Annotated in this window: 216 protein-coding genes, 1 pseudogene and 1 riboswitch (2 of these 218 cut by a window edge); of the genes and pseudogenes, 98 read left to right on the top strand and 119 right to left on the bottom strand. The window is 66.6% G+C overall.

Annotated features, from left to right (window positions below):
- Positions 1-954: the 5' portion of a PAS domain-containing protein gene (locus OOZ63_RS01380; protein WP_266003514.1), read on the bottom strand. The gene continues 876 nt to the left of window position 1, outside the view; 954 of the gene's 1,830 nt are visible here — the first part of the coding sequence; the start codon lies at positions 952-954; the stop codon falls past the left edge of the window.
- A 250-nt stretch (positions 955-1,204) separates the two neighbouring features.
- A complete protein-coding gene (locus tag OOZ63_RS01375) occupies positions 1,205-1,780 on the bottom strand; it encodes an HD domain-containing protein (RefSeq protein WP_266003513.1) in 576 nt (191 codons plus the stop codon).
- Positions 1,781-1,945: 165 nt separating this feature from the next.
- Between OOZ63_RS01375 and OOZ63_RS01370 the strand changes: the two genes are divergently transcribed.
- From OOZ63_RS01370 to OOZ63_RS01335, 8 genes are all read left to right on the top strand, one after another.
- Positions 1,946-2,503, top strand: a complete 558-nt coding sequence (locus OOZ63_RS01370) for a cytochrome b (protein ID WP_266003512.1) — start codon at positions 1,946-1,948, stop codon at positions 2,501-2,503.
- Positions 2,504-2,525: 22 nt separating this feature from the next.
- Complete coding sequence (locus OOZ63_RS01365) at positions 2,526-3,110, top strand: YceI family protein (RefSeq protein WP_266003511.1); 585 nt, start codon at positions 2,526-2,528, stop codon at positions 3,108-3,110.
- Positions 3,111-3,147: 37 nt separating this feature from the next.
- Positions 3,148-3,717, top strand: a complete 570-nt coding sequence (locus tag OOZ63_RS01360) for a YceI family protein (RefSeq protein WP_266003510.1) — start codon at positions 3,148-3,150, stop codon at positions 3,715-3,717.
- Between the two features lie 419 nt (positions 3,718-4,136).
- Entirely contained in the window at positions 4,137-5,591 is a 1,455-nt protein-coding gene (locus OOZ63_RS01355) for a sensor histidine kinase (protein ID WP_266003509.1), read from the top strand.
- On the top strand, positions 5,588-6,001 hold the full coding sequence (locus tag OOZ63_RS01350) for a hypothetical protein (protein WP_266003508.1): 414 nt from the start codon (positions 5,588-5,590) through the stop codon (positions 5,999-6,001). Before OOZ63_RS01355 ends, OOZ63_RS01350 begins: the two co-directional genes overlap by 4 nt.
- 10 nt (positions 6,002-6,011) lie before the next feature.
- Complete coding sequence (locus tag OOZ63_RS01345; RefSeq protein ID WP_266003507.1) at positions 6,012-6,854, top strand: LytR/AlgR family response regulator transcription factor; 843 nt, start codon at positions 6,012-6,014, stop codon at positions 6,852-6,854.
- Between the two features lie 75 nt (positions 6,855-6,929).
- Entirely contained in the window at positions 6,930-7,934 is a 1,005-nt protein-coding gene (locus tag OOZ63_RS01340) for a questin oxidase family protein (protein WP_266003506.1), read from the top strand.
- Positions 7,931-8,359: a DUF1801 domain-containing protein gene (locus tag OOZ63_RS01335; protein WP_266003505.1), complete on the top strand. Its 429-nt coding sequence runs from the start codon at positions 7,931-7,933 to the stop codon at positions 8,357-8,359. Before OOZ63_RS01340 ends, OOZ63_RS01335 begins: the two co-directional genes overlap by 4 nt.
- Here the strand turns inward: OOZ63_RS01335 and OOZ63_RS01330 are convergent.
- From OOZ63_RS01330 to OOZ63_RS01305, 6 genes are all read right to left on the bottom strand, one after another.
- A complete protein-coding gene (locus OOZ63_RS01330; RefSeq protein ID WP_266003504.1) occupies positions 8,356-9,027 on the bottom strand; it encodes a lysoplasmalogenase in 672 nt (223 codons plus the stop codon). The two genes, OOZ63_RS01335 and OOZ63_RS01330, sit on opposite strands and share 4 nt — an antisense overlap.
- Positions 9,028-9,074: 47 nt before the next feature.
- A complete protein-coding gene (locus OOZ63_RS01325) occupies positions 9,075-10,643 on the bottom strand; it encodes an ABC transporter substrate-binding protein (RefSeq protein ID WP_266003503.1) in 1,569 nt (522 codons plus the stop codon).
- A gap of 94 nt (positions 10,644-10,737) precedes the next feature.
- Entirely contained in the window at positions 10,738-11,949 is a 1,212-nt protein-coding gene (alaC, locus tag OOZ63_RS01320; protein WP_266003502.1) for an alanine transaminase, read from the bottom strand.
- A gap of 292 nt (positions 11,950-12,241) precedes the next feature.
- Entirely contained in the window at positions 12,242-12,481 is a 240-nt protein-coding gene (locus tag OOZ63_RS01315) for a hypothetical protein (protein WP_266003501.1), read from the bottom strand.
- A gap of 263 nt (positions 12,482-12,744) precedes the next feature.
- Complete coding sequence (locus tag OOZ63_RS01310; protein WP_266003500.1) at positions 12,745-14,811, bottom strand: ATP-dependent helicase; 2,067 nt, start codon at positions 14,809-14,811, stop codon at positions 12,745-12,747.
- 45 nt (positions 14,812-14,856) lie between these two features.
- Positions 14,857-17,313, bottom strand: a complete 2,457-nt coding sequence (locus OOZ63_RS01305; RefSeq protein ID WP_266003499.1) for a hypothetical protein — start codon at positions 17,311-17,313, stop codon at positions 14,857-14,859.
- A 118-nt stretch (positions 17,314-17,431) separates the two neighbouring features.
- Between OOZ63_RS01305 and OOZ63_RS01300 the strand changes: the two genes are divergently transcribed.
- A complete protein-coding gene (locus tag OOZ63_RS01300) occupies positions 17,432-18,226 on the top strand; it encodes a substrate-binding periplasmic protein (RefSeq protein ID WP_266003498.1) in 795 nt (264 codons plus the stop codon).
- Positions 18,227-18,236: 10 nt separating this feature from the next.
- Positions 18,237-19,763: an alkaline phosphatase D family protein gene (locus OOZ63_RS01295; RefSeq protein WP_266003497.1), complete on the top strand. Its 1,527-nt coding sequence runs from the start codon at positions 18,237-18,239 to the stop codon at positions 19,761-19,763.
- Here the strand turns inward: OOZ63_RS01295 and OOZ63_RS01290 are convergent.
- Positions 19,721-20,845, bottom strand: a complete 1,125-nt coding sequence (locus tag OOZ63_RS01290) for a hypothetical protein (protein ID WP_266003496.1) — start codon at positions 20,843-20,845, stop codon at positions 19,721-19,723. The genes OOZ63_RS01295 and OOZ63_RS01290 overlap by 43 nt on opposite strands.
- 157 nt (positions 20,846-21,002) lie before the next feature.
- Between OOZ63_RS01290 and OOZ63_RS01285 the strand changes: the two genes are divergently transcribed.
- Positions 21,003-21,971 carry an AEC family transporter gene (locus OOZ63_RS01285; RefSeq protein WP_266003495.1) on the top strand — a complete coding sequence of 323 codons (969 nt, stop codon included), beginning with the start codon at positions 21,003-21,005 and terminating at the stop codon, positions 21,969-21,971.
- Positions 21,972-21,998: 27 nt separating this feature from the next.
- Positions 21,999-24,401 carry an alpha/beta hydrolase family protein gene (locus tag OOZ63_RS01280; RefSeq protein WP_266003494.1) on the top strand — a complete coding sequence of 801 codons (2,403 nt, stop codon included), beginning with the start codon at positions 21,999-22,001 and terminating at the stop codon, positions 24,399-24,401.
- A 7-nt stretch (positions 24,402-24,408) separates the two neighbouring features.
- Here OOZ63_RS01280 and OOZ63_RS01275 read toward each other — a convergent pair whose 3' ends face one another.
- The 4 genes from OOZ63_RS01275 to OOZ63_RS01260 are packed head-to-tail and all read right to left on the bottom strand — an operon-like array spanning position 24,409 to position 28,881.
- Positions 24,409-26,919 carry an ATP-binding protein gene (locus OOZ63_RS01275; protein ID WP_266003493.1) on the bottom strand — a complete coding sequence of 837 codons (2,511 nt, stop codon included), beginning with the start codon at positions 26,917-26,919 and terminating at the stop codon, positions 24,409-24,411.
- Positions 26,920-26,923: 4 nt separating this feature from the next.
- A complete protein-coding gene (locus OOZ63_RS01270; protein ID WP_416234682.1) occupies positions 26,924-27,724 on the bottom strand; it encodes an ABC transporter substrate-binding protein in 801 nt (266 codons plus the stop codon).
- Between the two features lie 11 nt (positions 27,725-27,735).
- The gene (locus OOZ63_RS01265; protein WP_266003492.1) at positions 27,736-28,491 is read right to left on the bottom strand and encodes an HD-GYP domain-containing protein; all 756 of its coding nucleotides are present in this window, start codon (positions 28,489-28,491) and stop codon (positions 27,736-27,738) included.
- An 18-nt stretch (positions 28,492-28,509) separates the two neighbouring features.
- Positions 28,510-28,881 (bottom strand): response regulator transcription factor, encoded by a 372-nt coding sequence (locus OOZ63_RS01260; RefSeq protein ID WP_266003491.1) that lies wholly within the window; start codon positions 28,879-28,881, stop codon positions 28,510-28,512.
- Between the two features lie 107 nt (positions 28,882-28,988).
- On the opposite strand from OOZ63_RS01260, the gene OOZ63_RS01255 reads away from it, so the two are divergent.
- The 6 genes from OOZ63_RS01255 (at position 28,989) to OOZ63_RS29050 (ending at position 35,053) form a co-directional block, all read left to right on the top strand.
- Entirely contained in the window at positions 28,989-29,627 is a 639-nt protein-coding gene (locus tag OOZ63_RS01255; protein WP_266003781.1) for an excisionase family DNA-binding protein, read from the top strand.
- Between the two features lie 61 nt (positions 29,628-29,688).
- The gene (locus tag OOZ63_RS01250) at positions 29,689-30,411 is read left to right on the top strand and encodes a hybrid sensor histidine kinase/response regulator (RefSeq protein WP_266003490.1); all 723 of its coding nucleotides are present in this window, start codon (positions 29,689-29,691) and stop codon (positions 30,409-30,411) included.
- A 141-nt stretch (positions 30,412-30,552) separates the two neighbouring features.
- Entirely contained in the window at positions 30,553-31,086 is a 534-nt protein-coding gene (locus tag OOZ63_RS01245) for a chemotaxis protein CheW (protein ID WP_266003489.1), read from the top strand.
- Positions 31,087-31,200: 114 nt separating this feature from the next.
- Positions 31,201-32,919 carry a methyl-accepting chemotaxis protein gene (locus OOZ63_RS01240; RefSeq protein ID WP_266003488.1) on the top strand — a complete coding sequence of 573 codons (1,719 nt, stop codon included), beginning with the start codon at positions 31,201-31,203 and terminating at the stop codon, positions 32,917-32,919.
- A gap of 24 nt (positions 32,920-32,943) precedes the next feature.
- Positions 32,944-33,402 carry a chemotaxis protein CheW gene (locus OOZ63_RS01235; RefSeq protein WP_266003487.1) on the top strand — a complete coding sequence of 153 codons (459 nt, stop codon included), beginning with the start codon at positions 32,944-32,946 and terminating at the stop codon, positions 33,400-33,402.
- Between the two features lie 103 nt (positions 33,403-33,505).
- On the top strand, positions 33,506-35,053 hold the full coding sequence (locus OOZ63_RS29050; RefSeq protein WP_323055713.1) for a methyl-accepting chemotaxis protein: 1,548 nt from the start codon (positions 33,506-33,508) through the stop codon (positions 35,051-35,053).
- A 24-nt stretch (positions 35,054-35,077) separates the two neighbouring features.
- Here the strand turns inward: OOZ63_RS29050 and OOZ63_RS01220 are convergent, their stop codons facing one another.
- The 3 genes from OOZ63_RS01220 to hemE are packed head-to-tail and all read right to left on the bottom strand — an operon-like array spanning position 35,078 to position 38,550.
- The gene (locus OOZ63_RS01220; protein ID WP_266003486.1) at positions 35,078-37,165 is read right to left on the bottom strand and encodes a primosomal protein N'; all 2,088 of its coding nucleotides are present in this window, start codon (positions 37,163-37,165) and stop codon (positions 35,078-35,080) included.
- Positions 37,162-37,449 (bottom strand): hypothetical protein, encoded by a 288-nt coding sequence (locus OOZ63_RS01215; protein ID WP_266003485.1) that lies wholly within the window; start codon positions 37,447-37,449, stop codon positions 37,162-37,164. The genes OOZ63_RS01220 and OOZ63_RS01215 overlap by 4 nt, the downstream gene beginning before the upstream one ends.
- Before the next feature lie 15 nt (positions 37,450-37,464).
- Positions 37,465-38,550: a uroporphyrinogen decarboxylase gene (hemE, locus tag OOZ63_RS01210; RefSeq protein WP_266003484.1), complete on the bottom strand. Its 1,086-nt coding sequence runs from the start codon at positions 38,548-38,550 to the stop codon at positions 37,465-37,467.
- An 86-nt stretch (positions 38,551-38,636) separates the two neighbouring features.
- Between hemE and OOZ63_RS01205 the strand changes: the two genes are divergently transcribed.
- The 3 genes from OOZ63_RS01205 to OOZ63_RS01195 are packed head-to-tail and all read left to right on the top strand — an operon-like array spanning position 38,637 to position 40,682.
- Entirely contained in the window at positions 38,637-39,251 is a 615-nt protein-coding gene (locus OOZ63_RS01205; protein WP_266003483.1) for a LemA family protein, read from the top strand.
- Positions 39,252-39,264: 13 nt separating this feature from the next.
- Positions 39,265-40,161: a TPM domain-containing protein gene (locus OOZ63_RS01200; protein ID WP_266003482.1), complete on the top strand. Its 897-nt coding sequence runs from the start codon at positions 39,265-39,267 to the stop codon at positions 40,159-40,161.
- A complete protein-coding gene (locus tag OOZ63_RS01195) occupies positions 40,161-40,682 on the top strand; it encodes a TPM domain-containing protein (protein ID WP_266003481.1) in 522 nt (173 codons plus the stop codon). The genes OOZ63_RS01200 and OOZ63_RS01195 overlap by 1 nt, the downstream gene beginning before the upstream one ends.
- Here the strand turns inward: OOZ63_RS01195 and ppk2 are convergent.
- The 14 genes from ppk2 to OOZ63_RS01125 all read right to left on the bottom strand — a co-directional run bounded on the left by ppk2 (position 40,674) and on the right by OOZ63_RS01125 (position 52,026).
- Positions 40,674-41,468 (bottom strand): polyphosphate kinase 2, encoded by a 795-nt coding sequence (gene ppk2, locus OOZ63_RS01190; protein WP_266003480.1) that lies wholly within the window; start codon positions 41,466-41,468, stop codon positions 40,674-40,676. The genes OOZ63_RS01195 and ppk2 overlap by 9 nt on opposite strands.
- Before the next feature lie 25 nt (positions 41,469-41,493).
- Positions 41,494-42,363: a D-hexose-6-phosphate mutarotase gene (locus tag OOZ63_RS01185; RefSeq protein WP_266003479.1), complete on the bottom strand. Its 870-nt coding sequence runs from the start codon at positions 42,361-42,363 to the stop codon at positions 41,494-41,496.
- Between the two features lie 81 nt (positions 42,364-42,444).
- A complete protein-coding gene (locus OOZ63_RS01180; protein WP_262971724.1) occupies positions 42,445-42,858 on the bottom strand; it encodes a F0F1 ATP synthase subunit epsilon in 414 nt (137 codons plus the stop codon).
- 84 nt (positions 42,859-42,942) lie between these two features.
- Entirely contained in the window at positions 42,943-44,355 is a 1,413-nt protein-coding gene (gene atpD, locus OOZ63_RS01175) for a F0F1 ATP synthase subunit beta (protein ID WP_266003478.1), read from the bottom strand.
- 44 nt (positions 44,356-44,399) lie between these two features.
- The gene (atpG, locus tag OOZ63_RS01170; RefSeq protein ID WP_266003477.1) at positions 44,400-45,272 is read right to left on the bottom strand and encodes a F0F1 ATP synthase subunit gamma; all 873 of its coding nucleotides are present in this window, start codon (positions 45,270-45,272) and stop codon (positions 44,400-44,402) included.
- Between the two features lie 54 nt (positions 45,273-45,326).
- A complete protein-coding gene (gene atpA, locus OOZ63_RS01165; protein ID WP_266003476.1) occupies positions 45,327-46,886 on the bottom strand; it encodes a F0F1 ATP synthase subunit alpha in 1,560 nt (519 codons plus the stop codon).
- 109 nt (positions 46,887-46,995) lie between these two features.
- Positions 46,996-47,529 (bottom strand): F0F1 ATP synthase subunit delta, encoded by a 534-nt coding sequence (locus OOZ63_RS01160; protein WP_266003475.1) that lies wholly within the window; start codon positions 47,527-47,529, stop codon positions 46,996-46,998.
- Between the two features lie 2 nt (positions 47,530-47,531).
- On the bottom strand, positions 47,532-48,002 hold the full coding sequence (locus tag OOZ63_RS01155; RefSeq protein WP_137942795.1) for a F0F1 ATP synthase subunit B: 471 nt from the start codon (positions 48,000-48,002) through the stop codon (positions 47,532-47,534).
- 38 nt (positions 48,003-48,040) lie between these two features.
- Positions 48,041-48,289, bottom strand: coding sequence for a F0F1 ATP synthase subunit C (gene atpE, locus OOZ63_RS01150; protein ID WP_137942794.1), 249 nt, complete (start codon positions 48,287-48,289; stop codon positions 48,041-48,043).
- A gap of 57 nt (positions 48,290-48,346) precedes the next feature.
- A complete protein-coding gene (gene atpB / locus OOZ63_RS01145; RefSeq protein ID WP_137942793.1) occupies positions 48,347-49,216 on the bottom strand; it encodes a F0F1 ATP synthase subunit A in 870 nt (289 codons plus the stop codon).
- 1 nt (position 49,217) lies between these two features.
- On the bottom strand, positions 49,218-49,721 hold the full coding sequence (locus OOZ63_RS01140) for an ATP synthase subunit I (RefSeq protein WP_266003474.1): 504 nt from the start codon (positions 49,719-49,721) through the stop codon (positions 49,218-49,220).
- A gap of 175 nt (positions 49,722-49,896) precedes the next feature.
- The gene (locus OOZ63_RS01135; RefSeq protein WP_266003473.1) at positions 49,897-50,796 is read right to left on the bottom strand and encodes an SMP-30/gluconolactonase/LRE family protein; all 900 of its coding nucleotides are present in this window, start codon (positions 50,794-50,796) and stop codon (positions 49,897-49,899) included.
- 32 nt (positions 50,797-50,828) lie between these two features.
- Positions 50,829-51,320 (bottom strand): GNAT family N-acetyltransferase, encoded by a 492-nt coding sequence (locus tag OOZ63_RS01130; protein ID WP_266003472.1) that lies wholly within the window; start codon positions 51,318-51,320, stop codon positions 50,829-50,831.
- Between the two features lie 7 nt (positions 51,321-51,327).
- Positions 51,328-52,026, bottom strand: coding sequence for a cytochrome b/b6 domain-containing protein (locus OOZ63_RS01125; RefSeq protein ID WP_266003471.1), 699 nt, complete (start codon positions 52,024-52,026; stop codon positions 51,328-51,330).
- A 152-nt stretch (positions 52,027-52,178) separates the two neighbouring features.
- Here OOZ63_RS01125 and OOZ63_RS01120 point away from each other — a divergent pair, with 152 nt between their 5' ends.
- Positions 52,179-52,637 (top strand): c-type cytochrome, encoded by a 459-nt coding sequence (locus OOZ63_RS01120; protein ID WP_416234671.1) that lies wholly within the window; start codon positions 52,179-52,181, stop codon positions 52,635-52,637.
- A gap of 28 nt (positions 52,638-52,665) precedes the next feature.
- Here the strand turns inward: OOZ63_RS01120 and OOZ63_RS01115 are convergent, their stop codons facing one another.
- From OOZ63_RS01115 to OOZ63_RS01085, 7 genes are read right to left on the bottom strand one after another with little or no spacing between them, the layout of a single operon-like run.
- Complete coding sequence (locus tag OOZ63_RS01115; RefSeq protein WP_266003470.1) at positions 52,666-53,271, bottom strand: glutathione S-transferase family protein; 606 nt, start codon at positions 53,269-53,271, stop codon at positions 52,666-52,668.
- Positions 53,268-53,990 (bottom strand): alanyl-tRNA editing protein, encoded by a 723-nt coding sequence (locus OOZ63_RS01110; RefSeq protein ID WP_416234670.1) that lies wholly within the window; start codon positions 53,988-53,990, stop codon positions 53,268-53,270. Before OOZ63_RS01110 ends, OOZ63_RS01115 begins: the two co-directional genes overlap by 4 nt.
- Entirely contained in the window at positions 53,987-54,565 is a 579-nt protein-coding gene (locus tag OOZ63_RS01105; protein ID WP_266003469.1) for a VOC family protein, read from the bottom strand. Before OOZ63_RS01105 ends, OOZ63_RS01110 begins: the two co-directional genes overlap by 4 nt.
- A gap of 5 nt (positions 54,566-54,570) precedes the next feature.
- Positions 54,571-55,413 carry a PhzF family phenazine biosynthesis protein gene (locus OOZ63_RS01100; RefSeq protein WP_266003468.1) on the bottom strand — a complete coding sequence of 281 codons (843 nt, stop codon included), beginning with the start codon at positions 55,411-55,413 and terminating at the stop codon, positions 54,571-54,573.
- Positions 55,410-56,621, bottom strand: coding sequence for a PLP-dependent aminotransferase family protein (locus OOZ63_RS01095; protein ID WP_266003467.1), 1,212 nt, complete (start codon positions 56,619-56,621; stop codon positions 55,410-55,412). Before OOZ63_RS01095 ends, OOZ63_RS01100 begins: the two co-directional genes overlap by 4 nt.
- Positions 56,618-57,352 (bottom strand): aspartate/glutamate racemase family protein, encoded by a 735-nt coding sequence (locus OOZ63_RS01090; RefSeq protein ID WP_266003466.1) that lies wholly within the window; start codon positions 57,350-57,352, stop codon positions 56,618-56,620. Before OOZ63_RS01090 ends, OOZ63_RS01095 begins: the two co-directional genes overlap by 4 nt.
- Positions 57,349-58,266: a DMT family transporter gene (locus OOZ63_RS01085; protein ID WP_266003465.1), complete on the bottom strand. Its 918-nt coding sequence runs from the start codon at positions 58,264-58,266 to the stop codon at positions 57,349-57,351. The genes OOZ63_RS01090 and OOZ63_RS01085 overlap by 4 nt, the downstream gene beginning before the upstream one ends.
- A gap of 74 nt (positions 58,267-58,340) precedes the next feature.
- On the opposite strand from OOZ63_RS01085, the gene OOZ63_RS01080 reads away from it, so the two are divergent.
- The gene (locus tag OOZ63_RS01080) at positions 58,341-59,789 is read left to right on the top strand and encodes a PLP-dependent aminotransferase family protein (protein ID WP_266003464.1); all 1,449 of its coding nucleotides are present in this window, start codon (positions 58,341-58,343) and stop codon (positions 59,787-59,789) included.
- 83 nt (positions 59,790-59,872) lie between these two features.
- Positions 59,873-60,400 carry a DUF2059 domain-containing protein gene (locus OOZ63_RS01075; protein WP_266003463.1) on the top strand — a complete coding sequence of 176 codons (528 nt, stop codon included), beginning with the start codon at positions 59,873-59,875 and terminating at the stop codon, positions 60,398-60,400.
- 120 nt (positions 60,401-60,520) lie between these two features.
- Here OOZ63_RS01075 and OOZ63_RS01070 read toward each other — a convergent pair whose 3' ends face one another.
- Entirely contained in the window at positions 60,521-61,006 is a 486-nt protein-coding gene (locus OOZ63_RS01070; RefSeq protein WP_266003462.1) for an Lrp/AsnC family transcriptional regulator, read from the bottom strand.
- Positions 61,007-61,024: 18 nt separating this feature from the next.
- On the opposite strand from OOZ63_RS01070, the gene OOZ63_RS01065 reads away from it, so the two are divergent.
- Positions 61,025-61,507 carry a VOC family protein gene (locus OOZ63_RS01065; protein ID WP_266003461.1) on the top strand — a complete coding sequence of 161 codons (483 nt, stop codon included), beginning with the start codon at positions 61,025-61,027 and terminating at the stop codon, positions 61,505-61,507.
- 15 nt (positions 61,508-61,522) lie between these two features.
- Here OOZ63_RS01065 and OOZ63_RS01060 read toward each other — a convergent pair whose 3' ends face one another.
- From OOZ63_RS01060 to OOZ63_RS01045, 4 genes are all read right to left on the bottom strand, one after another.
- Complete coding sequence (locus OOZ63_RS01060; RefSeq protein WP_266003460.1) at positions 61,523-62,542, bottom strand: GGDEF domain-containing protein; 1,020 nt, start codon at positions 62,540-62,542, stop codon at positions 61,523-61,525.
- Between the two features lie 95 nt (positions 62,543-62,637).
- The gene (locus OOZ63_RS01055; protein ID WP_266003459.1) at positions 62,638-63,075 is read right to left on the bottom strand and encodes a CHASE4 domain-containing protein; all 438 of its coding nucleotides are present in this window, start codon (positions 63,073-63,075) and stop codon (positions 62,638-62,640) included.
- Between the two features lie 2 nt (positions 63,076-63,077).
- Positions 63,078-64,754 (bottom strand): FAD-dependent oxidoreductase, encoded by a 1,677-nt coding sequence (locus OOZ63_RS01050; RefSeq protein WP_266003458.1) that lies wholly within the window; start codon positions 64,752-64,754, stop codon positions 63,078-63,080.
- An 80-nt stretch (positions 64,755-64,834) separates the two neighbouring features.
- The gene (locus tag OOZ63_RS01045) at positions 64,835-66,727 is read right to left on the bottom strand and encodes an ATP-binding cassette domain-containing protein (RefSeq protein ID WP_266003456.1); all 1,893 of its coding nucleotides are present in this window, start codon (positions 66,725-66,727) and stop codon (positions 64,835-64,837) included.
- A gap of 175 nt (positions 66,728-66,902) precedes the next feature.
- On the opposite strand from OOZ63_RS01045, the gene OOZ63_RS01040 reads away from it, so the two are divergent.
- On the top strand, positions 66,903-67,898 hold the full coding sequence (locus OOZ63_RS01040; RefSeq protein WP_266003455.1) for an SGNH/GDSL hydrolase family protein: 996 nt from the start codon (positions 66,903-66,905) through the stop codon (positions 67,896-67,898).
- On the opposite strand, the gene OOZ63_RS01035 is transcribed toward OOZ63_RS01040, so the two are convergent.
- Together OOZ63_RS01035 and OOZ63_RS01030 are read right to left on the bottom strand one after the other, a co-directional pair.
- The gene (locus OOZ63_RS01035; RefSeq protein WP_266003454.1) at positions 67,867-68,838 is read right to left on the bottom strand and encodes a Bug family tripartite tricarboxylate transporter substrate binding protein; all 972 of its coding nucleotides are present in this window, start codon (positions 68,836-68,838) and stop codon (positions 67,867-67,869) included. The genes OOZ63_RS01040 and OOZ63_RS01035 overlap by 32 nt on opposite strands.
- Positions 68,835-69,383: a MarR family winged helix-turn-helix transcriptional regulator gene (locus OOZ63_RS01030; RefSeq protein WP_266003453.1), complete on the bottom strand. Its 549-nt coding sequence runs from the start codon at positions 69,381-69,383 to the stop codon at positions 68,835-68,837. Before OOZ63_RS01030 ends, OOZ63_RS01035 begins: the two co-directional genes overlap by 4 nt.
- A gap of 81 nt (positions 69,384-69,464) precedes the next feature.
- Here OOZ63_RS01030 and OOZ63_RS01025 point away from each other — a divergent pair, with 81 nt between their 5' ends.
- Entirely contained in the window at positions 69,465-70,718 is a 1,254-nt protein-coding gene (locus OOZ63_RS01025; RefSeq protein ID WP_266003452.1) for a flavin-dependent oxidoreductase, read from the top strand.
- Between the two features lie 10 nt (positions 70,719-70,728).
- Here the strand turns inward: OOZ63_RS01025 and OOZ63_RS01020 are convergent, their stop codons facing one another.
- Complete coding sequence (locus tag OOZ63_RS01020; protein WP_266003451.1) at positions 70,729-71,478, bottom strand: siderophore-interacting protein; 750 nt, start codon at positions 71,476-71,478, stop codon at positions 70,729-70,731.
- A gap of 38 nt (positions 71,479-71,516) precedes the next feature.
- On the opposite strand from OOZ63_RS01020, the gene OOZ63_RS01015 reads away from it, so the two are divergent.
- The gene (locus OOZ63_RS01015; RefSeq protein WP_266003450.1) at positions 71,517-71,996 is read left to right on the top strand and encodes a MarR family winged helix-turn-helix transcriptional regulator; all 480 of its coding nucleotides are present in this window, start codon (positions 71,517-71,519) and stop codon (positions 71,994-71,996) included.
- Between the two features lie 9 nt (positions 71,997-72,005).
- Here the strand turns inward: OOZ63_RS01015 and msrA are convergent, their stop codons facing one another.
- From msrA to OOZ63_RS00995, 4 genes are read right to left on the bottom strand one after another with little or no spacing between them, the layout of a single operon-like run.
- Positions 72,006-72,512 (bottom strand): peptide-methionine (S)-S-oxide reductase MsrA, encoded by a 507-nt coding sequence (gene msrA / locus OOZ63_RS01010; protein WP_266003449.1) that lies wholly within the window; start codon positions 72,510-72,512, stop codon positions 72,006-72,008.
- A gap of 17 nt (positions 72,513-72,529) precedes the next feature.
- A complete protein-coding gene (gene fghA / locus OOZ63_RS01005) occupies positions 72,530-73,372 on the bottom strand; it encodes an S-formylglutathione hydrolase (protein ID WP_266003447.1) in 843 nt (280 codons plus the stop codon).
- On the bottom strand, positions 73,372-74,478 hold the full coding sequence (locus tag OOZ63_RS01000; RefSeq protein ID WP_266003778.1) for an S-(hydroxymethyl)glutathione dehydrogenase/class III alcohol dehydrogenase: 1,107 nt from the start codon (positions 74,476-74,478) through the stop codon (positions 73,372-73,374). The genes fghA and OOZ63_RS01000 overlap by 1 nt, the downstream gene beginning before the upstream one ends.
- A gap of 34 nt (positions 74,479-74,512) precedes the next feature.
- On the bottom strand, positions 74,513-75,436 hold the full coding sequence (locus OOZ63_RS00995; RefSeq protein ID WP_266003446.1) for a LysR substrate-binding domain-containing protein: 924 nt from the start codon (positions 75,434-75,436) through the stop codon (positions 74,513-74,515).
- A 131-nt stretch (positions 75,437-75,567) separates the two neighbouring features.
- Between OOZ63_RS00995 and glyA the strand changes: the two genes are divergently transcribed.
- The gene (gene glyA, locus OOZ63_RS00990) at positions 75,568-76,914 is read left to right on the top strand and encodes a serine hydroxymethyltransferase (RefSeq protein WP_266003445.1); all 1,347 of its coding nucleotides are present in this window, start codon (positions 75,568-75,570) and stop codon (positions 76,912-76,914) included.
- Here the strand turns inward: glyA and OOZ63_RS00985 are convergent.
- The 9 genes from OOZ63_RS00985 to OOZ63_RS00945 all read right to left on the bottom strand — a co-directional run bounded on the left by OOZ63_RS00985 (position 76,859) and on the right by OOZ63_RS00945 (position 84,173).
- Complete coding sequence (locus OOZ63_RS00985; protein ID WP_266003444.1) at positions 76,859-79,015, bottom strand: FUSC family protein; 2,157 nt, start codon at positions 79,013-79,015, stop codon at positions 76,859-76,861. The genes glyA and OOZ63_RS00985 overlap by 56 nt on opposite strands.
- Before the next feature lie 2 nt (positions 79,016-79,017).
- Positions 79,018-79,482 carry a GNAT family N-acetyltransferase gene (locus OOZ63_RS00980; protein WP_266003443.1) on the bottom strand — a complete coding sequence of 155 codons (465 nt, stop codon included), beginning with the start codon at positions 79,480-79,482 and terminating at the stop codon, positions 79,018-79,020.
- A gap of 9 nt (positions 79,483-79,491) precedes the next feature.
- Positions 79,492-79,968 (bottom strand): OsmC family protein, encoded by a 477-nt coding sequence (locus tag OOZ63_RS00975; protein WP_266003442.1) that lies wholly within the window; start codon positions 79,966-79,968, stop codon positions 79,492-79,494.
- Positions 79,969-80,035: 67 nt separating this feature from the next.
- Entirely contained in the window at positions 80,036-80,185 is a 150-nt protein-coding gene (locus tag OOZ63_RS00970) for a hypothetical protein (RefSeq protein ID WP_266003441.1), read from the bottom strand.
- Positions 80,186-80,193: 8 nt separating this feature from the next.
- A complete protein-coding gene (locus OOZ63_RS00965) occupies positions 80,194-80,682 on the bottom strand; it encodes an RNA polymerase sigma factor (RefSeq protein ID WP_266003440.1) in 489 nt (162 codons plus the stop codon).
- A gap of 82 nt (positions 80,683-80,764) precedes the next feature.
- Entirely contained in the window at positions 80,765-81,715 is a 951-nt protein-coding gene (gshB, locus tag OOZ63_RS00960) for a glutathione synthase (RefSeq protein WP_266003439.1), read from the bottom strand.
- 84 nt (positions 81,716-81,799) lie between these two features.
- Positions 81,800-82,120: a DUF6172 family protein gene (locus OOZ63_RS00955; RefSeq protein WP_266003438.1), complete on the bottom strand. Its 321-nt coding sequence runs from the start codon at positions 82,118-82,120 to the stop codon at positions 81,800-81,802.
- Positions 82,121-82,164: 44 nt separating this feature from the next.
- Complete coding sequence (locus OOZ63_RS00950; RefSeq protein WP_266003437.1) at positions 82,165-83,331, bottom strand: benzoate/H(+) symporter BenE family transporter; 1,167 nt, start codon at positions 83,329-83,331, stop codon at positions 82,165-82,167.
- A 32-nt stretch (positions 83,332-83,363) separates the two neighbouring features.
- Positions 83,364-84,173, bottom strand: a complete 810-nt coding sequence (locus tag OOZ63_RS00945) for an isocitrate lyase/PEP mutase family protein (protein WP_266003436.1) — start codon at positions 84,171-84,173, stop codon at positions 83,364-83,366.
- A 624-nt stretch (positions 84,174-84,797) separates the two neighbouring features.
- On the opposite strand from OOZ63_RS00945, the gene OOZ63_RS00940 reads away from it, so the two are divergent.
- Positions 84,798-85,826 carry an amidohydrolase family protein gene (locus tag OOZ63_RS00940; protein ID WP_266003435.1) on the top strand — a complete coding sequence of 343 codons (1,029 nt, stop codon included), beginning with the start codon at positions 84,798-84,800 and terminating at the stop codon, positions 85,824-85,826.
- Between the two features lie 80 nt (positions 85,827-85,906).
- On the opposite strand, the gene OOZ63_RS00935 is transcribed toward OOZ63_RS00940, so the two are convergent.
- From OOZ63_RS00935 to OOZ63_RS00900, 8 genes are all read right to left on the bottom strand, one after another.
- Complete coding sequence (locus OOZ63_RS00935; RefSeq protein ID WP_266003434.1) at positions 85,907-86,776, bottom strand: ChaN family lipoprotein; 870 nt, start codon at positions 86,774-86,776, stop codon at positions 85,907-85,909.
- Positions 86,773-87,093: a DUF2149 domain-containing protein gene (locus tag OOZ63_RS00930; RefSeq protein WP_266003777.1), complete on the bottom strand. Its 321-nt coding sequence runs from the start codon at positions 87,091-87,093 to the stop codon at positions 86,773-86,775. Before OOZ63_RS00930 ends, OOZ63_RS00935 begins: the two co-directional genes overlap by 4 nt.
- Positions 87,094-87,100: 7 nt before the next feature.
- Positions 87,101-87,592 carry a MotA/TolQ/ExbB proton channel family protein gene (locus tag OOZ63_RS00925; RefSeq protein WP_266003433.1) on the bottom strand — a complete coding sequence of 164 codons (492 nt, stop codon included), beginning with the start codon at positions 87,590-87,592 and terminating at the stop codon, positions 87,101-87,103.
- Positions 87,593-87,624: 32 nt separating this feature from the next.
- Entirely contained in the window at positions 87,625-91,656 is a 4,032-nt protein-coding gene (gene cobN, locus OOZ63_RS00920) for a cobaltochelatase subunit CobN (RefSeq protein WP_266003432.1), read from the bottom strand.
- A 15-nt stretch (positions 91,657-91,671) separates the two neighbouring features.
- Positions 91,672-93,939, bottom strand: coding sequence for a TonB-dependent hemoglobin/transferrin/lactoferrin family receptor (locus tag OOZ63_RS00915; protein ID WP_266003431.1), 2,268 nt, complete (start codon positions 93,937-93,939; stop codon positions 91,672-91,674).
- 320 nt (positions 93,940-94,259) lie between these two features.
- Positions 94,260-96,143: a potassium transporter Kup gene (locus OOZ63_RS00910; protein ID WP_266003429.1), complete on the bottom strand. Its 1,884-nt coding sequence runs from the start codon at positions 96,141-96,143 to the stop codon at positions 94,260-94,262.
- A 121-nt stretch (positions 96,144-96,264) separates the two neighbouring features.
- The gene (locus OOZ63_RS00905; protein WP_266003428.1) at positions 96,265-98,244 is read right to left on the bottom strand and encodes an alpha/beta fold hydrolase; all 1,980 of its coding nucleotides are present in this window, start codon (positions 98,242-98,244) and stop codon (positions 96,265-96,267) included.
- 14 nt (positions 98,245-98,258) lie between these two features.
- A complete protein-coding gene (locus OOZ63_RS00900; RefSeq protein ID WP_266003427.1) occupies positions 98,259-100,997 on the bottom strand; it encodes a TonB-dependent receptor plug domain-containing protein in 2,739 nt (912 codons plus the stop codon).
- Between the two features lie 126 nt (positions 100,998-101,123).
- Between OOZ63_RS00900 and OOZ63_RS00895 the strand changes: the two genes are divergently transcribed.
- The gene (locus OOZ63_RS00895) at positions 101,124-102,086 is read left to right on the top strand and encodes a LysR family transcriptional regulator (RefSeq protein WP_266003426.1); all 963 of its coding nucleotides are present in this window, start codon (positions 101,124-101,126) and stop codon (positions 102,084-102,086) included.
- 14 nt (positions 102,087-102,100) lie between these two features.
- Here OOZ63_RS00895 and gshA read toward each other — a convergent pair whose 3' ends face one another.
- Positions 102,101-103,387, bottom strand: coding sequence for a glutamate--cysteine ligase (gene gshA, locus OOZ63_RS00890; protein WP_266003425.1), 1,287 nt, complete (start codon positions 103,385-103,387; stop codon positions 102,101-102,103).
- A gap of 110 nt (positions 103,388-103,497) precedes the next feature.
- Here gshA and OOZ63_RS00885 point away from each other — a divergent pair, with 110 nt between their 5' ends.
- The 5 genes from OOZ63_RS00885 (at position 103,498) to OOZ63_RS00865 (ending at position 107,069) form a co-directional block, all read left to right on the top strand.
- Positions 103,498-104,427: a TraB/GumN family protein gene (locus OOZ63_RS00885; RefSeq protein WP_266003424.1), complete on the top strand. Its 930-nt coding sequence runs from the start codon at positions 103,498-103,500 to the stop codon at positions 104,425-104,427.
- A gap of 8 nt (positions 104,428-104,435) precedes the next feature.
- Complete coding sequence (locus OOZ63_RS00880) at positions 104,436-105,167, top strand: AAA family ATPase (protein WP_266003423.1); 732 nt, start codon at positions 104,436-104,438, stop codon at positions 105,165-105,167.
- A gap of 332 nt (positions 105,168-105,499) precedes the next feature.
- Positions 105,500-106,144 (top strand): hypothetical protein, encoded by a 645-nt coding sequence (locus OOZ63_RS00875; RefSeq protein WP_266003421.1) that lies wholly within the window; start codon positions 105,500-105,502, stop codon positions 106,142-106,144.
- Positions 106,145-106,295: 151 nt separating this feature from the next.
- Positions 106,296-106,661, top strand: coding sequence for a DUF6968 family protein (locus OOZ63_RS00870; RefSeq protein WP_266003420.1), 366 nt, complete (start codon positions 106,296-106,298; stop codon positions 106,659-106,661).
- Positions 106,662-106,832: 171 nt separating this feature from the next.
- Positions 106,833-107,069 (top strand): hypothetical protein, encoded by a 237-nt coding sequence (locus tag OOZ63_RS00865; RefSeq protein ID WP_266003419.1) that lies wholly within the window; start codon positions 106,833-106,835, stop codon positions 107,067-107,069.
- Between the two features lie 163 nt (positions 107,070-107,232).
- Here the strand turns inward: OOZ63_RS00865 and amt are convergent, their stop codons facing one another.
- Genes amt through OOZ63_RS00850 form a run of 3 tightly spaced genes read right to left on the bottom strand, consistent with a single transcriptional unit; the run spans position 107,233 to position 109,894 of the window.
- Complete coding sequence (amt, locus tag OOZ63_RS00860) at positions 107,233-108,768, bottom strand: ammonium transporter (protein WP_266003418.1); 1,536 nt, start codon at positions 108,766-108,768, stop codon at positions 107,233-107,235.
- 47 nt (positions 108,769-108,815) lie between these two features.
- Positions 108,816-109,154 carry a P-II family nitrogen regulator gene (gene glnK, locus OOZ63_RS00855; RefSeq protein WP_266003417.1) on the bottom strand — a complete coding sequence of 113 codons (339 nt, stop codon included), beginning with the start codon at positions 109,152-109,154 and terminating at the stop codon, positions 108,816-108,818.
- A 20-nt stretch (positions 109,155-109,174) separates the two neighbouring features.
- The gene (locus OOZ63_RS00850) at positions 109,175-109,894 is read right to left on the bottom strand and encodes a TorF family putative porin (protein ID WP_266003416.1); all 720 of its coding nucleotides are present in this window, start codon (positions 109,892-109,894) and stop codon (positions 109,175-109,177) included.
- Positions 109,895-110,306: 412 nt separating this feature from the next.
- On the opposite strand from OOZ63_RS00850, the gene OOZ63_RS00845 reads away from it, so the two are divergent.
- The 9 genes from OOZ63_RS00845 (at position 110,307) to OOZ63_RS00805 (ending at position 117,483) form a co-directional block, all read left to right on the top strand.
- Positions 110,307-110,546: a hypothetical protein gene (locus OOZ63_RS00845; RefSeq protein ID WP_266003415.1), complete on the top strand. Its 240-nt coding sequence runs from the start codon at positions 110,307-110,309 to the stop codon at positions 110,544-110,546.
- A 114-nt stretch (positions 110,547-110,660) separates the two neighbouring features.
- Complete coding sequence (locus OOZ63_RS00840) at positions 110,661-111,626, top strand: TRAP transporter substrate-binding protein (protein WP_266003414.1); 966 nt, start codon at positions 110,661-110,663, stop codon at positions 111,624-111,626.
- Positions 111,627-111,635: 9 nt separating this feature from the next.
- The gene (locus OOZ63_RS00835; protein ID WP_266003413.1) at positions 111,636-112,145 is read left to right on the top strand and encodes a TRAP transporter small permease; all 510 of its coding nucleotides are present in this window, start codon (positions 111,636-111,638) and stop codon (positions 112,143-112,145) included.
- Positions 112,146-112,161: 16 nt separating this feature from the next.
- Positions 112,162-113,460 (top strand): TRAP transporter large permease, encoded by a 1,299-nt coding sequence (locus tag OOZ63_RS00830; protein ID WP_266003412.1) that lies wholly within the window; start codon positions 112,162-112,164, stop codon positions 113,458-113,460.
- Between the two features lie 7 nt (positions 113,461-113,467).
- Positions 113,468-114,841: an acetyl-CoA carboxylase biotin carboxylase subunit gene (locus OOZ63_RS00825; RefSeq protein WP_266003411.1), complete on the top strand. Its 1,374-nt coding sequence runs from the start codon at positions 113,468-113,470 to the stop codon at positions 114,839-114,841.
- Positions 114,838-115,542: a 5-oxoprolinase subunit PxpB gene (gene pxpB, locus OOZ63_RS00820; protein WP_266003410.1), complete on the top strand. Its 705-nt coding sequence runs from the start codon at positions 114,838-114,840 to the stop codon at positions 115,540-115,542. The genes OOZ63_RS00825 and pxpB overlap by 4 nt, the downstream gene beginning before the upstream one ends.
- Complete coding sequence (locus tag OOZ63_RS00815) at positions 115,539-116,480, top strand: biotin-dependent carboxyltransferase family protein (protein WP_323055712.1); 942 nt, start codon at positions 115,539-115,541, stop codon at positions 116,478-116,480. Before pxpB ends, OOZ63_RS00815 begins: the two co-directional genes overlap by 4 nt.
- Entirely contained in the window at positions 116,480-117,244 is a 765-nt protein-coding gene (locus OOZ63_RS00810; RefSeq protein ID WP_266003409.1) for a LamB/YcsF family protein, read from the top strand. Before OOZ63_RS00815 ends, OOZ63_RS00810 begins: the two co-directional genes overlap by 1 nt.
- Before the next feature lie 11 nt (positions 117,245-117,255).
- The gene (locus OOZ63_RS00805; RefSeq protein WP_266003408.1) at positions 117,256-117,483 is read left to right on the top strand and encodes an acetyl-CoA carboxylase biotin carboxyl carrier protein subunit; all 228 of its coding nucleotides are present in this window, start codon (positions 117,256-117,258) and stop codon (positions 117,481-117,483) included.
- Here OOZ63_RS00805 and OOZ63_RS00800 read toward each other — a convergent pair.
- Positions 117,474-118,409, bottom strand: a complete 936-nt coding sequence (locus OOZ63_RS00800; RefSeq protein WP_266003407.1) for a LysR family transcriptional regulator — start codon at positions 118,407-118,409, stop codon at positions 117,474-117,476. The two genes, OOZ63_RS00805 and OOZ63_RS00800, sit on opposite strands and share 10 nt — an antisense overlap.
- A 90-nt stretch (positions 118,410-118,499) precedes the next feature.
- On the opposite strand from OOZ63_RS00800, the gene OOZ63_RS00795 reads away from it, so the two are divergent.
- The 5 genes from OOZ63_RS00795 (at position 118,500) to OOZ63_RS00775 (ending at position 123,525) form a co-directional block, all read left to right on the top strand.
- Positions 118,500-119,372 carry an EamA family transporter gene (locus OOZ63_RS00795; RefSeq protein WP_266003406.1) on the top strand — a complete coding sequence of 291 codons (873 nt, stop codon included), beginning with the start codon at positions 118,500-118,502 and terminating at the stop codon, positions 119,370-119,372.
- A 31-nt stretch (positions 119,373-119,403) separates the two neighbouring features.
- Positions 119,404-120,015: a nitroreductase family protein gene (locus OOZ63_RS00790; RefSeq protein ID WP_266003405.1), complete on the top strand. Its 612-nt coding sequence runs from the start codon at positions 119,404-119,406 to the stop codon at positions 120,013-120,015.
- 86 nt (positions 120,016-120,101) lie between these two features.
- Positions 120,102-120,554 carry a (2Fe-2S)-binding protein gene (locus tag OOZ63_RS00785; protein WP_266003404.1) on the top strand — a complete coding sequence of 151 codons (453 nt, stop codon included), beginning with the start codon at positions 120,102-120,104 and terminating at the stop codon, positions 120,552-120,554.
- Positions 120,554-122,608, top strand: a complete 2,055-nt coding sequence (locus tag OOZ63_RS00780; protein WP_266003403.1) for a molybdopterin cofactor-binding domain-containing protein — start codon at positions 120,554-120,556, stop codon at positions 122,606-122,608. The genes OOZ63_RS00785 and OOZ63_RS00780 overlap by 1 nt, the downstream gene beginning before the upstream one ends.
- Positions 122,605-123,525 carry a helix-turn-helix transcriptional regulator gene (locus OOZ63_RS00775; RefSeq protein ID WP_266003402.1) on the top strand — a complete coding sequence of 307 codons (921 nt, stop codon included), beginning with the start codon at positions 122,605-122,607 and terminating at the stop codon, positions 123,523-123,525. The genes OOZ63_RS00780 and OOZ63_RS00775 overlap by 4 nt, the downstream gene beginning before the upstream one ends.
- Here OOZ63_RS00775 and OOZ63_RS00770 read toward each other — a convergent pair.
- Complete coding sequence (locus tag OOZ63_RS00770) at positions 123,519-124,088, bottom strand: glycine zipper 2TM domain-containing protein (protein ID WP_266003401.1); 570 nt, start codon at positions 124,086-124,088, stop codon at positions 123,519-123,521. The two genes, OOZ63_RS00775 and OOZ63_RS00770, sit on opposite strands and share 7 nt — an antisense overlap.
- 78 nt (positions 124,089-124,166) lie before the next feature.
- The gene (metH, locus tag OOZ63_RS00765; RefSeq protein ID WP_416234669.1) at positions 124,167-126,905 is read right to left on the bottom strand and encodes a methionine synthase; all 2,739 of its coding nucleotides are present in this window, start codon (positions 126,903-126,905) and stop codon (positions 124,167-124,169) included.
- 56 nt (positions 126,906-126,961) lie between these two features.
- A riboswitch (S-adenosyl-L-homocysteine riboswitch) is annotated at positions 126,962-127,058 on the bottom strand.
- An 87-nt stretch (positions 127,059-127,145) separates the two neighbouring features.
- Here metH and OOZ63_RS00760 point away from each other — a divergent pair.
- A complete protein-coding gene (locus OOZ63_RS00760) occupies positions 127,146-128,345 on the top strand; it encodes an HD-GYP domain-containing protein (RefSeq protein ID WP_266003399.1) in 1,200 nt (399 codons plus the stop codon).
- A 4-nt stretch (positions 128,346-128,349) separates the two neighbouring features.
- Here OOZ63_RS00760 and OOZ63_RS00755 read toward each other — a convergent pair whose 3' ends face one another.
- Positions 128,350-129,411, bottom strand: coding sequence for a homocysteine S-methyltransferase family protein (locus tag OOZ63_RS00755; RefSeq protein ID WP_266003398.1), 1,062 nt, complete (start codon positions 129,409-129,411; stop codon positions 128,350-128,352).
- Positions 129,412-129,443: 32 nt separating this feature from the next.
- Between OOZ63_RS00755 and OOZ63_RS00750 the strand changes: the two genes are divergently transcribed.
- Positions 129,444-129,839 (top strand): rhodanese-like domain-containing protein, encoded by a 396-nt coding sequence (locus tag OOZ63_RS00750; RefSeq protein WP_266003397.1) that lies wholly within the window; start codon positions 129,444-129,446, stop codon positions 129,837-129,839.
- Positions 129,840-129,930: 91 nt separating this feature from the next.
- Complete coding sequence (locus OOZ63_RS00745; protein WP_266003396.1) at positions 129,931-130,755, top strand: prohibitin family protein; 825 nt, start codon at positions 129,931-129,933, stop codon at positions 130,753-130,755.
- 592 nt (positions 130,756-131,347) lie between these two features.
- Here OOZ63_RS00745 and glk read toward each other — a convergent pair.
- The 14 genes from glk to OOZ63_RS00675 form a co-directional block, all read right to left on the bottom strand.
- Positions 131,348-132,304 (bottom strand): glucokinase, encoded by a 957-nt coding sequence (gene glk, locus OOZ63_RS00740; RefSeq protein ID WP_266003395.1) that lies wholly within the window; start codon positions 132,302-132,304, stop codon positions 131,348-131,350.
- Positions 132,301-133,326: an ABC transporter ATP-binding protein gene (locus OOZ63_RS00735; protein WP_266003394.1), complete on the bottom strand. Its 1,026-nt coding sequence runs from the start codon at positions 133,324-133,326 to the stop codon at positions 132,301-132,303. Before OOZ63_RS00735 ends, glk begins: the two co-directional genes overlap by 4 nt.
- A 1-nt stretch (position 133,327) precedes the next feature.
- Positions 133,328-134,689 carry a GH1 family beta-glucosidase gene (locus tag OOZ63_RS00730; protein WP_266003393.1) on the bottom strand — a complete coding sequence of 454 codons (1,362 nt, stop codon included), beginning with the start codon at positions 134,687-134,689 and terminating at the stop codon, positions 133,328-133,330.
- A gap of 44 nt (positions 134,690-134,733) precedes the next feature.
- The gene (locus OOZ63_RS00725) at positions 134,734-135,573 is read right to left on the bottom strand and encodes a carbohydrate ABC transporter permease (protein ID WP_266003392.1); all 840 of its coding nucleotides are present in this window, start codon (positions 135,571-135,573) and stop codon (positions 134,734-134,736) included.
- Positions 135,574-135,595: 22 nt separating this feature from the next.
- Entirely contained in the window at positions 135,596-136,555 is a 960-nt protein-coding gene (locus OOZ63_RS00720) for a carbohydrate ABC transporter permease (protein ID WP_266003391.1), read from the bottom strand.
- Positions 136,552-137,832 carry an ABC transporter substrate-binding protein gene (locus OOZ63_RS00715; RefSeq protein WP_266003390.1) on the bottom strand — a complete coding sequence of 427 codons (1,281 nt, stop codon included), beginning with the start codon at positions 137,830-137,832 and terminating at the stop codon, positions 136,552-136,554. The genes OOZ63_RS00720 and OOZ63_RS00715 overlap by 4 nt, the downstream gene beginning before the upstream one ends.
- A gap of 103 nt (positions 137,833-137,935) precedes the next feature.
- Positions 137,936-140,296, bottom strand: coding sequence for a TonB-dependent receptor (locus tag OOZ63_RS00710; RefSeq protein ID WP_266003388.1), 2,361 nt, complete (start codon positions 140,294-140,296; stop codon positions 137,936-137,938).
- Between the two features lie 188 nt (positions 140,297-140,484).
- Complete coding sequence (locus OOZ63_RS00705) at positions 140,485-141,540, bottom strand: LacI family DNA-binding transcriptional regulator (RefSeq protein WP_266003387.1); 1,056 nt, start codon at positions 141,538-141,540, stop codon at positions 140,485-140,487.
- 79 nt (positions 141,541-141,619) lie between these two features.
- On the bottom strand, positions 141,620-142,174 hold the full coding sequence (locus tag OOZ63_RS00700; RefSeq protein WP_266003386.1) for a DUF1697 domain-containing protein: 555 nt from the start codon (positions 142,172-142,174) through the stop codon (positions 141,620-141,622).
- Between the two features lie 66 nt (positions 142,175-142,240).
- Complete coding sequence (locus OOZ63_RS00695; RefSeq protein ID WP_266003384.1) at positions 142,241-142,675, bottom strand: VOC family protein; 435 nt, start codon at positions 142,673-142,675, stop codon at positions 142,241-142,243.
- A gap of 31 nt (positions 142,676-142,706) precedes the next feature.
- Positions 142,707-143,342: a pyridoxamine 5'-phosphate oxidase family protein gene (locus tag OOZ63_RS00690; protein ID WP_266003383.1), complete on the bottom strand. Its 636-nt coding sequence runs from the start codon at positions 143,340-143,342 to the stop codon at positions 142,707-142,709.
- A complete protein-coding gene (locus OOZ63_RS00685; protein ID WP_416234681.1) occupies positions 143,342-144,013 on the bottom strand; it encodes a DUF4197 domain-containing protein in 672 nt (223 codons plus the stop codon). Before OOZ63_RS00685 ends, OOZ63_RS00690 begins: the two co-directional genes overlap by 1 nt.
- Positions 144,014-144,054: 41 nt before the next feature.
- Complete coding sequence (locus OOZ63_RS00680) at positions 144,055-145,005, bottom strand: nucleoside hydrolase (RefSeq protein ID WP_266003381.1); 951 nt, start codon at positions 145,003-145,005, stop codon at positions 144,055-144,057.
- Positions 145,002-145,868 (bottom strand): fumarylacetoacetate hydrolase family protein, encoded by an 867-nt coding sequence (locus OOZ63_RS00675; RefSeq protein ID WP_266003773.1) that lies wholly within the window; start codon positions 145,866-145,868, stop codon positions 145,002-145,004. Before OOZ63_RS00675 ends, OOZ63_RS00680 begins: the two co-directional genes overlap by 4 nt.
- Before the next feature lie 270 nt (positions 145,869-146,138).
- Here OOZ63_RS00675 and OOZ63_RS00670 point away from each other — a divergent pair, with 270 nt between their 5' ends.
- From OOZ63_RS00670 to OOZ63_RS00615, 12 genes and pseudogenes are all read left to right on the top strand, one after another.
- The gene (locus tag OOZ63_RS00670) at positions 146,139-146,294 is read left to right on the top strand and encodes a hypothetical protein (RefSeq protein ID WP_266003380.1); all 156 of its coding nucleotides are present in this window, start codon (positions 146,139-146,141) and stop codon (positions 146,292-146,294) included.
- A gap of 504 nt (positions 146,295-146,798) precedes the next feature.
- Complete coding sequence (locus OOZ63_RS00665) at positions 146,799-147,713, top strand: LysR family transcriptional regulator (protein ID WP_266003379.1); 915 nt, start codon at positions 146,799-146,801, stop codon at positions 147,711-147,713.
- Between the two features lie 94 nt (positions 147,714-147,807).
- Positions 147,808-149,487, top strand: a complete 1,680-nt coding sequence (gene mdcA, locus OOZ63_RS00660) for a malonate decarboxylase subunit alpha (RefSeq protein WP_266003378.1) — start codon at positions 147,808-147,810, stop codon at positions 149,485-149,487.
- A gap of 37 nt (positions 149,488-149,524) precedes the next feature.
- Positions 149,525-149,848, top strand: coding sequence for a malonate decarboxylase acyl carrier protein (mdcC, locus tag OOZ63_RS00655; protein ID WP_137942709.1), 324 nt, complete (start codon positions 149,525-149,527; stop codon positions 149,846-149,848).
- The gene (locus OOZ63_RS00650) at positions 149,845-150,738 is read left to right on the top strand and encodes a biotin-independent malonate decarboxylase subunit beta (RefSeq protein WP_266003376.1); all 894 of its coding nucleotides are present in this window, start codon (positions 149,845-149,847) and stop codon (positions 150,736-150,738) included. The genes mdcC and OOZ63_RS00650 overlap by 4 nt, the downstream gene beginning before the upstream one ends.
- Positions 150,739-150,747: 9 nt before the next feature.
- The gene (locus OOZ63_RS00645) at positions 150,748-151,449 is read left to right on the top strand and encodes a biotin-independent malonate decarboxylase subunit gamma (protein ID WP_266003375.1); all 702 of its coding nucleotides are present in this window, start codon (positions 150,748-150,750) and stop codon (positions 151,447-151,449) included.
- A 13-nt stretch (positions 151,450-151,462) separates the two neighbouring features.
- Entirely contained in the window at positions 151,463-152,146 is a 684-nt protein-coding gene (gene mdcG, locus OOZ63_RS00640) for a malonate decarboxylase holo-[acyl-carrier-protein] synthase (protein WP_266003374.1), read from the top strand.
- Positions 152,143-153,003: a triphosphoribosyl-dephospho-CoA synthase gene (locus OOZ63_RS00635; RefSeq protein ID WP_266003373.1), complete on the top strand. Its 861-nt coding sequence runs from the start codon at positions 152,143-152,145 to the stop codon at positions 153,001-153,003. The genes mdcG and OOZ63_RS00635 overlap by 4 nt, the downstream gene beginning before the upstream one ends.
- Complete coding sequence (locus OOZ63_RS00630; RefSeq protein ID WP_266003372.1) at positions 153,004-153,912, top strand: ACP S-malonyltransferase; 909 nt, start codon at positions 153,004-153,006, stop codon at positions 153,910-153,912.
- Between the two features lie 144 nt (positions 153,913-154,056).
- Positions 154,057-155,396 (top strand): annotated as a pseudogene (locus OOZ63_RS00625) (SLC13 family permease).
- Between the two features lie 193 nt (positions 155,397-155,589).
- Positions 155,590-155,880 carry a DUF3567 domain-containing protein gene (locus OOZ63_RS00620; protein WP_266003371.1) on the top strand — a complete coding sequence of 97 codons (291 nt, stop codon included), beginning with the start codon at positions 155,590-155,592 and terminating at the stop codon, positions 155,878-155,880.
- A gap of 112 nt (positions 155,881-155,992) precedes the next feature.
- Positions 155,993-158,290, top strand: coding sequence for an ATP-binding protein (locus OOZ63_RS00615; RefSeq protein ID WP_266003370.1), 2,298 nt, complete (start codon positions 155,993-155,995; stop codon positions 158,288-158,290).
- On the opposite strand, the gene OOZ63_RS00610 is transcribed toward OOZ63_RS00615, so the two are convergent.
- From OOZ63_RS00610 to OOZ63_RS00565, 10 genes are all read right to left on the bottom strand, one after another.
- Positions 158,291-158,845, bottom strand: coding sequence for a hypothetical protein (locus tag OOZ63_RS00610; RefSeq protein WP_266003369.1), 555 nt, complete (start codon positions 158,843-158,845; stop codon positions 158,291-158,293).
- A gap of 27 nt (positions 158,846-158,872) precedes the next feature.
- Positions 158,873-159,664 (bottom strand): DUF899 domain-containing protein, encoded by a 792-nt coding sequence (locus OOZ63_RS00605; RefSeq protein ID WP_266003368.1) that lies wholly within the window; start codon positions 159,662-159,664, stop codon positions 158,873-158,875.
- Between the two features lie 28 nt (positions 159,665-159,692).
- The gene (locus OOZ63_RS00600; protein WP_266003367.1) at positions 159,693-160,358 is read right to left on the bottom strand and encodes a PQQ-binding-like beta-propeller repeat protein; all 666 of its coding nucleotides are present in this window, start codon (positions 160,356-160,358) and stop codon (positions 159,693-159,695) included.
- Between the two features lie 45 nt (positions 160,359-160,403).
- Positions 160,404-161,639, bottom strand: a complete 1,236-nt coding sequence (locus OOZ63_RS00595; RefSeq protein ID WP_266003366.1) for a helix-turn-helix domain-containing protein — start codon at positions 161,637-161,639, stop codon at positions 160,404-160,406.
- A 47-nt stretch (positions 161,640-161,686) separates the two neighbouring features.
- On the bottom strand, positions 161,687-162,625 hold the full coding sequence (locus OOZ63_RS00590; protein ID WP_266003365.1) for a M14 family metallocarboxypeptidase: 939 nt from the start codon (positions 162,623-162,625) through the stop codon (positions 161,687-161,689).
- Positions 162,622-163,527 carry a 2-keto-4-pentenoate hydratase gene (locus OOZ63_RS00585; protein WP_266003364.1) on the bottom strand — a complete coding sequence of 302 codons (906 nt, stop codon included), beginning with the start codon at positions 163,525-163,527 and terminating at the stop codon, positions 162,622-162,624. The genes OOZ63_RS00590 and OOZ63_RS00585 overlap by 4 nt, the downstream gene beginning before the upstream one ends.
- Positions 163,528-164,268: 741 nt before the next feature.
- Complete coding sequence (locus OOZ63_RS00580; protein ID WP_266003363.1) at positions 164,269-165,645, bottom strand: Gfo/Idh/MocA family protein; 1,377 nt, start codon at positions 165,643-165,645, stop codon at positions 164,269-164,271.
- A gap of 43 nt (positions 165,646-165,688) precedes the next feature.
- Positions 165,689-167,275, bottom strand: a complete 1,587-nt coding sequence (locus OOZ63_RS00575) for a sodium:solute symporter family transporter (protein WP_266003362.1) — start codon at positions 167,273-167,275, stop codon at positions 165,689-165,691.
- Complete coding sequence (locus OOZ63_RS00570; RefSeq protein WP_266003361.1) at positions 167,272-168,633, bottom strand: chloride channel protein; 1,362 nt, start codon at positions 168,631-168,633, stop codon at positions 167,272-167,274. Before OOZ63_RS00570 ends, OOZ63_RS00575 begins: the two co-directional genes overlap by 4 nt.
- A gap of 30 nt (positions 168,634-168,663) precedes the next feature.
- Entirely contained in the window at positions 168,664-169,077 is a 414-nt protein-coding gene (locus OOZ63_RS00565) for a VOC family protein (protein ID WP_266003359.1), read from the bottom strand.
- Positions 169,078-169,119: 42 nt separating this feature from the next.
- On the opposite strand from OOZ63_RS00565, the gene OOZ63_RS00560 reads away from it, so the two are divergent.
- From OOZ63_RS00560 to OOZ63_RS00510, 11 genes are all read left to right on the top strand, one after another.
- A complete protein-coding gene (locus OOZ63_RS00560) occupies positions 169,120-169,608 on the top strand; it encodes a retropepsin-like aspartic protease family protein (protein WP_266003358.1) in 489 nt (162 codons plus the stop codon).
- 67 nt (positions 169,609-169,675) lie between these two features.
- Positions 169,676-170,296, top strand: a complete 621-nt coding sequence (locus OOZ63_RS00555; RefSeq protein ID WP_266003357.1) for a PhaM family polyhydroxyalkanoate granule multifunctional regulatory protein — start codon at positions 169,676-169,678, stop codon at positions 170,294-170,296.
- A gap of 5 nt (positions 170,297-170,301) precedes the next feature.
- A complete protein-coding gene (locus OOZ63_RS00550) occupies positions 170,302-171,468 on the top strand; it encodes an FIST signal transduction protein (protein WP_266003356.1) in 1,167 nt (388 codons plus the stop codon).
- Complete coding sequence (locus OOZ63_RS00545) at positions 171,465-172,322, top strand: hypothetical protein (protein WP_266003355.1); 858 nt, start codon at positions 171,465-171,467, stop codon at positions 172,320-172,322. Before OOZ63_RS00550 ends, OOZ63_RS00545 begins: the two co-directional genes overlap by 4 nt.
- 91 nt (positions 172,323-172,413) lie before the next feature.
- On the top strand, positions 172,414-173,913 hold the full coding sequence (locus OOZ63_RS00540; RefSeq protein WP_266003354.1) for an FAD-linked oxidase C-terminal domain-containing protein: 1,500 nt from the start codon (positions 172,414-172,416) through the stop codon (positions 173,911-173,913).
- Positions 173,914-173,916: 3 nt separating this feature from the next.
- Entirely contained in the window at positions 173,917-175,008 is a 1,092-nt protein-coding gene (gene glcE / locus OOZ63_RS00535; RefSeq protein WP_266003353.1) for a glycolate oxidase subunit GlcE, read from the top strand.
- Between the two features lie 10 nt (positions 175,009-175,018).
- A complete protein-coding gene (locus tag OOZ63_RS00530; RefSeq protein WP_266003352.1) occupies positions 175,019-175,375 on the top strand; it encodes a CidA/LrgA family protein in 357 nt (118 codons plus the stop codon).
- A complete protein-coding gene (locus OOZ63_RS00525; protein ID WP_266003351.1) occupies positions 175,372-176,088 on the top strand; it encodes an LrgB family protein in 717 nt (238 codons plus the stop codon). Before OOZ63_RS00530 ends, OOZ63_RS00525 begins: the two co-directional genes overlap by 4 nt.
- An 18-nt stretch (positions 176,089-176,106) precedes the next feature.
- Positions 176,107-177,351 carry a glycolate oxidase subunit GlcF gene (gene glcF / locus OOZ63_RS00520; RefSeq protein ID WP_266003350.1) on the top strand — a complete coding sequence of 415 codons (1,245 nt, stop codon included), beginning with the start codon at positions 176,107-176,109 and terminating at the stop codon, positions 177,349-177,351.
- 396 nt (positions 177,352-177,747) lie between these two features.
- Positions 177,748-179,406, top strand: coding sequence for an alkaline phosphatase family protein (locus OOZ63_RS00515; protein WP_266003349.1), 1,659 nt, complete (start codon positions 177,748-177,750; stop codon positions 179,404-179,406).
- 135 nt (positions 179,407-179,541) lie between these two features.
- The gene (locus OOZ63_RS00510; protein ID WP_266003348.1) at positions 179,542-181,371 is read left to right on the top strand and encodes an ABC transporter ATP-binding protein; all 1,830 of its coding nucleotides are present in this window, start codon (positions 179,542-179,544) and stop codon (positions 181,369-181,371) included.
- Positions 181,372-181,381: 10 nt separating this feature from the next.
- Here OOZ63_RS00510 and OOZ63_RS00505 read toward each other — a convergent pair whose 3' ends face one another.
- Positions 181,382-182,176, bottom strand: a complete 795-nt coding sequence (locus OOZ63_RS00505) for a substrate-binding periplasmic protein (protein ID WP_266003347.1) — start codon at positions 182,174-182,176, stop codon at positions 181,382-181,384.
- 38 nt (positions 182,177-182,214) lie between these two features.
- On the opposite strand from OOZ63_RS00505, the gene trhA reads away from it, so the two are divergent.
- Positions 182,215-182,868, top strand: a complete 654-nt coding sequence (gene trhA, locus OOZ63_RS00500; RefSeq protein ID WP_266003346.1) for a PAQR family membrane homeostasis protein TrhA — start codon at positions 182,215-182,217, stop codon at positions 182,866-182,868.
- Positions 182,869-182,891: 23 nt separating this feature from the next.
- Entirely contained in the window at positions 182,892-183,341 is a 450-nt protein-coding gene (locus OOZ63_RS00495) for a hypothetical protein (protein WP_266003345.1), read from the top strand.
- On the opposite strand, the gene OOZ63_RS00490 is transcribed toward OOZ63_RS00495, so the two are convergent.
- Positions 183,342-184,250, bottom strand: a complete 909-nt coding sequence (locus OOZ63_RS00490; RefSeq protein ID WP_266003344.1) for a GGDEF domain-containing protein — start codon at positions 184,248-184,250, stop codon at positions 183,342-183,344. It lies immediately after the preceding gene.
- A 68-nt stretch (positions 184,251-184,318) separates the two neighbouring features.
- Between OOZ63_RS00490 and OOZ63_RS00485 the strand changes: the two genes are divergently transcribed.
- From OOZ63_RS00485 to pssA, 7 genes are all read left to right on the top strand, one after another.
- Positions 184,319-185,203: a neutral zinc metallopeptidase gene (locus tag OOZ63_RS00485; RefSeq protein ID WP_266003343.1), complete on the top strand. Its 885-nt coding sequence runs from the start codon at positions 184,319-184,321 to the stop codon at positions 185,201-185,203.
- 65 nt (positions 185,204-185,268) lie between these two features.
- Positions 185,269-187,800: an EAL domain-containing protein gene (locus OOZ63_RS00480; RefSeq protein ID WP_266003342.1), complete on the top strand. Its 2,532-nt coding sequence runs from the start codon at positions 185,269-185,271 to the stop codon at positions 187,798-187,800.
- A gap of 177 nt (positions 187,801-187,977) precedes the next feature.
- Positions 187,978-188,685: a hypothetical protein gene (locus tag OOZ63_RS00475; protein ID WP_266003340.1), complete on the top strand. Its 708-nt coding sequence runs from the start codon at positions 187,978-187,980 to the stop codon at positions 188,683-188,685.
- Positions 188,686-188,703: 18 nt separating this feature from the next.
- Positions 188,704-188,991, top strand: coding sequence for an HPr-rel-A system PqqD family peptide chaperone (locus tag OOZ63_RS00470; RefSeq protein WP_266003339.1), 288 nt, complete (start codon positions 188,704-188,706; stop codon positions 188,989-188,991).
- Positions 188,988-189,896, top strand: coding sequence for an HprK-related kinase A (locus tag OOZ63_RS00465; RefSeq protein ID WP_266003338.1), 909 nt, complete (start codon positions 188,988-188,990; stop codon positions 189,894-189,896). The genes OOZ63_RS00470 and OOZ63_RS00465 overlap by 4 nt, the downstream gene beginning before the upstream one ends.
- 4 nt (positions 189,897-189,900) lie before the next feature.
- Entirely contained in the window at positions 189,901-191,001 is a 1,101-nt protein-coding gene (locus OOZ63_RS00460; protein WP_266003337.1) for a nucleotidyltransferase family protein, read from the top strand.
- 15 nt (positions 191,002-191,016) lie between these two features.
- Entirely contained in the window at positions 191,017-191,634 is a 618-nt protein-coding gene (gene pssA, locus OOZ63_RS00455) for a CDP-diacylglycerol--serine O-phosphatidyltransferase (protein ID WP_266003335.1), read from the top strand.
- Here the strand turns inward: pssA and OOZ63_RS29170 are convergent.
- On the bottom strand, positions 191,520-191,834 hold the full coding sequence (locus tag OOZ63_RS29170; RefSeq protein ID WP_416234680.1) for a DUF2917 domain-containing protein: 315 nt from the start codon (positions 191,832-191,834) through the stop codon (positions 191,520-191,522). The two genes, pssA and OOZ63_RS29170, sit on opposite strands and share 115 nt — an antisense overlap.
- Positions 191,835-192,012: 178 nt before the next feature.
- On the opposite strand from OOZ63_RS29170, the gene OOZ63_RS00450 reads away from it, so the two are divergent.
- Positions 192,013-193,446, top strand: coding sequence for a PLP-dependent aminotransferase family protein (locus OOZ63_RS00450; RefSeq protein ID WP_266003334.1), 1,434 nt, complete (start codon positions 192,013-192,015; stop codon positions 193,444-193,446).
- 9 nt (positions 193,447-193,455) lie between these two features.
- Here the strand turns inward: OOZ63_RS00450 and OOZ63_RS00445 are convergent, their stop codons facing one another.
- Positions 193,456-195,057: a S41 family peptidase gene (locus OOZ63_RS00445; protein WP_266003333.1), complete on the bottom strand. Its 1,602-nt coding sequence runs from the start codon at positions 195,055-195,057 to the stop codon at positions 193,456-193,458.
- Between the two features lie 120 nt (positions 195,058-195,177).
- Positions 195,178-196,140: a DMT family transporter gene (locus OOZ63_RS00440; RefSeq protein WP_266003332.1), complete on the bottom strand. Its 963-nt coding sequence runs from the start codon at positions 196,138-196,140 to the stop codon at positions 195,178-195,180.
- Positions 196,141-196,256: 116 nt separating this feature from the next.
- Here OOZ63_RS00440 and OOZ63_RS00435 point away from each other — a divergent pair, with 116 nt between their 5' ends.
- A complete protein-coding gene (locus tag OOZ63_RS00435) occupies positions 196,257-196,394 on the top strand; it encodes a hypothetical protein (protein WP_266003331.1) in 138 nt (45 codons plus the stop codon).
- Positions 196,395-196,408: 14 nt separating this feature from the next.
- Here OOZ63_RS00435 and OOZ63_RS00430 read toward each other — a convergent pair whose 3' ends face one another.
- Entirely contained in the window at positions 196,409-196,972 is a 564-nt protein-coding gene (locus OOZ63_RS00430; protein ID WP_266003330.1) for a GGDEF domain-containing protein, read from the bottom strand.
- Between the two features lie 192 nt (positions 196,973-197,164).
- Between OOZ63_RS00430 and OOZ63_RS00425 the strand changes: the two genes are divergently transcribed.
- The 4 genes from OOZ63_RS00425 (at position 197,165) to OOZ63_RS00410 (ending at position 201,641) form a co-directional block, all read left to right on the top strand.
- A complete protein-coding gene (locus OOZ63_RS00425) occupies positions 197,165-197,725 on the top strand; it encodes an ECF-type sigma factor (protein ID WP_266003329.1) in 561 nt (186 codons plus the stop codon).
- A complete protein-coding gene (locus OOZ63_RS00420) occupies positions 197,722-200,478 on the top strand; it encodes a protein kinase domain-containing protein (RefSeq protein ID WP_266003327.1) in 2,757 nt (918 codons plus the stop codon). The genes OOZ63_RS00425 and OOZ63_RS00420 overlap by 4 nt, the downstream gene beginning before the upstream one ends.
- Positions 200,475-200,822, top strand: coding sequence for a hypothetical protein (locus tag OOZ63_RS00415; RefSeq protein WP_266003326.1), 348 nt, complete (start codon positions 200,475-200,477; stop codon positions 200,820-200,822). The genes OOZ63_RS00420 and OOZ63_RS00415 overlap by 4 nt, the downstream gene beginning before the upstream one ends.
- A gap of 105 nt (positions 200,823-200,927) precedes the next feature.
- The gene (locus OOZ63_RS00410; protein ID WP_266003325.1) at positions 200,928-201,641 is read left to right on the top strand and encodes a PEP-CTERM sorting domain-containing protein; all 714 of its coding nucleotides are present in this window, start codon (positions 200,928-200,930) and stop codon (positions 201,639-201,641) included.
- A 29-nt stretch (positions 201,642-201,670) separates the two neighbouring features.
- On the opposite strand, the gene OOZ63_RS00405 is transcribed toward OOZ63_RS00410, so the two are convergent.
- On the bottom strand, positions 201,671-202,201 hold the full coding sequence (locus tag OOZ63_RS00405; protein ID WP_266003324.1) for a hypothetical protein: 531 nt from the start codon (positions 202,199-202,201) through the stop codon (positions 201,671-201,673).
- A gap of 285 nt (positions 202,202-202,486) precedes the next feature.
- Here OOZ63_RS00405 and OOZ63_RS00400 point away from each other — a divergent pair, with 285 nt between their 5' ends.
- Together OOZ63_RS00400 and OOZ63_RS00395 are read left to right on the top strand one after the other, a co-directional pair.
- A complete protein-coding gene (locus tag OOZ63_RS00400; protein WP_266003323.1) occupies positions 202,487-203,170 on the top strand; it encodes a PEP-CTERM sorting domain-containing protein in 684 nt (227 codons plus the stop codon).
- 143 nt (positions 203,171-203,313) lie between these two features.
- A complete protein-coding gene (locus tag OOZ63_RS00395) occupies positions 203,314-204,300 on the top strand; it encodes a Bug family tripartite tricarboxylate transporter substrate binding protein (protein ID WP_266003322.1) in 987 nt (328 codons plus the stop codon).
- 4 nt (positions 204,301-204,304) lie between these two features.
- Here OOZ63_RS00395 and OOZ63_RS00390 read toward each other — a convergent pair whose 3' ends face one another.
- Positions 204,305-205,150, bottom strand: coding sequence for an AraC family transcriptional regulator (locus OOZ63_RS00390; RefSeq protein WP_266003321.1), 846 nt, complete (start codon positions 205,148-205,150; stop codon positions 204,305-204,307).
- A gap of 293 nt (positions 205,151-205,443) precedes the next feature.
- On the opposite strand from OOZ63_RS00390, the gene OOZ63_RS00385 reads away from it, so the two are divergent.
- Positions 205,444-206,229: a substrate-binding periplasmic protein gene (locus OOZ63_RS00385; RefSeq protein ID WP_266003320.1), complete on the top strand. Its 786-nt coding sequence runs from the start codon at positions 205,444-205,446 to the stop codon at positions 206,227-206,229.
- Positions 206,230-206,259: 30 nt separating this feature from the next.
- On the opposite strand, the gene OOZ63_RS00380 is transcribed toward OOZ63_RS00385, so the two are convergent.
- Entirely contained in the window at positions 206,260-206,631 is a 372-nt protein-coding gene (locus OOZ63_RS00380) for a hypothetical protein (RefSeq protein WP_266003319.1), read from the bottom strand.
- 96 nt (positions 206,632-206,727) lie between these two features.
- Between OOZ63_RS00380 and OOZ63_RS00375 the strand changes: the two genes are divergently transcribed.
- The gene (locus OOZ63_RS00375; protein ID WP_266003318.1) at positions 206,728-207,768 is read left to right on the top strand and encodes a patatin-like phospholipase family protein; all 1,041 of its coding nucleotides are present in this window, start codon (positions 206,728-206,730) and stop codon (positions 207,766-207,768) included.
- On the opposite strand, the gene OOZ63_RS00370 is transcribed toward OOZ63_RS00375, so the two are convergent.
- The 5 genes from OOZ63_RS00370 to OOZ63_RS00350 form a co-directional block, all read right to left on the bottom strand.
- Positions 207,749-209,098: a PepSY-associated TM helix domain-containing protein gene (locus OOZ63_RS00370; RefSeq protein WP_266003317.1), complete on the bottom strand. Its 1,350-nt coding sequence runs from the start codon at positions 209,096-209,098 to the stop codon at positions 207,749-207,751. The two genes, OOZ63_RS00375 and OOZ63_RS00370, sit on opposite strands and share 20 nt — an antisense overlap.
- Positions 209,099-209,109: 11 nt before the next feature.
- Entirely contained in the window at positions 209,110-211,551 is a 2,442-nt protein-coding gene (locus OOZ63_RS00365; RefSeq protein WP_266003316.1) for a TonB-dependent siderophore receptor, read from the bottom strand.
- A 96-nt stretch (positions 211,552-211,647) separates the two neighbouring features.
- Positions 211,648-212,643: a FecR domain-containing protein gene (locus OOZ63_RS00360; protein WP_266003315.1), complete on the bottom strand. Its 996-nt coding sequence runs from the start codon at positions 212,641-212,643 to the stop codon at positions 211,648-211,650.
- Positions 212,640-213,152 (bottom strand): sigma-70 family RNA polymerase sigma factor, encoded by a 513-nt coding sequence (locus tag OOZ63_RS00355; RefSeq protein WP_266003314.1) that lies wholly within the window; start codon positions 213,150-213,152, stop codon positions 212,640-212,642. Before OOZ63_RS00355 ends, OOZ63_RS00360 begins: the two co-directional genes overlap by 4 nt.
- Positions 213,153-213,256: 104 nt before the next feature.
- Positions 213,257-214,552 carry an acetyl-CoA hydrolase/transferase family protein gene (locus OOZ63_RS00350; RefSeq protein ID WP_266003313.1) on the bottom strand — a complete coding sequence of 432 codons (1,296 nt, stop codon included), beginning with the start codon at positions 214,550-214,552 and terminating at the stop codon, positions 213,257-213,259.
- 188 nt (positions 214,553-214,740) lie between these two features.
- On the opposite strand from OOZ63_RS00350, the gene OOZ63_RS00345 reads away from it, so the two are divergent.
- A complete protein-coding gene (locus tag OOZ63_RS00345; protein ID WP_266003312.1) occupies positions 214,741-216,597 on the top strand; it encodes a sensor histidine kinase in 1,857 nt (618 codons plus the stop codon).
- Here OOZ63_RS00345 and OOZ63_RS00340 read toward each other — a convergent pair.
- The gene (locus tag OOZ63_RS00340) at positions 216,594-218,240 is read right to left on the bottom strand and encodes a PhoX family protein (protein WP_266003310.1); all 1,647 of its coding nucleotides are present in this window, start codon (positions 218,238-218,240) and stop codon (positions 216,594-216,596) included. The two genes, OOZ63_RS00345 and OOZ63_RS00340, sit on opposite strands and share 4 nt — an antisense overlap.
- 97 nt (positions 218,241-218,337) lie before the next feature.
- Positions 218,338-218,796: a DUF4149 domain-containing protein gene (locus OOZ63_RS00335; RefSeq protein ID WP_266003308.1), complete on the bottom strand. Its 459-nt coding sequence runs from the start codon at positions 218,794-218,796 to the stop codon at positions 218,338-218,340.
- Between the two features lie 40 nt (positions 218,797-218,836).
- On the opposite strand from OOZ63_RS00335, the gene OOZ63_RS00330 reads away from it, so the two are divergent.
- Positions 218,837-219,346, top strand: coding sequence for a hypothetical protein (locus OOZ63_RS00330; RefSeq protein WP_266003307.1), 510 nt, complete (start codon positions 218,837-218,839; stop codon positions 219,344-219,346).
- A gap of 24 nt (positions 219,347-219,370) precedes the next feature.
- On the opposite strand, the gene OOZ63_RS00325 is transcribed toward OOZ63_RS00330, so the two are convergent.
- The 3 genes from OOZ63_RS00325 to OOZ63_RS00315 form a co-directional block, all read right to left on the bottom strand.
- A complete protein-coding gene (locus OOZ63_RS00325) occupies positions 219,371-220,135 on the bottom strand; it encodes a substrate-binding periplasmic protein (RefSeq protein ID WP_266003306.1) in 765 nt (254 codons plus the stop codon).
- A 65-nt stretch (positions 220,136-220,200) separates the two neighbouring features.
- Positions 220,201-221,190, bottom strand: a complete 990-nt coding sequence (locus tag OOZ63_RS00320) for a hypothetical protein (protein WP_266003305.1) — start codon at positions 221,188-221,190, stop codon at positions 220,201-220,203.
- A 157-nt stretch (positions 221,191-221,347) separates the two neighbouring features.
- Positions 221,348-222,049 (bottom strand): VC0807 family protein, encoded by a 702-nt coding sequence (locus OOZ63_RS00315; RefSeq protein ID WP_266003304.1) that lies wholly within the window; start codon positions 222,047-222,049, stop codon positions 221,348-221,350.
- Positions 222,050-222,208: 159 nt separating this feature from the next.
- Here OOZ63_RS00315 and OOZ63_RS00310 point away from each other — a divergent pair, with 159 nt between their 5' ends.
- Positions 222,209-224,278, top strand: coding sequence for an RDD family protein (locus OOZ63_RS00310; RefSeq protein WP_266003303.1), 2,070 nt, complete (start codon positions 222,209-222,211; stop codon positions 224,276-224,278).
- Position 224,279: 1 nt separating this feature from the next.
- Here OOZ63_RS00310 and OOZ63_RS00305 read toward each other — a convergent pair whose 3' ends face one another.
- Together OOZ63_RS00305 and OOZ63_RS00300 are read right to left on the bottom strand one after the other, a co-directional pair.
- Entirely contained in the window at positions 224,280-225,248 is a 969-nt protein-coding gene (locus tag OOZ63_RS00305; RefSeq protein ID WP_266003302.1) for a carbon-nitrogen hydrolase family protein, read from the bottom strand.
- Between the two features lie 37 nt (positions 225,249-225,285).
- A protein-coding gene (locus OOZ63_RS00300; protein WP_266003301.1) for a TerB family tellurite resistance protein crosses the window boundary here: on the bottom strand, positions 225,286-225,508 show its end. The gene runs 245 nt beyond the window's last position; 223 of the gene's 468 nt are visible here — the last part of the coding sequence; its start codon lies beyond the right edge, outside the window — the gene reads right to left on this strand; the stop codon is at positions 225,286-225,288.

Genomic DNA, 225,508 nt, shown 5'->3' with positions numbered 1-225,508 from the left:
CGGCACCAACTGATGTACAGCCAGGCCGGCCAGCTCATAGCGGGTGTAGCCGAACAAGCCGGCCATGCTCTCGTTGGCCAGCAGCACCCGGCCGCTGGCGTCGATCAAGGCCATGCCGACGGTGGCGCCCTCAAAGACACGCCGGAATCGGTCCTCGCTGGCCTGCAGCGCTTGCTCGCTAGCACGCCTGGCGCTGATGTCCATGCCGGACGGCACCAGATGAGTGACCTGGCCCTGTTCATCGAACAGCGGCGCCAGCATGAAGTCCACCGCCATACGGCTGTCGCCGGCCATGCGGGCGACCACATCACGGCGCACCGTTTCGCCGGCGGCGGCGCGGCGCACCGCCTCGCGCATCCAGGCCTGCAGCTCAGCGTCATGATTCCACCAGGGTGCGTCCCAGAACGGCAAGCCGCGCACCTGCTCAAGCGCAATGCCGGCGGCCTCGAGCGGCGCACGATTGGCTTCGAGCAATTCACCTTCAGGGCTGAGTACGCCGACAAAGACGAACAAGCCATCGAGCACGCGGCGCAGGTGTTGCTCGCCGGCGGCCTTGACCCGACGCTCCAGAGTCAGGTTCAGCGCCTGCACCAGCACGCCCTGCACCGCACCGTCGCGGCCGGTAATCGGCAGGTAGTTGGCCTCCCACTCGGACAGCTCTCCCGGCAAGCTGGGCACCTCGGCCATGATGCGCAAACCCCGCTTGGCCTGCCCGGTCTCCAGCACCTCGCGCAGCAGCGGCACCAGCTTGGCGGCGGCATCGGGCAGCACTTCGGCCACGCTGCGCCCCAGATGCTGGGCCACGCTGGGGCCGTTCGCCTCGGCGAGCACACGGTTGATGCGGTGATAGCGCAGCCCGCTGTCCAGCACCGCCAGCCCGATCGGCCCCTCGCTGCCCAGCAGAACGTCCAGGGCCGACGCGCCGAGCGCGACGGCCGACTGCTCGTCAACCATGGAGCCTCCCTAAGGCATGCTTTGTAGCCTTATAACAAGGCTGGCCACAAATTGCACGCACGGGCGAAGCGCCGCACAAATAACTATGCCGGCAAGCCAAAACCCTTGCGGGTCTTGCCATGCCGGCATAGCACTCCTCCCCTCGATCAGCACGCTGAGGTCCAGGCAGCGAGTGATCGAAGAGCAGTATCTGATTCCACCCCCGGCCCGCCTATCCCCCTCAAGAGGGAGATCGGATCGCAGCCCGCCCTCAGGCGATCGCTACTCGTAACGGCCGGCGCGTCTGGCGCAGCAGATCTTCTAGCAGGCACAAGTAGTAGCCCAGCGGCGGTGTGCGCTTGCCCGGATGCTTGGCCAGATCGTCCCAGCGCCGCAGTTGCAGGGCCGCACTAGCATGGGGCTGGGCCAGGAAGATCAGGCGCTCCTCGGGCCGCATGCGGCCGCCCTGCAGGGTCAGGCTGTGACGCGAGGCCGGCGACAGGCCACGCTCGTAGCGCTCGTCAGTGCTGACCAGAAAACGCTTGGCTTGCACATGCAGCCGGATCGGCTCCAGCACCTCGGGGCCGAAACCGGTGGCCAGCAGGCCAAGCGCTCGGACCTCATGCTGGTCGTCGCACAAATCGTCGCTCGGCCCGCCGTCCAGCAGCTGACCCAGATCGTGCAGCAGGGCCGCCGCGACCAAGGCCTGGTCGGCATGCGCCCACTCCGCGAGCTGCGCGCACTGCAAAGCATGCTCCAGTGCGCTGACACTCTCGCGTCGCTCACCATCGTAGGCACAAGCGCCCCGGCGGATGAACAAGGCTTCGATCTTGGCGATCAGGTCCATGGCGGACTCCCTGCGAAAACTACAGCAACCTCCATCTTGCGCAGCGGTCGTGACCGGCGCATGACGCAATCATTCAAAATCACTGAACCCTAGCCTCAAGAGGCATGAACCGCCCTCCCAGCCTGGACATGCAAACTCCATCCCAAGCTCCCAGACTGAACCGCCATGCCAAAAAGCTCACGCCATGCCACACCACCAGCCCGCTACAACGGGCTGGCGATCGCCTTCCACTGGCTGCTGGCCCTGGCCATCGTCGGCGCTTTCGGGGTTGGGCTGTATATGGTCGATCAACCTTTTTCAATGAGCCGACTCAAGCTCTACAACTGGCATAAGTGGGCCGGCGTGACGATTCTGAGCTTGTCGGCGCTGCGTCTGCTGTGGCGCTTGATGCACCCGGCCCCGGCTGATCTGCCGGCTCCAGCCTGGCAGCGTCGCGCCTCGCACTGGGTTCACGGCCTGCTCTATGCCTTGTTCTTCGCGGTGCCGCTGGCCGGCTGGGCCTACAGCTCCGCGGCGGGCTTTCCTATCGTCTGGTTCGGCCTGCTGCCGTTGCCCGATTTCGTCGCCCCCGACAAGGCGCTGGCCGAGACCCTGAAGCAAACGCACAAGCTGCTGGCCTATGGCCTGGCGGCCCTGGTCGTAGCCCATGTGGCGGCCGCGCTGAAGCACCAGTTCCTCGATAAGGATGGCCTGCTGCTGCGCATGCTGCCCGCTCGTTCCTGAACCCCACCAAGAATCTCTAACTATGCGAACCCTCATCACCGCTGCGATTTCCGCCGCCGCCGGCCTGCTACTGCTGCAGGCACCGCTGGCCCATTCCCAGGCCAAGCCTGCCCAACTGCAGGCCGCTCAAAGCGAGCTCAGCTTCACCAGCCGCCAGATGGGCGTGCCGGTCGAGGGCCGATTTAAGCGCTTCGATGCCCAGCTGAATTTCGACCCGAAGAAGCCCGAGACTGGCAAGGTCGGCTTCACGATCGATCTGGCCAGCGTCTCGCTGGGCGCGCCCGAGCTGGAGAGCGAGCTGGCCAAGGCACCCTGGTTCGACAGCAAGAAGATGCCGCAGGCCAGTTTCCAGAGCACTGCCGTCAAGGCAACCGGCGCGGGCAAGTTCGAGGTGGTCGGCAAGCTGACGCTAAAAGGGCAGACCCGCGACATCGTCGTGCCCATCACGCTGGCCCAAGCCGGCCCGCTGTCCACCGCGACCGGCGGCTTCATTTTGAAGCGCCTGGAGTTCAAGGTCGGTGACGGCGAGTGGAGCGACACCTCCATCGTCGCCAACGATGTACAGATCAAGTTCAAGCTGGTTTTCAACGGCGTCGCGCCGCTCTGAGGCCCTCAGTTCCCCCACCCTTGCAAACGGAAATCCCATGAAAGAAGCCCTGTTCGCCGCCGCCTTGCTGGCGCTGTCCTCGTTGTCCCAGGCCGAACCCGTCAAGTACGCGATCGACCCGACGCACACCTTCGCCACCTTCGAGATCGGCCACTTCGGCGTCTCCACCAACCGCGGCCGTTTCGACAAGAAGGAAGGCTCGGTCACGCTGGATCGTGCCGCCAAGACCGGCAAGGTCGAACTGACGCTGGACATCAGCTCGATCAACACAGGCACCGCGCCGTTCAACAAGCATCTGCTGAGCGACGACATCTTCGCGGCCGAGAAGTTCCCGACCGCCACCTTTGTCGGTGACAAGTTCAGCTTCAACGGTGACAAGGTCAGCGAAGTAGCCGGCCAGCTGACGCTCAAGGGTAAGACCGCCCCGGTGACCCTGAAGGCCAGCAACTTCGGCTGCTACGACAGCCCAATGCTCAAGCGCGAAGTCTGCGGCGGTGATTTCGAGACCACCATCGACCGCACCCAGTGGGGCGTCGACTACGGCCTGGCCTGGGGTTTCCCGAAGAACGTCAAGCTGGTGATCCAGGTCGAGGCAATCAAGCAGTAAGCCTGGTACATCCGGCAACATCTGTTGCCGGCCGCTAGCGACACCCTGTGACAAGATGCCGCTTTGCAAAAACTGCGGGTTCCCCCTAAGAGGGGACAGCCAGATACTGGGGAGTTCCCTAGCATGGTCGCAGTCCAAAAGCAGAGGGGGATCAAAGTGTTTCAGCAACGTGGCGTTCAATTCGCGGTCATCTTGATGGTGCTGCTGCTACTTTTCGTCCAGTCCATGTTCTAGCGCGAGAGCGCAGCCGCATCCCGGCAAGGCCCCTGGCTCAACCCAGGGGCCTTGTTCTTTCTGGGCCGACGTCACCGACTGTCACGGCCCGGTGCACTTCAGCCCTTCGTCGCGGCACCGCATCGCAGCGCCATGGGTGCCTGCGCGCGCCTTGCGTACAGTGCGGAGCATCAAAAGGTCCACCGATGAACGCTCCTCCTTTCCCCCCAACGCCGCCCGGCGTCAGTTCGCCCACGCCCTACGCCCGCTGGCAGGCCCTGTCCTCGGCGCTGATGCGCGGCTTTCATGTCTATGCCAACTGGCTGGTTGGCATCAGCTGGAAGCGCTTTGCCGTGCTGTCGGTGCTGCTGCTGATCGGCACCAGTGTGCTGCAAAGCCTGCCGCCGTTCACTTGGCGCATCACTGAGCATGTCGAAGAAACGGCGCCACGCCGCGCGCGTGCCAAGCCACCCGCAGTCCCGGCGGCTCCGGCGCCACCTGCCGCACCGGTCGAGCAGACCAAGCCGGCAGCACTGCCCGCCAGTTCGCCCGAGGGCATACGCTACGACGTAACGATCGACGAGCGCGGGGTGCGGGTGATCCCGCGGGTGGCCAGCCAGCCCGCCTCCGGCGCCTCGGCGGCGGAGGCGGATGTCGACCCCAGCCTGCCCTCGATCGACATCAGGCTGCCTCCTTCGCTGAGCCGGGACGATGTGCGCGAGGCGGTGCAAGAAGCCAAGCACACGCTGCAGCAGGCTGCCCGTGACGCCCAGCAGGCGGTGCTCGACGCCCAGCAGGCCCAGCGCGATGCGGCCGAAGCCGCCCGCGAAGCACTGAACGTCGAGGCTGACGGGGAGCCCCGGGTGCGCATCAGAACCGTGCGGTTAGGCGACTTCCTGCAGGAGCTGGCGGTGTTCCTGGTCGTCGCCTCCGCCATCATCAAGATCACCTACAAGGGCCGTATCCAGGCCGAGGTCAAGGCGGCGGCGGCCACCGAGACGGCCGAGGCCGAGTCGCTGAAGCGCCAGGTCGTCGAAGCCAGGATGGCGGCGATGCAGGCCCAGGTGGAACCGCATTTTCTGTTCAACACCCTGGCCTCAATCGACCACCTGATCGAGACCGATCCGCCGCGCGCATCGCAGATGCAGAAGAACCTGATCGCGCTGCTGCGTGCGTCGATGCCAACGATGCGCGAGGCCAATGCCAACGGCGGGCGCGACCTGGGCCGCGAGCTGGCCGTGATCCGGCCCTATTTGGAGATCCTAAAGGTACGCATGGAAGAGCGACTGCACACTGAGATCGATGTGCCCGAGGGCCTGCTATCGGCTGAGTTCCCTTCAATGATGATCCAGGGCCTGGTCGAGAACGCGATCAAGCATGGACTGGAGCCCAAGGCCGAGGGCGGCAAGCTGACCGTCAAGGCCGAGATCCTGCACGGCAAGCTGGCCGTCACGGTCGCCGACACCGGTCTGGGCTTCGGCCGCGCCGCCACCGCCGGCACCGGTGTGGGCCTGGCCAATATCCGCGAGCGCCTGATGCTGCTGCACGGCCACAAGGCCGGCGTCACCGTCAGCGAGAACCAGCCGTCGGGCACGGTCGTCACGATCACCGTGCCTTATGCCACCTCGCGCAAGTACAGCGATGAAGGAGCCACTGCATGAAGCGCTTTTTCCAATGGATGCTCTTGATGAGCCTGCTGCTGGTGCTGCTGGCTGCCGCCGGCGGCTTCTTCATCTGGCAGGAGTTCGCCGCCCACCCGGGCGTTAGCGTCAGCATCAACGGCCAGGGCCTGGGGCTTGAAGAGATGCATGCAGCGCATTGGGGCAGCCTGATGCTCGGCGGCCTGATCGCCACCCTGGTGCTGCTGGTGGTGTTGCCGCTGGCCCTGGTACTGGGCCTGGGGCTGCCGCTGCTGATCGTCGCCGCCCTGCTAGGCCTGGCTCTGCTGGCCTTGCTGGGCATGAGCGGCCTGCTGCTGTCGCCGCTGCTCTTGCTGGGCCTGCTGCTGTGGCTGGTGCTACGCCGCACCCCGGACAAACCCGGAGCCGGGCGCGCTCACCCCAACCCTTAGCATGGCGGCCATGAGCGAAACCCCCAACCCCCCCCGCGTGCGTGCCGTCCTCGCCGACGATGAACGACTGATGCGCGAGCAACTGCGCAGCCGGCTGTTAGAAGTCTGGCCCGATCTGGACATCGTCGCCGAGGCCAAGAACGGCCTCGAAGCGGTCGAGCTGGTGCGCGAGCACAAGCCCGATCTGGTCTTTCTGGACATCCGTATGCCGGGCCTGACCGGCGTCGATGCAGCCCGCCAAATCGCACAACTGCCGGATGCCGGCGACGACGACAGCTGGCTGGTGCCCGAGATCGTCTTCATCACCGCCTACGACCAGTACGCGGTCGAAGCCTTCGAGCAGGGCGTGGCTGACTATGTGCTCAAGCCCGCCGAGCGCGACCGCCTGACGGTGACGGTGCAGCGCATCAAAAAACGCCTGGCCCTGCGCGAGGACACTGAGGCCGCACCGGACAACAAGGCCAGCGCGCCGCTGCAGCAGTTGCTGCACAAGCTCTCGGCCCAGCTGAACCCGGGCGGCGTCCCCGGCTATCTGCAATGGATACAGGCCACCGTCGGCCAGGCCATCCAGATGATCCCGGTCGAAGAGGTGCTGTTTTTCATCAGCGACGAGAAGTACACGCGGGTGCAGACCGCCACCCTCGAAGCCCTGATACGCAAGCCGATCAAGGAGCTGGTCGACGAGCTCGACCCGGCGCTGTTCTGGCAGATCCACCGCTCGACCCTGGTCAATGTGAAGTCCATCGCTGGCGTCACCCGCGACTTCCGTGGCCGCCAGCTGGTCGGCGTCAAGGGCAACAACGAAAAACTGGAGGTCAGCCGCAGTTACACGCATCTGTTCAAGGGCATGTGAGGCGACGGGCGGCGCTTGACATCAAGTTAACTTGAGCTTTTATCGTGGTGACCAGTTGACACCACGAGAAGATATATGGCCGAAACCGATGCTGCCCTCGCCGCACTTCACGATCTGCTCGACGACGGACTGGGGCTGAACCCCGAGTACGAAGACCAGCTCAGCTCGCACCTGCCGATGGCGCTGGATGCGCTGCAGGAGCTGGGGGCGGACGGCGCGCGCCTGCGCGAGTTCCGACGGCGCTATGGCGCAAGGCTGAGCAAGCTGCCCCCGGCGCTACCACTCGGCACACTGCGGCCCGTCGCCTTCGGCCGCATTGCGGACTACCCGGCCTGGCTTGCCTACTACCGCACAGCACTGCTAGACATCGGTCACGACGCACTGCTACGCCGCGAGTTGCCAGCCCTGATGCAGGGCTGTGGCGGCGCGGCCTTCCACGGCCTGATACGCGCCGGCCACGCGCTGCGCCACGGTCATCAGGGCGAACTGGCCGCCTCGCTGGCCTACTGGGCCAGCCGCCACATGCCGCTGGCGGCCGAGCCCGGCGCACCGCTGCCGTTGGGCGAGTGGCTGGCGGCGCTATGCGCGCTGCCGGACGCCGGCGCGATGCCGTTGCGCCCGCTGATCGCACAGCGCATGGCCGACTGGGGCGGGCGGGAGGACTGGCGCGTCGTCGCGGGCAGGTTGGCTGTTGAGGAGCTGCCGGCCCTGGCCCGCAGCGCGGCCGCACTTTACGTGCACACAGCCGACTTCACTGTGTTGCATATGATCACGGCCAGCGCCGCACTGCGCCAGAATTCTCCCTGGATGGACGCGCAGGCCATGAGGCCTTTCGGGGCCGCCGCAGCCGCAGCGCTGTTGTCGAGCGGCGCTGCCCGGCAAGCCGCCGCCGGCCCGCTGCCAGTGGCGTCGGCATCACTTGACTGGGACCGCCTGGCCACCCTCACCTTGATCCAGCATAACGACCATGTCATCAAGCTGGTGGCCGCCTGCCGCAAGATGGACCGAGTTGATCCGGCACCGGCATGGCGAGCGGCCGCGGCGCGGGCGCTGGGCGACACCCCTCAGAATTCTCCATGACGCCCTTTGCCGATCCCGCAGTGAAGGCGCATTTCGATGCCTACCCGCCGGGGGTGCGCAAGAAGATGCTCGCGCTGCGCGAACTGATCTTCGATACCGCCGCGCGGGCCGATGGCGTTGGCGAGTTGACGGAAGCCCTGAAGTGGGGTGAACCTGCCTATCTGACGGCCCGGTCCAAGAGCGGCAGCACAGTACGCATCGACTGGAAGCTCAAGGCGCCCGAGCAGTACGCGGTGTATTTCAACTGCCAGACCCGGCTGGTCGATGAGTTCCGTACCCTATTTCCGCATGACTTCAGCTTCGAAGGCAACCGTGCCTTGGTCTTCGCGCTTGACCAGGATCTGCCGCAGGACTCGCTGGCTTTGTGCATCGAAGCGTCACTGCGCTATCACCTTGGCAAGCGCTCGCCACAGGTACGAAGCTAGGTGTCGCCGCGCCGCAGGCTGGACGCGATGCACCATTGCGCAGCCCAGTAGGTCGATAGCACCCACAGCGCCGCCTCAGGCAGCGGGCCGGCGAACTTGTTGATCGCCAGCAGCGCGTCCGAGGCCAAGAACAGGGTGCCGCCCCAGGCCGCCCAGCGCGCCAGCGGCTCGCGCGTGGCGCCGATGCTGGCGCGCCACCAGCTCCAGGACTGGGCCGCCATCGCCGCCAGGCAGACCACATAAGCCAGCACCGGCGCCTGTAGCGTGGCCGGCACGCCCGGCCACAAGCGGCTCAGCACATAGCCGGCGATCAGGCCGAACATCAGCCAGGGCCACCAGGGCCGGGCCAGCCGCGTTTGCTGGCAAAAGGCCGCGATGTAAAGCAGGTGGGCCACCAAAAAACAGATCAGGCCGGGCACGAAACCCGACTCGGGCCACAGCAGGGCCACATCGCCGGCCAGCGAGAACGCGAGGCCCAGGCGCAGCAGCCGCGCCTGGCGGGGAGCGTCGGCGCCGCGCTGCCAGGCGTGCAGCATGATCAGCACGGTGGTCAGCGGTTTGGCCACAAAGGCCAGCTCGCGCGGCAGACTGGTGTAGCTCAGCGAGGCAATCGCGATCAGCGCGCTGATCAGGGTCAGCAGGGGAAGCAGCAGTCGTTGGAAGGCCATGCGCCCATTCTGGCTGGGCGCAAGACCTGGCCCCTCAGCACTTGCCCTCAGTCAATGCGGACCCAGCGCACGTCAATGTGATTGTTGGCGCGGTGCACCAGATTCACATTGCTGCGCGCGGCCCAGGGAATCACCTGGTGGTGCAGCGGGATCACCGCCACATCGTCCTGCACGATCTTCAGCGCGGCGATCAGCTGGTTGCGGCGCTTGACCACGTCGCCCTCGATCTTGGCGGCATCGATCAGCGCATCGAGCTTAGGATTGGCATAGCGGCCATAGTTCCAGCTTCCATCACCGCCGACCGGGCTGTGCACCAGGGCCTGCAGCGAGTACAACGCGTCGAAGGTCGCGACACCCCAACCCAGCAGGTGCAGACTGCTCTCCTTGCGCTGCAGTTTTGGAAAATAGGTGCTGGAGCCCTGGCTGTTGAGCCGCACCTGTACGCCGATCTTGGCCCAGAAGGCAGTCAGGGCCTTGCAGATCTCCTCATCATTGACATAACGGTCGTTCGGGCAGTCTAGCGGCAGCTGGAAGCCGTCGGGGTAACCGGCCTCGGAGAGCAGCGCCTTGGCGCGCACCGGGTCATAAGGCAGGCGGCGATCGCCCTCGATCGTCCAGCCGTCCGCCTGCGGCGCAACCAGAGAGCCGGCCGGCTGCGAAAGGCCGCGCATCGTCACCCGCTTCAAGGTCTCGATGTCGATGGCTTGGTACAGGGCCTGACGCACACGCAGATCCTTGAAAGGGTTGCGGCCCTTGATATTGCTGCCGGCCAGTTCCTCGCTGGCCTGATCCAGGCCCAGGAAGATGGTGCGGAACTCCGCCCCTTCGATGATCTTGACGCCGGGAGTGCTGCGCAGCTTGGGCACATCCTGCGGCGCGGGGTCGAGCACGAAGTCGATCTCGCCGGACAGCAGGGCCGCCAGCCGGGTTGCGTCCGAGCCTATCGGCGTGTAGACGATCTGGCTGACATTGCCGTTCAGCTTGCCCCACCAGTTCGGGTTCAGGCTCAGCTCGGTCCTGATGCCGGGTTGGCTGCTCTTGAGCACAAAGGGGCCAGTGCCATTGGCATTGCGCACCGCATAGGTCTCTTCCTTCTGCGCGAAGTTTTGGGGCTTCTCGATCTTGTGCTTGGTGGCCCAGTCCTTCGAAATGATGCGCACGCCGGTGATCTGGCGCAGCAAGACAGGGTTTGGCGCGCTCAAGCTGATCTCGATGCTGGAGGGCGACAGCTTCTTGACCCCGGTGACACCCTGCAGCAGCACCTTGAAGTTGGACGTGGGGCTTAGGGCGCGCTCAAAGGAGAACACCACATCGTCGGCGGTCAGAGCCGTGCCGTCATGGAACTTGACGCCAGGGCGCAACTCGAAGCGCCAATGCGTGGCATCGACCTGGGTCCACTTCGAGGCCAACGCCGGCTCGATCGTGAACTGCTGGTCGTAGGCCACCAGGCCCTCGTAGACAAAGGCATTGAACTGGTTGTTCAGCGCGCTGTTGTAGGCATGCGGGTCGAAGCTCTGCACATCACCTTGGCTGGCCCAGCGCAGGGGTTTGGCAAGGGACGCGCCGGCCACAAGGGCCAGAACGAGCGGGGCGATCAGATGGCGGATGGGGCGCATGGGGTGAAATTCTTGTCCAGGAAAACCCTGAATACTGCCCGCATCCGCCGCGGCCGGCAAATACCTATTCCCCATAAGCTTCTGGCCCGCAGGGTCAGGCTTTGATCAGCCCGTCCGCCTTGAACATCGCCTTGATGCCGCGCACCGCCTGGCGGATGCGGGCCTCGTTCTCGATCAGCGCGAAGCGCACATGGCCGTCGCCCTGGTCACCGAAGCCTATGCCCGGCGAGACGCAGACCTTGGCCTTGTCCAGCAACTGGCGCGCGAACTCCAGCGAGCCGAGCTGCCGGTAGGGCTCGGGAATCTTGGCCCAGATGTACATGCTGGCCTTCGGCAACTCGACTGCCCAGCCGGCTTCCTTCAGGCCTTTGTGAAGCACATCGCGGCGGCGCTGGTAACTGGCGGCGATCTCCGTCACGCACTGCTGGTCTCCCTCCAGCGCCGCGATCGCCGCCACCTGCAGCGGCGTGAAAGTGCCGTAGTCGTGATAGCTCTTGATACGGGCAAGTGCGGCCACAAGGTCGGGGTTGCCGACCATGAAGCCGATGCGCCAGCCGGCCATGTTGTAGCTCTTGCTGAGCGTGAAGAACTCGACCGCCACGTCCTTGGCGCCCGGCACCTGCATGATGGACGGCGCCGTCCATCCATCGAAGACGATGTCGGCGTAAGCCAGGTCATGCACTACCAGGATGTCGTGCTTCTTGGCCAGCGCGATCACGCGCTCGAAGAACTCCAACTCCACACATTGAGCGGTCGGATTCGACGGGAAGCCGAACACCATCATCTTGGGCTTGGGGTAGCTGCCGCGAATCGTCTTTTCCAGCTCGGCGAAGAAGTCCAGCTCGCTGGACACGGGAATCGCGCGGATGTCTGCGCCGGCAATCACCGCGCCGTAGATATGGATCGGGTAGCTGGGGTCGGGCACCAGCACCGTGTCGCCCCGATCCAGCGTCGCCAGCATCAGATGGGCCAAGCCCTCCTTGGAACCAATCGTGACGATGGCTTCGGTGTCCGGATTAATGGCCACGCCATAGCGCTTGTCGTACCAATGCGAGATCGCGCGACGCAGACGCGGGATGCCCTTGCTGGCCGAGTAGCCGTGGGTGTCAGGCCGCTGCGCCACCTCGGTGAGCTTGGCGACGATGTGGGTCGGCGTAGCCCCGTCGGGGTTGCCCATGCTCATGTCGATGATGTCTTCGCCCCGCCGCCGCGCCGCGAGCTTCAGCTCGGCCGTGATGTTGAAGACATAGGGAGGCAGGCGATCAATGCGCGCGAAGCGGCGCTTGCCTGAAGAGGCAGTGCTCATGGGATGTGTCTCACGTAAGCGCCCGGAACCGTCCGAGCGACGTGATCGACCGATTGAGGCCGATCCGGGTCCGATGCTACCTCAGGCCGTCCTCCGACCCAGGGGCCTGCATGGACTTCCCTACCGCAGATTCGTGTCACAGACCGGTGCGGCAATCGGTAGCTCAAAGTCCACCGCTAGACCGCGACTCGATGGTCTTGATCTTGAGCCCCGACAGCGTGCGAACCACGACCAGATCATCCTCACCCGTCACAGTCGTCGCCGGCAGTCCCTGGGCTTCCACCGTCATGCGCTAGGTGTAGCTGACCCGCGCGCTTGTCCAGGGAAAACCATCGCGCACGATACGGATGTCATCGAACTCGCAATGGGTGCGTGCCTGCAGCACCGTGAAGGCAGCAGCAGCCTGCTTGAGGTAGTCGCACATCTCTTGCTTGCCGCCCTCCACGTCCCACTTGCCGCGCCGTCCGTCGGGGCTCAGCGTTACCTGCAGATTGTCCGCATACGCGTCGCAGGCCGAGCTCTCTTCAGACATGGCCTTGGCCGATTGCCGGACCAGCCAAGATGCGAGCTTGGACTCGGCAAACGAGAGCCAGCCATGGGCAAAAAAGGCAGCGAGTGCGGTCAGCGTCAGCAGGATGAGTTTTTTTCATATTGGAGGGGACTGAGAAGAGCGTGAAGAACCCATTACCCCAGCGACCGGACGGCACGCTTTGCGCATGTCCGCACGCACCGAGGGCGGCTGCGTTCTCCGGCGAGAAACAGCTCCGCACTGTCCTACCTATGGGGGTGTCACCCTCAGGCCTTGCCGTCCTTCGCCTGCGCAGCCGCGCTTGCCTCACCCTTGGCTGCAAACTCCGCGCGCAGCCGCTTGAGCTTTTCGCGCGGGTCTTCCTTGACGGTGTTCTCGTGCAGCTTCATCTCCAGGATGAAGCGGCTGGGGATGCCCATCACCAGTTCGCGGCTCTTCTTGCGCCGCCGCAAGGTGCTGACGCCCAGGGTCGTGCGCGCCCGCGTGATGCCCACATACATCAGGCGGCGCTCTTCCTCCAGGCGCTGGGGGGTCATGTCCTCGTCGTCGGCCTTGAAGGGAAGCAGCCCTTCGTTGACGCCGGCCAGGAAGACATGGGGCCATTCCAGGCCCTTGGAGGCATGCAGGGTGGTCAGCGTAACTTGGTCCTGCTCGTCGCCGCGCTCGGCCAGCGACAGGATCACGCTGATGGTCTGGGCCACCTCAAGCACGGTCTGCTTGGGCTCCTCGAAGGTAATGCCGCCCTCCTGGCTGATTTGGCCGCCGCAGCGCTTGGCGACCCAGTCCACGAAGTCCAGCACGTTGCCCCAACGCGCCGCGCCTACCTTCTCATTCTCCTCCTGCTCCATCAGGTGCTGCTCGTAGCCGATGTCCTTCAGCCACTCCATCAACAGCGCCTTGGCCTCCTTGTCGCCAGAGGTGTTGCGGGCGCGGTATTCCAGATCGTTCACATAGCGGCCGAACTCATGCAGGCCACTGATCGCGCGGGTGCTTAGCGCGGTGGACAAGCTTTCGGCGAACAAGGCCTCGTACATGCTGCACTTCCAGCGTCCGGCGAACTGGCTCAGAGAGCCCAGAGTCTGGTGGCCGATGCCACGTTTGGGCGTGGTGATTGCGCGCAGAAAGGCCGGGTCATCGTCCGGATTGACCAGCAGGCGCAGCCAGCCGCACAAGTCCTTGATCTCGGCCTTATCGAAGAAGCTCTGCCCGCCGGAGACCTTGTAGGGAATCTCGGCGCGGCGCAGCGCTTGCTCGAAGACGCGGGCCTGATGGTTGGCACGATACAGGATAGCGAAGTCCTTGAACTGAACGCCGCCGGCATTGGCGCGGATCGCCTGGATGCGGGCCACCGCCCGCTCGGCCTCGTGCTCCTCGCCATCGCTCTCAATCAGGGCCACCGGCTCGCCGTCGCCGAACTCGCTCCACAGCTTCTTCTCGAAGATCTTCGGATTGACCGCGATCACGTTGTTGGCCGCGCGCAGGATGGCGCCGGTGGAGCGGTAGTTCTGCTCCAGCGGGATCACCTTCAGCGCAGGGAAGTCGGTCGGCAAGCGCTTGAGGTTCTCGATCGTGGCGCCGCGCCAGCCGTAGATGCTCTGGTCGTCGTCGCCCACCGCAGTGAAATGGGCGCGCTCGCCAACGAGCTGCTTGAGCAGGTCGTACTGCACGGCATTTGTGTCCTGGTACTCGTCCACCAGCACATAGCGCAAGGTGTCCTGCCATTTGCCGCGTGCCTCGGGGAAGTCCTGCAGCAGGCGCAACGGCAGCGAGATCAAGTCATCGAAGTCCACCGACTGGTAAGCCGCCAATCGCTCCTGGTAGCGCTCCATCACGGCGGCCGCCGCGCGCTCGTCCTCGTCCTTGGCGGCGGCCAGCGCCTGCTTGGCCGTCAGGCCCTGGTTCTTCCACAGCGAGATGGTCCATTGCCAGCTGCGTGCCTGCTTGGCGTCAGTGGTGCCGCCGGCATCGCGCAGCAGGCCCAGCACATCGTCGCTATCGAGGATGGAGAACTGCTCCTTGAGCCCGACCAGATGACCTTCGGAGCGCAGGATGCGTACGCCCAGGCTGTGGAACGTCGAGATCACCAAGTCCTTGGCCGCGCGCGGGCCCACCAGATCGCGGGCGCGCTCGCGCATCTCCTGCGAGGCCTTGTTTGTGAAGGTGATGGCACCGATGTTCTTGGCCGCATAGCCGGCCTGCAGCAAGCGCGCGATCTTCATCGTGATCACCCGCGTCTTGCCCGAGCCGGCCCCGGCGATCACCAGGCAAGGCCCGTTGAGATGGTGGACGGCTTCGAGCTGGGCGGGGTTGAGAGTGGAGACGGCTGAGGACATGGCGAACTGGGGCGGGGCTGCGCATGATAGCCAAGCCGCCGCGCCCTATTTCATGCTAGGCGACAGCGGCGCCCGAGTCGACCGCAACCCCAGGCCCAGCAGCAGCAGCGCATAGAACAGGAAGGCGACCCGCGGCGCATCGATCAGGCTTTCGAACAGGCCCACGATCAGGAAACCAAGTAGCGCGCTCACCACCGCGGGCGCCAGGGCGTGGAAACGTGCATGACCGAAGCTGCAACGCCACAGCACAGCCACCACCAGGCTGACACCAAGGGCCAGTCCCAACAGCCCCTGCTCGAACAGCAGGTGCAGGCCCAGGCTTTTGATATGCCAGGGCAGCTGATGGCGATCACTGGAGAAAAACCAATACGCCATGCCTCGCGAGAAATCGCTATTCGTCAGCAAGGCGGGCTCGGCCGCGTCGCGCAGGCTCAGCTCGGCGATCTCCACCGCACTCGCCGGCGAACCCAGCGCCACTGAGAACACCACGAAGCGCGGCGCCCACCAGCGTCCGCCCAGGGACGGCGCCTGACCGAGCGGGGCCTGTAGCGTCTGCCAGCCGCCGCCCTGGCTTTGCACAGGTAGGTTCTTGACGACGCATACCGCGTTGTAGAGCAGATGCTTCTCGCACACCTCCAGATGCAGATTCACATCACTGGCGCTGCGCAGCTTCAGCGTCATCTGCATTTCGCCGCGCGGCGCGGCGATGCGTTGACTGACCCGGAACAGCTCGCCCCAGCCCAGCACATGTTTACCGCTGGTCAGCAGCAAATTGGGTGGTTGGGCCGACTCCACGAGCCGGTAGTCGCCAACCTGCTCTGCTGCCGGGCCGACAAACATAAAACTGCTGGCGAAGCGGCCCACCCCCTTGCCCAGCAACCAGTCCTGCGGCGTTTCCAGCAGGCTGCGCGCTAGCCGCCAATGCTGGAAGCGCCCCTCCAGATCGCGCTGCCCGGTAGCCATGCGGTCGCTGACATAAGCACCACCGGCCAGCGCCGCCACCACGGTGAACAACATCAGGCAGCCGGTCCACAGCAGGCTCTTGGCCCGCCAGGAGAGCGCGGGCAGCAGCCCGGCCGCCGGACCCGGCAGCAGTTGCAACCCCGTCCATGCCAAGGCCAGCCCGAGCACCGGCAACAAGGCCCGCTGCAAGACCGTCTCACCGCCCCAGTTGCCGGCCACCACGACCACACAGGCCAGGCTCCAGAACCAGGCTCCAGCCATCAGGCAGATGCTCAAATTGCGCGGCAGCCCGGCGCGCAGCCACCAAGCCAGCCACAGCCCGCCCAGCACGACCAGCGCATCGACCACATAGGCCGACTTCGGGACGGCCTGCGCCAGCAACCAGCTCACTCCCCCAGCCAAGGCTGCCGCCAGCAAGGCCAGCAGCAGCACCAGCAATTGCTGCCCGCGCGTTTGCCGCAGGCGCAGCGGCGGCATCACCATCATCAGCAGCGCACTGCCGGCTAGCGCGAGCAAGGCCCGGTAGCCGCCGGCCTGGAACACCGGCCAGGCCGCCATGCCGAATGCCAGCAGCACGGCCAGCGCCAGCCCGCGGCGCGGCCAAGCGGCCGCCAGCGCCGCCGCCCGCTCCGCGCGGCGCTGGCGCGCCAGCAACAGCGAGCACAGGCCTGCCCCAAGCGGCAGCCCCAGGTAGACGCCGCGCGAGAAGGTCGTCAGCGCCGCATAGCCGGCCAGCAGCAGCAGGCCCAGCGCGGCGGCAAAAGCCCAGGGCCGGCGCTCGCGCAGCACCCACAGCAGCGCAAACGGCAGGCCCAAAGCTAGGCAGCCATCCAGCGCTGCGCCGCCCACATGCATCTCCCAAAACAACCCGGTGCTTCGGTATTCGCTCGAAAAATTCAGCAGCCCGGTGTAGGCCAGGCGCTCCCACAGCACAGCCAGACTGGCCCCACCCAAGGCCAGCAGCATGGCCAGGCCGAACCAGCGCTGCACGGCGGCTGGCTCACCCGCCCCGGCCGCGCGCCACAGCGGCAGCAGGAGCAGCACCAACCACAGGCTCTTGCCCTGGCGCAGGCTGTTCATGGGCTCGTGATAGCCCTGCCACCACCCAAACTGCCAGCCTCCGGCCTGCTCGAAGCCGCGCCAGATCGCCAGGAGCAAGGAAGCGCAGAACAGCGTAAGCAAGAGCTTGGACAGGCCCGACCACGCCAGCGGCCGCCGCCAGGCCGGCGCCAGCTCGACACCGCGCTTGGCCCCCAGGGCCAGCGCGGCATAGCCGCCCGCGGCGACGGCCAACACTAGCAGGTCCAGCTCCTCGAACGTGACCCAGCCGGTCCAGGGCGCAAATCCCAACACCGGAACCAGACCCGGAATCATCAGCGGCAAGGCCTGCCAGTGCGCAAAGCCCAGCGCCGCCACCGCCAGCCACAGCAGGCAGGCCAGTCCGGGCTGCAGGGGGTAATGCCAGACCAGCCAGAGACCGGCACCGGCGCTGCCGGCGGCCAGCAACAGGCCCAGCCAGCGTTTGGAAGAATCGGGCACGGAGAGCTTCATGCGGGCGGCGGAGTATGGGCGCTGGCTCGCGCCGGATCGCAGGGATGATAGTCAAGCCCACGCGTGCAGGCGCTACATTGGGGGCCCCTAGGACACCTGCAACACCATGAGCATGGCCCTTGTGTCGGACCTGTGCCGTCGCTGGCAGCAAGTCTGGACCCCGCTGATGCTGGCGGCCCTGCTAGCCTGGGCGCCGGCCGGGCAGGCGCGCGAGCTGCTGGTGGTGGGCACCGAGTTCCCGCGCATCTACGAGGCGGCAAAGGAAGGTGGCGACCCGAGCGGTCTGGGTGTGGACCTGCTGACGCTGGCCGCCGCGCGGCTGGGCCACAGCCTGCGTTTCGAACACTATCCCTGGCTGCGCGCCCAGGCCATGGTAGAGCGCGGCCTGGCTGACATCCTGGTCGGTCCCTACCGTACCACCGACCGCGAGCAGCGCTATCTGTTCTCGCCCCAGCCTTTTTACGAGGACGCACTGGTGTTCTATGCCCGCAGTGCCCAAAGCGGGCTGTGGCGCGGCGACTATGCAGCGCTGGGCCAACGCCCGGTCGCCCAGGTGCAGGGCTGGGCCTATGGCGAGAGCTACGAGCAGGCACGCGCCAGCCTGCGCATCAGCACCGTGCGCGATGTCAATACCGGCCTGCAAATGTTGCGCCTGGGTCGGGTAGACCTGTTCGCCAGCAACGAGCGTAATACCGAGCCGGTGCTGCAGCGCCTGGGCCTGGCGCAGGAACTGGTGCCGGCCGGCCCACCGATCGGCCAGCTGCGCGGCCACTTTGCCTACCCGCGCGACAAAAGGGGCCAGGTCTTGCGCGATGAACTGGAGCGCGCCATTGCCGCGCTTCGCGCCAGCGGTGAGCTCGACGAGCTGTCGCGTCGCTGGAAGGTCAAAATTCCTGAGTAGGCTGTTGCTGATGAACACCGACCTTAGTCGCCGCAGCCTGCTGCAGGCCGCCCTAGCCGCCGGCTGCGCGCCGGCCCTTGTCAGCCATGCCGCGACGCCGGCCGCCGCACCACTGTTTGCCCTGGGCGTGGCCTCCGGCTGCCCACGCCCCGACGGCCTGGTGCTGTGGACCCGGCTGCTCGGGGAGGCGCTGCCGGCCCAAGTCGCGGTGCGCTGGGAGCTGGCCGAGGACGAGGGCTTCAAGACCATCGCCGCCAGCGGCACCGAGCTGGCCGAGCCCGGCAGCGCCCACAGCGTTCATGCCGAGCCGGCCGGTCTGAGGCCCGACCGCTGGTACTGGTACCGCTTCAGCGCGCTGGGCCAGCAAAGCCCGGTCGGTCGCAGCCGTAGCGCGCCAGCGCCTGGCGCGGCGGTGGCGCGCCTGCGCTTCGCGATCGCCTCCTGCCAACGCTGGGACCACGGCGAATACGCCGCCTGGCGTGATCTGGCCGGCCAAGACCTCGATCTGCTGTTGTTCCTGGGCGACTACATCTACGAATCAGCCACCGCCCCCGACAGCACGCCCACACGCCGCCACCGGGGCGGGCTGTGCCGCACGCTGGACGACTACCGCCAGCGCTATGCCCAGTACAAGAGCGACCCGCATCTGCAAGCCATGCATGCGGCCGCGCCTTGGCTGCTGACCTGGGATGACCACGAGGTCGAAAACGACTATGCCGGCGACGTCTCCCAGCATCTAGAGCTCGGTTTCGCACTCCGGCGCGCGGCGGCAGCGCAGGCCTACTGGGAGCATCTGCCCTTTCCGAAGGCTGCGCGGCCGCGCGGCTCCGATTTTCGCCTGCACGAGCGCTATGACTGGGGCGCACTGGCCCGCATCATCACACTGGACAACCGCCAGTGGCGCGACCCCCAGGCCTGCCCCAAGCCCGGCCGGGGCGGTTCCAACACTGTCGCGCTGCGCGATTGCCCGCCCCTGCTGGACCCGGGACGCAGCCTCCTGGGTAAGGCCCAGGAGCAATGGCTGGCGCAAAGCTGGGACCGTGATCGGCCCTGGAACCTGCTGGCCCAGCAGACCCTGATGGCGCCGCTGAACTGGCAGCCGCCCGAGGAAGGCAGCGGCCTGCACTGGACCGACGGCTGGGACGGCTACCCGGCCGCCCGCCAGCGCCTGCTGCGCGATCTGCAGGCGGCGCGGGTGCGCAATGCGGTGGTGCTGGGCGGCGATGTCCATGCCCACTACGTGAGCGATCTGCATGTCGGCGGCGCCGACACGCCGCTGATCGCCACCGAGTTCTGCGGCAGCTCGATCAGCAGCAACGGCTTGGCGCAGCGCCGGCTAGACCAGATGCGCCCGCACAACCCGCATATCCACCATGCCCGCAGCGACGAGCGCGGGTTTATCAGATTCGATCTGAGGGCAAGTCGGCTGGAGGCGGAACTGCGGGCGGTCGAGCAGCCCTGGGATGCCGCCAGTGCGCTGCGCCTCCAGGCGCGCTATGTCGTGGAGGCCGGCCGCGCTGGCGCGCTGAGCGACTGAACCAGACCGTCCAAGCCCAGGTACTGGTGGCCGGCCCAGCCGCCGACGGCCAGCAAAGCCAGGCCACCCGCAGCCAGCAAGGTGCGCCAGCGCTTGCGCGGCGCACCTTGCTGCAACGGCGGAGTGCTGAGGCTGCCATCGAAAGCCGGCATGAAGCGGCTGCCCGGCGCCGGGCTGGGCTCGGGCATCGGATGAAGCACCAGGGCCGAATGGTTCTGCCCGGCGAGCCAGGCGCGCAAATCCTCGCCCAGCTCACGGGCCGAGGGGTGGCGGGTCACCGACATGGCGGCCATCGCCTTTTGCAGCAGGGCTTCGAGACTGAAACGCTCGGCCGTGCTGAGACCGCTCAAGCTGGCGGCCGAGGGCATCAGCACGCCATTGGCATCGGGTTTGGGCGGCCGACCATTGATCAACCAGCAGGCCAGCACGCCCAGCGCATAAGCTTCGCTGCCCAGGCTGGGCTGGGCACCGCGCTGCAGTTCGGGTGCGACAAACGGCGCGGCGGCAGCACTGAAAAGCGGCGGCTCGGCGTCCGGCTCGGGTGCCAGCTCGGCCAGGCCCAAGGCCATCAACCGCAGCTCGGTGCCGTTGACCAGCCACAGCAGGCCGGGATCGAGCTCGCGCAGCAGCAGGCCTTGCTCATGGGCGTACTGCAGCGCGTCGCAGAGTTGCAGCAGGAGTTGCAGGCGTTGGCGCAGCGGCAACTCGGCGGCGGCGGCCAGCAGCGGCTGGCCCTTGTCCTGCCAGGGCAGGGCCAGAAAAGGCTTGCCCTCGGCGGTCAGGCCGCTGTCCAGCGGCGTGACCAGGGCCGAATGGCTGAGCTGGTTCAAGGCAGACGACAGCTCAGCAAAACGCAGCAACACCGCCGCAGCGTCCGCACTTTGCTGATAGACCAGCAGCGCCGCGCTCACATCGCCGGCCAGCGAATGCTCGGCCCGATACCAGCGGCCCGAATCGCAGGCGTGCAGCGCGGCAGCGATACGCCAGACGCCCAGGCGCTCGCCGATCGACAGCGATGTCGGCACAGGAGAGCCGGCGCTAACCGGTGCGGGAAAAGAGGCGGAGAAGCGGGCGGAGGACATGAGTATTCAGGGTTTGCCCGGCATCCTAGGCTCAAGCCACGCTGCAGCGGCGCTAGGCTCCCCCCTCAACACGGGGTGTCTCGCGCAATCGCTCACGCTCGGCGAGAACTTGTGCACGGGAGGCGACGTCTCCCAAGCCTTGCGATACTCCGCCCCCATGCAAGCGATTCTGGCCGTCACCCTGCCCTTCTTCGCGCTGGTGCTGTGCGGCTACCTGGCGGCGCAGCGCGGCGTCCTGGCCGAGAGCGCGATACCGGGGCTCAACGGCTTTGTGCTGTTCTTCGCGCTGCCCTGCATGCTGTTTCGCTTCGGCATGAACACGCCGGTGCTAGAGCTGCTCAACCCGGGCGTGTTGGGCGTCTACTTGGTCGCGGCGCTGCTCATCGTCGCGTTCACGATCGCGGTGACCTTGTCGGCGCGGGTGCAACTGAAAGACGCGGCCTTCGGTGCGCTGGTCGCGGCATTTCCCAACACCGGCTTCATGGGCGTGCCGCTTTTGGTGGCGCTGCTGGGGCCGGCGGCGGCCGGACCGGTGATTTGCACGGTGCTGGCCGATCTCTTCGTCACCAGCTCGCTGTGCATCGCGCTGGCGCGGGGCCACGATGCGGGCGCCGGCAATGCCAAGCGCGCGGCGCTGCAGGCCTTGCGCGGCGCGCTGTCAAATCCCCTGCCCTGGGCCATCGCGCTGGGGGCCGTGGCTTCGGCCACCTCGCTGCGTCTGCCCGGTCCGGTCGACAGCGTCGTCAAGATGCTTGCCGATGCAGCAACGCCGGTGGCGCTATTCACGATCGGTGCCGTGCTGTGGCGTGCCGGTCAGCATGCCCACACGCGCACACCGGTGGCGCTGTTTCTGCCCGTGGCGTTGATCAAGCTGATCGTCCATCCGGCCCTGGTGTTCGCGCTGGGCGCGGCGGCCCATGCCCTGAGCGTCGGCCCGACGCCGTTCCAGTTGCTGGTGCTGACCCTGGCCGCCGCCCTGCCCAGCGCGAGCAATGTCTCGCTGCTGGCCGAGCGCTACGGCGCCGACAACGGCCGTGTGGCCCGCATCATCCTGGCCTCGACCAGCCTGGCCTTTGTCAGCTTCACAGCGCTGGCCTGGCTGCTCGGTGCCCGGCCGGCAGCCTGATATCGTTGCGCGCTGTCTGATTGCGCCATGCCCATGCACCTGCGTCACGCCCTGTTTCTGCTGCTCTGTGTTGCCCTGGGTGGACCTCTCCAGGCACTGGCCAACGGCTATCGCCAGCCCTCGACCGCTATCCGCGAGCTGCTGGACGCACCGGCGCCGCCGCGCCTGCTGCCCTCCCCCGACAAGCAGACCCTCGCCCTGTTGGAACTCAAGCGCTTCAACAGCCTAGCCGAACTGGCCCGCCCGGGGCTGCGCCTTGCCGGCCTGCGCTTCGACGCGGCCAGCGGCACGCCGCAGCCACTGTCCACGGTGCGGCGCTTGCGCCTGCGCAGCCTGCTGCAGCCGGACGCGCCGGAGCGCGCGGTCGAGCTGCCCGGCGAGGGCTTCCATAGCTTCAGTTGGGCGCCAGACGGTCAGCGCTTCGTGCTTGAGCGGCGCGTAGACCTCGGCAACGAGCTGTGGATAGGCGACACCGCCAGCGGCCAACTGCGCCAGATTCCTTTTGTGCGCCTGAGCAATGCGCTGGGCCAGGGCGAGCAGGCCTGGCTGAACCCGCGCGAGCTGGTCGTGCTGACGATACCCAAGCGCCGTGGCGCCGCGCCGCGCGCCCAGCCCAGCCCGGTGTTGCAGGAGCATCAGGGCCGGGCCTCGCCCGAACGCAGCTATCCCGACTTGCTGCAGTCGCCACATGACGAGGCCTTGTTCGAGCACCATGCGCGCTCTCAGATGACCTTGGTCAATCTGGCTAGCGCGCAGTCCCGCGATATCGGCGAGCCGGGCCTGTTCGCCTATGTCAGCAGCATCGGCGAGGGCCAGTACCTGATGACCGAGCGTCTGGCGCGCCCCTTCAGCTACCGCCTAACCTGGGATGACTTTCCGCAGGTCATTGAGCTGCGGCAGCGCGACGGCCGGGTGCTGCGCGAGCTCGCCAAGCTGCCGCTCAAAGCCGGCGTCGCCATCGACGGCGTGCTGCCCGGCCCGCGCATCTTCTACCCCTCGCCGACCAAGGATGCGGCGGTCTACTGGGTCGAGGCGCTGGACGGCGGCAACCCTAACAGCCGGGTGGCCTTCCGTGACCGGGTGATGCGGCTGGACCCGCCTTATGACACAGAGCCCATTGAGGTGCAGCGCATGCCGCAGCGCTTCACTCGCCTGCGCTTTCTCGACGACGGCCAGCACGCGCTGCTGACCGAGACGGACCGGCTGCGTGCCTGGACCCGCACGTATCTGCTGCCGCTCAACGGCAGCCAGAGTAAGCCTTTGTTCGAGCACTCGCTGCGCGAGCGCTACCGCCACCCCGGCGCACCATTGATGCGCACGCTGGCCAATGGCCACAACGTGATCCAAAGCACGCGCGAGGGCGAGATCTTCCTAATCGGCCAGGGCGCCAACCCGCGCGGCGAGCGCCCCTTCCTGGACCGGTTATCGATCAAGGACCTGAGCGTGCAGCGCCTGTTCCAGTCGGCCGACAGTGCCTACGAGATGCCGCTGGCAACGCTGGACGACAAACGCCTGCTGCTGCAGCGCGAGAGCCCGGTCGAGCCCCCGAATCTGTACCTGCGCGAGCTGGGCAATGGCGGCGCGGCGGCGCAGGCGCTGACCCGCATCAAGGACCCAAGCCCGCAACTGCGCCGGGTCAAGCGCGAACTGGTCAGCTTCAAGCGCGCCGACGGCGTCGAGCTCTCTTTCTGGCTGCATTTGCCGCCCGACTACAAGGAGGGCGAGCGCCGGCCCACGCTGGTCTGGGCCTATCCACTGGAGTTCAACGACGCCGCGCTCGCCGGCCAATTGGCCGGCGCGCCGAGCCGGTACGCGACCTTTGCTGGCATCAGCCCGCAGTTGCTGGCGCTGGACGGTTTCGTCGTGCTACACGACGCCACCATGCCGGTGGTCGGCGATGCGCGCACGATGAATGACGGCTTCATCGAGCAGATCACGATGAATGCCCGCGCCATTATCGACAAGGCCGAGGAGCTGGGCGTGGCCGACACCCGCCGCATGGCAATCGGCGGACACAGCTACGGTGCCTTCATGGCCGCCAATCTGCTGGCGCATACCAAGCTCTTCAAGGCCGGCATCGCCCGAAGCGGCGCCTACAACCGCACGCTGACACCATTCGGCTTCCAAAGTGAGCGCCGCTCGCTGTGGGATGCACGCGAGACCTATCTGAAGCTCTCGCCCTTTCTCTACGCCAACCAGATCAAGGAGCCGCTGCTCCTGATCCACGGCGAGGAAGACAGCAACTCCGGCACCTATCCGATGCAGAGCGAGCGCCTCTACCAAGCCCTGGCTGGCCTGGGCGGTACGGTGCGCTATGTGGCGCTGCCGCACGAGGGCCACGGCTACACGGCGCGCGAATCGGTGGGCCAGGTGCAGTGGGAGATGAGCCAGTGGCTCAAGACGCACCTGGGCGACCCGCGGGCGCCCTGAGGGCAAGCTAGAGCAAGGTGCTCATCTGGGTATCTCCAGAAGGCCGCAGCGGCAGGTAGATGTGGAACACTGCGCCGCCGCCCTCGCGATTGAGCGCGTGGATGCGGCCGCCGTGGATCTCGACAATCTTGCGGCAGATCGCCAGGCCCAGGCCGGTGCCGCCAGAACCGTCCTTGGTATGGCTGGATTGAACAAAAGCCTCGAAGATGGTGTCGAGCTCGGCCGGCGGGATGCCCGGCCCCCGGTCGGCCACACTCAGGTGGATCTCGCCCTGCGGCGTCAGCTCGCCCTGCAGCTGTAGCTCGCTGCCCTCCGGCGAGAACTTGATCGCATTGGCCGCCACGTTGCGCACCACTTGCTGAAAACGCAAGGGGTCGACCTTGGCATTCAGTGGCTCTTCGGGCAGCGCCACGAACAAGCGCAGCTGGCGCCGCGCGATCAAGGGCTCGAGCTCGCGCAGCACGCTGTGAACCAGGCCGCGCAGATCGCAGCGCTCCAGGTCGAAGGTGCCAACCGAACTCTCGATCTTTGAGACGTCCAGCAGATCATTGACCAGGGCCAGCATGCGCTGGCCAGAGGCATGGATGTCCGTGAACATGCTGGCCAGCTTGGGATGATCGCGCCCCCGCATCATGCCCAGCTCGGAAAACCCAAGGATGGACTGCAGCGGCGTGCGCAGCTCATGGCTCATATTGGCGACAAACTCCGACTTGGCGCGCGAGGCTTGCTCGGCCACGTCGCGGGCCTCCCGGGTGGCGCGCTCGGCATCGCGGAACTCGCTGACATCCATCAGCGTGGCCAAGATACCGGCCGGTTCGCCGTGTTCGTCGCGCACCATCACCTTGGTCACCAGCATGTCGCGACGCTGGCCGTCGCTGTGCAGCAGCTGTGTCTCGTAGCGCAGGCGCCCGCCCTCGCTGAGCAGACGCTGGTCCTGGGCCTCATGGACAGCGCGCTCGGCCACCGGCATGAAATGCCCCACCTGCGTGCCGATCACATCTGTGCGGCGCCGCCCGGTGAAGTCCTCCCAGGCCTTGTTGACGGAGACATAACGCCGCTGAGCATCAATCATCGAAATCGGCTGTGGGCTCAGCTCCAGCAACAGGCCAGTGAAGGCCAGTTGATGCTGCAGCCGCGTCTGGGCGGCGTAGCGCTCGGTGACATCCACTGCACTGCCTGCAAAGCCAACGATGCGTCCCTGGCCGTGCAGGGGAACGACCGCAAGATCGAAGCGGCGCAGCATGCCATCGCTGGTCAGCACGGAGGCCTCGGCGTTGCGCACGCCGGTGCGATCACTGAGGCTGAACAACGCGGCCACGCGCTCGCGGTCCGCCGGGACGACCAGATCCGGCAGGCGCCGGCCCAGCGCCTGGTCGCCGCGCGCCTGGCTGATCGCGCCCCAGCGGGCATTGACAAAGCTCAGCACACCTTCGGCATCGGTGCGAAAGATCAGCTCCTGCACGCTTTTAAGCAGCACACTCATCTCGCGCTCGCGCAAGGCGACCTGCTCATGCGCGCGGTTCAGCTCACGCCTTGCTTGCGCGCGGGAGTGCAGGCTGCGCAGCACCACCGCAGCCGTGCCGGCAATCAGCAGCAAGGCGCCCAGGCCTATGGGGAGCAGCCAGAGTAGATTCTGGCGCCAGGCTGCCAGCGCAGCCTTCTGCGACTGCTCCACCAGCACCACCAGCGGGCGGGTGCGCGACACCCTGAAGGCCACCACTTGGGGGCCTGCGTCGTTGCCTGCGCCCACATAGCTGCCATGCTCACGCGCCGGCAGCCATTCCTCGAACACGGGATGGCCCTGCAACCGCTGGCCGGGCTCCAGAGACAGCAGTTGAGTTGCTGCCAGCACGCTGCCGTCGTAGCGGGTCAGCAGAGCCAGACTCTCCGGGTCGGACAGCACGCCCTGTTGGTAATTCGCGAGCGCATCAGGATTGATCAGGGCCAGCAGCAGCAAGCGCTCGCCGCCAGGGCTGCGCATCTGGCGCCACAGTGGCAGCATCGTCAGGCTGGGCGCCTTCGGCGCACGCGCGGCCGACGCCAGGTCCGCCAAGCCGCGGCCAGCCTGCGGCGGCGCCAGCAGGTCCCGCCCCTCGGCAGGCAGCGGCCCCAGCAACCGCAAGTCGATGCGCAGGCCTCGCTCGGCCGGCGTCGAGCTGGCCAGCACATCGCCGTGCAAGTCCAGGATCGCCAGGCTGCGCATGAACGGCAGTCCCGGCATTGCCTGGGTCAGCAGCGGCTGGAGCCGGCCAGGCTCGGTGCTGGGCTGCAAGGCCACGCTCTCGCCGAGCGTGGCTAGTGCCAGGGCGGCAGTCTCCACGGTAAGGGTGACATGATCCTCCAGCACCCGCGCCAGCAGTTCGTTGCGCGCGCGTGCGCCCTCCAATGCTCCGCGCCGCTCAAACCAAGCAAACGCACTCATTGCCAGCACTGTCAGCAGCGCCAGCAACACCGCGATGAGACCGACCAGCGGACCGATACGCCAAGGCTTTGCGAGGATGGCTGCGGTCGCACGCATCCGGCTAGTTGACCACGATTGCGGACAGGCCGTGCCGCTTGGCCGCGGCCTGCAGGCGGCCATCACGCTTGATGCGGGCGACAAACTCGTCCAGCCGCGCCAGCCAGGCGGGGTCGCCCTGGCGGACCGCATAAGCATAGGGCAGCACATGGAAGGGCTGGGGCGGTGCGATCAGCTTTGCCCAGTCGGCGTTGTCCAGCAGCCGTCGGCTGTAGGGATAGTCGGTCATGAAGACATCGACCCGCCCGGCCTCCAGCTCGCGCTCGCGCGTGGCTGGTGGCCGCACGACGGCCAACTTGGCATGTTTGAGCGCAGCTGGCATCACGCTCTCCATCACCGTGCCGGCCTGCACGGCCACGACTACGCCGGGCTTGTCTATGTCGGCCCACTCGCGCACGACGCGATTGCTGCGGGTCGTCACCCCGTAGATATCGCTTTGCAGATAGGGCTGGCTGAAGTCCAGCTGCTGGCGGCGCTGCGGCAGCACGCCGATCGCGAACATGGCCACATCGCAACGCTCGCTCTTCAGGTCTTGGACCAGCGTCGGGAAGGACGAGGCGACATGCTCCAGCCTGACACCGAGCTCGCGCGCCAGCTCGGTTGAAAGGTCGATGTCGATGCCTCCCAGCGCCTGGGAGCGCGGGTTGCGATAGGTAACGCCGTAGTAGTCAGGCCAGATGCACACACGCAAGATTTTGCTGGCGCCAATACGCTCCAAAGTCGGGCTGTCGGTTCGGGCATGGGCGGCCGGGCTTGCTGCCCATAGCAGGGCCAGGCTCAGCAGAAAGGGGCGAAGCGTGTTCAGCACGGCATTCCTCAAGCAGGCAGGGACATCGTTTCAAAGCTCGGCGGATGTTGGTTGATCTGCTCGCGCAGCTCAATCAGCGCCGGCGCATTGGCGATGAAGCAGTCGACGATGCGCGGATCGAAGGCCAAGCCACGCTGCTCGCCGAGCATGCGCAGCGCCACCTCGTCGCCAAAGGCATCGCGATAGCAGCGATCCATGGTCAGCGCGTCGAAGAAGTCAACCACCGCGACGATGCGCCCGGCCAGCGGGATCGCCTCGCCGCTCACCCCATGAGGATAGCCGCAGCCGTCCCAGCGCTCATGGTGGGTCAGGGCGACCTCGGCCGCCAACTGGAACAGCGGGATGCGTGAGCGCCCGAGGATCTCCGCGCCCAGCGTCGGATGGGTATTCATCACCCGACGCTCTTCGGCGGTGAAGCTGCCGGGCTTCTTCAGCACATGGTCGGGTATACCGATCTTGCCGATATCGTGCATCGGTGCTGCCCGGCACAGCATCTTGGCAAAGGCGGCCGGCTCGCCCAGCATCAGGGCCAGCGCCTCGGACAGGTAGCCGATGCGCATGATGTGCACGCCGGTGTCGTCATCGCGCAGTTCGGCCGCGAGCGACAGGCGCAGCAAGGCCTCGTGGTGGGCACAAGCCACCTCGCGCAAAGCCTCGTTGCGCTCCTGGTACATGCGGCCCAGGTCCGACACAATGCGCTCCATCTGTTCGTTGGCGGCGGCGTCGAAAACATGGTCCTGGCGGCTCACAGTCGCGGCATACATGGCATTCTCCAATCAGTCTCAGGCGAGCGCGCACTTCGCGGCGATTGTGTCTATCAGCTGAAGCGGGCTGAAAGGCTTGACGAGATACGCATCCGCTCCGGCCTGCAGGCCGGCCTCGCGATCCCTTGCTTGACCTCGGGCGCTCAGAAGCAGGACTTGCACGCCCTGCAGTGCCGGATTGGCCTTGATCCTGCGGCAAACCTCCAGGCCATCGAACGCCCCGGGCATCATCACGTCAAGCAGTACGACATCTGGTCGGACGGTCTCGACGAACTGCAGTGCGGCCTCCCCGGTCGCCTCCTCGCGAATCTGGTAGTTGTCGAACTCCAGCGTCATGCGGATCAGTCGGCGGATGTCGGCATGGTCGTCCACAATCAATATCGTCTTCAAGATGGCTCCTGATGGGGCAGATGGCATGGCGCATTATTACTTGTATCATTTTTATCAATCAACCCTTTAGACGATTCAGGTTCGACAAAAACCGGCAAAATTGCGCAATGCCTAAAACAAATCCATCATCTGGCTTTGAAGAAACCAGCGACTACAGCACCTTGGAAGTCGCCCGCAGACTGGGCATGGCCGTTCGCTCGGTACAACTGATGGTGGACCGCGGCGAACTGGAGGCCTGGAAGACCCCCGGCGGCCACCGACGTATCGCCCGCAGCTCTGTAGATGCCTGGCTGTCGCGCCGTGGTGTGCCAGCCACTGAAGCCCAGAATGTCCAGCAGCCCCTTGTGCGCTCCCTCAGCCGGCGGCCGCGCCTGCTGCTGATCGAAGACTCGGTGCACTACCAGAACCTGATAGCGATGCTGCTGGGCCAGCAGTTCCCGGAGTTAGAAGTGCATATGGCCGCCGATGGCATCGTCGGGCTGGCCATGTATGGGCAGTTGCAACCCGAATTTCTGCTGGTAGATATCCTCTTGCCCGGCATCGATGGCGCCACCCTGATCACCAGCCTGCGATCCCAGCCCCAGTTCGCGGGAAGCCGCCTGATCGTCATCACCTCGCTGGATGCCGCCCAGCGCGAGCCCTATGCCTTTGCGCTGCAAGACGTGCCGGTTGTGCATAAGCCCCGCCTCGTGATGGATTTGCCAGTGCTGCTGCGCGAACAGTTGAGTATGGAGGCCAAGGCTTGATCCCCAGACTCCCCCTGCCGACGAAGGCCTGCGCTTCCGTGTGGAGCCCGGAATCAAGCCTATGAACACCGGTCGACCTCGCGTCCTGCTGATCGAGGATGACGCTTCGCTTCAGCGCTTCGTCGGCCTGGCCCTGGAGGATCTGGGGATCGAACTGCTGGCACTGCCGACGGTGGACGAAGGGCTGGCCGAGTTGGTCCGCGCTCCAGTGGATCTGATCTTGACTGACCTGATGCTGCCCGGACGTTCAGGCTTCGAATTGATCGATTCACTGGCAGCCAATCCGGCTCTACAAGGCGCCGCAAGGCTGGTGGTCTTCAGTGCGGGTCTGAACCCGCAGGTGCGCCTGCGCCTGGAGCGGCCTGAAGTCTGGCGACTGCTGTCCAAGCCCTGCAGTCTGGTCGATTTGCAAGGCTGCGTTAGTGATGCACTGTCCTTAGGGGGCGAGCAAGCCGCAGCCATCGTCGTCAAGGCAGACCCAGCGACTGCTCGCGCTATCGCCGAACATTTCGGTGGCAACGAGCCGCTCTACCGCAGCTTTCGCGCCAGCTGTCTGCAGCAGTTTGGCGCCGACCTGATCGAAGGCGACCGCGCCCTGGCAAGCTGCGATGCCCAGGCCCTGCGGCGCCTCGCTCACAGCCTTAAGTCCGTGTTGCTGACCCTGGGGCACACGCAACCTGCGATTCTCGCCCGCGCGCTGGAAGACAGCAGCCATGCGGCCGACTGGGCCGTCGCAACGCCGCAATGGCATGAACTGCGGGAGCAGCTTCGGGCCTTGCGATAGGGTCCGACTGCAGTAGATCCCGCATTTTTGCATCGCACATGTGATAGTTGTCACAGTGAATATGATACCAATATCATTTGTATCATTTAAGATGCTCGCATTACTGATTAACTACACCCGCTCGCAGCGGGCTGTGATGCGATGTCTTCCACCACTCTCGCCCCCCAAGCTCCCGCTATTCAGCGACCCCTGGCTCAACCCGGCAGCGCGCTGGTCGAAACCGTCACGTCGGCCGGCCTACCGCTGGAGCTGCTGTGCTTTCGAGTCGGTGGCCAGGAGTACGGCCTGCCGCTGCACAGCATTCAGGAGATCCGCAGCCACCAGCAGGCCACGCCTCTGCCCGGCCAAGACACTGCCGTGCTGGGCGTGCTGGACCTGCGCGGCCAAGTCATCGCGCTGCTGGATCTCTGCCGCCTGTTGAATCTGCCGATTGCCACGGGCGAGGACGCCGAGTTGCGGGCCGTGGTCGTGCTGGTACAGGACGGGCGGCGTCTGGGCCTGATGGTCGATGAGGTGCTGGACGTGTTGCCAGTCTCCCCGGAGCAGCTGCGGCTGCTGCCTCAGCTGCCCGGCGACTTCGCCCACCACTACCTGCGCGGCATGGTCTCCAGCGATGAGCGCCGTGTGCTGCTACTCGATGCGAGCCTGTGGATCGACGCCTACGCCACCTCCTAACCGATCCAGGATGGATCGCTGCCCCGACTCAAAAAGCTTCAAACCAAGCGTTCTAAGAGCTCTAGACGTTTGGTCTCGGCCTAAGCCGAAACCCAAATACACCAGGAGTACGACATGAAACTCTCTTCCCACTTTGGCATTGCACATTGCCTGTATGCAGTAGCCGGCCTCATATGCGCCGGCTTGCTCGGTCTCGCCGGCTTCGCCTGGAACAGCTTGGGCCAGGTATCGGCGCTGGCTGAGCGCACCGAGGCGGTGCTGGTACCTCAGCTCACGCGCATCGCTGCGGCCGAACTGGCAGTAACGCGCAGTTCCCTGCAACTGCGCCATGCCATCCTCGCACGTACCCCAGAAGAACAACTGACCGCTTTGAACGACATTGCAGCCCATCGCCGAACTATCGACGAGGCCCTTTTTGCCTATCATCGGGATCTCTCCACGGCACAGGGCAAGGAGCTGTACACATCGGTGCCCGAGCGGTTGGCGCAGTTCTGGACCTTGGCAGAAGCCAACGTGGCATTGATCAAGAGCGGCCAGACCCAGGAGTCCTTTGCCTTTCTGGTCGACCGGACCATTCCGTCCCGCAATGCCTTATTGGAGGTGCTGGGCAAAACGGTAGCCCATCAGAGGCAGACGCTCCACGGCACCATCACCGAAATTGAGCAGAGCTCGGGCGCCACACTGCGAATTCTTCTCGTTATGGCGCTTGGCGTGGCAATCGTGTTGCTGGCGTCGGTCTGGGTGGTGAGCCGGCTGCTGCGCCATCGCATTGCCGCCTCGCGCGAAGTGGCCGAGCGAGTGCGCAGCGGGGATCTGACGCAGCCGGTTCTCGATGCTCGCCGTGATGAGTTCAGCCCTTTGTTGGTCGCCATGGACGAAATGCAGACCAGCCTACGCGGCCTGGTGACCGAGGTGCGCGGCAATGCCGAAAGCGTGGCCACCGCCAGCGCCCAGATCAGCCAGGGCAATGCCGATCTGAGCCAGCGCACTGAGGAGCAGGCCTCGGCCCTGCAGCAAACTGCCGCCTCGATGGAGCAGATCAACGGCACGGCACAGAGCAATGCCGACAACGCCGCCCAGGCCAGCCAGTTGGCCAATCAGGCGGCCGGCGTAGCGCACCATGGCAGCCAGGTGGTCGGCGAGGTGGTCAGCACCATGCGCGAGATCGAGCAGGCCTCGCGCCAGATGGAGGACATCATCTCCGTGATCGACGGCATCGCCTTTCAGACCAACATCCTGGCGCTGAACGCGGCCGTCGAAGCGGCACGGGCCGGCGAGCAGGGCCGCGGCTTCGCGGTGGTGGCTGGCGAGGTGCGTTCGCTGGCGCAGCGCTCTGCAGAAGCCGCTCGCCAGGTCAAAAGCCTGATCGGCCAGAGCGTGGAGCGGGTAAGCGCAGGATCCAGTCTGGTCGACAAGGCCGGCAGCACCATGCTGGAAGTCAAGGCCTCGGTGCAGCGGGTCAGCGACATCGTCGGCGAGATCGCCGCCGGCAGTCGCGAGCAGATGAGCGGCGTGACCCAGGTCAGCCAGGCCGTCAATCAGATGGACCAGACCACCCAGCAAAACGCCGCCCTGGTAGAGGAGTCGGCCGCCGCCGCAGAGAGCCTGCACCATCAGGCGGAGACCCTGGTCAAGGCCGTGGCGGTGTTTCGCACCGGCACCGACCTGGCTGTGATCGATGCATCTCAGGCACCAGCCGGCTGGACAGGTGAGGAGCGCCGCAAACCCACCCGCGCCACCAACGTCACCCGCCCGGCTTTCGGGCGCCGGGCGGCGGCGGCGCCGCTGCGCTCGGCCTCTACCGGCACTGATGGCGAATGGGCCGCCTTCTGAGCCATGGATACCGGCAGACTCCTGATGCCTGCCAGCGCCGGTTTGCCGCCGGCCTGCGATACGCCAGAGTACCTGAGTCTTCGTGTTGGCGGCCGAGACTACGGTATCGATCTGCGCCATGTGCAGGCCATCCAGCCTTATGACGAGGGACTGCGGCTAATGGGGGCATCGCCTTGGCTGTGCGGCGTGAAGGACCGGCAGGATGCGTTCGTTCCGTTGCTGGACTTGCGTGCCCTGCTGCCTGCTACTGCGCCGAACCAGACCGCTGCGCCGCGCCAGGGAGTCGTCGTGATTGTGGAGCTGCTGCAAGGCCGCTTGGGCTTGCTGGCCGAGGCCGTCAACGATGTGTTCGAACTGACCGATCTGCCGCAACCCGATCTCGGTGACCCCATTTCCAATTGCAAGGCACAGCGCTTGCGTGGCTCGCGTGTAATGCAATTGCTAGATTCGCGGCGGCTTGACGACTGGCGGAGCTGCTATTGAGCACCGGACGCGGTGCGGATAAGCTCCATTCTCCCGGCCATCTCCAGTCTTTAGTCGGATCGCGTTCCGTGCAAGATCGGTGGCGCAACCAAGGAATTCGCACATGATTGCTCTCGCACGAATGGGGATCGCCACCCGGCTATACGCGCTGGTTGGCGTGCTGGCCGCTATGCTGGCGGGCGTGCTCTGGTTTTCAACAGAACATCTGCACGACATCGCCGAGATGGCCGACGACACCAGCCGGCACCGTGTGCCCCAGTTGCAGCGCGTCGCGGCGCTCGAGATCAATGTCACGCGCAGCTCGCTGCAACTGCGTCATGCGATCCTGGCGCGCAATCCCCAGGAGCTGGCGGCCACACTGGCCGACATCGGGGAGCGTCGCAAGCTGATCGACACATTGATCGTGGACTATCAGCAAACCATTACCAGCAACGATGAGAAGCTGCGCTTCGAGAAGGTCCCGGCCATGGTCCAGGCCTTCTGGCAGGTCGCCGGCGACAATCTCAAGCTGATCGAAGAAGACCAGAAGGCCGAGGCCTTTGCCTTTCTGGTGGACAAGACCATCCCGGTGCGTAACGCGTTGCTGGTAACCTTGCTGGACAACGTCAAGCTCCAGGAAGGCAGGTTGAACAAGGGGGTCGAGCAGATCGAGCACGAAACCGTGTCGATCTCTAAAGTGTTGGCGGGGTTGGTACTGACCCTTGTCGCCGTGCTGTGCGGCTTTGCCTGGTACATCGGCCGCCTGCTGCGTGCGAGGGTCAGCACGGCGCTGATCGCCGCCCAACGTGTGCGCGATGGCGACATGGCCATCGCCATCACCGACACGGGCAATGACGAGGTCTCACCCTTGCTGAGCACGATGAACGCGATGCAGCTGGCGCTGTCGGACATCGTGCGCCAGGTGCGCAGCAATGCAGAGAACGTTGCCAATGCCAGCGGCGAGATTGCGCAGGGCAACGAGGACCTGAGCCAGCGCACTGAGGAGCAGGCCAGCGCGTTGCAACAGACGGCTGCCACGATGGACGAACTATCGTCCACCGTCAGCAACAACGCGCAGAACGCCAAGCAGGCCAAGCAACTTGCCGCCAGCGCCTCGCAGATTGCCGTCAACGGCGGCCAGGTGATGAGCGAGGTTGTACAGACCATGCGCGGCATCGACGCTGAATCCAAGAAGATCGCCGACATCATCGGTGTGATCGATGGCATCGCCTTTCAAACCAATATCCTGGCGCTGAATGCTGCCGTCGAAGCAGCGCGCGCCGGTGAGCAGGGTCGCGGGTTCGCGGTTGTGGCGGCGGAGGTGCGTTCGCTGGCCCAGCGCAGCGCCAATGCCGCCAAGGAGATCAAGACCCTGATCACGGCAAGCGTGCAGCGAGTCGAGCAAGGCACCCAGTTAGTGGATCGGGCCGGCGGTACGATGGACGAGGTCGTGACGGCCATTCAGCGCGTTGCCGACGTGGTCAGCGAGATCAGTTCGGCCAGCGAGGAGCAAAGCCGCGGCGTCAATCAGATCGGCCATGCGGTCTCGCAGATGGATCAGGTCACGCAGCAGAACGCAGCCCTGGTCGAGGAAGGCGCATCCGCTGCTGAAAGCCTGAGGCTGCAGGCACGCCAGTTGGTCGACGCGGTAGCAGTGTTCAGGATTGCCTGAGCCGAACAGCAAGCCGGACCATGCTCAGATCGCCAACGGATCCACATCCACCGCCCAACGCAGCAATCCCTTGTGTTCGCGCTTGAGCATCTGCAGCTCCGGCATCCACAGCCACAGCAGGCGCTGCAGCGCGCCGCGTGTCGGCGATTCGACCAGCATCTGCAGGCGCTCGATATTGGCCACCCGGGCCACGCTCATGGGTACCGGTGGGTAGATCAGCACGCCACTGGCCTCGGGCAGGGCCTGGGCCCATTGCGCGGCGGCGCTCAGAAAGTCCCGCGCGGCCTCCACGGTGCGGCCCTCGGCACGCAAGAGCGCCAGGTGCGAATAGGGCGGCAGGCCGGCACTCTCGCGCTCGGCCAGTTGACTCTTGGCAAAGGCCTCGAAGTCATGGCGCTCCAGCGCCTTGTAGAGCGCATGCTGCGGATGCCAGGTTTGCACCCACATTTCGCTGCGCGCAGCCTGTTGGGCATCTCGGCCAGCCCGGCCAGCCGCCTGCATCAGTAGCGCGAACAATCGCTCGGGCGCGCGGAAGTCGCTGCTGAACAAGGCGCCGTCCGGGTTGACCGCCGCCACCAGAGTGATGCGGCGGAAATCGTGGCCCTTGGTGATCATCTGGGTTCCGACCAGGATGTCGACCTCGCCGTCATGCACCGCGCCAAGCTGCGCTTCCAGCGCTCCCTTGTGCTTGGTCGAATCGGCATCGATGCGGGCAACGCGGGCGCCCGGCAAGGCCTCGGCCAGCTGTTCCTCCAGCCGCTCGGTGCCGCGACCCAGCGGTGCAATGTCCTGGTTGCCGCAGTCGGGGCAGGCATGGGGCACGCGCTCGGTGAAGCCGCAATGGTGGCAGCGCAGCGTGCGGTCGCCTTTGTGGAACACGCGGTAAGCGCTGCAGTGCGGGCATTCGCTCTTCCAGCCGCACTCGGTGCAGTGCAGCACCGGTGCATAGCCGCGTCGATTCAGGAACACCAGACTCTGCTCCCCCCGCTCCAGCCGGCCGCGCAATGCGGCGACTAGCGGCGCGGTCAACGCGGTCATCACGCCCTTGTTGCGTGGCAGGCTGTTCATATCGAAAAGGCGCACCCGCGGCAGCGCGCCGCCGCCGATTCGCTCAGGCAGCGCCAGGCGCTGGTAGCGGCCGCTGTTGGCATGTTGCCAGCTCTCCAGCGAAGGGGTGGCGGAGCCGAGAATGACCGGCACCTTTTCGAGCCGGGCGCGGTAGACGGCCAAGTCTCGCGCGGAATAGCGGGCGCCGTCCTGCTGCTTGTACGAGGGGTCGTGCTCCTCATCGACAGCGATCAGGCCCAGGCGCGGCATCGAGGCGAACACCGCCAGTCGCGTGCCCAGCACCAGCTCGGCCACGCCCAGGTGGGCGCCCAGCCAATTGCGCAGCCGCTGGGCCGGCGTCAGACCGCTGTGCAGCGAGACGATGACCCGGCCTGCAAAGCGCTCTGCAAAACGTGTCTCCAATTGGGGCGTGAGATTGATCTCGGGCACCAGCACCAGCACTTGGCGGCCGGCTGCAAGCGCATGCTCGGCGGCGCGCAGATAGACCTCGGTCTTACCACTGCCGGTGACGCCGTACAGCAGCACCGGCGGCGGCGCTGTGTCAGCACCGGCCGCCATCAAGGCATCGATCTTCTCCAGCACCTCGGCCTGGGCAGGGCTCAGCTGCGGCTTTGCCACGACGAGCTCGGGGCTTGCGGCCTGGACTGCGATCCATTTATCAAGCTTTTTCAGCCTCGCCTGAAGCTGTTGACCGTCAAGCTCGCGCAATTGCGGCGGAAGTACCGACAAAGCCACCTCGCCGGCACTGCGCTGGTAATAGCTGGCCGCGAAATCGACCAGCGCGCACCAACTGGGCAGCAGCGGAGGCAGGCCGTCAAGCACGGCGCTGATCGGTCGCAGTTGGGACTCATCCAGCAGCTCGGCGGCCGGGTCGGGTGAGCCGGGCCAGACCATGCCGGTCAGCTCGCGCCGGCCCAGCGGCACTTGAACCAGGGTGCCTGGCGTGAGCACTCGCTCGCTCAGATAGTCCAGCGCCCCGATGATGCCGCTGTGCTGGGGTGCGTCGACCACCACGCGCACGCGATGCTGCTGGGACTCGCTCATTCCCGCCCCAAGATCGAATCAGGCTGAGGAACAGGCTCTAAATTCATGATTTCAATACGTTTTCCACCGAAGGCCTGTTTCTGTGGATAACTTTGTGGGGAATTTATTAACAGCCCCGCTGCCGCTGCCGGACGCCGCAGGGCTGCTCTGCAAAATGCATTCCCCCGCAAATCGGCGAAAGCCCAATGAATCAACGACTTAGAAGACTCTCGGGAAAACACTGAGCTGCGCCGCAGCATGGCAAATGCGAAGTTTTCGCGTTGCGAAAAATGGGGATAAGTCAAAAGCGGAGTGCTTGCTCACCCACCGTGTGGCTGCCGCAAAAGCCGCGAATAGGTATGCACCTCATCAACCAAGGCCGTCACCGATTCGGGCGGGGTGTGCTGGCTGATGCCATGGCCCAGATTGAAGATATGGCCGCTGTTCGGGCCAGGTGCACCGAAGCTGTCGAGCACCGCCCTGACCTGCTCGCGCACCGCGTCGGGAGAGGCGAACAGCACGTTCGGATCGAGATTGCCCTGCAGCGCGACCTTGTGGCCGAGTTGTGCGCGGGCACGGCCCAGATTGACCGTCCAGTCTAGGCCAACCACATCGGCGCCTGCATCGGCGATCTCGTCCAGCCACAGGCCGCCGCCCTTGGTGAACAGGATGCGCGGGATGCGCTGGCCTTCGTGTTCGGTCTTGACCTGGGACAGCACGCGCTTGGAGTAGTCCAGCGAGAAGCGCTGAAACATGCCGTCGGCCAGCACGCCGCCCCAGGAGTCGAACAGCATTACGGCCTGGGCGCCGGCATCGATCTGCGCGTTCAGATAGGCGGCCACCGCGTCGGCGTTGACCTGCAGAATGCGGTGCATCAGATCCGGGCGCGCATACATCAGGCTCTTGACCTGACGGTAGTCGTCCGAGCCGCCGCCCTCGACCATATAGCAGGCGAGGGTCCAGGGGCTGCCGGAGAAACCGATCAGTGGAACGCGGCCGTTCAGTGCCTGGCGGATTGAACTCACCGCATCGAACACATAGCGCAGCTTGTTCATGTCCGGCACCTCGAGCGCGGCCACGGCCGCCTCGTCGCGCACGACCTTCTCGAACTTCGGACCCTCTCCGATCGCAAACGACAGGCCCAGGCCCATCGCATCGGGCACGGTCAGGATGTCGCTGAACAGGATGGCGGCGTCCAACGGGTAACGCTCCAGAGGCTGCAGGGTCACTTCGGTCGCGTAGTCGCGGTTGGTGGCCAGGCCCATGAAACTGCCGGCTTTGGCCCGCGTCGCGCGGTACTCGGGCAAGTAGCGGCCGGCCTGGCGCATCAGCCAGACGGGGGTGTGCTCGGTGGGCTGGCGCAGGCAGGCGCGCAGAAAGCTGTCGTTTTGCAGGGGAGCGCTCATCCGTTCATTATCCGCTGCGATACTGCCTTGATATACGCCGGGACATCACCAACTAGCCGGCCAACCGTTCCATAAGGAGGTGTTTCATGAATTGGATCAAACGCAGCGGCCTTGCCGCCCTGGTCTTGGCTTCGACGCTGGGCCTTTCGGGCTGCGGCTACAACGAGTTCCAACGCCTGGACGAGCAGGTGAAGGCCCAGTGGTCCGAGGTGCTAAGCCAGTACCAGCGCCGCGCCGACTTGATTCCGAACATCGTCAACACCGTCAAGGGCGAGGCCAATTTCGAGCAGGAGACGCTGACCAAGGTGGTCGAGGCGCGCGCCAAAGCCACCAGCATTCAGGTCACGCCGGAGCTGGCCAACAATCCCGAGGCGCTGAAGAAGTGGCAGTCCGCTCAGGGCGAACTCTCCAGCGCGCTGTCGCGCTTGCTGGTAGTGACCGAGAACTATCCCAATCTAAAGGCCAACCAAGGCTTCCAAGATCTGCGTGTGCAGCTCGAAGGCACCGAGAACCGCATCACCGTGGCACGCAACCGCTACATCAAGTCGGTGGCCGACTACAACGTGCACGCCCGCAGCTTCCCGAACAATCTGACTGCGATGGTGTTCAGCTACGACACCAAGCCCAACTTCACGGTCGAGAACGAGGCCGCGATCCAGACCGCGCCAGCGGTGAGTTTCGACAAGCCCGCGTCCAAGTAAGCGGACCTCCTCGATGCGCGGCCCGCTTGCCCTGATCCTGGGGCTGTTCCTTGCGCTGAGCCTGCCGGCCTTGGCGCAGGAGGAACAGCCGGTGCCGGCGCTCAGTGCGCGGGTGATCGACCGAACTGCCACGCTCAGCGAGTCCCAGCGCGCCGCGCTGGAAGCCAAGCTGGCGACCTTCGAGGCCGAGGCCGGGCCGCAGATCGTCGTGCTGATCACCGCGACCACGCTGCCAGAAGACATCGCCGCCTATGCGCAGCGCGTGGCCGACAGCTGGAAGATCGGTCGGCGCGAGGTCGGCGACGGCGTCCTGATCCTGGTGGCCAAGGAGGATCGCAAGATACGCATCGAGGTGGCCAAGGCGCTGGAGGGCGCGGTTCCCGATTTGGCGGCGCGGCAGATCATCCAGAATGCGATCACACCAGCCTTCAAGAAGGGCGACTATGCCGGCGGTCTGAATCAGGCCGTGGACCAGCTGCAGGCACGTATTCGCGGTGAGAACCTGCCGGTGCCGGGCCAGCGCTCGTCGGGCAGCGGCGCCAGCGGCTTTGACTTCGAGGAACTGGCGGCGGTGTTCTTCATCGGCGTGCCGGTACTGGGAGCGCTGCTGACCAGTCTCTTCGGCCGCAAGCTCGGCAGTGTCGCCACCGGCGGCGCAGCAGGTGCGCTGGGCTGGTTCTTCAGCACCAGCGTGATCGTCGCCGGGCTGGCCGGCGTCGCGGCCCTGGTGCTGGTGGGCGTGCTGGGCATCGGTGCAGCCCGACGGGGCGGTCGCGGCGGCGGCCTGGGCGGCGGCCCGGTCATCTGGGGCGGTGGCGGTGGGGGCGGCTGGGGTGGCGGTGACGGCGGCGGATTCTCCTCCGGCGGCGGGGGCGATTTTGGAGGCGGTGGCGCCTCGGGAGACTGGTGATGCCGACGCTGACCAAGAACCGATTGCTGCGGCTGCTGCGACACCGCTGGACCGATGAGTCCGATCTGAAGCGTGCCCTGCCCGGCGCGGCCGTGCCGCACCTGGAGCAGAAGGTGCGCGACAGCGAGACCCGCCACAACGGCGAGATCTGCGTCTGCGTGGAGGCCGGGCTGCCGCTGTCCTATTTGTGGAAGGGTTTGTCCGCGCGCGACCGCGCCGTGACCCTGTTCGGCAAGCTGCGGGTCTGGGACACCGAGACCAACAACGGCGTGCTGATCTATCTGCTGCTGGCCGACCACGCAATCGAGATCGTCGCCGACCGCGGGCTCAATGCTCGGGTGTCGGTGGACGAATGGGCCCTGGTGATTGAGGGGCTGCGCGCCGATCTGCGGGCCGGCCGCTTCGAGCCCGGCCTGATCGCAGCAGTCGATGCGGTCGACCGCTTGCTGCGCCAGCACTATCCGCTAGCCGAGGGCCAGAAGAACCCGAACGAGCTGCCGGACGCGGTGGTGTTACTTTGACTTGATGGGCTGCAACTTGCCGCTGAAGACCTCGGTCAGCGGCTTGTGCGTCAGCGGAGGGAACTTCAGCACTGGAACGGGCACGGCCACATCGGGCAGGTGGTCCAGCAGATGGCGTATCAGGGTCAGACGGCCCCGCCGCTGATCATTGAAGTCGACCAGAGTCCACGGCGCATGGCGGCTGTGGGTGGCCAACAGCATCCGCTCGCGCGCCTCGCCGTACTGCTTGTAGAGGCGACGTGCATCAACGTCGATCGGCGAGAGCTTCCAACGCTTGAGTGGATCCTGCAGCCGCTCCACGAAGCGCTCCTCCTGCTTGGCCTGGTCGACGGTCAACCAGTACTTGCACACAAGCATGCCGTCGTCGACCAGCAGCTTCTCGAACGCTGGCGCCTGCTTCAGAAAGGCCGCCGTCTGCTCAGGCGTGCAAAACCCCATCACCGACTCGACGCCGGCGCGGTTGTACCAGCTGCGGTCAAACAGCGCGATCTCGCCGGCCGCCGGCAAATGCGGCACATAGCGCTGAAAGTACCACTCACCCTGTTCACGCTCGCTGGGCTTGCCCAATGCCACTACATGACATTGGCGCGGGTTCAGCGTCTCGGAGATCGCCGATATGACGCCGCCCTTGCCGGCGGTGTCGCGTCCTTCGATGATGACCAGCAAACGCCGGCCGCTGTGCTGCAGCCAACGCGCCATGGCGTTGAGCTCCAGCTGCATTGGCATCAACTGCTCAAGATAGTCGCTCTTTCCGAGCCTGTCCTGCTTGGACTTCTTGCTGGCCATGCATGCTCCTTGTGGAGCCACTAGCTTATACGAGGGTCAGGCTTTGCATGCCGGCCCAGCTCTCGCCGGGGGCCAGCGTGATCGGATGCTCGATGGCCGCAGCCTCGATGCACAGCATCTGCCGCCAGCCCTCGGCCGGCATATCGGCCAGCGCCGCGCATTTCTCGGCGCCAGGGTTCCAGACCACCGCGTCTTCGAAGCCCTGCTGGCGGATCAGCAGCTCGCGCTTGTCGGCGCCGCGCTGCTCGACCAGGGTCAGGTCTTGCTTGACCTGATGGTAGATACGGTCGAGGTCCTGCGCGCCGGGGCTGCCGGGCAGCAGCAGGTCGACACGCTGGCTCTTCTCGACGTGATCGATCGAGTCCCAATAGTGCAGACCCGACAAGCCTTGGACGCTGCTTTCATTCAGATCCTGGACGCGCAGATAGCTGTGCAGCGCTCCGGTAAAGCTGAAGGACGTGTCGCCGCGGTTCTCGCAGGCGAGCTCAATCTCCAGGCTGCGACCGGCCACGCGCACGCTCAGCTCGGCCTCGAAGGCATGGGGCCAGAACATGCGCGAGGCGTCATCGTCGGCCAGGCGCAAGACCGCCAGCGCATCGTCGTCGCCTTGCTCGGCCAACACCAGCTGCCAGGGCTTGCTGCGCGCAAAGCCATGCTTTTGCAGCGTACCGCGCGCGGCAAACTGCGGAAAGCACACCGGTACGCCGCCGCGGATGGCCTGTCCGGTAGCGAAGTCCGACTTCGGCGACAGGTACAGCTGCTCGTCGCCACCAGCCGGTATCCAGGACACGATATGAGCGCCGTGCAGAAGCAGCGTGGCGCGGGCGCCGTCTGGGGCAAGCAGTTCCAGGGCATCCATGCCTTGGTAGCGGGTCAGAGCGATAGCGGTGGGCATAGGTAGACAGTGTAAGAAAAACGCCCGCCCGACTTGCGTCGGCGGGCGTCGTAAAGAGCGCGGCGGCGAGGCCGCCAGCGATCACTTCTTGCGGAACTTCCGCAGCGCGGCGATCTGGGCGGCCATCGCGGCGAACTCGCTTTGCGCGGCGGCAAAGTCGATATCGCTCTTAGCGTTCTTCATCGCTTCCTCGGCCAGCTTCTTAGCTTCCGAGGCCTTGGCTTCGTCCAGGTCCTTGCCGCGGATCGCGGTGTCGGCCAGCACGGTGACCGTGCCGGGCTGCACTTCCAGAATGCCGCCGGCCACGAAGACAAACTCTTCGCCGCCATCTGCTTTCTCGATGCGCACGGCACCCGGCTTGATGCGGGTGATCAGCGGCGTATGCTGGGGCAGGATGCCCAACTCACCGCCTTCGCCCGGCAGCGCGACGAACTTGGCCTCGCCCGAGAAGATCAGCTCTTCGGCGGAAACCACATCAACGTGGATAGTTGCCATCTCAATCTTCCTTAGCGTTAAGAAACTTCGGTAACGGATCAGCGGCGCGCAGCCCCGTCGAGCCGCGTGCCGCTGGTATCGCGATTACTGCAGCTTCTTCGCCTTCTCGAAGGCTTCGTCGATGGTGCCGACCATGTAGAAAGCCTGCTCCGGCAGGTGGTCGCACTCGCCGGCCACGATCATCTTGAAGCCGCGGATGGTTTCCTTCAGCGGCACGTACTTACCGGGCGAACCGGTGAACACTTCGGCCACATGGAACGGCTGCGACAGGAAGCGCTGGATCTTGCGGGCGCGCGACACGGCCAGCTTGTCTTCCGGCGACAGTTCGTCCATGCCCAGAATCGCGATGATGTCGCGCAGTTCCTTGTAGCGCTGCAGCACTTGCTGAACGGCACGGGCCGTCGTGTAGTGCTCGTCGCCGACCACGTTCGGGTCCAGCTGACGCGAGGTCGAGTCCAGCGGGTCCACGGCGGGGTAGATACCCAGCGAGGCGATGTCACGCGACAGCACCACGGTGGAGTCCAAGTGGGCGAAGGTCGTGGCAGGCGATGGGTCGGTCAAGTCATCCGCAGGGACGTAAACGGCCTGGATCGAGGTGATCGAGCCGACCTTGGTCGACGTGATTCGCTCTTGCAGACGGCCCATTTCCTCGGCCAGCGTCGGCTGGTAGCCCACGGCGGATGGCATGCGGCCCAGCAGCGCGGAAACTTCGGTACCGGCCAGCGTGTAGCGGTAGATGTTATCCACGAAGAACAGCACGTCGCGGCCTTCGTCACGGAAGGACTCGGCGATCGTCAGCCCGGTCAGGGCAACGCGCAGACGGTTGCCCGGGGGCTCGTTCATCTGGCCGTAGACCATCGCGACCTTGGAGTCTTCGAGCTTCTCGAGGTTCACGACGCCCGAATCGGCCATCTCGTGATAGAAGTCGTTGCCCTCCCGGGTACGCTCGCCGACACCCGCGAACACCGACAGACCCGAGTGAGCCTTGGCGATGTTGTTGATCAGCTCCATCATGTTGACGGTCTTGCCGACGCCGGCGCCACCGAACAGGCCCACCTTGCCGCCCTTGGCGAACGGGCAGATCAAGTCGATCACCTTGATGCCGGTTTCCAGCAGCTCTTGCGAAGGGCTCAGCTCGTCATAGGCGGGGGCCTTGCGGTGAATCGGCATGACCAGGGTCTGGTCAACCGGGCCACGCTCGTCGATGGGCGCGCCGAGCACGTCCATAATGCGGCCCAGAGTTGCCTTGCCAACGGGGACCTTGATGTTCTCGCCGGTGTTGAAGACTTCGGTGCCGCGGCGCAGACCGTCGGACGAGCCCAGAGCAATCGTGCGCACCACGCCGTCGCCCAGCTGCTGCTGGACTTCGAGGGTCAGCGACGAGCCTTGCATCTTCAGTGCGTCGTAGACCTTCGGCATCTGGTTGCGCGGGAACTCCACGTCCACCACGGCGCCGATGCACTGAACGATCTTGCCCACTTGTTGAGTGTTAGCCATTTTTTCGTTCCTTCAATTCCAAAACTATTAGCGTTCGATCGCGATCAGCCCACGGCGGCCGCGCCACTGACAATCTCGCTGAGCTCCTTGGTGATCGCGGCCTGGCGGGTCTTGTTGTAGACCAGCTTCAGCTCACCGATCAGGGTGCCTGCGTTGTCGGTGGCAGCCTTCATGGCCACCATGCGTGCCGATTGCTCGGACGCCATGTTTTCGGCCACAGCCTGATAGACCAGGGCCTCGGTATAGCGCAGCAGCAACTCGTCGATCACGGTCGCGGCATCGGGCTCGTAGATGTAATCCCACGCGTGCGAGCCGCCATCGGTCTTCATGCCTTCGGTCGTCAGCGGCAGCAGTTGCTGCACGACGGCCTCCTGCTTCATCGTGTTGATGAAGCGGGTGTAGCAGAGGTAGACGGCACTGAGCTTGCCTTCGGCGTATGCATCCAGCAGCACCTTGACCGGACCAATCATCTTCTCGATGTGCGGCTGGTCGCCCAGCTGCGTGACCTGCGAGACGACTTTGGCGCCGATGCGGTTCATAAAGGACAGGCCCTTGTTGCCGATGGCAACGACCTCGGCCTTCTGTCCGGCTGTCTCCAGCTCCTTGAGCTTGGCCGTGGCCGCACGCAAGAGGTTGGTATTGAGACCACCGCAAAGACCCTTGTCAGTCGTGACCACGACGAACCCAGCCGTCTTGGCCTGCTCGTTCTTGACCAGGAAGGGGTGCTTATATTCGGGGTTGGCCGTGGCCAGATTCGCGGCGATATTGCCGATCTTCTGGCTGTAGGGCCGGGCCGAACGCATCCGCTCCTGCGCCTTGCGCATCTTGGAAGCGGCCACCATCTCCATGGCCTTGGTGATCTTCTTGGTGTTCTCGACCGACTTGATCTTGCCGCGAATTTCCTTGCTTGATGCCATGATTTCTCCTGTTAGGTCCGGGCCGCTTTTTGCATCACAGCCCGGTCATGGTCATTAGGCGAAGGACTTCTTGAAGGAAGTGATCGCAGCGTTCAGTTCAGCTTCGGACGTGCCGGCCTTGTCGAAGGCCTGCTCGGCCTCGAGCTTGGCCAGCAGCGCAGCGTGGCTGGTCTTCAAGAACTGGTGCAGGCCATGCTCGAACGCCAAAACCTGCTTGACCTCGATGCTATCCATGAAGCCCTTGTTCACCGCGTACAGCGTGGCAGCCATCAGGCTAATCGGCTGGGGCGAGTACTGGGCCTGCTTCAGCAGCTCGGTCACGCGGGCACCGCGATCCAGTTGCTTGCGAGTGGACTCATCCAGATCGGAAGCGAACTGCGCGAACGCGGCCAGCTCACGGTACTGCGCCAGGTCGGTACGGATACCGCCGGACAGGCCCTTGATCAGCTTGGTCTGGGCTGCACCACCGACGCGCGACACCGAGATACCGGCGTTGATGGCGGGTCGGATACCTGCGTTGAACAGGCTGGTTTCCAGGAAGATCTGACCGTCGGTGATCGAGATCACGTTGGTCGGCACGAAGGCGGACACGTCGCCGGCTTGCGTTTCGATGATGGGCAGCGCCGTCAGCGAACCGGTCTTGCCCTTAACTTCACCCTTGGTGAAGGCTTCGACATAGTCGGCGTTGACGCGAGCGGCACGCTCCAGCAGGCGGCTGTGCAGATAGAACACGTCGCCGGGGTAGGCTTCGCGGCCCGGCGGGCGGCGCAGCAGCAGCGAGACCTGGCGATAGGCCACGGCCTGCTTGGACAGATCGTCATAAACGATCAGCGCATCTTGGCCGCGGTCGCGGAAGTACTCGCCCATCGTGCAGCCCGAGTAGGCCGACACATATTGCATCGCGGCCGATTCGGAGGCCGAGGCGGCCACGACGATGGTGTACTCCATCGCACCGGCCTGCTCCAGCGAGCGCACCACGTTCTTGATCGACGAGGCCTTCTGGCCGATCGCAACGTAGACGCAGGTCACGCCCTGGCCCTTCTGGCTAATGATTGCGTCGATGGCCACGGCGGTCTTGCCGGTCTGGCGGTCACCGATGATCAGCTCGCGCTGGCCACGGCCGACGGGCACCATCGCGTCGATGGACTTCAGGCCGGTCTGCAGCGGCTGGTCGACCGACTTACGGGCGATCACGCCCGGGGCGACCTTTTCGATCACGTCGGTCATCTTGGCGTTGATCGGACCCTTGCCGTCGATCGGCTGGCCCAGCGCGTTGACGACGCGGCCGATCAGCTCGGGGCCGACCGGCACTTCCAGAATGCGACCCGTGCACTTGACGGTATCGCCTTCGGAGATGTGCTCGTAGGCACCCAGAATCACGGCGCCGACGGAGTCGCGCTCGAGGTTCAGGGCCAGGCCGAACGAGGGCTGACCACTGGCGTCAGCCGGGAACTCCAGCATTTCGCCTTGCATCACGTCGGACAGACCATGAATGCGGCAGATGCCGTCGGACACGGACACCACGGTGCCCTGGTTACGGACGTCCGTCGATGCACCGAGACCCTCGATACGGGACTTGATGAGTTCGGAAATTTCAGCAGGATTCAGTTGCATTGCTTGCTCCCATCTGCTCGGCCCTGCCGTGCGCTGCGCTTGTGGCAGCAACACGGGCGGGCTAAGGGGGTGATTCGGTCTCGGTGTTCGTCGCGCTTGATCGGATCGATCAGGCGGTCAGGGCCACCTTCATGCGTTCCAGGCGCGCCTTGACCGAGGTGTCCAGCACCTCGTCGCCAACCACCACGCGGATACCGCCTATCAGCGAGGGCTCCAGCGATACATGGGCTTCGAGCTTGCGACCGAAGCGCTTCTCCAGCGTGGCCACCACATCGCTCAGCTGGGCTGGCTCAATGGGGTAAGCACTGAAGATCTGCGCATCAGCCACGCCGTCAGCCGCGTTGGCCAGGACATGGAACTGTCCGACCACCGCCGGCAGAGCCGCCAGGCGCGAGTTCTCGATCACCGCGCGCAGAAAGTTCTGCAGCTCCGGGGCCAAGTCTTGCTTGGCCGCAGCGGCAACAACCGCGTAGACCTGCTCGGACGTGACCTTGGGGTTGTCGGCGAACTGGCGCAGATCGGCATCCTGTGCGACCAGGGACAGCGCGTCGAGCGCCGCACCCCAGGCTTTCACATCGTGCTTCTTGGCGACCTGGTAGAGCGCTTCAGCGTATGGGCGTGCAATGGTTGCGAGCTCAGCCATGATTACAGCTCCGTCTTCAGACGGCCCAGCAATTCGGCATGCACGGAGGCGTTCACCTCGCGCTGCAGAATTTGCTCGGCACCCTTGACGGCCAACGCAGCGACCTGCTCGCGCAGGGCCTCGCGGGCACGGGTGGCTTGCTGGTCGGCTTCGGACTTGGCGGCGGCCACGATCTTGGCGCCCTCGTCCTCAGCACGCTTCTTGGCTTCGTCCACGATGGCAGCGGCACGCTTTTCGGCGTCGGCCAGCAGCTTGGTGGTTTCGTTGCGCGTTTGTGCGAGCTGCTCGTCGACCTTCTTGTTGGCGGTCGCCAACTCGGCCTTGGCCTTGTCCGCAGCGGCCAGGCCGTCGCGGATCTTCTCTGCACGTTCATCCAGCGCCTTTGTGATAGGCGGCCAGACGAAACGCATCGTGAACCACACCAGGATCGCGAAGACGATCGCCTGGATAAATAGGGTTGCGTTGATATTCACGGCACGATCCTTTCAAGTCGTGAAAGGTTCGGGAGTTATCAGGCCAGCACGAAGGGGTTGGCGAACGCGAACAGCAGAGCGATAGCCACGCCGATCAGGAAAGCTGCGTCGATCAGACCGGCCAAGATGAACATCTTGGTTTGCAGCTCGTTCATCAGCTCAGGCTGGCGAGCCGAGGACTCCAGGAACTTGCCACCCATCAGCGCGATGCCGATGGAAGCGCCGATAGCGCCCAGACCAACGATGATGCCGCAAGCCAGTGCCACGAGGCCGAGGATGTTTTCCATTATTTGCTCCTAGAGAGATGAAAGAAAGAAAGGGAGAGAAAAGAGAGAAACTCGTGGTCAGTGCGCGTCGTGCGCCTGACCGATGTAGATCAGCGTCAGCATCATGAAGATGAAGGCCTGCAGCGTGATCACAAGAATGTGGAACAAGGTCCACACAGTACCGGCAATGACATGGCCAATGGCCAGGCCGATGCCCGTAGCCGACAGCGTGAACGCACCACCCATTAGTGCGATCAGCATGAAGACCAGTTCGCCGGCAAACATGTTGCCGAACAACCGCATGCCGTGAGAGACCGTCTTGGCGACGAACTCGATGACCTGCATCAAGAAGTTGAAAGGCCAGAGCGCCCAGTGCGCGCCAAACGGTGCCGAGATCAGCTCATGACCCCAGCCGCCAAGGCCCTTGATCTTGATGTTGTAGAAGAAGCACATCAGCAGCACGCTGCTCGACAGGCCCAACGTGGTGGACAGATCTGCGGTCGGCACGACGCGCATGTAATCCTTGAAGCCCAGGGCAGGACCGGCGCTGTGCCAGATCGCAGGGATCAGGTCGACCGGCAGCATGTCCATCGCATTCATCAGAAAGATCCAGACGAACACGGTAAGCGCCAGCGGCGAGACCAGTTTGCGACTCTTGGCATTGTGGATCACGCCCTTGGCCTGGTTCTCGACCATCTCGGACAGGATCTCCACGGCTGCTTGGAAGCGCCCCGGCACGCCCGAGGTGGCCTTGCGCGCGGCGCGCCACAGCACGAAGCAGCCGATCACGCCAAGCAGCAACGAAAACGCCACCGAGTCCAGATTGAAGACGCTGAAGTCGACGATGCTGGTCTGCTTGACGCTCTCGAACGAGAAATTCTTCTGCAGATGTTGCAGGTGGTGAGTGATGTACTCACCAGCGCTGGGCCCATGTCCTTCGGCTGCCATATCAGTTTCCGTCGCTAATTTTCTTGAATCGGCCCCGCGTGAGCAGGACCAGCCAATTAACCTTGAGGCACACAATCATGGTCAGCAGCAATGCCGGCCAACTCAGATTGCCTACCATCTTGATCACCGCCACCAAAATGGCAATGACCAGAAAGATCTTGATCAACTCCCAGATCATCAGCGAGACCAAAGCGGCTCCCGCATGATTCACCGGTCGTCGGGTCGTGCCCCATGCCATCAAGGCATTCGGCAGCACCACCGCGATCGCGCCAAACAACGCCGACCACGCTTTACCGGCCTCGAACGTGAACAAGGCCCACAGCAGGACACACAACAATCCCGCCAGTGCCTGGGCTGCCACGATCTGCCAGGGCGACAGCAGAGGACTCCGCGCCTTCAATGCCTGCGCTTGCTCTCGCGTCAGGGGCTTGAAAGCCGCGTCATCGTCCGCATCTCCTCCCTCGTCACCCCAGCGGCTGTCCTGCCCCTCGTCAGCGCTGGGCACGGCTTTCGGTCGTGCGCGCAGAGGGTTTGGATTCACGGCAACTCGGGGCTGGTCGGCAAAACCCAAAGATTATATGTGGAAACCCGCACATCGCCGCCAAGGCGGGTGGCGGGGTCTCCCTACAAGTCGGTCAGGCGCACTTGCCGTCGGCCATGACTTCTGGCAGGGCACAGCCTCAGAGCCGCGCGAGCTGCGCCGGTAAGCCCGGTACCTCGACCCGCACTTTCAGCACACGGCCTGCCCAGGGCTGGGCCGCCAGTTCCTCGGCCGGCCGCTTCTCGCTGGCCGTCGTGATGTAGAGCGTGCGCAGATCGGCATCACCAAAAGCGGGCATGGTCGGGCAGCGCACAGGCAGGCGCAGCTCCCGCAGCACCTGCCCCTCGGGCGAGAGCCGCAGCAGGCGCTGGCCCTCGAACATTGCCACCCAGTAGCAACCCTCAATGTCGACCGCCGCGCCATCGGGCCGGCCGCCATACTCATCCAGTGAAACGCCGGCGGCACGCGGCGCAAAGCCGGCGAACAGGCGCTTGTTGGAGACTGAGCCGATAGCCGCATCAAAATCCAACTGATAGATCTCATGCGCCTTGGTGTCCGACCAGTAGAGCCGACGCTGGTCGGGGCTCCAGGCCAGACCGTTGGAGGTGACGATGCCACCGGCCATCTGCTCGAATGCGCCGCCGGCAAAACGGAACAGCGCCGAATCAGGGGCGCGCGCGTCGTCAATTGTGCCGACCCAGAAGCGCCCCTGTGCGTCGGGCTTACCGTCGTTGAAGCGCTGGCGCGCAGCGTCAAAAGGCGCGGGCGCAATCTGCGCCTGCGCGCCGGTTTCGGTATCGAGCCGCCACAAGCCGTCGCGCCGGGCTACCAGCAGGCCACCACCTGCCAGCAGCGCAATGCAGCCGGGCTCGCTGTCCAGTTGCCAGGACCTGAAAGCGCCGCTGGCAGGGTCCAGCCGCACAACCTGGCGCTCGGCGATATCTACGTAGTAGAGGGCTTGCTCCTGCGCGTGCCAGAGCGGCGATTCACCGAGGGTGGCCCGGTGCGGGCCGGCCAATTCGATCAGTCCTTCGTTCATGCCGCAATGCTAAGGCGGTAATGCCCTGTAACTCAGCTCAACTCGACTTTCAGGTAGTGCGCACCCGGTACCGGATTGAAATAGAACGGCGGCACCTCGACAAAGCCCAGGCTTTCATAAAGCCCGCGCGCAGCCTCCATATCGTCCAGAGTATCCAGCAGCATGGACGAGTAGCCGGCCTCGGTCGCGCGATCGATCAAGGCCTGGGCCAGGGTGCGGCCCAGGCCGAAACGGCGAAACGCCGGCCGCACATAGAGCCGCTTCATCTCGCAGGCGTTCGGATAGTCGGAGTCGGGCAAGTTACGGAAGGCGCCGCAGCCGGCCAGCGCGCCGTCGACCAAGGCCAGCAGCATCAGGCCGCCCGGCTGCTCGTACTGCCCCGGCAGATGCTGCAGCTCTGACTCGAAGTTCTGGAAACTGAGGTCAACCGCCAAACTCTGGCTGTACTCACGCAGGATATCGCGGACGGCCTGCCAACCTTCGGCGCCGTCGGGAGCTACCAGGGTGATATCGGGACTGCTCATGAACGCGTCAAAGTGTACCCAGGCTCACCAGCCAGGCAACGGCCACGGCACTTACCGCCAGCAGCAGCAAGGCCAGCAAGCGGTTGGCAGCACCATCACGCGAGGCCGGTGCATCCGACTGCAGCGCCTTGTCACCGCTGATCATCGGCCCGACTAGGCGCCGCTTCTTGACAATGCGATAGAAGATGATGGCCAGCAGATGCAGCACCACCAAGGCATAGATCAGCCATTGCCCCCAGCTCTTGTGATGCCCGGTCCAGGCCAGGCTGGTGTCCATTGAAACGAAGCGCACCAGCGGCCCTGTGATTGCGATCTCGTCATCAGCAATCAAACCCGAACCCACCTGAACCACAAGCCAAGCCAGCATCGCCAGCACTGACAAGGCACCCAGCGGGCTATGCCCGACCTCGAACCAGTCGTCGCGTTCCGGGCGACCGCGCAGATAGCGCAGCCAAGCGGCCGGGCTGTAGATGAAGCTGGCGAAGCGCGACCAGCGCCCGCCCACCAGGCCCCAAAGCAGACGAAACAGCAGCAGGGTCAGCACCGCGTAGCCCAGCCGCATATGCCAGACCATCGCATTGCCGCCAATCTTGGCGCTGATCACCGAGCCCAGCACGCAAAGGACCAGCCCCCAGTGGAACAGCCGCGTCGGCAAATCCCAGACCCTCACCAGGCCCACCGCCCCGCTTGTCGAAGCCTCAGCCATTGTTGTTACCCCGCTATTGCATGACGACAAAGATAACGCAAGAACTGGCCCCGTCCCAGCCCTGCAAACAAGTCCAACCCTTCGTACACTGCGTGAGCCCGTGGCTAACCGCCACTAGCGCCTGATCAACCCGTCTGCAAGGAATCCCCAGCATGATGAAGCAAACCCTGATCACCTTGGCCGCCTTGGCCGGCCTGGCCAGCGCCCTGCCCGCCGCCGCGCAGTTCCAGAAGCCCGAAGACGCCGTCAAATACCGCAAGGCCGCCTTCACCGTGATGGCCGCGCACTTCGGCCGCATCGGTGCGATGGCGCAGGGCCGCGTGCCCTTCGATGCGGCGGCCGCTGCGGCCAATGCCGATATCGTCGTCGCGATGTCCAAGCTGCCCTATGCCGGCTTTGTCGAAGGCACGTCGGGCACCGAGAAGGGCCAGCCCAACACCAAGGTCTGGACCGAGCGGGCGAAGTTCGACGAGGGCGCCAAGAAGATGCAGGACGAGGTCATCAAGCTGGCTGCGGCCGCCAAGGCCAACAACCTCGACCAGCTTAAAGCCGCCTTCGGCAGCGCCGCCGGCAGCTGCAAGTCCTGCCACGATAACTTCCGAAACAACTGAGCGGCTGAGAGCTTTTGCTGCGCCCCGTTCAGGGCAGGCCGTTGCGGCCATGGGCCATGAAGCCCGGCCGCTCGCTCAAACGCTCGTAGTAAGCTTGGACGGCCGGCAGTGCCGGCTTGTCCATGTCCGTCATCATCCAACGTTGCACCGATAGGCCCAGCACCACATCGGCCAGCGTGAACGCGGCGCCGCAGACATGGGGGCCGCTGCCCGCCAGTCGCTCGTCCAGCATCCCCATATGCCGGTTCCAGCCGGCTACGCCGCCCTGCAGCAGGCCCGCATCCTGATGCGCAGGGCTGCGCCGAACCAAGCTCATGAAGGCGTAGCGCCAGGAGTTGTTCAGCTCGCCGGCCTGCCAATCCATCCATTGCTCGACCAGCGCGCGCGCGCGCGGCTCGGTCGGCAGCAGATCGACGCGCTGCTCACGGCCGGCCAGATAGCGACAGATGCTGTTGCTCTCCCAGAGCACGAAATCGCCGTCCAGCAACACCGGCACCATTGCGTTGGGATTGAGCCGGCGCAGCGCCGGCGCGGCCATGTCTGGCTCCTCGCGCTCGGGGTCCAGCGCCATTTCGGCACAGGTCCACAAAACCTTGCGCACATTGATCGAGGCTGCGCGACCCAATAGCTTCATCTCGAAAATCCCAGCACGACTCTCCGCGTCTTCGCCGACTTCTTCTCAATTTTCGTCACGAAGACCGCACCGATCTCGGCGGTGTTCGCCACATGCGTGCCACCGCAGGGCTGCAGATCGACACCTTCAATGCTCAGCAGCCGCACCCGACCCGATCCGCGCGGGGGCTGAACGCTCATGCTGCGCACCAGGCCCGGGTTCGCATCCAGCTCCTCATCGCTGATCCATCGCTGACTGACGGGAAGGGCTGCGGCCACCAGGCGAGCGATGCCCGCAGTCAACTCGTCCTTGTCCAGCGCCTCGGTCATATGAAAGTCCAGTCGCGCATAGCCGGCCGTGATAGAGCAGCCATCGACCGGATGCGGCACCAGCGCGCACAGCAGGTGCGTGGCGGTATGAAAGCGCATATGGGCGTGGCGACGAGACCAATCAATCCGGGCCTGCACGATGCCCCCCGGACTCAGACCCTCAAGCGACTGATCGCCAGCGGGCAGATGCAGAATCTCCCCGCCCTCGCCTTTGCGAGTGTCGGCGATCACAATCAGCCGGCCATCCTGCAGCTCGAACACGCCGGCATCGCCGGCCTGGCCGCCGCCCATCGGATAGAACACCGTGCGATCCAGCAACAGGCCGCGCTCGTCAGCCCGCAGCAGGCGCGCCGTGCACTCGCGCAGCGTCGCGTCCTCGCGGAACAGATCCAGCGTTGCGTCCGTCATCATCCGATCAACTCCAGCTCAACCTCGCCCCGCGGCGTCTTCAGTCTGGCCTTCAGGCCATCGCGCGAGTCAAAACCCAGCAGTTGCACGCCACTGGCCGGCAGCGTATCGGTCGGATGGGCCTCACCCCACTGGATCAGCGTTGGCAGCGCCTCTCGTCGCAGCCGGCGACCATCCTCGCGGAGCGCGATCTGCCAGCTCAGTGCGCCGCGCGAGGCTGCCACCGGCTCACCAGCATCGACACCCTCGCCGCGCCAGTAGGCCAGCGCCGCCTCCAGATTTGGTACCCGCGCCACCCAGTGGATCAGACCTGTGCCCTGCTTTAGGGCCGCCTGCACGCCCGGCTGATCCAGATCGAACCAGCGTGCGCGGCCCGGGGCCGGCGCTTCGGGGTCGATCGCGATGATCTCCAGATAGCTGCGCGGGTGATTCAGGCCGGTGATGTTCAGCAACCGGTTGTGCGTGCCCATCAGCGCGTGCTTGCCGCCGGGCGCGGGCGTGACGCCAAGCACCCGCTCGCACCAGGCCACGCCGGCCTCCAGTGTGTCCGCACCAATCACCAAATGATCGAGTTCCATGCTACTCAAAGCCTCACTTGACCATGGATCAACGGCGTCACATCGCCGCCTATCCAGGTGTGCTCACCATCGCGCGCCACATGCACCTTGCCGGCCCGCCCGAGCGCCGCGCCCTGCGATGCAATATAGCGCTCAGGCGCAAGACCGGCCCCCTGCAGCCACAAGGCCAGGCCGGCATTGAGGCTGCCGGTGACCGGATCCTCGGGCACACCCAGGTCGGGCACGAAGGCGCGCACCTCAAAATGCTCGGTAGCGCCGTCCGCATACGCACCGACCACGCCGAGCTTGAGGCCCTGCATCGCGACGAAATCGGGCCGCAGTGCCAGCACCGCGGCCGCGTCTTTGAGTCGCGCCGCCATCCAGCCCGGGCCGTTGTCGACCCAGACCACATCGAGCAGTTCGGCCTCAGCCAGCCGCAGCGAACGCGCCACCTGAGCACGCAGCGCCGGCTCTTCGACAGGCCCACTGCGGCGCAGCGGCGGCGCGGCAAAAGCCAGCCGCGCACCCTCGCGCTTAAGCCTCACCAAGCCGATCGCGCATTGCTGCACCAGCTCGCCGGGCTTGCGCGGGTCGCCGCCGCAGGCCAGCCAAGCATGGGCAGAGCCCAGGGTCGGATGGCCCGCGAAAGGCAGTTCGCCGCCGGGCGTGAAGATGCGGACGCGGTAGTCAGCAGCCGGGTCGGTGGGCGACAGCAAGAACGTGGTTTCGGACAGATTGGTCCAACGCGCGAACGCCGCCATCTGCGCCTCGTCCAGGCCTTCGCCGTCGATCACGACGGCCAGAGCATTGCCCTTCAGAGGCTGGTCGGTGAACACATCGACCTGTGCAAATCGCCTCAGCGTGCTCATGGCGTTGTCGTCTCCGCGGTCTCGACAAGGGCCTCGCGCAAGACCCGGCCCAGAATGGCCACGCCCTCGGTGATCAGGTCCGGCGTCAGGGTCACGAAGGACAGGCGCAGGCTGCGCGGGTCGGGCTTGTGGGCATAGAAGGCCGCACCCGGCACATAGGCGATGCCCGCCTCGACAGCCAGCGGCAACAGGGCCATCGCATCAAAACCCTCGGGCAGGCGGATCCAGAAGAACATGCCACCGGCCGGGCTCTGCCATTCGCAGCCGGCGGGCAGGTGCTGCTCCAGAGCAGCAGCCATTGCATCGCGATTGGCCTTGTAGCGGGCACGGATCTTAGGCACATGCTGGTCGAGGAATCCGTTCTTGATGACCTCATGGACCACGCGCTGGTTGAAGCCCGGCGTGTGCAGATCGGCCGCCTGCTTGGCCTGCAAGAGCTTGGGGTAGAGCTCATCAGGCGCGACGATATAGCCGAGACGGAAGCCCGGCGTCAGCACCTTGGAGAAGGAGCCCAGATAGATCGAGCCCTCGGGCCACAGCGAGCTCAGCGAGGCCGGCGGCGGCTCGTCAAACCACAGATCGCCATAGGGATTGTCCTCGACGATGGGTACGCGTGCGGTCTGCGCGGCGGCCACCACGGCCTCGCGACGGGCCAAGCTCATCACCCTGCCGGTCGGGTTCTGGTAGTTCGGCAGTAGATAGGAGAAGCGCGTGCCCGGCGCGTCGTGGGGCAGCGCGGCGATCGCCTCGGGGCGCACGCCCTGCTCGTCGCTGGCCAGGCTGGTGAAGATCGGCTCATACGGCGTGAAAGCCTGCAGCGCGCCCAGATAGGTGGGCGTCTCGACAGCCACCGGTGCGCCGGCATCGCAGAGGATCTTGCCGACCAGATCCAGGCCCTGCTGCGAGCCGCTGGTGATCAGCACCTGATCGGGCCGCGCGTTCAAACCCAAGGTGCCCACCTTGGCCGCCACCCACTCGCGCAGCGGCGCAAAGCCTTCGCTGGACGCATATTGCAGCGCCTCCTTGGCGTTCTTGCTCAACACCTGATCACAGGCGGCCTTCAGCGCATCAACCGGAAAGGTGTCGGCCGAGGGCAGACCGCCGGCCATCGACAAGATGCCAGGCTTCTCGGTGACCTTCAGGATCTCGCGGATGATCGACGGGTTCATGCGCGCGGCACGGCGCGCTTGGGTCCAGGGACTGCTCATAGGTTCAGGTCTCCAACAGGTGGTTTCGATTGTGGCGCAGCCAGCATCCAGTCCAGTGCGGCCTGCGCATGGAGCGATGTGCTGTCAAAAAGGGGGACTGGGGTGGACGCCGTGACTGGGTCCAGCAAGAGGCAGACCTCGGTGCAACCCAGAATCACCGCCTGCGCGCCGGCGGCGGCCAGCGCGGCGACCTGCTGCTCGTAGAAGCGGCGCGAGGCGTCGACGATGCGGCCCAGGCACAGCTCTTCATAGATGATGCGGTGCACCTCGGCACGGCCCGACGCATCGGGCGTCAGCAACTCAATGCCGTGGCGCGCCATGCGGCCGCGGTAAAAATCCTGCTCCATCGTATAAGCGGTCGCCAGCAGGCCGGCACGCTCGACGCCGACGGCGCGCAGCGCGGCGGCCGTGCCATCGACGATGTGAATCAGCGGCAGGCCGCTCAAGGCCTCGATTTCGTCGGCCACCTTGTGCATCGTGTTGGTCGCGATCAGCAGGCCTTCGGCGCCTGCCGCCTTCAGTCCGGCGCCGGCACGGCCCAGTAGTGTGGCCGCATCGGCCCAGTCAGCGCTGCGCTGCAGCGCCTCGATCTCGGCAAAGTCGACGCTGTGCAATATCAGCCGCGCGCTGTGCAGGCCCCCCTGCCTTGCGGCCATACCCTGGTTCAACAGCTTGTACAGATGGGCGCTGGACTCCCAGCTCATGCCCCCCAGGATGCCCAGCGTTCTCATGAGTGCGTCTCCACCGGCATTTTCTTGCCCAGCCACACCACGGCAATCACCGCCAGCGCGAACACCAGGGTCATCGCATCAAGCCGCTCGCCCAGCACCGGCACGGCCAGCAGCATCGACAAAAAGGGCTGGATCACCTGCACCTGGCTGACCCGCACCGTGCCGCCGATCGCAAGCGCCTGGTACCAGGCGAAGAAGCCCAGCCACATCGAGAACAGCGAGACGTAAAGAAACCCACCCCAGGCCGACCAGGCCACCGGCTGGGCCGGCCAGGTCAGGCCAGCCACCGGCAGCGTGATCGGCAGACTCAGCACCAACACCCAGCAGATCACCTGCTGCGGCCGCATCTGCGCACTCAGCCGCGCGCCGCCCACATAGCCGGCCGAGGCGCTCAGCACGGCGCCCAGCAGCAGGCCGTCGGCCCACTGAAAGCCGGCCGCGCCGCGCCACCAGGCAAACGCAATCACCAGCCCCAAGCCGGCCAGCGCGCAGGCCCAGAAACCTAGCGAGGGCCGCTGGCGCAGCACCAGGGCGGCCATCGCAGCGGTGGCCAGCGGCAGCACGCCCGAGATCACCGACGCATGGACCGCATCGACATGGCGCACCGCATAACCCAGCAGCAGCGGCCAGCCGAACACCACGCCAGCCGCGGTCCAGGCAAGCGGCGCCCATTGCTCACGCCGGGGCCAGGGCGCGCCGGTCAGCCACAGATAGGTGACCGACAGCAGGCCCGCCAGGGCCGCCCGGCCCAGCGCGACAAACACTGGATCGAGCTGCGGCGCCGCCGCTGTGCCGCCGGCCAGCCGCGTCATCGGGATGCTCAGCGCGAAGATGAACACGCCCAGGGCCCCAAGAAAAAGCCCACGACTGGCGTCATCGAGACGGGCGGGCGGCGGGCTGGCGAGGGCTGACATGCGTCCCAGTCTAGTCTGGACAACCAATACAGAACCAGTACACTTTGCCGGACATCACAAACGACTGTATTGGCATGGACACCAGCACAAACAGCCCGGCCACCTTGTCGCGCGCCTCCAGCGTGCCGCTGGCCGAACAGCTGGCACAGCGTTTTTCCGAGCGCATCGCCCAGCGGCTGCTGCTGCCGGGCTCGCGCCTGCCTTCGGTTCGCGAGTGCGCACGCCACCATGGCGTCAGCCCCTACACCGTAGTCGCCGCCTACGACCAGCTGCTGGCCCAGGGCCTGTTGGAGGCGCGCAAGCAGCGCGGCTTCTTTGTCCGGGAGTCCGGCGTACGGGCCGGGCGCAGTGTCGCGCCCGAGCCGCGCCCGGAGCGCCTGCCGAGCCAGGCGCCGTTTGATGCCACCGCCTTGATACGCGGCATGTTCCAGGCCGACGCGCGCAGCGCGCCGGGCCTGGGCACACTGCCGGCCGAGTGGCTGGATCTGCCGATGCTGCAGAGCGCCATGCGCAAAGTGCTGGCTCAGAGCGAGGGGCCAGACCAGTTGGCCCTGCAGTACGGCGAGCCCGGCGGTGATGCGCGACTGCGCGCGGCGCTGGCCCAGCGCCTGGCCGATCTGGGCATTGCAGCCCAGCCAGCGCAGATCATGTCGACGGTGGGCGCCACCCATGGGCTGGACCTGATCACCCGCAGCCTGCTGAATCCCGGAGACGCGGTGCTGGTTGACGACCCCGGCTGGGCCATCGAATACGCCCGGTTGAGCCAGGCCGGTATGCGGCTGCTGCCGGTGCCCCGAGGCGCCGATGGGCCGGATCTGGCCATCATGCAGCGCCTGATCGAGCAGCACCGGCCGCGCATGTATGTGACGGTCTCAGTGCTGCACAACCCGACCGGCCACACGCTGTCGCTGGCCGCCGCCCACCAGATCCTGAAGCTGGCCGAGGTCGGCGATTTGCTGATCGTTGAGGACGACACCTATGCCTGGCTGGCACCCAACCATGCGCCGCGGCTGTCGGCCCTGGACGGTCTGCGGCGCACGCTCTATGTGTCTGGCTTCTCGAAGATCCTGACACCGGCCTGGCGGGTCGGCTATCTGGCGGCCAGCCCGGAGCGCATTGCCAAGCTGACCGAGCTGAAACTGCTGTCGACCCTGACCACCAGCCCGCTGCTGGACCGCGCCGTCGCGATCTGCCTTGAGCAGGGCCAGTTGCGCCGCCATGCAGAGCGCGTACTGACCCGGCTCGACGCGGCGCGGGGCCGCTCAGCGCGGCTAGCGCTGGAGGCTGGCTGCCGCTTCGTCACGCCACCGCAAGGCCTGTTCGGCTGGGTCGATGTCGGCGTCGACACCGAGCGGCTGGCCCAGCGCCTGCTCGACGAGGGCTGGCTGATCGCGCCGGGCCTGCTGTTCAGCGCGACCCGCCGCGCCGGCACGCTGATGCGCATCAACTTCGCAACCGCTCAGGACGCCAAGTTCTGGGCCCGGCTGCGGGCGCTGCGCAGCGAGCTGCTTGGCAAGAGCTGACCCCCTTTGGGAGGAGAGGCAGGGGCCGCAGTTGCGGGCAGAATCACCGCCGTCCATCCTCCGACTCGCGATCGAGTGACGCCATGCGCCTGTACCTATTCGCCATCGTTCTGTCGCTGTGCTGCAGCCAGTCGGCCCAGGCTGCGGGCCCGACCCCGGAGTCCGTCGAGCGCCTGCTGGAGTTGACCGACTCGCAGAAGACCGTAGCGGCCCTGCAGCAGCAGGTCAGCGGCATGATGAAACCGATGTTCGACCAGATGATCGGTGCACGCGAGTTGAACGCCGAGCAGCGCCAGCGGGCCGAGGCGTTTGCCGCCGCCTACCAGGCAAAAGCCATGCCGCTACTACTAGAAGAGATGTCCTGGGAGCGCATGAAGGCGCTGTCGGTACAGATCTACAGCCAGACCTTCACCCAGGAGGAGATCGACGGTCTGATCGCCTTTTACGGCAGCCCTGCCGGCAGGGCCTTTGTCGTGAAGTTGCCCCTGGTGTTGCAGCAATCCATGGCCTCGACCCAGCAACGCATGGGGCAGATGATGCAAAGAATGCAGGCCATCGCCGAGGCCACGGCCGCCGAGTTCAAGGCGGAGCAGCAGGCTGCGAAGCGCTAGCAGCTCCGCGGACTATGGCGCCGCTACGATTCATGAAGGCCCTCGCCAGGCTGACATGCCGCCTCGCAGACCGCCACGTCGCCACCGGCAAAGGGTGGCAGCGACTGTTCGAAATCCGCATCAGCCCCAAGGCTGATGCTCAATCGGGAAGCGCCAGCGGTCCGGCGCGCCGCACGGCATCCAGCACGATCTGCGTCTTGAAGCTGCGACATTGGCGTCGTGCAGCAGGCAGGCCGCGCAGAACGCTTCATAGGCGGGCAGATCGGCCACGACAACGACCAGCACGTAGTCAGCCTCGCCGGTAACGCCATAGCATTGCTGCACCTCGGGCCGGGCGAGCAAGCGCTTGCAGAAGGCGCCCGCGGCAAGGGCCGACTCGTCCACCAGGTCCACATGCACCAGGGCCGTCAGGTGCAGGCCCAGCGCGCGCGGATCCAGTTGTGCCACCTCGGCCAGGATCACGCCCTGCTCGCGCAAGCGCTTGAGACGGCGTTGCACCGCCGCTGCGGACAGCCCGACATGTGCACCGATCAACTCTCCCGAGCGGGTGGTGTCTTCTTGGTAGAGCGCGACGATGCGTTTGTCCAGGGCGTCCAGGGTCATCATGCAAAAACGGCTGAAAAGATGCGGGCAGGCCGCAAACCGGCCCAGCCCTATGCGCCCCAGCGACGCTGTGGGGCCGCGACACTGCAGGCTGCGCATTATTCATCGACCTCCATCGAGAACTCACGCCTGATGATCGACCATGTCTCCATCGGATCCCGGCACTACGCCGAAGCCACCGCCTTCTATACCCGCGTGCTCGCCCCGCTGGGCCTGGGCCTGCTGCGCGATTGCGGCAAGGAAGCCGCTTTCGGTAGTGCCCAGAACTGGTGCTTCTTCATCTACCCGGCCGACGCCCCGGTGACCGCGCCGGGCGCTCATATCGCCTGGCGCGCCGCCTCGCGCGAACAGGTTGCACGAGTCCACACGGTCGCGCTGGCGGCCGGCGGCAAGGATCTGTTCACGCCACGGCTGCGGCCCGATATCAGCGACAGCTATTTCGGCGCGATGTTCAGTGATCTGGACGGCCACCGCGTCGAGGTCACGACCGACGCGGCCGAATAGCCCCCCCCCTGCGGCTCACTCCATCAGTCGGTCGCGTCCCGCCGCCTTGGCGCGGTAAAGGGCCGCATCGGCGCGCTGGTAGAACTCGTCCGAGCTCTCGTCGGACGCCGCCTGGGCCAGGCCCATGCTGAGGGTCAGCAGACCGCCCGGGCCGCCGCCCTCATGGGCGATGCCCCGGGCCGCCAGCGCGGCGCGCAGCTCAGTCGCGCAGTGCTGGGCACCGCTGCGGTCAGCTGTCAGCAAGAGCGCAAACTCCTCCCCGCCCAGGCGCGCCGCCAGGTCCTCGGGCCGGCGCGCCACCTGGGCCAGACAGGCCGCCAGCGCCTGCAGCGCCAGATCGCCCTGGTGATGGCCGTAGCGGTCGTTATAGGACTTGAAGTGATCGACATCAATCAACAGCAAGCTCAGCGATGCATCGCTGCGGCGCTGGCGCTGGCGCATCGCCAATTCCAGGCGCTCGCCAAAGCAGCGCCGGTTGGCCAGCCCGGTCAGCGCATCGGTCTGCGACAAGCGCTCCAGCACATGGACCTGGGACGCGATCACGCCTAGCAAATGGTTGGCCCCGCCGGCCAGTTCGGTAATCTCATCTTGGCCCTGCACCGTGACCTGGCGGCCCCATTTGCGCTGCTCGCGGATATCGCCCAGTTCGCGGCGCAGCCGCACCAGCCGCGCTACCACCAGTCGATCGGCCAGCAGCAGCAGACCGAGGGTCAGCGCGACCGCCAGGCCTAGCAGCACCCACTGCACGCGCCTCAGCAGTTCCTGGCCACGCTGCTGGATATGGCGCGGCCAGCGCGTCTCCAGTACCGCCACCAGCTCGCCAGCCAGGTCCTGTACCGGCCAGCTGATCAGCAGCCAGTCGGGCGCCTCGTCCATCCAGACCGGGCCATCGCCGGTCAGCGCCTGAAAGTCCAAGCTCACCGGCAGACCCGGCAAGACCTCGCCCTCGGGCAACAGGCGCAATTTGCTTTCCAGCCCGCTGCGCCGAGCCACAGCCAGCATCACCGCCGGGCTCAGCCATTCGGCGATCGCCACCGTGCCGCGCGCTGGAGCGCCACTGAGACCGTCCAGCAGCGGCCGGCGACAACCATCATCAGGTCCTGGCGCAGCCGTGCCAGCCCGCAAGGCAGTCACGTATCGATGGCCGGCCGGCTCAGCTGGGTCTGCACCGCAGGACTGAGGTCGTGCGGCAGGCGCAGCTCGACAGCCTGGCCGGGCGCGCCGATGCTGTGCAGCGGCCGACCTTGCAGATCATAGAAACCTAGCCAGTTAAGGCTGGAGTTGGCGATGCTCTGCGCGCTCAAATTGCGCTCGGCGAACTGGCGATTGCCGTCCTCGGCGAACTGGTAGAAGTCCGGCCAGATGCTCCACTCGCGCAATACCCGGTCTCGCAGCGCCAGTTCGTCGTCCAGCGTCTGCAGCAGGCGCACGAAGTGCTCGCGAGCGGCGCGCTGCTCGAGTTCCAGATGGCTGGCGGCCACGCTGGCGCGCAGCATCCACAGGCCCAAGCCGCCCAACAAGATGGAGAGCAGCAGCACACCGCACACCACCTTGAGGCGCAGCCGCATGCTCAGCCTCCGGCCAGATAGCTATGGATCTGGGCTACCGCAGCCGCACCCTCGCCGATCGCGCCGCCGACCCGCTTGACCGAGCCCGCCCGCACATCGCCGACCGCAAACACCCCGGGCACGCTGGCCTCCAGGGCGGCCGGCAGATAGGCGCCGGCCGCCTCGGCTGCAGCCGCTCCGGTCAGCACAAAGCCCCGCGCATCGACCGCCACGCCACAGCCCTCAAGCCAGCCGGTCTCGGGCTCGGCGCCGACGAACAGGAACAGGTTGCGGGTATCGCAGTCGTGCTCCGCGCCACTGCGCCGGTCGCGCCAGCGCAGGCCATTCAGGCTGCCACCACGCTCCCCGCGCAACCCGCTGAGCTCGGTATGGGTGCACAGCTCGATATTGGGCGTGTGGCTGATGCGATCGATCAGATAGCGCGACATGCTGGCCGACAGATCGGGGCCGCGCACCAGCATATGCACCTTGGCCGCATGCCCGGCCAGGAAGACGGCGGCTTGGCCGGCCGAATTGCCGCCGCCCACCAGGGCCACCTCGGCCTGGGCGCATAGTCTGGCTTCCACCGCAGAGGCCCAGTACCAGACCCCACGGCCCTCGAACTCGGCTAGCCGCGGCACCTCGGGCCGGCGATAGCGCGCACCGCTAGCGACGACCACCGTGCGACTGCGCAGCCAGCGGCCATCGCTGAGTTGCAGGCGCAGCTCACCCTCGGGGCCGGCACGGCTGCAGTCAAGCGCCAGCGCCTCGGAGGGGATCATCAGGTCGGCACCGAACTTCTGCGCCTGCACAAAAGCACGCCCGGCCAGCGCCATGCCTGAGATGCCGGTCGGAAAGCCCAGGTAATTCTCGATGCGAGCACTGGCACCGGCCTGGCCGCCGAAATGCCGGCAGTCCAGCACTCCGACCGACAGCCCCTCGGAGGCCGCATAGACCGCCGCCGCCAGCCCGGCCGGGCCTGCGCCGATGATCAGCACATCGAAAAGCTCCTCGCGCACACGCATGTCCAGCATGCCGATGCAGCGCGCCAACTGGGCCTCGCTGGGATTGACCAGCACCGCGCCGTTCGGGCAGACCACCATCGCGTCGTCGGCCGCAACACCGTACTGCTCCAGTAGCGCGGCGGTGGCCGAGCACTCGCTGGCCTGCATTTGCTGGTGCGGCTGGCCGTTACGGCGCAAAAAGCCCTGCAGCCGCACGATGGCCGGCGAGTCGGGCGCGCCCACAAGAACGGGCCCACTGATGCCGGCCTCTATCAGGCCGACGCGGCGCAGTATCAGCGCGCGGGTAATGCGCTCGCCAAGGTCGGCTTCGCCGATGATCAGCGCGCGCAGCTGCTCGGTCGGGATCACCAGGGCCTGGGTGTCGTCCAGCACCTCGGCGTCAACCAGGGCGGCGGCGCCGGACAGCTGGCCCACCTCGGCAAGGAACTGGCCGGGCCCGTTGTCGATAATGGGGACGACTTCGCCCAAGCCGTTGCGCTGGCTGATGCGCACCCGGCCGGCGAGCACCACCACCATGCCCGGCCCGCGCTGGCCGGCCTTGGCCAGCATGCTGCCGCGCGGGAAATGCTGCAGCGTGCCGAAGCGACTGATGCGCGCGATCTCCTCGGGCTTGAGGGTGGGGAACATTTGCTCGTGCCGTTCGGCACGCTGGGGGTCGGCGGGTTCCTGGCTCATCGGGTGCTCACTCCTGGCTTGCACCCATTGTTGGGCCTGCGACGCCGTTTGCCGAGACCCAAAAGGGTCAAACCTCCGGCTTATTTCGCGTCAAGAAGTTCCCAGCGCTCCATCAGGCCCAGCAATTCCTCGTCGATCTGGCCGGCGCGCTCGGTCACCTCGGCGATGCGGGCCGCTCCCTGCGTGTAAAGCTCAGTGCCATTGAGCAGAGCATTGAGCTGCTTCTGCTCGGCCTCCAGCGACGCCACCTTGGCGGGCAGCTCGTCGAGCTCGCGCTGCTCCTTGTAGCTAAGCTTCTTTTTGGTGGCAACCACGGGCGCTGGCGCGGGGGCAGGTGTCGCCGCCGGCACCGGCACGGCGGCTGGTGTGGCGGCCTGTTTGGCGCGCTGCTCGTTGATTGCCGCCGCACGCTTGGACTGGATCAGCCAGTCCTGCACGCCGCCCTCGTACTCGCGCCAGCGACCATCGCCTTCATTGACGATGGTCGAGGTGACCACATTGTCCAGGAAGCGTCGGTCATGGCTGACCAGGAAGACCGTGCCGTCATAGTCGGCCAACAGTTCCTCCAGCAGCTCCAGCGTCTCGATGTCTAGGTCATTGGTCGGTTCGTCCAGCACCAGCACATTGGCCGGGCGTGCAAACAAGCGGGCCAGCAGTAATCGGTTGCGCTCGCCACCAGACAGACTCTTGACCGGCGAGTTCGCACGCGCCGGCGAAAACAGGAAATCACCCAGATAGCTCTTCACATGCTTTTTCTGCGCGCCAATCTCGATCCACTCGCTGCCGGGGCTGATGGTATCGGCCAGCGTCGCATCGAGGTTCAGCGTGTCACGCATCTGGTCAAAATAGGCGACCGTCAGCCGCGAGCCCTGGCGCACCTCGCCGCTATCGGGCGCCAGCTCGCCCAGGATCATCTTCAGCAAGGTGGTCTTGCCGGCACCGTTAGCGCCGACCAGGCCGACCTTGTCGCCGCGCAGGATCGTGGCGGTGAAGTCGCGCACGATGACGCGCTCGCCATAGTTCTTTGAGACGTTCTCCAATTCGGCAACGATCTTGCCGCTGGCGCCGCCGGTATCGATGTCCAGCTTGACCTTACCCTGCACATCCCGGCGCGCCTGGTGCGCCAGGCGCATCTGTTCGAGGCGCTGGATACGCGCGACGCTGCGCGTGCGGCGGGCCTCAACACCCTTGCGTATCCAGATCTCCTCCTGCGCCAGCAGCTTGTCGAAGCGCGCATTGAACAGTGCCTCGTTCTCCAGCTCATAGGCCTTGGCGGCGGTGAAAGCGGCGAAATTGCCCGGGTAGCCGCGCAGCTGGCCGCGGTCCAGCTCGACGATACGGTTAGCCACGTTGTCCAGGAAGGCTCGGTCGTGGGTAATCAGCAGCAGCGAGCCCTGAAAGTTGTTGAGCAGCTCTTCCAGCCAGGTGATCGCGTCCAGGTCCAGGTGGTTGGTCGGCTCGTCCAGCAGCAGCACGTCGGGCTGGGCCACCAGGGCACGACCAAGAGCCACCCGCTTCTTCAGCCCACCCGACAGCGAACCGACCAGGCGCTCGCCGTCCAGGCCCAGGCGCTGCAGCGTCTCCTCCACCCGCTGCTCCCAGTTCCAGGCGCCGATATGCTCGATGCGCTCCTGCACCCAGGCCAGGTCGTCGTTCTCGTCATGGATTTCGTAGCGCTCGCGCAAGGCCTTGGCCTCGGCCACGCCTTCGCTGATCACATCGAAGATCGTTGCATCGGCCCTCAGCTCGGGTTCTTGCGGCACATAGACGCTGGTCAGGCCCTGCTGCAACTGCAGCAGGCCGTCATCGAGCTTCTCGATGCCGGCAAGAATCTTCAGCAGCGAGGACTTGCCCGTGCCGTTGCGACCGATCAGGCCGACGCGCTCGCCGATTTCTAGCGAGAAATTGGCACCATCGAGCAGGGCCACGTGGCCGAAAGCGAGATGGGCATTGGAGATGGAAAGGACTGCCATAGGCCACCATTGTCGCCGAGTGCACCGCAGGCACGGCGAGGGCGCAATCCCTCATCGGTCCAATTGACAAGCAGCCGAGGGATAAAGGATGCTGATGCCATCGGCAATCTTGCCGCAACAAGAGTCCTGCCCCAAGGCGGTGCGCCGGGCTCACAAACACCAGGGAGTGATCACGATGAAATCCAATGGATGGGTGCGCCTGCTTGCCGGGCTCAGCCTGGCACTGGCCGGTGCCGCGCAGGCCGGCAGCTATTCGAGCCTCTATGTGTTTGGCGACAGCCTGTCCGACAGTGGCAATAACGCGCTTGCCATTGGCGCCGATCCGGCTCAAGTCGTGGACGGCAACCAGTACATCGCCAGTCGACCATTCGCCTCGGGCACCTATAGCAACGGTGCCGTCTGGAGCCAGCAGTTCGCGACGCGTCTGGGACTGAGCGCCACGCCTTCGCTGGCCGGCGGCAGCAACTATGCGTTTGGCGGCGCGAAGATCGACGGCGCGCTGCAGCCGGGCGAGCCGCCCAGCATGACCTCGCAGCTGGGCATGTTCCTCGCCGACGCCGGCGGCCAGGCCGATGCCAACGGGCTCTATGTCGTGGCTGGCGGTGGCCCCAATATTAGCGCCGCGATGATGGCAGTGATGGCCGGCGCCGACCCCTTCGCCACCACCCAGGCGCTGGCGACCCAGTACGCGATAACGATGGGCACTATCGTCGATGGTCTGCAGGCCGCCGGTGCAAAGCACATCATCGTCTGGAACGCACCGAACTTCGGCCTGACACCGCTGGCCCAGAGCTATGGCGCCGCCGGGACCGGCTTGGCCACGATGATCAGCGCCGAAATGAACTTGGCGCTGCAGACCCGTCTGTCCTTTGAGGACGCCGGCGTGCGCAGCTTCGATGTCTACGGCCTGCTGGACGATGTCGTCGCCAACCCGAGCACCTACGGCTTCGAGAACGTCGGCGCGGCCTGCGGCGCGGCCGTGCTGGGCTGCAACCCGGCCAGCGCGCTGTTCTACGACGGCATCCACCCGACCACGCTGGCCCACCAGGTCTTGAGCGACTCGATGTACGCGCTGGCTGTTCCGGAGCCAACGACCACGGCGCTATGGCTGCTGGGCCTCGCCGGCGTGGCAGCCGGCATCAGTCGTCGGAAGAAAATCCCGACGCCTTGACGACGGGCCCCCATTGCTCGCGCTCGCGCGCCAAGCGGCGCGCGTAGTCAGCAGGCGCGGCCGATGCCGGCTCGAAGCCTAGCTTGGCCAGACCCTCGGTAACGGCGCTCTCGCGCAGCGCCAGCTTGGCCAGGTCGTAGACCCGCTCGACGATGGCGGCCGGCGTGCGGGCCGGCAGGAACAAGCCGTAGCTCTCCACGCCCTCGATGCCCTTGAAGCCCTGCTCCTCAAAGGTGGGCACCTCGGGCACGAAGCGCGAGCGTCGTGCATCGGTGATGCCCAGTATGCGCACGCGGCCGCTGGCCAGATGCGGCAAATAGTCGCCGACGATAAAGCAGCCGGCGGCGATCTGCCCGCCCATCAGGTCCTGCATGCCCGGTGCTGCACCGCGGTAGGGCACATGGGTCAGCTTGATGCCAGCCGCGCGCTCGAACTGGTTGCCCAGGAAATGCGGCATCGCACCGGCCGCCGGCGAGGCGAAGGCCGCGTTCTGCGGATTAGCCTTGGCCCAGTTGACGAACTGGGCCAGAGTCTTGACCGCCGCCGGCACCATGGGGCCGACGCCGAATCCACAGGTCGCATTGGCCACCGGTGAGACGGGGATCGCATCGACCTCGGCGCGGTAGGCCAGCTTGCGGTAGACATGCGGGTAGATCGTGAACATCGACGAGGGGCTCAAGAGCAGGGTCTGGCCGTCGGGCATCGCGTCCTTCAGCGCCATCACTGCCAGACGTCCGCCGGCGCCGACTTTCTGCTCCACCAGCACGGTCTCGGCCATGCGGCCGCGCCAGGCCTCGGCAAGGCGCCGCGCGCTGACGTCGACCGAGCCGCCGGCCGGGAAGCCGACCAGGATGCGCGGCGGCGCCGCCCCTTGGGCACGCGCGCCCGATGCGCTCAGCAGTGCGCCCAGGCTCAGCATCCAATCGCGGCGTTGCATCATCGCTGTCTCCTAGTTGTCGTCTTTGGGGATGGATTCGAGGGCTGGGGCTGAGCCGACGCCGTGGCCACCCAGGCCAGGCGCTCCAGCGCAGCTTTCAGCGCGGCACCTTGCTCGCCGATGCCGCGCTGCAGGGCAGCATCATGCTCGCGCACCGTCCGCTCCAGATGGGCCATGCGGCGGCGGCCGGCAGCGCTCAGATACAGACCCCAGGATCGGGCATCGCCCGGATCGTCGCGCCGCTCCACCCAGCCCTGGGCGGTCAGCCAGTCGGTCAGACGCAGCGCCCCGCTGCGGTGCAAGCCCATGGCCTGGGCCAACAGGCCCTGGCGCATGCCGGGGTTCTCAGCCACCAGCACCAGCGCGGCAAAGCGCTGCGGGCTGATGTCCTCGCCCTCGGTTGCGCGGTAGAAGTCCAGGTAGAGCGCGTTTTGCGCGCGCCGCAAGGCATAGCCCAGCAACTCGTCGAGCACGCCGTAGTGTAGGCCCGGCACCGGCATCAGCAGGCCTTCAGGCGGATGGGCTTCTACGGACGACTGCTTGCTCATGGTTTCCCTAGTTTAGATATCGTTGCACTACGCAACAATATGACTTACCCTGATCTTTATCAAGACCACAAGGAGAGCACCATGGCCCTGGACATCCTGATCGCCGGCGGCGGCATCGGCGGGCTGACGACCGCACTAACGCTTCAGGCACGCGGCCACCGGGTCACGGTCTGCGAGGCGACCGCGACGCTGAAGCCGCTAGGCGTGGGCATCAATCTGCTGCCGCATGCGGTGGCAGTGCTCGACGGTTTGGGCCTGCTGCCGGCGCTGCGCGAGATGGCCGTCGAGACCTCGGCCCTGGTGTTTGCGAACCGCCACGGCCAGGAGATCTACCGCGATGTGCGCGGCCTGGCCGGCGGCTACAGCCATCCGCAGTTGAGCATCCATCGCGGCGAGTTGCAGCTCAGGCTCTGGGCCGAGACCCAGGCGCGGCTGGGCGCCGAGCGCGTACGCAGCGGCCAGCGCATCACCGGCGCGCGCACCGAGGGTGATCTTGTCGTGGCCCAGGTCCGGCACGCCGACGGCGGCACGGCCGAGCTGCGCGCCGACCTGCTGATCGCGGCCGACGGCATCCACTCGGCGCTGCGCCGCCAGTTCTATCCGGATGAAGGCGCACCGCGCTGGAACGGCATGATGATGTGGCGCGGCACCAGCCTCGCCCAACCCTTTCTCGACGCCCGCACCATGGTGCAGGCCGGGCACCGGCGCGCCAAGTTCGTCGTCTATCCGATCGCACCGCCGCAGGCCGACGGCACTCAGCTGATCAATTGGATCTGCGATCGCCGTCTGCGCGAGGACGGCATTGGCGGCGGCCTGACGGCGCCCAGCCGCGAGGACTGGAGCAAGCCCGGCTCGCTGGACGATTTACTGCCCACCTTTGGCGGCTGGCATTTCGACTGGCTCGACGTGCCGGCAATGATCAAGGACGCCACTCAGCTGCTGGAGTACCCGATGGTGGACCGTGACCCGCTGCCGCGCTGGCGCCAGGGCCGCATCACCTTGCTGGGAGACGCCGCCCACCCGATGTATCCGATAGGTTCGAACGGCGCGACCCAGGCCATCATGGATGCACAGTGCATCGCCGAAGCGCTGAGCAGCACGGTCGAGGTCGAGCCGGCACTGGACGCCTACGAGGCGCAGCGCCGGCCGCTGTGCGCCGGCATTGTCGAGATGAATCGCCAGGAGGGGCTGGACGCGATCCTCGATCTGGTCGAGGATCGCGCGCCTGAGGGCTTCTCGCGGCTGGCCGACGTGATCGACCCGGCCGAGGTAGATGCCTTCGTCAAGCGCTACAAGGCGGCAGCCGGCCATCAGCAGCGCCCGCTCGCCGGTTGAGGCGGGGCACTCAGGCCGGGTCTTCGAGGTTTTCGTGATGGGCGCTGGCGCCGCGCTTCCAGTAGGCGGCGGCACGGATCGCGTGGCGGCTGTGCCCCTTCTCATCGACCAGGATCTTGCGCAGCGCGGCCATCGCGCCGGCTTCGCCGGCACACCAGGCATAGCCCTCGCCAACCGGCAGCGCCAGCGCACGCACCGCAGCCAACAGCTCCGCCTCATTGGCGAGCCATTGCAGGCTCACGCTAGCGGCGCTTGGTAGCGCGCGACGGTCGGCCGGATCCGGCACCTGTAGCAATACCAGCGCATGGGCGTCGGCCGGCAGCTCTTCAAGCCGGCGGGCCACTGCGGGCAGCGCGGTCTCGTCGCCAATCAGCAAGTGCCAATCGTAGTCCATCGGGATGATGAAGGAGCCGCGCGGCCCGGCAATGGTGGCGCGCTGGCCCGGCTCGGCTTGTGCGGCCCAGCTGGCCGCCGGGCCTTCGCCATGCAGGGCGAACTCTAGAGTCAGCTCGCCAGCGGCCGCATCATAGCGGCGCGGTGTGTAGTCGCGCCGCACCGGTTCGGCAGCATCGAGAGCGTCGAGGAAGAGCTTGATGTGGTCGTCAAACGAAGCGCTGACGAAGTCGGCCAGCGCCTCGCCGGCGAAGGTGATGCTGCGCACATGCGGGCTCAGCGCTTCGACACGACGCACCTGCAGCTCGCGGCGCTTGATCTCGTGGCGCACGCGCTGCACGCGGCTGAGGGAAGATGCAGTGCTCATTGATGGGCTCTTCGATATAGTTGACAATATCACCCATCATGCAAAAACAAATGGACAATGTCAACCATTCAACCGCGCGGACGAGTGGGGATCGGGAAGACGTGCTGGAGCTCATCCACCGGGTCATGCATCAGGTCCGATCGCAGCAGTACCAGGTGCTGCGCGATGGCCCGCACGACATCACCCATATGGAGAGCAAGGTGCTGGGCTATTTTGGCCGCCACCCAGGCGCCACGCAAAGCGATCTGGCCAGCGATACCGGCCGAGACAAAGCCCAGTTGGCCCGACTGGTCAAAGGCCTGCGCGAGCGTGGCCTGCTGGACGGCACGCCCGACCCGTCCGATCGCCGCAACACCCGGCTCACGTTGACCGGCGAGGGTCAGGCACTGCTGGGCACGCTGAAACTGCAGGCCCGGCGCCTGGCCGGCAAGGCCGTCCTCGGCATGAGCGCGCAAGACCAGGCCCAGTTGCAAGTGCTGCTACAGCGGGTCAGAAACAATCTAGACGCGCCGGACTGAAGCCGAGGTTCAGACCGCCTTGCGCTGCGGCAACACCCAGTCGGGGCGCGGGAAGTGGCAGGTGTAGCCGTTCGGCCGGTGCTGCAGATAGTCCTGGTGCTCGGCCTCAGCGGCCCAGAACTGCGGCGCAGGCACCAGCTCGGTCACCGCCTTGCCGGGCCACAGGCCGGAAGCATCGACATCCTTGAGAGTCTCGATGGCCACCGCCTTCTGTGCGTCGCTGGTGTAGAAGATGGCCGAACGGTAGCTACTGCCGACGTCGTTGCCCTGGCGGTTCAGCGTGCTGGGATCGTGGATCTGGAAAAAGAACTCGAGCATGCGGCGAAAGCTGGTGGCCTCGTTGTCGAACACGACCTCAATCGCCTCGGCATGCCCGGGATGGTGGCGGTAGGTTGGAGACTCATTGCTGCCGCCGGTGTAGCCGACCCGGGTCTGCAACACGCCGGGCTGCTTGCGTATCAACTCCTGCATGCCCCAGAAGCAGCCACCGGCGAGTACCGCAGTTTCTTTTGCCATCACGGAACTCCTTGTGTTCAAGACTTGGGCAGCAGCTGCGCCGCGTGGTGGCGCAGATGGTCGTCGACAAACGTAGCGATGAAGTAGTACCCATGGTCGTAGCCGGCCTGGCGCCGCAGGGTCAGCGGCTGAGCGGCGGCAGCACAGGCGCACTCGAAGGCCTCGGGCTGCAGCTGCTCGGTCAGGAATTTGTCGGCCAAGCCTTGGTCGATCAGGATGCCGCCCGGGAAGGGTGCGCTGGACCGCGCGCGCATCAGCGCGCTGGCATCGTGCGAGGCCCAGTCGCTGCGGTCATCGCCCAGATAGCCGCTAAAAGCCTTTTCGCCCCAGGGGCACTGGGTCGGCGCGGCGATCGGCGCAAAGGCTGAGACCGAGGCGAACAGGTTCGGATGACGCAGCGCTAGGGTCAGCGCTCCATGGCCGCCCATCGAGTGGCCGAAGACGCCGGTACGCCCTGCCGCCTCGAAGCCCAACTCGCGCTGCACCAGCGGCACCAGCTCCTTCGTCAGGTAGCTCTCCATGCGCCAGTGCGTGTCCCAGGGCTGCTGCGTCGCGTCCAGGTAGAAACCGGCCCCGACGCCGAAGTCCCAGGCCGCACTCTCGCCGGCCACATTGGCGCCGCGTGGACTGGTGTCTGGCATCAAAAGCGCCAAGCCCAGCTCGGCCGCCAGACGCTGGGCTCCAGCCTTCATCGTGAAGGTCTCCTCGCTGCAGGTCAGGCCGGCGAGGAAGACCAGCAACGCCTTCGGCTCGGGCGGCAGGTACAGCGCAAAGCGCATGGGCAGGCCGATCTCGGCGGACTCATGCTTGTAGAAGCGCTGGGTGCCGCCGAACGAGGCGTGCTCGGAGAGCTGCTCCATCAGAACTCCACTACCGAGCGGATCGACTCGCCGCGCTTCATCAGCTCGAAGCCTTCGTTGATCTGCTCAAGCTTGAGCTTGTGCGTGATCAGCGAATCGATATTGAGTTTGCCGTCCATATACCAGTCGACGATCTTGGGCACATCGGTGCGGCCACGCGCTCCGCCGAAAGCACTGCCCTCCCATTTGCGGCCGGTCACCAGTTGGAATGGCCGGGTGCTGATCTCGGCGCCGGCCTCGGCCACGCCGATGATGATGGAGCGACCCCAACCCTTGTGCGTGCACTCCAGCGCGTCGCGCATCACCTTGGTATTGCCAATGCACTCGAAGCTGTAGTCGGCGCCGCCATCGGTCAGCTGCACGATGTGGTCGACCAGGTTGGGCACATCTTTCGGGTTGACGAAGTGAGTCATGCCGAACTCGCGCGCCATCTTCTCGCGCGCCGGGTTCAGGTCCACGCCGATGATCTTGTCGGCCCCCACCATCTTGGCACCCTGGATCACGTTCAGGCCGATGCCGCCGAGGCCGAACACAACCACGTTCGCTCCCGCCTCCACCTTGGCGGTGAACAGCACCGCGCCAACCCCGGTAGTGACGCCACAGCCGATGTAGCAGACCTTGTCGAAGGGCGCGTCCTCGCGGATCTTGGCAAGGGCGATACCTGGCACCACGATGTGATTCGAAAACGTGGACGTGCCCATGTAATGGAAGATCGGCTTGCCGTCGATCGAGAAGCGGGCGCTGCCATCGGGCATCAGGCCTTTGCCCTGGGTGCTGCGGATCGCCTGGCAGAGATTGGTCTTGCGCGACAGGCAGAACTTGCACTGTCGGCACTCGGGTGTGTAAAGCGGGATCACATGGTCGCCGGGTTTGAGCCAGGTGACGCCCTCGCCGACCTCCAGCACGATGCCGGCCCCCTCATGACCCAGGATGGCCGGGAAGATGCCTTCCGGGTCGGCGCCGGACAGGGTGTAGTAATCGGTGTGGCAGATGCCGGTGGCCTTGATCTCCACCAGCACCTCCCCGGCGCGCGGACCGTCCAGCTGGACTTCTTCAATGCTCAGCGGGGCGCCGGCCTTCCAGGCGACGGCAGCACGGGTCTTGATCATGGCGGGGCATCCTTGCAAAAAAACAGTGCTCTCATCTTCGCATAGCGACCGTTCCGCCGAGGCGCTGCAAGGCGGCGACCAAGCGCAGCGTCAGGTCTTGACCTGCGCGCGGCGAGGGAATCAGCAAGGTTATGGTCTCGGCCAGCGGCACGGGAGCCCCCCATGGCGCGACCAGACTGCCCTCGGCCAGCGCGGCAGCCACCAGGCGCTGGCGCCCCATCAGCACGCCCTGGCCGGCCAGCGCCGCCTGCAACGCCATGCTGTATAGCGAGAAGCGCGGGCCGTCCCTCATCGCGATGGCGCCGCGACCGGTGGACTTGAGCCAGCGCACCCAGTCCTGCGACCAGACGATGTCATGCAGCAGGATCTGGTCGGCCAGCTCGGGTGCCCGGCCGCGCAGGCCCAGCAGGCTGGGGCTGCAGACCGGCAGCAACGCATCCTCGGCCAGCACCAAGCGCTGGCAGCCCTTGGGTGGCGGCTTGCGTGGCAGCGCCTGCGCGTAGAACAACCCAAGGTCATAGGCCTCGCGCTGAAAATTGGGCGGCACCTCTAGCGCGCTCAACGACAGCTGCAGGCCCGGCAGCTCGCGCTGCAGGGCCGGCAGCAGCGGCGTGAGCCAGAGCTGGGCCAGCGCCGGCAGGGCCGCGATATGCAGCCGCGCCGCGCCGGCCTCGCTGCGCAGGGTCTGCACCGCCTGGCCCAGCTGGTCCATCGCGGCGGCCAGCGCCGGCACAGCGGCGGCCGCCTGGGTACGCAGGCTCAGGCCCTGGCTGTGGCGCTCGAACAGCGGCGCGCCCAGCCACTGCTCCAGCGCCTTGACCTGGGCCGCAACGGCCGCCGGCGTCACGCACAACTCCTGTGCGGCCCGCGCAAAGCTCTGGTGCCGCGCCGCCGCCTCGAAGGCGCGCAGCGCGAGAAAAGGCGGCAGTCGGGGGCTTGGTGGTTGGACGGCCATGGCTCCACTCAGGCTTAGATCTTCTAGGCCTTGACCCAAGAATAACTCGCTTGAAGCCGCCGGCGCCTCGCCCCAGCATTGGCCCGTCGCCAATCCCCGCGCGATATCCGACAAAGAAAGCGAACCCGCAGATGAGTACAGCCCAATTGCAGGCCCGGCCCTGGGTGCCGGCCGTCATCGAACGCCATGTGCAGACGCTGGCAGGCGCAGCCGGCGCACTGGACAGCCCCGAGTTGGACGACGAGCTGGGCCGCCTGGTGGCCGAGAACCATCGCATCCACGATGTCGAGGGCCTCAATCTCAACCCGGCCACCAATGTGATGAACCCTCGCGCCGAGGCCCTGCTGGCCGCCGGGCTGGGCACGCGGCCTTCGCTGGGTTATCCCGGCGACAAGTACGAGATGGGCTTGGAGGCGATCGAGCGCATCGAGGTGATCGCAGCCGAACTGGCGGCCCAAGTCTTCAGGGCCCGCTATGCCGAGATTCGCGTCGGCTCGGGCGCGCTGGCCAATCTCTATGTCTTTATGGCCTGCTGCAAGCCGGGCGACACCATCATCGCGCCGCCGGCCGAGATCGGTGGCCATGTGACCCATCACGCGGCCGGCGCCGCCGGGCTCTATGGCCTGCGCAGCGTGCCGGCCCCGGTGCAAGCCGATGGCTATAGCGTCGATGTGCCAGCACTGGTGCGCCTGGCCGCAGAGGTTCGCCCCAGGCTGATCACGCTGGGCGGCAGCCTGAATCTGTTCGCCCATCCAGTGGCGGCGGTGCGCGAGATTGCCGACAAGGTGGGCGCGCTGCTGATGTTCGATGCCGCCCACCTCAGCGGCATGATCGCCGGCGGCACCTGGGCCAACCCGCTCGATCTGGGCGCCCATGTGATGACGATGAGCACCTACAAAAGTCTGGGCGGCCCGCCGGGCGGCCTGATCGTTGGCAACGATGCGGGCCTGGCCGAGCGGCTCGACGCGATCGCCTACCCGGGGCTGACCGCCAACTTCGATGCCGGCAAAACCGCCGCGCTGGCACTGGGCCTGCTTGACTGGAAGGAACACGGCCGCGACTACGGCCTGGCGATGCAGGCCAGCGCACGGGCGCTTGCCGCCGGCCTGACCGCACAGGGCCTGCCGGTGTTCGCCCGCGAACGCGGCGGCACCGACTCGCACCAGTTCGCCATCGAGGCCGCCACCTGGGGTGGAGGTCAGGCCGCCGCCAAGCGCCTTGCACGGGCCCGGCTGCTGAGCTGCGGCATCGGCCTGCCGCTGGAGCGTGTGCCGGCCTTGGCCGGCGATATCAACGGCCTGCGTCTGGGCGTGCCGGAGATCGTGCGCCTGGGCCTCGGGCCGGCTCAGATGGCCGAGCTGGCGGCGCTGATCGCCGGCGCGCTCGAATCGGATGCGGCGGCAGCCGCGCTGGCACCCGAGGTCACGGCCTTTCGCCAACGCCACTGCGCGGGCGGCCTGCGCTATCTGCGCGGCTGATCGCCGTCAGCAGCCGCGACTCGGCAGCGATCAGGTCTGCCGCCTCGCGCCGCGCCAGCCTCAACCGGCGCAGCAGCCAGGGCGTCAGGTCTTGCTGGCCGGCATGCTCGGGCCAGTCGACCTCACCGGGCGCCATCGCCGGCAGCTCGGCGCCCTGCCCTTGCCTCAGCCATGCTGCGCAGTCCTGCCGGGCCAGCGCCAGCTCGGGGCCGACCAGCTCGGCGGCGAGCTGGTGGGTGCGCCGGTTCAGCATCTGCTGCACCGTGCCCAGCAGGGCCATGAAACGGTAGCCATGGCTCAGTACTGCCTCAATCTCTGGCTCGGGCAGACGCACCTTGCGCGGCTCGACCCGGCTGCGCTGGGCCGCAGCGGCCAGCGCAGCCAGAGCCGTGTAGGCCTGCTGGCGGCTCAGGCGCTGGGCCAACTGCTGCTCATGCGCCGGCACCCAGACCAGCAGATTGCCGGCATGGCTGGCCAGTGCCCAGCGCAGCTGGCCGCTTAGGCGCCGCAGTGAACGCCGCTCCCACGAAGGCAGCACGAAGCAGAAGGCCCAGGCCAGCAGCGCGCCGATCACCGTGTCCGCCAGACGCTCGGTGATCGCCGGGCTGCTGCCCGGCAGCAGCAGCAGCGGCTGCACCAGAGCCATCAGGGTGGCGGCCGTGGCAGCAACGCGGTAGCGCTGGTTGACATAGGCATGGGCCACGCCCACCGAGATGATGAAGGCCAGCGCTAGCAGTCGCGGCTGCTGCAGCTGTGCCAGCGCGAGCACCAGCAGACAACCGATCACAGTGCCGATGATGCGCTCATTGCGGCGCGACAGGGTCTGCTCCAGATTGCCGCGCAAGACCACCGCGACGCTCAGCACCAGCCAGTACGGATGAGCGTTCCAGGGCAGGAACTGACCCAGCACATAGGCCAGCGACAAGGCCAGGCCGGCGCGCAAGGCATGGCGCATCACGCCGGACTGCAGACTCAGGTGCGGCCGCAGCGCGGCCAGCGGCCAGCCCTCGGGCGAAATGAAGAGCTGCAGCTGATCGGGCGGCCAGGCGCTGTCCCGGTCCGGGCCTGCCTGGCGCTCGGTCATGGCCACGACATCGTCCAGCATATGGCCGAGCCGGCTTTGCAGCGCCTCGACCAGGTGTAGGCGCGCATCGTCAGCGGCCGCAGGCGCGCCGGCCAGACGTTCTGCCAGTGCTTCGCGCCAGCGCTGGGCCGACACGACGGGCATGACCTGCCCCCGCCCAATGGCACCGGCGAGTGTCTCCAGTGCCTTGGCCAAATCGACCAGCGTGGTAGCCAGCGCATGACGCCAATGCAGGCCGGCGGCGTCGCTGCCCAGCAGCTCGATGTCGAGCCGGATCGACAGCATCAGATCGCGCAACTCAATCAGGCCCAGGACCAGGTCGGTCTGGCGCCGGCTAACGGCCGAGGGTCGCGCGGCAAAGACCTGGTCGCGCGCGGCCTGCAGCGCGTCGGCCAGCAAGACGTCGTCGGCAATCGAGGCTCGGATACTGGCATGGGCCGGCGGCAGCACGCCGGCGATGCGCTGCGCACGCGAGCGCAGCCGCGCCACGCAGGCCCGCATCGCCGCCGCCACGGCCAGCTCGCGGTAGCGCCGCCGCAGCAGCCATGCGCCGGCGCGCGCCCACTGGGTGTATACCAGCGCACCGGCCAGCACCCAACCTCCATGAGCGAAGGCTGCCGTGGCCGACGGCGGCGCATGCCAGGCCATAGCGAACACCAGCGCCAGCACGCCGGTAAAGGACAGCGGCCCGGCGCGCGGGCCCCAGGCCATCATCATCAGCGTGCTAAAGGCGATCAGCGCGATCAGCCCCGTCATCGCCGCCGGTGAATGCCGCAGCAGGCCGACGGACAGAGTCACCAGTGTGGCCAGCAGCGCGGCCGGGAAGAGCCGACGCCAGACCCGCTGCGGCGGGTTCGGCAGGTCCGGCAGGCTGCAGCAGACCGCGCCACCGGCAGCGGCCAGGCCGGCATCCAGCCCGAACAAGGCGGTGAACAGCACCTGTATCAGCGCCACGCCAAGCGCGACACTGATGCCGTTCAGCTGGGCTGAAGAAAGGCGGCGCCAGAGGCCGAACATGCTCAGAGCTTCAGACTCATCACGAGTTCGCCATCATCGATCTCGCCGGTCGGCGTGAAGCCCTGCGAGCGATAGAAGCGCTCGGCGGCCGCTACATTCGCGCTGTCCTGCACATAGCTCAGATACAGCGTGTCGGCGCCGGGCCGCGTGCGCACATGGGCGATCAGCGCTTGAACCGCCGCTGCACCATAACCCCTTCCCTGCTGCCGCTGATCGATCATCAGCCGCCAGAGCGTGAACTTGGGCTCTTCTGGCTGCGCCGTCAGACTGGGGTCGTACAGCATCAGAAAGCCGACCAGCACCCCGTCCACGGCAATGCCGCGCGGCCAAGCCTCGGCGTAGACGGCGGCCTGCGCCATCGACTTGAGATTGGGCGCCACCTGCTTGCCGCCGTCGCCGGCGTCCAGCTGCAGCAGCTCGGCCAAGTTGTGGCGGGTGATTGCGACGAGTTCCACCGTATCGCCCATCGCCGCCTCCTACTGCGCAGCGGCGAGCTGCGGCTCACACAGCACCGCGCAGGCCACCGAGTTCGCGATATAGCAGGCCTCGTGGGCGGTATGGTGCAGGGCTTGGTGCGCGGTGGCATCGGGCACGGCGCCGGCGAACTGCACAACGGGGCGCAGGGTCACGCGCGTCATTGCCATCTTGCCGCCCGCATTGCGCGCCATCACACCGACCGCGTCGTCGTGGTAGGCCTCAACCACCCAGCCAGCCTTGGCCGCCAGACTCAGAAACCACAACATATGACAGCTGGACAGCGAAGCCACAAAAGCCTCCTCGGGGTCCACCGCCGCTGGGTCCGAGTAAGGCAGGGGGACTGAGTGGGGTGACGAGGAGGCCAGCACCTGGGCTCCGCCATCGAAGCCCCAGGCGTGCCGGCGGCTGTAGCGCTGGTCGGTGAAAACTTCATCGGCCTGGCGTGCCCAGGACACGGATGCAGAGAACTCGGCCATCACAGATGCTCCTATTGATTGAACGCAGCATCACATCCTAGCGGTGCCGACCAGAGCGTCACTGACTTCAAGCCCTGAACCGCCGCCGCACCGTCTCGAACAGCCCCAACGGCCGGCACATCGGGCAGCCCCGCATCAGCAGGACCGCGCCGAGCAGCAGCGCGGTGGCCGCCGCCCCGCGCAGCAGATGAAAGGCGATGAAACGACTGCAGAACACGGCGGGCCTCATGATGTGTCGCCCGCATCGCCGGTTTGCGACGCGCCGTCCTTGAGCCAGCAGCCGCTGGCAAGTAGCTGCTCGCGCACGTGACGCAGCAGAGGCACCTCGCGATAAGGCGGGCTCAGTGGCTCGATGGCCTCGGCCAGGTCGCGGCGCAGATCCGGCGGCAGCACCGCAGCCTGGGGCTCCAGGGCTTCGGGCAGCTCATCCAACGAGTCGCTGCCCTTGCGCAGGCGCAGCAGCCGATAACACTCGCGCTCGACGATGCGGAACTGCCAGCCAGCCGGCCAACGCTGCCGCGCGCCGACGCGGCGATACAACTGCCACAGCGCCAGTTGCACCGCATCCTCGGCATCCTCGCTGCTGCTACAACTGCGGCGCGCAAAGCGCTTCAGATAGGGCTGGCACAGGCTCAGTAACTGCAACACCACGCCCTTGTCCCCACGGCGCGCGGACTCCACCAGTTCAATCGGGGCCGCAACATTCTTCAGCACTCCTGCAGAGAGTTCGCACGATGTTCTGCAGCAAGAAGGGCCTGAACAGCCCAAAGGGTTCAGCGCCCGAAGAATAAGGAGGTCAGGCCCGCACGGCCCGCTCCAGCGCATCGACAAACAGCTTCGCGACATCGAAACCGGTCTGCTTCGTGATTTCTTGGAAGCCGGTCGGGCTGGTGACATTGATCTCGGTGACGCAGTCGCCGATCACATCCACGCCAACCAGCAGCAGGCCGCGAGCGGCCAGCACCGGCGCCAGTTGCTCGGCAATCTCGCGGTCGCGAGGGCTCAGCGCCTGGGCCACGCCCTTGCCGCCCGCAGCCAAGTTGCCGCGGATCTCGCTGCCCTGCGGGATGCGGGCCAAGCAAAAGGGCACGACCTCGCCCCCGATCAGCAGCACCCGCTTGTCGCCCTGTACGATCTCCGGCAGATAGCGCTGCACCATCACGGTCTCGGCGCCGCCCTTGTTGAGGGTTTCAATGATGGAGCCGAGGTTCAAACCGTCCGTGCCGACGCGGAAAATGCCCATGCCGCCCATGCCGTCCAGCGGCTTCAGGATGATGTCGCGGTGCTCGGCGTGGAAAGCCTTGACGGCTTCGGCGCTGCGCGTCACCAGGGTCGGGCCGATCAGCTCGGGGAACTCCAGGATGGCCAGCTTCTCGGGATGGTCGCGCAGCGATGCTGGTTTGTTGAAGACTCTCGCCCCCTCGCGCTCGGCCTGGCTCAGCAGATGGGTGGCGTAGAAGAACTCACTGTCGAACGGCGGGTCCTTGCGCATCACGATGGCGTCTGTCTCGGCCAGCACCAGGTCAGTGGTCTGCTCGACCTTGAACCAGTCATGCTCGTCGCCGGTCAAGCTGACCTGTCGCGCAGCGCGGGCCGTGACCTTGCCGCCGCGCTGCCAGACCAGATCGGCCGGATGGCAGGCCCACAGCACATGACCGCGTTTCGCGGCCTCGCGCATCATCGAAAAGGTCGTGTCCTTGTAGGTCTTGAAGGACTCCAGCTGGTCAGCGACGAATAAGAAGATCATGGCGGGCGCCCTTTCACGAGGGTAGGTACATGGCGGTGCGCAGTGTTGCACGACTGGCGCCGGAGCGCTGGGCTCAGCCCCGCATCAATGTTCGTCGCTATCGTCGACCGTCGATGCGCGCGCCACAAAGCTGCGCTGCGCCGGCTTGGCCAGCAGTTCCAGATAGAAGGCCGGTGCCTGGGCGACGGCGGCCTCGTTGATGCGGTCCATGAAGGCGCCGACATGGATCACCTCGGCCGCCTCCTCGCTGAGTCCGAAGCGGCAGTCGAAGTCCCAGAAGTCCGCCTGCGCCGGTAGGGGCTTGCGGCGCTCGCGCTTCAGGTACTGGCGGATCTCGTGCTTGATGGCTTCGAGCAAGCGCTCGGGGTTCTTGCCTTCGACGTGGAGTTGGAAAGTCTTCTTCATGGCAAGTCTCTGGGACAGCGCGCGTTCGGGGCAGGGATTATCCGTCAGGCCCGCCAACGCGCCACCAGCAGCGCCGCGCTGCCGGCCACCACGCCCCAGAAGGCCGAGCCAATACCCAGCAGCGAGACGCCGGACAGCGTGACCAGAAAGGTCAGGATCGCGGCGTCGCGATGTTTCTCGTCCTTCAGAGCGGCCGAGAGGCCGCCGGCAATCGTGCCCAGCAGCGCTAGGCCGGCCACCGCCGCGACCAGCTCGCGCGGAAAGGCCACCAGCAGGCCAACGACCGCGCCGCCAGCAAGGCCCACGGCGATGTAGAACAGGCCGGCCATCACGGCGGCGGTGTAGCGCCTTGCCGGATCTTCGTGGGCTTCGCGGCCCATACAGATGGCGGCTGTGATGGCGGCCAGGTTGAAGGCATATCCACCGAACGGCGCCAGCAGCAGCGAGGCAAGGCCTGTCACCGTGATGCTGGCCGACACAGGGGTCTGGTAGCCCGAGGCACGCTGGGCGGCGACGCCGGGCAGGTTCTGCGAAGCCATCGTGACCAAGAACAGCGGTAGGGCAACGCCGACCAGGGCCGCCAGGCTGAAGACTGGCGTGGTCCAGATCGGCTGTGCCCAGGACCACTCGACCGCGCCTAGGCGCAGCCGACCCTGCGCCGCTGCGACTGCCACACCGGCCAGCAGCACGCCGGGCACCGCATAGCGAGGGATGAATCGCTTGCCGAGCAGATAGGCGATGGCCATCACCAGCACCATCAGCGGCGCGCTCTGGACCGTCAGCACCGCATCGAGCCCGAAGCGGGCCAGCACGCCGGCCAGCAGGGCCGAGGCCACGGCCAGTGGGATGCGATCCATCAGCCGCTCGAACCAGCGCGTCACGCCGAACAGAGTCATCAGCACCGCGCAGACGATGAAGGCGCCGATCGCCTCGGGCATCGACAGCTCTGCCGTGCCGGCCAGCAAAGCCGCGCCGGGCGTGCTCCAGGCGGTCAGCACCGGCTGGCGGCTCCACAGCGAGAGACCCAAGCTGGTAATGCCCATGCCCAAACCCAGCGCCCACATCCAGGAGCTGGTCTGAGCGGGCGTCGCGCCGAGCGCCTGGGCGGCCTGGAACACAATGGCCACCGAGCTGGTGAAGCCCACCAGAACGGCGACAAAGCCGGCCACTGCGGTGGAGAGGGTCAGGTCATGGAGCCAAGTGTTGCGCATCGCGGCAGCATAACGGCGTCCCCCGTGCTTTTTCAGGGCCGGTCCATCAAGGCGTTCAGCTCACCATAAGCCATCGCGCGCTCGCTCAGGACCTGACCGTCACCATCGGCGAGAAAGGCGCGCGTCAGCTCAGCGATGCGGGCGTAGATCGATTCGGCAATGCCCGAACCGGCGCTGATGCGACGCACGCCCAGCCGGCCTAGCTCGGCCGCTACAGGCACGCCGGGGAGCGCCAAAATATTGACCGGCAGCCGGCTGCCGGCGCAGATCGCGGCGATCTCTTCGGGCAAGCGGGCGCCGGCCGCGAACAGGCCGTCGGCGCCGGCTGCGGCGTAGAGCTCGGCGCGGGCCAGCAGCTCGTCTACGCGCTGCTCGGGCGGCACCAGACTCTTCAGATAGACATCGCTCCGGGCATTGATGAACAGGCGCGAGCCGGCGCGCTCGGCCGCCTCGCGCACAGCCGCTATCTTGCGCACCAGCAGCTCGGGCGCAGCGCGGCCATCCTCGATATTGATGCCGGCAGCACCGGCGGCGATCAGCGCGGCCGCGCTGGCGCCGACGCTTTGCGGCTCGTCCGAATAGCCACCCTCGAAGTCCACCGTCAGCGGAACCGCCAGGCGCGCGGCCAGCGCGTCGGTCAGTGCGATCAGTTTCGCGACCGGCAACCGGTCGCCGTCGCCGTAGCCCATGGCCCAGGCCACAGCGGCGCTGCTGGTGGCCACGGCTGCGGCACCCAAGCTTTGCATCAGCAGCGCGCTGCCCGGGTCCCAGGCATTGGGCAGCCGCAGTGGGGCGGCGCCGTAGTGCAGCTCATGGAAGGTACTGCTATGGTCGGCTGGCATGGGGTCGGCTCGCTGCTGGTCGAAGGTCGCCATCCTCCCATGGGCGCGCGCCGGCTGCTAGAAGTTATCGGACCTGTACTGCTTTGCAGTCCCCTGTTCAAGCCCGAGAAGCCCTAGATGCCCAGGCTCAAACCTTGCGCACATGGCGGCCAACAAACCGCATGAAGCCCCCCCATTTTGGAGGCGGCAACTTGCTTGACAGGCACCGCAAACATGCTTGAACCAGCCCAGCATTGCGTCGAGGAGACGCCAGTGTGCGGCCTCGATCTCCTGTGCATGTTCGCCCATCAGCACGGGCTTGGATTCCTGCTTGTGCCACTCGCGAGTGAGTAGGCCAGCGCTATCGAGGATAGAGGCCAATCTCAAACGGCGCAGTGTATTGGGCGACGCGACCGCGATTCTTGGCATGTTCGCGGGCTTCGGCCCGAGCACACGCGACACGGTGGCGCAGGAGTCGAAGCGCCCCTTGCGCTTGACCAACCTGCGGCTGTTTGACGGCACCAGGCGGGAGATGCAAAACGGCGTTGCCATTCTGATCGCCTGCGATCGCATCCATGCCCTGCCCTGCCCCGGCGCTGCGAGTCGTCGGGCGACGCCGAACTCATCTATTGTGGCGGGCGTGCCGTGGCCCCGGGTTTGGTGGGCATGCACGCTCACATCATCTTGGCGGGGATCAATGAGCAGACGGCCCTGTACGGCGAGGCAACATTTGTCCACCTGGTCGCCAGCCGCACTGCATCGACGATGCTGAACCAGGGCTTCACCACCATCCGCGACGTCGGTGGACCGGCTTTTGCGCTGAAGCTTGCGATCGACCGGGGCATCATGCCCGGGCCGCGCAGCTTTGCTTCCGTTGCCGCGCTCTCGCAGACTTCGGGACAGGGCGACTTTCGGCTTCTCGACGAGCTGCCGCGGATGCCCACAACACCGGCGCACCGCGTGGAGCGCGAAGTCATCAACATCCTTGCAGACAGCGTACCCGAGGTGCTGCGCCGCACGCGCGAACAGCTGATGAAATGGGCCAGCAAGATCAATGTCATGGCTGGCGGCGGCGTCAGTTCGCTCTACGATCCGCTGGAAACCGCGCAGTATCTGGAAGACGACTTGCGTGCGGCCGTTCAGGCGGCGGCCGACTGGGGCACCTATGTTTGCACCCTTGTCTACACGCCTGCGGGCATCCAGCGCTGCGTAAAGGCTGGCGAGAAGTGCATCGAGCACGGCCAGCTGGCGGATGCTGCGGCGGTCAAGGCCATGGCCGACGCCGGCGTCTGGTGCGGCATCCAGCCCTTTCTTGCCGACGAGGATGCGAATCCGAAGTCGGATCCAAGGCAACGCGCGAAGCAAGTGGAAGTCGGCGAGAGGACCGTGCGATCCTTTGATCTGGTGCGTCGCCATTCGCCACGCCTGGCCTTCGGCACCGATTACTCTTCAACCCGGGTGGCGTGGCACGAATGGGCCGCCAGCTCAACAAGTTCACCCGTTTCATGTCGCCACTGGAAGCCCTGCGTCTGGCCACCGGTGCGGCCGGCGAACTGCTGGCGCTATTGGGGCCGCGCTCACCCTACGACGACGCGCTGGGCGCGCTGCGTCCGGGCGCCATGGCCGACCTGCTGCTTGTGGATGGCAGCCCGGAGAAGAGTCTGGACCGGCTAGAGAACCACGAGACTTCGCTGCGCATCATCATGAAAGGCGGGCGCTTCGTGAAACGCAGCATGGCCTAGCCTGCGCCATCGTCAGCCCTGCTTGTTCATCATCTCCCGCATGCCCGCACAAGCATCCTCGCGCGCAGGCGCCGCAGTGATCCAGACGTAGTGGTATGGCAGGCCCTGCGTCTTGGCTCCGGTCTCGACAAAACCGACGCTGGCCACCCGCGCCGCCGGCTGCTGTGCCGCAATCAGGTGGGGCACGCCGTAGTCGCGGCGCACATGTCCGTTGCCAGCGACCAGCACGGCCGGCTTGCCCTGGGCCTGCGCTGCGGCTTGCAGGCTCAGCCACATCGCCGCATCGCGGGCGCGCTGGGCCCAGCCCATGCCAACCAGGCGCTCGCCGGCCAGCATGCCGCAATGGCCCTGCACCAGATCAGTGTCCAGCGCCTTGGCGCCGGCCGCGTCCAGCGGCGCGGCGCGAGTGACGGCCCTCAAGTCATCCGGCAGGGCCGATTCGCCCTTGCGAGCCAGCTCGCGAGCCTGCTCGCGCGGGGCATTGCCGCCGACCAGCAGGCGACCTGGCGCCGCCGCCGCCACAAACAAGGGCTCGTGCAGCGGCCAGCGCCAGCCCTTCTCGTCAAAGCCGGCCGCCTGCAGGCGCGGCAGCAGCGCAGGGCCTGGCAGCACGGCCTGGCCACGCGTCATGTGCTCGGCCACCACCGGCACGCGCGGGCCCAGCGCGCTCAGCAGTTCGGCGCGGCGCTGATGGTGCACAGCGTTGTCGTGCTGTTCGCCGAGCAGCACATAGTCGCTGGCAAGCAGCTTGTGCAGCAGCTCGTCACGGCTGATCTCGCGGCCGCTGGCCAGCTCGACGATGCGCTCGTTGCTGGGCGTCATACCCAGCTGGGCGCAGCCGGCCTGCAGCACGAGCAAGCCTAACAGGAGTGTCTTCTTCATTGCGTGCCGCCTTCCGGTACATAGACGATGGAACCGTCCTTCATTTTGTAGGCCACGCCGGCCTTCTCGCCGTCGCCGCTGCCGATCGCTCCGCTGGCCTTGAAGCGCTCCACCTTCTCGCCCTTCTTCACCATGATCTCCATCGAGGGCTTGCCGGGGTCGGTGATCACGGTAATGTCCTGCTTGTTGAACGGGTTGATCATCGGGTTCTGCGCCACCGTGATCAGCAGCGCCGCGATCACGACCAAGAAGATGTCGATCAGGTTAACAACCGACAGGATCGGATCGTCGGTCTCGGCTTCGTGAAGTAGCTTGATGGCCATTTCAAGCCCCTGCCTTCAGGCGCAGCTTGCCGATCTCGACGATTTCCTCGGCCAGCCAGCGACGCTGGATATTGACCACCCAGAAGGTAATGGACGCAGCGATAAGTGCCAGGATCACAGCCGAGAAAGCCACGGTCAGGTTCTGCGAGACGGCAGCCAGATTACCGTCCGACAGCGAGCGCAGCGCCGGACCCATAGGGATCATGGTCGCGACCAGGCCCAGCATCGGCGTGACGCGGCTGGCGATGCGCGGGCCTTCCATCAGGCGGTGGGCTTTCAGATCCAGCTCGTCGTCGCTCAAGCCCTGCGGCCCGGCCGCCAGGTGTGCGGCCAGCAGCGGGCGACCCGCCCCATAGCGGCGCCGCTGCAGGTGCACGACAAAAGCGCCCAGCACCCAGAAGGCATAGAGAAAGAGGACGGCGATCAGGGCCAGGGTCGGCAGCAAAAACCACTGCGCCACCAGATACATGCTGTTTTCGAGAATGGAAGACATAGCGTTTGAAGGGTCGGAAATGAGAAGGTTATTCAGGAGGCGATGCGCATGTGAGAACAGGCGTCCTGACGCCAGGCGCGCCAACCACCGCCGACGGTGGCCAACAACAGTAGGAGCATCACGGCCAGGCTGGTGACAATCAGCTGCGGCGCATTGGTCGGCGGTGGCTCGGCCACCCTGTCGAGCTTCATGCCTTGAATCGGTGGCGGTGCCGGCGCGGGATCGGCAGCCTCCACCGGTGGCGCAGCGGCGGCAGCCGCCTGGGCCATGACGGCTGCGGCTGCGCTGTCCAGGCCGAAGCCTGCCGCTGCGACAAACTGATTGAAGGCCTGGTTGTCGGTCCTCACATCATGGCGGCGGGACAGCTCGCGCCAGCGCTCTTTGAGCTCGGCGACGCTTTGTGCATCGGCCTGCCACTGCCCCTGGCGCGCGGCCTCCAGCATGCGTTCGATGCTTTGCGCCAGCGCGTGCGGATTCTGGCTTTCGAACCAGCGCTTCAGGCCCAGATTGTGTTTGTCACGCACATAGACATCCATGAACTCCTGCCACTGGTCGTGGCGCACGATCTCGCGCGCCACCGACTGCCAGCCTGCGAAGTTGTTGATGCCATCGAGCACCTGCAGGGTGCCGGCATAGCCCTCCTTCATCAGCCCGCTGATATAGCCAGGATGGAAGTTGCGCGTGGCCAGCTCCTTGGCAAGGAACTGCGCCGCCCCCTCAACCTTGCCCCCACCCAAGCCTCGCAGATTCGAGACATAGAGCTCAGGCGCCTTGCCGTCCAGATAGCGCACCGCCAGGCCGATGCCGCCCAGATACTGGAAGGGATCATCGGTCGTCAGCATGCCGTAGAGGTTGGAGCTGCGCGCCAGCACCGCGCCCTCGGTGCCGCGCAGGTGCTCGGCATACAGGTTCAGATCGCCGCCCTTGCCTCCTTGATCGGCGCCCCTTGATCCCACACCTTTTGCGCCCCACTCGGCCTCGTCCGGCCCGTAGGCGAACTGCATGCGCGAGAGGTAGAGCTCGGCCAGCTTGCGGTCGCCCTGCGCCTGCGTCTTCCAGGTGTCGGTGGCCAGCGCCGCATCGTCCAGGCCGGTGCCGTAGCGGCCGCTCTCGGACGAGAAGATGCGGGTCTGGCCGGCCCGCCGGGCTGCATCCGCATCGACGCCCCGGGCCTGCAGTTGCTGCGCAATGCGTCGGGCGTTGGTAGCCACAGGGTTGTCGGCCTCGTCACCGGCCTCGGCGGCCAGCTTGGCGGCCTTGGCGAGCTGGCGCATGACATTGGGGAAATGGTCGCGGTACAGGCCGGTGGCCGACAACACGATGTCGACTCGCGGCCGGCCCAGCTGCGCGCGCGGGATCAGCTTCACATCGCTGACCCGCCCGCCGGCATCCCAGACCGGCTCGACGCCCAGGGCCCACAGCGCCTGCGCCTCCAGCAGGCCGAAATGCCGCATGGTCTCGACCGACCATAGCGTGAAGGTCAGCTTTCGCGGCAGCTTGCCGCCACTCTTGGCCTTGTGAGCCGCGATCAGCTGGTTCATCGCGTCTTTGCCGGCGGCCCAGGCCGCCTGGGTCGGCACGCGCGACGGGTCGAAGCCGTAGAGATTGCGCCCGGTGGGCAGCGAGTCCGGGTTTTTGATCGGGTCGCCGCCATAGCTGGTTGCGATGTAGCGGCCGGCCAGCGCCGCCAGCAAGCCGTCCATCTCGCTTTTCCCACCCAGCGCCTGGTGCCAACTACGCGCCTGAGCCAGCTTGGGCACCAGCGCGGCGGGCAGGCTTTGGGCGACGCTGTCGTCGCCGGCAAGCAGGGCCTGCAGTTTGCGAAACGGCGTGGACTCCTGCAACTTGCTCCAGTCGCCGACCAGCATCTCGTCGGCTTCCTCGCCGGGCCCGGCTACACCTTCCCAGAACTCCTTGCCCAGCATCATCAGTACGGTGGCAGTGCGCCAGGGCTCGCCAGCCCCCTGGCCGAAGGTGTGCAGACCCATGGGCTGGGCCGTCAGTGCCAGCTCGTGCAGATGGTCATGCACCTCGGTGACAAAGGCCGGGAAGTCCGCAGCGATACGGGCCTCGCTCCAGGCCATGTCCTGCGGCAGCCGCTGCTTGCGTACGACATCGAGGAACTCGGCACGAATCTTGTCGCGCACGCTGCCCTCGTCCTGGGCCAGCCAGTCGTGCAGAAGGTCGTGGATGCGGGTCAGCGAGGCATGCAGCCCGGCTGGCGCGAACGGCGGGGTCTGGTGGCTGATGATGGTGGCGCGGCCGCGTCGGCGCGCCTGAGTTGCTTCGCCGATGTTATCGACGATATAGGGGTAGACCACAGGCAAATTGCCGACCGCTAGCATCGGAAAGTCGTGGGTGGCCGACAGCCCCCGCTCCTTGCCCGGCAGCCATTCCTGGCTGCCATGGGTGCCGTAGTGCACCAGGGCGTCGGCACTCTGACGTGCCCACAGATAGGTGGCCATATAGTGGTGAGAGGGGGCCGCGCTGCTCGAGTGGTAGAGCGCCTTTTCCTTGTCGCCACCGCGGTCACCACGGCCCGGCTGGGGCAGCAGGCTCACATGGCCCAGTTGCAGGCGCGGGATCACAAAGAAACGCTGGCCGCCCTGGGCAAGCAACATCGACGAGTCCTCGGGCTCGCCCCAGGACTGGCGCAGCTGGACCTGCACGGACTCCGGCAGGCCGGCGAGCCAGCGCTTGTATTCGACCAACGGCAGACGATCGGCCAGGCCCTCGCGCAGCAGGGCCTGCAGCACCTGCTTGTCCTCGGGCGGCCTATAGGACGGTGCCAGCAAGCGCTGCAGTTGCAGGGTCAACAGCGTTTCGTCCATGGCCTCCGTGCGGTAGCCGGCGCCCTGCAGCGCGGCCAGGGTGGCCGAGAGGCTCTTAGGCAGATTCATGAAGGAGGCGCTGAGATTTTTTTCGCCGGCCGGATAATTCCAGAAGAACACCGCAACCTTGCGCTCGCCCGCGCTCTTGCGCTGCAGCCCCACCAGGTTCAGAGCCTTCCCCACCACCGCCGCACTTTGCGCCACGATGGTCTCGACCTGCTCGTCGCCCTTGCGGGTGGCTGCGGCGATCTGGATATCGGTGATGCCGGCGTACTCGGCCTGAGCCAGGTAGAAGGGCACGTCCATCAGCTGCACACCCTGCGGGTCGGCGGCCCAAGCGGCGGCGTCGCCGCGCCGGTAGGCCATGGCCTGGATTACCGGTAAGCCCAGAGCCTCGAACTCCTTGCGTCGCTGCTCGGGGCCCAGCGTGATCTGGGTGTTGATCAGCACATCGACCAGCAGCTTGCCATCGGCACCGGTAACCATTTTGCTGATACTGTCGTCGCCCATTACCGGGCTGTAGAAAGGCCAGGCCAAGGCTCCGCCCGCTTCGATGCGCTCGATCAGCTCGTCGATGAAGCCAGTCTGTTCGGCCGATATGCTTTGCTGGTGGAAGGCAATGCCGATCACCGGCGGGCGTTTGGCTGGGTCGATACCGCGCCACTGCAGATAGGCTGCCGGCGTCGGCAGCACAACCTTGCCATCGGCCAGCTTCGGGTGATAGAGCGCGGACGGCGGGAACACGATGGGCGCGGGTAGTCGGGCCCAGTCCTGAAGGCCTTCGCGGCTCCTCAGATGCGCAGCGATGCTGCGCAGAAAGCCGTCCAGATTCGAGCGCCCACCGTTAACGTAATAGGCATGAAGGCGCTGGGCCAGCGCCTCGGGCAGGCCCGAGGACTTCGGCGCGACGGTGGGCAGCCAGACATGGGGCTTGCCCGCCAGCGCCGGCAGCGCAGCACCCAGCCGCTGGCGCACATAGTCCTCAATATGCTGGCGAGGCGCGTCGATCAAGACCAAGTCGGCGCCGGCCCAAAACTTGGCATCCACATCAGGCCCCAGCTTCTCAGCAAAGCGCGCCTCGATGCGCAGGCCCAGTGGCTCGGCCGCCTTGGCCAACGCGACGAACTTGCCCGGCGCAACGGGGCTGGCCGAGACGAAGAGCACGGTGGCAGCCTGGGCTAGGCCGGGCAGGACGGCGGCTGCGGCCAGCAGCAAGGTCAAGAAACGACGCATACGGGACTGGCGACCTCAGAACTGGTAGCGAACGCTGGCGCTGAGATTGCGGCCGGCCTGGGTGTAGGCATCTAGCGCGACATTGCTCGGTGCGATTCCGCGCACGTCGGACCAGTTCCAGTATTTGACGTCGCCGATATTGTTCAACGCGGCGTTCAAGCTCCAGCGCTTTGTGATGTCCCACCAGGCCGTCAGGTCCCCGACCACAAAGCCCTTGGGCGTGTAGTTCGTGCTGGGGCTGGGATTGCGGCGCTGGCTCTTCATGCCGGTCAGGGTGAGCTCGCTGCCCCAGACGCCCTCCTGCTCGTAACGCAGTGCCAGCACGCCCTTGTCAGGGTCCACCGTGCTCAGCGGGGTCTTGACACCATTGACCTCGCTGTCGCCCTTTGTATGGGCATAGCTGGCACTGACGGTCCATTGCGGCAGGAAGGTCCAAGCGCCGCTGAGCTCATAGCCGCTGATGCGAGCCTTGCCCATATTGATGGACTTGAAGATCAGCGGATCGGCCACGGTACCGGTGCCGCCGACGGTCTGATTGGCGGCAATGAAGTCCTTGTAGCGCGCGCTGAACAAGGCCGCGCTGTAACGCAGGCTGTCGCTGCGACCACGCAGACCTAGCTCATAGGCATCGCTGGTTTCGGGCTTGAGATCGGGATTGCCCACCGAGGTGTAGGCCGGGACTGAGTTCAGATTGGTGACGCCGCCGTTGACCTGGGTCGGCGTCGGCGCGCGGAAGCCATGCGAGTACTGGCCGAAGACGCGCAGCATCGGCGTATAGGTCCAGACCAGGCCCAGTTTGGGCGACAGTTCCTGGTCGCTGAGTTTGACGGGCTCGGCCTTGTTGTTAACGGAATAGAGCGGGTCGTTCTTGCGCGGGTCGAGCTCGAAGCGGTCCAGGCGAAGACCCGGGGTCACGGTCAGGCTGCCCAGCGTGATCTCGTCCTGGACGAAGGCCCCGAACAGACGGTAGTCGGTATCAGGAAAGCTCTTGTTGACCGGTCCGAAGCCGGTTGGCGAGGGCGCCGTGACCAACGTGCCGTTCAGATAGTTGCCGCCGTTTTTAAGCGAGTGGACCTTGGCACTAGATGCATCGACCCCATAGACCAGGCGCTGATTCGTCAGATAACTCTCGAACTGGACCGAGCCGCCGACCAGGCGCTCGGCATAGAGTGCATCGCGCGAACGGGTGTTCCAAGCCGTCGTGTTGGTACGCTGCTCGAAGCCCAGCTGGCGGTTCTTGGCGTCCTGCCAATAGACATTGGCCAGCACGCGTTGGAAGATTGGGTTGCTGCTGTCGGCAAACTCGTAGTCCAGCTTGAGCAGGCTACGCTGGATACGCTCGGCCGCATCGACGCGGGTGGTGGTCGGGTATGAAGCCTCGCCGAACAGGGTGTAGACATCGGTATCGACATCGCGGTCCAGATGCTCCATCGAGAGCTTCAGACGCTGGCGCGTGTCGATCTTGTAGACCAGCTTGCCGAGAAGATAGTTGGACGTAATGTCCTGCGGATTGGCGGTAGTGCGGAAGCGATTCTTGGATTCGTTGTCACCGCGCGTCTCGGTCTCATGGCCACGGCGCAGGCTGGCCAGCAGCAGGCCCTCGAACTGGTCGGCACGGAAGGCGTAGCTGGGCACAACGGTGCCGGACTTGTCCACTGATGAGTAGCCCAACTTCAAGGCCGCCTGGCTGTTCTTGCCCTTGGGCAGCAAGTCGACCGGGTCCTTGGTGGCAAAGCTGACCGCGCCGGCCAGGCCGTCGCTGCCGTAGGAAGTCGACGAGGAGCCGCGCAGGATCTCGACCTTCTTGAAGGCCTCGACATCGATATAGTCGCCGCGACCCGCGAACACCGGACCGCTCTCGTAGACCATGGGCAGCCGCACACCATCGGTCTGCAGCAGAACCTGGTTGCCCTCCAGGCCGCGAATATTGATGCCCTCATTGCCACCTCGACCGACGTTGTAGAACGCTGCCGAACTGCGGTTGGGCTGCGATCGCACCGAAATGCCGACCTCCTGGCGCAGCATGTCCTTGATGTCGCCGGCCTGCTTGCGTGCGATGTCCTTGTCCGTCAGCGTGGTGACGCTGGCGGCGACCTCGTCTTCCGGGGTGGCCAGCCGCGTGGCTGAAGTCACCACCTTGGGCAGATCAGGCGCCGTTAGAGGCTGAGGCTGAGGCTGAGGCTGAGCCTGGGCCAGGCCTGCCAGCGAGGCGACGGCCAGCGCCAGCGGATGCAGACGCGGCAGAGCGCGGGCGAGAACTGAAGAAGAAGAGCAGCGTGCCATGGACGGACCTTGGATTCGTTCGCTGCAGGCGCTGCTGCGGCCGCCGCCCGGACGCGGCCCGCCATCGCTCTGGCCCTCGGGGGCCGTCGCCGCTGGCAAAGCCTGGCCCGAAGCGGCAGACGGCGTCGAGCCCGCGGCTGGGTTGGGGACTTTGTGCTGGTCGAGCGGCGGGCGAAGAAAGGGCGGCTGGCTGGCTCTGTCAGCGAGTTCGCGGCCGACGGCCGCAGAACTCGCGATACACAGATTCTACTTAATAACGATTCTCATTAACAGATTGATGCAAACACGCTACAACTGTCTGTGCGGCAGGCGTGCATCGCTCAGATCTCGACCTTGGAGCCCAGCTCGACGATGCGGTTGGTCGGCAGGTGCAGGAAGTCGGCCGCAGCGGCGGCATTGCGGTGCATGCTAGCGAACAGCTTCTCGCGCCACAGGGCCATACCGCCACCGGTTGTGGGAATCACGATGTCACGCGACAAGAAGTAGCTCGTCTCCATCTCGTCCAGATGCACGCCGCGCTGCTCCAGCAGCTTCAGCGCCTCGGGCACATCAGGCTCGTTCTTGAAGCCAAAATTCAGGCTGACGGCCCAGCAGTCCTTGCCCAGGCTCTCTACTTGGACCCGGCGGTCGAAGCTGATCCACGGCACCTCGTGGTGCTTGACACTGACGAACAGGTTTTGCTCATGAAGCACCTTGTTGTGCTTGAGGTTGTGCAAGAGGGCGTTGGGCGTCACACCCTGCTCGGCGGCCAGGAACACCGCCGTGCCGAACACGCGAGTCGGCGGGCTGATGAAGACGGCTTCCAAGAAACTCTTCAAGTCGATCGCGTCCTCACGCAGCTTATGGCTAAGCTGGCGCCGGCCCTGCTTCCAGGTCAGCATCAAGGTGAACATGCCGACGCCGATCAGCAGCGGGAACCAGCCGCCATGGGCCAGCTTCAGCAGGTTGGAGGCAAGGAAGGTGATGTCGATCACGAAGAAAACGCCGGTGGCGGCCACACACAGCGCCAGCGGATAGCGCCAGCCGTAGCGAATCACGAAGAAGGTCATCACCGTCGTGATAGTCATGTCTATCGTCACCGCCACGCCATAGGCGCCGGCCAGCTTGCTGCTGGATCCGAACAGCACCACGGCCAGCACGACGAAGGCGAACAGGCCCCAGTTGACGAAGGGCACATAAATCTGGCCGGTGTCGCGCACGGAGGTGTGAAGGATGCGCATGCGCGGCAGGATGCCCAGCTGAACGGCCTGCTTGGTGACCGAGAAGGCGGCCGTGATCAGCGCCTGCGAGGCGACGCTGGCCGCCACCGCCGACAGCAGGAACAGTGGAATTTCGGCCCACACCGGGGCTAGTAGGAAGAAGGGATTCTTGATCGCCTCGGGCTGCTGCAGCAGCAGCGCGCCCTGGCCAAAGTAATTGATCACCAGCGCCGGCATCACGATGCCGTACCAGGCATAGCGGATAGGTTTCTTGCCGAAGTGCCCGAGGTCGGCATACAGCGCCTCGCCGCCGGTCACCACCAGCACCACCGCGCCCAGCGCGACGAAGGCCACCCATCGGTATTCCAGGCAGAAAGCCAGGGCCCAGGCCGGGTTCAGTGCCTGCAGCACATGGGGGTTGTCCAGCACCTTGGGCAGACCTAGCAGAGCCAGGCTCAAGAACCAACACAGCATGACCGGCCCGAAGGCGCGGCCGATGCCGCCAGTGCCGAAGCGCTGCACCGCGAACAGGCCGGCCAGCACCAAGAGAGCCACCGGCACGATGGCGTCGTGGAACTGCGGCGCATAGACATCAATGCCCTCGACCGCACTGAGCACCGTCATCGCCGGCGTGATCACCGCATCGCCATAGAAGATCGCGGTGCCGAACAGGCCCACCAGCATCAGTCGGCGACGCAGCCGGGGCTTGTCATTGACCGCATTGGTGGCCAGCGCCAGCATTGCGATCAGGCCGCCCTCGCCGTTGTTGTCAGCGCGCAGTATCAGCAGCACGTACTTCAGCGAGACCACGACGGTCATGGTCCAGAACAGCAGCGAGAGCACGCCCAGGATGTTGTCGTGGGTCAGCGGCACATGGCCGCCATGGAACACCTCCTTGAGCGCGTACAGCGGGCTGGTGCCGATATCGCCATAGACAACGCCCAGGGCGCCAAGGGTCAGGCCCGCTTGGGCCAGAGGGCTGCGGGTCGCGGTGGATGAACTCACAAGGGGGCTGCGGCGGGCCGCAGATTGCCGAAAACCGCTATTGTGCGCCTGCTATTGTGCGGTGCGTCAATCGCCAGACCCGAGTCCGCCGGCCATCGTTGCGGCCACGCACCTCCCGCACTCAGGGGGTGGCCCGCAAGGCCTCGCCGGCCAGCAAGCGGCGCACAAACTCGGCCGTGGCCTGGGCGAGATAGTCTCGGTTGTCGCTGCGCACAAAGCTGTGGCCTTCGTTCTCCGCACTCAAGAACCAGACCGGCGTGCCGTTGCGCCGCACCGCCGTGACCATCTGCTGCGCCTCGGCATGCGGCACGCGCGGGTCGTTGCGGCCATGAACAACGAACAGCGGCTTCTTGACCTCGGCAGCTCGAGCGAGCGGCGAGATCCGGCGCAGGAAGTCGCGCATCTCCGGGTCCCGCTCGTCGCCGTACTCGGCGCGGCGGTTGTCGCGCCGATAGCTCTCGGTCTGCTCCAGAAAACTGATGAAGTTGGCAATGCCGACCCGGCAGATCGCGCCGGCAATGCGGGCCGACTCCTGGGTCGCCACGGCCAGCGCCATATAGCCGCCATAGCTGCCGCCGGCCACGATGACCCGGCTTGCATCCATGTCCTCGCGGGTGGCGATCAGGTCCAGCAGCGCGCTGATGTCGCGGACCGCATCCTCTCGTCTGATGCCATTGTCCAGGTTCAGAAAGCGCTTGCCGAAGCCGTCCGAGCCACGCACATTCGGCTGGATGACATGCATGCCCTGCTGCTCGACGAGCTGGCGCAGCGTGGCCGACAGATAGCCGGGCCGGGCCTGGGACGAGGGCCCGCCGTGGATCTGGATATAGACCGGGCGTCGACCCTTGAAGCGAGCCGGCGGCGGCGTGTGCAGGCCGCTGATATCCAATCCGTCAAAGCTCTTCCAGCGCAGCAGGCCGAAGGCCGGCGCCGTCTCGCCCTCCTCGCCGGGCGTCCAGGCCTGCAGCGAATCATCGGCCAGGCTCCAGCTGTAGATGCGGCCGGGACTTTGCGCCGACACATGATCGAAGCCCAGCTCGGCGCGTCGCGGGTGCCAGCGCGGGCTGCGCAGCACACCGGCCGGCAGGTCCTCGGCCACACGCCATGGGGCCTTCTCAGCCTTGGCCGGGTCATAGAGTCGCAACACCGACAAGCCGGCTTCGTTGCTGACCAAGGCCAGCGGCCGGCCGTCGGCGCGCGGCGGTACGGCCAAGGCCTCCAGATCTGCGCCACGGCCGACCAGCAGCGGCAGCCGCTCGCCGCTGGCGACATCGATGCGCTGCAGGTGACGGAAGTCATCCTGGCTGCTCGCGCGGGCCCAGACCCAGTCCTCGTCGTCAAGTTCCTCCGCCTTCTGTGCCGCCCCCAACGGCCGGCCCGGCTTGCCATCCAGCCCGAAGCGCAGCTGCTGGCTCTTGCCCGCGCGGGTCTCGGTCAGCACGATGGCGCCACCGGCCGAGACGCGCAGGCCGGTGAAGCGACCGCCCACCACTTCGGCCAGTTGAAGGGCGCTCTCCGGCCGCTGCGGATCCAGCCAGAACAGGCGACTGCGCGCCTGCCGGGCCCCGCCTTCCAGGCCCGGCTGGGCTTGACGATCCAGGCGCTCCAGCAGATAGACCAGGCCCTGGCCGGCAGGCAGGAACTCGAAAGCGTTGACACGCTCGCTTGCCGGCGTCAGCGCCACGCTGGGCGCGCCGGCCTCGACTTCGCCGTCGGCCAGGCGAAACAGCCGGTAGGCCTCGTCGCCCTTGTGGTCGCGGCTGAACACCAGGTAGCGGCCGCTCTCGGGCTCCCATTGCGCGGCATTGACAGCATCGCTGCCGCGCGTCAGCGGTTGAGGACTAGCGCCCGGTGCGCTCAGACGCTGCAGCTGGGTGACGCCGCCGGCCCGCCCTAGCACCAGCATCTCGCGGCGCGAGGGATGCCAGTCGACGAAACGATAGGCCGGAGGCTCCTTACGCACGGCGTGTGGGCTGCGCTCGAACAGCGGAATGCCGTCGGCCAGCAGTTGCGGGCCGGGGCGGACGGGCTCGGCCAGGGTCGCAGCCGGCCAGCCCAACAGGCCCGCCAGCAGCAGGCCCACCCATCGGCGGTATGACATCGCGAACGCCATGTTCAGAACTCGTAGGACGCGGTCAGCGACAGGAAGCGGCCATAAGGATCGGCGTGGCTGGAATCAATGCCCGTGGCATCCTCGGTGGGATCGAACGGCGGCTTGCTATCGGCCAGATTGCGCAGTGAGGCCAGCAGCTTCAAACCCTTGAAGCCCTTGTAGCCGATCGAGGCATCGACGGTGGCCCAGGGCTTCATCACGCACAGATCGGTACGGCCGGCCTCGGTCAGCTCGGCAGCGCAGCTGCTCGTGGCGCTGTGGCCGCGGAAGCGACCCGCGTAGTTCCCGGTCAGCGTGGTGGACCAGGCGCCGCCGGTCCAACTCAGGCTCAACTTGTTCTTGGTGCGCGGTGCGCCGTAGTAGCCCAGTGTCTCGACGATGGGGCGTCCGGCCTCGGTCTGCTGCTTGCGAGTCAGCGTGCGGCTACCGCCGAAACTCAGCTTGATGCGCTGGCCGCCTGCCAGTTGCCAGCGGTAGCTGGCCTCGTAGTCCAGGCCGCCGGTGGTGGAACTGGCCAGATTGCGGTACTGGCGCAGCACCTGGCTGATCTGGCCGGGCTTGCCAGGATCATCGCTGGGAAGGCGCACCACGGCCCCCGGGAACTCGCTCTCCCGATCCACCACCTGCTGCGCCGTTAGGCGATCAACCTCGCCCGTGCGTTCCACATACCAGGCATCCAGCACCACATCCATGTTCTCGATCGGCTCCATCAGCAGGCCCAGCGAGTAGGTCTTGGCCTTTTCGGCGTCCAGTGCCGAGTTGGACTGGATCACGCTGGAGATGCGCCGGCTGCAGTCGTCATTGCTGGAGGACGAGACCGGGCACAGCCGTTTGTCCTGCACCGTCGTGAACGCAAAAACCGCCGACTGCGACACCTGCGACAGCGAGGGCGCCCGGAAGCCGGTCGCATAAGTGCCTCGCACCGCCGCCCAGTTGCTCAGCTTGTACTTGGCGCCCAGGGTACCGGTCAGCGCATTGCCGAAGTCGGAGTAGCGCTCGGCGCGCAGGGCGAACTGGGTCTCCAGGTCCTTGGCCAGCGGCGCCTGCAACTCGGCATAGGCGGCGCCGACATTGCGCGCGCCGTTGGCCTCGCCGATGCCGCGGCCGATGATGTCGCCGGCTGCAGTCAGCGGGTCGGCGCGCAGGCTGAAGCTCTCGCGCCGCAACTCGGCGCCCAGGCCCAGCATCAGCTCGCCGCCGGCCAGTTGGGCCAGTGCGCGCGAGCCGCGCAGGTCCAGTGAAGTGGTCTTGGCCTTGCCCTCGTCCGTCACCTCCGGAGCCACGCTGGCCAGAACCTCGGGGCTGTTGATCCCGCCGAAGCGGTAGCTGCCGGTGGCCAGCGCCCGCTGAAGACCCGACAGACTCAGCCGCCCGCTCAGGACCTTGCTGTTCTTCTGCACATGATGCAGGAAGCCGGCATCCAGGTCCCAGCCGGCCAGGCTGGAACTGGCCGAGAGCACCAGGCGGGTGTTGTCGGCGCGGCTGCGGGTGGCGGCGGCGATGTCGACAAAGCGGTAACGCAGGCCGAAGTCGGTCGGGCGGCTGAAAGTGTAGGTATTGCTGTTGACCCGCATCACCACCGGATTGGCTGCGGTGGCCAGCCGGGTCGGATTGTCAGGATGGGCTCCAGGCAGCACCAGACCGTTGAAAAGCACCGGTCGGCCCAGGGCGTCTCCCCACTGGGTCAGCGATTCGGTGCGCGCCGGCGAGGCGTCCATGAAGTCGGTCTCAACCCGCGAGGCCAGCAGCTCGGCACTCAGCGTGGTGACATCACCGAGCGCCCAGTTGGCGCGGGCAAATACCGCATGGCGGCTTTGGTCGCTACTGTACTGCTCGGCCGCAGCGTCGAGGTTGTACTTGCACTGCAGGGCCGCATTGGTGGCCGAGGTCGGCAGCTGATTCTCGGCGGCGCAGCCAGGCATCATGCCGCGGAAGCTGCCGGAGCGACCACTGTTGTAGGTGTAGAGATTGCCCGGCCAGCTGCTGGTGCTGTCGGTGGCGAGCCGGTTGAACAAGGGGCCATAGAGGTCCTGGCGCACCCGGTTCGGTGCCTCAGCGATGGACACGCCCTCGCGGCGCTGCACATCGAGGCCGGCGAAGACATTGAAACCGTCATTGAGGAAGTCACCGAAGCCCGCCATCGCGGTGGCACGGTGTGTCTTGAACAGTCCATCGAAGCGCTGCTGCGCGCCCAGCTCGACCAGACGGCCGCGGTAGTCGCGCTTCATGATGATGTTCACCACGCCGGCCATCGCATCCGATCCATACAGCGAGGAGGCGCCGGCTTTCAGGATCTCGATGCGCTCGATCGCGGCCAGCGGGATCGAATTGACGTTGAAGATCGTGGACTGCCCGCTGTTCGGGTCCAACATCGCAGCCGGCGCCAGACGGCGACCGTTGACCAGGGTCAGCGTTGCGGCCGAGCCCATGCCACGCAGAGAGATCGAGGCGGTGCCGGCGGCAAAGCCGCTGCCGCTGTCCATATCGTTGAGTCCGCCAGCGCCGGTAGCCGGATTCATGCGCAGCAACTCGTCGATCGAGCTGGCACCGCTGCGCTCGATATCGTCCTTGGTGATCACGCTGACCGGCACCGGGGTCTCACTGTCGGTACGTTTGATCATCGAGCCGGTCACGACGACGCGCTCGACTTGGTTGACCGCGGCGCCGTCTTGCGCCTGGGCATGGCCGGCAAGCACCAGTACAGCGAGAGTGATCAGATGGGGACGTAGATTTTTTTTCATCGGGTGGCTTCCAGGGGCGGTGGCAGTCGGAGGCCGTCATGCAATTGACACGCGGCCATCATCTGGCACGAACCCTAACGAGAGCCTCCACCGCCGGCATGAGATCTTGTTTGCTAAAGTTTCCCAATGGTTATCAAGACGCGGCCCGCCCGGGCCCCCGAGGAGGCGGAAACCTTTGTCAGCCGGCGCATGAGTCTGCGCCATCTGCGTGTGGTTCAGGCCCTGGCCGAGGCGGGCAGCCTGAGCGCGGCGGCCGAGCTGCTGCATGTGACCCAGCCGGCTGTCAGCAAGACCTTGGGCGAGATCGAGCGGGCCCTGGGGGAAACCCTGTTTGTGCGGCGCGGACGCAGCTTGCGCGCCACAGCGCTGGGCGAGCGGCTGATTGCGCTGGCCCGCAAACTGGAAGCTGATCTGCGCCGGGGTGGCGAGGACGTGGCCTCGCTGGTGCGCGGAGCCTCGGGCGAGTTGCTGATTGGAGCCACCAATGCGGCGCTCACCGAGATCCTGCCTGATGCGCTGGCGGCGATGAAGGCCGAGCATCCCTGCGTGACCCTGACGGTGCGCACCCATGCGCTGACCGATCTGTTCGACGATTTGCGTCAGGGTCGTCTGGACCTGGTGATCGCACGCGCCGTCCCGCAGGAGATGCCGGCCGATCTGGAGTCGCACTGCCTGCTGAGCCAGCAGGAGGTGGTGGTGATCAGCAGCCACCACCCCTTGGCGACGGTCAAGCGGATCGGCTGGGAAGCGCTGCAGGAGCAGGCCTGGATCTGGCCCCTGCCGGGCACGCGCTCGCGTGCGCTGCGCGATCGGCTGTGGCAGGGTATGGGCATGCCGCTGCCAAGCAACGTGGTGCAGACCGGCGATCTGATGCTGACGCTGAGCCTGATGCGGCGCATCCCCCTTTTGACCATCCTGCCTCAACATGTGGCGCGTGCCGCCGCGCAAACCGGCGCCGTCAAGATCCTGCCCCTGGAGGCTCAGCTGGGCCTGGCGGAGCTGAGCTTGTGGCATTTGCGCGAGCCGCAAAGCGATCTGGTCGAGGAATTCAAAAGCCTGCTGCTGCAAGCAGCGCTCAAGCTGGCCTGAACAAGGCGTGAGCCTTACTCGTACACCTCGGCATCCGGATCGGTGACTTCCAACTCATAGCTGGCCGCCAGCATGGCGAGGCGGGCGATCACGCCGTACATATAGAAGCGATTGGGCGCGCTGGCGCCGGGCTTGGCGCCGGGGCGCGGCAGCTGCGAGGACTCGGCGAAGGCCAGCGGCACGAAGCGCGATCCCGGCGCGTTCAGGTTCTCGTCGAAACCACGCTCGGCATGGACGCGGTAGAAGCCCCCGACCACATAACGGTCCATCATGTAGACCACCGGCTCGGCCACCGCCTCGTTGACCCGCTCATGGGTGGGCACGCCCTCCTGCAGGATCAGGGCGCTAACCTCCTGCCCGTCCTTGACCGCGCTGCCGGGCATGCGCCCTAGTGCCGCCAGATCTTTGGCGTCGCGCACCGTCAGCAGCCCAGCGCCGTAGGTGCTGGCGTCGGGCTTGATGATCACGAAGGGCTTCTCCGGGATGCCATATTCCTTGTACTTGCGCCGCACCTTGCCCAGCAGCGCATCGGCCTGGGTCTGCAAGGCCTCCAGATCCTGCGACGGGCCGGCTGCCGTGGTGTCGAAGCGCGTGTACATCGGGTTGATCAGCCACGGATCCATGCCCAGAAGCTTGGCAAACTTCTTCGCCACCTCTTCGTAGGCGCGCAGATGGTTGTGCTTGCGGCGTACGGCCCAGCCAGCATGCAGTGGCGGCAGCAGGTACTGTTCATGCAGCCCCTCCAGCACACCCGGCACACCGGCCGACAGGTCGTTGTTCAGCAGGATGGTGCAGGGATCGAAATCCTTGAGTCCGAGGCGGCCACGCGTGCGCAGCAACGGTTCCAGGGTCAGACTGCTGCCGTCGGCCAGATTCAGCTCGGTGGGCTGCTTGATGTCCTCGTCCAGGCTACCCAGGCGCACATTCAGGCCGGCCTGGGTGAAGATGCGCACCAGGGTCGCGACATTGGCCAGGTAGAAGGTGTTGCGGATGTTCGACTCGGGCACCAGCAGCAGGTTCTTGGCCTCGGGGCAGATTTTCTCGATCGCTGCCATCGCCGCCTGCACCGCCAGCGGCAGCATCTCGGGGGTCAGGTTGTTAAAGCCGCCGGGGAAGAGATTGGTGTCGACCGGCGCCAGCTTGAAGCCGGCGTTGCGCACATCGACCGAGCTGTAGAACGGCGGCGTGTGCTCCATCCACTCCAGCCGGAACCAGCGCTCGATCGCCGGCATCGACTCCAGAATGCGCTGCTCCAGCTCGTTGATGGGGCCGTTCAATGCGGTGATCAGATGGGGGACCATGGGTCGTGCCTGTCGGTGACCCGCGAAGGGTCTGGGGAGGAGGGGGCGAAGCGATTCTAGAAGCAAGACATGGGGACGCCTCCCAAGGACTCAAGGGTAGAGTGCGAGCCATGATGATGCGCCCCCTGCTGCTCAGCCTGTTGCTGCTTTGGATCCCGGCCCGTGACGCCCTGGCCGAGAAGCCCTGCCCGCCAGCGCCGGCCGCACCGGCCGCATCGGGCGCGCAGCGAGATCGCGGGCTGCTGTGGCGCATCAGCAAGAACGGGCGCAGCGCTTGGCTGTTTGGCAGCATCCATCTGGGCCGGCCGGACTGGGCCAGGCCCGGACCGCAGCTGCAAGCCGCGCTGCAGGACAGCGACACCCTGGCGCTGGAGCTCGACCCTGCGGACCTGCAGGTCCAACGCCAGCTGGCAGCCGGCCTGAGCCGCCCCCTGGCCGTGGACGCCGCACTGCGCGAACGCCTGGCTGCACAGGCCGCAGCAGCCTGCTTGCCCGAAGGTGCGCTTGCCGCGCTGCACCCGCTGATGCAAGCCATCACGCTGACCATGCTAGAAGCCCGCTGGGAAGGGCTGGTGTCCAGCCACGGGCAGGAGATGGTGCTGTCGGAGCAGGCGCGCGCGCGCGGCCTGGCCGTCGTCTCGCTGGAGACCGTGCGCCAGCAGCTCGATGCCTTGCTGCCCGCCGATGTCGACGAGGCTCGCCGCTTGACCGCCGACACGCTGGAACAGCTGGAACAGGGCAAGGTGCGGCCCATGCTGCGGCGCCTGGTGCGGGCTTGGGAGCAGGGCGATCTGCAGACACTGAGCGACTACGAGCGCTGGTGCGACTGCGCCGACACGCCAGCCGACCGCGCCTTCCTGCGGCGCCTGATCGAGGGCCGCAATCCGGCACTGGCGGCACGCATCGACGCGCTGCATAGCCAGGGCCGCAAGCTCTTCGTGGCCGTCGGCGCCCTGCATATGCCCGGGCCCCAGGGCTTGCCAGCCCTGCTGGCGCAGCGCGGCTACCAGGTCGAACGCGTCGCGCTGCCAGCGCACTGAGCCAGGCCGTGGCCCTGATTCGCAAGCCCTATCTGCTGCGCGCCGAGTTCCGCTCCGATGCGCAACCGGACTTCGGCAGCTATCCCTTCAGCATCGCCGCCGTGCGCGATCTCGCCCAGATCGATTTTCATGCCGATGTGACCTTCTTCGTCGGCGAGAACGGCGCCGGCAAGTCCACCGTGCTGGAAGCGCTAGCGGTGGCTCTGGGCCACAACCCTGAGGGCGGCACGCGCAACGCGCGCTTCCAGACCACGGATGCCGCGATCTCGCCGCTACACGAGACGCTGCGCCTGGTGCGCAGCGCCTTCCGGCCGCGTGAGGGCTATTTCTTGCGCGCCGAGAGCCTGTTCAATGTGGCGACCTATCTGGACGGGCTGCCGGGCGCGCCCTCGCCGTCCCTGCATGCCTGCTCGCATGGGGAGGCTTTCATGGCCGTGCTGTTTGAGCGGCTGCGCGGCGAGGGCCTCTATCTGCTGGACGAGCCCGAGGCCGCGCTGTCGCCGAACCGCCAGCTGGCCGCGCTGCGGGTGATCGACGAGCTGGTGCGCAAGGGTTCGCAATTCATCATTGCCACCCATTCGCCCATCCTGCTGGCCTATCCGCACGCCCGCATTCTGCAGTTCGACGCAGCGGGCATCACCGAGCTGCGCTACGAGGACACCGAGCACTACGCGGTGACGCGCGATTTTCTGAACCACTATCCGAAGCGGCTGGAGCAGCTGCTGGGCGACGGCGAGTAAGCGTCATCGCTATGGCCGGCCCGTGCTCCGTAGCATGGAGGAGCGGCCAGCACCATCTGGATGAGTCTTACACGGGGCAGCTTGCCTGGCGCAACTAGACTCTGCGTTCAAACAAGAACCGATCCTCAGGGAGTGAGTCAATCAATGTCATCACGAAGGCGTGGCAACGCCTGCGCTCAGCCGCGTTCGTGTTGTGCTGCATCGGTACCGGCGCGCCAGCGCTGGGGCAAACAGCAAGCGCGAGCATCGCCAAGGCGGAGCTATAACAAGTCTGCAGTGCTCAAGGCTGCGAGTCCTTCAAGCCACCGGCGGAACTCGGCCGCATCAAGAGCGTGCAGTCCTGGCCCATCGCCAAGGCGTCCCGGGTTGCCGCGCTGGTTAGCGGCACCAAGGGCCATGCGATGTGCGCTGCGCCTGTCTGCAGTGGCCCGATCAAGTGCATAGGCATCAATTTCCCCTCCGTGGCGCAGGTCAAGTTCCGGATCGTCAACCGGCCTGGAAACGGCTACTCGATTCGCGCATACGCCAGGACGGGTGAAGCTACCAAGCCCGCGATGAAGGCCCTGACTCGCCAATTCGTTCACGAGTTCCGTCGCTCCAAGGACTTGCTCGATCAGCGCATCGAGTACACACGCCCACCGACGCGCTCGGCCAATCGTTCACAGATCGATCTGGATGCTAGGAGCGGCATGGTCATGCTGGCTGGCGGCGACCTCGAATGCCAGAGTGACGATTGCGTGGTCATCGAGGGTCCCGGGGCGGGAGATGATCCAGGCGACGAAGAAGACCCCGGGAGGATGAGGGCGATCCCAGGGACGAGTCGTATCGACAGGATGAGCCTGTGGAACGCCCTGAACCTGAGCCCTGTCCGACGGGCAGCACAAATGCTGCCTTGGGTCGCGCAATGCAGGCAATGGCTTTGCATTGCCCCACACACGAGTACATTCTTGAGGGATGCCTTAAAGGCGCGAAGGTGATCTTGGAGCAACAAATAAAGCGTTGCTGGCGATACATCCACACTGATGGCTACTGGGATAGCGTCGCTTGCAACAATTGCATCACGTAGGCTGATCGAACCTACGACGGAGAGGTCAACGCTTGCTATCGTGAGTATGCAGAGAACAAGCGATGAGTACTGACCTCTTGTTCTTTGAAAAGCACTCGGTCATGTTGCGCACGGTCGTGATGTCAGACGCGGCGCAAGACCCCAAACCCCTCGCGGTCAGGATTTGGCTCAAGCCCGCCTTGGCATCCGGCGATGCAGAGTGTGCGATGCAGATCGACGGTTTGATGCGCGAGCCCATCACCTTCGCGGGCATCGACAGCATGCATGCGCTGGAGATCGCGATGTCGGCCGCCGACAGCCACCTCGTCTATGCATCCAGGGCCAAAAATCTGAAGCACCGCTGGGGCCAGCCCTACCACTCAACCAGCAGTTGGGGCCCCCGGCCGCTGCCACCTGCCCCGCCGTCAGAAGCCATCGCGCACACCTAATGGTTCGTCGATCCCGACGGGGTCGGGCAATCTTTCCGTCTCTTCATCAAACCGCCCAAACTGCTGGACGCACAGGAGAAGGGGGCGTAAGTATGGGCTTGCCATCTGGACCTGCTGCCCCAGTTCAACAAAGGTTCCGCACCGATCTGAGCACGGGATCCGATGCTGGCATTGAACAAGGCCAAGGCGCTGGTCAGCCTGCTCTTCGACGCCTACCGGCGACGCGGCTGGGTGCTGATGTACTCCCCCCAGGACAAGACCCCGCTGCCGCAGACCTTGTCCGCATCAGCACCAAGCCATGACGAAAGCGCAGCGTCCGCGCAGGCGCTGTTGGACGAGGTGCGCCTCAGTCATCCCGAATTGGTTGACTTCATTGAAGGCGCCGCCCGCTTGTCAGGTAAGCCATGAACCGCTACAAGCTCGAAGCGCTGCTCATGATTGCCTTGACGCTGGTGGTGGTGCTGCTGCTTGGCGTGCTGGCCGCGATCTTCCTGGTCTAGGCGCTGACTGCGCAAAGCAAGAAGCCGCCCGAAGGCGGCTTCTTGCACAGACGGGAAGCCCGTCCCGTGACTTACTTGTGGTACGCCGTCTCGCCGTGCGAGGTGATGTCCAGGCCTTCGCGCTCAGCCTCTTCCGGCACGCGCAGACCGATCACCAGGTCGACGATCTTGAAGGCGATCACCGAGACCACACCCGACCAGACGATGGTCAGCAGCACGCCCTTGAACTGGATCCAGACCTGGCTGGCGATCGAGTAGGCGTCCGGTGCCACCATGGCCACCGTGACCCAGTCGCCGACGGCGCTGGGGCCGCCGAGGTTGGGCGAGTTGAACACGCCGGTCAGCAGCGCGCCGACGATGCCGCCGACACCGTGAACACCGAACACGTCGAGCGAGTCATCCGCACCCAACATCTTCTTCAGACCCGACACGCCCCACAGGCAGGCGAAGCCGGCGACGAAGCCGATCACCATGCCGCCGCCGATGCCGACATTGCCGGCCGCCGGAGTGATGGCCACCAGGCCGGCTACTGCGCCGGAGGCCGCGCCCAGCATCGAGGCCTTGCCCTTGAGCAGCGCCTCACCGATACACCAGGCCAGCACGGCGGCAGCGGTGGCGGCCAGCGTGTTGATGAAGCCCAGCGCGGCAAAGCCATTGGCTTCCAGTGCGGAACCGGCGTTGAAGCCGAACCAACCCACCCACAGCAGCGAGGCGCCGACCATGGTCAGTGTCAGACTGTGCGGGGTGAAGGATTCCTTGCCGTAGCCAACGCGCTTGCCGACCATATAGGCGCCGACCAGACCGGCGACGGCCGCGTTGATGTGCACCACGGTACCGCCGGCAAAGTCCAGCGCGCCCCATTGCCAGATCAGGCCGGCCTTGCCGGTCATCTCGGCGGCCACCTCGGCCGAGGCATAGGCGTCCGGGCCCATCCAGAACCAGACCATGTGCGCCATCGGCAAGTAGCTGAAGGTAAACCAGATCGCCATGAACAGCAGTACGGCCCCGAACTTGATGCGCTCGGCGAAGGCGCCGACGATCAGGCAGGCGGTGATACCGGCAAAGGTGGCCTGGAAGGCGGCGAACACGATCTCCGGGATGTAGACACCCTTGCTAAAGGTGGCCGCGTTGGCGAAGGTGCCGGCCGCGTTATCCCAGATGCCCTTCATGAAGAGGCGATCAAAGCCGCCGATGAAGGCATTGCCCTCGGTGAAGGCCAGGCTGTAGCCATAGATGACCCACAGCACGACAATCATCGAGAACGTGACCATCACCTGCATCAGCACCGACAGCATGTTCTTGCTGCGCACCAGACCGCCGTAGAACAACGCAAGACCCGGCACCGTCATCATGATGACCAGTAAGGTGCAGACCATCATCCAGGCAGTGTCGCCCTTGTTGGGCACGGGGGATGGTGCGGCGGCTTCGGCCGGCGCGGAAGCGGCGTCTGCGGCCGGGGCAGCCACGGCGGCCATGGCTTCGGAAGCAGCAGCGACGACCGCCGAGGCGGCCTCGGCGAGGGCGGGCGCGGACGCCGCGTCTTGGGCCCAGGCTGCAGGGGCGAACACCGCCGCAGCCAGTGCCAGGCTGGCAAGTAGTTTCTTCATGAAGAATCTCCGGGGATTTGTCTGTCTAGTCTTGTGATCGGTGGAGCTCAGAGCGCATCGGCCCCGGTCTCGCCGGTGCGGATGCGCACCACCTGGTCTAGCGGCGAGACGAAGATCTTGCCGTCGCCGATCTTGCCGGTGCGGGCCGCGGCCTCGATGGCCTCGATGACCTGCTCGACCACCGCATCATCGACCGCCGCTTCGACCTTGACTTTGGGCAGGAAGTCGACGACGTACTCGGCGCCGCGATACAGCTCGGTGTGACCCTTCTGGCGGCCGAAGCCCTTGACCTCGGTGACGGTCAGCCCTTGCACGCCGATAGCGCTCAGCGCCTCGCGTACTTCGTCAAGCTTGAAGGGCTTGATGATGGCGGTGATCAGTTTCATTGCGTTCTCCTCACACGGTTTCAGAAGTTGTACTTAACACTGACCACTAGCCCGTTCTTGCCCAGGAACTTGTCCTTGACGGTGTAGAAGCCCTTGTCAGCGTCGGTGCCGACCAGCGCGATGCTGGGCACCAGACCACTGAAGTCCTTGGACAGCGCCAGCGAGTAGTCGGTGTAGGAGGCCTGGCCGCGCAAGGGGCCATCGATGCGCTGATAGCCGACATGGGGCGCCAGCATCCAGCCGTCCATCACTTCGAAGCTGGCTGACAGATCGGCATACCAGCTGTTCTTGCTGTCGGGGTTGCCAAAGGTATCGGTAACCGCGTGCGAGTACTTGGCCGTGAACGGACCATAGCTCAGCGCGCCATAGATTTCGGTGGTGTTGGCGCTGGTCGCCAGCTTGTTGCTCGGGTAGATATAGGTCAACACGCCGATGTCGAGATTGACGCCCTTGCTGATCTCGGTCTTGTAGCCGCCGTAGAGGTCGACCTCGACCTTAGCGTCGCCGCCAACGTCCTTGACCCACTTGATCGTCGAGCCCCAGGCGCCCACGTAGAAGCCGCTCGGGTGCGCATAGTCCAGCCCGCCTTGCAGGGCCGGCTTTAGCCGGGTCTGCGAGATGCCGCGATAGCGGTAGTCGCTGGTCAGGCTCGCATTGAAGGCGACTGATGCGTCCTGGGCCTGGGCCGGCAGCGCACCGAGGGTCATGGCGGCGGTAAGCGTGGCAAGAATCAACTTCATGCGGAACTCCTAGCTGTTTGGATGGGGAGAAGGCAAGTTCGAACTGAGGATTGCAGCTTCCGTGCCAGGCTCGGCGCCTCAGGCGAAACCGGGAAAGAGGCCCGGATCGCGCGGGAATGCACCAAAAGAGGATGACCACGCTTGATGCCCGCACTTGGTGCAGGCACTCCATTGGTGCAGCGAAGGCAGCGCGCCCGGGGTCAGCAAACGTGCAATATCAAAAATAGGATCGGTAAGCACCGGTCCTGGGGTGGGATCAATCTCCCTGGCAGACGTACACAGCCGCGCGCTGGACGGGCTGGCCGCCGCTCGGTTATGCGCTAAGGAGCACAGCTGGCCAATCAGTTGCCGATCGCACAGGTCCTCCTGGCGGCCCGCGAGCAGATCGGCCCGAGCGGCTGCGAGGCATGGCATGCGCCAGCGAACTGTCGTTGGCCGGCGAGCTGCGGCCGGTGCGCTTGCGCTGCGCCAGTCGGGCCTGACCGGCGATCTGATGCTGACCGAGGCGAATTCGGCAAAGGCGCCCCTGGCCACCGGCATGGCGGTGTCCGGCGCCTATCTGCTGGACCAGATAGCCGCACTGAGCCCGCGCGGCGACACAAAATCGCTGCCGCGCGGCCAGCTGTGCGGCTGTCTGCAGAGCAAGGGTTAGTACCAGGAATCAGCAAATCTAGCCACGGCCCATAAAGATTTCTCGGTCGACCTCGATGCCGGATTGGTGGACATTCGCGTCACCCACCCCCTTCATTCCAAAAGGAAGCCCGAGATGAAACGCCTGTTGCTCAGCGCCACCGCCGCCGTCCTGCTCTCCACCACCGCCCAGGCCGCGACCTGGAATATGTCGGCCGAACAACCCGACGCCAACTACCTGACCGTCAATGTGCGCCAGTTCGCCGAGGACGTGAAGGCAGCAACCGCCGGCCAACTGGAGTTCAAGGTTCAGAGCAATAGCGTGCTGCTCAAGCGCCCCGAGGTGAAGCGCGGCGTGCAGCAAGGCATCGTGCCGATCGGCGAGGTGCTGATGTCGGCGCTGGGCAACGAGGACGCGATGTTCGAGATTGACAGCGTGCCCTTCCTGGCCAGCTCCTTCGACGCCTCCGAAAAGCTCTGGAAGGCCGCCCGCGAGCAGATCGCCGCCCGCCTGGATAAGCAAGGCCTTGTGCTGGTCTATGGCTCGCCCTGGCCGCCGCAAGGCATCTACACCAAGAAACCGGTCGCCGCGATCGGCGACTTCAAGGGTGCCCGCTTTCGCGCCTACAGCGCCTCGACCAGCCGCATGGTCACGTTGATGGGTGCGGTGCCCACGACGATTCAGACCGCTGAGGTGCCGCAGGCCTTCTCGACCGGCGTGATCGACATGATGATCACCTCGCCGGCCACCGGCGTCGACACCCAGGCCTGGGACTATGTCAAACACTACTACGACGCTCAGGCCTTCATACCGCAGGCCATCGTCATCGCCAACAAGCGCTCGCTGATGGCCTTGCCCGAGGCGCAGCGCCAGGCCGTGATGGCCGCCGGTGCCAAGGCCGAAGCGCGCGGCTGGGCCCAGGCCCGCGAGCTGACCGCCAAGCTGACCCAGACACTGGCCGCCAAGGGCATCACGGTGCAGCCGGTGCCGGCAGCGATCGCCGCCGAACTCAACAAAGTCGGCGCGACGATGGCCGAGGAGTGGACCAAGAAGGCCGGTCCCGACGGCGCCAAAGTCCTCGACGCCTTCAACAAGAAGTAAGCGAACGCCATGGCCGTCCTTGACCGTCTCTCCAAGGCCTCCGGGGCGGCCTCGGCCGTCGCATTGGCCAGTATCGGCCTGGTGATCGCGGCGCAGATCGTCGCGCGACTGCTGGGGCATCAAATCCCAGCCGCCGATGATTTCGCTGCCTGGGCCATGGCGGCCTCGGCCTTCCTGGCCCTGCCCTATGCGATGCGCCATGGTGACCACATCCGCGTAACCCTGGTGCTGCACTTCCTGCCCAAGCGCTGGGAGCGCGGCTACGAGCTGCTGGCCTCGGCGCTGGGCGGGGCGCTGGCGGTCTGGGCCGCATGGCACACGCTGCAGTTCGTGCATGGCTCCTGGCAGTACGAGGAGGTCGCGCAGGGCATGTTGCGCGTACCACTGTGGATACCGCAGCTGGCCATGGCCGTCGGCATGCTGCTGCTGGCGCTGATGCTGATCGACCGCTTGTGGCGTGGCCTGCGCGGCCGTCCGCTGAGCGATGGGCCGGACGGCGAGACCGCCCGCACCGAATAAGAAAGGGACATCTCCGATGAGCGATCTTGCACAAGCGGGCGTCCTGATGGCACTGCTCTTCCTCTTGCTGGGCCTGGGCGTCTGGGTGGCGTTGGCCCTTATCGGCTGCGGCCTAGTGGGCCTGCTGCTGTTCACCGACGCGCCGGCCGGCGTGATCTTCGCCACCACAGCCTGGGGATCCACCGCCAGTTGGTCCCTGACCGCGCTGCCGCTTTTCATCTGGATGGGCGAGATCCTCTACCGCACCCGTCTGGCCGAGGATATGTTCTCGGGCCTGGGTCCCTGGGTCAATGGCCTGCCGGGCCGGTTGGTGCATGTGAACGTGCTTGGCTGCGGCATCTTCGCTGCGGTCAGCGGCAGCTCGGCCGCCACGGCTGCCACCATCGGCAAGATCTCGCTGCCCGAGCTGAAGGCGCGTGGCTATGACGAGAGCATCAGCATCGGCTCGCTGGCCGGCGCCGGCACGCTGGGCCTCTTGATCCCACCGTCCATCGTGATGATCGTCTACGGCGTCGCGGCCCAGGTCTCCATCGTCAAGCTGTTCACCGCAGGCATCCTGCCAGGCCTGATGATGATGCTGTTGTTCTCAGGCTATATCGCGATCTGGGCACTGCGCAATCCGGCCAAGGTTCCGCGTGACGCCGAACAGGTCGGCTGGGCCGAGCGCTTCAAGCGCCTGCGCCTGCTGGCGCCGGTGGTGCTCTTGATCGTCGGCGTGATCGGCTCCATCTATGCCGGTATCGCCACCGCCACCGAGGCCGCCACCATCGGCGTGATCGGATCGCTGATCATTGCCGGCCTGGGAGGCTCTTTGGGTCGCACCTCCTTCGTCGCGAGTCTGACGGGCGCGGCGCGCACGTCCTGCATGATCACATTCATCCTGCTGGGCGCGGCCTACCTGACCAGCGCGATGAGCTTCACAGGCCTGCCGGCCAACGTGGCGCAATGGATCGCCTCGCTGAACCTCTCGGCCTATGGTCTGCTGGCTGTGCTGACGGTGTTCTTCATCCTGCTGGGCTGCTTTCTGGATGGCATCTCCATCGTCGTGCTGACCACGGCCGTGCTCTTGCCCGCCGTGCAGGCCGCCGGCATCGACCCGCTGTGGTTCGGCATTTACCTGATCCTGGTGGTCGAGATGGCGCAAATCACGCCGCCGGTGGGCTTCAACCTCTTTGTAATCCAGGGTATCACCGGCAAGGGCCTGTTCACCCTGGCGCGCATGGCTTTCCCCTTCTTCCTACTGCTGGTGCTGGCGACGGTGCTGATCACGGTGTTCCCGGACATCGTGATGGTGCTGCCACGGGCGATGGGCTGAGTCCACCATGAGACGCATCCTGATTGCCAACCGCGGCGAGATCGCCTGCCGCATCATTCGCGCCTGCAAGTCCTTGGGCATCGAAACCGTCGCGGTGTATTCCGAAGCGGATGCCAAGTCCTTGCATGTGGAGCTGGCTGACTTCGCCGAACCCATTGGCCCGGCACCGGCCGCGCAGAGCTATCTGAACGGTGAGCGCATCCTTGAGGCCGCGCTGCGCCACGGCGCCGACGGCGTGCACCCCGGCTACGGCTTCCTGTCCGAGAACACCGGATTCGCCCGCGCTGCCGAGGCTGCCGGTGTCTGCTGGATTGGACCGGCGCCCGAGAGCATCGAGGCCATGGGCGACAAACAGCGCGCCCGCGCCATCGCTCAGGCCGCTGGCGTGCCGACACTGCCGGGCAGCAGGCGCTTCGAAATCGACGCACTCGACGGCATCGAACAGGCCGCGCAAGGCGTCGGCTACCCGCTGCTGGTGAAAGCCACCGGCGGTGGCGGCGGCATCGGCATGCGCCGAGTCGACACGCCCGAGCAACTGCTGGCTGCGGTGGCCGCCACCCAGGCCCTGGCGGCCAAGGCCTTCAAGGACGGCACCATCTATCTGGAGCGCCTGGTGGCACGCGCCCGCCATATCGAGATCCAGGTCTTCGGCCATGGTGACGGCACGGCCGTGCATCTGTTCGAGCGCGAGTGCTCGGTTCAGCGTCGCTTCCAGAAGATCATCGAGGAAAGCCCGGCGCCAGGCCTGCCTGCTCCTATGGTCGAGCGCATGGCTGCGGCGGCCGTCGCACTGGCTGCGCACCAGCGCTACCGAGGACCGGGTACGGTGGAATTCATCGTCGACGCCGACACCTTGGAGTTCTTCTTTCTGGAAATGAACACCCGCATCCAAGTCGAGCATCCGGTCACTGAGATGGTCACCGGCTGGGACCTGGTCCAGGCCCAAATCCGGCTCGCGGCCGGCACGTTCTTGCCGCTGACACAGGCGCAAATCGCGCAGTGCGGCGCGGCCATCGAGTGCCGGCTCTATGCCGAAAACCCGGCCAAGAATTTCTTCCCCTCTCCCGGGCCTCTGACGGTGTTCCGCCTGCCGCTGGAGATGGCTCATGTGCGCGTGGATACTGGCGTGCGCGAGGGCGACCAGATCACGCCCTTCTACGACCCGATGATCGCCAAGCTGATCGTTTGGGGCAAGGACCGAGAAGCCGCGCTGGCCCGACTGCGCGAAGCGCTGGCATCTAGCCGCATCGGGGGCGTCAAGAACAATGTCGAACTCCTGGCCGCAGTGGCCGGACATGCCGACTTCATCGCGGGAGAGGTCGACACCGGCTGGGTCGAGCGCGAGCGCCAGGGCCTGCTTGCGGGAGTGATTGCTGTATGACGACTGAAAACTGGCGCATTGACGCCGTCGGTGACCGCTGCCTGCTGGTGGGGCTCGGCACGACCGTGGACCCCGAGACGAGCGCCCGGGTGCACGCCTTCGTGCAGCGCCTGCGCGCCCTGCCGATAGCCGGCCTGCGCGATATCGTGCCCGCCTTCAGCACCGTGGCTCTGCACTACCGCCCCGAGTGCTTCGGCCCCACGCCCTTTGCGACGCTGAAGACCCTGTTGCTCGAACGCCTGGCCCAGCCGCTCGATGCCAAGCAGGCCGCACCCCGCGTAATCGAGATCCCGGTCTGCTATGGCGGCGACTACGGACCCGATCTGGAGGATGTGGCCCAGCGCTGCGGGCTGAGTCCCGAACGCGTGATCGCGCTGCATCTGGAGTCGGCCCATCGCGTCTACATGCTGGGCTTTGCGCCAGGCTTCCCCTTCATTGGAGGCCTGAACCCGCAGCTCGCGATGCCGCGCCGCACAACGCCGCGCACCCATATCCCGCCCGGCTCTGTAGCCATCGCGCGCGAGCAGACCTGCATCTACCCGCTGGAAACCCCCGGCGGCTGGAACATCCTGGGTCGCACGCCGGTGCGCCTGTTCGAGGCTGGTGCCGAACCGCCCTGCCTGCTCGGGCCGGGCGACGCGATCCGCTTCGTGCGCATCGACGCCATCACCTACGAAGCGATGCTGGAGGCGCGGAGATGAGCATCGATATCGAGGTCATCAAACCGGGCGCACAGTCGCAACTGCAGGACCTGGGCCGCTACGGCTATCAGCACCTAGGCGTGCCGGTCTGCGGTGCGATGGACGAGTATTCGCACCGACTGGCCAATCTGCTGGTGGGCAATCACATGGACCAAGCCACGCTGGAGATCGTGTTGATGGGGCCTTGCCTGCGCTTCGTGGCTGCCACCCAGATCGCGATCTGCGGCGCAGATCTGTCGGCCACGCTGGACGGAGAGCCGATGGCGCTGAACCGGCGGCTGGACGTGCCAGCCGGCGCCGTACTGGCCTTCGGGCGGCGCATCAACGGTTTGCGCAGCTATCTGGCAGTGCGCGGCGGCTTCTCAGTCGCGACGCTGATGGGCAGCCGCAGCACCTTTGTGCGCGGCGGCTTTGGCGGCCATCTGGGCCGAGCGCTGCGCAAAGGCGACTGGCTCCAGGCGGCGGACTTCCAACCGGCCGGCGCGCTGCCGGACCTCCCGGTCGTGAGCACCCTGCCCAGCGCCGAGATCACGCCGCTGCGCGTCGTACTCGGCGAGCACTGGGCCGGCTTCACGGCCGAGGCGCAGGCGCTGTTCGCCGAGAACAGCTACCGCATCAGCCCGCAGTCCGACCGCATGGGCTACCGGCTCGAAGGCCCAGCACTGGCGCGCAGCCAGCCCGGGGAGCTGATCTCCGAGGCGGTCAACTTCGGCAGCATCCAGGTGCCGCCCGACGGCCAGCCCATCGTCTTGATGGCCGAGCGCCAGAGCACCGGTGGCTATCCAAAGATAGGCCATGTGATCAGCGTAGACCTGCCGCTGCTCGCGCAGCTGGCGCCGCAGCAGGCGCTGCGCTTCGTGCCGGTCTCGCTGGAGACCGCGCAGACCCTGTATCTGCAACGTGAGCAGCAGTTTTCTGATGCACTGGGAGCCGCATGATGACGAGCAAGACCCTGGATCTCAACTGTGACATGGGCGAAGGCTTCGGCGCCTACACCATGGGCAATGACATCGCCATCCTCGACTATGTGTCATCGGCCAATATCGCCTGCGGCTTCCATGCCGGCGACCCGGGCACAATGCGCCGCATTGTCGGTGCGGCCATTGCCAAGGGCGTGGCGGTCGGTGCCCATCCTGGCCTGCCGGACCTGCAGGGCTTCGGCCGCCGCGAGATGAAGATCACGCCGGCCGAGGCCTATGCGATGGTGCTCTACCAGATCGGCGCACTGTCCGGCTTTGCCATCGCCGCCGGTGGCCGACTGAACCATGTGAAACCGCATGGCGCGCTCTACAACATGGCGGTCAGGGACCGCCAGCTCTCGGACGCCATCGCCCAGGCGGTGCGCGACTTCGATCCCGGCCTGGTCTTTTTCGGCCTGGCCGGCAGCGAGATGATCAAGGCGGCCGAGGCGCTGGGCCTGCGCGCAGCCAACGAGGTGTTCGCCGACCGCAGCTACCAAGACGACGGCTCGCTGTCGCCGCGCGGGCTGCCCGGCGCAATGATCGAAGACCCCGACCAGTCGCTGGCTCAGGTCCGCCAGATGCTGGCCGGCAGCGTCAACGCGCTGAGCGGCAAAGTCGTGGCGGTGCGCGCCGACACGCTGTGCCTGCATGGCGACCAAGCCGGTGCGCTGGATTTCGCGCGCCATATCCGCGGCGCACTTGCGGCCGACGGCGTCGCGCTGCGAGCCCCCGCCCATTGAGCCCCGCCACCATGTCTGAAGTCAGCATCACTTCCGAAGCCAGCGGCAGCGTCTGGAAGATCGAAGTCACGCCCGGTCAGCAAGTTGCCGAGGGCGAAACCCTGCTCGTGATCGAGTCGATGAAGATGGAGCTGCCGCTGGCCGCACCTGCCACCGGCACCGTCGCGCGGATCCTGGTGTCCGAGGGCGAGATGGTCGAGGAAGAGCAACCGCTGCTGGTGCTGACCACTCAGTCCTGATCGCCCAGTTGGGGCCGCACCCAGTCGGCCCCGACCCGCTCGCAGAAGTCGGCCACCACCTCGCGCACCAGGCCTACGGTCTCGCGCACCGCCGTGCTCATGCGGCTCTCGGTGATGGATGTGATCTGCATCGAGGGCAGCGGCGGCCCCTCGCACTGCCAGAGCAGGCCTTGCGCCAGTTGCTGGCGCACGAACACCGGCGGTATAGCCGCGATGCCGTAGCCATCGCTGGCCAATTGGATGATGGACTCGACCGAGGGGAAGCTGCAGACGCGGGGCTCGGTGTCGCGGTCAACGAAGAGCGCGCGCACATGGGCTTGCGGGCTCGATGTCTTCGAGAACGTTAGCAGGGGCACGCGCGCCAGATCTTCCACCGTCAGCCGCCCGCCGGCCGGCAGCAGCTCGGGCTTGGCGACCCAGCGCAACGGGAACTCGCACAGCGGCGTGACCCGGTAATCCAGCGTACCGATGGCCTCGGCAAAGGGGTCGTTCTGGATCATCAGGTCCAGCTTGCGCAGGCGGAACTGGTCCTGCAAATGGCGCGCGGTGTCGACCGTGATGTCCGGGTTGATCTGCGGGTAGCGCTCGGCCAGCTGGCGTATCAGCGGCGACAGCCAGGTGTGCACCACCGACTCGATCGCGCCGATGCGCACCCGGCCGGCAGCCGGCGCGTCGGGCCGGGTCGAAAGCTTCAACTCGCGTTCCAGCGCCAGCATGCGCTCGGCCTGGCGAAGTACCTGCTCGCCGACCTGGGTTAGTCCGAGGCGACGCGCGCTACGGTCCACCAGCTCAGCGCCCAGCTCATCCTCCAGCGCGGCGATGCGCTGCGAGATCGCTGCCTGCGTGGTGCTCATCACCTGGGCGGTCTCGCGGAAGCTGCCGACTCGCGCAAGTACCACCAGGGTTTCAAGGAATTTGGTGTTCACGGCGCCAAGTGTAGGCCGTGCTTAGCCCGAGGTTTTGTCTCGATATCAAGATTAATGCTACAGTTATTTATCTTGAATTAGAGGTAATAAATGGGCAGTGCGTCGCAACAATCCCAAGCGGTCGACGCCTGGCTGACGGCGCTGGCACCCGTCATCTGGGGCAGCACCTACATCGTCACGACCGAGCTGCTGCCGCCCGACCGGCCCTTCACGGCGGCGCTGATTCGCTCGCTGCCGGCCGGGCTGCTGCTGGTGCTCTACGCCCGGCGCCTGCCGGCACGCAACGAATGGGGCCGCCTGCTGGTGCTGGCGGCGCTGAACCTGGGGTTTTTCCAGGCCATGCTCTTCATCGCCGCTTACCGCCTGCCCGGTGGCCTGGCTGCCGTGGTCGGCGCCGTCCAGCCCCTGCTGGTCATCGGCATGAGCTGGGCGGTGGACCGGCGCCGGCCGCCCTCGCTGGCGATAGGCGCCGGCGTGACCGGCGTGCTGGGCATGGCCGCGCTGCTGCTTTCGCCGGGCGCCGTCTGGGACCCGGTCGGCGTCGCGGCGGCGCTGGCCGGCGCGGTCAGCATGGCCGCCGGTACCTATCTGGCCCGGCGCTGGCAGACCGACATGCCGGTGCTGGCCCTGACCGGCTGGCAGCTGCTGATCGCCGGGCTGATGCTGCTGCCGCTGGCCTGGAGCGTCGATGCGCCGTTGCCTGCACTGGGTATGAGCCAAGTACTCGGCTACGCCTATCTGTCGCTCGTCGGAGCCCTGCTCGCCTACGCGCTGTGGTTCCGCGGCATCGCCCGGCTGTCGCCGGTGGCGGTGTCTTCACTGGGTCTGCTGAGCCCGCTGACTGCCGTGCTGCTGGGCTGGCTGCTTTTGGGCCAGGCCATGGGCGGCCTGTCCCTGCTGGGCCTGTTGGTCGTGCTCGGCAGCGTGCTGGCAATGCAGCTGGCGATGAACGCCAAGCGCTGACACCCTTTCAACACTTCACACGAGAACGTCGATGCAACACCCCGTCCATGCACTGATAGCGGCGCGCCAATCGGTCACCCGCTACGAACCCGGCCAGGCCCTTGACGATGCCAGCATCGTCGAACTGGTGCGCTTGGCCACGCTGGCTCCTTCGGCCTACAACTTCCAGAACTGGCACTTCATTGCGGTGCGCACGCCCGCCGCGAAAGCGCGCCTGCAAGCCGCTGCCTACGGCCAGCCCCAGGTGGGCGATGCGGCCGTCACATTCATCATCAGCGGCCTACTGGCAGCGCACGAGGGCCTGCCGCGCGCGCTGCGCCCGGCGGTGGGCATCGTCGGCGACGCGGTGTTCCAGAGCTGGCTGGCGGCAGCAACCGCGGCCCACGCGCACGACCCGCGACTGCAACGCGACGAGGCAATACGCTCGGCCTCGCTTGCCGCCATGACGCTGATGCTGGCGGCCCAGGGCATGGGCCTAGCCAGCGGCGCGATGGGCGGCTTCGATGCACAGGCCGTAGCCCGGGAATTCGGGCTCGACGCACGCACCCTGCCCGTCATGCTAGTCACCGTGGGCCGCGCCCGGGCGGACAACTGGCCGCAAAAACCGCGCCTGCCCGTCAGCGAGGTGCTGGTTTTCGCCTGAGCCGGCGGCCGCTGGCGCAATTATTCAAGACCCGGGCCGGCCGCCGGCCCAAGATCGCCGCTCAGCTCAACCAGGGAGTGGCGACTATGGAAGTGAAGATCAATGGCCGGACCCGGGTCGTTCCCGAGGGATGGCAGGACGAAAAGCTGCTGTGGGTACTGCGCGAGGCCTGGGGTCTGGTGGGCGCCAAATTCGGCTGCGGCCTGGGCCAGTGTGGCGCCTGCACCGTGCTGCTGGACGGAGATCCGCTGCGCAGCTGCTTGCTTCCAGTGGCAGCGGTGCAAGGCCGCGCGGTGACGACGGTCGAGGGACTGGCCGACGGGGAGCGGCTGCACCCGCTGCAACAGGCCTGGCTGGACGAGGCAGTGCCGCAATGTGGCTACTGCCAGAGCGGCCACCTGCTCGCCGCTGCGGCCTTGCTGCGACAGACACCGCAGCCCACCGAGACCGAGATCAAGACCGCGCTGGCCGGACATCTCTGCCGCTGCGGCAGCCAGCCCCGCATGTGCCGCGCGATCCAGCGTGCCAGCCGCTCATGATGAGGCGCCGCGAGCTGCTGGGCGCGCTACTGAGCGTGCCCATCCTGGCCGGCTGCTCGACGCTGCCCGTGATCCCGCGTCGCCCCGAGCCCACACAGACCGACGCGATGGGCTGGATCAGTCATCTGGGCGCGGGCCGCTTCGAGCTACGCCTGCCGCGCGCCGAAATCGGCCAGCATATCGGCACCGCACTTCGACGCATCGCGGCCGACGAGCTGAGCGTGTCCATCGGCGCGATCAGCCTGGCGCTGCCAGACAGCCGAAGCATGGCACCGGTGCGCGCCACCGTCGGCAGCGACTCGATCAAGGGCTTCGCGCTGCCGCTGGCTCAAGCCTGCGCCGCGCTGCGCGAGGCCCTGGCCGGCCGCACGCCGCGCGAGTGGCCAGCCAGCGTCCTGCGTAGCCTGAACGGAGCGCCACGCCAACGGTCCGACCCTCTGGGCTTCGGCCGCGAGATCGTGACTGGCGCGCCGCTGTTTGCGGCCGATGTTCAGCTGCCGGGCCTGCTCTACGGCCGCGTGCTGCGTGCGCCCGTATCACCCGAGCTGGCATCGCGGCCAGCGGGTTTCAATGCCGCAGCGGCCCGCGCGCTGCCCGGGTTTGTGGCCCTGGTCGAGCACCCGGGGCTGAAGCGTGCAAACAGCCAAGGCCTGGGCATGGTGGCCCGTACACCGGCCGCGCTGGACCGCATTGAGGCAGCGCTGGCCCTGCACTGGCAGGTTGAGGATGGCAACGCCGCCGACATCGAGCACCTGCTGCGGCTGCCCGAGCAGGGCCGGCTGCGCCACCGGCTGCGCGAGGACGAGATGGCCGAGGCCGCAGCCTGGGATGTGGACCTGGTCTTCGAGACTGCGCTGGCGGCGCACAACGGCATCGAGCCGCGCTGCGCCGTCGCACACTATCGGGCAGCCGATCGGAGCCTGCGGCTGTGGACCGGCACGCAGGACCTGTTCTATGTGCGCGACACCCTGATAAGGCAGCTGGGTCTGGATGAGTCCAAGGTCCTGGTGCAGGCCTGCCGCGCCGGCGGAGCTTTCGGCGCCCGTGCGCTGGTGCTGGTGGAACCAGAGGCGGCCCTGCTCTCGCGCGCTGTGAGCGCGCCGGTCAAAGTGCAGTGGACGCGCGCCCAAGAGCTGCAGCAGGGCTTTCACCGCCCGCCCTCACGTCACCAGCTGCGAGCGCGGCTGCACAACGGCCGGGTGCTCGACTGGTGGCACCGTCTGGTCAGCAGTCATATCCTGTTCACGCCGGCTGCGATGCCGCGCTGGATGCAGAGCCTGGCTGACTTCACCGGCGACGGCGGCGTCTCGCGCTGCGCGCTGCCGCCTTATGCGTTGCCACGCCAGCGCATCGAGTTCGACGCGCGCCGGCTGCCGGTACTCACCGGCCCATGGCGTGGCCTGGGTGCCGGGCCGAACTGCTGGGTGATCGAGAGCGCCATCGACGAGTGCGCCCATGTGGCCGGTATCGATCCGCTAGTCTTCCGGCTGGCGCAGCTGGAGAACGCCCGCCTGCGCCGCGTGCTGGCGCGCGTCGCGCAGAGCGCCGGCTGGCCGCAGCAGCCGGTCAGCGATGAAAACACCCTGCGCGGCCGCGGCCTAGCCTGTGGCATCTACAAGGGCAGCGCTTATGCGGCGGTGATTGCCGAGGTCGCGGTCGAGCGGGCCAGCGGCGCCGTCAGGGTCACCGCGATGCACTGCGCCCACGACTGCGGCCGCCTCGTCCAGCCCGAAGGCGTGCGCGCGCAAATCGAAGGGAATCTGATCTGGTGTCTGGGCATGGTGCTGATCGAGGCGCTGCCGATAGACAACAAGGCGGGCATCGCGGCCAGCGGCTTCGCTGAAGCGCCGATCCCGCGCATCCACGACCTACCGGCCCTGCATATCGAGCTAATCGATACCGGCGAGACCAGCGGCGGCGCCGGCGAGACCGCAATGGTGGCCGGCGCCGGGGCGATCGCCAACGCGCTGCGGGCGGCCACCGGCCGGCGCTTCACGCGACTGCCGGTACGCGCCGCCGACCTGCGGTCGGCTACAGGCACACTGGCGCGATGAACGCCGACTTCGCCAGCGCGACGATGCTGCGGCTGCTGCTACGCGGCATGGCCGCGCGGGGCCTGAGCACGCCGCTGCCGCTACCCGAGGCCGCACGGGTGGCGCATCAGGACAAGCGGCGTGTGGTCGCTGCCATCGTCGAGCAAGGCGGCCTGTCCACGCTGCTGGCGCTGGCGCGCGAGGTCCGGCATATCGAGGGCGAGCCACTGCACCAAGTGCTGGTGGCCGCGCTCGAGCCGCTCGACTTCATGCGCCGCTGGCAGCGGCTGGAGCGCTATATCCACGCTGAGCACAGCGTGCGGATCGAGGACGCCCCGACCGATGGGCGGATCAGGCTCAGGCACAGCGGCCCCGCCCCCCAGCCGGCCGAGAGTCTGGCAGTGCTGGGCGTACTGATCGGCGGCTTCGAGGCCTTGGGAGCGCAAGGAGTGCAGGTGCAGATTGCCGGCCATGCCGTGCATCCACAGGCCGACGAAGACACGCTGCGCCGGCTGGCCGCTGATGATGCGATGCGGGTCTGGCAGTTCCAGTGGCATGCGCTCAGCCCTTTGCCGGGCAAACCTTGCGCTCCGGCCGATCTGCTAGCGCCGCTGCACTGGCCACCGGTGGCGCTGGCACTGGCGTCTCGCCAGCTTGCCGACCCGGCCGATGCGCTGCGGCTGGCCGAGGTCGCCGACGGCCTGGGCCTGTCGAGCCGCAGCCTGCAGCGCCAGCTGGCCGCACATGGCCTTAGCTTCAGCGCCGTGATTGCTGAGACCCGCTCACGGCTGGCGGCATGGTGCCTGGGCAGCAGCTCGCATGGCATCGCCGAGATCGGCTTCCTGTGCGGCTTTGCGGACCAGGCCCACTTCACTCGCGAGTTCACCCGCAGGGTCGGGTTGCCGCCGGCACGCTACCGACAGGCGGGGGCTCAGTGACGGCGTAGTTCGCCGTCGCGCAGCTCGACGATGTCGCCGGCCTTCAGGCCCGGATCACTGGCGCGCTCCAAGGTGCGGCTGCTTCCGTCCTTGTGCTCGAGGCGGATGATCCAGACGCGCTTGCTCTTCTGGCGCTTCTCGATCTCATTGCCGGCATAGCCTCCGGCCACAGCACCGCCGACGGTGGCGATCTTCTTGCCGCTGCCGCCACCAACCTGGTTGCCCAGGATGCCGCCGATCACTGCGCCACCGATCGCACCAAGGCCGCTACCCTCACCCTCGCGCTCCTCGCTGCGCACCGAGACGACGCGTGAGCAGTCATTGCAAAGCCGGGGTTCGGCCGCAGGCTTGGGCTCGGCGGCAGGCTTGGGAGCCGGCTTCGGCACCTCGGCCTGGGCCAGCTTGGCCGGCGCGGGCCTGCTGTCCTCGACCACGGCGGCCATCGGCGCTGGCACGGCGGCCGGGTCTTGCGAGGATCGGCCCAGCGCGTAGGCGCCGGCCACCAGAGCGGCCGCTACCGCCACGATGGCAATGGTCTGGCTGGAATTCAAGGGCATGCTCATAGGGTCAACTCCGGAAACAGGGATGACACCTTAACGCAGACCGCCGGGCCAGCGCCGACCGGCAGATGTAAGCGCATGTCAGCCCAACAGCGGCGCCAGCGCGCGTTTCGCATCGAGCTCGTCCAGCGCCATGCGCGCGGCCCAGTCCTTCATCTGATCGTCGCCGATGGTGCCGACATTGAAGTAGCTGGCCTCGGGGTGCGAGAAGTAGAAGCCGCTGACACTGGCGGCCGGCGTCATCGCCATGCTGTCGGTCAGGCCCATCTGGATGTCCTCAGGGGTCAGCACCTTGAACAGATCGCGCTTGGACAGATGATCCGGGCAGGCCGGGTAGCCTGGCGCCGGGCGGATGCCGCGGTACTGCTCGGCAATCATCTGCTCATTGCTCAAGGCCTCGTCGGCCGCATAGGCCCAGAACTCCTGGCGCACGCGCTGGTGCAGGCGCTCGGCAAAGGCTTCGGCCAGGCGGTCGGCCAGGGCCTTCAGCATGATGGCCGAGTAGTCGTCGTGGTCGGCCAGGAACTGCGCTTCCTTCTTGTCCACGCCAAGGCCGGCCGTCACCGCGAACAGCCCGATGTAGTCCGGCACCGAGCCCTTGGCCGCGATGTAATCGGCCAGGCAGCGATTCGGGCGGAGCACCCCGTCGACCACCGGACGCTCCGACTGCATGCGCAAGCCGCGCCAGGTCATCAAGACCTCGCTGCGGCTTTCATCACAGTAGATCTCGATATCGTCGTCGTTGACCTGGGCTGCGGGGTAGAGGCCGAACACGCCATTGGCCGTCAGCCAACGGCCGTCGATCAGTCGCTGCAGCATGCGCTTGCCGTCGCTGAATACACGTTGGGCCTCGTGGCCGACGATCTCGTCCTTCAGGATGGCCGGGAAGGGGCCGGCCAGGTCCCAGGTCTGGAAGAACGGCGCCCAGTCGATGTGGTGGGCCAGCTCGGCCAGGTCATAGTTGCGGAAGACACGGCGGCCGATGAACTTCGGCACCGGCGGCCGGTAGCCGGCCCAGTCCAGCTGGACCTTGTTGGCGCGCGCCTGGGCCAGCGTCACCAGCGGGGTCTTCTTCTTGTTGGCATGCTGTTGACGCACCTTTTCATAGTCGGCCTTCAGCTCGTCGATATAGGCAGCCGCGCGGTCGTCGCTGAGCAGCTCGGTACAGACACCCACCGAGCGCGAGGCATCCGGCACATAGACCACCGGGCCTTCATAGTGCGGCGAGATTTTGACGGCGGTGTGGACGCGGCTGCAGGTGGCGCCGCCGATCAGCAGCGGAATCTTCTTGATGCGGAAGTAATCGTCACGCTGCATCTCGGCAGCCACATGCTGCATCTCCTCCAGGCTGGGCGTGATCAGACCCGAGAGCCCGATGATGTCGGCTCCCTCGACCTTGGCGCGAGCCAGGATGTCCTGGCAGGGCACCATCACACCCATATTGACGACCTCGTAGTTGTTGCACTGCAAAACCACAGTGACGATGTTCTTGCCGATGTCGTGCACATCGCCTTTGACAGTCGCTATGACAATCTTGCCCTTTGGCTTCACATCGCCGCCGGCCGCCTCCAGCTGGCGCTTTTCTTCCTCGATATAGGGAATCAGATGGGCCACGGCGGACTTCATCACCCGCGCGCTCTTGACCACCTGGGGCAGGAACATCTTGCCCTGGCCAAACAGGTCGCCGACGATGTTCATGCCGGCCATCAAAGGGCCTTCGATCACATGCAGCGGCCGGCCACCGTTGGCCTGAATCGCGACCCATGCCTCCTCGGTATCCTCGACGATGAAGTCGGTGATGCCATGCACCAGCGCATGCGAGAGCCGCGCATTGACATCGCCGGCGCGCCAAGCCAGCCGGGCCGTGTCGTCCTTGGCCAGGCCCTTGGCACTCTCGGCTACCTCGATCAGGCGCTCGCCAGCGTCGGGTCGGCGGTTCAGCACCACGTCCTCAACTCTTTCTCGAAGCGTGGCTTCCAGATCGTCGTAGACACCCACCATACCGGCATTGACGATGCCCATGTCCATGCCGGCCTGGATCGCGTGGTACAGAAACACGGTGTGGATGGCCTCGCGCACCGGATCATTGCCACGAAAGCTGAAGCTGACATTCGAAACCCCGCCGCTGACCTTGGCGCCGGGCAGGTTTTGCTTGATCCAGCGGGTCGCGTTGATGAAGTCGACCGCGTAGTTATCGTGCTCCTCGATGCCCGTGGCGATCGCGAAGATGTTCGGGTCGAAGATGATGTCCTCGGCCGGGAAGCCGACCTCGTCGACCAGAATCTTGTAGGCCCGCTCGCAGATCTCGATCTTGCGCTCGAAGGTGTCGGCCTGGCCCTTCTCGTCGAAGGCCATCACGACTGCGGCCGCGCCATAGCGGCGCACCAAGTTCGCTTGGCGGCGGAATTCGGCCTCACCCTCCTTCATAGAGATCGAGTTGACGATGCCCTTGCCCTGGATGCATTTCAGGCCGGCCTCGATCACCTCCCACTTGGAGCTGTCGATCATGATGGGTACGCGGGCGATCTCAGGCTCGGAAGCGATCAGGTTCAGGAAGCGCACCATCGCCGCCTTGCTGTCCAGCATGGCCTCGTCCATATTGATATCGATGACCTGGGCGCCGTTCTCGACCTGCTGGCGCGCGACCACCAGCGCCTGCTCGAACTGCCCGGCCAGGATCATGCGGGCAAAGGCCTTGGAGCCGGTGACATTGGTGCGTTCGCCGATATTGACGAAGAGCGTGCCGGCGCCTATCTGCACCGGCTCCAATCCCGAGAGCTTCATCGGCGGCGGCGTGGTCTGGGGGGTAGCGGTGTTCATGGCAGCCTCGGAGAAAGATCGGACCGCAGGCTCACCGCGGCCACGAAGAATTCATGGATCGGTGAGCGTCGTTGAAAAGGCTGGCGCCCTTGCAGATCCAAGCCTGGCGGGCTGTCGATTGACACTACACCCGTCGCAACGCTCCTCGGACCGTGGCGCATTTTACGCTGCGTCCCAGCCGCAAGGCTCAAGCCGGGTGCCGGCGCGCCGACAATTCCTTCAGAGCTCTAGCGAATCACCGTGGATCTGATACCCCTGCCCCCTCACAGCCTGCGCATCGGCCAGGTCTTGGATTTTTCCTTGCGCGACGCTGAGGGCAAGCTGCTGATTGCGCGCGGCCAGGTGCTGGGCGACAGTCCCCTAGTCCAGGCGCTGATACAGCGCGGTGCCTGGGTGCAGGCCCATGAGACCAAGGACTACCAGCGCGCGCTGGCCCACAAGGTCGACACTATGATGCACCAGGGCGCCACGCTGGGCGCCATCGCCCGGGCCCAGACCAGCTACCGGCCCGAGCGGGGCGGCGCGGCCGTGCCACAGGTCAGCGACCAGGCCGCCTGGGCCGATCTTCAATTGCGGGGCCATGCGCTGCTGCGCGAGCCCAGGACCGAAGACTTCCTGCCACGTTTCCATGCGCTGCAGCAGGAGATGCTGGCGCGGGTGCAGCAGCAGACCGATGCAGCGCTGATGCTGCTGATCTTCGAGTCCAGCCAGGATTTCCAGCACTACAGCGCCCGCCACGCGTTGCTCAGCCTGCTGCTGTGCGAGCTCTGCGCGCGCCAGCTAGGCTGGGCCGAGGATCTGCGCCTGGTTCTGGGACAAGCCGCGCTGTCGATGAATATCAGCATCAGCTCGCTGCAAGACCGGCTCGCCGGCCAGGACGAACGCCCCAGCGAGGCCCACCGGGCCGTGCTGGTCGGCCATGGCGATCGCAGCGCCGAGCTGCTTCGCACGTTGGGCGTCGGCGACTCGCTATGGCTGCAAATCGTGCGCCTGCATCACGAGGCCGGTCCCGGGCCCTTGGCCGCTCGCTCGGTGCCGGAGCAGATGGCGCGGGTGCTGCGCCGCGTCGATCTCTACGGCGCACGGCTGAGTCCGCGGCGCTCGCGCAAGGCCCTATCTGGCGCCCAGGCGGCGCGTGCGGTCTATCTGGACGAGCTGCAGCAGCCCGACGAGGCCGGCGCCGCGCTGATCAAGGCCGTTGGTCTCTACCCCCCCGGCTCGCTTGTGCGCCTGACCAATGGTGAGGTCGGTGTCGTCGCCAAGCGCGGCCACAGTGCCAACGAGCCCTTGGTCGCTGCGCTGCTGGGCAAGAGCGGCGCTCCGTTGAGCGAGCCGGTGCCACGCGATACCCGTCTGTCCAGCCAGGCCATTGCCGCCAGTCTGGCGCCGCATGAGCTCAAGCTATTGGTCAATATGGAGCGGCTGCTGAAGCTCTACTGATACCTCACGCCTGCTCGGCCACCAGCTCGCTGAAGAAGCGTTGGCCACAGGCGCGAGGCTTGTAAGCCGAGACCTTTTGCGCGATCGCCGCGATATGAGCCGGAGTCGTGCCGCAGCAGCCACCGGCGATGTTCAGAAAGCCGGCGGCGGCAAACTCGCCGACCAGGCGGCCGGTGACCTCGGGCGTCTCGTCGAATCCGGTGTCGCTCATCGGGTTGGGCAGACCGGCGTTCGGGTAGCAGCTGATCGCGGTGTCGCCGGCAGCCTTGGCCAGCTCCTCGATATAGGGCCGCATCAGCGTCGCGCCGAGCGCGCAGTTCAGCCCTATGGCCAGCGGCTTGGCGTGGCGCACCGAATGCCAGAAGGCGGTCACGGTCTGGCCCGAGAGAATGCGGCCCGAGGCATCGGTGACTGTGCCGGAGATGATGACCGGCAGGCGCACGCCCGTGTCTTCCATCAGCTCGTCGAGCGCGAAGATCGCCGCCTTGGCGTTCAGCGTATCGAAGATGGTCTCGACCAAGAACAGGTCCACCCCGCCATCCAGCAGGCCCTTGGCCTGCTCATAATAGGCGGCCTTCAGCGTATCGAAGTCGACATTGCGGGCGCCGGGGTCATTGACATCGGGGCTGATACTGGCGGTGCGCGGCGTCGGGCCCAGTGCACCGGCGGCAAAGCGCGGCTTGTCTGGCGTACTGTACTTGGCGCAGGCAGCGCGGGCCAGTCGGGCGGCGGCCACATTCATCTCGAAGGCATGCTCGCCCAGCTCGTAATCCTCCTGGGCCACCGAGGTGGTGCCGAAGGTATTGGTCTCGATGATGTCGGCACCGGCGGCCAGGTACTGCTCGTGGATCTCGCTGATGACCTCGGGTTTAGTCAGCACCAGCAGGTCGTTATTGCCCTTCAGGTCCTTGCCATGGTCGGCAAAGCGCTCGCCCCGATAATCGGCCTCGGACAGCTTGTAGCGCTGGATCATCGTGCCCATCGCGCCGTCGAGGATGACGATGCGTTGTTGCAAAATCTCGGGCAGCTGCGCGCCGCGCGTGTAGGGTCGGGTGGAAGCGTTCATCCGACCATTTTAGAGAGCGCGTCAATATCCCCATGAAACATCTGCTCCCCGTCGAGGCCCAGGCCTATCTGCAACAACACCCCGAGGCCCTGTTCCTCGATGTGCGCATGGAGCTGGAATACCTCTATGTCGGCCATCCGCCCGGCATCGTCCATGTGGCCTGGTACGAATACCCGGAGATGCAGCCCGATGTGGACCGCTTCGTGACCCAGGTAAAACGCGAGGCCGGTGGCGATCTGGGCAAGCCCCTGGTGCTTTTATGCCGCTCCGGCACCCGCACGGTCGCAGCGGGCCAGGCGCTGGAGGCAGCCGGCTTTGCCGAGGTCGTCAACATCGTCCATGGCTTCGAGGGCGATCCGGACGAGAACTTCCAACGCGGCCGGCTCAATGGCTGGCGCCATGACGGTCTGCCCTGGGAGCAGATGTAGGCCGACCCGCACACCCTTTGGTGGCATAGGCAAGACTTGACCCTGCTGTTAGCCTGCGCGGCGCGGCCGCCATGGCCGTCCAAGGACTGCCATGAACCGAAGCCTCGTCTCCTGGGTCGCCAAGATCGCCGCCATCCTGGTGGGTGTCTATCTTGTCTTCACGTTGATCAACCCGATACGCATTGTGCAATCGGGCACGCGCGGCGTGATCACGACGTTCGGCAAGGTCGACCCCGAACCGCTGGGGGAAGGCATCCACTTCGTCGTGCCCCTGGTCAACCGGGTTCATATGATCGATGTGCGCTTGCAAAAGAGCGAAGGTAAGGGCGTGGCCGCATCGCGCGATCTGCAGCAGGTCTCGGTCTCGGCGGCGTTGAACTGGAGGCTAGACCCGGCCCTGGTGGCGCAAACCTACCAGGCCATAGGCAATGAGTATGCGGTGGCGGCGCGTGTCATCGAGCCAGCCGCGCAGGAGGCCACCAAGGCCATTGCGGCCCAGTACACGGCCGAGGAACTGGTAACCAAGCGCACCGAGGTCAGCGGCAAGATCCGCGACGCGCTGGAGGCGCGACTGAAGCGCCATGGCGTCATCGTCGACTCGCTGGCGGCGGTCAACTACGACTTCTCGGCCGTCTTCGACAAAGCAATTGAGGCCAAGGTCGAGGCCGAGCAGAAGAAGCTGACGGCGGAGCGCGATCTGGAGCGCATTCGGGTAGAGGCCGAACAGGCCCTGGCCAAGGCGCGCGGCGAGGCCGAGTCACTGAAGGCCAAGCGCCTGGAAATCACGCCCGACCTCCTGCGCCTGAAACAGCTGGAAAACGAGAGCGAGGCCATCAGGAAGTGGGACGGCAAGCTACCGCAGTACACAGGGGCGGGCACACCGTTTGTTCAGCTGACGCCGCCGGCGGGACGCTGAGATGGCGCTGCGCCTTGCCGTCGCGCAAGCCAGGATCTACTGGACCGCAGAGGAGAACACAGCCGAGTTGCTATCGGTGCTGGCACAGGCCACGGAGCACGGAGCACGGAGCACGGAGCCCAGCTTTGCGTGTTCCCCGAACTGGCATGGACCGGCTTTCATCACCGCATCTCCGAGGCCACGTGGCCGGAGGTCGTTCGGCCCTAGGCACAGCACGTATGCGCCGCCTGCGCTTGGTCGGACTCTGAGCCGCCGTGGGCGCGCCGAGCTCGGTCCGCTTTGATCCTCTGGCCCGGGCTGATGCCCCGGCCGAAGGCAAAAGAGACCAAGTACCACCGGAGCATGTGCAGTATGCCGTGCGCCTCGCGCGAAGCCTCGGTTGCTGATTCGTCCAAAGCAAGTGCCCCGGGTCACTCTGTTACCCCGAACGCAGCGGTCTGTGCGGCCGTAGCGTGGTACTTGATCCCTCAGGGTGCATCGTGATTGAGCAGCAGCGGAACCAGGCCGGTCCGGCCGTTTTCGTGCTCGGCGAAAGTGTTCGACTCGCATCAGGCGCAGCGTTCGCGGCCGGGGGCGGCTTGAGTCTGGCGCTCTATGCATCCAGCGCCCGGCAAGCGCCGAGCAGGGCGGCCTCGTCGCTGGCACTGACAACGTAAGCAGGGATCGCGGCCAGGTAGTCGCGAAAGCGGCCCTTGGCCTCGAAGCGCTCGCGAAATCGCGAACGGTCAAAGCGCGCGCCCAGGCGCGGCACGATGCCACCCCCGATATAGAGGCCGCCGCGGGCGCCTAGCGTCAGCGCCACATTGCCGGCCACATTGCCCAACAGACTGCAGAAAAGCTCCACCGTATCGCGGGCCAGTTGGTCCTCGCCGGCGGTGATGGATTTGGCGTCCCGCTCGGGCACGACCTGACCCCGCACGCCGGCCAAGGCCTGGTACAGATTCTCCAGCCCAGGCCCGGACAGCGCACGTTCAGCCGAGGCGTGGCCGAAGCGGCGCTGCAGCACGCGTAGCACCGCGTCCTCCTCGGGCTCGAAGGAGGACAGGGTGACATGGCCGCCCTCGCCGCCAATCGGAGCCAGGCCGGCGCCGCCGACGCCGGGCAGCAGGCCAGAGACGCCAAGGCCGGTGCCGGGGCCGACCAGCCCGATCGGTGCGCCATCCACCGCCGCGCCGCCGCCGACTTGGCGTCGCGACCCGGGCGCCAGCGCCGGCAGCGCCAGCGCCAGCGCAGTGAAGTCATTGATGACCAGCAGACGCTCGGCCCCCAGCGCCTGGCGCAGCGCCTCAATCGAGAATGACCAGTGGTGGTTGGTCATCTGCACCTGGTCGCCGGTGATCGCGGTGGCTATGCCGATTGCACAGCAGCGCGGCCGCTCCAGGCCCTGGCTGCGCAGATGGTGCTGCATCGCGTCCCACAAGCTGACGTGATCGGCGCATGCATAGCTGGCCATGCCCAGCAGCGGACCCTGCGGAAGGTACTGACTGGCAAAGCGCACGTTGGTACCACCGACATCGGCCACCAGGCGCGGAAACGACGCCCCGCTCACGCGCGCGGCTCCAGGCGCAGCCCTTGGGCATCGAAGGCCAGCAGATGCTCGGGGCGCCACTGCAGGCCGACACGCTGGTGGCGCTGCCAGTCCTGCCCCGCCGCCAGCTTGACGGCCAGCGCCTGCTCGACACCGGCGATGCGCACATAGGCGATGCTGGTGTCACCCAGATGCTCGATTAGCGCCAGCTCGCCATCCAGGCCGGCACCGGCCGCGACTAGGTTGAGGTGCTCGGGCCGCAGTCCGACCGTCTCGGTGGCGGCCGGCAGGGCCGTTTTGATCAGGCCGGCAGGTAGAAAATTGATGCGCGGCGAGCCGAGGAAAGCGGCGACGAAACGACTCACCGGCCGCTCGTAAACCTCCATCGGCGCGCCGACCTGCTCGATGCGACCCTCGTTGAAGACCGCGATGCGGTCGCCCAGTGTCATCGCCTCGACCTGATCGTGGGTCACATAGACGATGGTAGCGCCCAGTTCCTCGTGCAGACGGGCCAGCTCCAGCCGGGTCTCGTGGCGCAGCGCGGCGTCCAGATTGGACAGCGGCTCGTCGAACAGAAAGACCTGAGGCTGGCGCACGATGGCACGGCCGATGGCCACGCGCTGGCGCTGGCCGCCCGAGAGCTCACGCGGCTTGCGCTCCAGCAGCGCCTCCAGTTGCAGGCTGCGCGCGGCCTTCAGCACGCAGGCGCTGACTTCGGCCTTGGGCCGGCCGGCCATCTTCAAGGCGAAGCCCATGTTCTCCGCCACGCTCATATGCGGGTACAGCGCATAGCTCTGAAACACCATGGCCACGCCGCGCTCGGCCGGTGGCACGGTCGTGACCTCGCGGGCGCCGATAAAGATCTGGCCCGCGCTGACATCCTCCAGCCCGGCAAGCATGCGCAGCGAGGTGCTTTTGCCACAGCCCGAGGGGCCGACGAGCACCATGAACTCGCCGTCCTGAACCTCCAGGTCCAGCGCGCGCACGACTGGGGCCTTGTCGCCGTAGCGTTTGGCGACACCCTTGAAGCTGAGGCCGGCCATCTCAGCCACCCGCCTTGGCGGTCGCGATGAAGCCGCGGTACCAGTGCGCGCTGTCCTTGGCCATGCGCTCTTGCGTTGCATAGTCCACATGGAAGAGGCCGAAGCGCTTGGTGTAGCCAGAGTTCCACTCGAAGTTGTCGAGCAAGCTCCAATAGAAGTAGCCGCGCACATCGACGCCCAGCTCCACCGCGCTGGCCAAAGCCTGCAGATGGCTGCGCAGATAGGCGATCCGCTCGACATCGGGCACCTTGCCGTCGACCACCGTGTCGGCATTGGCCATGCCGTTCTCGGTGATGAAGATAGGCGGCGGCGAGTATTCGCGGGTGATGCGCACGAGGTGCTGGGTCAGCGCCTTCGGGTAGATCTCCCAACCCATATCGGTGAAGCCATGTTTGCCGGGTGCCGGCAGTGCCGGGCTTTGCGTGGAGATGAAGCTGCGGGTGTAGAAGTTGACGCCCAGAAAGTCCAGCGGCTGCTGGATCGCAGCCAGGTCGCCCTCCTCGATCCTGGGGGCATCCTCGCCCAGGTACTCGATGATGTCGGCCGGGTACTGGCCGCGGAACACAGGGTCCATATACCAGCGCACATTCAGGCCGTCGTCGATGCGGGCGGCGCGGCGGTCGTCCTCACGCAGATTGTCGGCCGGGAAGGCGGGCGTGTGGTTCAGCACAATGCCGAGCTTGCACTTCGTCAACACGCGCATGGCCTTGATCGCCTCGCCATGGGCCAGCAGCAGGTGGTGCGAAACCTGGGCGGCGGTGGCGCGGCTGGTCTGGCCGGGGGCGAACTGGGCGGTCTCGTAGCCCAAGGTCGCCACGCACCAGGGCTCGTTCAAGGTGGATATGCTCTCCAGCCGGTCGCCGAAGCGGCGCGCGACCTCGGCAGCATAGTCGGCGAACAGAGGCACGATCTGGCGCGAGGGCCACCCGCCGAACTCGTCGTGCAACGCGGCCGGCAAGTCCCAGTGGTACAGCGTCGCATGGGGTTTGATGCCAGCAGCCAGCAACTCATCGATCAGCCGGTCATAGAAGGCGAAGCCCGCCTCATTCCACGCGCCGCGGCCCAGTGGCTGCACGCGCGGCCAGGCGATCGAGAAGCGGTAGGCCTGCAAACCCATCCACTTCATCAGCGCGACATCGTCCTTGTATCGGTGGTAGTGGTCGCAGGCAAGGTCGATGTTGGAGCCGTCGTTGATACGGCCCGGCTCGGTGCAAAAGCGGTCCCAGATCGACGGGCCCTTGCCCTCCTCGGCAGCTGCGCCTTCGATCTGCGCGGCACTGGTGGCCGAGCCCCACTGGAAGTCTGTGCGGAAGGCGCGGCATAGATCGCTGAGGGCTGAAGGATTGGGATCGATGGCGTTCATGGGCGGTTTCAAGTAATGCGGGAGAAAAAGGAAAACAGCAGGGCTCAGCCGCGCACGGCGCCCGAGGTCAGGCCGGCCACCAGTCGCCGGGCGCTGAAGAAGTAAGCGATCAAGAGTGGAAGCATCGCGATGGCACTGCCCATCATCAAAGCGCCCCACTCGGTGTTGTTGGGCGCCTGCATGGAGCGCAAGGCCAGCGGCAAGGTGTAGTTTTCGGCCGAGCGCATCACGACCAGGGGCGCAACGAAGTTGTTCCAGGACGCAATGAAGGTGATCAGGCCCAGCGTGCCCATCGCCGGCTTCAGCAAGGGCAGCACGACGCTCCAGAAGATGCGCAACTCGCCGCAGCCGTCCATGCGTGCAGCGTCCAGCAGGTCCTTCGGGATCGCCGAGCCGATGTACTGGCGCATCAGGAAGATGCCCAGGGCGCTGGCCGCCGCCGGCACATACAGCGCACGCGGCGTGTCGATCCAGCCTAGGAAGTCCATCACCATGAAGCTGGGAATCATGTTGAGGAAGCTGGGCAGCATCATCGAACCCAGCACGATCGCAAACAGCGTCCTCTTGAATCGGAACTCGTAAACCGAGAAGCCGTAGCCGGCCAGCGAGCACAGCAAGAGATTCAGCGCCGTCGTCAGGCTGGCCACATAAAGACTCATGCCCAGATTGCGCCAAAAGGGCAGGCGCTGCTCCAGAAGCTCCAAATTCGACAGCGAGGACAGGCCGAACCACAGCGGCGGCGGCGAGTTGAAGATCTCGCTACGGCCATGGCTCGCGAACACAAAGGTGAAGTACAGCGGCGCTACCAGCAGCAAGGCGCCGAGACCGACCAACAGCCAGGCCAGCCAAGGCCGGTCTTTCCATCGCGAAGAGCTATTGCGCATGGGCCCAACGAGCACGGTGGGATCAGCGTGCTGCATGCTCACCTCGCGCGTCGCTGCCGAACAGCTTGGCATTGAGCCAAGTCAGCGCGGCTATCAGGAAGAACAGCAGCCAGGACACGGCCGAGGCGGTGCCGAAGTCGCCGTCCGAGAAAGCCAGCCGGTACATGAAGATGGCACTGGTCATCACCGACTGGCTGGCGCCGCGCTCACTGTCGACCAGAATGAACGGCTCCTCGAAGAGCTGCAGGCTGCCGATGATGGTCAGGCTTACCGCGAAGAACATCATCGGACGCAAGAGCGGCAAGGTGATGTAGCGGAATTGCTGCCAAGGCCGGGCGCCGTCCAGTGTGGCGGCTTCATACAGGTCCTTGTCGATGACCTGCAGCGCCGACAGATAGAGAACCAGGTTCCAGCCCAGATAGCGCCAGAACACGACAAAGGCCACAGCCGGCTTGGTGGTGTCGGCGTCGCCCAGCCAGTCGATCGCGCCGCCATGACTTTGCAGCACCGCCTCCAGCGGGCTGCCCAGCAGCGGGATGCGGGTCAGCTCGGCCATCAAGGCGTTGACCAGACCGTAGTCCTTTGATAGCAGGGTCGTGAAGATCAGCGCGATCGCAACGCTGGAGGTGATGTAGGGCACGAAGTAGGCGCCGACCAGCAGATTGCGTCCGCGCTTGACACGCTGGTGGATGAAGAAGGCCAGTGGCAGCGCCACCAGGTGCTGCGGCAGGCCGGAGACCAGCGCGAACCAGACGGTGTTGTAGAGCGAGTCGTGGAACCACGGGTCGGTGACGGCATACCAGTAGTTCTCCAAGCCGACCCAGTGCATGGTGTGCAGGCCCTCGGCCGGGTTCCACTGGTGCAGCGACAGATAGATGGAGAACAGCAGTGGGAACAGACCGAACACCGCGAACAGCAGGAAGAAGGGTGCGATAAAGAGATAGGGCGCAAAGCGGCGCGTGAGCAGGGGCCGGGCCATCATGCATCCCTCCCTGGGCGGCGGCGCGTGCGGCGCTCAATCAACTCGCGCGCATCCTTCAGCGCGGTGGCGATGTCTTTGCCGCGCGTGACGACTTTCTCGAACTCGTCGCGGATGATCGTGGTGGCCAGCACGTCGAAGGGGCTGACCGGCGTGGCCGGCACGCGGGCCGCCGTCTCGCGCCACATCTGGCGCGCCACCTGGCCCCCGAGAAAAGCAATCGGCTCGTCCATCAAGGGGTCCTGGTGGGCGGCCAGCAGGGCCGGGTAGCTATCGAGCACACGCAGCGAGTTGATCTGCACCGCCTTATCGGCCGTCATCAGACGGATGAAATCCCAGGCCGCATCCTTGTATTTCGCCTTCTTCGGGATCGCATAGAAGGAGCCGCCATAGGCCGCCTGTACGCCGCCGGGCAAAGGAGCGGAGCGCCACAGCCCGGCCGTATCCGGAGCCAGCCAGTTCTTCAGGTGGCCGACCAGCCAGGCACCCATCATCTGGGTCGCGATGCGGCCCTGCTTGAAGCCGGCCGCCCAGTCATTGCTCCAGGCAGATGCATGGGCGTCGAGCCCGGCCTGGCGCGCCGCGAGACCCAGCTCGAAGGCTCGACGAAAGCGCTCGCTTTCAACCAGAACCCGGCCCGAGGCATCGAAGTAGATGCCCTCCCCGTCCTTCAGGCCCTGACGCAGCGCGATATCGCGCAGGTCGGCGGCGTCGGCCATCAGCAAGGCACCGGTGGCCGCCTTGATCTTCTTGCCGGCCGCCAGATACGAGGCCCAGTCTCGGGTGATCTCGGCCTCGCTGACGCCGGCCTTGTCGAGGATGTCCTTGCGGTACAGCAAGGTGCCGGGACCAATATCGGCGGGCATCGCCAACTGCGCGCCCTTGCGGCTCTGCCCCTGAATCAGCGCATAGCGGACGTAGTCGCCAGCCATCATGCCGGCGTTGTACGGCGCCTGATTCAGATCGATGAAGCCGCCCGAGGCGGCGAACTTGCCGATGAAGCGCAAATCGATGGCCATCACATCGGGCAAGCCGGAGCCGGTGGCCAGGGCCGTGGTCATGGCCATATGGTGGTCGGCGTACTGCATCGAGACGATCTTCAGCTCGATGCCGGGGTGGCGCTGGGCCCACAGAGCGGCCGCAGCCTTGGCAGCGCGGTCGAGATCGGGGAACGTAGCGACGCGGAGTTGCGGCTTGGGCAGCTGCGCCTGGCCCTGGGCGCCAGCCCAGCCAAAGTTGAGCATCAGCAGGGCCAGCGCAATGACGGTCTTGAGTTTCACCTGGAGTCTCCGTGAGGTACTGGTGCGGTGGCTCAGCCTAAGGGCTTTGCCGATTCACGGGAATGCAGACTTGCCGCCATCACGCTGCCCTCGATCAGCCGCCTCAGAAGCGGTATGCCGCCTTGACGCCGTAGGTGCGCGGCGGGTTGTAGAAGCTGACCCAGGTGCTGGTGTCGCCGATCCAGGAGGCATCGGTCTTGACCATCTTGTCGGTGGCATTGTTGACAAAGGCCTCCAGTTCCCATCGGCCCTTGCCGTCCTCATAGCGCAGGCTCAGGTCCACTTTGCTGTAAGCCTTCTGCGTACGCGCTTCGGCGAAAGAACCGGGCTTTACCGCAGCGGTGGGTGCTGTGTTGAAGTTGCTCAGATAGCTGCGGGCCTGGTAGTGCACGCCAATGCGCGGCGTCAGCCGGCCACTGCCCAGCGCGAAGTCATGTTCAAAGGCCAATGTGGTGCTGAACTTGGGTGCATGCGGCAGCTTCGAGCCCTTCAGATTGACGAAATTGGCGGTGTTATTGCAGTCCAAGAGGGCCGAATCGCAGGTCAGAAAATCGTCGTACTGTGCGTTCAGCACCGAGGCATTGCCCATCAGCCGAGCGTCGCGCGTCAGGCGCCAGCTCAGCTCGGCCTCGACGCCCTTGATCGTCGCCTTCGCGGCATTGCTGGTGACGAGCTGCTGCTGGCCATTGGGCTGGTACTCGATCGCCGATACCTGCATATCCTTGTACTTCATCCAAAAGGCTGCGAGGTTCAGCGCCAGGCTGCGCTGGAAGAACTCGGCCTTGGCGCCCAGCTCCACATTGGTCAGCTTCTCCGGCAGATGGCGCCGGCCGCCGTCCGACAGGCCGCCGGACTTGAAGCCGGTGGACAGGGTCGCATAGGTCAGCAGATCGGGGCTGGCCTTGAACTCACCGCGCAGCAGATAGGTGGAGGCGTCGTCGCTGGTCTTGCCGTCGTTGGCGCCGCCGCCGGGCCAGGTGCCGGGCGCATGGACGCTGCCACAGCTGGCCACATCGACAGGTCCGCCGGGGCCGATCAGTCGGCCGCCGTTAGCGATGGTGGCGCCGAAGTCGGGGCAGACCCAGTTGCGGCCGCCGACGTCCTGTTTCTTCTCGTCGGTGTAGCGGGCGCCGGCGGTCAACTTCAGGTCCTTCGTGAAGGCGAAGGTTCCCTGGCCGAATACCGCCTTGGAATCCAAGGTGCGCTTGGGCTGGATGAAGGACATGGCCCAGGCCACATCGGTCGGCAACACCGGGTTGATCACGATGGGGCCGCTCCCAGCCGCGACCGCCGTCTTCGAGATGTCGATGTCGAAGCGGATCTTGTTGTCTTCCTTGATCATGAAGGCGCCGGCGATCCACTGGAAAGGGCCGCTGTCGGTGCTCTTCACATTGACTTCATGGGTGTAGTTGTCGAACTGCGACCACTCAGTGCGGTGCTCCTGCTTGAAGCCGGGCTGGGTGCCGGCATCGTTGTCGCTGGCGTTCTGGCGCTTGAGTCGGCTCCAGCTGCCGATGTAGCTGACTTCGATCGCGTCGCTGGGCCGCCAGTCGACACGGCCACGGTAGGTGATGATGTCTTGGTCCAGATGTCCGGGCGTGTCGATCAGGGCCGAGCGCAACTTCTGGCCGGGGCGCGGCTGCTGCATCAGCGAGACCTGGCCGGTACCCTGATCGCGGTAGTACTCGGCCGCGACGGTGGCGGTCAGCGCGGGGCTGGGCTCCCACAGCAAGGTGCTGCGCACACCGGCCTGGTCAGAAGCACCGTACTTACGCGCGCCGGGCTGCACATTGGAGCGAGCCTGAAAGTCCACCCATCCGTCCTGCTTTTCCTGGATCGCGGCGACTCGCAGGGCCAGCGTCTCGCCCAGCGGCACATTGAGCGCGCCCTGCAGAGTGGTGCGATTGCGGTCGCCCAGCAGCATGCTTCCCGAGCCGCCGAACTGTCCAAGCTTGGGCTTGGCGGTGTTCAGATTGACCGAGCCGGCCGTCGCATTGCGGCCGAACAAGGTGCCCTGCGGACCACGTGCCACCTCGACGCTCTCCAGGTCATACATCAGCACCGTCGCGCCCTGAGGCCGCGGCGAGTAGACGCCGTCCACATGGAATGCCACGGCCGGGTCACCCAGCTCGGTATGGTTGGTCGAGCCGATTCCGCGCAGGAACACATGGACGCCGCCCGAGTCACCGTGCTGTTCGATGCTCAGGTTCGGCACCAGGGCCTGCATCGTCGACAGATCCTTGACGCCGGCGCGCTCCAGCTCCTTTTGCGTCAGCGCGGTCACGGCCAGCGGCGTTTCCTGCACAAAGGTCAGGCGCTTGGTGGCCGACACCGTGACGCGCTCCAGCGCAGTCGGCGCCTCGGCACTGGACTGGGCCATGGACTGGCCCGAAGCGCCGAATCCGGCAATTATCGCGGCGGGCACCAGGGCCAGCCGCAGGCATGCGGTCTTGTTTGCGATCATCTTTGTCTCCATCCATCAGTGTGGTCGGAACGCCGTCGGGTGGGCCCGGCGACGCGGTGGAATCCGGCGCGGTCTGTTGCCGCGCCTGTTGTCTTCCTACGCAATTGACAACGTTGTCTTTATTGCTTGGCTGGATTCTGACAACGTTGTCATTTCCGGTCAACAAAGGGTCTTCCCGTAGTTTTGCTTCAGGCTTTTTGGATGGCCGCACGACGGCGGCCGGCCGGGGCATGCGGCAGGGCCGAAGTCGAATCGCGCACCACCAACTCATGCGCGACCACCCGGGGACCGGACTCCCCATCGGGGGCGATCAGCAAGTCCACCGCCGCCCGGGCCATCGCTGCGACCGGCTGGCGTACCGTGGTCAGCGGTGGCCAGACCAGGCTGGCCGCTGGCGAATCATCGAAGCCGGCGATCGACAGATCGGCCGGCACCGCCAGGCCCAGGCGCTGCGCCGCCGCGAGCACCCCCAGCGCCATATCGTCATTGCTGGCAAACACCGCCGTGGGCCGCTGGCGCCGGCTCAGCAGGGCGTGCGCGCCCTCGACGCCTGAGGGATAGGTGAAGTCGCCCTGGTAGACCAACTCCGCTTCGACTGCGAGCCCATGCGCTTGCATCGCCTGCGCAAAGCCCTGGTAGCGCAGCGCGGAGGCGGCCTGGTCGGTCGCACCGCGGATGAATCCGATATGGCGATGGCCAAGACTTAAGAGCAAATTCGTCACCTCCTCGGCAGCCTGCACATCGTCCATGCGCACGACGGCGCTGCGCTGGTCAGGCAGCCCTGGCGACATCTGCACACAGGGCGTATTGCTGTCGCGCAATGCCTTCAGCACCTTGGGGTTGTCGCAGATCGGTGGCGCCAGGATCATGCCGTCCGGCCGCAGCGCCGACAGCATGCGCTCGACTTGGCTCTCGATGTCCGGCGCATCGTTATCCAGCGACTCCACCACCAGGTGATAGCCCGCCTCGCGGCAGCGCAAGGTCGCCCCCTGCTGCACGCCGCCGACAAAGGCCGCGCTGGGGTCGTAGTACAGCAGCCCGATCAGGAAGGAGCGGGCCCCGGCCAGGCTGCGGGCCGACAGCTTGGGCCGGTACTTCAGCTCGGCCACTACTTTCAGCACCTGCTCACGCGTCTCCTCGTGCACGCCGGCCTCATGATTCAAGACTCGCGAGACGGTCTTGATGGACACGCCGGCCTGCGCGGCGACATCGACGATGGTGGGGGCGCGAGGACTGGGGTTCATGGGCCGGGACTGTGCCATAGCTGGTGGCTTTGGGCAGGTCGCGCGGATCGCGACGCCAACCAGGCCTGGAATCTCAGCGTCACAGAGGAACCTCTTGATCCTTCACCACCAGGGCCTGCAGCTTCAGCACGGTAGCCCAGTTTCTTGTTGTGATCGACTTGCCGGCTTTGCCGTGCAAGGCTTCCCCTGCTGGGCTTTCCAGGAGGCCTCTTGCGCAGTGCAGATACGCAGCGCTCTTGCCGACCACGAACCGCTCGGGCGGCACGACCAAGGCCTCGACCGCAGCAAGCTCACAGAGCGTGGCCGTGCTCTGGGCAAAGACCACCAGGAGTCGCGAATGATTGGCCGCGTTCTCGGCCAAGGGGTTCTCGCCGACGATGGCAGCCAGTTCTTTAGCCGACTTGACGACGACAGGCACTTCCATCTTCAGCGCTCTCAGTATGGCCGCGGCGATGTCTTGCGCATGCTGGGCGGGCGTGCCCTTGGCGGCGCGAAACACGACGTTGCCGCTGTTCAGCAGCGTGGCTATGCCGGTGTATCCCAACTCGGCCAACAGGTCTCTTAAATCGGCCATCGGAATTCGCTTAGCCTTGCCAACATTGATGCCGCGCAACAGGGCTACGAACTGGGACATAGAGGACGCCTCTGCGTGGGTGGGGACTCATGGCGCTCGCAAGTACCCGGTCCCGGTGACGGATGGCTAAGCCACCATGTTGATGACGGCCTCGATACGCCAACCTTCCGGATCGACAACGTAGGCGGCGTAGTAGTCAGGCCCGTAGTCGGGCCGAAGACCGGGAGCGCCATTATCTTTCCCTCCGCTGCGCATTGCGGCCTCGTGGAAGTGGTTGACCGCCTCCCGGCTCGGCGCCGAAAAGGCGAGATGAAATCCCGGGCCAGGAGCGATAGCCCCGTTCGGACACTGCTTCAGCGCCAGCTTGTCGCCGCCGCCCGGCTCCCCGTAGCCCACCGCTTGCGTGTCCTCATCGCCCTCGAAGTCCGTCCACACACGCACATAGCCCAAAGGTTGGAGGACCGCATCATAGAAGTCGGCTGCCCGCCGAAGATCTCTGACTCCGAAGGAGAGATGGTGAAGCATCGGCATGGCTTTGTTTCGGGAAACTGTATAAAACATCAGTATACCGAGGGCAGCCAGCCTGATTCACTCAGTACATCGTCAGCCGCTGCCGCTCCTCCAGCGCAGCGTCATAGGAAGCGCCATCGACCCGTGCACTCAGGGCCTGCAGGATGCTGCCGGTCGAGGGCAGCGCCCTGCGGGCGATCTGCGCGGTCGGCTCCCACAGCCCCGAGCGCTTGATCGCGCGGGCGCATTGAAAGAACACCAGCTTCACCTCGATGACCAGCACCGAGCGGGGCAGCTTGCCCTCGAATTCGAAGCGCTTCAGCAGCACCGGCGACGCGCTGATGCGGGCTGTGCCGTTGACGCGCAAGGCCTCGCCGATGCCGGGGATCAGAAAGAGCAAAGCGACCTCGGGGTCATGCAGCACATTGCGCAGGCTGTCAATGCGGTTGTTGCCGCGCCGGTCGGGCAGCAGCAGGGTCTTCTCGTCGGCCACCGTGATGAAGCCTGGCGCATCGCCGCGCGGCGAGCAGTCCAGCCCGCGAGGGCTGCGCGTGGCCAGCACCGCGAAGGGCGCGGCCTCGATGAAGGGCCGGTACATCGGATGGATGTGGTCGCACTCTTTGTCCAGCGTGGCCGGCGCCTCAGGCGGTGGATAAAGGCCTCGCAGCTTATCCAGACTGTCGAGGTCGTGGCTGCGATCTTGCCAGGCTGAGCTCATCACAGCGCTCCGAAGACCTTCTTCAAGATCGCGCTGCCGGTGCCGACCGGATCCCTGCGGATCTTCTTTTCCTCCTCGCCAATCATCAGATACAGGCCATCCAGCGCTTTGCCCGTCACGTACTGCTGGATATTGGCGTCCTCGCTGCGGATCAGGCCCATGCCGGCCGCCTTGCCGGCCACCGCGTTGTACTTGTCGGCCAGCTTCACTTTCTGGGTCGCACGGCCCACGATGGGCAGAAACTTCTGGCCCAGCGGCTCGCGGGTCTTGTCGGCAAAGAACTGGGTGGCGGCATCGTCGCCGCCGCGCAAAATCTTCAGGCCGTCCTCTACGCTCATATTCTTCACCGCCCCCACCAGCAGGCTCTTGGCCTCCGGCATCGCCGCCTCGGCGGCGCGGTTCATCGCGGTCAGCAGCTCGTCGACGCGCTTGCCCTGGCCGGTAGCTTTCAGCAGCTTGGCTCCATCCTTCAGATAACCTGGCAGCTCGATGCGCACCAGTGGGTTGCCCAAGAAGCCATCGGGCTTGCCGAGCAGCCCCACCGCCGCCACCGCGCCGCGTTCCAGCGCCGTGCGGATACCGGACGCGGCATCGGTCTCGTTGAGCGCGGCTCGCGCGCCAAACGCCGGCAGCAGCAGGCCAGCGGAACAGACAAAGTGACGACGATGCAGCATGACGCGAGGCTCCCTTGAATCGATGGCCTATCTTGCCATCAGCCGAACCGGGCCAGCCGCTCGGTGATCAGCGCATAGAAACCATCGGCATCCAGCCCGCCCAGCACATGAGCGTTGGCCGCTTGGCCCGTCACGCCCCACCAGTCGATCACCGTCATGCCCTGGGTCAACGGGCTGGCCGTCTCGATCGCCACATGGCAGTCGCGGCCAGTGAACAGCTCGGGACGCAGCAGCCAGGCAATCACGCAGGGGTCGTGCAGCGGCCCGCCCTCCTGGCCATACTTCTGCTCGTCAAAACGCTCGAAGAACTCCAGCCATTGCGCGACCGCCTCGCCCAGCGATGTACCCAGCGCACGGATCGCGGCGACGCGCGCTCGCGTGGTCAGCGCCTGGTGCGTGACATCCAGCGGCGCCATCGTGATCGCCACGCCAGAGCGGAACACCAAATCGGCCGCATGCGGGTCCACATAGATATTGAACTCGGCAGCTGGCGTGATGTTGCCGCCCTCGAAGCCGCCGCCACCCATCAACACGATGCGTTCGATGCGAGCCGCCACTCGCGGCTCGCGCGCCAGCGCCAGCGCGATATTGGTCAGCGGCCCGAGAGGACACAGGATTACGCTGCCGCTGTCCTCGCGCATCAAGGTATCGATGAGGAAGTCCACCGCATGGCCCTTGGCCAGCGCCATCGTCGGCTCCGGCAGCGTAGGCCCATCAAGCCCGGTCTTGCCATGGACAAACTCGGCCGTCACGAGGGTTTTGAGCAGCGGCCGATCGGCACCGGCGTAGACCGGGATGTCGCGTCGGCCGGCCAGCTCGCAGACCATCAGCGCATTGCGGCTGGTTAGCGCCAACGGCACATTGCCGGCCACCGTCGTCACACCCAGCACCTCCAGCTCCGGACTGGCCAGCGCCAGCAGGATCGCGACCGCATCGTCTTGACCCGGGTCGGTGTCAATGATGATCTTCTTGCGTGGGGTCATCGTCATGCCAAGGCCTCCACATCCTGATCGATTGCGCCGAAGGGGCTCAGCCCGTCAGGGCTCTTGAGTTCGAGGCGCAGCGAGTCGCCGGACTTCAGCGCCGGCATGGCCTGCGGCTGCAACGACTCGCTGCCGACAATGCTGCCGGCACGCAGCCGGCGCGTCCGGGCTGCATGGGCGATCAGTTGTCCCAGATGCCAGCGCGCCCCCGTATCGCTGCCATCGCCGCCACTCTTGCGTCCGTTCACCATGGCTTGCAGCGCCAGCCTGGCCCGCCCGCCCTGCCAGGCCTCGCCGAGCTCGTCGGGCGTCATCGCCACCGGCGCAAAGGCGGTGGCGGGCCGGCTCTGCAGCAGGCCTGCCCCGCGCGCGCGCTCGGCCGGCTCCAGCTTGCGCAGCAGCCAGCAGCCGGCCAGAGCCAGCAGGCGCACCCCCTCCAGCGCCTGCTCGGGGCCGGCGCCCTGGGCCACATCGCCACAGACCGCCGCCAGCCGCGGCTCGCAGCCCAGGCTCATCGCCTCGGCGCCAAAGCGCAGTGTCTCGCAAGCGCCGATGAAGTCGTCGCTGCCGACCTGCTGCATCAGCGGCTCGGCCGCCTCCTCGTCATGGCTTAGGGCCTCGATGCACTGGTAGGCGCGCGGCAACGGCGCCATGCAGAGCTTGGGATCGAATGCAAAGGCATGGCGCAGCTTGCCGTGGTTGATCTGGGTGTAGAGCTCATCGAGCTGGGGCGACAGGAAGTTCCAGTCGTCGAGCACCTGCTGCAGCCGCGTGGCGATGCCGTTGGCATAGTGGGCGGAGCTGAGGTCACGCGAGACCACGATCAGCTGGCCGTCGCGGGAACCGTCGTTGTAGCTGGCAAGTTTCATTGGATAGGTCGGCTGCTGGGCAAGAAGCAGCATTGTCCGATGTCTCGCCCTGTCCTCACCACTGCCGTGGGTCGCCGCCGGCGCGCTGGCCCTGCACTGGGGCGCTGCTGAACGGACTCGACGACGGGCCTGCGCAGCCCCACCAGGCCGGCCAGCCAAGCGCTAGCGCTAGTGCGATGCTGACGCGGCAGCAAGAGATCGTCGTGCCGGCGCGCAGCGCCGGCCGCGATACCGAGCGCCCCGCTCATTGCCGCAACGCCGGCTGCCGCCTTGCTCTGGCGCCGTGAGCTGCGCCAGAGCAAGGCCAGAGCGGTCGCCGATCTGAGCTGGCAGCCCGATGGCACGCACTTGCGGGCCCGGCTGGAGCGCGAGCTGGCAGGGTGCGAGCTGCGCGGCTGGCGCAGCGAGGGCGGCTCTGACCCGTAAGGCCTGGCCCCGAGCGCTTCGCCCAGCAGCGCGGCGGCCGCGACAGCCAGGCCACCAATTTTCGCCGCGCGCAGGCACTGATCAGCCACTCAACGAGCCCCACGCTGCTGCCGGCAGGTGTGCAGGACCGGCTGACCTGGATGATTCACCTGGCCGCGATGCCTCCCGCGCGCCCCGCGCCACGCCGACCCTGCACCATGCTGAGCCTGCCGGCTGCCGGCTGCCGGCCTGCGCGCCGATCTCGCCACCTGACGCCTTGTCGTGCAGCGCTGCGAGGACCTGGCACTGCCAGCCGGCAGGGTGAGAGAACGCACTACATCTGCAACGCAAGGCGCTGGGGCACTACGAGGCTGCGCTCGATGTCTGGCTCGACTCCGCCAGCCAGCAACTGCTGGTGCAGCTGCGCCATGCCGGCGCGTACGGCCGGACTTGACGGCTGAGAGTGTATTCAGAGGCGCAGGACTGCCGAAGCGGCGCCGCCACGGCCCATGCGATCATCGCCCCATGCTGCCTCGCATCCATGAAGACATCACGTTTCGCAAGCTCGAGATCCTGATCAGCTTTCTTGAAAGCGGCAGCCTCGCACGGGCCGCCGATCGGCTGGGCATCAGCGCGGTCAGCGTCCATCGTGCGCTGCACTCGCTGGAGTCCGGCACCCGCTGCGCGCTGTTCAGGCTCGAAGGCCGCAATCTGCAGCCGACCGAAGCCGCCCACGCCCTGGCCGAGGTGGCGCGCGACATCTTGCAGCGCATGGACGAGGGCGTCCGCGCCACCCGGGCGCTGGCCGGCTATGGCTCGGAGCGCATTCGCATCGGCTCGCTGTACTCGCTGACCAGCGGCACCGTGCCGGCCCTCATCATGGCGCTCAAGCTGCGCAAGCCCGATGTGCAGGCGGAGCTCATCCTGGGTTCCAACAACGACCTGCTGCAAAAGCTGCGCGACGGCAGCATCGACGCAGCCGTGATCGGTCAGCCCGAGGGCTGCGCGGACCTCGAAAGCCAGGCCCTGTTCGACGACAACATCTACTTCGCGGCCCCGGAGGGCTCAGCCTACGCCGGCCTCGCCAGCGTCGCACTGGAGGACTGCGCGGACGAGCGCTTCGTCAGCCTGCAGGAGGGATTCGTGACCTACAGCCGCTTCATGGACGCCTTCCGGCTGGCCGGCTTCGAGCCGCATGTGGTGATGAAGACCAATGACATCTTCTCGCTGATGAACCTCGTCGGTGGCGGCATCGGCTGCACGCTGCTGCCCGGCCGTGTCCGCAGCGTGCTGCCACCCAATGTTCGGCTAATTCCGCTGGACGCGCGCTATGCGATGCGCCAGTCCATCGCGCTGTGCTTTCTGCGCAGCCGCGAACGCGATCCGACTCTGCTGGCCCTGCTGGCCGCCAGCCGCACGCTGCGCATCCCGGCGAGCTGAACTCGCCTAGGCCTGCCGACCGTTCCGCTGGCCGTAAGATTTCGCCGCCCGGGTTGATTGACCGCCGGCAGCGCAGCCCGTACCGTCCAGCTCCATGGACCGCATCAACCGAGACACGAAAGCACGCAACCGCAGCGCCCGCCTCGCGCGCGCTGGCGCAGACCTGGGAACCGAGCTGACGGGCAAGCGGGTGGCGAGCGCGGCCATCGGCAGGCTGCTGGAGGCGGTGCTCGAACCGGGCGACCGCGTCTGCCTGGAGGGCAACAACCAGAAGCAGGCCGACTTCTTGGCCAAGGCCCTGGTCCAACTGGACCCGCAGCGGGTACACGATCTGCACATGGTGCAGTCGGTGCTGGCCCTGCCCGAGCATCTGGACATCTTCGAGAACGGCATCGCCAGCACCCTGGATTTCAGCTTCTCCGGACCGCAGGGCGCACGCCTGGCCAAGCTGGTCAGCGCCGGGCGCATCAACATCGGTGCGATCCACACCTATCTGGAGCTGTTCGCGCGCTACTTCATCGACCTGACCCCCAAGGTCTCGCTGATCGCGGCGCACGCCGCCGATGCCCAGGGCAATCTCTACACCGGTCCCAATACCGAGGACACCCCGGCCATCGTCGAGGCTACGGCCTTCTCTGGTGGCATCGTGATCGCCCAGGTCAATGAGATCATGCCTGCTGGCCGGCCGCTGCCGCGGGTCGACGTGCCTGCCGACTGGGTGGATTTCGTCGTGCTGGCCCCGACACCCAATTTCATCGAGCCGCTGTTCACCCGCGACCCGGCCCAGATCAGCGAGATCCAGGTCCTTATGGCCATGATGGCGATCAAGGGCATCTATGCCGAGTACGGCGTGCAGCGGCTCAATCACGGCATCGGCTTCGACACCGCGGCCATCGAGCTGCTGCTGCCGACCTATGGCGAATCGCTGGGGCTCAAGGGCAAGATCTGCAAGCACTGGGCGCTCAACCCGCACCCGGCGCTGATCCCTGCCATCGAGGCCGGCTGGGTCGAGTCGATCCACTCCTTCGGCTCCGAGCTGGGCATGGAGAACTACATCCGCGCCCGCTCCGATGTCTTCTTCACCGGCGCCGACGGCAGCCTGCGCAGCAACCGCGCCTTCTGCCAGGCCGCCGGCCACTACGCCTGCGACCTCTTCATCGGCTCCACGTTGCAGATCGATCTGCAGGGCAATAGCTCGACCGCCACGCTGGGCAGGATCGCCGGCTTCGGAGGTGCGCCCAATATGGGCGCCGATGCCCGCGGCCGGCGCCACGCGAGCCCGGCCTGGCTGAAGGCCGGGCGCGAGGCGCGCGGCCACCTGAGCGGCGCAGCCGCCACGCCGCGCGGTCAGAAGCTGGTGGTGCAGATGGTCGAGACCTTCCGCGAGCATATGCAACCCGCCTTCGTCGAGCGGCTCGACGCCTGGGAATTGCAGGAGCAGGCCGGCATGGCGCTGCCGCCCATCATGATCTACGGCGTGGATGTGAGCCATGTCCTGACCGAAGAGGGCATCGCCAACCTGCTGCTGTGCCGCAATGACGAGGAGCGCGAACAGGCGATACGCGGCGTCGCCGGCTACACCGCGGTCGGCCTGGGGCGCGACCAGCGCGCCGTCGAGAACCTGCGCGATCGCGGCGTGATCCGCCGCCCGCAAGACCTCGGCATTGACACGCGTCAGGCCACCCGCAATCTGCTGGCCGCCCGCAGCATGCGCGAGATCGTCAAAGCCTCGGGCGGACTCTACAGCCCGCCCAAGCGTTTCCGCAACTGGTGACCGGGCACCACGGCAAAGCAATTCAGGAGAGACAGCGATGAGCCCCATCCCACCCGGTCTGGAAACCCTGGACTTCCGGTTCACCGGCAGCCGCAGCGTGCCGGCCTTCGCCTCGGTGCTGGTCGGCGTGGTCGGCTCCGGCAATCTCGAGGTGATGCTGGAACCGGTCGCAGGGCCGGATTGCGTGATCCAGGTGCAGACCTCGGCGCGCGGCTTCGGCACGATCTGGGCGGCGGTGCTGGACGACTTCCAACGCCGCCATCAGCTCGCCGGCCTGCGGGTCTCGATCAACGATATGGGCGCGACGCCCGCCGTGGTCGGCCTGCGGCTCGACCAGGCCGTGCAGGAACTGTTGCCATGAGTCAGACGCTCTCCTATGCCGAGTGCTCGGCGCGCGAGCGCCTGGCCAAGCTGGTCGACGCGGGCAGCTTCCATGAATGGCTGCCGCCGACCGAGCGGCTCAGCAGCCCGCACCTGGCGCAGCTGGGGGTACCCTCGGCTTTCGACGATGGCGTGGCCATCGGCCGGGCACAGTTGGCCGGGCGGCCGGTCTTCGTCGCAGCCCAGGAAGGCGCCTTCTTAGGCGGCGGCGTCGGCGAGGTGCATGGCGCCAAGCTGGTTGGCCTGCTGCAGCGCGCACTGCGGGACCGACCGGACGCGGTGCTGTTGCTGGCCGAGTCCGGCGGCGTGCGCCTACATGAGGCTAATGCCGGCCTGATCGCGGTGTCGGAGGTCATGCGCGCGGTGCTTGATGTCCGGGCGGCTGGCATCCCCGTCATCATGTTGATCGGCGGCGCCAACGGCTGCTTCGGCGGCATGGGCATCGTCGCACGCTGCGCCGACCGCGTTGTGATGAGCGATATGGGCCGGCTCGCAATGTCGGGGCCCGAGGTGATCGAGGCTTCGCACGGGGTCGAGGAGTTCGATGCCCGCGACCGCGCGCTGGTCTGGCGCACCACTGGCGGCAAGCACCGCTGGCTGAGCGGCGATTGCGACGCGCTGGTCGATGACGATGTCGCCGAGTTCCGCGCCGCTTCCATCGTCGCCCTCGATGCCCCGAGTCCAGTGAGCCTGGCCAGCCTGGAGGCCGAACATGCGCTCCTGACCGCCCGGCTGGCCCTGCTCGAAGACACGGCCTGTGACGGGGACGAAGCCACCATACTTTGGACGCGCCTGGGTGTCGGCGCGGCCGCCCGCGTGCCCGATCTCGAGGTGGCCGCCGTGCGCGACCTGCGCACCCTTCCCCTCTAAGGAATCACAATGGATTGGCAACTCTTGGCCGGCCAGCTGTTCGGCACCGATCACGGCATCGAACGGGAGGGCGACTTCCTGCACGGCACGGTGAACTTCGACGGTACAGCGATCACCATCACCGGCACAACGGCCCACGCCCCGATCGGCATACGCCTGGCCCTGGCGCAGGCGCGCGTGATCCTCGACACCGTTACCCGCCACCCCGGCCGCAGCATCCTGCTGCTGATCGACACACAGGGCCAGCAGCTGCGCAGACGCGATGAGCTGCTGGGCATCAACCGGGCGATGGCTCATCTGGGTACAACCATCGACTTCGCGCGCCGCCACGGCCACCGCGTCCTGGGCTTGGTCTACGATCAGGCACTATCAGGCGGCTTCATCACCTCGGGCCTCATCGCAGATGCATGCGATGCGCTGCCCCAGGCCGAGATCCGCGTGATGCGCATCCCGGCGATGGCGCGCGTCACGAAGCTGCCGCAGGCGCTGCTGGAGCGGTTGTCGGTCGCCAACCCGGTGTTCGCGCCGGGCGTCGAAAACTATGTCGCGATGGGCGGCGTGCGCCGGCTCTGGACGGGCGATCTCGCCGAGGCGCTGCGCCAGGCGTTGCGAGACGCGCCCACCGAGGACAATCGGGCCACAGTCGGCGCCGCGCTCGGCGGACGGCAGATGGCGGCCTCGGTGATCCAGCGCGTGCTGGACGCGGCCTGAGCGGGAGACGCCGATGCGCTTGCATCGACACCAGCTTGCACGCCTGACGCCGGGCGGATGGGACGCCGTGCGCGGCCAGGCCCGCGACGAATTGGAACAGGCCTGCCTCGCCCATTGGGCCGACGCCGGCCTGCCGCTGGTGATCACGCAGCAGCGCTGCGGCAGCGGCTCCGACGCGACGGTGATCGCAATGGGCCTGTCGGCACCGCTGCGCTGGGAGCGGCGCCGGATCTGCCTGCAGGTGCCGCGCGCCGAGGTGCTGTGCTTCGACGAGTTCCCGACCGGCCCGCAGATCGCGCCCCTGCTGCCGACCCGCGCACGCGCCGCCTGGGAGCGCCTGTGCGCCGCGCTGCGCACGGCGGGGGCGACCCCGCGTGTCTACGGCAGCTACGGCTGGCAGTTTCTGAGCGGCGCCGGTCACCTGCACGGCAGCTCCGACCTCGACCTGTGGCTGTCGGCGGCCGAGCCGCAGCAGGCCGACCAGATCGCTACGCTATTGCACGACTTCGAGGCCGAGGGCCTGCGCCTGGACGGCGAGCTGCTGTTCAACGGCGACAGCGCGGTCTCCTGGCGCGAGTGGGCGGCCTGGCGGTCCGGGCGCTGCAGCGCCGTCCTCGTGAAGACCATGGACGGCAGCCGGCTGCTGCGAACGCTCGACAAGCTGCTGGGGCTGCAGATGTCGGAGGCTGCGTTATGAGCCCGTTGGCGTACCCCTCCTTCGACGAACAGCCGCTGCTCTCGCCCGCGCAGATCGGCCGGTCCGCAACGCTGGCGCTTCGGGATGAACTCGTGCTGTCGCCCAAGCCGGGCCTGGTCACGCTGAGCAACACGGGCAGCCACAGCGATATGGACGCCCGGACCTTTATGCGCAGCCTGCTGGCGCTGCGCGGCTACTTCGTCGAGATCGCACATCTGGGTAGCGAACTCGCGCCTTTTACTGCGCTGGAGCGCTGCGGAATCAAAGCCGAAGCGCAGATGCTGGCGGCGACCGGAGGCATCAACACCCATCGCGGTGCGGTCTTCCAGCTCGGCTTGCTGTGCGCGGCGGCCGGAGCCGCCTCGCGTGCCGGCGTGCCTATCACGGCCGCGAGGGTTCGCGCCACGCTGATCGAACAGTGGGGTGCCGCACTGCGTGCGCGCGCAGCGCGGCCTTCGGCCCTGCCCGGCGGCATCGCGGCGCGCCGGCTCGGTCTGCGCAGTGCCTCGGAGGAGGCGGCGGCGGGTTTCCCGGTGGTCTTCGAGGTGGCGCTACCGACCCTGCACGCGGCGCTGGCACGCGGCCTGAGGCCATCGCTGGCACAGCTCGATACCCTGTTTCACATCATCGCGGTCCTGGACGACAGTAATCTGGCACACCGTGGCGGCGCCGAGGGGCTCGCGTTCGCGCAGCGCGCGGCGCGCGGCTTTATCGCTCAGGGCGGCGCCGCGGTGCCTGACGGGCTGGCACGCGCTCTACGGATCGGCAAGGCCTTCGTCGCGCGGCGGCTTTCGCCCGGCGGCGCGGCGGATATGCTGGCAAGCAGCTGCTGGATGATGCGCCTGGGCGCGGCCTGAATGAGCTTGGCCCTGATCTTCAGCGGCCAGGGGCACCAGCATGCCGGCATGCTGCCTTGGCTAGTGCCTGACGCACTGACCCAGGCGCTGTGCGAGCGCCTGGGCATCACTGACTGGCGCGCAGCGATGGCCGACCCAGCCTGGGCGTGCCGCAACCGCAACGCACAGCTGCTGATCACCGCGACGGCGCTGGCCGCCTGGAGGCAGCTGGCCGACGAGCTGCCCGAGCCGCTAGGCGTTGCCGGCTACAGCGTCGGCGAGCTGGCGGCCTTCGGCGCCGCCGGCGTGCTGGCGCCCGAAGATGCCCTAGCGCTGTCGGCCCAGCGGGCCGAGCTGATGAATGACGCTAGCCGAGCGACACCCGGCGGACTGATGGGCGTGAGCGGCCTAGGCCGCGAAGCCCTTTTGTCGCTGCTACGTGATACACCGCTGACCATCGCGATCTCGAATGGCGAGGACCGCGTGGTGCTGGGTGGACCGCAGCGCGCACTCGATGATTTCGAGCCGCTGGCCGGCCGCCACGGCGCCCGCTGCACCCGTCTGGCGGTCGATGTGGCCTCGCACACCGCGGCGATGCAGCCGGCCGCAGACGGCTTCGCCGGGCGACTGCGCCTCGTGCGGTTTGAGGCGCCGCACTGGCCTCTGTTCAGCAACACGGCGCAGCGGATCTGGCGCACCGATGCGGCACGCGACGCGCTGGCCCGACAGATCGCCAGCACGGTGCATTGGGACGAATGCATGGACCAGTTGGCGATGCGCGCACCGCGCTGCGTGCTGGAAATCGGCGGCGGCCAGGCCTTGGCCGCGCTGTGGAACCAACGGCATCCGGACATCCCGGCCCGATCCGCCGACGAGTTCAGGTCCAGGCAGGGACTGAGCCGTTGGGTCGCGCAGTGCTGCAGCGCCTGAACACGACGCGCGCGCGTCTGCGGGTTTGCTCCCAACATCTCCTGAAGCCGTAACGGTCCGTCACCCGGCTTGATTGAAGCGGCCGGGCACCCCCGATACCGGGCGATACCAAAGCGGCCAAGCTGCTGCCACAGAAGACAAGCCATGAACATCCACTGGATGTCGATTCTTCCGCTCGCGGCCATGTTCGTCATCGCCACCGTGCGGCCAATCAATATGGGGGTGCTGGCCTTTGTCGGCGCATTTCTCGTCGGCACTTTCGTGGCGGGCATGAACGCCAAGGCCATGATCGCCGGATTCCCCGCCGACCTCTTCCTGACGCTGGCCGGCATCACCTATCTGTTCGCGATCGCGCAGAACAACGGCACCATTGATTGGCTGGTCAAGATAGCGGTGCGCGCGGTGCGCGGCAGGATCGAAGGGATTCCGTGGATCATGTTCTTCATCGCGGCAGTGCTCACCTCGGTGGACGCCGTCAGCCCTGCGGCAGTGGCCATCATCGCTCCGATTGCGCTGGGCTTCGCAGCCAAGCACGGCATCAACCCGCTGATGATGGGCTTGATGGTGATCCATGGCGCGCAGGCGGGCGGCTTCTCGCCGATCAGCATCTACGGCGGCATCACCAACAAGATCGTCGCCCGCTCCGGCCTGCCGCTGAGCGAGCTGACGACGATGCTGGCCAGCTTCGGCGTCAACTTCGTCGTCGCGCTGGGCCTGTTCGTGATGCTGGGCGGCATGAAGCTGATGCGCCGCCGATCCCCCAGGTGGCGCGTGCTCAGGGCGGCCCCCAGGTCTTCGGCGGCGCCGAGGCCGAATCCTTCGGCGAGGGGCGCCGGGTCGCGAACAGCCGCTCCTCGGTGCTCGGCCAGGTCAACACCCAGACCTTCCAAAGCACCAATGTCCATCAAATCATCACCGCGCTAGGATTGTTATCGCTGGCCGTGCTGACCCTGGTCTACAAGCTCGACATCGGCTTTGTGTCGATCAGCATCGGCTTGGCGCTGAGTCTTCTGCAGCCGCGGCTGCACAAGAGCGCGCTCGGCCAAGTATCCTGGCCCGAGATCATGCTGATCGTCGGCGTTAGCACCTATATCGGCGTGATGGACAAGATGGGCACGATCTCCTACGTCGGCAACAGCGTGGCCCAGCTGACATCACCGCTTGTGGCGGCCCTGCTGCTGTGCTTTGTCGGCGCGGTGATTTCGGCGTTCGCATCGTCGACCGCGGTGCTAGGCTCGCTGATCCCGCTGGGCGTGCCCTTTTTGCAGGGCGACAACAGCGGCATGGCGATCGGCTTCATCGCGGCGATGGCGGTCTCATCGACCATCGTTGATGTCAGCCCCTTCTCGACCAATGGGGCACTGGTGCTGGCGAATGCCAAAGGCGTGGACCGGGAGCGCTTCTTCCGCACGCTGCTGCTCTATGGCGGCGCCGTCACGGTGCTGGTGCCGGTGCTGGTGTGGCTGCTCTTCGTGGTGCTCTGAGGCCGAGCCGGAGGTGTCAGACAGGGGGTTTGAGCGGGTCGCCCATCCGTGATCTTGTGACGCTTCCACCACAAAGTGCGAAGACCCCATCCCCCGAGACGCGGGACTTTCTGAGACTATTTGTTCGTGGTCGGCATGAAAGTCGCTTGAAAGGGCTTAGTCTGACCACAGCTAACGGGCACAGGAGTACTTCATGCACATGCTTTACAACTCCCCCAGCTTCATCGTCGTGCAGTTCGACGTACCGGTCGCGGCCGGTCTGCGCGCCAACGATGAGATCGAGCCCGAGTTCCAGCTCAGCCGCGGCGGCTTTGAGATTGTCGACAAGTTCGCCCGCAAGGAGATCTTCATCGAGGGCGCGCTGGCCGAACAGTTCCAGCAAGGGGTCGAGACCCTGATGGGGCAGGACCCGTCCGAAGAGGACCTCGATGACTTCATTGAGACCTATGCCAGTCTTGGCAACCAGCCGGTCGTGATGCACTAACTAATTCCTGCCAAGCGCCCGGCAATCGCCCGCCAGGCCTTGTTCTCGGCGCGGCTGTGCGCCAAGATGGGGCTCAACACGCCGACTGGCGTGGGTTGGTGAGGAGTACCCCATGGTCAAGCGTCTGTCGGACACGCGCGTGTTGCCCTCCCCCGGACTGGCCAAAGCCCCGGTGCTGGATCGCATGTGTTCGCATTTCGTGCTGACACTGACCGTCAAGCATGCGGGCCGCTTCAATCTGCGGCGCGATTTCAACGGCCTGCTGTCCTTCACCGGCCGCCACCTGGTCTGGCCGGTGCGAGTGCTGACACGGCTGCGGGCCTATCTGGCCCGGCGCTGCCAGGGCAATGAGCTATGGACCGGCCACGAGGCGCTCAGCGACGAGATGTTTCTTGAGCACCACGGCGTCTGGAACGGCCCCTTCGCCGAAGCCACGCTGTTTTTCTACCTCGACGAATACATCAAAGACGCGCCCAAGGACATGCTGGCCCTGCTGGCCACCACCTGCGAGCTGCTGGATCGGCAGTTAAAGCAGGAGTCGACCCTGGTCGAGAAGAATATTGCCGCTTTAGGCAATTTGCTGCAGCTCAATCCCGCCGAGCGTGCCATCTTGCTCTACGGCACCTTGGCCCGCTACCAGCGCGAGCTGCGCGGCGCCCTGGTCGAGTTCAAGGTCAACACCGCGCAAGAAGCGTTCGCGGCGATCGCGGCGGTGGCCGATGTCAATGCACAGGAGGTCGCAGAGGCCTTGCGCGCGGGCTCGCGGCTGGAACGCATCGGCATGGTCGAGAACCTGATCTCGGAGCACAACATCACCGATCTGGCCGATCTGATGAAAGTCAGCGACCAGCTGCCGCCGGTGCTGATGCGCGAATATCCGGCTCCGGGCGATCTGATGGCGGTGTTTACCCGCCCGGCCACCAAGAGCGAGCTGACGCCGAGCGACTTCCAGTTCGTCGCCGAGGACCTGGGCGTACTGGGTACGTTGCTGCGCCAGGCGGTTGCGCGCCAGCAGGCCGGCGTGAATGTGTTGCTCTATGGCCCGCCGGGCACCGGCAAAACCGAGCTGGCCAAGGTCGCGGCCCAGGCCGCCGGTCTTGATCTGTACGAGGTCGAGTACGCCGACCGCGACGGCAACTCGCTGTCCGGCCGCGACCGCTACCGCTCCTTGCAGATCAGCCAGCAGTTCCTGAAGGCCAGCCAAAACGTGGCGCTATTGTTCGACGAAGTCGAGGACGTGTTCCCGCCACTGTCCACCGACACCGTGCAGCTGATGGCCCGGCTCGATGCCGCACTCGATGCGCCGGCCTCGGGCTCGGTATCGGGCAAGGCCTGGGTCAACCAGATCCTCGAGACCAATCCGGTGCCGGTAATCTGGGTCACCAACCGTATCGAGCAGATCGACCCGGCATTCAGGCGCCGCTTCCAGTACCACCTCGAATTGAAGTCGCCGCCGCCCGGCGCCCGCCTGGGCCTGGTGCAGCGTGCGCTGTCCGATGTCGCGGTCAGCGCCGAGTTCGCAGCCCGGCTGGCCGAGCGGCGCGGCCTGACCCCGGCCCAGATCCGCACCGCGGTGCGCTTCGCGCAGCTGGCCGGCGCGGCAGACGAGGCCGAGGGACTGATCGCGCGCCAGCTTCAGAACGCCGACAAGGCACTGGGCCATCAGTCGCATGAGCGCGGTCCGCGTGAGGTGGTCACCCGCTATGCGCTGGACCTGTTGAATGTTGAGTCTCGCTTCGAGATCTCGCGCATCCTTGAGGCATTGCAGCGGCGCGGCCGCGGCAATCTGTGCTTTTACGGTCCGCCCGGCACCGGCAAGACCGCACTGGCCGAGCACATAGCCCAGGCCTTGGGCCGGTCGCTGATGGTGCGCCTGGCCAGCGATCTGGCCAGCAAATTCGTCGGCGAGACCGAGCAGAACATGGCTCGCATGTTCGAGGCAGCGACGCAGGAAGACGCGGTGCTGCTACTCGACGAGGCCGACAGCTTTCTGCGCAGCCGGCGCATGGCCGAGCGCAATTACGAGGTCAGCGAGGTCAACGAGATGCTGGCCGGCATGGAGCGCTTTGCCGGCATCTTCATATGCACCACCAACTTGTTCGAGGAGCTCGACGAGGCGGCGCTGCGCCGTTTCGCCTTCAAGATCCGCTTCAAGGCGCTGCGCGCCGAGCAGCGCGAGACCATGTTCGCGCATGAAGCGGGTTTGGCCGGCGTGGCCGAGCTGGACGCCGAGCAGCGCGAGAGGCTGGCCGTGCTGGACCAGCTCACCCCGGGTGACTTCGCCGCGGTGCGCCAGCAGGTTGAGATCCTCGGCGAGGCCTTCACGCCAGACGAGTTCCTGTCCCAGCTCGAAGGCGAGCACCGGGTCAAGCCGGAGGTCAGGCAACGGCGCGGGATCGGATTTCGCTAGCTAGCCGCGCCGACCCGCCAGGGCCTGAAGGGCACGGCAAACGCCAAGGCTGATCGCAGCGGCGGCGAGCAGCATTGCAGCAGTGTGAACGAGCAAGGCCGCGAGCGCTAGGGCCAAGGGGCCCGCTGCGCTGACTCCCCGGCCCGATGCGTCCGCGATACACAGCGGGAGCAGCGCGGGCACCAGCATCAGCCCGGCGCCATGGACGGTAGCCATCATGAAGGACCCGAGCCCCAGGCCGAGCGAGCCGGCCGGCAGCAGGCGGGCGCCATCAGGTCTGCACAGGTGCAGCATCATCACGACGATCAGCAGCCCAGCCGCAAGCCCCAGCAGCAGCCGGCGGTCGATGGCCAGGTCCGTCACCACCATGGCCGCCACCAGCGCGATCGACAGCAGGTGCCTGAGCGCCAGCGCACCCCAGGCCCTCAGCGCCCGCGAGTGCTCGCGCGAATGTGCAAGACCCCATGCGGCGGCGAGCGGCCAGCCGGAGCTGGGACTCAAGCCATGCAGCGCGCCGACGCCCGCGACCGCCAGCCAAGGCGAAAGTTCGCTCATCGCTCCTCCACTCATTCGCCCAGGCGCTCAGGCCCGCGCCGCGCCGCAGCAGGCCCCGGCCACCGGCCGGGGCTGCAGCGCCAGCGGGTCTGGCTCGTAGCGGTCGTGGTGGCGCAGCCATTCCATGCCGTAACTGAGCCCGTCTTCGCCGCGCCCCAGCGGGGTCAGGTCGAGCAGCTGGTAGGTGCCCATCATCACCTCGACGCCGCGGCCGTAGCGCGAGTAGGTGTGGAAGACATCGCCGACATCGTCCATGTAGAACAGGCTGATGCCGGGCGCCTCCTCGTGCGCAAAGGGTTGCAGTGTGTAGTTGTAGTGGACCGCGCCGGCGGCCGTCTGCTGCTGCGTGAAGCTGACACCGAAGTCCTGGTTGAAATCGCTGTCCTGTGACGACACCCACATGAACCGCCAACCCATGCGCAGGCGAAAGCGCTCGATCTCGGCCAGCGACGCGCGCGAGACGACCAGCAGGCTGACATCGCGCTGTGCCAAGTGCGAACTCATGCCGTCGTGATGGTCGGCCATGAAGGAGCAGCTCTTGCAGCCCTGCTCCCAGCCGGGGGCGAACATGAAGTGCTGCACGAGCAACTGGCGGCGGCCCTGGAACAGCTCGGCGAGCGTGCGCCGGCCCCGGTCGGGTGTGTAGAAGCGGTAGTCCTTGTCCACCCTGACCCATGGCAGCGCGCGGCGTTCGCGGGCCAACTGGTCCTGCAGACGGGTCAGCTCCTTCTCACGGGCCAGCAGCTTGATGCGCTCGGCCAGCCAGCGCTCACGAGATACGACGGGATGAGTGCCGGTATCGGCCATCACAGTGCTCATGGGATGCTCCTTGCTACAAAGAAGAGATTCAGGACCGGGCGGGCTTCGGGCGGCGCACCGCGCGCACCTTGCCGCTCTCGCCGCCGCCGGCGTAGAAGAGCTCGGCCCCGTCGGACTCAAGCCCGCTGACACCGGTGCCTGGCGGCATCTGTAGCCGTTCCAGTACCGTGCCGCTGGCTTGGTCGATGCGGCGAATCTCGCTTTCCTCGCCCTCCCAGACACCGTGCCATAGCTCACCGTCGACCCAGCTAACACCGGTGACGAAGCGGTCAGACTCGATGGTGCGCAGCAGCGCACCGGTCTCGGGATTGATCTGATGGATCCTGCGGTCGCGGTACTGCCCCACCCAGAGGCTGCCCTCGGCCCAGGCCAGGCCCGAGTCGCTGCCCTGACCCGGCGCCGGGATCGAGGCCAGCACCCGGCCGCTGGCGGGGTCGATCTTGTCGATGCGCGACTCGGCGATCTGATAGAGGTGGGTGCCGTCGAAGGCGGTGCCGGCATCGCAGGGGCAATCCAGGCGGCGCACGGACTCGCCGCTGGCGGGGTCGAAGGCCAGCAGCGCCGCGCCGGTGGCGGCCCAGACGTGCTGGCCGTCGTGGGTGACGCCGGCCACCATCGAGGCGCCGGCAAAGGGGCCGTACTCGCGCACGATCTCGGCGGATTGCACGCGGGCTTCTTGGGTCTTGTGGGTCATGGGCTCTCCAGAGGGCGCGCTCGGATTCGGCGCCTGGCAGCCACTCTATGCAATCGGCAGCGCGGCGGGGAGTAACAAGATCGTCGTGAATCCCGCCAGCGAGGGGGCCAGCCAGCGCTGCGCCCGCGCCCGCCCGATGCTGCGCACCTGGCCCTGCGCCTGAAGCTCGGCCAGCGCCCGCTGGACCGTGCGCTGGCTGGCGTCCACGGCCAGAGCCAGCGCCGAGGTCGACCACGCAGCGCCATCGGCCAGCAAGGCCAGCAGCGCGGCCTGATCACCAGCGATCGGCGGCTCCAGCAGCACGAGATCGCGGCCATCTCTGGTCCTGAGGGCATAGCCGCGCGCTGTGGTTTCAATACCGGCCAGCGACGCGAGCAGCGCGCGCAGCCGGCCGATCTCGACCCGCAGCCGGGCCCGGTGCGTGTCGTCGGGAAAGCGGCTGCGGAACACCGTCTCGATCAAGGCCTCACGACCGACATCGCCCGGCCAAGCCGCTGCCAGCGCCCGCGCCAGAGCAAACAGTACCGGCCGGCGCGCCAGCGGCCGCCACACGGCGCCTTCGGCCGAGGCCAGCTGCAGACCGCGGCGACAGGCATCGACCACCAGCACCGACGAGTTCAGCAGCGCCTCGACCTCAGCCAGGCGCAGCATCTGCGGCGCGGCACCCGCCGACAAACACCGGGCCGCGGGCCTGTGCAGCGCCGCCCGGGCCTCGGTCACCTCGGCCAGTAGCGCCGGCACCCGGGCCTGCTCGGCCGCCGCCTGTGCGCGATCGAGTGCGGCCTGAGCTGCGCCGGTGCGCAGCCGGCGCAGCGCCGACTCCGCTTCGCTGAGCGCGGCCACCGCCGCAAGCGCCGGCGGCAGGCCGCGCGCATCGAGTGGCGCGAGGGCCTGGTCCGCTGCATCGAGTCGCCCCAGCAGCAGCAGCCGGCGCACCGCGACCAGGCGCGCATGCAGCGCGTTGGCGCGGTCCCCATGGGCTTCGAGCGTCAGTACGGCCTGCTCCAGCAGACGCGGCGAGCTACCGAGCTCGCGCATCGCCAGCGCAAGCTCGGCCTGCGCCACCAGGCAGCGCGCCCGCGCCAGCTCCTCATGGCTGCCGAAGCCGCGAGCGGCACGGCCCAGCAGCTCGCGCGCCCGCAGGTGCTCACCGAGCTGAGCCATCGCGATGCCGCGCAGCGCCAGCGCCGGCGGATCCTCGCGAAGAGCCACGCGCTTGAGCGCGCCGAGCGGGTCGCCGCAGGCAAGCGCCCGCGCAGAAGCTGCGATCAGCGAGTCCATCGATGCAGCCTATGGGCTTGCGAGGCGTCCAGCGAGCACTTCCCCGCTCAAGCGCGCCGCAGATAGTTGATCGCCGCCGTGACCGTCACCGCCTGCGCCTCATTGCACTGGGCCGCGCTGGCCAGCGGGCTGTCCGGGTAGACCTCGGTGGTGCTGACGAAACGCGCGCCGCTCATGCCGCCACACAGGCCGAGCGATCGCTTGGCATAGTTGATCACGCCAGGTTGCTGCAGCGGCTCACCGATGATGCAACCGTGATCATCCGCCTCGGCGATGTGCGTGACGCGGCGCACGGCGTCGATCAGCGCACGCTGGAACTCGGGCACCGGCCGCTCGACGTCACCGACCAGGTAGAAGCCATCAGGGATGGCATGCCAGTCGAAGTCCTTGCCGTCGCGCGCGGCCTTGGCCGGGCCGAACTCGCTGTTGTCGGTGTCGGTGGTCTCGTGCAGGTCGATGTGCAGATCGACACGGCGGCTGGTGGCCGCGACGCAGGCCATCGCCAGCGCCGACTCGGCGGCAGGGCTGTCCGGCTTGAACTGCCTATTCGGATCCAGCGCGTCAGGGTTCCAGCGATTGATGGTCTCGTAGCCCCAGGCGCTGATGCAGGGCAAGACCAGCAGATTGACGGCCTCGGCATGGCGGCCGAAATCGTTCTTCAGCCACTGCAGGCAGCCCTGCACGCCGCTGGTCTCGTAGCCATGGACCCCGCCGGTGACCAGGACCACGGGGCGATCGGCATGCCAGTCGCGGCTGCGCACCGCGAAGACCGGGTAGCTGCCCAGCCCAAGGCGCGCATAGTTCAGCGCGCCATACTGAAACAGCTCGGCCGTCGCCGGCAAGCCGGCTTTCAGCGGTTCGACCACCTCGGTGGCGTAGCTGCGCTGCACCCGCTGGCGGGCCAGCCAAGAGGCCTTCTCGGCTGCGCCCCAGGGCGCGCCCGGCGTGCCGATCGGATAGGGCGGGGTCGAGGGTGGTGTGCTCACAACGGCTGTCCCTGCTTGGGTGGGGCTGCGGAAGATACACCGCAGGGCGCTCCGACTGCGCCCGCGCGCGCGGTCCGCACTTGCACCTCGCCGAAGCCGGCAAAGACGTGGCGCGACTGCTGCCCGATGCGAATGTCGTGCACACCCGTGATCATGCCCGTCGAAATGACATCTCCGGCCCGAAGGTTCTCGCCCTGTTTCGCACGCTTGTTCAAGGTAAATGCCAGCGCGCCCAAGGGCCCGGCTTCGATGGCAACCTTGCCTCGGCCGACAGGCTGAGCATCAATGAAGGTCTCGACGTCGATAGCTTCGAGCTCGCGCCAGTTCACGATCTCCGGACCGACGACGACACCCCAGTTGTTGCCGAAGTCCGAGATGACGGCACCAGGGCCGAGATCATTCAAAGTCGCGAGCGGACTGCTCGCGACCTCGACACCGATATGCATGGACTTCACGAACGCACCCACTGAATCTGCCGTCCAATCGACCTTCCCCGGCGGCGAGTCCGCCGCGACGACGATCACGACCTCCGCCTCGACGGCGGCAAAGCCGCCCTCGAACACGGGGCATTGAGCGACTTCGCCAGAGTCGAGGCGATGAATATTGCGGGCAAAAGCGGGGCCGATCAACCGCTCCTCGGGAAACTGCGCCGCAAACGCGGGCGCCACGCGTGCGACTTTCCAACCCTTGATCGTGTCGGGCCACCGCGCAATCGCAGCCGCTTGCACCTGGTAGGCCGTCTCGAGATCCGCGGGCGGTGTTCCCGGATAGCGATCAAGCGCGATGCCGGCAGCTCGCGCTGCGATAAAGCCGTGCGCGATGTCCTCGGGCTTGCAGCTGTTCGAAGTTTCGTGATTGAGGGTCAAAATTCTTCCTCCGTGCGCACTGGCGCTGGGGTGCATGGGAGCCTCATTCTCCGCCACGGGCTTGCCGCTTACGAAGCGGCTGCCGTATCTGCGGGTTCAGGGCAACTGGCTCGGAGCGTCGACGTCAGGTCTTGAACCGGGAGTGCTGCAAACTCAAGTAGTTCCTCCGCACACCGCTTTGACCGATCCCCGCCCATCATCAGTACTGCCCACGCAACCCATCCTTGAAGGTGACTGCCTTTGCGGCAAAGTCAGGTTCGCCGCGAATCAGGCGCCGCTGCGCACGCTGGCTTTTCATTGCACCTTTTGCCAGCGAGTGACCCGCTCATCTTTTCATGCCGAGTCCATCTTTGCTTTCAACGCCGTCCAGTGCAATGAAGGCGAGCTTCGGCAGTACGCGCATCTGTCGGAGGGCAGCGAGAAGCGGGTCTTCGTTCATTGCTGTCCTTCGTGAGGCACGACCGTCGGGCTGACCTTTGAACGCTGGCCAGATCTGCGCGCCCTCTCACGCGGCTGCTATGACGAACCGAGCGCCGTCCAGCTCAAGGGCCATATCTGGACTCGCTCCGCTCAAAGCGGTGTAGTTCTGCCAGCGGGCGCCGATTACTTTGCCGGCGCACGGGCAAGCCCAGACGGGCGGCCGGAGCAGGTTTAAGGACATGAGGCGCCCGCCGCGGCGAGGCAGAACAGCGACGGCAGATCCCTGCGAGGCCTTCGCGCCACATCGAGCGCTGTGGTCGCAGCACCAGGCCAAGGCTTGAGGCGGCCACGCTTGCCTCAAACCCTCACGTCCTCAATCGTCTTGTTCAAACGGCTGCGCTCGGCAGCGAAGGCCATCAGATGGCTCTCGACCGAGGCTTCGATTGATGAACTCAACAGGGTCGCGTCTTGTTGGCCGACGGCCTGGACCCAGTCGCGCACCATCGGGTGGTCGCCGCCGCCATGGGCGTCGGTCTTCATGCTCCAACTGGTGCGCTTGCCGGTCTTGAAGGTGGTCAGCGTGAAGCTCTCCATATCGCCGCTGATGTCGCCCAGCGAGCCCATGATGCGGGTGCGCCGGCCCTCGTAAGAGACAAAGGCCTCCATCGAAAATGCGGCCGTGACGCCCTGTTTGAAAAGGATGTTGACGGTCAGGTGATCGGGCTGGTCATTGTCCATGCGGTACACGCAGCGCCCGTAGTCGCTGGTCAGCAGGCCTTGCATGATGACGCCGTCCCATTTGGACTTATCCTCGGGCAGATCGAAGACATAGAGCCTCTTGCGGTCGCGGTAGTAGATCTGCAGCGCCGAGTACGGACACTCATGCTCGACCGCGCAGCCGCCGGTGCAGCGCTCGGTGCTGCCGGCGGGGGCGTTGGATTCCTTGAACCATTTGAGGTTACCGAAGCAATGGACGTTATCGGCCGAGTCGCCGATCAGCCACTGCAGAATGTCGGTGTCGTGGCAGGACTTGGCCAGGATGATGGGCGTCGCAGTCTTGCTGCTGCGCCAGTTGCCGCGCACGTAGCTGTGGCTCATGTGCACATGTTCGATAGGCTCCAGATGCTGGACGCTGATCAGCTCGCCGATCATCTTGGCGTCCAGCAGCTCCTTGAGCTCGCGGAAGTAAGGCGTGTAGCGCAGCACATGGCAGACGCCGACGATACGGCCAACCTCCTGCGCCTTGGCCAGTATCAGCCGGCACTCGGCCTCGGTGGGCGCGATCGGCTTTTCCAGCAGTACGTCATAACCCATCTCCAGCGCCGCCAGGCAGGGCTCGGTGTGCAGCTGGTCGGGCGTCGCGATGATCACGGCGTCGGCCATCTTGGGCTGGGCGAAGACCTGTTCCCAGCTGGAGAAACAGTGCTGCAGCGGCAACTCATGCAAGCGCCGCAGCTTGTGCATGCGTTGCGAGTTCGGGTCGGCCACGCCGACCAGGCGCATCTCCTGGGGATACTTGGCCGCAAAGTCGGCATAGATCGAGCCGCGATGGCCGGCCCCGATTAACACCGCGGTGACCGGCCGTGCCAGCGGTTTGTGGCGCGGGTTGGCGTAGAGGTCTTCATGCAGGCCCAGCGTGCGGGCGATCTCGCCCCAGCCATAGACGACCGAATTTCGCATCGCACCGAGGCCGCGGGCCAGAGGTCGGGAGGCCATGAACTGGCGCAGAGACATATGAACAACTCCTTGTGTCGGGCCGCCTCGCTGACTTGGTCGCTCAGGCCGCGCGCACGCCCAACCAGCATGCCACGCCCAGCGCGAGCGCACCGTAGCACAGCAACCACAGATAGAGCTTGCGCTGACCACGCAGGCCCTGCGCCAACTGGGCCGTGCTCAGGGTCGTGCCCACCAGCTGCTCGGGGCGCGGCGGCGCCATACAGCGGCTGGCCAGCCAGGTCACCACCACGGCGGCCAGAAGGCCGCTGAGGTTCCACCACATCCAGAACAGCTGGGCGCCTAGCCACTGCGCCAGCGCCAGGTTCAGCAACAAGCCCGCCGCCACCCCCATCAGCACGGCCGGGCCACGTGTGCGTCGATCCAGGATGCCGCAGGCAAAGGCCGCCAACAGCGGGCCGTAAAACAACGCACCGACCCGGTTGATGCCCTCGACCACGCTGCTGGCCAGATCGCCTACCGTCAGCCCGAAAGCCACGATCAGCACGCCCCAGCCTACGGTCACGAGCCGGCCGGCCAGCAACTGGCGGCGTGGCGCCACGTGGGGCTCGACAAAGTCGCGCAGGGTCGCGGCCGACAAGCTGTTCAGCGCCGAATCGAGGCTGGACATCGCGGCCGCCAGGATCGCTGCGACCAACAGGCCGCGCAGACCGGCCGGCAGGAACAGCTCGATATAGCGCGGGATCAGATAGTCCAGTCGCCCTGGCGGCACCGCCGAGCGCAAGGCCTCGTTCTGCCAGTAGACTGCTCCGACCGCCAGGCCCAGGCCGGCATAGAGCAGGGTCAGCGGGAAGCGAGCCAGGCCGTTGAACAGCAGCACGCGCTGCGCGCCGGCCACATCGCGGGCCGCCAGTTGGCGCTGCACCTGGCTCTGGTCAACGCCGTAGTAGCTGATGTAGAGCACCAGGCCACCGACAACAAAGCCCCAGAACGGCGCCTTCGCGCCATCGCCCAGGCCATGGGCCGCCTCGATCGCGGCCAGCCGCGCCGGCTCGTGAGCGGCCAGCAGGGCCGCGGCGCCGTCCAACTGACCCCAGGCCACCCAGCCGCAGACCACGATGCCCACCAGCAGCACGGCCATCTGCAAGACATCGGTCCAGACCACGGCACGCATGCCGCCCATGGTGTCGTAGACCACCGTCAGCCCGCCCATCAACATCACGCACCAGGGCAACGGCAGTCCAGTACAGACCTGCACGACCACGGCCGCCGCATACAGGGCTACCCCTGTGGCCAAGCCGCGCGAGAGCAGGAAGACGGCGCTCAGCGCGAGCCGGGTCGGCCGGTCAAAGCGCCGCTCCAGATATTCATAGACGCTGATCAGCGCCAAGCCGCGAAACACCGGCACCAGCACCAGCATCACGACGACCATTGCCAGCGGCAGCGCCAGCTCGTACTGCAGCCAGGTCAGCCCGCCGCCGGGCACCAGGGCTACGAAGGCCGGAATTCCCAGAAAGGAGTTGGCCGAGGACTGTGTGGCCAGGGTCGAGATCGCCAGCGCCCACCAGGGCATGCTCCGGTCGCCGACGTAGTAATCGGCAGCCGTCTGCTGCGAGCGCGCCAGCCAGGCGCTCAGGCCCAGGGTGCTCGCCAGGTAGGCCACAATAATCAGCCAGTCCGGCGTCGTCATGCGCGGGCCGGCTCCGGCGCAGGCGGCGGCGGAGTGGGCGGAAAGAGCAGCACCGCCAGCTCTAGATACATGGGCCGCGTGACCAGCCGCGCCACGCCGCTGGCCAGTAGTGCGCAGGCCATCAGGCTCAGCACCATGGCCTGGCCCGAGACCATCTCCATGACAATGATGAAGGCGGTGATCGGGCCCTGGGTGGTGGCGGCCAAAAAGCCCACCATACCCAACGCGATCAGCGGGATGGCCGCGTCGCCGCGCACCCCGGTCAGCCAAGCCACATCATTGCCCAGTGAGGCGCCTATCGTCAGCGAGGGCGCGAACACTCCGGCCGGCACGCCAGTCCAGGCCGACAGCCAGGTGGCGCAGAACTTCAGCAAGGTATAGAGCCCCGGCTCGCCGCCGGGCTGCTGGCCCTCCAGCAAGGCGCGGGTCGGCGCGTAGCCGGCACCGGCCGTCGTGCCGTCGGCCACCAAGCCGATCAGGGCCACCACGAAGGCGCATCCGGCCGCAAAGCGCAGCGGGAACAGGCGCCGCCAGGCACTGAAGCGGTCCGGCAGGCCGCGCATCGACGCGATGATCAGGCGCGAAAACAGCCCGCCGGCCAGACCCGAGACCAACGCCACGAGCAGGCCCGGCCACAGCAGCGACCAGTCCAGCTGCTGCACGCGCAGGCGGCCGAAGTAGGTCAGGTTGCCGAACACCGACACCGCCACCAGACCGGCCAGCACGATGGCGGTAATCATCAGGGCGCTGTGCGAACTGCTGCGCCGCCGCGAGAGCTGCTCGAGCGCGAAAATCACCCCGCCCAGGGGCGTGTTGAAGGCCGCAGCGATGCCGGCAGCCGCGCCGGCCACCATCAGGTCATGGCTGTCGATGCCTGCCTGCGGCGACAGCCAGCGCTTTGCATGGGCCATCACGCCGGCACCCACTTGCACGGTCGGTCCCTCACGGCCGATCGACAGCCCGGCGAGCAGACCGCCCGACACCAGACCGATCTTCTGCAGGGACAGGCGCAGCGAGACCAGCCGGCTGCGCTGCTCGGGCGCGAGTTCGTCGTCGAGCGCACGCACCACCTGCGGAATGCCTGAGCCCAGCGCCCCCGGCACGAAACGGCGCGTCCACCACAGCACGGCCACGGTCAGCGCCGGTGTCCAGACCAGCATCGCCGGTGCGGCCCAGGCGTGGCTACTGCGCAAGGACTCGAAGCCATGACTGGCCGCCTCGGCCAGCAGCGTGAACCCTACGACCACCAGACCCGTGGCCACCGCATAGGCCAGCACTACGGCCCGATCCAGCCACTGCCGGCCGCCTGCCAGCTCCAGCCTCAGATTGCGCCAAAAGTCCGGTTCCACATCTCGCATGGTCACCGACCTTAACAGCCTTGGGGGACCTCAGTGCGCGTACACCGCCTCAAGCGAGGCAAAGCCCTTGATCTCGATTGGATTGCCCGAGGGGTCGAGGAAGAACATCGTCCATTGCTCGCCCGGCTGGCCAGCAAAGCGGACCTGGGGCTTGAGCACGAACTCGCAGCCGGCCGCCTGCAGCCGCTCGGCCAGCGCCTGCCAGTCGGGCAGGGTCAGGATCAGCCCCAGATGTGGCATTGGCACCAGATGCTCGCCGACATGGCCGGTGCGCGTGGTCGCGAAGGGCTCGCCCAGATGTAGCGATATCTGGTGGCCGAAAAAATCGAAGTCCACCCAGGTCGCGGTGCTGCGGCCTTCGCGGCAACCCAGCACGCCTCCGTAAAAGGCGCGCGCCTGGTCCAGATCACGCACATGAAAAGCCAGATGGAAGATGCTGCGCATCGCTTGCCTCGTCGAGTCCGAAAATCGTGGCATCGTAGCGGCATGAGCAATAGCAACAAGGACCTACCGCACAGCCTCAAGCTGGTCACCATCTGGCTGCTGGTGACGCTGGCGGTCTTCCTGGGCGTCAAGGGCCTCGAACACAGCCGCCAGCAAAGCAGTATCGAGCTGCATCAGGGCCGCATCCTGCTCAAGCGCGCGCCGGACGGCCACTTCCACTGGCGCGGCCAGGTCAACGGCGTGACGGTGGACTTTCTGGTCGACACCGGAGCCACCTCGACGGCCCTGCCCCAGGCGCTGGCCGAACGTGCCGGCCTGACAGCCGAGAGCCAGGTGCGCTCGCACACTGCCGGCGGCGTCGTGCAGGGCTACCGGGCTCGTGCCGACATCGAGCTGCAAGGCGGCGTCTCGGCCCAGCGCCTGCCAGTCACCGTGTTGCCCGATCTGGGCGCGCCGCTGCTGGGCATGGACATGCTGTCGCGGCTGCGCTTTGTCCAGCAGGACGGCGTGCTGAGCATCGAGGCGCCCTGATAAACCAGCAGGCACAGCGGGCGCGCGGCGGCGTACCATGGGCCGGACAACACCGACAGGAGACTCCATGGCCGACAACAGCTTCACCAAGTTTGTCCCCGGTTTCGATTTTCTGCAGGGCCTGGTCAAGAACGCCGGCGCCGCGCTGCCCGGCATGGGCCAGTGGGTGGCGCCGACCTTGAACCCCGAGGAGCTGGAAAAACGCATTGAGGAACTGCGCACTGTGCAGTTCTGGTTAGAGCAGAACGCCCGCATGCTGGGCGCGACCATCCAGGCCCTGGAGGTGCAGCGCATGACCTTGTCGACCCTGAAGTCGATGAATGTGCCACTGACCGAACTGCGCGACAGCTTGAAGGTAGCCGCCCCGAAGGCCCAGGCCGAGCCGGAGCCCGAACAGCAAGCCGAGGAGAAGCCCGCCGCAGCGGCGGCAGCCGTGGACCCGATGCAATGGTGGTCGGCGCTGAGCCAGCAGTTCACCCAACTGGCGACCACCGCGATGAAGGACAGCGCCACTGACGCCGCCAAGAACCTGGCCGGCACCCTGGTCAAGCAGAGCTTCGAGGCCGCCGGCGAGACCCTGCGCAAGACCGCCGCGATGCCGGGGGCGCTGGCCAAGAAGGCCGCCGCCCGCCCAGCGGCGAAGAAGAAATCCGCCGCCAAGCCGGCCGCCCGCCCGCGCAAACCTTGAGCCCGATGAAACCCTTTGCCCACGCACACGCCACCCACCCCGACGCCCATTTGGCCCTGGCGCTGGCGGCGGCGCAGATCGAAGCCCAGCGCCAGGCCAGCGGTCTGCAGCCGACCCTGGGATGGCTGTATTTCTGCGACGGCTTCGCGCCGCAGGCCGAGGCCTTGCTGGCCGAGCTGCGGCAGCGCTGGCCTGGCGTGGCCTGGGTCGGCGCAGCGGGGCCGGGCATCTGCGCCAGCGGGGTGGAGTACTTCGATGAACCGGCGCTGGCCCTGATGCTGGCCGAGCTGCCCGCCGATCAGTTCCGCGTCTTCTCCGGCACCCGGCCGCTTTCCGGCTGGCCGGCCGAGCTGCTGCAGGTGCATGCCGACCCGGCGACGCTGGATCTGCAGGAGCTGATCGCCGAGCTGGCCGCACAGACCGACAGTGCCTATGCCTTTGGCGGCCTGGCGCTCGGGCGGCATGGCGGCGTTCAGCTGGCCGATGGCGTCTGGCGCGGTGGGCTCTCCGGCGTGGCTTTCGGGTCCGGCCTGCGTGTGCTCTCCCGGGTCAGTCAAGGTTGCCAGCCGCTGGGCGTGGAGCGCCGCATCAGTGCATGCGACGGCAATCTGTTGCTGGAACTGGACGGTCAGCCGGCGCTGGACTGCCTGCTGCAAGACCTGGCCCTGCCTGTGCTAAGTCAGCCCGGCGAGCTGCGCGAGGCATTGCCGCGCTTTCGTAAGACCCTGGCCGGCATCAGCCCGGTCGGCAAGACGCAAAAGTCCGCCGGGCGAGGCTACGGCGCCGAGGTGCTGGTGCGCCATCTGGTGGGCATAGACCCGGGGCGGCGCGGCGTAGCCATCGGCGACCAGCTGCAGGTCGGGCAGCGTCTGAGCTTTTGCGAGCGCAATCCCGAGGCGGCGCGGCGCGATCTTCTGCGCATCTGTACCGAGCTGCGCGCCGAGGGCGAGGAGCAGCCACCGGCCGATGGCGGCCCGGCTATCGCCGGCGCGCTCTATATCAGCTGTGCCGGCCGCGGCGGCCCGCACTTCGGCGCGCCCTCGGCCGAGGCCCAATGGGTGCAGCACGGCCTGGGCGACGTGCCCCTGGTCGGCTTCTTCGCCGGCGGCGAGATCGCTCATGCCAACCTTTACGGCTACACCGGCGTGCTGACGGTGTTCATGCGATCATGAAACGGCGGCAGGCTCTGCTGGCCGGCATGGGCCTGCTGAGCGGGGCGGTCGCCGCGGAAGACCTGCGCATCCTCTATCCGCAGCACGAGAGCCTGCAAGGACCGCAGGTCGGCTATGTGCTGGCCCTGCTGCGGCTGGCGCTTGAGCGCTGCGAGCGCCGCTACCGGCTGCAGGCGAGCGAGCGGCCCATGGTGCAGAGCCGCTCGCTCATTGAACTGGCCCGGCCCGAGCCCGGCATCGATCTGTTCTGGACCATGACCACTGCCGAGCGCGAGCGCCGCTTGTTGCCGATCCGCATCCCGTTGGAACGGGGCCTGATCGGCTGGCGTCTGGCCCTGGTACGCGCCGGCGATCGCGAGCGCTTCGCCGCACTGCAGGACCTGGCAGACCTGGCGCCCCATGTCGCGGGCCAACTGCACGACTGGCCCGACACCGCCATTTTGCGCGCCAACGGTCTGCGGGTGCGCGCTCACAGTCATTTCCAGAGCCTGTTCTCGCAGCTCGCCGAGGGTGTGGTCGACTACCTGCCCCGCTCCATCATCGAGATCGATGGCGAAGTCCAGGCCTATGCGGACCGCGGCCTGGCGATCGAGCCGCATCTGCTACTGCGCTACCCCACCGCGCTGTATTTCTTCGTCAGCCCGCGCCGGCCGCAGCTGCATGCCGATCTGAGTCAGGGGCTGGAGGCAGCCCAGGCCGACGGCAGCTTCGAGCGCGCATTTCAGCAGCAGTTCGGCGCGCTGGCCGCGCGGCACCGACTGGCCCAGCGCCGCCAGCTGCAGCTGGCCAATCCGGCGCTGCCCGCGGCCACACCGCTGCAGCGCAAGGAGCTGTGGTTCCAGCTGCCCCTCTGAAGCCTGCGCTGCGGTCAAAGCAGTACGAACTTCCACGCAAGCTGCGGCCCGCACCGCAAGCTACAGTTGACGGCCGCCAAGGAGACCTCAGTTGAACGCCGCCGCCCGCTCCGCCCCATCTGCCACCTCACGCGCCCAGAGTCAGACCGAGCTGGTGGCAGCCTTGAACGAGGTGCTGCCGCCTCATGCCCTGTTGTGGCAGGGCGAGGACACCGTCCCCTATGAATGCGACGGCCTGACCGCCTACCGCGAGCGCCCGCTGGCGGTGGCTCTGCCGGAGACCGAGGCGCAGGTGGCGGCGGTGCTCAAGACCTGTCACCGCCTGGGTGTGCCGGTGGTGGCGCGCGGCGCCGGCACCGGCCTGTCCGGTGGCGCCCTGCCCCATGCGATGGGCCTGACCCTGGCGCTGGCCAAATTCAACCGCATCCTCGACCTCAGCCCCAGCGCACGGACCGCGCGGGTGCAATGCGGCGTTCGCAACCTGGCCATCTCCGAGGCCGCCGCGCCCCTGGGCCTGTACTACGCGCCCGACCCGAGCAGCCAGATTGCCTGCACCATCGGCGGCAATGTGGCCGAAAACTCGGGCGGCGTGCACTGTCTGAAGTACGGCCTGACCCTGCACAACGTCTTGCGCGTGCGCGGCTTCACGGTGGAGGGCGAAGCGGTCGAGTTCGGCTCCGAGGCGCTGGACGCCGCCGGCCTGGACCTGCTAAGCCTGATCGTCGGCAGCGAGGGCATGCTGGCCGTGATCACCGAGGTGACTGTCAAATTGGTGCCCAAGCCTCAACTGGCGCGCTGCATCATGGCCAGCTTCGATGACATCCGCAAGGCCGGCGACGCGGTAGCCAACATCATCGCGGCCGGCATCATCCCGGCCGGCTTGGAGATGATGGACAAGCCGATGACAGCCGCGGTGGAGGATTTCGTCCACGCCGGCTACGACCTGGGCGCTGAGGCGATCTTGCTGTGCGAGAGCGACGGCACGCCAGAGGAGGTGGAGGAAGAGATCGGCCGCATGGAGGCGGTGCTGTGGTCCAGTGGCGCGACGCGCTGCGAGGTCAGCGCCAGCGAGACCCAGCGCCTGAAGTTCTGGAGCGGCCGCAAGAACGCCTTCCCGGCCTCGGGCCGCATCAGCCCCGACTATATGTGCATGGACTCGACCATCCCGCGCAAGAAGCTGGCCGACATCCTGCTGGCGATCGCGGAAATGGAGAAGAAGTACCAGCTCCGCTGCGCCAATGTATTTCACGCAGGCGACGGCAATCTGCACCCGCTGATCCTGTTCGATGCCAACGACCCCGACCAACTGCACCGCTGCGAGCTGTTCGGCGCGGAAATCCTGGAGTACAGCGTCGCGTTGGGCGGCACGGTGACCGGCGAACATGGCGTGGGCATCGAGAAGCTCGGCTCGATGTGCGTGCAGTTCTCGACCGAGGAGCGCGAGCAGATGCTGTCGCTCAAGCGTGCATTCGATCCGCATTCGCTGCTGAACCCCGGCAAAGTGATTCCCACGCTGCAGCGCTGCGCCGAGTACGGTCGCATGCATGTCAAGAAGGGCCTGCTGGCCTTCCCCGAACTGCCGAGGTTTTGATCGATGACGATTGAGCAGCTGCAAGAACGCATCAAGGACGCCGCCGCTCGCGGCGCCACACTGGAGATCCACGGCCATCGCAGCAAGGCCTTCTACGGCCAGCCGCCCGGTGGCGAGGCGCTCGATATGAGCGGCTTTTCGGGCATCAGCAGCTATGAGCCCAGCGAGCTGGTCGTCACGGCCAAGGCCGGCACCGCAATCACAGAGCTTGAGGCCCTGCTGGCCGAGCAGGGCCAGCATCTGGCCTTCGAGCCGCCACGATTTCAGGGCAGCGAACGAGGCCGGGGCACGCTGGGCGGCATGGTGGCTGCCGGCCTGTCAGGCCCGGCGCGCGCGAGCAGCGGTTCGGTGCGCGACCACATCCTCGGCCTGACCCTGCTCAACGGACGCGCCGAGGCCATGAGCTTCGGCGGCACGGTCATGAAGAATGTCGCCGGCTACGACGTCTCGCGCCTGATGGCCGGCTCGCTAGGCGTGCTGGGCCTGATCGCCGAAGTCTCGATCAAAGTGCTGCCGCGTCCTGTGGCCAGCACCACGCTGCGCTTCGAAATGGACCAGGCCCAGGCCCTACGCGAGCTCAACCGCTGGGGCGGCCAACCCCTGCCCATCCAGGCAAGCGCCTGGTGGGACGGCGCCCTGATCCTGCGCCTGGCCGGCGCGCAGGCGGCGGTGACGGCGGCCGTCCGGAGCCTGGGCGGCGAGACCATCCCGCAAGACCTGGCCCTGCCCTTCTGGGAAGGCCTGCGCGACCAGAGCGACGAGTTCTTCCAGGGAGCAGAACGCGCAGTGCAGGGCGGCGCGCGGTTGTGGCGGCTGTCGCTGCCACAGACCGCGCCGGTGCTGCATCTGTCCGGAGAGCAACTGGTCGAGTGGGGCGGTGCGCAGCGCTGGGTCACCAGCGCTCAGCCGCCGGCCCAGGTGCGAGAGGCCGCGGCGGCGGCCGGCGGCCACGCGACGCTGTTCCGCGCTCTGGACAAGAGCCCTGGCGTGTTTTCGCCGCTGTCGACGCCGCTGCTACGTATCCATCGCGAGCTGAAGAAGTCCTTCGACCCGCAAGGCCTATTCAACCCCGGCCGGCTTTACCCGGACCTCTAAGGCCGCCACCATGGATGCCTTGCGCGGCCTGACGATTTTGCTGCTGTGTCAATCGGCTGGCGAGTTGCTGACGCGCGTGCTGGCCCTGGGCCTGCCTGGCCCGGTGCTGGGAATGCTGATTCTGATGCTGCTGCTGCGCGTGACGATCACGCATGCGCCGGTGCAAGCGGCGGCCGAAGGCCTGCTGGCTCATCTGTCGCTGCTGTTCGTGCCGGTGGGCGTCGGCGTGATCACCCATCTGGACCTGATCGCCGCCCACGGCCCGCGCTTGGCGCTGGCCGTGCTGGGCTCGACCCTGATCGGTCTGGCAGTCAGCGCCTGGGTACTGCAACTGTTGCTGAGCCGCGGCCGCGAGGTTCAGCAATGAGCAACAGTTTCGTCGAGCTGTGGGTCTATCTGTCGGCCACGCCCCTGTTCGGGCTGACCCTGACACTGAGCGCTTATCTGCTGGCGCTGGCGCTTTACCAGCGCAGCGGCCATGCACCCTGGGCCAACCCGGTGCTATGGACCGTCGTGACGCTGGCCGGCCTGCTGATACTCAGCGGCACGCCCTATCCGCGCTATTTCTCTGGCGCGCAATTCATCCATTTCCTGCTCGGCCCGGCGGTCGTCGCGCTGGGCTGGCCCTTGTGGCAGCGGCGCGCCGAGCTGCGCCAGCGCCTGGGCGTGGTAGTGATCGCGGCGCTGGCAGGCGGCACCGCAGCGGCCGGCAGTGCGGTGCTGATCGGCTGGGCCTTGGGCCTGCCGCCCGAGCTGCTGCGCTCGCTGGCGCCCAAATCGGTGACCGCGCCGGTGGCGATGGGCATTGCAGAGCAATTGGGCGGCATCCCGGCGCTGGCCGCCGTGCTGGCGGTGCTAACCGGACTGACCGGCGCGCTGCTGGGCAAGTACCTCTTCGACCTGATGGGCATTACGCTGCCGCAGGCGCGCGGCTTTGCGCTGGGCACCGCCTCGCACGGCATCGGCGCTGCCCGTGCGCTGCAGGTCCATCCTGACGCTGGCGCCTATGCCGGCCTGGCGCTGAGCCTGCAAGTGCTGCTGGCGGCCTTGCTGATGCCTCTGGCGGCACGCCTGATCTGACACCTTTCCCGAGCTTTTATGCAGACCAATCTCGCACCCGAGTTCCAGTCCACGCCCGAAGGTCGCGAGGCCGAGGAGATCCTGCGGCGCTGTGTGCACTGCGGCTTCTGCACCGCGACCTGCCCGACCTACCAGTTGCTGGGCGACGAGCTCGATGGCCCGCGCGGCCGCATCTATCTGATCAAGCAGGTGCTCGAAGGCGCGACGCCCACCGCCAGCACACAGTTGCATCTGGACCGCTGCCTGACCTGCCGCAATTGCGAGAGCACCTGCCCCTCCGGCGTGCAGTACGGCCATCTGCTGGAGATCGGCCGAAACATCGTCGAAGCCAAGGTTGAGCGGCCGCGCCAACAGCGCGCCGTTCGCTGGCTACTCAAGGAGGGCCTGACCTCGCCGCTGTTCAAGCCGGCAATGAGGCTCGGCCAGGCCCTTCGGCCGCTGGTGCCGACCGCCCTGAAGGACAAGCTGCCAACCAAGAGCCCGGCACGGGCCCACGACTGGCCGACACGCAGCCACAAGCGCAAGGTGCTGATGCTGCTGGGCTGCGTGCAGCCGGCGATGATGCCCAATATCAATAGCGCGACCGCCCGGGTGCTGGACGCCGCCGGCATCCAGACCCTGGTGGCCGACGGTGCCGGCTGCTGCGGCGCAATCCGCAGCCATCTGAGTGATCAGGCCGGCGGCCTGGCAGATATGCGCCGCAATATTGACGCCTGGTGGCCGCTGGTTGAGGGGCTGACCGGGGCCGGCAAGGTCGAGGCCCTGGTGATGAATGCCTCCGGCTGCGGCGTCACTGTCAAGGAATATGGTCATGCGCTGGCCCATGACCCCGACTACCGCGACAAGGCGCAGCGCATCAGCGGGCTGACCAAGGACCTCAGCGAGCTGCTACCCGAGCTGGTGGCGCCGCTGAAGGCGCGGCTAAAGAGCAAGTCCCAGCCCAAGCTCGCCTACCACCCGCCCTGCACGCTGCAACACGGCCAGCAGCTGCGCGGTGGCCTGGAGAGTGCGCTGCGGGAGCTGGGTTTTTCGATTCATCTGGCGCCCAGCGACAGCCATCTGTGCTGCGGCTCGGCCGGTACTTATTCGGTCTTGCAGCCAGAGCTGTCCAAGCAACTGCGCGATCGCAAGCTCAAGGCACTGGCGCCGCTGCAGGCCGACACCATCGTCTCGGCCAATATCGGCTGCATACAGCATCTGCAGGGCGGATGCGCAACGCCAGTGCGGCACTGGGTCGAGGTACTGGACGAGGCATTGGGCTGAGCCGACGGGAGCAGACCACACCCTCTCCAGTTGTGCGGATGACGCCCAAACAAGGGCAAATGTGGAGAGAACCGTAACAAGCTGTCCTCAGAATAGCGCCCATCCCTAGGAGGGGAAGACCGAGCGGCCAGGGGTTGAGCCAGCCAGCAAGGCCGATAACCGGCCCAGCAAGCCAGCCGACACAAGCCATCAAGACCCCAGCTGCGGCGACACAGCGTCGCCATCTAGAAAATGGGCCGGGTTCGCAGCGATGCGGACCCGGCCTTCTTATGCGCTTTGCGCATCCGCTGGCCGGAGCTCGCACAGTCCGGGTAATCACTGAGGCGCTCGGGCAAGCCCGGCGAGCCGCACAGCTTAAGCTCGCCCCTCGTCCAGACAGACCCGAAGAGCCCGCACATGAGCACAGCCAACTACACCCGCCGCGCCTTGCTGCTGAGCGCTGCCGCTCTGCTGGCCGGCTGCGCTAGCGGCCCACCGGGTGTGGCGCCCACCGCCAGCAAGCCCAAGCTGATCGTCTTCCTGGTCGTCGACGGCCTGCCGCAGCGCCAGGTGCTGAGCTACCGTGACCAGCTGCAGCCGGATGGCTTCAAGCGCTTCTTGGATCGCGGCGCCTGGTTCGCCAACGCCCATTACGGCCATGGCCACACCGTGACTGCGGCCGGCCATGCGGTGATGCTGTCCGGCGCCTATCCGCAAAAGAGCGGCATCATCGGCAATGAATGGCGCGACCGCGAGACCGGCGAATCAATTTATTGCACCGGCGACAGCGCCCACCAGTACATCGGCCACAAGACCGCGCCGCTGGCCGGCACCAGCCCTAAGAACTACAAGGTGGAGACGATCGGCGATGTCCTGCGCGGTCTGCAGCCCGATTCCAAGGTGATCGGCATCTCGGGCAAGGACCGTGGCGCCATCCTGCCGGCCGGCCACAAGGGCCAAGCCTATATGTACATGAGCGAGAGTGGCCAGTTCGCCTCCAGCACCTACTACATGGCCGCCCATCCGGTCTGGGTCAACGGCTTCAACGCCGCCAAGCCGGCCGATAACTTCTTCAAGAAGAGCTGGACGCCCTTGCTGCCCGAGTCGGCCTATGTCCGCTCGGTGCCCGATGGCCAACCCTGGCAGAGCACCGGCGGCAACGGCAATCATCTGCCGGCCGTCATCGGCGACAAGCACGAGAAACCCGGCCCGCTGTTTTACGCCAACATCATCCCCTCACCCTTCGGAGACGAGATCACGCTGGCCTTCGCTCGCGCCGCGATCGAGGGCGAACAGCTGGGCGCCGACGACAAGACCGACATCCTCTCGGTCAGTCTGTCCAGCCACGACTACATCAACCATGCCTTCGGCCCCGAGTCGCGCCTCTCGCACGACCATCTGCTGCATCTGGACCGTTATCTGCAGGATTTCTTCCAGTATCTGGACGCCAAGGTAGGCGCCGGCAACTATGTCGCGATGCTGACCGCCGACCACGGCTTTGCCGACACGCCAGAGTGGGCCAAGAGCCAGGGGCGCGATGCCGAGCGCATAAACCCGGCGCTTACCCTTGGCTGGCTCAACTCCGAGCTGGCCAAGCAATTCGGCGAGCCCAAGCTAGCGCGCGGCTACTCGGCCGCCGGCCTGCTGTTCGACGAGAAAGCGATCAAGGCACGCGGCCTGAAGTCGGCCGATGTTTATGCCACAGCCAAGAAGCTGCTGCTGCAGGTGGACGGCATTGCCGATGTCTTCACGCTGGATCAGATGCAGGGCAGCGACACCCAGACCCCTTATTTGGCCGCGATGCGCAGGTCCTGGCACCCGGACATCGCCGCGCCGGTGCAGATCGTCGTCAAGCCAGGCTGGCTCTACAGCTCGCGCGGCGGCGGCAGCTCTCACGGCACGCCTTATGAGTACGACACCCATGTGCCCATCCTCGCCTGGGGCCCAGCCTGGGTCGGCCGGGGCGAGGTGAAGCAGCGCGTCGAGGTGGCCGATATCGCGCCGACGCTGGCCGCCATCCTGCAGGTGCCGGCACCTGCGCACTCTCAAGGCAGGCCGCTGCCCCTTCCAAACTGACTCGGGCAGACTCCCACCGATCCCAGAAGGAGGCCGCCGATGCGGCCTCTTCTGCCATTCGCCGCTTGCTGACATCGCCTGGCAGCCGGGCTACGCTACGCTTGCCGGCTGACTCCTCTCCCTGCAGGTACTCCCTTGTTCAGTTGGTTTGAAAAACGCGTCGATCCCTATCCGCAGACGCCACCGCCGCAGCCGCCCGCCGGCTTCTTCCCCTTCGTCTGGGCCGCCACCCAGGGCATGCGGCCGCTGATCATTGGGATGACGGCGCTGACCGCCGCCTTCGGCGCCTTCGAGGCCCTGCTGTTCGCGATGCTGGGCTCGGTGGTTGACTGGCTGGCCGCCGTGCCGCCCGAGAAACTATGGGAGCAGGAGAAAGCCAACCTGTTACTGCTGGCCGCCATCCTCCTGGGCAGCCCGCTGCTGATCGCGCTGCAGGCCATCAGCAAGTACCAGGGCCTGTCGAGCAATTTCCCGATGCGGCTGCGCTGGAACTTCCATCGCCATCTGCTGGGCCAGAGCCTGTCCTTCTACCAAGACGAGTTCGCAGGCCGGGTCTCGGCCAAGCTGATGCAGACAGCCCTGGCGGTGCGCGACTGCTGGCTGATCGTCACCGACATCCTGGTCTTCATCACGATCTACTTCGTCACGATGATGGCCGTGGTCGGCGGCTTCGACGCCGTGCTGCTGCTGCCCTTCCTGGGCTGGCTGATGCTGTACCTGATCGCACTGTGGTACTACGTGCCGCGCCTGGGCAAGGCCGCCAGCGAGCAGGCCGATGCGCGCAGCCTGATGAGCGGCCGCATCACCGATGCCTACACGAATATCGGCACCGTCAAGCTGTTCTCACACTCGCAGCACGAGGCTCAGTTCGCGCGCGGCGCAATGCAGGAGTTCCTTGCCACCGCCTACCGGCAAATGCGGCTGATCAGCGGCTTCGAGGTGATCAACCATGTGCTGAGCATGCTGCTGATCGCCAGCACCGCCGGCGTCACCTTGTGGCTATGGATGCAGGGCCAGGTCGGGGTCGGCGCGGTGGCGGCAGCTACCGCGATGGCGCTGCGCCTGAACGGTATCTCGCACTGGATCATGTGGGAAATGGCCGAGCTGTTCGAGAACATCGGCACGGTGCAGGACGGCATCAGCACCCTGTCCAAGGGCGTCAGCGTGCGCGACCGGGCCGATGCGAAGCCGCTGCAGGTCAGCCGTGGCGAGATCCGCTTCGAGCAGGTCGGCTTCGCCTACGGCGGCACGAAGCCGGTGCTGAAGAACCTGGACCTGACAATCAAGCCAGGCGAGAAGATCGGCCTGGTGGGCCGCTCGGGTGCCGGCAAGTCAACCCTGGTCAACACCTTGCTGAGGCTCTATGACATCGAGCAGGGCCGCATCCTCATCGACGGCCAGGACATCGCTGGCGTCACGCAGGACAGCCTGCGTGCCCAGGTCGGCATGGTGACCCAGGACACCAGCCTCTTGCACCGCTCGGTGCGCGACAACCTGTTGTACGGCAGGCCCGAGGCCAGCGATGCGCAGATGATTGCCGCCGCCGAGCGCGCCGAAGCCCATGAGTTCATCCTGAGCCTCAGCGACCCGAAGGGCCGCAAGGGCTATGACGCCCATGTCGGCGAGCGCGGCGTCAAGCTCAGCGGAGGCCAGCGCCAGCGCGTCGCAATCGCCCGCGTCATGCTGAAGGACGCACCCATCCTCTTGCTCGACGAAGCCACCAGCGCGCTCGATTCCGAGGTCGAGGCAGCGATCCAGACCAGCTTGTACCGGCTGATGCAGGGCAAGACCGTGGTCGCGATCGCGCACCGACTTTCGACCATCGCCGCGATGGACCGGCTGATCGTGATGGACGGCGGCGAGATCGTCGAGCAGGGCAGCCACGCCGAGCTGCTGGCGCAGGGCGGCCTCTACGCGCGGCTGTGGGCACACCAGAGCGGCGGCTTTCTCGGCGAGGCCGAGTGATTCGCCGGCCTCAGTCCGGCAGCGGCATGCCGTAGCGCGCCGCGAGCGCCGCGACCGTGCCGTCGCGGCGCATGCCGTCCCAGGCCAACCGCAGGCGTTGGGCCAGCGACGCGCTGCTGGGCAGGCTCAGCGCCATCGAGGGTCGCGACTCCGAGAACTTCAGCAGCGGCTCGATCAGCTGGGGGTCATGGCCGTGGCGTCGCAGCAGCTCCGGCGCCAGCACCCGGTTCAGCGCGAGCAGTTGGCTGCGCCCGGCAAAGAATTTGCGCAGCATGATGTCGTAGTCGGCGCTGCGATCGAGGTGCTGGCCGACCGAGAAGCCCAGCGTCACCAACTCGTGCTCGGACACATCGTCCTTGATCACGGCGGTCAGATAGGCCTTCGCCGCGTCGAGATCGCGCGGCTGAACATCGGACCGTGAGCGCAGCCTGAACAGCCAGCCCTGGCGCAGTCCGATCTGAGCCACCCAGTGGAACTGCGCCTCACGCTCGGGCAGACGCACGATGGCCGGCAGCAGCACATTGGCCTGCAGCTGAGCTCGGCGGGAGACGCGGGGCCAGGAACTGAACTCGAAATCGCCTGCGATCCGCGCTCGCGCCAGCAGCTCGCGCGCCAGCTCCACCGCATAGCCGGCCGCCTGCCCCCGGGCGTCGGTAAAGGAATAGGGGGCGAACTCCTCCAGCAGCACGGTGAGGCGTTCCTCGCTTTGCGCCCGGGCGCTGCCGAGCAAGCCGGCCAGACCCAGGCCCAGCAGCGAGCGCCGGCGCTGGTTGCCATCGCGACGAAAAGGGCTTGGGCTTGTCATCAAGGTGCCATCGGTTCGCGGCGAGCATCTACAGTCAGATGAACGAACAGCCGATCAAAGTGCGGGCCCAGACCTTCGGCGAGGAGCTCGCCAACTGCATCAGTCATGGTCTGGGCTTTATGCTTGCCGTGGCTGCGCTGCCGATACTGACATATTTCGCCGCCCTGCGGGGCTCGACGCGCAGCGTCATCGCGGCCAGTGTGTTTTCGGCCACGATGATCCTGCTCTACATGGTGTCGGCGCTCTACCATGCGCTGCCCGAGGGCCGGGCTAAGACCTGGGCGAACCGGCTCGACCACGCGGCCATCTACCTCTTCATTGCCGGCAGCTACACGCCTTTCGCGCTCGGGGCACTCAGGGGGCCGTGGGGCTGGTCGCTGTTCGGCACCGTCTGGGCCTGCGCTGCGCTGGGTGTGACGGCAAAGCTGATGGACCGGCTGCGCCATCCGCTGTGGTCGACCGGCCTGTATGTCGCGATGGGGTGGCTGGTGCTGGCCGCGCTGGTGCCGCTGCTGCCGCGCATGCCGGCCGCCGGCATAGGCTGGCTGGTGGCCGGAGCGATGTGCTACACCGTCGGCGCCTTGGTCTTTCTGCTCGATCATCGCGTGCGTTATGCGCACTTTGTGTGGCATTTGTTCGTGATGGGCGGGTCCGCCTGTCACTTTTTTGCCGCGCTCTGGTACGCCATCTAGCCGGTCCGGCTACCATGCCGGCCGTGAACATCGAGCAGTCCAAACGCACCAGCGCCGCCTTCGCCACCGGCATCTTCCGACCGCACGGTCAGGTTGACATTTGGGCCGAGGGTTCGATCGTCAGGCTGGAGGCCAGCGGACCCTTCAACCGAGAGGGCGTGCTGGCGATGGGGCTGGCGATGCGCGATCTGTTCAACAGCGTGCCGATCGGCGGCCGCTTCGGCGACATCCTGGTGATGCATCAAAGCCTGATGGCCTCGCCCGACGCGCTGGCCTGCTTCGAGGAGTTCCTGCAGGCGATGAGCCAGGCCAAGACCGCCCCCACGGCGGTGGCCTATGTCGTCGCCGCCGAGGTTGAGGGCCGCGAGCTGATGCTGCCGATCTTTGCCAAGATCTATGCCCGCCACGGGCGCCGCTTCGCCGCCTTCGAGCGCCTGGACGCTGCCGAAGTCTGGCTGCGAGAGCAGCTCTAGTCAGTCCGCCATGTCCAAGCGGTCGCGCCCGGCCGCCTTGGCCCGGTACAGCGCCGCATCGGCACGCTCCAATAGGGCGTCGGCAGTCTCGCCCCATTGCGCCTCGGCCAGGCCGGCCGAGCAGGTGTAGCCTCGCTCTGCTGGCAGCGGCCGCGCCTGCCGCACCCGAGCCAGCAGGCGCTCGACGATGGAGGCCGCCTGCCACCGTCCAGCGTTCGGCAGCATCAGCACGAACTCCTCGCCGCCCAGCCGTCCGCAGCCGTCTTCGCGGCGGATGCTGGCCTGCAGCTGGCGGGCAAAGTCGCGTATGACCAGATCGCCGGCGGCGTGGCCCAGCTCATCATTGATGAGCTTGAAATTGTCGAGGTCCAGCATCACCGCGCACAGCGGCCAGGATTCGCTTTGCGTCAACAACTGCTGCAGTTGCTGCAGACTGTGGCGACGGTTGCTCAGCCCAGTCAGCGCGTCGGTCTGCGAGGCACGCAAGGCTTTCACATGCGCTTGGCGCAGGGCTCTGCTCTCCTGCTTGAGCCCGGTGATGTCGCTGGCCACGAACAGCAGCCAGCCATTGGCATGGACGGTTTCGGTGGCCCAGATCCAGCGCCCGTCCCAGAGATCGACCTCAAAGGCGCGCCAGGGCAGCTTGCCACGTCGCGTCGCCGCCGAGGCGAGCCAGGCCTCGATATCGTCGGCTTCGATGATGGCGCCCTGGCTCAGCGCATGGTTGGCCCGCATGATCTCGGCCCAGACCAGGCCACCGTCCGGCTCAGCCTTGTACGCATGGCGAAACGCCGTGTTGGCATGCCGCAGCACATCGCGCTCATCGAAAAGCGCGAGCAGCAGCTGGCTGTCCTGCTGCAAACTCAGCAAGACCTCAGCCAACGAGTCGGGCGCTTGGCCTGCGCTCATTCATTTCCTTTTTTCCAGTGCCCAGACCGTAACATCGGCAGCCGCGGCAGCAAACCTGAGGGCGCACTATGAAATGGGACGGTCGGCGCGAAAGCGACAACGTGGAAGACCAGCGCGGCGCCAGTCCAAGTCCACGCCGCCTGGGAGGCGGGCGCGGGCTGGGCCTGGGCGGCATCGTGATCGCGCTGCTGGCCTCCTGGGCCTTCGGCATCAACCCGATGACGCTGCTGGGCCTGCTGGACGGTGGAGGCGCGGGTCTGCCGCAGCAGCCGGCGCAGAGCCGCAGCGCCGCACCTGCTGCCAAGCCGCAAGACCCCGCTGGCCGCTTCGTCGCCGTGGTGCTGGCCGATACCGAGGATGTGTGGGGCCAGTATTTCGCCCAGCGCCAGCAGCGCTATGTGCCGCCCAAGCTGGTTCTGTTCAGCGGTCGCAGCGAGACCGCTTGCGGCGTCGGCGAGGCGGCGATGGGCCCGTTCTACTGCCCCGGCGACAACAAGGTCTATATCGACCTGACCTTCAATACCACCTTGCGCGAGCGTTTGGGTGCGCCCGGCGATTTTGCCCAGGCCTATGTGATCGCCCATGAGGTCGGCCATCATCTGCAGAACATTCTGGGGATCTCGGCCAAGCTGGATCAAGCACGCGGCCGGGTCTCGCAGCGCGAGTACAACGCGTTGAGCGTGCGTCTGGAGTTGCAGGCCGACTGCCTGGCCGGTGTCTGGGCCCACCATTCTCAGCGCGGTGCGGCCTGGCTGGAGGCCGGCGATATCGAGGAGGGGTTGAATGCCGCCTCCAAGATCGGCGACGACACCCTGCAGCGCCAGTCCCAGGGCACCGTAGTGCCGGAGAGCTTCACCCATGGCAGCAGTGCCCAGCGCGTGCGCTGGTTCAAGCGCGGGCTGGAGGCCGGCGAGCTTGGCGCCTGCGATAGCTTCAAGGCACCACAGCTCTGAGCAGGCGGGAAAACCACCCCCAGTTCCCTGCGCAGCGCCGGGCACAGGCCCGGATAATCCCGCCGATGCGTTTGCTGTCCCACCGCCCCACATTGCGCACCGCGATCGCCGTGCCCTTTGTGCTGCTGTTTGCCGGCACGGTGGCCTTGCAGGCGCTGACCCAGCAGCGCCAGATCGAACAACTGATCCATCAGGAAAGCGGCCGCCTGCTGGACTCGCTAACGGCCAGCTCGCGCAACCGCCTGGCGCTGTTCCTGGACGAGCCCTTTCGCACCCAGTTGGTGGTGGCCGACGCAATCGCGCGGCACGGGCTCTATAAGCCTGGCGATATGGACGCTATCCAGCGCTATCTGCGCGGCGTCTACGGCGAACTGTTCGCCGATCAGCAGCAGCTCAGCGTGCTCAGCTTCGGCAGTCAGGCCGGTGACTACGCCGGGCTGCGGCGCGAAACCGGCGGCGACTTCACCTTGATGCTGAAGGACGGTGCTACCGAGGACAGCCTGCGAATCTACCAGGGCGACCGTCCTGGCGCAGTGGTGGCCGAGTTCCCCGGCTATGACCCGCGCAGCCGGCCCTGGTACCGGCCGGTGGCGATGAGCGGCAGGCCCGGCTGGTCGTCGATCTACATCAACAAGGACGAGCGCGCCGAGGTTGCAATCTCGGCGATCTCGCCGGTCTTGCGCAACGGCGAGTGGCTGGGCGTGGCGGCGGCCGATGTCAAGCTCGACGGGCTCAACCGTTTTCTGCGCGACGAGCCGCTGCGCGGCAGCGGCATCGTCTTCATCACTGAGCTAGATGGTCGCCTGGTGGCCCACTCTGAACCGGGTTCGGTGCTCGCCGAGTCCGGCAGCGGCACCCGATTGCTGATGCGAGAGAGCGCCAACCCGCTCATACGCGCGGTGGCCGCCCATATCGACGCAGCGCCGACCGAGAGCGGCGCCGGCTTCACGATCCGGCACGAGGGCGAGCTGTATTTCTGCCGCGTCACACCCTACTCCGACACCCGTGGTCTGGACTGGCGGGTGGTAGCCTTGGTGCCAGAGGCGGCCTTGCTGGGCGAGATCCGTACGGCGCAAAGTCGCAGCATGCTGATGATGGCCGGCATCGCCGTGCTGGCCATCCTGCTGGGCTTGTGGGGCATCGGACGCATCACCCGGCCCATCCTGGAAACCGCGGCTGCCGCCAATCTGCTGGCACGCGGCCGCTGGCTCAGCCATGAGGGCGGGCGCAGCGCCATCGAGCAGGGCAGCGCCTTACGCGAGACCGCGCTGCTGGTGCGGGCCTTCAACGAAATGGCGGAGCGCCTGCAGAGCTCATTTGCGCGCATGCGCGAGCAGCTGATCTATGACGACCTGACCCAGTTGCTGACACGTCGCGGCCTGCTGGAACAGGTCGACTGGCCGCAGCCCCGGCCGGCGGTGCTGACCCTGATCGCGCTGGACTCCTTTCGCGCCATCAATGACAGCGTCGGCCACGCCACCGGCGACCGGCTGCTGCAAGTGATGGCGCACCGCCTGCGCGCGCAGCTGCCCGGGCCGCTGCTGCTGGCGCGCATCGGCGGCGACGAGTTTGCGGTGCTGCATCTGGGCGTACAGCCCAGCGATATGGAGCAGCAGGCGGCCGCGCTCGGCGCCCAGGTACTGGCCCTTTTCGCCCTACCCTTCACCTCAGGCGAGGACGAGGTCTTGATGAGCGCCTCAGTCGGTGCGGTCGGCGGTCCGCTACAGGGCGAGGCCCTGGGCGACTGGCTGCGCAATGCCAGCATCGCCTTGGGCGAGGCCAAACGCCGCGGCCGTGGCCATTGCGTGGTCTATGAGCTGGCGATGATGGAGCAGTCGGTGCAGAAGGCCCGTCTGGCCACCGAGCTGCGCCATGCGTTGGAGAAACAGGAACTGCGGGTCTACTACCAGCCGGTGGTCGAGCTGGCCAGCGGCGCCGTCCATGGCGTCGAGGCCTTGCTGCGCTGGCAGAGCCCTGAGCGGGGCCTGGTCTCACCGGGGGTTTTCATCCCGGTTGCCGAGGAATCGGACCTGATACTGGCGTTGGGCGACTGGGTGCTGCGTCGAGCAATGCGGGACATCGCCGGCCTTTTGCCGAGCCTGGCAAGCGACTTCGAGCTGCATGTCAATGTCTCGGTGCGCCAGTTGATCCAGTCCGATTTCGCGACCACACTGGAGCAGGCCTTGCGCGACAACGGTCTGCCTGCCGGTCACCTGACCCTGGAGATCACCGAGTCGCTGCTGATCGGCCAGGACAGCGTCACCGAGGAGCGACTGCGCCAGATCCGCGCGCTGGGCGTGAAGATTGCGATCGACGACTTCGGCACCGGATACTCCTCGCTGGCCTATTTGCAACGCCTGCCCTTCGACTGCCTGAAGATTGACCAGAGCTTTATCCGCAATCTGTCCAAGTCGGCCCAGGACATGGCCATCGTCACCGCCGTGCTGCGCATGGCCGAGGGCCTGGGTGTGACGGCCGTGGCCGAGGGGGTGGAAACCGAGGCCGAGGCCATGCGCTTGCGGGAGCTGGGCTGCACCCTGGCCCAGGGATATCTGTTCGGACGACCTACTAGGCTTGAAGATGCTCGCTTATTTTGATAGTAAGCGCAAACTTAATGAATGACGTGTGACGGTTTCCCGCCACTCGTTCAGGGGGGACTGTGCGCTTTCCTGTCCGAGCTTTGTGTGGAACACTGCTTGTCAGTAAAAAGCAGCCGTGGATCGCACGCCCATGGCAGGCATAACGCCTTCGGCGTGCATAAGAGGCCAAACGAAATGAACGACGACATCCAAGCACAAGAGCAAGCTCAAGCAGCAGCCAAGGCACTGAGTGCGGTTCGGCGACGTCGCTTCATCAAGCTGGGTGCATCGACCGTGCCCGTCACCTTGACCCTGGCCAGCCGGCCAGTGATGGCTTGGCACTGCAACACGACCTCGGCCTGGGGTTCGCAACAGCTCGCACCAACGGCCGCCAGCGTCAAGGCTCGCATGGACTCCGCAGTCGTAACCGGTTCCGAAACTTGGTCCAAGAGCAATTGGCGCAACAACTCGGCCTACTACACAGTCTCTGATAAGAGGCCATTTCAGGTGCTGGCTGAGCACTTCAAGTATTCAAAAACCTCCTCCAAAACAGCGGAACAAGTTTGCCAGGCCAACTGCACGATCGGAAAACTGTTCGGCTCTGGCGGCCTCTTTGGCGTCAGCGACAGCCTCAAGGTCTGGGATGCGGTGCGAGGCGTAGGAGGCGCCAGCGAGTTTGCGACCTATATGACCGTGGCCAAGCTCAATATGCTGCTGACCCCGGGCATGTACAAGAACCGCCTGGATGCGTGCTTCCGCGACATCAAAGGTGTTGACCAGGTTACATGGATGGCCAAACAGGGCCCGAACCGCTATGTACCTACAGGGCTGCCGAACACTTCGCCGGCCTGGAGTTGGGACAAGATGAAGCAGTACCTAGAAAGCAACTGGCTGGTCGTCTGACCGCCAGCGCCGCTCAGCTTGTCCAGCACATGGTTGCCGTCGGGCATTGCCCAGATTCGCCGTTACTGGGACGGTGACATCGGCGGCGTGGTCTTCAACCAAGTCTCCGGCGATACCCATTTCCTCGACGCGCTGGCCTTCGAACTGCTCGAGCTGGCGGACAGCCAGACTCTAGAGATCGAAGCATTGAGCCGCCTGCTGTTTGAAGACACGCAGGCCTTGCAGGACGGTGAGGCCCACTCACGTGTCCACTCCGCGTTGCGCCATCTGCAGGCCCTGGGACTGCTGCAAGAGCAGCTCTCGTGAAGATTGCAACCCTGCCACTGGAGGATTTACGCGATCGGCTGGCGCGGGGGCAATTGCGGCTCGACATCCATCCCTTCAGCGCAAGGCTGCAATCCGACGTGCCCGAGGCGGCCTCTGCATTGCGCCTTCTCTACGGAGAGTTTGCCTGCCTGCCCGACGACGGCTTCAGCGACTTTCATGTGCAGGTCCGGCGAGAGTCCGGTATGCGCCGCTGGTACAGGCCGCAGGCCCGATTCTCGGTTGATGGTCGTGCGGCCTTTGTGCCGCTGCCCGCACATCACGCCCCGGTGATGTTCGAATGGGGCTTGAACTGGTGCGTGGCTTCGCATGGCCATCAGTTCCTCATCTTGCATGCCGCCGTCGTGGAAAAGAACGGCTTGGCGGTCTTGCTGCCGGCGCCACCCGGCTCGGGCAAGAGCACCTTGTGTGCCGGTCTGGTGAATCGGGGCTGGCGCCTGCTCAGCGATGAGCTCGCGCTCTACGATATGGACAGCGGCCTGGTCCACGGCATGGCCCGCCCGGTCAATCTGAAGAACCGCTCGATCGAAGTGATACAACGCTTTGCGCCGGAGGCCGTGTTCACCGCGCCGGTCACCGACACCAGCAAGGGCACGGTGGCCTTGATGCGCCCGCCCGACGAGAGTGTGCGCCGCCGTACCGAGCCAGCACGCCTGCGCTGGTTGGTCCTGCCACGCTATGTTCCCGATGCGCCGGCCACGCTGGAGCCGCACAGCAAGGCACAGACCTTTTTGCTGGTGGCCGAACAGTCCTACAACTACGATATCCATGGCCAACGCGCCTTCCGGGCCGTCGAGAGCATCATCGATGGCTGTGACTGCTATCAGTTCAGCTATAGCGCACTCGAAGATGCCGTCCGGACTTTTGATACGCTAGCCGGCGCCTGAACCGATGCGTATCCGCCCCCTCGTCTTTGACATCCTGCTGGCGCCGCATCAGGCGCGCGGCCTGAGCGCGCTGCAGTGGGACCTGTTGATCCGGCAGAGTCGCCGCGCCAATCTGCTGGCCAAGCTGGCCTACGAACTTGAGTCGGCCGACATGCTGAACGCCGTGCCCGCTGCGGTCATGCCGCACCTGCGTGCGGCTCAGCAAATTGCCGCACGCCAGAAGCTCTCCATTCATTGGGAGGCGGTGTGCATCGGCAAGGCCATGGCCGAGTTGCAAGCGCCAGTCGTGCTGCTCAAGGGCGCAGCCTATCTGCTTGGCGACCTGCCGACGGCGCAAGGCCGACTGTTCTCGGATGTGGACATCCTGGTGCCCAAGGCCTTTCTCGACCAGGCCGAGACGGCCTGCCTGCAGGCCGGCTGGCGTGCCCAGGAGATCTCGGATTACGACCAGCGCTACTACCGGCGCTGGATGCATGAGATCCCACCGCTATACCACCAGCGGCGCGGCAGCAGCCTGGATCTACACCACGCCATCCTGCCCGAGACCGCCCGCCTGAAGGTGAACACGGCAGCGCTGTTTGACCGGTTGCAGGCGCTACCGGCCTACCCCGGCCTGTTCACCTTGGCGCCGGCCGACATGCTGCTGCACAGCGCCACCCACCTCTTCCATGAGGGCGAGTTCGAGCACGGCGCCCGCGATCTGTTCGACCTGCGCGGCCTGATGCTGGACTTCGGTCAGCGAACCGGCTTCTGGGAGGCCTTGGTGGCACGAGCCGCCACCCTGGGTCTGCAGCGGCCCTTGTTCTATGCCCTGCGCTACGCCCACCGCCTGCTCGACACCCCGGTGCCAGCCGAGGTGCTGGACGCCAGCCGCGCCTGGGCGCCTGCGAAAGCCCTGCTGACGCTGATGGATGTCTGCTATGGCCGGGCACTGCTGCCGCTTCACGCCAGCTGCGATTCGGCCGGCGCCCAGTTGGCGCGCCGGGCGCTGTATCTGCGCTCTCATTGGCTGCGCATGCCTCCCCATCTGCTGGCTTACCATCTGGGGCACAAGGCCTTGTGGCCGAACCGAGAACCGGCTGTTGAGGCCGAGCAGCCGCACTGAGCTTATGCTTGCGGCATGAATCGCCCCAAGCCATTTTCGATGATCCGCGAGTTTCATCTCGCCGACTGGTTCACCTTGGCCAATGCCTTCTGCGGCATGGGCGCGCTATTCGCAGTGATGACATATCTGCAGACCCGGGAGGTGCTGCATATCTACTACGCTTGTGCACTGATCCCGGCGGCCCTGGTGTTCGATGTGCTGGACGGCCGCATCGCGCGCTGGCGACAGCAGAGCTCGAGCCTGGGCCGCGAACTCGACTCACTGGCCGATATCATCTCCTTCGGTGTCGCGCCCGCCGCCATCGCCTACGGCTGCGGCATGCAGGGCCTTTACGACCGCATCGTCCTGGTCTTCTTCGTTGCCTGCGGCGTCTCACGGCTGGCGCGCTACAACGTGACAGCCGAGGAACTCAGCGCGGGCTCGGACAAGGTCAAGTACTTTGAGGGCACACCGATCCCGACCTCGCTAACCCTGGTGATCGTGATGTGGGTGGCGGCTGCCCAGGGGGCGCTGGGCGATCAGCTTTGGTTCGGCAAGCTGGAGATCGCCGGCTTCTTCTTCCATCCGCTGGTACTGCTGTTTGCGCTATCGGGTTCGCTGATGATCAGCCGCATCCGCATCCCCAAGCTCTGAACAAAATCCACTCCTGTGGCGTCGAATGCACCCAGGTGCAGACGGGCCGGGCCGAACAGTCGCAGCGCTTCGCCCGCGACCAGCACCCGGTCCTCGGCCTCGCCCTCCCGGGTCAACCAGAGCCGGCCGGCCTGCACTGTCAGCAGCATCTGCTGCTGTTCGCCCAGCTGCAGGCAGCGCGGCGCCTGCAGGTAGTTCATGCGATGTGGGGTGCTGATGGTGTCCATGGGTCCAGCTTAGGAAGACCGGCCTGGCCCCGCCAGCGACAGCCGAGGCCCAATACGAGCGCACAGGCAGCGCAGCGAGCAACACTGTGTTGGCCGGCTTGACCCTGATCTGTACTGGCCCGGCCAGCCGGCAACCATACAGAATCAGGCGATGGACCCGCTCTACTTACAAATCGCCGAACGCCTGGCGCGCTCGATCCGAGCCGGCACCCTCAAGCGCGGTGAGCGACTGCCCTCGGTGCGCGAGCTGGCGGCCAGCCAGGCGGTCTCGCAGTCGACCGCGGTCCAGGCCTACCGTTGGCTTGAAGACGCGAGGCTGATCGAGGCACGGCCGCGCTCCGGCTACTTCGTTTCCAGCCGGCCGCCACGTCTGCCCGAGCCCGAACCATCCAAACCCGACAGCCGCTCACGCACCGTACAGCTCGATCAGCTGGGCGAGCAGGTGGTGCGCTTCTCGCTGTCGCCCGACGTGGTGTCCTTCGGCGCCGCTTGCCCGGGGCCGGAGCTCTTCGACCAGGAGCGCGTGCGGCGAGCGCTGACGCGCGCCGCACTGCGCCATCGCGACCTGCTGTGCGTCTATCCGCTCGGCTCAGGCATGGAAGAGGCACGCCGCGCCGTGGCCCGCTATGCGCTGGGCCTGGGATGCGAGCTGCATGCCGACGATGTGGTGATGACCAACAGCTGCATGGAGGCCATTAGTCTGTGCCTGAAGAGCGTCACCAGGCCCGGCGATGTGGTGGCGCTGGAGTCGCCCTGCTATTTCGGTTTCCTGGAGATACTGCAAAGCCTGCATCTGCGCGCACTCGAGATTCCCACCCATCCGCGCCACGGTATCTCGCTAGACGCGCTGCAGCTGGCGCTACAAACCCAGCCGGTCAAGGCGGTGCTGGTCGTGCCCACCTTGTCAAACCCGCTGGGCGCCAGCATGCCGGTGCCGGAACGTCGCCGTCTGGCCCAGCTGGTGGCGCAACACGATGTGGCCCTGATCGAGGATGTGCTCTACAACGATCTGGCCGAGCAGGATGACCGGCGCCGAGCCGTCAAGTCCTTCGACAGCAGCGGCCATGTGATGGTTTGCGGCTCGTTCTCGAAGACCTTGGCCCCGGGCCTGCGCCTGGGCTGGGTCGAGGCCGGTCGCTGGGGTCAGGCCTTGCGGCGAACCAAGGCCGTCGAATCGGGCGCGCAGACCGCCGTGCTGGAACTGGCCCTGGCCGATCTTTTGAACCAGTCCGGCCACGGCGCCGCGCTGCGTCAGCTTCGCGCTACTGTGGCAACGCGGGTCGACGCCGCGCGCGGCCTGATCTCGGCCAGTTTCCCCAAGGGCACGCGGGTCACCGACCCGGCCGGCGGCTATATCCTGTGGGTCGAGCTGCCCGCGCAGCTGGACTCGGTGGCCCTGTACGAGGCCTGCCTGGCCGAGAACATCTGCATCGCGCCGGGCCTGATGTTCAGCGCCAGCCCGCGCTTTCGGCACTGCATCCGGCTAGGCGTTGGCGGCCACTGGGGCCCCCAGCATCCGCGCGCGCTGCGACGTATCGGCGCGCTGGCTCAGCAGCTGCTGGACGCGGCGCCGCTGGCTGCCTGAGGCTCGGAACTACTGGCCCAGGAGCCGGTTGTTGCGCAGCCAGGGCCTTTGCAGTTGCGCCGCCAGGCCACCTTCGCCCCCCCGATGGGATTGAATCTTGGCCAGCGGTGCCGGGCACTGGCCGCTAAGCCGGTGCTGCAGCGCTGCGGCCAGTTGGCCCTCCTGTGGGTCGCCCAGCTCGCGGCCCAGATCATCGGCCACCTCGCAGCCCTTGACGCTCGCACCGACGCCATTGCCGCCGGGGATAAAGCCGTCCGCATAGTCACCAAAGCCCTTGGCATTGACGCCCTCGAACTCGATGGCCATGTATCGGTTGCCGCAGTTTTCCTGGCCGACAAAGCCGTAGGGCTTGCCGCAGCTGCGCCCGCCGATCAGCACCACCTCGACGTCGATGCCGCGCAGGCCGTTGATCAGCGACTCGCTGGCCGAGCAGGTGCCGGACTGGCTGAGCACATAGACGCGCCGCAGATTCAGGCTGGGCAGGGTCTGCTGCTGGCTGCACTGGCCGTTCTGCGGCTGGCAGGACTGGGCGCGGAAACCCATGTCCTCGTTCTCGGCCTGACGCCGGCTGTTGTGACGCAGGCGCTCGAACACCCGGCCGCTGGTAGGCCCGGGGCCGGCGATCATATAGGCCAGCTGCGAGGCGATGAAGAGATAGCCACCGCCGTTGTAGCGCAGGTCCAGCACCAGCTCGCTGACGCCCTGCTCGCCGAAGCGACGCAGCGCCGTGCTCAGCTGGGCCTCGGCCGGAAGATTGTGGTCATGGAAGACCAGGTAGCCGACCCGCGCGCCGTCGGCCGCCGTCAGAACCTGGGCCATGGGCACCGGCGTGCGGCTGATCTCTGTGCCGCCTAGCGTCAACTGGCGCTCGGTGCCGCCACCGCGTGGCTCGAAGCGGAACTGGTGGCTGCCCCCGCGCTCGCTTGGGTACAGCACGGCCTGCAGCTGGCGCCACTGCGCTTCGTCATTGGTGTCGCTGCTGATGCCGTCCACCGATAGCAGCCGGTCGCCACGCCGCAGGCCAGCCCGGGCGGCCGGGCCATCGGGCTCGATATAGGCGATGCGCAGGCCGCGCGGCGGCGTGCTGGCCGCCTGAGTCCACTCCAGGCCATAGCCCAGCGACACGCCGGCCTGCATCACGCGCTGCCATTCGCTCTCGGCCACCATGAAGCTGAAGCGGTCGCGCTCGGCGCCGCTGCTGGTTAGCTGCGGTGTCAGCAGGTCGTAAAAATAAGCGGCCAGCGCCCGCTGCACCTCGTTGCCGCTGTAGCGCGGCCCGCCGGGGTCGCGCGCCGGCACCTGCTCGCGCCACAGATAGTCCTCGTCCAGATAGGAACGTATCCAGCGCTTCTCGACCTCCAGGCTGCTATTGCGCCGGCCCGCCGGCGCCAGCTCATTGCCGGCCGCACACTGCTGGGCCAGGGTCTCGCTGGCGGGCAGCGGACCGGTGGGCAGCGTCGGTGTCACCACCACGCCGCCGCCGTTATTGCTGCTGCCACCGCCGCCCAACAAAGGCTCGCCCGCCGATCCGCCCCCGCCGCCGCAGGCCTGCAGGCCCAGGGCCGCCGCCAGCGCCCAGCCGGCCGCTATCATCTGTCTTGTTACGCTCATTCCCTCTCCCTGTCCGGGCGCGCTGTCGCGCACCGGCTGTTGTGGCTCGGGGTTATACCCGCAGCCACCGGGCCCGCTGTGGCCCGGGCGCCGCACTTCCCTCTTGAGGGGGAGGCAGATTCAGGAAGAAGTCACGACCGGCCTGACCCGCAGCGCCCAGATCACGCCAGCCACCAGCAGCGCAATTCCTGCCAGGGTAAGGGCTTGCGGCGGCTCACCGCGCAGCATGAAAGCATAGGCCAGCGCCGCCAGCGTCTCGAACACGATCAGTTGCCCCACCAGCGAGGTCGGCAGCCGCTGGCTGGCCTCGTTCCAGCACAGCGTGCCCAGCCAAGAGGCGCACAGGCCCACTGCCAGCATCAGGCCTATGAAAGCCCAGGGCCGCGGCCCCAGCGGCAGCGCGAACTCAGCGGCCAACAGGCCGGTGGCCTGCAGCAGCGGCAGCAGCGCCAGCCCGACCAGCGCCATCGGCAGCGTCACCAACCCCTGCGCCGTTGCCCAGGCACGCGGACTGCGGTCCTTGTGAGCGCGCAGCCAGTCCGCATTGCGGATTGGATACCAGGTCCAGCAGGCCACCGCCGCTACCGCCAATAACCCGCCTTCGGCATAGCGCCGCACTTGCGTGGCTGTGCCCTGCGCGCCCAGCTGAGCCAGCTCTACCTGGTTGACCAGCGCAATGCCGCTGGCAATCAAGAGCAGCGAGGGCGCCAGCCGGGCCCAGGGCAGATGGCCGTCGCGCCGGTAATCGCGCAGATTCGAGCAGATCGCAATCACCACCGGCAGGGTGCCGATGATGACGGTGGGCAGCGGCCCACCGGCGCGCTGGATCGCCGCCGAAAGGCACAAATAGTAGAGAAAGTTGCCGATCGCGCTGAGCTTGGCCGCTTCCAGCCAGTCGGTGCGTGTCAGCGCGCGCAGATCGCGCCAGTCGATCGCCGCCAGCGGCAGCGCGATCAGGCCGAAGGCCAGGTAGCGGCCCACGGTCAGCAGCGCCGCCGGATAGTCCGGCAGCATCAGTGGCGCGACAAAAACCAGGCCCCACATCAGGCCAGCCGCGAGAGCAAACAGGGTTCCAGCAAACATGGCGTCACTATGACGCAGGGCCAGGCAGCCGGTCTTGTACCGGCTTGCTGCGCCGGACTTGACCCGGCCGGCCACCCAGGTGCTCAATAGCAGTCGGTCTGCACAGGGAGATCCCCATGTACAACCCATCATGGCTCCAGCCCCGCACCCAGGCTCATCTGCTGGCCGGCCTGTGGGTCGCGGCGCTGCTGGCCCTGCTGTGTCTACTGCTGGCCGGCCTGCTGCTGATGGCCGATGCCGGAATCGGCGCTTGAGTGCCTGCGCCGGTTCAGGTCTTGACGACCGTCAGCGGTGACCGGGGGGCCGGCACGCCGCCCAGCATATCGGCGCTGCGCTGCGAGCCCTCGGCCGCCTGGGCGAGCTCCGTGCCGGTCATGCCGGCCTCGCGGTAGACCGCAGCGCCCATGCGCAGCGCCACATAAAGCCGCTGCTCCTCCACGCCATATGGCCCGCACAAGGCCTTGTGCAGGCGCGCCCGCACTACATCGGACTCAGCCCGGCCGGCATCCATCAGCACCAGGCCGAAGCGCCGCTCGCCCACCTGGGCCACGACATCGCTGCCGCGCACCCGACCTAACAACCGCGCGCCTATGGCCTGCAGCAGGGCTTTCAGCGTGGCCGATGACGGCGCCTCGCAAGCGCCGGCCTGCGGATCCACTGTGATCAGCAGCACAGTGGCGCGCGCGCCGTGACGGCGGCAATGCCCCAGTTGCCGGTCCAGCAGCGCAGCGAACTGCGGCAAGTCCTCCAACAGCTGCAGCTGAGTGCGCTGCGTCGGCCGCTCAGCGGCACTGCATGCGGGGCTCTTGTTGGGCAGGGTGTCGTCCTTCATGGGAGTCTGGTCGGTAAAAGATGGAGAAACACAGTGAGAGGGACATGACCGGCCGTAACCCGACCTCCCTGACCGGAGCCCAGCCTGCCATGCCCTCATTTCTGTAAAACGCGATCTGCAGCGCGAACCCGACAGGCAACCGAAAAAAGCGCCATCCCTAAGCCATGGACGGCTGCTAGAGTCCGGCCCTGCATGAGCGAAATCACCACTTTGTTGCGCGCCGCCGGCCAGGGCGACCGCCTGGCCGCCGACCAGGTGGTCGCCCTGCTCTATGCCGACCTGCGTCGCCTGGCCGGCCAGCGCCTGCGTCTGGCAGGCGCCGGTCAGCCCACCGCGCTGGACGCCACGGGCCTGGTACACGAGTCCTGGCTGCGCCTGCAGCAGGCCGGCCAGCTCGACTTTGCCGACCGCCAGCACTTCATGGCCTATGCGGCGCGCACCATGCGCAGCGTGCTGATCGACCAGATCCGCAGCCGCCAGGCCCAGCGCCACGGCGGCGAGCTGCAGCAGGTGACCTTCAACACCGCCGTCGCCGAGCTGCCGCCGCAGCGCGATGAGGAGATTCTGCGCGTGCACGAGGCGCTGGCAGAGCTGGCCGCCGTCGATGCGCGCCTGGCCCAGGTGGTCGAGATGCGCTACTTCGGCGGCCTGCTCGAAGCGGAGATCGCCCAGGCCCTGGGCGTGACCGAGCGCACCGTGCAGCGCGACTGGCAGAAGGCGCGGATGTTCTTGTCGCTGGCCCTCGGCTCATGAGCGCCGGCCGCCCGATAGACAAGGCGCGCTGGCTGCAGCTCAGCCCGGTGCTGGACGAGTTGCTGGACTTGGACGAACCTGCGCGCGCCGGCCGGCTGGCGGCACTGCAGGGTCTGGACCCGGGGCTGGCCGAGGACCTCAAGGCCCTGCTAGCGCGCGACGCGGCGCTCGCCAGCGAGGACTTCATGGCCCGTCCCGCCCTGCCACCGATGTTGGACCAGCCTGTGCTGGCCCTGCCCGGCCAGACGCTCGGCGCCTACACACTTGCAAACGAGATCGGCCAGGGCGGCATGGGCAGCGTCTGGCTGGCCCGGCGCACCGATGGACGCTTCGAGGGCCAGGTCGCCATCAAGCTGCTGGCCAGCGGCTTGTTCGGCGCCGGCAGTGCCGGCCGCTTTGCGCGCGAGGGCCAGATACTGGCCAAGCTCTCGCATCCGCATATCGCACGGCTCCTCGATGCCGGCATCAGCGCCGAGGACGGACCGCGCAGCGGCCAGCCCTATCTGGTGCTGGAGTATGTCGACGGCCAACCCATCGACGCCTTCTGCGAGGAGCGGCAGCTCGACACCCGCGCGCGCATCGCCATTTTTCTGGACGTGCTCGCCGCCGTGGCCCATGCGCACAACCGGCTGATCCTGCACCGCGATCTCAAGCCCAGCAACATCCTGGTCAACCGCGCCGGCGAGGTCAAGTTGCTGGACTTCGGCATCGCCAAGCTGCTGGACGGCGAGGCCGAGGACGGCGCGGGCGGCGCCGCCACCGAGCTGACCCGCCAAGCCGGCCGCGCGTTCACACCGCAGTACGCCGCGCCCGAGCAGGTGCAAGGCGGCGAGGTCAGCACCGCCACCGATGTCTACGCGCTGGGCGTGCTGCTCTATCTGCTGCTCTGCGGCATCCACCCCACGGCCAAAACCGAGCCCTCGACCACGCCGCTGGAGCGCATGCGCTCCATTGTCGAGACCGAGCCCAAGCGCTTGTCCGAGGCGGCGCGGCGCCAGGCCAACCCGGTGATTGCCGAGCGTGCCCGCCTGCTGCGCGGCGATCTGGACACCATCGTCGCCAAGGCGCTGAAGAAAAAGCCCGCCGAACGCTACGCCAACGCCGAGCTGCTGGCCGCCGATCTGCGCCGCTGGCTGGCCCATGAGCCGGTCAGCGCCCGGCCCGACAGCGCCTGGTACCGCAGCGCGATGTTTCTGCGCCGCCACCGCCTGGGCGTGGCGGCCGGCAGCGGCGTCGTGCTGGCCCTGGGCCTGGGCCTGGGAGTGGCCATCCACGAAGGCCGCGAGGCCCAGCACCAGCGCGACCAGGCCGAAGGCCTGATCGAGTTCATGCTGGGCGATCTGCGCAAGAAACTCGAGCCGGTGGGGCGGCTGGACGTGATGGATGCGGTGGGCGACAAGGCGCTGGGCTACTACTCGCAGCAGCAGCTCTCGGGCATGGACGCCAGCTCGCTGGGGCGGCGCGCCCGCGCCCTGCACCTGATGGGCGAGATCGCCGAGAAACGCGGCAAGCTCGACGAAGCCGACCAGCTCTTCCGCCAGGCCGCCGCTAGCACCGGCGAACTGCTGGCCCGCCACCCGGACAAGGGTGCGGTGGTGTTCGAGCACGCGCAAAGCGCCTACTGGGTCGGCTTCATCGCGCGCCGCCGTGGCCAGATGGAGCAGGCGCTACAGCAGTTCCAGCTGTATTTGCAGCTGGCAGAGCGACTGACCGTGCTTGATCCGAGCAATCTGGACTGGCGCACCGAGCGAGCTTTCGCGCAGCAGAACCTGGGCGTATTGGCAATGGACCAGGGGCGCGTCCGCGCGGCACTCGATGATCTGCTCAGCGCCAATGGCAGCTGGCAGCCGATGGTCGAGAAACGACCTGAGCTCTACCTTGAACAGGCCAACACCCTTGGCTGGATCGCTCGCGCGCACTTTATGCTCGGCGACTACGCCGCTGCGCTGGCAACCGAGACGCAAAGAGTCAGCGCGCTCCACAAGATGCCCGACGCCGTCGACAACCGGGAGGTGCAGGCCCTGCTGGCCACCAGCCAGCATCAGATCAGCCGCATGCACTTCTTTCTTGGGCAGTCACCGCAAGCCCTGGTCTGGGCCGAGAAGGCAGCAATGACGCAACAAGCGCTTGTGTCGATCGACACGGACAACCTCGGTTGGTTGCACATGCTGAACGCAATACAGCTTGGGCTATCAGAAGTGCAGAGCAGTCTGGATGGTCGCGAGCAGGCCCAGGCACTTGCCGCCACGCTTCAGCGAGACATTTCGCGATTGATCCTTGCAAATCCAGCAAAACTCGATTGGCAATGTCTGCTGCGCGGCCAGTTGCTGGCCATGCAAGCAGTGCTGCATGGCCCCCAAGCCATTCAGCCGATGCGCCGCTACATACGTGAGATGCAAGATATTGAGAGCAAAGGCAAGACACTAAATGCCGACCAGCGGCTCGCGGTCGCCCGGGTGGCCTTGTTGCTCGGACGCCTCCTGGCCAAGACTGCGGACGGTGGAGCCCAGGCATCTCAGTACTGGCAAACGGCAGAAGAATATCTACAACCCATGGGCTCAACCTCGGACGCCCAGTCGATGACTTTGCACGCTCAGACAAGATTTTTGCTCGGCGCCCCTGAAGAAGCGCGCGCCCTGGCCGAAAAGGTGACAGCCACAACATACCGGCATCCGGACTATGTTGAGCTGCAGAGATTGCTCAACCCCGCAGCCACCACGGCGCGCCACTTCACAGGGAAAGATAAACCATGACCACGCCCGAAAAACCAGTCCTAACCTTCGACGTCACCGGCAGCAACCTGACCGACCCGCCAACCGCCATCTGCTCGCCCGAACTGGTGACGGTGAACGAGCCCAACTCGCTGGTGCAGTTCCAGATCGTCAACCCGGGCTACGCTTTCGACCCCGAGGCACCCATCGTGTTCGACGATCCCGGCGCCAATTTCCCGGACATTTGGCTGCTCAGCGATACGCAGGTGGCGGTGCGCGACCGCCTGACCAGCAGCGGCGACTTCTCGTTCACGATCAATCTGATCGAAACCGAGACGGGCAAACGGTTTAGCGTTGATCCCGGGATTCGCAACATACCAGTGTGAGCGATGAGCCCCCTGACCAAAGGGGGCCCCAACAAATCGGCACAACCAGCTAGCAGGCATACTCGCGCACGCTTCTTTCCCCTCCTCATACCAACGAGCATGCGCGTGAAATCCCTGATCATGACCCTGGGCCTGGCTGCGGCAGCCGGCCTGAGCCAGGCCGATGTGCTGTACAGCAATGGCCCCGTCGTCAACGCCGAGGGACGGTCGATCCGGCAGGCCTCGGATGCCTGGTTCGGCTTTGGCGCCCAGGCCAAGTCGGGCAATGCGGTGGCGGAGGACTTCACGGTCACTGGGGAAGGCTGGCTGCTCGACAGCATCGACTTCTTCAGCTTCCAGAACAACGCCACCGCCTTCACGCTACAGACGGTCAGCTGGAGCCTGATGGCCGGCGACCTCAACACCGGCACCCGCGTGGCTTCCGGCACCGCCGGGCTCGCCAACGGCGGCCAGGTCGGCTACCGGGTCCAGCACAACGCACTGAACAACACCGTGCGCCCGATCTACCGGGTAGTGGCCGACATCGATGATGTGCAGCTGTCCGCCGGCTCCTACTGGCTGAGCTGGAGCATGACCGGCTCGCTGAGCTCCGGCCCCTGGATTCCGCCCACGGCGGACGGGGCCGTGGGCAACGCGATGCAGTCCGGCGCCGGCGGCTCCTTTGTGCAGATCCTGGACAACGGCGACGGCGTCAGTCTGCCCTTTGTGCTGAACGGCAGCGTGGTCACGGCCGTGCCCGAACCGGCCAGCGTGCTGCTGATGCTGGTCGGCGGGCTTGCCGTGGCCGGCGCAGCCCGGCGTGGCTCACGCAAGACCTGACCCTTGCTGCGCTGACCGGGTCCACCCACTCACTCACCATCCCTGCCCCACGGTATCGAAACCGACTTGCGCTCGCCCCCCTTGCGGGTGCGCAGCACGGCGTCGAAGCCCTGGCGGCCGCCGTTCAGCGCGGCGGTCAGCAAGCCTTGCAGGTCCTCGGGGCTGAGTGATTCGGCGTCGCGGCGGAATTGCTTGATGGCCAGGGCCAGCAGCTCGCGCGAGACGGCCGCATGGGTCAGTTGCACGGCCAGCATCGCGCCATAGAGGTCGGGAAAGATCGCGCACAGGGTCTTGATGCGGCGCAGCGCCTCGGGCGGGCTGTGGCGCTCCTGCGGGCCCATCCAGCTGACGTCGTCGTTGTCAGCGCCCTCACCTTGCTCGCCCAGGCGGGCCTGCAGCGCGGCGATACGGGCCAGCAGCCACTCCTTGTCATCAGCCTCGGCGGCGCGGGCATCGATGCCGGCCAGCGCCTGTGCATCGCTCAGTGCCTCGGGCGCCAGCGCATAGCGCTCGGCGGCCAGCGCGGCCAGGCGCTCGGCGGCGGTCGTGGACTCCAGCATCGCAGCGTCCCCCAAGGGCAGGATAGACCTTGCTTATCGGCCGCCGGCGGCCGCACTTGAGCGGGGCGGATCGGTCTCCCCTCCCCCCGCAACACAGGGAATACCCGGCCCCGGCCGTGATCTGCGTCACAAAGACTGCGGCGCCACCCCCGGCACATGGGGGCGCGCCGGCGGCGCAGCCTGCCTACAGTGCGGCTGCTTCGATGCACGGCCCGCCCGTGCGACCACCACAACAAGGCTTGGCAAGCAAGCCAGGCGTCCAGCGCGCCCCAGGGAAACACCATCATGCAACAACACAAACTCGTCCTCGCCACCATCGCCCTGCTCGGCTCGGCCGCCGCCCATGCCGCCCAGACCGTGGACATCCGCTACACCGAGCAGCTCGGCGGCCTGTCGCAGGCGCTGGACCTGCAATGGAATGGCGGCGACACCTCGACCCGCGCCGGCGCGCTGGCCTTTGAGACCCGTGGCGGTGCGAGCTTCGAGGCCTTCTGCGTCGAGCTGGGCCAGTACACCTCGACCCAGTTCCGCAGCTACAGCATCGGCCAGTTCCAGGGCAGCCAGGCCAGCCTGCTGCAAGGCCTGTTCTCGTCCAGCTATGCCGCGGTGGACAGCAGCCTAGAGCGCAGCGCCTTCCAGCTGGCGATCTGGGAGCTGACCCACGAAACCCGCGCCAGCAGCTTCAGCGTCACCGACAACAGCAGCCGCCAGAGCTTCAAGCTCGACAGCGACAGCAGCAACTACCGCGCGCTGCGCAATCAGGCCAACAGCTATCTGAACGCCGCCACCGGCTACAGCGGCCCCAGCCTCTACAGCATCGAGCGCCTCAGCAATGCCAGCACCCAGGACCTGCTGCGCTTCAGCGCCGTCAGCGCCGTGCCCGAGCCCAGCAGCTACGCAATGCTGGCCGCCGGCCTGGGCGTGCTGGGCTTTGTGGCGCGCCGCCGCCGCAGCAACAGCAAGGCCTGAGCCCGGTCCCGGATCGAGCCAAGCCCAGGCTCTTTCATTCCGGCACGACCCATCGCGGTGCGGCCTGCGGACATCGGCGCGCCGCAGCGCGCGGGCTGCGGGCTAAGCTGGTCGCACTCGATAACAGCCCGGAGACCGACGCCATGCCCATCCCCCAACCACGCCGCCGCCCCCTCGTCGCCCTGCTGGCCGGCGCCGCGCTGGCCGGCCTGCTCGGCCCGGCGCAGGCCGCCGATTACCCTGCCAAGGCAATCCGTTTCATCGTGCCCTATGCGGCCGGCGGCACCACTGATCTGGTGGCGCGCACGGTCGGTCAAAAGGTCGCAGACAAGCTGGGCCAGCCGGTGGTGATCGAGAACAAGCCCGGCGCCGGTGGCAACTTGGGCATGGACGCGGTGGCCAAGGCCGCGCCCGACGGCTACACGATAGGCTTCGGCGCCATCTCGACCAATGCGCTGAACCCGCATATCTACAAAAGCGTACCCTTCGATCCGCGCAAGGACTTCAGCGCGATCAGCATGCTGGGCTACTCGACCATCGTCGTCGAGGTCAATGCGGGCTCGCCGATCAAGAGCGTCGCCGAACTGATCGACGCGGCCAAAAAGAACAAGGGCATGAGCTATGCCACCGCCGGCTCCGGCACCTCGATGCATCTGTCGGCCGTGCTGTTCGAGCAGATGACCGGCACCGAGCTGACCCATGTGCCCTACCGCGGCAGCGCGCCCGGCATCACCGATCTGCTGGCCGGTCATGTGGGCCTGATGTTCGACAACTTGCCGGCCTCGCTGCCCCATATCCAGGCCGGCAAACTGCGCGCGCTGGCGGTGGCCGGCAAGACCCGCTCGCCGGCCCTGCCCCAGGTGCCGACCCTGGCCGAAGCCGGGCTGGCCGGCTATGCGGTCGAGCCCTGGTTCGGTGTCTATGCGCCGGCCCAGCTGCCGGCGCCGGTACTCAAGCTGCTGAACCAGGCCTTTGTGGAGGCGCTGGCCCTGCCCGATGTGAAGGAGAAGCTGCTGCAGGCCGGCTTCACGCCGCGCAGCTCCAGCGCCCAGGAACTGACAGCGCTGGGCCTGGCCGAGTACGAGCGCATGGGCGCCGTGGCGCGAAAAGCCAATATGGGCCTGGATTGACGACTCAGCGCGGCGCCGGCCGGTGGCCGACGCCCAGCTGCTGCTGGTAACGCCCCGGTGTCAGCCCGTAGCGGCCGGCGAAGGCGCGGGTCAGATGGGCCTGGTCGACCAGGCCAACGGCGGCGGCCACCTCGGCGCCAGGCAGGCCCAGGCCCAGCAGGTGCTTGGCCTCCAACAGGCGCAGCGCCATCAGCACCTGCTGCGGTGTCGCATGGTGCTGGGCCTTGAAGCTGCGCAGAAAGTGAAACGGGCTCAGGCCGGCGACGCTGGCGAGCTGCTCCAGGCTCAGGGCCTGGTCCAGCGAGGCGCGCATGAAGTCCAGCACCGGCGCAAAACGCAGCGCGGCCTCGGGGCGCGCCCGCCGGCCGACGCAGGCATGGCGACGCAAGGCCTCCACCAGTTGCAGCAGCCGGCTGTCGAAGGCCAGACCGCTGCCCCCTTCATCAGCGCCGGCCTGCCAGAGTCCGGCGATCAGGCCGGCCACCTCGGCGGCGCCGAGCGCATCGTGCGCCACGGCCGCATCGAAGCACCAGTCCGGCTCGCCGCTGAGCTCGGCCAGCAGCTCGCGGTCCAGGTAGACCATGCGGTAGCCCCAGGCGTCGGCGGTCTCGGCCTGGCCGGTATGGATGTCCTCGGGGTTCATCAGCATCAGCGTCGCGCGCGGCGCCAGATGCTCGGAGCCGCGCCAGCGAAAACGCCCCACGCCGCTGGTGATCGCGCCCAGGCCGAAGGCCTCGTGGGTGTGCGGCTCGAAGCGGTGACTCAGGATGGAGGCGTGGTACAGCTCGACCCCGGCGCGGTGCGTGGGGCGGCGGTACCGGGCTTGATCGCTGGCATGTTCAAACTGCATGGCCGCGATGATGCCTCAGCGGGGATGCGGCCGCTCGCCCGGGAGCCGGCCCGGTGGTCAGGGGCCGCCGGCTGATCCATCGGGGGGAGGACTTTTTCAATGAGAAGCACTCTCAACAGCCCAGGCTCTTCTTGACGGACCGCATGGCCAAGGTAAAAACAGGCGCAGCCGCAGGGCTGCGCGGATGCCGCCGGACTGGACAAGCAGCGCGCAACAGCCCAGCATCGGCAGGCGGCCAGCCAACGCCGCCGGCGCCACGCCGATCGCGGGCCCGCGTGCAGGGAGACAAAACCATGCCAATCGCGCCAATGCTGAGCCCCACGCTGCTGTGGGCCTCGCTGCTGATGCTGCTGCCTGCGCCGACCAGCGCCGAGCCAGGCTGGCGGGTCTACACCCACAGCCTGGGCGAGCAGGCCGAGCGCCTGCAGGGCGAGCTGCGCGGCAAACCGGGCGCAGGCAAACGCGGCTATTACGTCGAGCTGATGCGTGCGCTGCTGACCCAACTGGGGCTGCCGACCCGTATCGAGGAGGTGCCGCTGGCGCGCGGCATGCTGCTGGTGCAGACCGAGGACCGTGTGGCCTTCTTCAATCTCAACCGCAAGCCCGAGCGCGAAGAGCAGGTGCACTGGATAGGACCGATCTCGCAGGAGCGCTTTGTATTCCATGAGAACAGCCGCCGACCCAGCGGCATCCGGACCCTGGCCCAGGGGCGCGAGCTGTCGGTCTGCGTGGTGCACGGCAGCGCCCATGAGCGGCTGCTGGATGTGCAGGGCTTCAAACAGCTGACCCGCCACAACGCCTACACCGGCTGTCTGCGCATGCTGGCGCTGGGACGCGTGCGACTGGCCGTCGCGCCGGAGAACGGGCTGCGCGAGGCCGGCATGGCGGACGGTGATCTGCAGGCCACGCCGGTGACCGTGCACACGGCCCTGGGATTCGTGGCGCTGTCGCGCAGCACGCCGCAGGCCGAGGTCGAGCGCTGGCAGGGAGCTTGGCAGGAGTTGGTGCGCAGCGGCCGGGTCCAGCTTCTGCTGGAGCGCTATGCCCAGCCGTTGCCAGGCAGCGAGCCGGCCAGCTGAGGCGGGGAGACACCCGGTCGCGCCGCGGCCTCAGCCCCGGTAAGGCCGCAGCACCTGGGTGTCGGCAAAGCCATCCGCCGGCGGCTCGGGGCCGCGCGCCGCACGTGGCAGCCAATCGTCGGGCACCTGCGGTGCGGGCGGTGCCATGGCCATGTGAGCCCCATGCGGCCTGTGACCCTGCGCCGCCAGACGTAGGGCGGCCAGCTCCTGCTGCAGGCCCTCGATCTGCTTGCGCGCCTGGGCGGCCTGCTGGGCGGCGAACTGCCGGGCCTTGTCGACCTTGTCGAGCCGGGCCGCTGCGGACCGCAGCTTGCGCGTCGTCCACCACCAGGCCGCGCCGAGGATCAGCACCGACCACGCCGCAAACGCGGCGCCTGTCATCAACCATTGATTCGATTGCATGCGGGCTCGCCTCTCTCGGGTTGTCTGCAAAAACAATGTAGCGCCGGGGCCGCAATGTGGCGAGACCTCAAGCCTGGGGGGATACTGCGTTCTGACATGTCGCGCCCGAGCCCCAAGAAAGCCATCAACCTCGCCCTGCAGGGCGGCGGCTCGCATGGTGCCTTCACCTGGGGCGTGCTCGACCATCTGCTGGCCGACGGCCGGCTGCGCCTGGAAGCGCTCAGCGCCACCAGCGCCGGCAGCCTCAATGCGGTGGCGCTGGCCGATGGCCTGCGCTGCGCTGGCGCCGACGGGGCACGCCAGGCGCTGCAGGATTTGTGGCACGCCGTCGCGGCAGCCGGGCGGGCACCGACAAGCTGGCAGGCGCCGTGGCTGGACGCCTTCATGCATGGCTTGCAGCAGGCCGTGCCGCCCGAGTTTTCGCCGCTACATCAATGGACGGCTGCGCTGACCCAGCTGTTCTCGCCCTACCAGCTCAACCCGCTGAACCTGAACCCGCTGCGCGACATCGTGCAGGCCCAGATCGACTTCGAGGCGCTGCGGCGTACGCCGCCGCTGAAGCTATTTCTGAGTGCCACCAATGTCGAGACCGGCAAGATCCGCGTCTTCAGCGGCGAGCAGATCACCCCCGACGCGGTGCTGGCCAGCGCCTGCCTGCCGACGCTGTTCCAGGCGGTCGAGATCGATGGCGAGTATTTCTGGGACGGCGGCTATATGGGCAACCCGGCGATCTTTCCGCTGATCTACGACAGCGACAGCGCCGATGTACTGATCGTCCACGTCAACCCGGTGCTGCGCCGCGGTGTGCCGCGCAGCGCCACCGAGATCGTCAACCGCGTCAACGAGATCAGCTTCAACTCCTCGCTGATGCGCGAGATGCGCGCGATCGCCTTCGTCACCAGCCTGATCGACCGCGGCAAGCTCGCACCCGAGGACGCCCGGCTGATGCGCATCCACTCGATCCGCTGCGACGAACTGATGGCGGCCCAGGGCGTGGTCAGCAAGCTGGACACCGCCTGGTCCTATCTGTGCGAGCTGCGCGACGCCGGCCGCGTCCAGGCCCAGGCCTGGCTGGAGGAGAACTTCGCCCAGGTGGGCAAGCGCTCGACAGTGGATATCAGGGCCGAATTTCTGTAAGACCGGGTGCCGCACGCAACGTCCGGCTGGGCCGCCTCAGCATCCAGACCCACCAGCCCAGGGCCGCAAGAGTGATCAACACCCAAGCGACCAGGAATGCCGCCACCGGCCAGGCAATATCGGGCCGCTGAGCCACTCCACCCGGCTTTGGGCCGAAGCGCTGAATCTCCGTGAGCCCGCCGCTGACCGAGGCCGCCAGCACCAGCACGGTGGCCAGCGTGGCCGCACCGGTGCCCGCCCAGCCCACCCGATCGGGCGCGGCGGCATCGGCGCGCAGCCGCTGAGCGTGCAGATAGGCGCCGCTCAGACACAAACCGGACAGGCCCAAGCCGAACACAAACCACAAGAGCTTGCTGCCCAGGCCCGCGAAATCTCCGAAGTGCAAGGGATCGGCGGTGTCCGACCAACGCCAGTAGGCGGACAGCTTGGCCGCCTGCTGGTCGTAGGCCACGCGGCCGTTGCTCGGGTCCAGGTAGAGCTTGTTGGCGCGGTCGCGAAGCAACAGCTGCCCGGCCTGGCCGTCGACATAGAAATAGCCAGCCCGGTCAAGGCCTAAAGTCTTGATGTCCAACTCCGGTCTGCCCTGGCGAGCCTTGGCTGCCAAGGCCTCGATGTCCAGCGAGGCTTGTGTCGGCAGACGCGGGAGCTCGACCATCGCTGCCCCTCCCGGACCGGCCCAGGCGCTGATGCCATCGCCCACATCGCCTCGCAAGGCCTCGAAAAGAAACCACAGACCCGTCACCGCGATCACCAGGCCGAAGGCCCAGCACCACAGACCCACCAGCTTGTGTGCATCGCTCCAGAACACCCGCCGGCCCCGGTCGGTCTTCAAGACCAGGAAGCGCTGCCACCAGCGCTTGTAAAAGCACAGTGGCGCGATCAGAGAGACCGCCATCGGCACGGACATCACCCACACCAGGTACAAGCCCCATTGCCCGTTGAACAACGTGATATGAAAGCTGCGAAAGAAGCGCTGCACGCTGAAATAGCTTGCGCTGCCGCGGATCTCGGCTGTGTAGGGGTCGACGAAGACCCGCACATTGCGCTGCGCGGGCAGGTCGATCACCACCTGGGCCGCAAAGCGTGCGCCCAGCGGCGCCTGCAGCCTGTCGATGCGCGCCTGCGGGTAAGCGGCCTGCACCGGCCGGTGCAAAGCCTCCAGCGGCAAGAAGTGGCCTTGCGGCTGGACCCGCAACTGGGGCGTCAGCAGCCAATCGATCTCATGCGCCAGCGTCGCCACGGTGCCCGACCAGCACAGCACGAACAGGAGCAGACCGCTGAGCACGCCCAGCCAGCTGTGCAGACGGAACCAGGCGCGCGGACGCATCATCGAGCCCGAGCTCAGTAGCGCAGGCCCAGCGAGACCGTCCAGGCCCGGGGTGCGCGGGCCAGCAGCACCGAACCCTGGGTGTCGTAGAGCTTCTCGTTACTCAGGTTCGAGCCATTGATACGGAAGCTGTAGTCGCCGGCCTCGTAGATCAGGCCCAGATCAAGTCGCGTGAACGCCGGGATACGCAGCTGTGCGCTGCTGAAGGCAGCCGTCGAATTGGGCAGGCCGGACTCGCGCTCGCTTGCGTACACCAGGCCCGCGACCGCGCTCCAGCCGGTCGCGTTCAGACTGCTCAGGCGCAGCTTGTTGAACAAGCCCAAAGAGTGTCGCGGCACGCCGGCCAGGCGATCGCCCACCGGCAATCGGTTGTCCTTGCGGACCTTGGCATCGAGATAGCCGTAGCTGGCCATGACGCTGTAGTCCGGTGTGAGCTGGCCAACCAGCTCCAGCTCGAAGCCACGCGACTGCTGCTGGCCGACCGCGATATTGAAGCCCGAGCCGGGCGCGGCATCCGGGTCCGAGGTCAGTACGTTATCGCGCCGGTAATTGAACAGTGCGGCCGAGATCGTCAGCTCAGGGCGGAGGTCGTGCTTGACGCCCAGTTCCAGCTGCACCCCCTGCTGCGGCTTGAAGGACTCACCGGTGCGAGACAGGCCCAACTGCGGCGAAAAGGAGCGGGCATAGCTGCCGTAGACCGAAGTAGCCGGCGTCGGCTGATAAATCAAGCCGACGCGCGGCGAGAATGCCGTCTCGTCACGCTGACTGCCGGCGGCCGCCACACCGCCGGTCGGGCGCGAGAACAGCTCGACATCGTCATAGCGCCCACCCAGCATCAGCTTGAAGCCGCCGGCCAGCTCAATGAGGTCTTGCAGATAGATTGCCCGCGTCTCGGAACCCGACTCGTTGGGCGCACCATTGAAGCTCAACGGGCCGGTCTGCTGTCCGGGCTGCGGCTTGAAGAGATCGACACTGGTGGCCGGTGCCACCAGGAACTCATAGGCGAAGCGTTGCTTGCTCAGCTCCAGGCCCAGCAAGAGCTGGTGAGCGAAGCGCCCTGTCGTGAAGGCGCCGCTCAGCTCGGTCTGCGAGGCGCGGTTGCGCTCCAGTTCGGGCACGCTGCGCACCCGACGCGTGCCACTAAAGCCGTCGGCATTGACGCTGAGGAACTGGAAGCTGAGGTCATCGGTCTTGTCGACATTGCTGGCGTAAAAGCCCTGGCGCAAGGTCCAGGTCTCGTTGAGCCGGTGCCTCAGATCGACGCGGGCCAGCCGCCGGCTGTCCGCACCGCTGCCGCCAGATCCCAGGTTGGTCCGGACCGGCAGCTGGAAGGACACAGGATGCCGCGGCAGCGTATTCTCGCGTCCGTCGAAGCGGGTGTTTTGCGCCAGCAGCTCGAGATCCAGGCTGGTGCGCTCGCTCAGATCCCAGCTGAGGACGGGGCTGACGAAGGTCGAGCGCTGATCGTAGTGATCGCGGTGATTGCCGCCCTTGTCATAGGCCGCCGTGAGTCGGTAGCGCAAACGCTTGTCGGCGCTCACAGGCCCGGTGGCGTCGAGTTGCGCATAGGCGCGGCCGAAGCTGCCGGCACCAACCACCAGCTCGCGCATGGGCTCTGAGGAGGGCGTCTTGCTGACGAAATTCACCAGCCCCGACAGGCCGGCCGATCCGCCATACAGCACCGACGCCGGCCCCTTGACGAACTCGATGCGCTCCAGATTGACCGGCGCCTGCGCCGACAGAAAGCCGGCGTCGCGAAAACCGTTGAAGGTGGTCGAGGACGTCGAGCCGAAGCCGCGAAAGAAGAAGGCATTGGTGTAGGGCGTGGCAGCCGAGGCGAAGGCATCAACGCCGGCCACATAGTCGGCGACCTCGTTGATACGGGCCGGCGCCAGGTCGCGCAGCAAGGCCTGGTTGACCACCGTGACCGACTGCGCAATGTCCTTCAGCGACAGTTCGATCTTGCTGGCACCGGTGCCACCCCGGGCCTGATAGCCGACATCGGGCAACTCACGTCCATCGGCAGCCACGGCACGCACCTTGACCACGGGCAGCGCCGACGCGAGTAGCGCTGCCGACGCCGCTGGCTCGGCGTCTCCGGAAGGCCGCCGCAGCATGTAGCCACCACCAGGTAGGGCCACGGCCTCCAGCCCGCTGCCCTGCAGCAAGGCCGACAACGCGCTCGTCAGGCTGTAGCTGCCTGCCAGGCCCCGCGTCCGCAGTCCGCCAACCATGGCCGCGTCATAGGACAGGTTGACCGCAGCCGCGCGGGCGAATCGATCCAGCGCCTGCTCCAGTGGTCCGGCGGGAACGTTGAACAAGCGCTGCTGCGCAGCGGGCGGGGTCGCCAGCGTCTGAGCCTGGGCCAGCGTGGTCATCACGGCGGCGGCCAGCATCAGGCCCATCGGGGAATGGCGATGCGGGCGGTAGTTCTTCGTTTTGGTCTTGACTGTCATGCGGCGCTTTCGGAGCTTGGTTGATGCGATCACCTACCCCTTAGGCCGATCCAGCAGCCCAATCCCCTCAGCAAGACAGCAAATTTTCTTGCCTACCTACTGCGGCCCCACCATGACCCAGTAGCGGCTGAGGTAGCGCAGCCGTATCGGCTGTGTCTGCGCAAGGAAATCCAAAGTTCGGTCGCTGTCGTCAATGTGGAAGACGCCGGAGAGGCGCAGCCCGGCCACGCGCGCATCGCAGTCGATTCGCCCGCGGCGGTAGCGCGACAGCTCGGCCAACAAATCATCCAGCCGGATGTTCTTGCCGGCGATCACGCCCTCGGCCCATGCGTCGTCCTCAAAGCCGTTAGCCAGGACTGCCTCGGTTGCGCGCGCGCCAAGCCAGCGGCTTTCACCGGCCTGAACGACCGCCGTCGAGCCGCCGCCCGTCGGGTACAGCGCTACCGCCCCCTCCTGAACGCTGACCCTGGCACGATCTTCGTACAGGCGAACCACGAAGCGCGTGCCCAAAGCCTGCATGCGGCCAAACGGCGTTTGCAGCCAGAACTCGCGCCGGGCCGGTGCATCTTCGTCCGCGCCGGTGGTGATCATCACCTCGCCCCGGTGCAGCCTCAACAGCCGGCGCGTGCCGCGCAGATCGGCGCTGACGGCGCTGTCGGTGTTGAGCGCCAGCATGCTGCCATCGCTCAGGCGCAGCACGCGTCGCTGGCCGACCGCCGTGCCGGCATCGGCAAGCAGGCGCTGCCATGGCCGGTGTTCGTGCAAGACCCAGGCCGTCGAAAGACCCAGGCCGGCCAGCGACAACAGCTTCAGCGCCTCGCGCCGGCGGTGGGTCGGGCGCGACATGGAAGCGGCTCGCAGGGTTTGACTTGCCAGCTGCGCGGGCAGCTTTGCGAATTCGCCCTTCAGCGAGCCGACCCGCTGCCAAGCCATCAGATGAAGCGGGTCGGCGACCAGCCAGGCCTCGAAAGCCTGGCGCAGTTGCGGCTCTGGCGGGCCTCCATAGTCCAGCTTGACCGCCCAGCCGATGGCGGCATCGATCACTTCGTCGGGCAGGCGCTCAACCGGCCGTAGCGCCTGCGCCCCGCTCATGACTCGAACCGGACCTCGTAGCAGCGGCGCAGCGCCTTGGCGACGTAGCGCTCCGCCGTTGCCAGGGATACACCCAGACGTTCGGCGATCTGCGGACAACTCAGGCCATCGAGCTGGGCCCACAAAAAGGCGCTACGCACCGCCGGCTTCAGTGCGTCGAGCATGCGGTCGATCTCAATCAGCGACTGCAAAAATGCCAGCCGACTCTCAGGGCATGGCGCTTGCGATTCAGGCATCTGCGCCAGCGTCTCCAGCCAGGCCTGCTCCAGCTCGCGGCGCCGCCAATGGTCGACCACCAGCCCCCGTGCCACCGTCGACAAGTAGCTGCGGGGCTCCTGGATGTGCAGCGGCGGCTGCCGGGCCAGCACGCGGACAAACACATCCTGCGCCAGGTCGGCCGCGTCAAAGGCATTGCCCAGCTTGCGGCGCAGCCAAACCTGCAACCAGCGGTGGTGGTCGCTGTAGAGCGTATGCACACTTTGCGGCGAGGAAACCTCGGCTGTCGTCACCGCGCCATCCTTTCCGGCCAGGCATCGTGGCCACGAAACACAAATAAGAATTGTTCTCATTGTATTTCATGACAAACCAATCCAGGTTGCGGAGCCGCCGCGACTCAGAGCAGATTCAGCCGCCTCGCTCCCTCGCGCAGCTCGGCGCGGAAGTTGGGGTGGGCGATGGCGATCATCTCCAGCGCGCGCTGTTTCCCGCTCTTGCCGCGCAGCTGGGCCACGCCGTACTCGCTGACCACATAGTTGATGTCGTTCTTGCCGGTCGTGACATGGGTGCCGGGGCTCAGGGTCGGCACGATACGGCTGATGCTGTCATCTTTGGCGGTGGACGGCAGCACGATGAAGGCCTTGCCGCCCTGCGAGCGGTTCGCGGCGCGCACGAAGTCGACCTGGCCGCCGGTGCCCGAGTAAGGCAGATGGGCCAGGCTCTCCGAGCCGCACTGGCCCAGCAAGTCAATCTGCAGGGTCGCGTTGATGGCCACCAGCTTGTCGTTGCGGCCGGCCAGATAGGGATCGTTGGTGAAGTCCACCGGATGCATCTCCAGGCCCGGGTTGCGGTCCATGAAGCGGTAGAGCTTTTGCGAACCCAGCGCGAAGGTGGCCACCATCTTGCCAGGCAGATAGTTCTTGCGGCTGTTGGTAACGACGCCGGCCTCGACCAGGCTCATGATGCCGTCGCCAATCATCTCGGTGTGCACGCCCAGCTCTTGCTTGTCGGTCAGCTGCATCACCACCGCATCGGGGATCCCGCCATAGCCAATCTGTAGGGTCGAGCCGTCATCGATCATCTCGGCCACATATTTGCCGATGGCCTGCTGCACCGGCCCGATCTTGGGCAGGCCCACCTCCAGCACCGGCTCGCTGCTCTCGACCAGGGCGCTGACCTGGGAGATATGCACATGGCAAGCGCCGAAGGCAAAGGGCACGTGGGGGTTGACTTCGAGCACCACCCCGCGCGCCTTGGCCAGCGCGGCCATCGTGTAGTCGGCCCCCAGGCTCAGTGCGAAGTAGCCGTGGGCATCCATCGGCGAGGCCATCGCGAACACCACATCGGCCGGAATCAAGCCGCGCGCAATCAGCGCCGGCATCTCGGAGAAATAGCTGGGGATGAAGTCGATCCAGCCGGCCTGGCCGCCCGCGCGCGAGGCTGCGCCGTAGAAAAAAGCCAGATGACGCACATGCTCGGCCGTTTCGGGATCGAAATAACCGAACTTGCGCACCGGCAGGATCTGCGCCACCTTGATATCGCGAAAGCGCCGGCGCTGCTCGGACAGCGCCGTCAGCAGCGCCGGCGGCTCGCCGACGCCGGTGGGCACAATGATGCAATCGCCGTTGCGAAGCTGATCGAGCGCCTCGGCGGCGCTGCGCAATTTCTGGCGGTACAGGTCTTGAACGGGCATGGCAGGCCTTGCTGGACACAGCGGGACCCCCAGTGTCGCCGCGCTGGCTGACACCGGCTTGACCCCTGGTGCCGCATATTTCGCTGCATGCAGCTTTAGCAGGGCCGGCATACTGTCGCCTACAACTCGATACGGGTCGCATTGGAGCGCGGCCCCACAAGACGAGCGTGGCAACACACGGGAGCGCCATGACCCTGATCGAGCCGGCCGCGCCCGTTGCGCGCAAGCGCCGCCTGTCCTATGCCCTGGTGCTGACACCGCTGCTGATCGGCAACGCGCTGATGCTGGCGCTGTGCCTGCTGGGCTTTTATGTGCTGTCGGCCACGCGCGCCTATGTGGGCGGCGAAAGTCAATGGTCGAAGGCACGCGCCCAGGCTGTCAACCATCTGCGCGCCTATGCCGCCAGCGGCGCGCCGGCGCAGCTGCAGCGTTTCCAGCAGGCCCTGCAAGTACCGCTGGGTGACCGCGCCGCCCGGTTGGAGTTGGACAAGCCCGTGCCCGATCTACGCCTGGCGACGGCGGCCTTCGAGCGCGGCGGCAATGCCGCAGAAGACATTCCCGGCATGATCCGGCTGTACCGCTGGGCCGGCCACAGCGATCTGATGCGGCCCTCGGTGCAGGCCTGGGAGCGCGGCGACACCCATATCTTTCGGCTGCAGACCATGGGCGAGCAGCTGCAGCAGCTGCATGCCCAGCCCGGCCCGACGGGTGAGGAGCGCCTGGCGCGAATCGCCGTGCTGATGTTCGCGATCGAGGAGCTGGACAACGAGCTGCTAGGGCTGGAGCGCCAGTTCAGCCAGGCCCTCGGCGAGGCCTCGCGCAGCACCTACCTGGCGCTGGCCCTGGCCATCGGTCTGACCGCACTGCTGCTGACCCTGACGGCCTACGCGCTGGCGCGCAGCGGGCTGCGCCGCCAGGCCCGCTATGAAGCGGCGCTGGAGGAGGCCAATCAGCGCTGGTCGCTGGCCGCCCAAAGCGATGGCCTGGGCCTGTTCGAATGGCAGCAGCATAGTGACCGGGTGCTGCTGGACGCGCGCGCCTGTGCCGTCTACGGCCTGGCCTGCGGGCCGCAGGGTCTGAACTTGGCGCGCAGCCAGCTGCATGCTCAGGTCGACCCCGAAGATATCCCGGCGCTGGAGCTGCAGCTCGACCAGACCCTGGCTTCGGCCACGCGGGCTTTCCGGCACCACTTCCGCATCCGGGTCCACGGCAGGGCCGGGATGCTGCGCCACGTCGAGGTCAGCGGCCTGATGCTGGGGGGCGCCGGCCGCAACGAGCCCCGCATGGTCGGCGTTATCAAGGATGTAAGCGCACGCTTGCACCAGGCGCAGCTGGAGCTGGAGATCGCTGCTGCCGAGCGCAGCGCGGCCGCGCGAATGGAGTTTTTGTCGCGGCTGAGCCATGAGCTGCGCACGCCGCTGAACGCGGTGCTGGGCTTCTCGGAGCTGATGCTACTGGACCAGGCAGACGCGCTGAGCCCGAACCAGCAACGCCGTGTCCAGCTGATAGGCGGCGCCGGTCGCCATCTGCTGCGCCTGGTCGACGATGTGCTGGACATCAGCAGCATCGACTCAGGCCATTTCAGCGTCGAGCTCCAGCCCACGCCGCTGGCGCCGGTGCTGGCCAGCGCCGCCGCACTGGTCGCCAGCGAGGTGCAAGCCAATGGCATCCAGCTGGCGCTGGAGCCGCCGCCGGCCTCGCTGAGCGTGCTGGCCGACGAGCAGCGGCTCGGCCAAGTGTTGGCCAATCTGCTCAGCAATGCCTGCAAATACAACCGCCACGGCGGCCTCGTGCGGGTGCGGACCGAGTTGCAGGGCGGCGGGGTGCAGATCGCGATCGAGGATCAGGGCCGGGGTCTGGACGAGGCCGAGCAGGCCCAGCTGTTCCAGCCCTTCAAGCGCCTGCCGGCCACCGCCCATCTGAGCGGCACCGGCCTGGGGCTGAGCATCGTCAAGCTGCTGATGGAGCAGATGGGCGGTACGGTCAGTGTCAGCAGCCAGCCCGGCACAGGCTCGGTGTTCACGCTGACGCTGCGGGCGGCCTAGAGATTGCCGCGCATCCAGGGGCCGGCGATCGCGACGGTCAGGCCGGGGCGCTGCAGATTGACAAAGAGCAGCCGGCCGCTCGGGTCGAAGCAGGCGCCGCAGAACTCCGAGTCGAGGTAACTGCCGGCGGCCACCTGCTTGCCGGCCGCCTGCAGCGGGCCGGCCTCCAGCAGCAGATGGTTCTTGCAGAAAATATAGGCCGCGCCGGCCGGGCTTAAGCCCAAGAGGCGCGAGCCGCTGCCATAAGCGTCGGCCGAGGCACCGCCGTCTTCGCACAGCAGGACGCCGCCGCGCGGGCTGACAGTAACGTTGTCCGGGTTGTTGCCGACACTGGCATCGCCGCTGACGAAGATCGCGCGCAGCCGCATCGTCGCCAGGCTCAGCTCCCAGACCGCGCCCTCACCCTGGCCGGGTCGGTCGTTGCGATCAGTGCCGGCCGCGGTGTCGACAATGTAGAGCTTGCCGGCCGCATGCCAGATACCCTCGCCGCGACTCATGCGGGCACAGCCCTGGCTCAGCGCCTGGTGGGTCGGGCCGGCAGCAAAGCCCAGGCTGACGCCGCCGGGCTGGCCCACCACCACCACCGGGTCGGCATCGGGGTCCGCGATGTCCACCCACTCCAGCTCGTACTCGTCGCCAATCTGCGGGTCCAGCAGGCCGACGTCATTGGCCTGGGCCAGCGTGGCCGGCACCGCCTTGCGCAGCAGCGCGCGGATGCGTGCGGCCTGCAGCCGACCTCCGCGATGCAGGCTGCCGGGCTGGCCGCTGCTGTCCCGGGGCAAATAGCGGTACAGCGCGCTGATATTGCGGTTGTCTTCGGTCAGATAGACATGTCCGCTGGCAGGATCGATGGCGACCGCCTCATGCACGAAGCGGCCCATGCCGACGATGGGCTCGGCGCTGGTGAGGGCCGGATCGCCGTGGACCTCGAACACATAGCCGTGCTTCTTGCCGCCGATGCCGGAGAAGTCATAGATCGTTTCTTCGCAACTGAGCCAGCTGCCCCAGGGTGTCGGGCCGCCGGCGCAGTTGCCCAGCGTGCCGCCCAGCGAGCCGCGCACGCCCACCCACTGGTTGTCGCGCATCAGCAGGGTCGAGGTGCCGCCGGCCGCATAGCCGGTGAAGGGCGTCGGCGCTGGTGCGGCCGGGTTGGTGACCACGCCGCTGGCGCCTATGCGTATCGGCAGGCCGGCATAGAAGGCGGTGATGATGCCGTTGACAGGCTTGTCGGCGTAGACGTGCGGCGCAGCGATCGTCTCGGCCAACGTGGCCACCAGGCCGCGCTCATGGTTTCGCACCAGCATCAGCTCGCTGCTGCGTCCGATGCGCCGCGCACCGACTACGGCCATGCCGTCATGCGCATTCGGGGTCGGTCTGCCATCGTCCATCGCATCGCCGCTCCAACCGTAGGAGCGGTAGGAAAAGCCGGCCGGCAGTTGCAGCAGAGGCAGGCCGGTGCTCAGGTCATTGACCGGCGCCAGCGCGCCATAGGGGGACGCCGCCGTCAGCAGCTGCTTGCCGCCGGTGGCGGCCATGGCGTTGCGGACCTGCAGCCCGCCCAGGATGCTGGCCATGCCGCCGGCGGCCAAGGCTCCGGAGCCCTGCAGGAGTTGGCGTCGTCGGGGGGAAAACGGCTGCGGCATGGTCGGCTCCTGGTGGCGGTGGCTGGCACCATGCTGCGCCACCGATGTGGCAGGCCCGTGACCAGCCTCCAGGCCGAACGGCCTGGGTGCGCCCTTCTCAAGCCAACAGGCGCACAGCCGCGATCGCCAGCCAGCCCAGCACGAAGTTCAGCCACACCAGCTTCTGGATCTGCCCGGCCGCCGCTGCGGCCTGCGGCCATTGCGCGCCAGCCAGCGCGCGGCGGAATTTGCGGAAACCGGCGACATAGATGTGGCCGAAGATCGCGAACATCGCCAGGCCCAGCACCAACATCACCTGCCAGCCCAGCGGCACGCTGCCGCCGGCGGCCTTGTAGGCGGCGGTGTAGAGATGGCTGCCGGTGCCGAACAGCAGCACGACGGCCCCGAGCACGAGAGCGAAAAAGCGCCGCCAAACCTGCTCCATCAGCCGCGCGCGCGGCTGCGGCTCCAGCGTCGCGATGGCGGCCGGCCGCAGCGCGAACAGCATGAAGGCCATGCCACCCATCCACAGCATGGCGGCAATCAGGTGCAACAGTTTGATGAGTTCGTAAAGCATCGACCGATTGTGACGGGTGCCGCGGAATAATCGGGCCATCATGACCCGTCGTTCACCGCGTACCCTCTTGCTGAGCGCGCTGCTGGCCGCGCTGGCCGGCTGCGCCACGCCGGAGCGCGATGCCCGCCTGCAGCCCAGCGTCAGCACGGCCGACCAGGTGCAGGCCTTCTATGGCCGGCCGGTACAGGTCTGGCAGGACGCCGACGGCGGCCGCACGCTGGAGTATTCGAGCCAGCCCTTCGGCAACACCTGCTTCATGGTCAAGCTCGACGCGGCCGGCAAGCTGGTCGGCGTGCGCGACACCCTGCTTCAGGCCAGCCGCTTCAGCATCACGCCCGGCATGAGCGAGGAACAGGTCAGCCGACTGCTGGGCCGCGAGCGCACGCGGGTGTTCTTCCGCTTCAGCGGCGAGGATGTCTGGGACTGGAATGTGCAGCCCGAGCAGGGCGGCTATCTGCTGCGCTTCAATGTGCATTTCAAGAACGGCCAGGTGCTACGGCTGAGCCAGAGCACGGTATTCCCGAGCGACCGTTTTCCCGATCTGGATTGATGCCAGCAACCCGGCGTCGTGAGCTCAGCTCAGTCCATGCCGCGCGGCCACGGCGTTGTAGACGCCGTTGCGCCGCAGCTCGGCCAGCGCCCTATTGAAGCGGGCCAGCAGACCGGTGGCGCCTGCATTGCCAGGGTATTGGCGCGAGCTCATCAGGAAGTTGAAGCCCAGATGCAGGGGCCGCTCCAACATCTGGAAATGGGCCTGCTCCTCGGGCGGGAACAGGGTCTTGATCATGTCACGGCCGACCGCCTCGACCGCCGGCACGAGATCCACCCGGCCGGCACGCAGCTTGACAAAGCTCTGCTCCTCGCCGACTGCAAAGTCGACCCGCAGGCCTGCCTCTGCGAACATCTGCTCGTAGTAGTAGCCGCGCACGCCGCCAATGCGGTAGGGCTTCAGATCGCTCAGCAGGGCAAAGCCAATCTCCGGACGCGGCCCGCTCGGGCTGTAATAAAAGAACATGGTCCGCTTGGCATACAACGGCTCGGAGAACAGGTGTTTTCGTTCGCGTTCGGGCGTCTGCACATAGGGCACCGCGCCCCAGGCCTGCAAATCCTCGACGGCTATTTCACAGCGTTTCCAGGGCATGAAGCGGAACTCGAAACGCATGCCCATCTGCTTACCGATCTCTTCGAACAGATCGCTCAGAAAGCTCTGCTCGCGCCGCTCGCTCACATAAGGCGGCAACTCGCCCGCCACAATCACCAGCGTGGCCTGGGCTGCGGCCGGCAGGCAGAGCACGGAGCTGCCCAGCAGCAGCAGCGTCTGTCTTCTGCACAGGCTCATGCCCCACTCCTATCGTGTTCGACTCGGCCAAGCCGCCGTCCATAGTATGGCGCAGCCCGGCCGACTCAAGTGTTTCCGGCGGCGACCGGCTTGCCCCCCGTGCACGAAGCCAGCACAAAGGGCAGCTCGCGCCATTTGGCCTCACTCTCGCTGCAGCCCGGCTTGCAGGCGCAGGACTTGGCCTTCAACATGGCATTGAGCTGGGCGCTTTCTTTGGGCGCCAGGCGCGGCAACTTTGCCATCAGCAGCAACTGCATCGCGGTGGCCGGGGTGGGCGCATCGGGTGCTGGCACCGGGCCCAGCAGGGTCTGTATGGTCTGGGCTTCGGCCAGTGCCACCGCCGGCTTGGCACCGCTGCGCAGCTTGCGCAGATAGCTCAGGCCCACTTCCATCGCCGCATAACCGCGTGCGGCGGCTACCGTGAAGGGCTTGAGAAAGGCGGCGGTGTAGAGGCCCTCGACCTGGGCCCAGCGCGCCTGATCGATGACCAGGGTCGGGCACAGCACGGCATCAAACTTCTCCGAGCCGGCGGCCTCGAAGTCCATCCAGCAGCTGCTGCTGGCAGAGACCCTCAGCCCGGTCTCGCGGCGCAGCGTCGCGGCCACGCTCTCGCCAACGCGCGGACCCACCCGCCCTAGCTGCAGCACATGGGCATCGAGCAGATAGCGCTCGGCATTGCTGGACACCAGCGGCACCCCGGCCGCCTTCAACAAGGCCGGCACACCGCCCAGCACGCACCAGCCCCCCAGCACCACATCGACCTTGGCCTCGACCAGCTGCTTGGCCGCCGCCTCGGCGCGCCGGTAGTCGCAGCCGCTGTCCTGCACCAGCAGGGTCGGCACCGGCTGGATAGACGAGGTTTTGAGCGCCAGCAACATGCCGTTGTGGATCTCCTCGCCCTGGGCTGCGCTGGGCCAACTCTTGGGCACGATCGCACCGATGGTGGGCGGCGCGGCCTGCACGGCCGCACACAGTGCACAGCCCAGCACGGCCATAGCGAGGCCGCGAAGGCCCGCTCGGTAGCCCCATAGTCTTTGCTTGCTCTTGTGGCTCATTCGCATCCCCCGACCACCGTTTCGCGTTATCGCGAGCCTGGCGGCTCCATCTAGACAGGTGGGCGACGGTAAGCGAGGCGCCGTACAAATCAGCCTGGGAACTTCCCGCAGTCGGGGCCGGCCATAGTGCGGTACTGCACGGATGAAGCGTCTGTGCTCACTGATGGCGCAGGCAGTCTTCCAGCTTCAGTCCGGTCATCCGGTGGATGCCCTTGGCCAGATAGAACAGAACGCCCATGGTCAGCAGCATCGAGGGAATCGCGATCATCGGCCAACTCAGCAGATTCATTCGGCCCAGCTCGGCGTTGAAGGCCTCGGTGCCGGCCGGGCTGGTGACCAGCCAGCGCGCCAGCACATAGTTCATCACGCTGGAAAAGGCGAAGCTTCCGGCCAGCATCAGCGTGCCCAAGCGCAGCCGGCGCTCGAAGGCGGCGCTCTGGCCGCGCTCGGCCAGCGCGGCCTCGATGCGGGGAACATCCATCATGCTCGGGTTGAACACCAGCAGCCGCACCAGTGGGCGCTTGCTCAGCACCGACAGCAAGATGGCCAGGCCGATCACGCCGGGCACCGCCGCCTCCTTGATGGCCAGCCAGCGCGTGTCCAGCGCCAGCAGGCCAATGCCGCCGGTCAGCAGGGTGCTGAACACGCCCAGCGCCGCCATCCAGCTGAAGCGCCGCTCACGCAGCGCGGTCCAGGCCGCCCACACCAGAGGGAAAGCCAGCGCCAGCACCAACGCGCGGGCCGAGCCTAGTCGCTCGGGGCTGCTGAGCTGCATCAGCACCAGGGAGGGCGCCAGTATCGTGACCAGCAACTCGGTCAGGGTCTGGGTGCTGGAAGGACGGGGCGAAGCATCGGACATCGAGAAAGCATGCTCAAACGGCAATAACGCCAAGCCGAACTGTACGCGCACCGCCACTCCCCCCTTGTTCGTCGGGAATGCGTGACAAATCACGCCATCAGCGACCCCGTCGCGGCAAAGCGGCGCGCTAGAGTCGTGGCCACACCCTAGGAGCACAGCGTGGCCACGACCACCGATCACGAGAATCCGTTCGCCTCGCCGTTGACGATGGTGCAAAGACCCGCCCAAGAGCTTCCTGCGGGTTTCAAGCCGCCGCCCAGCCGCAAGCCGCGCCCGAGCGCGCCGCCACCGCAGCCGGCCACCTTCGGCCGGCGCGCGCTGGCCCTGCTGGTCGACGCGCTCGTGCTGATGGGCCTGAGTGCGCCGCTGCTGTGGCTGGCCTACCGCGAGGGCTTTGTCGGCAGGCTCGACGATGTGCGCCCGGCCAGTCTGCTGATCAACTGGGCGCTGCCGGCCTTGTATTTCATTGGCTTCTGGGCCTGGCAGAGCACCACGCCGGGCAAGCTGCTGACCGGACTGCTGGTGATCGATGCTCGCAGCGGCGCGCGGCCTACACCTGGCCGCTGCGCGCTGCGTTGGCTCGGCTATCTGCTGTCGGCCCTGCCGCTAGGCCTGGGTTTTGCCTGGGCAGCACTGGACGGCGAACGCCGCTGCTGGCACGACCGCCTGGCCGGCACCCGGGTGGTGCTGCGCCGCCCGCGCAGCGAAGCCGATTCGGGCAGCGGCTATGTCGCGGCCCACTGGCAGGGCGAGCACAGCCTGGCACGCAGCTTCTGGATCAACAACCTGCTGCTGTCGCTGCCGATCGGCTTTGCGCTGACCGGACTGATGACCTGGATCAGTCTGAAGGGCGAGGCCTTGCAGGCCGGCAGCATCGCCATGCTGATCGGCTGGCCCCTGCTGCTGCTGTTCAATACCTGGGCCGTGGTCGGCGTCTGGCGCGCCGCCGGCGCCTACCGGCGCATCGACGGCTCCTCGCTGTGGGCCTTTCTGGCGCGCCTGAGCGTGGTGCTGGCCAGCCTGCAGCTGATCGCCTCCACCCTGTTCGGCTACCTGCCTCAGGCCGGCGAGTACTGGCAGATGGCGCGCGGCAGCGACCCGATCGGCCAGGCCACGTTCAAGCTCTCGGCCGATGGCCGCACCTTGCGGCTGGACGGGCCCATCGGCATGGGCGACGCGACCCGGCTGCAAAAGCTGCTGGCCGGCAGCGCCCAGCCGGTGCGGCTGTTCGAGCTGGCCTCGCCGGGCGGGCGCGTCTACGAGGCCGAGCGCATGGTCGAGCAGGTGCGCAAGACGGGCGCCGCGACGCGCGCGGTGGGCGGCTGCGAAAGCGCCTGCACACTGGTCTTTCTGGCCGGCCAGCAACGCCAGTTGATGCCCGGCGCACGCCTGGGTTTTCACCGCGCCTCCAGCGGCAGCTACAACCCGGTGTTCGACGAGGTCGCCAACCAGGAGCTGGCAGCCACCTACCGCGAGATGGGTCTGCCCGAGCCGCTGATCCAGCGCACCCTGCGCACGCCGGCGGACAGCATGTGGTATCCGGCCAGCGAGGAGCTGATCCTGCACGCGCTGATCGCGGCGCCGCCGCAGACCCTGGACGTGGTGTTGCCCTCGGACCCGGGCGCCAGCGCCGAGCAGGACTATCTGGACGCGCTGGGCGCCAACCCGGCCTGGCATCTGCTGGGCGAGCGCTATCCCGAGCTGCTGACGACTGCGGCCGGCCGCATGCGTGCGGCCCATCTGACCCAGCCGGGCAATGCCGACGAGCCGCAGAATGCCGCACTGCGGGTGCTGGCCGAGCGGCTGCCGGGGCTGCTGCTGGAGGTGCCACCCGAGCTGCGGCGCCGCTATCTGACCGTGTTGAAAGCCCAGCTGCGCACCGCCCGCACGGCCGGCCCGGGCGTTTGCCAGGCCCTGCTGGGCGGTCAGCTGGAGTTGCGCCGCGCGATGCCCGCCGAGCTGCAGGCCCAGGAGACCCGCTGGCTGGGCGCGGCCGCCGAAGCGCCGGCGCCGCGCTGGCTGCCCAAAGCCCCCAGCGCGCTGGAACTGGAGGTGGTGCGCCGCACGCTGGGCGGCCATGCGCCGGGCATGCTTAGCAGTGTCTGGGCCGAGAATGGCGGCACTCGAACCGCGTCCTGCGACGCGGTGCTGCGCACGCTGGACCAGGCAGCGGCGCTGCCGGTCGCGCAGCGCGAGCTGGCCGAGCGGCTGCTATTTCAGCGGCTCTGATTCAGTCCTCGAAGCGCACGGTGTGCTGGCGGGCCCGGTTAACGTTCAGCTGGGTCACATCGGGCCGGCTGTAATGGCCGGCCAGGTCGAGGTTCTGCCGCTCTTCGCGCACCCGGGCGTGGTCGATCTCGGCGCAGAACAGGCCCTCGCTGCCGATCTGGGGCTCGATCACCCAGCTGCCATCGGGCGCGGCCAGCGCCGAGCCGCCGTTGGCGAAGAAGGGCTTGTCGGCCGCCAGCATCTCGGCACGGAACTGGCTACCCTCGGGAATATCCTGAGGCCGCATCAGCCCTGATACCGCGATCACAAAGGAGCGGCTTTCCTGGGCGATAAAGCGAGTCAGGTCCCGGGTGTTGTGCAGGCCGCCGGGCCAGACCGAGACATGCAGGTCCTCGCCCTGGCCGTAGAGCGCAGAGCGTGCCAGCGGCAGCCAGTTCTCGTAGCAGTTCAGGCCGCCCACTTTGAAGGCACCGAGATCGTGCACCACCAGGCCATGGCCATCGCCGGCCGCCCAAACCAGGCGCTCCTCATAGGTCGGCTGCAGTTTGCGATGCACCGAGCGGATCTCGCCGCCCCGATCGATGTAGACCAGCGTGCAGTACAGGCTGTGGCCGCCGCGATCGGGTGCGCGCTCCATCACGCCCAAATAGCAGGCCATGCGGTGCTGGCGGCACAGACCGGCGACGCTGTCGAGGTCGCCACGCTCGATCACGACACCCTGGTCCAGGTAGTGGCTGTACATGGTCTTCTGCGCGGCGCTGTTGAAGCGCGCGCCGTCGGTCAGCTCGACCCAGAAGGGATAACCCGGCACCAGAGCCTCGCCGAATGCCACCAGCTGGCATTGCTGCGCAGCGGCCTCGGCCAGCCAGGCGGCCACCTTGTCCAGGGTCCTGGCTCGGTCCAGCCAGACCGGGGCCATCTGCACCAGGCCGACCTTGAGCAGGTCCGCGGATCTTGTTGCGCTGTTCATGCTCCGCTCAGCTCCCGGCTGCGTGATTGATTGACGATCATGGCGACTCGGACTCGGCCTGCACCCGCAGCCGCGCGTTGACATAGGCGCCTTGCGGCACATGCAGCAGATCGGCGATGCGCCACAGCACATGGCGCTCGTGCGCGCTCAGATGGCCGTCGGCATAGGCCACGCGCCACATATGCTCAACCATGCGCAGCTTCTGCGGCATCTCGAAACGCTCGTTGATGCGCGAGGTAAAACCGAACAGATCAGTGGCG

It is taken from the genome of Paucibacter sp. PLA-PC-4, from assembly GCF_026241155.1.
Classification (GTDB): Bacteria; Pseudomonadota; Gammaproteobacteria; order Burkholderiales; family Burkholderiaceae_C; genus Roseateles_E.
Note: the sequence above shows the minus strand (reverse complement) of the source record. Positions and strands in the feature narration are given on the sequence as shown.

Bases quoted from the DNA above. Each gene is read 5' to 3' on its own strand.
- OOZ63_RS01245 (WP_266003489.1), top strand. From the start codon at position 30,553: ATGTCTTCCACCACTCTCGCCCCCCAAGCTCCCGCTATTCAGCGACCC.
- OOZ63_RS00600 (WP_266003367.1), bottom strand. From the start codon at position 160,358: ATGACCCACAAGACCCAAGAAGCCCGCGTGCAATCCGCCGAGATCGTG.
- OOZ63_RS00480 (WP_266003342.1), top strand. From the start codon at position 185,269: ATGCGTTTGCTGTCCCACCGCCCCACATTGCGCACCGCGATCGCCGTG.
- OOZ63_RS01375 (WP_266003513.1), bottom strand. From the start codon at position 1,780: ATGGACCTGATCGCCAAGATCGAAGCCTTGTTCATCCGCCGGGGCGCT.
- OOZ63_RS00420 (WP_266003327.1), top strand. From the start codon at position 197,722: ATGAGCGCCGGCCGCCCGATAGACAAGGCGCGCTGGCTGCAGCTCAGC.
- fghA (WP_266003447.1), bottom strand. From the start codon at position 73,372: ATGGAGCAGCTCTCCGAGCACGCCTCGTTCGGCGGCACCCAGCGCTTC.
- OOZ63_RS01265 (WP_266003492.1), bottom strand. From the start codon at position 28,491: ATGTATGCCGCGACTGTGAGCCGCCAGGACCATGTTTTCGACGCCGCC.
- OOZ63_RS00570 (WP_266003361.1), bottom strand. From the start codon at position 168,633: ATGCGAGATGTGGAACCGGACTTTTGGCGCAATCTGAGGCTGGAGCTG.
- OOZ63_RS00370 (WP_266003317.1), bottom strand. From the start codon at position 209,098: ATGATGCGTCCGCGCGCCTGGTTCCGTCTGCACAGCTGGCTGGGCGTG.
- OOZ63_RS00975 (WP_266003442.1), bottom strand. From the start codon at position 79,968: ATGGCCGAGTTCTCTGCATCCGTGTCCTGGGCACGCCAGGCCGATGAA.
- OOZ63_RS00680 (WP_266003381.1), bottom strand. From the start codon at position 145,005: ATGACGATGACCCCACGCAAGAAGATCATCATTGACACCGACCCGGGT.
- OOZ63_RS00385 (WP_266003320.1), top strand. From the start codon at position 205,444: ATGCCAATCGCGCCAATGCTGAGCCCCACGCTGCTGTGGGCCTCGCTG.
- OOZ63_RS00530 (WP_266003352.1), top strand. From the start codon at position 175,019: ATGGATGCCTTGCGCGGCCTGACGATTTTGCTGCTGTGTCAATCGGCT.
- OOZ63_RS00610 (WP_266003369.1), bottom strand. From the start codon at position 158,845: ATGAGCGAACTTTCGCCTTGGCTGGCGGTCGCGGGCGTCGGCGCGCTG.
- OOZ63_RS00575 (WP_266003362.1), bottom strand. From the start codon at position 167,275: ATGACGACGCCGGACTGGCTGATTATTGTGGCCTACCTGGCGAGCACC.
- OOZ63_RS01080 (WP_266003464.1), top strand. From the start codon at position 58,341: ATGGACACCAGCACAAACAGCCCGGCCACCTTGTCGCGCGCCTCCAGC.
- OOZ63_RS00315 (WP_266003304.1), bottom strand. From the start codon at position 222,049: ATGTCCGATGCTTCGCCCCGTCCTTCCAGCACCCAGACCCTGACCGAG.
- atpE (WP_137942794.1), bottom strand. From the start codon at position 48,289: ATGGAAAACATCCTCGGCCTCGTGGCACTGGCTTGCGGCATCATCGTT.
- OOZ63_RS01295 (WP_266003497.1), top strand. From the start codon at position 18,237: ATGAACACCGACCTTAGTCGCCGCAGCCTGCTGCAGGCCGCCCTAGCC.
- pxpB (WP_266003410.1), top strand. From the start codon at position 114,838: ATGACGACTGAAAACTGGCGCATTGACGCCGTCGGTGACCGCTGCCTG.
- OOZ63_RS00555 (WP_266003357.1), top strand. From the start codon at position 169,676: ATGGCCGACAACAGCTTCACCAAGTTTGTCCCCGGTTTCGATTTTCTG.
- OOZ63_RS29050 (WP_323055713.1), top strand. From the start codon at position 33,506: ATGATTGCTCTCGCACGAATGGGGATCGCCACCCGGCTATACGCGCTG.
- OOZ63_RS00565 (WP_266003359.1), bottom strand. From the start codon at position 169,077: ATGCGCAGCATCTTCCATCTGGCTTTTCATGTGCGTGATCTGGACCAG.
- OOZ63_RS01220 (WP_266003486.1), bottom strand. From the start codon at position 37,165: ATGAGCGAGTCCCAGCAGCATCGCGTGCGCGTGGTGGTCGACGCACCC.
- OOZ63_RS01045 (WP_266003456.1), bottom strand. From the start codon at position 66,727: ATGGCAGTCCTTTCCATCTCCAATGCCCATCTCGCTTTCGGCCACGTG.
- OOZ63_RS01105 (WP_266003469.1), bottom strand. From the start codon at position 54,565: ATGGAACTCGATCATTTGGTGATTGGTGCGGACACACTGGAGGCCGGC.
- OOZ63_RS00460 (WP_266003337.1), top strand. From the start codon at position 189,901: ATGCGTATCCGCCCCCTCGTCTTTGACATCCTGCTGGCGCCGCATCAG.
- OOZ63_RS00790 (WP_266003405.1), top strand. From the start codon at position 119,404: ATGCAACACCCCGTCCATGCACTGATAGCGGCGCGCCAATCGGTCACC.
- OOZ63_RS00935 (WP_266003434.1), bottom strand. From the start codon at position 86,776: ATGAAGAAGACACTCCTGTTAGGCTTGCTCGTGCTGCAGGCCGGCTGC.
- atpD (WP_266003478.1), bottom strand. From the start codon at position 44,355: ATGGCTAACACTCAACAAGTGGGCAAGATCGTTCAGTGCATCGGCGCC.
- OOZ63_RS00705 (WP_266003387.1), bottom strand. From the start codon at position 141,540: ATGAACCCCAGTCCTCGCGCCCCCACCATCGTCGATGTCGCCGCGCAG.
- OOZ63_RS00825 (WP_266003411.1), top strand. From the start codon at position 113,468: ATGAGACGCATCCTGATTGCCAACCGCGGCGAGATCGCCTGCCGCATC.
- OOZ63_RS01195 (WP_266003481.1), top strand. From the start codon at position 40,161: ATGCCGACGCTGACCAAGAACCGATTGCTGCGGCTGCTGCGACACCGC.
- OOZ63_RS00620 (WP_266003371.1), top strand. From the start codon at position 155,590: ATGCACATGCTTTACAACTCCCCCAGCTTCATCGTCGTGCAGTTCGAC.
- OOZ63_RS01345 (WP_266003507.1), top strand. From the start codon at position 6,012: ATGAGCGAAACCCCCAACCCCCCCCGCGTGCGTGCCGTCCTCGCCGAC.
- ppk2 (WP_266003480.1), bottom strand. From the start codon at position 41,468: ATGGCCAGCAAGAAGTCCAAGCAGGACAGGCTCGGAAAGAGCGACTAT.
- OOZ63_RS00485 (WP_266003343.1), top strand. From the start codon at position 184,319: ATGAAATGGGACGGTCGGCGCGAAAGCGACAACGTGGAAGACCAGCGC.
- OOZ63_RS00435 (WP_266003331.1), top strand. From the start codon at position 196,257: ATGTACAACCCATCATGGCTCCAGCCCCGCACCCAGGCTCATCTGCTG.
- OOZ63_RS00955 (WP_266003438.1), bottom strand. From the start codon at position 82,120: ATGAAGAAGACTTTCCAACTCCACGTCGAAGGCAAGAACCCCGAGCGC.
- OOZ63_RS01130 (WP_266003472.1), bottom strand. From the start codon at position 51,320: ATGAGCAGTCCCGATATCACCCTGGTAGCTCCCGACGGCGCCGAAGGT.
- OOZ63_RS00580 (WP_266003363.1), bottom strand. From the start codon at position 165,645: ATGTCTCTGCGCCAGTTCATGGCCTCCCGACCTCTGGCCCGCGGCCTC.
- OOZ63_RS00380 (WP_266003319.1), bottom strand. From the start codon at position 206,631: ATGCAATCGAATCAATGGTTGATGACAGGCGCCGCGTTTGCGGCGTGG.
- OOZ63_RS01160 (WP_266003475.1), bottom strand. From the start codon at position 47,529: ATGGCTGAGCTCGCAACCATTGCACGCCCATACGCTGAAGCGCTCTAC.
- OOZ63_RS00915 (WP_266003431.1), bottom strand. From the start codon at position 93,939: ATGGCACGCTGCTCTTCTTCTTCAGTTCTCGCCCGCGCTCTGCCGCGT.
- OOZ63_RS00490 (WP_266003344.1), bottom strand. From the start codon at position 184,250: ATGAGCGCAGGCCAAGCGCCCGACTCGTTGGCTGAGGTCTTGCTGAGT.
- OOZ63_RS01255 (WP_266003781.1), top strand. From the start codon at position 28,989: ATGCCTAAAACAAATCCATCATCTGGCTTTGAAGAAACCAGCGACTAC.
- OOZ63_RS01075 (WP_266003463.1), top strand. From the start codon at position 59,873: ATGCGCCTGTACCTATTCGCCATCGTTCTGTCGCTGTGCTGCAGCCAG.
- mdcG (WP_266003374.1), top strand. From the start codon at position 151,463: ATGCGCTTGCATCGACACCAGCTTGCACGCCTGACGCCGGGCGGATGG.
- OOZ63_RS29170 (WP_416234680.1), bottom strand. From the start codon at position 191,834: ATGAACTACCTGCAGGCGCCGCGCTGCCTGCAGCTGGGCGAACAGCAG.
- OOZ63_RS01025 (WP_266003452.1), top strand. From the start codon at position 69,465: ATGGCCCTGGACATCCTGATCGCCGGCGGCGGCATCGGCGGGCTGACG.
- OOZ63_RS00810 (WP_266003409.1), top strand. From the start codon at position 116,480: ATGACGAGCAAGACCCTGGATCTCAACTGTGACATGGGCGAAGGCTTC.
- OOZ63_RS01040 (WP_266003455.1), top strand. From the start codon at position 66,903: ATGAAATCCAATGGATGGGTGCGCCTGCTTGCCGGGCTCAGCCTGGCA.
- OOZ63_RS00895 (WP_266003426.1), top strand. From the start codon at position 101,124: ATGGTTATCAAGACGCGGCCCGCCCGGGCCCCCGAGGAGGCGGAAACC.
- OOZ63_RS01280 (WP_266003494.1), top strand. From the start codon at position 21,999: ATGCCCATGCACCTGCGTCACGCCCTGTTTCTGCTGCTCTGTGTTGCC.
- OOZ63_RS00870 (WP_266003420.1), top strand. From the start codon at position 106,296: ATGAGTACTGACCTCTTGTTCTTTGAAAAGCACTCGGTCATGTTGCGC.
- OOZ63_RS00350 (WP_266003313.1), bottom strand. From the start codon at position 214,552: ATGCCCGTTCAAGACCTGTACCGCCAGAAATTGCGCAGCGCCGCCGAG.
- OOZ63_RS01020 (WP_266003451.1), bottom strand. From the start codon at position 71,478: ATGAGCACTGCATCTTCCCTCAGCCGCGTGCAGCGCGTGCGCCACGAG.
- OOZ63_RS00780 (WP_266003403.1), top strand. From the start codon at position 120,554: ATGAGGCGCCGCGAGCTGCTGGGCGCGCTACTGAGCGTGCCCATCCTG.
- glyA (WP_266003445.1), top strand. From the start codon at position 75,568: ATGAGTACAGCCCAATTGCAGGCCCGGCCCTGGGTGCCGGCCGTCATC.
- OOZ63_RS00595 (WP_266003366.1), bottom strand. From the start codon at position 161,639: ATGGACTCGCTGATCGCAGCTTCTGCGCGGGCGCTTGCCTGCGGCGAC.
- OOZ63_RS00395 (WP_266003322.1), top strand. From the start codon at position 203,314: ATGCCCATCCCCCAACCACGCCGCCGCCCCCTCGTCGCCCTGCTGGCC.
- OOZ63_RS00450 (WP_266003334.1), top strand. From the start codon at position 192,013: ATGGACCCGCTCTACTTACAAATCGCCGAACGCCTGGCGCGCTCGATC.
- OOZ63_RS01360 (WP_266003510.1), top strand. From the start codon at position 3,148: ATGAAAGAAGCCCTGTTCGCCGCCGCCTTGCTGGCGCTGTCCTCGTTG.
- OOZ63_RS01325 (WP_266003503.1), bottom strand. From the start codon at position 10,643: ATGCGCCCCATCCGCCATCTGATCGCCCCGCTCGTTCTGGCCCTTGTG.
- OOZ63_RS01030 (WP_266003453.1), bottom strand. From the start codon at position 69,383: ATGAGCAAGCAGTCGTCCGTAGAAGCCCATCCGCCTGAAGGCCTGCTG.
- OOZ63_RS00840 (WP_266003414.1), top strand. From the start codon at position 110,661: ATGAAACGCCTGTTGCTCAGCGCCACCGCCGCCGTCCTGCTCTCCACC.
- OOZ63_RS01035 (WP_266003454.1), bottom strand. From the start codon at position 68,838: ATGATGCAACGCCGCGATTGGATGCTGAGCCTGGGCGCACTGCTGAGC.
- OOZ63_RS00945 (WP_266003436.1), bottom strand. From the start codon at position 84,173: ATGCCAGCCGACCATAGCAGTACCTTCCATGAGCTGCACTACGGCGCC.
- OOZ63_RS00360 (WP_266003315.1), bottom strand. From the start codon at position 212,643: ATGAGCGGGGCGCAGGCGCTACGGCCGGTTGAGCGCCTGCCCGACGAA.
- atpB (WP_137942793.1), bottom strand. From the start codon at position 49,216: ATGGCAGCCGAAGGACATGGGCCCAGCGCTGGTGAGTACATCACTCAC.
- OOZ63_RS00345 (WP_266003312.1), top strand. From the start codon at position 214,741: ATGACCCTGATCGAGCCGGCCGCGCCCGTTGCGCGCAAGCGCCGCCTG.
- OOZ63_RS00795 (WP_266003406.1), top strand. From the start codon at position 118,500: ATGGGCAGTGCGTCGCAACAATCCCAAGCGGTCGACGCCTGGCTGACG.
- OOZ63_RS00525 (WP_266003351.1), top strand. From the start codon at position 175,372: ATGAGCAACAGTTTCGTCGAGCTGTGGGTCTATCTGTCGGCCACGCCC.
- OOZ63_RS00635 (WP_266003373.1), top strand. From the start codon at position 152,143: ATGAGCCCGTTGGCGTACCCCTCCTTCGACGAACAGCCGCTGCTCTCG.
- OOZ63_RS00950 (WP_266003437.1), bottom strand. From the start codon at position 83,331: ATGCGCAACACTTGGCTCCATGACCTGACCCTCTCCACCGCAGTGGCC.
- OOZ63_RS00365 (WP_266003316.1), bottom strand. From the start codon at position 211,551: ATGACAGTCAAGACCAAAACGAAGAACTACCGCCCGCATCGCCATTCC.
- OOZ63_RS00745 (WP_266003396.1), top strand. From the start codon at position 129,931: ATGAACCGAAGCCTCGTCTCCTGGGTCGCCAAGATCGCCGCCATCCTG.
- OOZ63_RS01180 (WP_262971724.1), bottom strand. From the start codon at position 42,858: ATGGCAACTATCCACGTTGATGTGGTTTCCGCCGAAGAGCTGATCTTC.
- OOZ63_RS01100 (WP_266003468.1), bottom strand. From the start codon at position 55,413: ATGAGCACGCTGAGGCGATTTGCACAGGTCGATGTGTTCACCGACCAG.
- OOZ63_RS01205 (WP_266003483.1), top strand. From the start codon at position 38,637: ATGAATTGGATCAAACGCAGCGGCCTTGCCGCCCTGGTCTTGGCTTCG.
- OOZ63_RS00785 (WP_266003404.1), top strand. From the start codon at position 120,102: ATGGAAGTGAAGATCAATGGCCGGACCCGGGTCGTTCCCGAGGGATGG.
- OOZ63_RS00850 (WP_266003416.1), bottom strand. From the start codon at position 109,894: ATGAAGTTGATTCTTGCCACGCTTACCGCCGCCATGACCCTCGGTGCG.
- mdcA (WP_266003378.1), top strand. From the start codon at position 147,808: ATGGACCGCATCAACCGAGACACGAAAGCACGCAACCGCAGCGCCCGC.
- OOZ63_RS01185 (WP_266003479.1), bottom strand. From the start codon at position 42,363: ATGCCCACCGCTATCGCTCTGACCCGCTACCAAGGCATGGATGCCCTG.
- OOZ63_RS00630 (WP_266003372.1), top strand. From the start codon at position 153,004: ATGAGCTTGGCCCTGATCTTCAGCGGCCAGGGGCACCAGCATGCCGGC.
- OOZ63_RS00695 (WP_266003384.1), bottom strand. From the start codon at position 142,675: ATGTTTTATACAGTTTCCCGAAACAAAGCCATGCCGATGCTTCACCAT.
- OOZ63_RS01200 (WP_266003482.1), top strand. From the start codon at position 39,265: ATGCGCGGCCCGCTTGCCCTGATCCTGGGGCTGTTCCTTGCGCTGAGC.
- OOZ63_RS01065 (WP_266003461.1), top strand. From the start codon at position 61,025: ATGCGGGCAGGCCGCAAACCGGCCCAGCCCTATGCGCCCCAGCGACGC.
- OOZ63_RS01125 (WP_266003471.1), bottom strand. From the start codon at position 52,026: ATGGCTGAGGCTTCGACAAGCGGGGCGGTGGGCCTGGTGAGGGTCTGG.
- OOZ63_RS00995 (WP_266003446.1), bottom strand. From the start codon at position 75,436: ATGGCCGTCCAACCACCAAGCCCCCGACTGCCGCCTTTTCTCGCGCTG.
- OOZ63_RS00320 (WP_266003305.1), bottom strand. From the start codon at position 221,190: ATGAGCCACAAGAGCAAGCAAAGACTATGGGGCTACCGAGCGGGCCTT.
- OOZ63_RS00325 (WP_266003306.1), bottom strand. From the start codon at position 220,135: ATGAGCCTGTGCAGAAGACAGACGCTGCTGCTGCTGGGCAGCTCCGTG.
- OOZ63_RS00615 (WP_266003370.1), top strand. From the start codon at position 155,993: ATGGTCAAGCGTCTGTCGGACACGCGCGTGTTGCCCTCCCCCGGACTG.
- OOZ63_RS01335 (WP_266003505.1), top strand. From the start codon at position 7,931: ATGACGCCCTTTGCCGATCCCGCAGTGAAGGCGCATTTCGATGCCTAC.
- OOZ63_RS00815 (WP_323055712.1), top strand. From the start codon at position 115,539: ATGAGCATCGATATCGAGGTCATCAAACCGGGCGCACAGTCGCAACTG.
- OOZ63_RS01115 (WP_266003470.1), bottom strand. From the start codon at position 53,271: ATGAAGCTATTGGGTCGCGCAGCCTCGATCAATGTGCGCAAGGTTTTG.
- OOZ63_RS01055 (WP_266003459.1), bottom strand. From the start codon at position 63,075: ATGCGGCTGCGCCTCAAGGTGGTGTGCGGTGTGCTGCTGCTCTCCATC.
- OOZ63_RS01015 (WP_266003450.1), top strand. From the start codon at position 71,517: ATGCAAAAACAAATGGACAATGTCAACCATTCAACCGCGCGGACGAGT.
- OOZ63_RS00440 (WP_266003332.1), bottom strand. From the start codon at position 196,140: ATGTTTGCTGGAACCCTGTTTGCTCTCGCGGCTGGCCTGATGTGGGGC.
- OOZ63_RS01300 (WP_266003498.1), top strand. From the start codon at position 17,432: ATGAGCATGGCCCTTGTGTCGGACCTGTGCCGTCGCTGGCAGCAAGTC.
- OOZ63_RS00445 (WP_266003333.1), bottom strand. From the start codon at position 195,057: ATGAGCGTAACAAGACAGATGATAGCGGCCGGCTGGGCGCTGGCGGCG.
- OOZ63_RS00755 (WP_266003398.1), bottom strand. From the start codon at position 129,411: ATGAACGCTTCCACCCGACCCTACACGCGCGGCGCGCAGCTGCCCGAG.
- OOZ63_RS01240 (WP_266003488.1), top strand. From the start codon at position 31,201: ATGAAACTCTCTTCCCACTTTGGCATTGCACATTGCCTGTATGCAGTA.
- OOZ63_RS00505 (WP_266003347.1), bottom strand. From the start codon at position 182,176: ATGACAAGCCCAAGCCCTTTTCGTCGCGATGGCAACCAGCGCCGGCGC.
- OOZ63_RS01355 (WP_266003509.1), top strand. From the start codon at position 4,137: ATGAACGCTCCTCCTTTCCCCCCAACGCCGCCCGGCGTCAGTTCGCCC.
- cobN (WP_266003432.1), bottom strand. From the start codon at position 91,656: ATGCGTCGTTTCTTGACCTTGCTGCTGGCCGCAGCCGCCGTCCTGCCC.
- OOZ63_RS00515 (WP_266003349.1), top strand. From the start codon at position 177,748: ATGAGCACAGCCAACTACACCCGCCGCGCCTTGCTGCTGAGCGCTGCC.
- OOZ63_RS00650 (WP_266003376.1), top strand. From the start codon at position 149,845: ATGAGTCAGACGCTCTCCTATGCCGAGTGCTCGGCGCGCGAGCGCCTG.
- OOZ63_RS00430 (WP_266003330.1), bottom strand. From the start codon at position 196,972: ATGAAGGACGACACCCTGCCCAACAAGAGCCCCGCATGCAGTGCCGCT.
- OOZ63_RS00415 (WP_266003326.1), top strand. From the start codon at position 200,475: ATGACCACGCCCGAAAAACCAGTCCTAACCTTCGACGTCACCGGCAGC.
- OOZ63_RS01085 (WP_266003465.1), bottom strand. From the start codon at position 58,266: ATGTCAGCCCTCGCCAGCCCGCCGCCCGCCCGTCTCGATGACGCCAGT.
- OOZ63_RS01310 (WP_266003500.1), bottom strand. From the start codon at position 14,811: ATGTCCTCAGCCGTCTCCACTCTCAACCCCGCCCAGCTCGAAGCCGTC.
- OOZ63_RS00770 (WP_266003401.1), bottom strand. From the start codon at position 124,088: ATGAGCATGCCCTTGAATTCCAGCCAGACCATTGCCATCGTGGCGGTA.
- OOZ63_RS01095 (WP_266003467.1), bottom strand. From the start codon at position 56,621: ATGAGCAGTCCCTGGACCCAAGCGCGCCGTGCCGCGCGCATGAACCCG.
- OOZ63_RS01365 (WP_266003511.1), top strand. From the start codon at position 2,526: ATGCGAACCCTCATCACCGCTGCGATTTCCGCCGCCGCCGGCCTGCTA.
- trhA (WP_266003346.1), top strand. From the start codon at position 182,215: ATGAACGAACAGCCGATCAAAGTGCGGGCCCAGACCTTCGGCGAGGAG.
- OOZ63_RS01340 (WP_266003506.1), top strand. From the start codon at position 6,930: ATGGCCGAAACCGATGCTGCCCTCGCCGCACTTCACGATCTGCTCGAC.
- OOZ63_RS01120 (WP_416234671.1), top strand. From the start codon at position 52,179: ATGATGAAGCAAACCCTGATCACCTTGGCCGCCTTGGCCGGCCTGGCC.
- OOZ63_RS00375 (WP_266003318.1), top strand. From the start codon at position 206,728: ATGTCGCGCCCGAGCCCCAAGAAAGCCATCAACCTCGCCCTGCAGGGC.
- OOZ63_RS00390 (WP_266003321.1), bottom strand. From the start codon at position 205,150: ATGCAGTTTGAACATGCCAGCGATCAAGCCCGGTACCGCCGCCCCACG.
- OOZ63_RS00710 (WP_266003388.1), bottom strand. From the start codon at position 140,296: ATGATCGCAAACAAGACCGCATGCCTGCGGCTGGCCCTGGTGCCCGCC.
- OOZ63_RS00835 (WP_266003413.1), top strand. From the start codon at position 111,636: ATGGCCGTCCTTGACCGTCTCTCCAAGGCCTCCGGGGCGGCCTCGGCC.
- OOZ63_RS00885 (WP_266003424.1), top strand. From the start codon at position 103,498: ATGATGATGCGCCCCCTGCTGCTCAGCCTGTTGCTGCTTTGGATCCCG.
- OOZ63_RS00405 (WP_266003324.1), bottom strand. From the start codon at position 202,201: ATGCTGGAGTCCACGACCGCCGCCGAGCGCCTGGCCGCGCTGGCCGCC.
- OOZ63_RS01250 (WP_266003490.1), top strand. From the start codon at position 29,689: ATGAACACCGGTCGACCTCGCGTCCTGCTGATCGAGGATGACGCTTCG.
- amt (WP_266003418.1), bottom strand. From the start codon at position 108,768: ATGAAGAAACTACTTGCCAGCCTGGCACTGGCTGCGGCGGTGTTCGCC.
- OOZ63_RS00340 (WP_266003310.1), bottom strand. From the start codon at position 218,240: ATGCCGCAGCCGTTTTCCCCCCGACGACGCCAACTCCTGCAGGGCTCC.
- OOZ63_RS01275 (WP_266003493.1), bottom strand. From the start codon at position 26,919: ATGCGTGCGACCGCAGCCATCCTCGCAAAGCCTTGGCGTATCGGTCCG.
- OOZ63_RS00400 (WP_266003323.1), top strand. From the start codon at position 202,487: ATGCAACAACACAAACTCGTCCTCGCCACCATCGCCCTGCTCGGCTCG.
- glnK (WP_266003417.1), bottom strand. From the start codon at position 109,154: ATGAAACTGATCACCGCCATCATCAAGCCCTTCAAGCTTGACGAAGTA.
- OOZ63_RS00775 (WP_266003402.1), top strand. From the start codon at position 122,605: ATGAACGCCGACTTCGCCAGCGCGACGATGCTGCGGCTGCTGCTACGC.
- OOZ63_RS01090 (WP_266003466.1), bottom strand. From the start codon at position 57,352: ATGAGAACGCTGGGCATCCTGGGGGGCATGAGCTGGGAGTCCAGCGCC.
- OOZ63_RS01290 (WP_266003496.1), bottom strand. From the start codon at position 20,845: ATGTCCTCCGCCCGCTTCTCCGCCTCTTTTCCCGCACCGGTTAGCGCC.
- OOZ63_RS00645 (WP_266003375.1), top strand. From the start codon at position 150,748: ATGGATTGGCAACTCTTGGCCGGCCAGCTGTTCGGCACCGATCACGGC.
- OOZ63_RS00550 (WP_266003356.1), top strand. From the start codon at position 170,302: ATGAAACCCTTTGCCCACGCACACGCCACCCACCCCGACGCCCATTTG.
- OOZ63_RS00725 (WP_266003392.1), bottom strand. From the start codon at position 135,573: ATGCGCAATAGCTCTTCGCGATGGAAAGACCGGCCTTGGCTGGCCTGG.
- OOZ63_RS00750 (WP_266003397.1), top strand. From the start codon at position 129,444: ATGAAACATCTGCTCCCCGTCGAGGCCCAGGCCTATCTGCAACAACAC.
- OOZ63_RS00305 (WP_266003302.1), bottom strand. From the start codon at position 225,248: ATGAACAGCGCAACAAGATCCGCGGACCTGCTCAAGGTCGGCCTGGTG.
- OOZ63_RS01135 (WP_266003473.1), bottom strand. From the start codon at position 50,796: ATGAACGAAGGACTGATCGAATTGGCCGGCCCGCACCGGGCCACCCTC.
- pssA (WP_266003335.1), top strand. From the start codon at position 191,017: ATGAATCGCCCCAAGCCATTTTCGATGATCCGCGAGTTTCATCTCGCC.
- OOZ63_RS01330 (WP_266003504.1), bottom strand. From the start codon at position 9,027: ATGGCCTTCCAACGACTGCTGCTTCCCCTGCTGACCCTGATCAGCGCG.
- OOZ63_RS00665 (WP_266003379.1), top strand. From the start codon at position 146,799: ATGCTGCCTCGCATCCATGAAGACATCACGTTTCGCAAGCTCGAGATC.
- OOZ63_RS01285 (WP_266003495.1), top strand. From the start codon at position 21,003: ATGCAAGCGATTCTGGCCGTCACCCTGCCCTTCTTCGCGCTGGTGCTG.
- OOZ63_RS00330 (WP_266003307.1), top strand. From the start codon at position 218,837: ATGACCCGTCGTTCACCGCGTACCCTCTTGCTGAGCGCGCTGCTGGCC.
- OOZ63_RS00985 (WP_266003444.1), bottom strand. From the start codon at position 79,015: ATGTTCGGCCTCTGGCGCCGCCTTTCTTCAGCCCAGCTGAACGGCATC.
- msrA (WP_266003449.1), bottom strand. From the start codon at position 72,512: ATGGCAAAAGAAACTGCGGTACTCGCCGGTGGCTGCTTCTGGGGCATG.
- OOZ63_RS00605 (WP_266003368.1), bottom strand. From the start codon at position 159,664: ATGAGCACTGTGATGGCCGATACCGGCACTCATCCCGTCGTATCTCGT.
- OOZ63_RS01110 (WP_416234670.1), bottom strand. From the start codon at position 53,990: ATGATGACGGACGCAACGCTGGATCTGTTCCGCGAGGACGCGACGCTG.
- OOZ63_RS00905 (WP_266003428.1), bottom strand. From the start codon at position 98,244: ATGTCATACCGCCGATGGGTGGGCCTGCTGCTGGCGGGCCTGTTGGGC.
- OOZ63_RS00730 (WP_266003393.1), bottom strand. From the start codon at position 134,689: ATGAACGCCATCGATCCCAATCCTTCAGCCCTCAGCGATCTATGCCGC.
- OOZ63_RS00335 (WP_266003308.1), bottom strand. From the start codon at position 218,796: ATGCTTTACGAACTCATCAAACTGTTGCACCTGATTGCCGCCATGCTG.
- glcF (WP_266003350.1), top strand. From the start codon at position 176,107: ATGCAGACCAATCTCGCACCCGAGTTCCAGTCCACGCCCGAAGGTCGC.
- OOZ63_RS00700 (WP_266003386.1), bottom strand. From the start codon at position 142,174: ATGTCCCAGTTCGTAGCCCTGTTGCGCGGCATCAATGTTGGCAAGGCT.
- OOZ63_RS00545 (WP_266003355.1), top strand. From the start codon at position 171,465: ATGAAACGGCGGCAGGCTCTGCTGGCCGGCATGGGCCTGCTGAGCGGG.
- atpG (WP_266003477.1), bottom strand. From the start codon at position 45,272: ATGGCATCAAGCAAGGAAATTCGCGGCAAGATCAAGTCGGTCGAGAAC.
- OOZ63_RS01315 (WP_266003501.1), bottom strand. From the start codon at position 12,481: ATGTCTGAAGAGAGCTCGGCCTGCGACGCGTATGCGGACAATCTGCAG.
- OOZ63_RS00675 (WP_266003773.1), bottom strand. From the start codon at position 145,868: ATGAAACTTGCCAGCTACAACGACGGTTCCCGCGACGGCCAGCTGATC.
- hemE (WP_266003484.1), bottom strand. From the start codon at position 38,550: ATGAGCGCTCCCCTGCAAAACGACAGCTTTCTGCGCGCCTGCCTGCGC.
- OOZ63_RS00925 (WP_266003433.1), bottom strand. From the start codon at position 87,592: ATGTCTTCCATTCTCGAAAACAGCATGTATCTGGTGGCGCAGTGGTTT.
- OOZ63_RS00900 (WP_266003427.1), bottom strand. From the start codon at position 100,997: ATGAAAAAAAATCTACGTCCCCATCTGATCACTCTCGCTGTACTGGTG.
- OOZ63_RS01235 (WP_266003487.1), top strand. From the start codon at position 32,944: ATGCCTGCCAGCGCCGGTTTGCCGCCGGCCTGCGATACGCCAGAGTAC.
- metH (WP_416234669.1), bottom strand. From the start codon at position 126,905: ATGAACACCGCTACCCCCCAGACCACGCCGCCGCCGATGAAGCTCTCG.
- OOZ63_RS00980 (WP_266003443.1), bottom strand. From the start codon at position 79,482: ATGGGCGATACGGTGGAACTCGTCGCAATCACCCGCCACAACTTGGCC.
- OOZ63_RS00560 (WP_266003358.1), top strand. From the start codon at position 169,120: ATGAGCAATAGCAACAAGGACCTACCGCACAGCCTCAAGCTGGTCACC.
- OOZ63_RS00585 (WP_266003364.1), bottom strand. From the start codon at position 163,527: ATGCACCCCAGCGCCAGTGCGCACGGAGGAAGAATTTTGACCCTCAAT.
- OOZ63_RS01370 (WP_266003512.1), top strand. From the start codon at position 1,946: ATGCCAAAAAGCTCACGCCATGCCACACCACCAGCCCGCTACAACGGG.
- OOZ63_RS00845 (WP_266003415.1), top strand. From the start codon at position 110,307: ATGCGCCAGCGAACTGTCGTTGGCCGGCGAGCTGCGGCCGGTGCGCTT.
- OOZ63_RS01070 (WP_266003462.1), bottom strand. From the start codon at position 61,006: ATGATGACCCTGGACGCCCTGGACAAACGCATCGTCGCGCTCTACCAA.
- atpA (WP_266003476.1), bottom strand. From the start codon at position 46,886: ATGCAACTGAATCCTGCTGAAATTTCCGAACTCATCAAGTCCCGTATC.
- OOZ63_RS01350 (WP_266003508.1), top strand. From the start codon at position 5,588: ATGAAGCGCTTTTTCCAATGGATGCTCTTGATGAGCCTGCTGCTGGTG.
- glcE (WP_266003353.1), top strand. From the start codon at position 173,917: ATGACGATTGAGCAGCTGCAAGAACGCATCAAGGACGCCGCCGCTCGC.
- OOZ63_RS00720 (WP_266003391.1), bottom strand. From the start codon at position 136,555: ATGATGGCCCGGCCCCTGCTCACGCGCCGCTTTGCGCCCTATCTCTTT.
- OOZ63_RS00690 (WP_266003383.1), bottom strand. From the start codon at position 143,342: ATGAGCTCAGCCTGGCAAGATCGCAGCCACGACCTCGACAGTCTGGAT.
- OOZ63_RS00425 (WP_266003329.1), top strand. From the start codon at position 197,165: ATGAGCGAAATCACCACTTTGTTGCGCGCCGCCGGCCAGGGCGACCGC.
- OOZ63_RS00805 (WP_266003408.1), top strand. From the start codon at position 117,256: ATGTCTGAAGTCAGCATCACTTCCGAAGCCAGCGGCAGCGTCTGGAAG.
- mdcC (WP_137942709.1), top strand. From the start codon at position 149,525: ATGAGCCCCATCCCACCCGGTCTGGAAACCCTGGACTTCCGGTTCACC.
- OOZ63_RS01050 (WP_266003458.1), bottom strand. From the start codon at position 64,754: ATGAGCCAGGAACCCGCCGACCCCCAGCGTGCCGAACGGCACGAGCAA.
- gshB (WP_266003439.1), bottom strand. From the start codon at position 81,715: ATGATCTTCTTATTCGTCGCTGACCAGCTGGAGTCCTTCAAGACCTAC.
- OOZ63_RS00735 (WP_266003394.1), bottom strand. From the start codon at position 133,326: ATGGCCGGCCTCAGCTTCAAGGGTGTCGCCAAACGCTACGGCGACAAG.
- gshA (WP_266003425.1), bottom strand. From the start codon at position 103,387: ATGGTCCCCCATCTGATCACCGCATTGAACGGCCCCATCAACGAGCTG.
- OOZ63_RS00475 (WP_266003340.1), top strand. From the start codon at position 187,978: ATGAACGACGACATCCAAGCACAAGAGCAAGCTCAAGCAGCAGCCAAG.
- alaC (WP_266003502.1), bottom strand. From the start codon at position 11,949: ATGAGCACTGCCTCTTCAGGCAAGCGCCGCTTCGCGCGCATTGATCGC.
- OOZ63_RS00830 (WP_266003412.1), top strand. From the start codon at position 112,162: ATGAGCGATCTTGCACAAGCGGGCGTCCTGATGGCACTGCTCTTCCTC.